Origin of the sequence: Nocardia flavorosea (genome assembly GCF_015477805.1) — a bacterium.
GTDB lineage: Bacteria > Actinomycetota > Actinomycetes > Mycobacteriales > Mycobacteriaceae > Nocardia > Nocardia flavorosea_A.
The window spans coordinates 1,264,612-1,448,831 of sequence record NZ_JADLQL010000002.1; the positions used below are offsets into that span (position 1 = coordinate 1,264,612).

The following is a 184,220-nucleotide window of genomic DNA, read 5'->3' on the forward strand; positions in this document are numbered from 1 at the left end:
CTGCGATGGCCTGTGGACCGTTGTGCATAGCGAGGGTGAGCCGGTAGAAGCTCGTGTTGAGCGATCGTTTGAACGCTTCCGAGAGCGGGCAGGTACCGCAGGATTCGTCCTCGACATTGTGTACGTCGACGCCGTTGACGGTCACCGGCGCGCTGTCGAACGCGCGGGACAACGGAATGCCCTGCTGTAGCGCGGCCACCACCGCGAAGGTCTTGAACGCCGAACCGGTCTGCACCGGCGCCTGGGCGAAATCGAAGCCGACACCGTCGGCACCGCCGTAGTAGGCGCGCACCGCACCCGACCGCGGATCGATGGATACCACCGCGCTCCGCAGTTCGGGCGGCTGCCCGTTCAAATTCTCGGTGGCGGCCGCCTGCGCGGCCTGTTGTGCTTTCGCATCGATCGTGGTGACGATCCGCAAGGCGCCGGTGTTCACCTCTTCCTGCGATATCCCGGCGGCCGCCAGCTCGCGCATCACCTGGCCCTTGATATGCCCCTCCGGGCCGCGCTCGACGATGTTCTCGTCGAAGACCGGCGGCGGGATCGTGGGCGGGAAAACCACTGTGCCGCGTTCACCGGGCGCCAGCGACCCCATGGCGACCATGCCGTTGAGAACATAGTTCCAGCGATGCAGCAGCTGCGGGAGTTTGGTCTGCGGATCCAGCCCGGACGGGGAGCGGATGAGCGCGGCCAGAACTGCCCCTTCGGCGATGGACAGGTCGGCGACCGATTTGCCGAAGTAGGCCTGTGCGCCCTCCTCGATCCCGTAGGCGCCGCGCCCGAAGTAGATGGTGTTCAGGTAGGCGTGCAGGATCTCGTCTTTACTCCATTCCCGGGCCATCTTCGCGGAGATGATCAGCTCGTGCGCCTTACGGCTCACGGTACGTTCGGGCCCCAGAAAGGCGTTCTTGACGTACTGCTGGGTGATGGTGGAACCGCCGCCGGCGTCGGCTCGGCCCAGGGCGTTGTCACGCAGAGCGCGCAGCATACCCGTGGGGGAGAATCCGGGGTTGTCGTAGAAGTTTCGGTCCTCCGCGGAAAGTACGGCGTCGCGTACGTGCACGGGCACCTGGTCCAGCAGTACCGGGGTGCGATTGCCCTCGGGCGGCACCACCGTGGCCAGTTCCGTGGTGCCGTCGGAGGCGGTGATGGTGGCGGTCTGGTTCACCGGCACGGTCCCGGCCGCCGGGATCTCCGCACTCCAGTACACCAGCGCCACCAGTAGAGCGGGGACGGCGATCAGGATGATGAACAACCACAGCAGCAGGTGGCGGATGCGCTGGCCCCGGCTGCGGGGCGGGCGGCGGTACTGCGGGGGCCGGGGCGGCCGGGGTCGCACACCGGTATCGAGCTGGTTCCAACCGGCGAGCGACGGATACTGCGGCGATTTGGGAGTGTTGTGGCCACGCGGGGGTCGGAACGAGCTCACGATCATCTCCTCCCGGAGCGTCGGAAAAACTCAGGCGCACCACCGCCCGACCACAGGATACCCAGTGATCAGCTTTTGACTCCGCCGGCAGTGAGCCCGGAAATGATGCGTCGCTGGAACACCAGTACCAGAATCACCAGCGGTACGGTCACCAGTGTGCCCGCCGCCATAATCGACGCATAGGGTTCTACCTGGGGATTGTTCCCGGAGAAACGGGCGATGGCCACTGTCACCGGTTCCGTGTCGCTACCGGAGAGCACCCGGGCGAGCAGATACTCGTTGACGGCGGCGATGAACGCCAAGATCGCGGTGGTGAACACGGCGGGCGCGGCCAGCGGCAGCATCACCAGCCGGAAGGCCTGCAATTTGGTGGCGCCGTCGATCCGGGCGGCCTCTTCGAGCTCCCACGGCAGATCGGCGAAGAACGACGCCAGAATGTAGACCGTCAGCGGCAGTACGAAGGAGATATTGGGCAGGATCAACGCCTGGTACTTGCCGATCCAGCCGATATCGGTGAACAGCTGGAACAGCGGGGTCACCAGGACGACCACCGGGAACATCGACGCGCTCAGGATCACCCCCGACACCAGGTAGCGGCCCTTGAAGTTGAGCCGCGCCAGCGCGTAGGCCGCCATAACTCCGATGACCAGCGCGATCGCGGTACTGGCCGCGCCGATGATGACACTGTTCAGCAGTGCCTTGCCGAAATCGTTACCCCGGCTGGTGTCGAAGACGTCGCGGAAATTCTCCAGGGTGATGTGGGTGGGCCACGGGGTGGGGTCGAAGGTGTAGGCGGGGTCGCGGAACGCGGTTACCGCCATCCAATAGAACGGTCCCAGACCCCAGAGCAGCACGATCAACGCGCCCACGTAGATACGGGCCGAACCGAGCCGGCGTCGCCAGGACCGGCGGGGCCGGGCGGGGGTGCCGGTTTGCTGTGTAGTCACCGCGGTCATGCCTTCCGCTGCTCTTCCTGCGTCCGCACTGCGTTCGCGCCCAGTACCTTCACCAGGACGAAGGCTGCCGCGAAGATCAATAGGAAGGTGATCGTCGAGAGTGCCGCCGCGCTGTTGGGACCCTGCCTGGTCTGCTCGACCACCAGAATCGACAAGGTCCGGGTGGCGGGCAGGTTATCGGTCATGATGGCGGGCAGGTCGTACATGCGCAGCGCGTCCATGGTGCGGAACAGCACCGCGACCAGCAGCGCCGGTTTCAGCAGCGGCATGGTCACCTGCGTGAACCGCTGCCAGGCCGAGGCGCCGTCGACCCGGGCCGCCTCGTACACATCGTTCGGGATGATCTGCAGCCCGGCCAGCAGCAGCAGCGCCACGAACGGCGCGGTTTTCCACACGTCGGCGGCGATTACCGCGAAACGGGCGGGCCAGGTATCGGAGGTCCACAGGATCTCGGTGCCGAAAATGGTGTTGACCAGGCCGTCGTACTGGAACATGAATTCCCACAGCCGGGCCGTCACCGCGGTCGGGATGGCCCACGGGATCAGCACCGCCGCCCGCAGCAGCGCCCGGCCGCGGAAAGTCTTGCCCATGACGATCGCCATTGCGAGCCCGATCGCGACCTCGAGCGTCACCGTCACCACGGCGAAGAACAGGGTCACCCCGACGGCGCCCCAGAACTCGGCACCCAGGTTGCCGGTGGGGCATTCGGTGACGCCGCCGGTGATCACCTGGCATTGGCCGACCAGCCAGTGCAGGTAGTTGTAGAAGGTGCTTTCCCCGTTGTCGACGAAGCGGCCGGTCACGGCGTCGAGTTGATCGTCGTAATGGAACGACATCCACAGCGCCCGCAGCACCGGATACCCGATGACCACGGCGAGGGCTATCAGTACCGGCGCAACGAACAACCACGCCCGGCCAGTCATCCGCGCTTCGTCGCGCAGCCTGCTGACCTTCCCGCCGGTACGCGCTGCGTTCGCGGGTTTTTCTGTACGGACCGACGCCTGTGCGTCCGTTCCGGAAGGATCCGACACCGTTCTCTCTCCTGGCTCGCCGGGTCCGGTTGAACAGTAACTACGATCCGGCCGTCTCGATACCCTTCTGCATGCCGATGATCGCGTCGTTCACGGACTTGGTTCCGGTCAGGGCAGCATATGCGTTGTCCTGAATGGCTTTGGACACCGCCGGATAGAACGGGGTGACCGGTCGGGGCACCGCGCTGGCGATGGAATCCTCGAGGGCAGGCAGGTACGGCATCTTGGCGATGAGCGCCGGATCGTCGTAGGTGGAAGCCCGCACCGGGGGCAGTGCGCCGGAGGCGATGATGTGCTGCGCCTCTTCACTGATCAGGTATTTCAGGAAGTCCAGTGCGGTGGCCTTGTTCTCGGAGTACGCGCTGATCGCGGCGTTGTAGCCGCCGAGGGTGGAGGCGCCGATACCGGTATCGCCGGGCAGCGGCGCCACACCGAATTTGTCCTTCACCGCCGACGCTTCGGAGGAGGCGTCACCGTAGGTGGACGGCCAGCTCCGCAGGAACATGAGTTTGCCCTGGGTGAAGGCGGCGCCGCTCTCCGGCTCCTGGAAAGTGATCGCTTCGCGGGGGATATCGCCGGCTTTGTAGGCATCCACCAACTGCTGGAGCCCGGCTCGTGATTCGGCACTGTTCACCGTCGGGGTGCGGCCGTCGGTGCCGACGAACGTGCCGCCGAACGCGTTGATCACCTCGGCGGTGTTCACCGTCAAACCCTCGTACGGCGCGAATTGGCCCGCATAGCAGCCGATCTGCTGCTCCCGCGCGATCGGGCAGCTGGCCAGCATCTCCGACCAGGTGCGGGGCGGGTTGGGGACCAGATCCTTGCGGTAGAACAGCAGGCCACCGTTGGTGTTGCGGGGGGCGGCGTAGAGCGTGCCGTTGTAGGTGGCGCTGGCGACCGGCGGAGACAGCAGCGGGGCGGTGTCGATCGTGAACTGGCCCTCCAGCGGCTGGATCCAGCCCTTGGCGGCGAACTCCGCGGTCCACGGGACGTCCAGCGCCACCACGTCGTAGTCCGGTGATTTCGCCCGCATATGTTCGACCAGATCGTCGTACTGGGCGGAGGCGTCGTTCGACTGTTCCTTGTAGGTGACCTGTTCGTCGGGGTGGGTGGCGTTCCAGCGGTCGATCAGCTGTTTCACCGCACCGGTTTCGGTGGTGTCCTTACCTTCGACGTAGGTGATCGGGCCGCGGCCGTCCTGGTTGCGGCTGAGCTGCTCATCGGTATCGCTGGTGTTGCACGCGGTGGCAAAGGTCACAGTCAGCAGCGCGATCGGCCATAGCACGAGCGCGGCACGTAGAGACGGCACCTTCTTGAAAGCCATCGCGGAACTCCAAGGTCGACACGTGAGCGGCAGCACAAGGCAACATACATGGTGTGAACGTCGCGTGGGGGGTAGTCCTGTGGCGAACGGGATCCCGCTCACTACCCGGCCATCGGCCGACAGTCCCGGAATTCACTCCGAGCGCAGGTAGGCGGGCCGCGCCGGATCGGAGCGGTGCGTACCCCGCCGTTCGCGCCCGGCGGCGGTCGGGGCCGCCGGCGGGATTAGGCTGGGTCGCGATGTCGACCGCGAACGCAGTATCCGAACGCCTGCTCACCAGGATCGGTGGACTGCTGCGCCAGGCCGAGGGCACCGATAACGAACACGAGGCCGAAGCCTTCATGGCCGCCGCCCAACGGCTCGCCACCCGTTCGTCGATAGATCTCGCGGTGGCCCGGACGCACACCCGGGAGCGGGAGCGCGGGGCGACGCTCATCCAGCGGATGATCCCGATCGGCGAACCCGGTCGCAAGGGGCTGCGCACCTACGTCCAGTTGTTCGTGGCCATCGCCGATGCCAACGACGTGCGCTGCGATGTCGCCCGCACCTCCACCCAGGTGTACGCCTACGGGTACGCGGCCGATATCGATGTCTGTGAGGCGCTGTACTCCAGTCTGCTGGTGCAGATGGTGCAGGCGTCGGATCGGTACATCAAATCCGGGGTCCACCGGTCGGCGACGATGGAGAAGGTGGTCGTCGAGCGGCGTCGCGGGCGGCGGGTGCGCCGGGTGGTCCAGGTGCCGGTTGCGGGTGTCACCGCCCGGCTGAACTTCCAGATGGCGTTCGCGGCGCGGATCGGGGTGCGGTTGGCCGCGGCCAAGCAGGAGGTGGAGCGGGCGGCCACAACCCGGGATGCGCACGCCGCCGAACCGGTCTCCGCGGAACAAGCCGCCGGGACAGCGCTCGCGTTGCGCGGCAAGGAACTCGAGCTGGCCGATTTCTACAGTCGCAACTCCGAGGCCCGCGGCACCTGGCGTGGTCCGCAGACCTCCACCGGCTACGCGCCGGATGCCCGGCAGGCCGGCGACCGGGCGGGACGCGCGGCGCGGCTGGGTTTTGCACCGGAACTGGATGCCGCGCGCGGCCGGATCGAAGGATCGGGCAGATAGTGGTGCCGCGGGATTCCCAGCGCGCCAAGGTGTACGAGGCCGAACAGTTGGTGCGAGCTGTATTCGACCGGGCCGGCGAATTCGAGCACCGTACGGTCGAAATCCACGGGTCGCGCCTCACTCTGCCGGTAGAACGGAAATTCGCCTCCGTGGAATCGGTGCAGGAGTATTGCGATCGGGTGCTACGCCTGAAGTGGGTTGCGGCGCAATGGGAGCGATCCTCGACCCCGATCCGGGTACGTGCGCGCGCCGGAACCGCTGCCGCGCATTACGAACAAGCAGGGGCGGTGCTGGCCGTCCCGGTCTCCACACCGAAACCCGCACGCAGTACCGGCACCGGCTGGGCGCTGCGCGAACTGGTGGTGCTGCACGAAATCGCCCACCACCTCGATCCGGACCCGGTCACCGAAGCGGCCCACGGACCGCGATTCTGCGGTCGATACATCGATCTGGTCGAGGGGGTCATCGGGCCGGAAGCGAGCTTGCTGTTGCGAATCACGCTGCACGACTGTGGAGTCCGCGTGGGTTGAGTCATTGGTGATCGGTCCCGGCCGACCGGTCGATACCCGGCGTACCGCTCGCGGGTGCCGGCACCGGAGATGTCTCGTCCCGGCGCGCCCGGTGGATCGCCACCGGGCGATATCCTGCGGTGTACCTACGGCCGCGTCGCCGACGCGACTTCGCCGGGCTACGCATGGTGTGGGTAGTGGCGGATCGCCCGCACCCGAGCGCGACGGGGGCTGGTGGCGCGCTGCTGTCCCCGGGACGGCAGTCAGGATGCCCGCGAGCGCAACTGCGCGAGTACTCGGTGGAATCGTTCGGTCCACCAGGCGGTGCGTGCCGGGTCGGGGTGGCGGTAGTGCTCCAGCCGGTCGGGATCGGGGGCCGGGGCTGCCCGGGGGACCGGCAGGTATCCGTCGACCGGTCGCAGCGACGCGTCGGTGATATCGCCTTCGAACAGTGTGATCGTCCCGAGCCCGCAGGCGTGGCCGAGTTCCGGGAGAGCGCCGGCCAGGGCGAGTTGCGCGGACAAACCGACACTGGTTTCCAAGGCGGAGGAGACCACACAGGGCAGTCCCGCGGCCTGCGCGACCTCGAGTGCCCGGCGGACACCGCCGAGCGGGGTGCATTTGATCACCGCGATATCAGCGGCCCCCGCGACCGCCACGCGCAACGGGTCTTCCGCGCGGCGAATGGATTCGTCCGCGGCGATCGGAACGGCCACCTTGCGACGCACACCGGCGAGTTCGGCGATTGTCCGGCACGGTTGTTCGGCGTACTCCAGCCCGCTCGCGGCGCGGTCCAGTTGCCGGATGCTGCGCACCGCCGTATCGACATCCCAGGCGGCGTTCGCGTCCACCCGGACCGCACCGCTGGGCCCCAGCGCCGACCGCACGGCCTCCACCCGGGCGAGATCCTCGGACAGTGAATCGGGATGGTCGGCGACCTTCACTTTCGCTGTCGAGCAGCCGGAACCGGCCACGAGTTCGTGCGCCCGTTCCGGGGACACGGCGGGAACCGTGCAGTTCACCGGAATGCGCGCGCGTACCGGCTCCGGCCAGCCCGCACTCACCTGCTCGATCGCGGTGGCCAGCCAGTTGGCGGATTCGCGGTCGTCGTATTCGGGAAACGGGCAGAACTCCCCCCATCCCCGTGGGCCGTGGACCAGCACGCCCTCGCGTACGGTGATCCCGCGAAATCTGGACCGCATCGGAATCGCATAGACAACGAGCCGGTCGATCTCGGGCAGTTCGGTCACTGCGCCCACAGTAGTCAGCGGGATGATGAAGGGCCATGGAGGCGGGAATCGAACCCGCGACCTCTCACACGTCGAATGAGTACTCTACCAACTGAGCTACACCATGGCTGTGCTTCACAGTAATGCCGGAATGATTCGCGGACAACAGTTCCCATCGACTCACCGGGTTGTGGTTCCTGTCTCGAAACGGCTTTCGGGGCCGGAGCGACCCCATGGAACCCGCAGGGCCCGGTGCTTCGCGCCGCCCGGTTCAGAGGCGTTCGAGGATAGTGGCGTTGGCAAGGCCACCGGCTTCGCACATGGTTTGCAGGCCGTAGCGGGCGCCGCGGTCGTGCATCGCGTGGACGAGTGTTGTCATCAACCGGGCTCCGGAGGCGCCCAGGGGGTGGCCGAGGGCGATCGCGCCGCCGTTGACGTTCACCCGTGCCGGGTCGGCGCCGGTATCATGCGTCCACGCCGAGACCACCGACGCGAACGCCTCGTTGATCTCGATCAGGTCGATATCGTCGAGGGTGAGTCCCGCCCGGTTCAGCACTTTGCGGGTCGCGGGGATCACCGCGGTGAGCATGAGTAGCGGGTCGTCGCCCGCCACCGCGAAACTGTGCAGGCGTGCCAGCGGGCGCAGGCCGAGTTCGCGGGCTCGCTCGCTGGTGGTGATGAGAACCGCGGCGCTGCCATCGCTGATCTGGCTGGCGGTGGCGGCGGTGATGTTCCAGCCGATCTCCGGGAAGCGCCGGGCCATCGCCTCGTCGTAGTAGGCGGGGCGCAGGGCCGCGAGAGTGTCGAGGGTGGAGCCGGTGCGGATACCTTCGTCGGTGTCCAGCCCGGCCAGCGGTGCGAGTTCGGCGGTGAACCGGCCGTTCTTCGTGGCACGGACCGCCTTTTCGTGGCTGCCGAGCGCGAACTCGTCGAGTTCGGTTCGCGAGATTGCCCATTTCGCGGCGATGAGTTCGGCGCTGATCCCTTGGGGGACCAGTCCTTCCGGGTAGCGCTGCGCGAAGCCGGCACCGGAGAGGTCGTCGGCGCCCGCTGCGCTCGCACCCATCGGGACCCGGCTCATGGATTCGACGCCGGTGGCGATCACCATGTCGTAGGCGCCGGCGATCACCCCCTGGGCGGCGAAATGTACGGCCTGCTGGCTGCTGCCGCACTGCCGGTCCACGGTGGTGGCGGGGACCGATTCCGGGAATCCGGCGGCCAGTGCGGCGCGGCGGGTCATGTTCACGCCCTGTTCGCCGACCTGGCCGACGACTCCACCGATCACATCGTCGACCAGCGCGGGGTCGATCCCGGTGCGTTCGACCAGGGCTCCCAGGCTGTGCGCCATGAGATCGACCGGATGTACGGAGTGGAGGGCGCCGCCGGCTCTGCCGCGCCCGATCGGGGTCCGGACGGCATCGACGATGACCGCGTCTCGCATGGTGATTCCTTCCGCCGCCAGAGCCGCCTCTGGCTAAAGTTATATAAAGCCAGAGTAGGCGCTGGCACCACCTGGGGCAAGCCAGGGTGGATAGAATGAGGCCATGGCAGCCGTGATGGAAGGCCCCCTGGCCGATCTGAACTCGTGGAAACCGGACCACTGCTCGATCGCGCTGGCCATGGACGTGGTCGGAACCCGCTCGGCGATCCTCATCCTGCGCGAGGCCTACTACGGCACCACCCGCTTCGACGGATTCGCCGCCCGGGTCGGCATCACCGACGCAGCCGTCTCCGGTCAGCTGCGCAAACTCACCGAGGCGGGCCTGTTCACCAAACAGCCCTATCAGGAGGAGGGCAAACGCACCCGCCACGAGTACATCCTCACCCGCAAAGGCCGCGATCTGCTCCCGGTGGTACTCGCCCTCATGCAGTGGGGCAATGCCTACCTCCAGCCCGGCCCCCCGCCGCTGGATCTGGTCGAGGCCGCCACCGGCGACCCGATCCGGGTGCAGGTCCGTAGCGCGTCCGGCCGCGAGATCGGGGTCGACGAGCTGGGGGTTCGCCTCAACGAGCAATGGCGCGCTACCCGGCGGCGCGGGCGCTCATCGTGACGGAGCAGGCCGGCTGCTCCGCGTGCGTGCCCTGTCAGTGCAGGCGGCGGCCGTCGTCGGCGGCGAAGAAGTAGATGTGGTCAGGTCCAGGGGTGAGATGTACGCGGCTGCCCTTGGCCGGCGGGGTGCGCCAGTCGGTGCGTGCCACGATCGTCTCGACACCTTCGGTGTGGTCGGCGGGGCGGCCGTAGATGAACGCGTCGGAGCCGAGTTCCTCGACCACGTCGACCTCGATTTCGATACCGGATTCGCCGGTGTCGAGATGTTCGGGGCGGATCCCGATCGTCACCGAGGCGCCCGCCTCGTCGGCCACCGAACGCGGCAGTTGCAGGGTGTATCCGCCGACCCGGACGGCTGCGTCGGTCACCGGGAGCGTGAACAGGTTCATGGCCGGTGAACCCATGAAACCGGCGACGAAGACGTTCGCGGGATCGCGGTAGAGGTCGCGCGGGGAGGCGCACTGTTGCAGCAGGCCGTCGCGCATGACCGCGACCCGGTCACCCATGGTCATGGCTTCCACCTGGTCGTGGGTGACGTAGACGGTGGTTGTCGACAGCCGGCGCTGCAGCTGCGCGATCTGGGTGCGCGTCTGCACGCGTAGCTTCGCGTCCAGGTTGGACAGCGGTTCGTCCATCAGGAACACCTGCGGATCCCGCACGATGGCCCGGCCCATCGCGACCCGCTGCCGCTGGCCGCCGGACAGCGCCTTCGGCAGCCGGTCCAGGAACGGTTCCAGGTCGAGCAGGCGGGCCGCCTCCAGCACCCGGCGCTTCTTCTCGTCCTTGTTCACCTTCGCCAGTTTGAGCGCGAACCCCATGTTCTCGGCGACGGTCATATGCGGGTACAGCGCATAGTTCTGGAAGACCATCGCGATATCGCGATCCTTCGGATCGGTATCGGTGACATCGCGATCGCCGATGAGGATGCGCCCGCCGGTGACCTCCTCGAGCCCGGCCAGCATCCGCAGCGAAGTCGACTTCCCGCAGCCCGACGGGCCCACCAGCACCAGGAACTCGCCGTCGGCGATTTCGAGCTGGAGCTGATCGACGGCGGGCGTCTTGGCACCCGGGTACTGCCGGGTGGCGCGATCAAAGGTCACCGTGGCCACGGCTGTTCACTTCCCTTCACCGATTGGAACACGCGAAGTGGAGCGAATTCGCAACATATGCGTGGTCATGGCGTCAGAGGCTACCGCCGGTGTTCTCGAGCTCCGCATGGTCTGTAGGTTTCCGGAGCAAATCGTGCCAGCGAACCGACCCACTGTCCACCCGTTCGGCGCGCTCCCACAGGTACCGGCCGGGGCGCGGCGGCCGAGGGGATAACCGCGAAACCTGGCGGTCGATCGGTCCAACCGTATACGGGGCCTGGTCGGCGTGTCGGCTGCGCGCGTTCTACAGTGATCTGCTGTTCCGTACCCGCCTGTCCGGCTACGACGCCTACGTGTATGTCCTCGTCGAGCACCAGTCGTGCCCGGACCGGTTCATGCCGATGCGGATGCTGCGCTACATACTCATGACCTGGACTCAGCACCTCGATGCGCACCCGAACAGCAAGGCCCTTCCGGCCGTCGTTCCGCTGGTCGTGCATTCCGGGCCCAGGGGTGAGCAGTGGAACTATCCGACCGAACTGGGCGAGTTGATCGATATCGACGACGCGGCTCGTGCCGAACTGGCCGGGTATCTGCCGAGCTTGAAGATTCTGCTCGATGACCTGTCCCAGGTCGATATCGCCGCGATCCAGGCCCGTGATCTGACCCCGCCGGCGCGGCTGGTGCTGATCCTGCACAAGATCACCGCCAAGAACACGAACCTCGGCCACGATCTGCAACCCTTTCTCGCCGATCTGAGCGACCTGACCACGGATGACCTGTCGCGGATATTCGAGTACATTTTCCTGGAGGGCGATACCGGTCTCGAAGACCTGCAGGCCCTGTTGAATCAGCTCGGTCAGCGAGCCAAGGAGGTAGCTGTGACCACCGCAGAACGACTCCGCGCCGAAGGTCACGCCGAAGGTCGCGCTGAAGAGGCGGCTCGGATGCTGCTCAAACTGTTGGCCGCCAAATTCGGGACGCCGCCCGCCGAGACGGTCCATCGGGTGCGCTCCGCCGACATCGACGAGCTGGAGGCGTGGACGCCGCGGGTGCTCACCGCGGCCACTCTGGAGGAGATCTTCGGTCCTGCCTGACCCGGCACCAGTATCGCAAAACTCAGCTGCGTAGCAGACCGGGTCCGCGTGTAACGGCCGGTAGGAAGTCGAGCGCGAGCTCTACGCCGGGTGACGTCTGGGCGGCCCGAGTCGCAAACCTGGAGAAGGTCAGGTCAACCGGTGAATCGGTCGATCGATTCGAAGATGGCGGTGCGCATGGCCGGACTGCCGGTATGGCCGGAGTCGTCGATGACCCGGAGTTCGGCGTCCGGCCAGGCGCGGGCGAGTTCCCAGGCTGTGTGCAGTGGTGCGGACAGGTCGAGGCGGCCGTGGATGAGGACACCGGGTATTCCGGCGAGCCGGTGTGCGTCGCGTAGTAGCTGGTCGTGGTCGAGCCAGGCGGTGTGTGCGAAGTAATGGGTGCAGATACGGACGAACGCCATCAGCGCGGCATCCGGTTGCGCGGTGTACTGGCCGGGAGCACCCGATGTTTCGTGGGCGATGACTGCGTCCTCCCAAGCACACCAGTTGCGGGCGGCCGTTTCGCGGACCGCCGGATCGGGATGTTCCATCAGCCGCCGGTATGCTTCGACCAGGTTTCCGTCCCGGTCCTCGGCGGGGACACCGGCGCGAAACCGCTCCCATTCGATCGGCAGCAGCAGACGGAGGCCGTGGTAGAGCCAGTCGACTTCTTGCGGGCGGGTCATCGTCACGCCGACCAGCACGATCCCGCTGACCCGCTCCGGGTACCGCTCGGCGTAGGCGAGGATCAGGGTGGAACCCCACGAACCGCCGTAGAGCAGCCAGCGTCGGATACCGAGGTGTTCCCGCAGCCGCTCCATATCGGCGATCAGATGGCCGGTGGTGTTGTGCGCCATCTCGGTGGTGGGCAGCGACGCGTGCGGCCGGCTCTCGCCACAGCCGCGTTGGTCGAACAGCACGATCCGGAACACGTCCGGATCGAACGTCCGGCGCGCTCCTCGACTACCACCGGCGCCGGGGCCGCCGTGCACGACGAGAGCGGGTCGCCCGTGCGGGTTTCCGCTCGTTTCCCAATACATCTGGTTGTCGTCGCCGATATCGAGCAGCCCGCACGCGTAGGGAACGCATTCGGGGAACGGCAATTTCGGCTGCGAGGTCGGCACAACGGCCAACCGTACCGAAGCTCGTAGCCGTCCTGGGCCAAGGTTCCGGCGCCGCCTGCTCGCCGCGAGGGACCCACTGTCGTGGATGAAAGTGTCAGCGCTCGCGTTGTGGCTGCCCCGATTTCTTCACCGCCCAGGCGTTGAATCTGTTCAGCAGCGGAGTGAATCGAACGAGCACGAACTTCGGGCCGAAGCCGCCGATCAGGAGCAGTAGTCCGGGAAATCCCAGTACGAGAACGCCGAATATCGAGGTCAGCCCGGGCAGTACCGAAGCATGCCCGGTGTAGGCGTAGCGCATTTCCGCGGCGCCGAGGTCGAGAAGCCTCGGCCGGGCAATCACCACATCACCGACGGAAGTCTCGAATACGCCGACTGTTCGGTCTTCGCCGAGTACACGGGCCTGCCCCGGTTCGGCGCCGCGGCCGAAGGAGGAGTCGCCGCGGCCGGCTTCGATGACTTCGACCCGCATCTCCTCGCCGTAGCCCAGGTAATAGGCGATGACGTTGATCGGGTGGGTGAGGAAGAACAATGCGCCGAGTGTCAGCGCAAGCCCCACACACCCCATGACTCCGCGGATCAGTACGGTGATCAGAATATTCCGCCACACCGGGCGTTCCCCCTTGCCGTCCACACCGCAATCGAACCACACCGGACGAGCTGTGGCATCGGAATGAAGAGCCTTATTGCGGAGGGGTTTCCGTTACCGAACCCGGCACGGGTCCGGCGCCGCTCTCTGGAGGGAGGCGAGAGCGGCGCCGGAGTTCGGTGCGACGGCGCCGCGTGAACCCTCATCGATCACGCGGCGCCGTCTCACCCGGTATGCAGTGCACACGCCGGGTGTGGATCATTTTGCGGGGGCGAACTCCTGATCGGGTCCGCTCTGGGCACGCTCCGGCTCTTTGGTGAACAAGAGCATGGCCGCGGCGCCGATCAGGCACAGAACCGTCATGACGATGAATCCGCCGTTGTAGGTGCCGGTGCGACCCACGATGAAGCCCATCACCGACGGGGCGATGATGCCGGAGAGGGCGAAGCAGGCATCGGCGAAACCGGCGGCGGTGCCGGGCTGGCTCGGCGCCGCGTCGATCGAGGCGACCCACCAGATACCGCCGGTGATGAAACCGAAGCCGACACCCGCCGAGATGCAGATCAGGGCGATGGTGAGGTTGCTGCCGAAGAACAGGATCGGCAAGATCGAGATACCCGCGAGCAGCAACGCGACCCCGATGATCACGAACCGGGAGCGGATGCTCGCGGTGCGTTTGTACACCCGGTCGACCAGGATGCCGCCGAGCAGCGCACCCACCACACCGGCTGCCCACGGTGCCACCGAGAACGCGCCGACTTCCTTGATGGAGAGCCCGAACTCGTGTTCCAGGTACTGCGGGAGCCAATACATGAACGCCCAGAACATGAATCCCCACGCGAAGTAACCGAGGCCGACCAGCCACAGGTTGCGGTTGCGCAGGATCTCGCCCCAGTCGGTGCTCGACTCGTGACCGGTGTCTTCGCCGTCGATCTGCCCGGCCCGGATGTAGTCCAGTTCTTCCTTCGAGACGAAAGAGGCTTCGCTGGGCGAGTTCTTCAGGAACGGGTAGGCCACGATCACCCAGACCACGCCGGCCGCGGCCAGCACCCAGAACATGCCCTTCCAGCCGGTGAGCGCGATCAGCTGGGTGAGGATCGGGCCGCCGACGAGCAGGCTGCCGGAAACGGCGACCCCGCCGATGAGGGCGAGTGCTTTACCGCGTTCGTGGGCGGGCAGCCAGCGGCTGGCGAGCCGGGTGGCCGCCGGGAAGCAGGGTGCTTCACCGGCTCCGAGGACGATGCGCAGCAGGATGAGGCCGATGAATCCACCGGCGAACGGGGTCAGGGCGGTGGCGGCGGCCCAGATGAACATGCCCACCATGAGCACTTTCCGGGACCCGTACCGGTCGACCAGCGGCCCGGACAGCAGGGCGAACAGCATGTAGCCGATCGAGAATGCGGAACTGATGACGCCGTACTGGCCGGACGTGATCCCGAATTCGGCACGCAGATCGGTGGCAGCGAACGAGATGGCGCTGCGATCGACGTAATTCACCACCACCAGGCCCAGAATGATGGCGATTGTCCACCAACGCGATTTCATAACGTACTCCTCGGATGAAGCAGTCGCGGGGTCAGATGACCCCGCGCGCCCGCAGGTCGTCGATGTCCTCGCGCGTACGCCCGAGGTGGGTGAGGACCTTGTCGGTATCGGCACCGGCGGGTCTACCGGTGTGACGGATCGCACCGGGGGATCGGGTCATGCGCCACATGACGTTCTGCATGCGCATGGGGCCGAGTTCGTCGTCGTCGACGCTGGTGACCATGTCGGTGGCGACGACTTGGGGATCTTTGAGCAGATCGCTCGGCCGGTACACCGGTGCCACGGCGGCGCCGGCTTCTTCGAAAATGCTGGTGACCTCGTCGCGGGTGCGTTCGGCGATCCAGCCGCCCACGTATTCGTCGAGGAGGTCGGCGTGTTCGGCGCGGGTGCGCCCGGTGGCGAACCATTCCTCGTCGATCACTTCGGGATGCCCGACGAGCCGCAGCACCCGTTCGGCGATGGCCTGTGCGCTGGTGGAGATCGCCAGCCAGTGGTCGTCGGCGGTGCGGTACAGGTTGCGCGGGGCGTTGTTCTGCGACCGGTTACCGGTGCGCTGCTGGTCGATGCCGAGTTGGTCGGCGTAGATGACCCCGGGGCCGACGGCGGTCATGATCGGACTGAGCAGGTCGAGATCGACCTCCTGGCCGGTGCCGCCGTTGCGTTCGCGTTCGAACAGCGCCATCGAGACCGCCGACGAACCGGCGATGCCGGCAATGGAATCGGCGAGCCCGAAGGCCGGCAGGGTGGGCGGTCCGTCGGGTTGGCCGGTGAGATGGGCGAAACCGCTCATCGATTCCACCAACGTGCCGAACGCGGGACGTTTGGCGTACGGTCCCTGCTGCCCGAACCCGGTGACTCGCAACATGATCAGTCCCGGATTGCGCTCGGAAAGTTCCGCGTAGGAAAGACCCCAGCGTTCGAACGTGCCGGGCCGGAAGTTCTCGACCACCACATCGGCTTCGGCGGCGAGATCCCGGAAGATCGCCTGCCCGTCGAGGGTGCTGAGGTTCAGCGTGACGGTCTGCTTGTTACGGCTGACCATCTTCCACCACAGCGGCACACCGCCCTTGTCGAGACCGTGGCCGCGCATTCCGTCCGGTTTCTGCGGATGTTCGATCTTGATGACGTCGGCGCCGAAATCGCCCAGGATCTGCGCGGCGAGCGGTCCGGCCAGGATGGTGGAGGCATCCAGGACCTTGATACCGCGCAGCGGGCCGGTCGGCTGTTTCTCGTCGGTCAACTGCACACCTCTCAGTACGGCCGGGAGATGTAGCGGCCGGCGGGTTCGCCGGTGACCGCGCCGTCGGCCAGCACCCGGTTACCGCGGACGAAGGTGTCGGTGACGGCGGCGCCGAGCTCGAAACCTTCGAACGGGGTGTATTCCTGGGTGGATTCGGAATCGGCGGCGCGCACGGTCCAGGTGCGGTTGGGGTCGACGATGGCGATATCGGCGTCGACGCCCTCGGCGAGGCGGCCCTTACCGGGCAGGCCGTAACGGTCGGCCGGGTTCGAGGCAGTGAGCTGGGCGATACGGCGCAGCGACAGGCCGCGCTTGCGGCCCTCGGTGATCAGGCCGGGAAGCAGGTACTCGGTACCGCCGAAACCGGACTTGGCGGCGAACACATCGTCGCGGTCCGCACCGAATTTCACCTCGTCCTTGCAGCAGGCGTGGTCGGAGACGACCCAGTCGATGTTCCCAGCGAGCAGATGCTCCCACAGCGCTTCGACGTCCTCGCGCGGGCGGATCGGCGGATTCACCTTGGCGCCCAGACCGTTCGCGTTGTCGATATCGGTGAGCAGATGACCGATGGTGACCTCGCGGCGGAAGTTCACGTGCGGGAACGCCTCGGCCATCTTCATGGCGGCCTTCAGCGCCTTGGCCGAGCTGAGGTGCAGCAGGTTGATATTCGGCAGGCCGGTCTCGTCGGCGAGGAAGGAGGCGATGGTCACCGCGAGGCCCTCGGAATGCTGCGGCCGGGAAGCGCTGTAGGCGGCGAGACCGGTGAGCTTGCCTTCTTCTTCGACGAGCTTGGTGTAGGCGCTCATGATTTCGGCGGTCTCGCAGTGCAGCGACAGCGAGATATGCGGGGCGAGTTCGGGGAACTGTTCGCGGGCTTTCTGCACGCCGCGCATGACGAACTCGAAATGCGCGATGTCGTAGCGTTCGTCCTCGGGGATCATCAGAAAATCGCTCTGCGAGGCGGAGCGGCCGTGCAGGCCGTGGCTGCCGTAGAACATGAAGATCTTGAACGAGGTCACGCCCTGGTCCGACGCAAGGTCACCGATCTCGCCGATGTGCTGCTTCGACATCGGCGCCAGGTGGAAGGCGTAGTCGATATAGCTGCGGCCCGCGGAGGCGTCCAGCACCTCGGGGAAGAAGTCGGCGTAGGCGCCGCCCTTGTTCAGGTAGTACTGGCCGGTGCGCATATAGGTGAGCGCGGTGGTGACGCCGCCCTGCGCGCTGGCGCGGGACTCGGTCTGCGTGTCCTCGGACAGCGGGTTGTAGATACCCCAGTGCTGGTGTGCGTCGACAACGCCGGGAAAGACCAGTTTTCCTGTCGCGTCGACGATTTCCGCGCCTTCGGCGTTCAGATCGGGCCCGATGGCCGCGATCTTGCCGTCGACGACGAGGATATCGGCGATCTCGCCTTCGGCGGGAGCCGTGTCCTCGGTGCGTACGACGGTGCCGTTCTTGATCAGGTAGGTGGTCATTTCTTCTCCTGGCGAATATCTGGACAGTTGTTCTGTTGTGTGGGCGGCGTGCCGGCGCCGTCAGACAGCGACGGCGCTGTGCGCATGCTCGGCGGCGAGGAAGGCCAGACCGAGTGCGGTGATGAGCCCGTTGCCCGCTAGGTAACCGCCGGCGCCGTGGCCGGAGATTCCGATGGCTGCGCCGCCGGCGGCGTACAGGCCGGGGATCGGGGTGCCACCGGCGAGTACTCGTGCATGTTGGTCCACGACGAGACCGCCCTGGGTGTGGAACAGGGCGGGGGTGATCGCGATCGCGATGTAGGGCGCGGTCAGCGGATGGCGGGCGTCGGTGCGGCCCTGCCGGTCTGGTTCGGCTCCGGTGGCGGCGCGATGGGCCGCGGCGAGTTCGTCGTCGAGGGCCGCGGCGGGCACCCCGATGCTTTCGGCCAGTCCGGTTGCGGTGGCGGCCCGGATCAGCGAACCGCTCTCGGCGACGGTCCGGAAATCGTCGAATACCGAGCACAGTTCCTCGATGTGCTCGTCGATGACGATCCAGCCGGTACCGCCGGGCCGGCCGGCAAGAATAGCGGCGAACTCGGAGTATCCGGTGGTTTCCGGGGCGAAACGCCGGCCGGTGCTGTCGACGATGACACCGCCGTGTACGACGGTCGCCCAGCCGATGAGCGTCTGGCTGCGCGACGACAGCGCGGCATGACCCTGATAGGCGTCCAGGAACGCGCTGTCGGCGCCGAGTTCGCCACCGATCCGGAGCGCGTCGCCGCGGCTGAACTGGCCGCCGTGGTAGTGGGCATCGGCTATTTCCGGCAGATGGCGGCGGACCAGCTCGCGATCGGCGCCGAAACCGTTCGTCGCCAGCAGGACAGCCCCGGTGGTCAGGTGTTCGCTGTTGCCGTCGGGGGTGGCGATCTCCACCCCGGTGACCCGCCCGCCGCTGGTGTGCACAGCACGCAGGCTCATCGGTGCGATGAGTTCGATCCGGGGATGCGCTTGCGCGCGCTGCACCAGATGCCGGAGCAGCCGGGAGCCGTGCCGTCCGGGGATGCTGTGGCAGCGGTCGGCGGTATGGCCGGGGTAGCGGAAATCGGTGACCAGTTCGAGCTCGAGTTGCTGACTGTCAGCGAGCCAGGTCACCAGCCGGGCGCTGGCTTCGGCGAGTGCGCCGGCCACGCGCCGGTCGGCGGTGCCACCGGTTTTGCGGGCGATGTCGTCGAGGAAGCGGTCCGGGCTGTCGTGGACTCCGGCCGCTTCCTGCCAGCGGGTTCCGGCAGCCGGAATCATCGCGGTGCACATCGAGGTGTTGTTACCGCGCTGGAAGTACTCGTCGGCGTCGATCACCAGGACGTTCGCGCCGAGTTCGGCGGCGCGCAGCGCAGCGACGAGTCCGCCGCCGGCGCCGGCGACGACGAGATCGAAATCCGGACCGTCCACGCTTCCTCCTATCGTGTTCCGGCTAGCGGAACGCAAGAATGTGGTCCCCTGCACTATGCACGTTCGGCAATCTGTGCACAAGTGCCTGTTGAACGGATTTACTCAGTGGAAACCGGGCGACGGCCGACAGAAGGTGGCTAGACAATCGTTTCGCTAAGCGGTACAACTTGTTCAGCGCTTGGTCGGTCCCGTCCCATGCGGCGGGGCCGGCGGACAACGAATCCACCCCGGAGAACGGAGCCACGATGGAGCCCTCGAGTGGCGGCACCACATCGGCCGCGCGGGCAGCTGAGGTGCTGCTCGAGTTCGGTCGCCGGTCCAGCGCCCTCGGCGTTTCGGAGATCGCCCGCTCGACCGGTATCTCCAAGGCCGTCGCGCACCGTATCCTCACCACCTTCGTGGAATGCGGGCTGCTGCTCTACGAGCCCGAAACCCGCCGCTACCTGCTGGGCCCGGCCGCCGCGACCCTGGGCGCCCGGGCGTTGGACGTCTCCCCGCTGCGCCGGATGGCCCGGGACGCGCTGGTGGAACTCCAGCGCGCCACCGGTGAGACCGCAACGGTGACCGGACGCCTGCCGGGCGGGCGGGTGTACCTGGACCAGGTCGAGAGCACGCAGGAAATCAAGATGACCGTGGAACTCGGCCGGCGCTTCGAACTGCACAGCGGCTCGTCGGGGCGGATCATCCTGGCCTATCTGTCCGACGAGGAGCAGGAGGATCTGCTGTCCCGTCCGCTGCCGCGGCTCACCGCCACCACCATCGTCGACCCCGAAGCTCTGCGTGCGGCGCTGCGCGCGGCCCGGGAGCGCGGAGTGTGCCGGTCGACCGGTGAACGACAGGAGGGCGCCGGGTCGATCGCGGCACCGGTGTTCGGCGCCGACGGTGCGGTGATCGGCTCGGTTTCGGTATGCGGGCCGAGCTACCGGATGACCGAAGAAGCCTGCGACCGGCACGAGAACGCGTTGCGCGAAGCGGCGCAGCGGGTTTCGCGTGCGCTCGGCCACCGGTCGACGGTGGAGGCGATATGACTCCGCGCAGTTGGCTCTACGTTCCCGGACACCGCGCCGACCGCATCGGCAAGGCTATCGATAGTGCCGCCGACGCCGTGGTGATCGACCTCGAGGACGCCGTCCCGGTGGGCGCGAAAGACCAGGCGCTGGCCAACGCGCTCGAGGCTCTGGGGGCGGTGCCGCCGCAACGGCAGGTCTGGCTGCGGCTCAACGCGCTCGGGACGCAATGGCTCGATCGCGAACTCACTGCCCTGGCAGCCGGCCCCGAACCGGCCGGGGTTCGATTGCCGAAATCCGACGATCCCGGCTCGGTGGCCGCGATCGCGGAACGTCTCCGCTGCCCCGTGCACGCCACCATCGAATCCGCCGCGGGCCTGCTCGCAGCCCCGCAGATCGCCCGCTGTCACCCGCGGGTCACCGGTATCGCGCTGGGCGAGGCGGATCTCGCCGCCGATATGCGCACCGAACCCGAGGGGCTGGCCTGGGCGCGCGGCTGGATCGTCACCGCGGCCCGAGCGGCCGGGCTGTCCTCGCCGGTGCAGAGCGTGTGGACGGCTGTGGACGATCCGGTGGGCCTGGCCGAAACGTCGCGGACCGGACGCGCCCAGGGATTCTTCGGCCGCTCCGTCATCCACCCCGATCAGATCGACATCGTCAACACGGCCTACACGCCGACAGCGGAGGAACAGGACCGGGCGCGCCGAATCGTCGACCGGGCGGCCGCCTCCATAGCGGCCGGCGAATCCGCTGTCCTCGACGAGAACGGCAGATTCATCGACCCCGCCGTGGTCGCAGGCGCCCGCGTGGTCCTCGATCGCGCCCAGGCCACAGCAGCACGAGGAGTGAAAGCATGACCGAACAAACCGTCACCGCGGGCCCGGACGCACTGTTGAACGCCGTGGTGGGCAGCGAACTCGATGTGGTCGAGCTCGGGCATCCGTACACGACCGGCATGCCGTGTTCGCCCAACCACCCCGGTTTCCGGATGACTCTCATCCGCCGGCACGGCGATATGGTCCGCCCCGACGGCGGCTCGGCCTCCAATGAGATCATCGTGACCGGCGGTCACGTGGGCACCCACGTGGATGCGCTTTCGCACGTCAGCCACTGCGGCAAACTGCACGGCGATATCGACGCCGAGGAAGCTCAGCGCGGCGGCCGCCATTCGAAGCACGGTGCGGAGAACATCCCGTTCATGCTGCGCCGCGGTGTGCTGCTGGATATCCCGCGGGTGCGCGGTGTCGAGGCCCTCGAAGCCGGCCAGGCCGTCACGGAACAGGACCTGCGCGATGCCGCCGACGCCGCCGGGGTGACCCCCCGACGCGGCGATGTGGTGCTCATCCGCACCGGCTGGGCCCGCCATTTCGAAGACGCTGCACGCTATCTCGGCCAGCAGGACGGCGTACCCGGCCCCGATGTGGCCGCCGCGCAGTGGCTGGCGGCCGCGGGAATCGTGGCGGCCGGCGCGGATACCACCGCATTCGAGCACATTCCGGCAGGTAAGGGACACAGTGTGCTGCCCGTGCACCGGGTGCTGCTGGTGGAGAACGGCATCCACATCATCGAACACCTGAACCTCGAGGCGGCCGGCGAGCGCGGGCTCACCGAGTTCACCTTCGTCATGGCGCCGTTGCGGATCACCGGCGGCACCGGATCGCCCGTACGCCCGGTGGCGGTGGTCGGCAAATGAACGGACCGGTCCGGAAACGGGACGTCACCACGGAGGGATCCTGTAATGCCTGATCAGCACGGTGCCAGTACTCGCCACGACCTGGCGAACACTGTCGTCGGCCGTCTCGCGGCCCTGGCCGATCGGACCCGCGCCGAAGGACTTCCGGGTGAGCTCCGCAAAGACGTGGCCCGCCGCGTTCTCGACGTCCTCGGGAACTCGCTCGCCGCGCACGATCAGCCCTCGGCCCGCGCGGTCACCGCCGTGGCCCGCGATTGGGCCGGCGCCGCCCGCGCCACCGGTATCGGCACCGGCGAACAATTCCCCGCCGCCACCGCGGCGTTGATCAACGGCACCCTCGCCCATTCGATGGATTCCGACGACACCCACCTGCCGTCGGTACTGCACCCGTCGGCGTCGGTCGTCCCCGCCGCGCTCGCGGTCGGTGAGGCGACCGCGGCCACCGGGGCCGCGGTCCTCGACGCCGCGGGCGTGGGTATCGAAATCGCGGTACGGCTCGGAATGGGCGGCTACGACGAGGAACTCGGTAATTCGGAATTCTTCGAACGTGGCCAGCACGCCACCTCCATCTGCGGCGCCGTCGGTTCGGCCGCCGCCGCGGCCATGCTGTACGGCCTGGATGCCGAGGGTGTCGCCGACGCCATGGGTATCGCCGCGAGTTTCGGCGCCGGTCTGCTGGAGGCCAACCGCACCGGCGGCACCGTCAAACGCGCACATTGCGGGTGGGCGGCGCATTCCGGTGTCACAGCAGCGGAATTCGCGCGGCACGGACTCACCGGCCCGCCCACGGTGATCGAAGGCCGGTTCGGTTTCCTGCACGCTTTCTGCGGCGACCGGGCCGATACCGCCAAGGTCGTCGACCGGCTCGGTGAGCACTGGGAACTGCCCGGCATCTTCTTCAAGCCCTACCCGTGCAATCATTTCACCCACGCCGGTATCGACGCGGCTCGTATCCTGCGCCGCGACGTAGACCCCGCCGAGATCGTGGAAATCGAGCTCGGCGTACCGAAACCGGTGCTGCGCACCATTGCCGAACCGCCCGCCGCGAAGGCCGCCCCCGAATCCGGGTACCACGCGGCGTTCTCCGGCCCGTTCACGGTGGCCCGCGCGCTGCTCGGCGGCTCGGGCCTCGGGGTCGGGCATGCCGATTTCACCGACGCGGCGGCGAAGGATCCGCGCACTCTGGAACTCGCGCGGCTGGTCACCTGCCACGGCGACGACCGGTGCGACGAGATCTACCCGCACCAGTTCCCGGCCGTGCTGCGCGTGCGCACCCGCGACGGCGCCTGGCACCAGGCCCGCGTGGACCACAACCGCGGCGGGCCGGCGAACCCGCTCTCCGACGACGAACTCACCGAGAAGTTCGATCTCAATGTCGAGGGCCGGCTGACGCCGGAATCCGCCCGCGCGGTGGCCGGATACGCACTCGCCCTGCCCGGGGCCGATTCACTGGTAACCCTCATGGCTGCCGTGCGCGGCTGATCCCGCCCGGCCTTCGCGGTGGAGCGCGTCACCCCGCACCACGGGGATGCGCTCCACCGCGGCTCACCGCGTTCCGTCGTACAGTGCCGCGGCGTTGTTCCCGAGCACATCGTTCACCTGCTCGGGGATGAGGCCGCAGCGCCGAATGTATTCCACCGCCCGGGTGTACTTCTCATCCCGGAAATACGGGTGGTCGCTTCCTGCATGAACGCGATTCGTATGACGACACTGCGCACGGTGAGCGGACCGGCGGACATCGGTCACCGTCGGGGCGCGCCCTCGGTCGCCCGCGAACCATGTCGTTCCGGCCCACTGTGGGTGGGCCGGAACAAGCGATCGCAGCCGGTCGGTCAGGAGATCTTGCGGCGGTAGACGCTCATGGCGAACAGGTAGGCGACCACGAGGATGCCGACGCACCAGGCGAGCGCGATCCAGATATCGGTGCCGACCGGTTGCCGGGTGAGCAGATCGCGGATGGCGTCGATGATGGAGGTCACCGGCTGGTTCTCGGCGAAAGCCCGCAACGGGCCGGGCATGGTGTCGGTGGGTACGAACGCCGAGCTGATGAAGGGCAGGAAGATCAGGGGGTAGGAGAAGGCGCTGGCTCCGTCGGGTGATTTCGCGGTGAGGCCGGGGATGACCGCGATCCAGGTCAGCGCGAGGGTGAACATGATCAGGATGCCCGCGACCGCCAGCCAGGCCGGCAGCCCGGCGCTCGACCGGAACCCCATGAGCAGGGCGACGAGTACGACGACCACGACCGAGATCAGGTTCGCGACCAGCGAGGTCAGCACATGCGCCCACAGCACCGAGGAGCGTGCGATCGGCATCGACTGGAAGCGTTCGAAAATTCCGCTTTGCATATCGAGGAACAGCCGGAATGCGGTGTAGGAGATACCGGAGGCGATGGTGATGAGCAGGATTCCGGGTAGCAGATACTGCACATAGGAATCCGATCCCGAATCGATCGCGCCGCCGAAAACATAGACGAACAACAGCATGAACGCGATCGGCATGATCGTGGTCGTGATGATGGTGTCCATGCTGCGGGTGATATGGCGCAGGGACCGACCCAGCAGCAGGGTGGTATCGGGGAAGAAGTGCGTGGTCATCGTGGTCCTAGTTCGTCCGTGCCGCGCTGCGGCCGGTTCCGGTGGGGTCGTTGTCGCCGACGAGAGCGAAGAAGATGTCTTCGAGGCTGGGCTGCTTCTCGACGTATTCCACCTCGGCGGGCGGGAGTAGTTGCTTCAGTTCGGCGAGGGTGCCGTCGACGATGATCCGGCCCCGGTGCAGGATCGCGATCCGGTCGGCGAGTTGTTCGGCTTCCTCCAGGTATTGGGTGGTGAGCAGCACCGTTGTGCCCTGTTCGGCGAGTTCGGCCACTGCCTGCCATACCTCGACGCGAGCCTGGGGGTCCAGCCCGGTGGTCGGTTCGTCCAGGAAGACCACCGGTGGATTCCCGATGAGGCTCATGGCGATATCGAGGCGCCGGCGCATACCACCGGAGTAGGTGGAAACCTTCCGGCCGGCCGCGTCGGTGAGTGAGAACCGCTCGAGCAGGCTGTCGGCGATCTGCTCGGCGTTCTTCAGATGCCGGAGCTTGGCGATGAGCACGAGGTTTTCCCGGCCGCTGAGGATTTCGTCGACGGCGGCGAACTGCCCGGTGAGGCTGATGGATTCGCGCACCTCACCCGGCTGCGCGGCAATATCGAAGCCGTTGACCCAGGCTGCCCCGGAGTCGGCTTTCAAAAGTGTGGACAGGATTTTCACCAGAGTGGTCTTGCCGGCCCCGTTCGAGCCGAGGAGGGCGAATATGCTGCCCCGTTCGACCACCAGGTCGACGCCGCGCAGCACCTCCAGCTTGTTGTAGGACTTTTCCAGACCCTGCACACGGATCGCCGGAGCTTGTTGTGTAGTCATCGGAATGCCTCTAATTTCCCGCGTCGGCCGCGAGGTCGATGGTGTGGATCAGCCGGGCCCGTTCCCGGCCGATCCACGAGTCCTCGGGGTAGTTCCGCGCGAACGACTCGATGAACTCCACGGGGTCCGCGCCGACGATTTCGCGAATCGGGGTGCTCTCGGTCGCACTCCGCTCGAACAGGTCGGTCAGGTCCTCGAAGATCGAGACGCCGCCTACCCGGCCGGTGTGCAGCAGGTACCGCTCGAAACCTTCGATCGCTGTGCGCTGATTCGGGGGTAGCCGGCGCGCCCGGGCCTTGTACTGCCGCCACCGCCGTTTGTCGCCGAGATCGCCGGCCACTTTCGCAGTGAGATTCGAGATGTCCATGGCTGTCTGCCTTCCGTTCCGTGCGCCTCGCAACCGAGGTGAATATAAGTAGATGTACACGTACATCGCGTGAGCTAACTATAAGTAGACATATACGTACATGCAAGCCCCGTGTTGGGCGATCAAATCCGGGGCGACGGGAGTGGGGCGGCCGCGGCAAGTGCCGAAGCCGCAGACGGTGGCCGTATCCGATGGCATACCGGGCCGAATCGCCGTGGCGGCGGTAGCCTCGGGATCGGGAAACAACCTGACTACGAGGAGTCGAGTAGATGAGCCGACCGGTTCGGATCGGAATGCAACTCCAGCCCCAGCACGCCCCCGATTACGGACTCATACGCGATGCGGTGTTGCGGGCCGAGGACGCCGGCGTGGATATCGTGTTCAACTGGGACCACTTCTATCCCCTCTACGGCGACCCCGACGGCGCCCACTTCGAATGCTGGACCATGCTCGGCGCATTCGCCGAGCAGACCGAGCGGGTCGAGATCGGTGCGCTGGTCACCGGTGGCGGTTACCGCAATCCCGATCTGCTCGCCGATATGGCTCGCACCGTCGACCAGATCAGCGGCGGCCGGCTCATCCTGGGGATCGGGTCGGGCTGGTTCGAACGGGATTACGACGAATACGGCTACGATTTCGGCACCGCGGGCACCCGGTTGGACCTGCTGAAGGAGTACCTGCCCCGGATTACGAATCGGCTGGGAAAGCTGAACCCGCAGCCGGTCCGGGAGATCCCGGTCCTCATCGGCGGTGGTGGCGAGAAGAAAACGCTGCGGCTGGTGGCCGAGTACGCCCAGATCTGGCACAGCTTCGGTGAACTGGACGTGTTCACCCACAAGAGCCAGGTGCTCGAGGAGCACTGCACCCGGGTCGGCCGGGAACCGGCGAAGATCGAACGGTCGGTGGCCTGGCCGGGCGGTGAAGCGGCCCCCGCCTACCACGCCGCGGGGGCGACCCTGTTCACCGTGGGGGTCAACGGTCCCGATTACGACCTGACGCAGGTCAAAGAGGCGATCGCCTGGCGGGACCAGGCCAACCCGGAGCCGGTCAGCGGTATCGCCTGAGTCGTCGCGACGCGCAACGGCCATGCCCCCTGAACTGCTCGGGGCATGGCCGTGCGGTACTTCGAAGTGGCTGCCGCCTACTTGTCCTCGGCCCACCGGGTGGTTCCCGGCGGGGCGAGGAAGGTGTTGATCATGTCCACGCCGGCGACGATCAGAGTGGGGCCGCCGACGACGATCGTGCCGATCACACCGCCGATGGCCGCGCCGCTGACGATCCCGGCGGGTATGCCGACGCCGGTTCCCACGGTGACGAGCAGCCCGATACCGGCTCCGAGAACTGTTCCGATGAGTCCGCCGATTGCGCTGGCGAGGCCGATCTGCGAGGTGAGATTGTCCTGAGCCGCCATGTTCTCCTGCGGGGACGCCACCGGTTCGGCGGCCGGGCGTGCTGCCGCCGGATCCTTGACGGCGGTGAGCTCCAGTACTCGGCCTTCGTCCCGGACCGCGTGCGGCAGCGGGTACTCGGTGCCGCCTTCGCGTACCGCCAGCGGCAGGGTGACCACGGTGGCACCCGACTCGTCGACGATACCGACGGTTCCCCCGGCTACCTCGAAGGTGCCGTGGGTGAGGGTGGTGACAACGGTGTTGCCGACCAGTTCGGTGCGGTAACCGATATCCGGGGTGGCGGCCGGGGCCGCGTAGGCAGTCGACGCGCCGAAGGTCGCGGTGGCAATGAGCGGCACGGCGGCCGCGGCAATCTTGCGGATCCTCATTGGTTCACATGTCCGATCTGATCACGGTGTCGCCAAGGGTGGTAACCGCCGGGACGACCGAGCCGACCGAGTTCCGCCGGACCGAAACGGCTGTGTCCGGGCGGTTTCGAGCATTTGAGACACTACGCTGTCGAGGCGCAAGTGCGACAGAATTTAGTGGAATTTTTTCCGTGAAACTTTAAAGATGGGATGAATCGGCTATCGGGCATTGTCTGCGGGGTTGTATCGATCAGTCGCCCGGCGGCAGTGACTCCGCCCCTGCCCTCGTGTGCGTGTTGACCACCCCCTCGGTCGCGACGTCAGCCAATTTGTGGCTATCTGCAGTGATGCGCACTTGATAATGTAATTGCGTGCGTAGTTCCAGCTGACCGTCCCGAGAAAAGAAGGAACACCCATGACAACGGCACATGCTCAGCACACCGAACACGATCACCGACACGGACCGGACTGCGGGCATGTCGCGGTACCGCACGGCGACCATGTGGATTACGTCCACGACGGCCACCTCCACCGCGAGCATGCCGGCCACTACGACGAATGCGAACCCGCCGGGCATACCGAACACAACAGCCACGACCATGTGCACGGTGAAGGCTGCGGCCATGTGGCCGTCCCGCACGGTGACCATGTCGACTACATCCACGACGGCCACCGCCACGCCCCCCACGACGGCCACTACGACGAACACTGAGCCCCCGGCTGACATCGGCCACCACGAATCCCGAGACTGTCGAACTCATCGGGACCCGCTGTACAACGGGTCCCGATGAATTCGTATCGGGCCGGACATCGAGTCCCGGCAGTGCCGGACGCTCAGGCCCCGAGGTTGTCAGTTCTGCGGAGCCACCTGTTGCTTCGGCGCCCACTTGGTGGTGCCCGGTGCCGCGTTGAGAGTATTGACCAGATCCACCGCCGCGATGACCAGCGTGGGGCCGCCGACGGCTATCGTGCCGATGATTCCCCCGATGGTGGCGCCCGCGATGATACTGGCGACGACGCCCGGTCCGGTCACGATTCCGGTCAGCCCCACCAGCGCACCGATCGCGGTACCGATGAACCCGCCGATCGCGGTGGCAAGCCCGAACTGCGAAGCGAAATTGTTCTGGGCCGCCAGGTTCTCCTGCGGTGAGGCCACGAACTCGGCGGCGGGCCGCGCGGTCGCGGGATCCTTCACCGCGGTGAGTTCGAGAACCCGGCCGTCCTCCCGGATTTCATGGGGCAGTGGGTATTCGACGGTGCCCTCGCGTACCGACAGCGGCAGGGTGACCACGGTGGCGCCGGATTCGTCGACGATATCGACGTTTTCACCGGCCGATTCGAAAGTGCCGTGGGTGAGTGTGGTGACAACGGTATCGCCGGCCAGTTCGGTGCGGTAACCGATATCCGGGGTGGTGGTGGGGGCCGCTTGAGCGGCGGCCGAACCGAAGGTCGCGGCGGCTATCAGCGGCACCACGGCCGCGACAAACTTGCGGATCTTCATGAGTTCACACGTCCGATCTGATCACTTTGTTCGCAAAGGATGGTTTACAGCTGGGACGAGCACGCTGTTCGTATCCGCCGGGGGAATCACCTGATCACCGGCGTTTTCGAACAGTCCAGACACTACGCTCCGAAAGGTCTGCGGAGGGTGGGATTTCGTGGAAAACCCCGGCTCCGCATTCGGCGATCGAGAACTTCGGATTGTCCGAAAGACTACCGCCGCCGTATCACCGCCGGTAATCGACCACCGGAGAATGGGAGACGCGACTCGCCAATTCGCACCATTACCGCGGTATTGCAAGGGAATTCGCATGCCGGGTGCGCCACGGGCCGGTGGGGGTAGTGTCGCGGTGAACTCCGGCATCCGTCGCGATTACGGCCGATGAGCTCGGCACCGCCCGCGATCACCGGGTCGTGAGCGCGCCGGCTGCGCGGCCGGGAAATAGAATCCGGCGCGGATCAGCGTGGGCGTAAAACGATCTCGGTGGGGTGGCCGTCACGGGGTGTGTCGACAGCGGTCCGGACCGCACGAGCGACTGTCTCCGGCCGGAGGAATCGGGCCGGATCGTAGTCGCGGCCCTCCCCGGCGGTGATCTCACGCTGCATATCGGTATCGATCCGTCCGGGATGCACGGAGGTCACCCGGATGGACGGCTCCTCCAGCCGGAGCACATCCCCGAACGCGCGCAACCCGAACTTACTCGCGGCGTACGAGGCCCAGCCGGCGTTCGCCCGCAGACCCGCGCCGGAGTTGATCAGCACCACGTGACCGTGCGCGGCACGCAAGGCGGGCAGCAGCAGCCGGGTGAGCTCCACCACGGCGATCAGATTGGCTTCGAGGGTGCTGCGCCACTGCTCCACCGAGGATTCCGCAATTGTGCCGAGATCGGCGATACCGGCGTTGTGGACTAGAACGTCCAGCCGGTCGATCGTACGCACCGCCGCGGCCACCGCACCGTAGTCGGTGAGTTCCACCGGCCAGCCGGTCGCGCCGGGAAGTTCGGCCAGGATGTTCTGCAACCCGGCCGCCGTACGCCCACCCAGCAGCAGCGAGTGGTCGGGTGCCAGTTCCCGCGCGATCGCCGCACCGAGCCCGCGCCCACCCCCCGTGATCAATGCCACCGGCCGCTCACCGTCGGGAAAATCCGCTACCTGCACAGCACCCTCTCCTCGTTCGGTCGTCGCGCACACACGCGGATCGATACCCCGACTGTATTCCGCGCTACCCCCAGCAGCGTGTCCACCACTTCGAACACGATCGCAACCCACCGCACATCACAGCGAAACCAGAGCTGGCTACTTATTGTGAGCATCCACTCCGAACAAGGGTCTACCCCGACACTCCGCCCACCAGCCCCCGAAACACCTTCGACACCCCACCCCGCGCCGCCACTGCCGACACCGTGAAGACGAGCAAGATATAGAAATGGCACACCCCGGTTTCACCCCCACCCAGCTCGCTGCCCGGGCGGCGTATCTGCTGCGTGGCAACGATTTGGGAACCATGACCAGCGCCGCCCCGCGACTGTATCCGCATATGTGGAGCTGGGACGCGGCCTTCGTGACGGTAGGGCTCGCACCATTGAGCGTGGAACGCGCGGTGATCGAGCTCGACACCTTGCTTTCGGCGCAGTGGAAGAACGGGATGATCCCGCACATCGTGTTCGCCAACGGCGTGGACGGTTATTTTCCGGGGCCGGCCCGCTGGGAGTGCCGACTGCTGGCGGTGCAGGCGCCCGACGGCCCGGACACGTCCGGAATCACACAGCCGCCGGTACATGCCATCGCGGTGCAGCGGATTCTGGATCATTCGCGTCGGCACGGGCGTAGTACCCGCGCCGTGGCCGAGGAGTTCCTGAACCGCCGCTGGCCCGATCTGGTGCGCTGGCATCGCTGGCTGGCACATGCCCGCGACCCGCTCGGCAACGGCCGGATCACCCTCTACCACGGCTGGGAATCGGGGATGGACAATTCGCCGCGCTGGGACCGGGCCTACGACAATGTGTCGCCCGGCGCGGATCTGCCGCCCTACCGGCGTGAGGATGTGCTCGTCATCGACGACCCCACGCAGCGCCCCAGTGACCGCGAATACGACCGGTACCTGTGGCTGGTGGAGCAGATGCGGCGCGCGCGCTATGACGACGCCGAACTGAGCACCGTGATGAATTTCGCCGTGGAGGACGTGTTCGTCACCGCCATTTTCGCTCTGGCCTGCGAAGTATTGGGGCAGATCGGTGAGGAATATCATCAGCCGAAGGCCGATACCCGGGAGTTGTTCGCGTGGGCGGACCGGTTCCGCGCCGGCGTGATCGCCACCACCGATGCCCGCACCGGCGCCGCCCGCGATTACGACACCCGGCTGGGTCGCTGGATCACCACCGAGACCTTGGCGATGTTCGCGCCGCTCATCAGTGGCGGGTTGCCGCGGGCCGCAGAGCGCAATCTGCTGCGGCTCTTCGAGGGCCCGCGGTTCTGCGGCCACCCCGATCTGCGGTATGCGCTACCACCGTCGACCTCGCCGGTATCGAAGGATTTCCGGCCCCGTGAATACTGGCGTGGCCCGGTGTGGCCGGTGATGAGCTGGCTGTTCTCCTGGGTTTTCGCCCACCGCGGTTGGGCGGAACGTTCATTCGTCCTGCGCGCGGAAGCGTTGCGTCAGGTGAGCGACGGTAGCTTCGCGGAGTACTACGAGCCGTTCACGGGGGAGCCGCTGGGCAGTATGCAGCAGTCCTGGACGGCGGCCAGTGTGCTGGACTGGCTGGGCTGACGGATCAGGCGGGCTGTGAGCTGGCGGCCGGTTCGCAGGTGTTCTTCAGCGAACAACCTCCGCAGGACCCGCCGCAACCGCCGGTCGCCGGCGGCGGCGCGATGGCTTCGGCGGCCCGCGCGCCCGCATTGGCGCCCGCGCCGAGAGTGAACAGGGCGATGACCAGCACGCCGACGGTAACGAGGATGCCGGTGAGCATGCCGGCGGCGAGCACCACCAGCCCGCCCGCGGCGAGCAGCGCACCGGAAACCACCGAGGTGGGGGCGGCGACCCGGTTCGCGGCGCGGAACGCGTTCTCGTCGCGCAGCGCGGCCTCGGTGTGCACGCCGATGTACCGGTTGCCCGGCAGGCGCCCGATGAAGCCGAGCACGCCCGTCGCCAGGGCAATCAAGGCCAGGACGAACAGCAGAATCGCGACGACAAGCACGAGCCGAGAATACCGCAGAGGGTTTGCCGGTCCGCGGTTCGGCCGGGCATCCGGGACCGAGTAGACCCAGGTCACACCTGTGCTGTGTTGTCGGCGCGCTGGCGCGCGCGGAGTTTCGGCGGGCCAAACCTTCGAGGGCCTCGCTGGACTCGGCCGCGCGGTTGGGTGCGTTGGGGTCGGCTGCGTGGCTGGGTGCGTCGGGATCGGGTGGCGCGACGGATTCGCTCACCTTTTTGGGCTTGTCAGGGGGCAAGTCTTAGGCTGTCGACGACGGATTTCTCCCCACCAGCAGCTAGAGAAGGCAGGACCGTGCAGGACTCCCGCGCAACCGAGACCGCCGGGCAGAGCTCGGTAGACACCGGCGCCCCGGGCCGGGGCGACGATACGCCCGCCCATCGGTACACTGCTGCGCTCGCGGGGGAGATCGAACGCCGGTGGCAGCAGCGCTGGATCGAGCGCGGGACCTTCCACGCCCCGAACCCGGTCGGCCCACTGGCGGGGGATGTACCGGCGGACAAGCTGTTCGTGCAGGACATGTTCCCGTACCCGTCGGGGGCCGGGCTGCATGTGGGGCATCCGCTGGGTTATATCGCCACGGATGTGTTCGCGCGGTACCACCGGATGCACGGACGCAATGTGCTGCACGCGCTGGGCTACGACGCGTTCGGGCTGCCTGCCGAGCAGTACGCCGTGCAGACCGGCGCGCATCCGCGCGACACCACCGAGGCCAATATCGCGACCATGCAGCGGCAGCTGGACCGGCTGGGCCTGGGCCACGATCGGCGGCGTTCGTTCGCGACCACCGATCCCGAGTACTACAAATGGACGCAGTGGATCTTCCTGCGCATCTACAACGCCTGGTACGACCGGGAAGCCGGCCGGGCCCGGCCGATCGAGGAACTGGAGCGGCAGTTCGCTTCGGGTGCCCGTCCGGCCCCCGACGGTAAGGACTGGGCGAGCATGTCCACCGCCGAGCGGCGGGCGCTGATCGATTCGTACCGGCTGGTGTATCAGACCGATTCGATGGTGAACTGGTGCCCGGGTCTGGGGACGGTGCTGTCCAACGAGGAGGTCACCGCGGACGGCCGCAGCGAACGCGGCAACTTTCCGGTGTTCCGGAAGCGCCTGTGGCAGTGGATGATGCGGATCACGGCCTACTCCGACCGCTTGATCGACGATCTGGATCATGTGGATTGGCCGGAGAACGTGAAGGCCATGCAGCGCAACTGGATCGGGCGTTCACGTGGTGCCCGGCTCGAGTTCGCCACGGCGGCGGGCGATGTGGAGGTGTTCACCACCCGACCCGACACCCTGTTCGGTGCGACCTACATGGTGCTGGCTCCGGAACACGAGATGGTCGATGCGTTGACAGCCGCCGACTGGCCGGCCGATACCGATACCCGCTGGACCGGCGGTAGCGCGACCCCGGCCGAAGCGGTCGCCGCCTACCGTAAGGCGATTGCGGCGAAATCGGATCTGGAGCGGCAGGAGAACAAGGACAAGACCGGCGTCTTCCTGGGGGCTTTCGCCACCAACCCGGTGAACGGCGCGCAGGTCCCGATCTTCATCGCCGACTACGTGCTGAGCGGGTACGGGACGGGCGCGATCATGGCCGTGCCGGGACAGGATCAGCGCGACTGGGATTTCGCGACCGCGTTCGGGCTGCCCATCATCCGGACCGTCGAGCCGCCGGAGGGCTTCGACGGCGAGGCATATACCGGTGACGGCCCCGCGATCAATTCCGACTACCTGAACGGCCTGTCCATCGCCGAGGCCAAGGCCGCCGTGATCGCGCGGCTGGAAGCCGACGGCCGCGGCGCCGGCACCGTGCAGTACAAGCTGCGGGACTGGTTGTTCGCGCGGCAGCGGTACTGGGGCGAGCCGTTCCCGATCGTCTACGACGAGTCAGGTGCCCCGCATGCGCTGCCGGAATCGATGCTGCCGGTGCGGTTGCCCGAAGTGGACGATTTCGCCCCGGTCACCTTCGACCCGGACGACGCCGATTCCGAACCGTCTCCGCCGCTGGCGAAGGCTACCGACTGGGTGGAGGTGGAGCTGGATCTGGGCGACGGCCCGCGCACCTACCGTCGCGATACGAATGTCATGCCCCAGTGGGCGGGAAGTTCGTGGTACCAGCTGCGTTACGCTGATCCCGGCAATTCCGAGGTGTTCTGCGCCAAGGAGAACGAGAACTACTGGCTGGGCCCGCGGCCGGCCGAGCACGGCGCGGACGATCCGGGTGGCGTGGACCTGTACGTGGGCGGCGTGGAGCATGCCGTACTGCATCTGCTGTATTCCCGGTTCTGGCAGAAGGTGCTGTTCGACCTGGGCGAGGTGAGTGGTAGCGAACCGTACCGGCGCCTGTTCAACCAGGGTTATGTCCAGGGGTTCGCCTACACCGACGCCCGCGGCGTCTATGTTCCGGCGGCCGAGGTCGTCGAACGGGACGGCAAGTTCTACTGGACCGACGCCACCGGCACCGAGATCGAGGTGAACCAGGAATACGGCAAGATCGGCAAATCGTTGAAGAACGCCATCGCCCCCGACGAGATCTGCGATCTGTACGGGGCCGATACGTTCCGCTTCTACGAAATGTCGATGGGTCCGCTGGATACGTCGCGGCCGTGGGCAACCAAGGACGTCATCGGCGCGCACCGTTTCCTGCAGCGGGTGTGGCGACTGGTGGTGGACGAGGAGACCGGCGCTACCCGGGTTACCGAGGACAGTCCGTCCGGGGAGACGTTGCGGCTGCTGCATCGGACCATCGCCGGGGTCGACGAGGATCTGGCGGCCATGCGCGACAACACCGCCGGCGCCAAGCTGATCGAGCTGACCAATCACCTGACCAAGGCGTACCCGAAGGGCGCCCCCCGCTCGGCCGTGGAACCGGTGGTGCTGATGCTGGCGCCGCTGGCCCCGCATATGACCGAGGAGCTGTGGGAGCGGCTCGGCCACACCGGTTCACTGGCGCACGGCCCGTTCCCCGTGGCCGATCCGGCGTTGCTGACGGCGGAGACGGTGGAGTATCCGATCCAGGTGAACGGGAAGGTCCGCAGCCGTATCCAGGTGGATCCGGAGGCCGATAAGGCCGCGATCGAGGCGGCCGCGCTGGCCGACGAGAAGATCGTCGCACTGTTGGACGGGAAGGCTCCACGCAAACTGATCGTGGTGCCGGGCCGGCTGGTCAATATCGTCGCCTGAGCGGGCCGGCCCGAGCGTTGTCTCGGCGAGCTTTCGCTTACCTGCCCTACCGGCGGCCGGCCGACGCGGTGGTCCGGCAACACCCGGGCTACCGTGTTGGCCGGTAGTTAATCTGCGAGACTCCTCGGACTTGCCTGCGTGGGCTAGCGTGCGTGCGTTCGGCCCGGAACAGGAGTCCACTGTGAAACCTCTTGCGCTCTTCGTCGCACACCAACCGGCCGGTTCCCGGTCGCGCGTGACCTGCCAGTACAAATGCGGTAACGCCTGCTTCCACGAGGTGCCCAACACCTCGTCGAACACCTACTTCGGGGATATCGTGGCCGGGATCTCCCGGCGCCGGATGCTGCAGGGTAGCGCGGCCGCGGTGGTCGCGATCGGTGCCGTCGGGACGCTCGCGGCCTGCGGTGACGACGCCGGCGCCGGCAGCGCCGAAGGCGGGCCGGGGATGGGGACCGGGTTCGCGCCGGTCGCGCCCAACACCCAGGACGCGGTCGTCGTTGCGGAGGGCTACGAACAGGGCGTGGTGATCCGCTGGGGCGATCCACTGTTCGAGGACGCGCCCGAATTCGACTTCTATGGTCAGACGGCGGCGGCTCAGGCCAGGCAGTTCGGTTACAACAACGATTTCGCCGGACTGCTGCCGATCGAGGGGCAGCCGGGCAAATACCTGCTGGTGGTGAACCATGAATACACCACCGAGGTGTTCATGTTCCCCGGGTACGAGCCCGAGGCGATCACCCGCGAACAGGTCGATATCGCCATGGCCGCGCACGGTCTGTCGGTGGTCGAGGTGCACGGCGAGCCCGGGACGGGGCAGCTGAAACCCGTATTCGGCAAGTACAACCGGCGCATCACCGCGACAACGGAATTCGAGCTGACCGGCCCCGCCGCCGGCAGCCCGCTGCTGAAAACCGCCGCCGACCCCACCGGCACCAAAGTGCTCGGCACCATCAGCAACTGTTCCGGCGGGGTAACCCCCTGGGGCACTGTGCTTTCCGGGGAAGAGAACTTCAACGCCTACTTCATCGGCAAATCCGCTGATCCGGTATCCGCCGAGCGGCTGGACCGCTACGGTATCGGCGAATCCGATTCGCCCCATTTCTGGGAGAAGTTCGACAAGCGTTTCGATATCGCGGCCGAACCCAACGAGGCCAACCGTTTCGGCTGGGTGGTCGAGGTGGATCCGTGGGATCCGCAGTCCACGCCGGTCAAGCACACCGCGCTGGGCCGGTTCAAGCACGAGGCCGCGAATATCCATGTCACCGCTGACGGCACCGTGGTCGCCTACAGCGGTGACGACGAACGCTTCGACTACATGTACAAGTTCGTCTCCACCCGCAAGATCGAATCCGGCACCGGCGCCGCCAGTCGCCGCCACAACCGCACCATCCTGGACGCCGGCACTCTCTACGTCGCGAAACTCACCGGCGATCACCCCGACCGGATCGACGGGTCCGGGACCGTTCCCTCCGACGATGGCTTCACCGGTAAGGGGCAGTGGATCCCGATCCTGCGCACCGGCGAGGACGGGCGCGGTGAATCGCTGGTGGACGGGATGACCGCCGAAGAGGTCGCGGTCTTCACCCGCCTCGCCGGCGATAAGGTGGGCGCCACCAAGATGGACCGGCCCGAGGATTTCGAGGCCGATCCGAAAACCGGGAAGGTCTATGTCGCGCTGACCAACAACAGCAAACGCGGCACGGCCGGCGAGGCCGCCGCGGACGAGGCCAACCCGCGCAACGAGAACAAGAACGGCCAGGTCCTCGAGCTCATCGACGATCACGCGGGCACCGAATTCACCTGGTCGCTGTTACTGGTCTGCGGTGACCCGGCGGCCGCCGACACCTACTTCGCCGGTTACGACAAGACGAAGGTCAGCCCGATCTCCTGCCCGGACAACCTCGCCTTCGATCCGTACGGCAATCTGTGGATCAGCACCGACGGCAACGCCCTGGACGCCAACGACGGACTGTTCGCGGTGGTTCTCGACGGCGACCGCCGCGGCGAGACCAAACAGTTCCTGTCGGTCCCCGTCGGCGGCGAGACCTGTGGTCCGGTGATCACCGAAGAACGGGTCATCGTCTGCGTCCAGCATCCGGGTGAAACCGATGACGCCTCGGTGGAGGCGCCGGCGTCGCACTGGCCGGATGGCGGCACCGCGCAGCCGCGCCCGTCCGTGGTGGCGGTCTGGAAGGCCGGTGGCGGCCGGATCGGCATCGATTAAGCGTTGGCCGCAACGGTTCCGGCCGGGCTACCCGGCCCGGCTGGAACCGCCCGGGCCGGCCTGTCCGCCCGGTGCAGTGGTTCAGCGGAAGTCGTCCGCGTGGTCCTTCGCCCATCGAGTGAGGGGAACGCCCAGGGCGCCCGCTAACCGCTGCCGGTGAGACCACCCATTCGGGCGAACCGGTGGAAATCCCCTTGGGCACCGCTGTACACGTTCACATCGGTGGGGCCGTGGATACCGGGGATGGAACCGGAATCGGTCTGCTGCCAGAACGTCCACGCCGGCCAGCGTCCAGGGACCTCCGGTTGCGGGCGGTCGCGATAGTCGGCGATCCACAGCGGGTAGCGGTGGAACTGATCGCTGTCGGCCATCGCGGTTTTCCAGAAGGTCGGATACGTGTAGATGATCGGTACGCGGCCGGTCAGTGCCTGAACCGTATTGAGATAACGGTGTGTCCAGTCGATCAGGGCAGCGGGGGACAGTCCGCCGGAATGCTCGATATCCAGCACCGGCGGTAGATCGAGCGGTCCGTTCTGGCCCAGTACGACCGCCGCGTAGAGCGCGGCCTGCGGTTCCGGTGGGAGGTCCGGATGGGCATAGTGATAGGTGCCGCGGGCCATCCCGGCGACCCGCATGTGCAGGCTGTCCTGGACGAAGTACGGGTTGACGTAATGCAGTCCCTCGGTGGCCTTGACCATGGCGAAACCGTGGCCCGCGGCGCGTACCGCGAACCAGTCGATGGGCCGCCCGCTGTCGTGCTGCCAGGACGAGACGTCGGGACCGGTCGGCTGGGCGATTGCGGTCGGAGAGACGCCGAATCCCGCCGCGCACACCAGCACTGCGCCCACCGCGGAGTTCCGTATCAGGCGTCGGCCCGCGCCGGCGCGGGCCCGGCCGCGGACCGAAGGCCGAACGGCCCGGTGGTGGGAGGTGTTGTTCAGGGTGCCGGGCCCGCGCCGCAGGAGGCGGCGCAACGGTGCAGTCGGTCTCCAACGGACAGGTTTCATGCTCACCGACCCTATGCACCGGCAGGCCGGCTACCTGGTAAGACCGCGCCGTGAATCGGCACCGATATCGTCGCGCGGACGCATCGGTTTCTCACACCCCCGGAAGCGGCCCGGTACTCCGCGACAGCGGGCTGCCGACCGGTTGTAGGTAGCAAACGAGGATCGCTGTCGTCTCGCCGCCGTTGTTGCGGGCGATATGAGCGTGTTCCGGTCCGCTCGGTTCCCGGAACACCCGGCCACGCCGGTAGGCGGCGGGACCGTCCAGCCCGGGATGGTCCAGGACACCCCGGGTGACCAGGACGAACAGCGTTCCGTCGTGGTAGTGCGGGCCGCTGCTGCCGCCGGGCGCGATCCGTGTCTGCCGCACGATGATCTCCCGGCGCCGCAACGGCATACGGAACAGTTCGCGGCTCGCTGTCCCGTGGGCGGGCGCGGGGTTCGGCCGGAAAGGTCGCATATCCCCATCGAACACCAGCTCGCCCCGCCCAGGAGACGCCGGCTCGGCTCGCCGATCGGTTGAGCAGCGCCGTCACCCGGGCTGCTCGCGCGTTGATGTATCCCTGGACGTGCTTGTCCTCGCACCGCCCGCAAACGGGCGTTCCCCATCATAAATGTGACATATTTCACGTCCGATTTGTCCGATTACCGGTGCTTCCCGGTCAGTGATGATGCCCTCACGTATTCGATCCACGAAACGGAGGACATATGGCGACGGAACGAAACACGCACTCCTGGAGGGAATTCCGCGATCACCTCGGCGTTGCGATCATGCTGGCGGGCGGAGTGCTCGTCAGTGCGATCAACATCTATCTGGTAGGGAGTCTGTTGCCGAGCGCGGTCGCCGACATCGGCGGCGAGAGGCTGTATGCGTGGAGTGCAACGATCTTTTCGGTCGCGCAGGTGGCCGGCACGCTGGCCGTGAGCCGGATGCTGTCTCTGCGCAGCACGGTCGGCTCGTATCTGATCGGATTCGGGATGTTTGCGGCCGGCTCGGTGGTGTGTGCGGTGAGTCCGGTCATGGCGGCGTTCCTGATCGGCCGCGGGGTCCAGGGGCTGGGCGCGGGACTGCTCACCGGATTGGGTTTCGCGGCAGTGTACGTGGCGTTGCCACGGTCGCTGTGGGTACGCGGGACCGCGTTGATCTCGGCTATGTTCGGGGTCGGCACTCTCGCAGGCCCGGCTATGGGGGGATTGTTCGCCCAGTTCGATATGTGGCGAGTCGCGTTCGTTGTCCTCGCTGTTGTGGGTGTGGCGGCAGCAGGTTTCGCGCCGCGGGTCCTGCCGAAGAGTGACAGCCGCCAGACCCCCGCACCGGTTCCGGTCGTATCGCTGACGCTGGTGGTCGGTGCCGCCACGGCTGTGAGTGTGGCCGGGGTTGTCGCGGGTGTCGCGGCGATGACGCTCGCGCTCGCGGTGGCCGTCGCTTCCGTGCTCGTTTTCCTGGCCTGGGAAAGGCATGCGGGGCAACGGATTCTCCCGCTCGCGACGTATCGGTCCGGCAGTCCGTTGCGGTGGGTGTATCTGACGATCGTGGTGCTGTCGGCTGGTGTGGGCGTGGAGTTGTTTCTTCCCTTGTTCGGCCAGCGCCTGGCGGGCTTGCCTCCGGTCGTGGCCGGATTCTTCGGTGCCGCCTTGTCCCTGGGCTGGCCGGTGAGTCAGATGCTCGTCGCCTCGGTGCAGCGCGAAGCCACGATCCGGCGACTTCGAGTTGCCGGTCCGCTGCTGCTGGCGATCGGATTCCTGGGCCTGGCGTTGCTGCAACGCAGCCATGTCTCCTTGCCGATGGTTCTGGCCTGGCTGCCGCTACTGTTCCTCGCCGGGGCCGGTATCGGCATCGCCTGGCCACATCTGTCGGTGGCCGCGATGACCAGCTCTCCGGATCCGGAAGAAGGCCAGAAGGCCGCGGCGGCCATTGCGACGATCCTGACCATGTCAACGGCCTTCGGCGCCGCCGTCGCCGGTCTGCTGGTCAATCTCGGTGGAACCTCGCTGGTGAACTCGTCGCGTTACCTGCTGTTGGGATTCACCGCCATCGCTGCACTCGGGATCTCGACCGCTGTCCGCGTGAACCGTACGACACGAATACCGGACCTCCGCAAGGACACCACTGCGGTATAGCGCCGGTGAAAAGCTGCCCCTGAACGGGGCGCAGCCGATGCGCCGCCCCAGGCCGGATCATCGTGCCTGCGGGCGGCGCTCGGGAAGGTGTCTGCGGACTGCCGCACCCGCACCGGCCCCGCGGGTTCGATGCCGTGGGCGCTCGGGTCCTGGTCTACGAGGCGGCCGTGGCGTGATCGCGGAGCCAATCCCGGTAATGCGTACCGGCGAGCCGGGCTTGCGGGCCCGCGAGGAGTGCTTCGCCGGGAACGGCCGCGAACATACCGGCCGATTCGTCGGTGACGACGAGACGATCGTCGTGCTGCGCGGCCAGGGTGATCCGGCCGAGTTCGTCCAAGGCGAAGACCTCCGGCCCGGCGACATCGCGGATCCCTTGCAGCGGGGCGCGAGTGGCGACTGCGACCACCGCGTCGACGACATCGGCGGCCGCCATCGGCTGCAGGCGGGTACTGGGCAGGCGGACGGTGTCGCCGTCGGCGGTCCAGGACAGCACCGAATCCATGAACTCGAAGAACTGTGTGGCCCGGACGATGGAGTACGGAGTGGGCCCCCACTTCACCATCTGCTCCTGCCGTGCTTTGGCGCGGTAGTAGTCCAGTTGCGGCACCCTGTCCACGCCGACGATCGAAAGCACCACCTGGTGTTTGACCCCGGCGCGCTCACCCGCGGCGAGCAGATTGTCCATCGAGGTGCGGAAGAAATCCAGGGATGCTTCGCCGAAGGTGGGTGAGTTCGCCACATTGGTCACCACCTCGGCGCCCGCCAGCACCTCGTCCAGACCTTCGCCGGTGATGATGTCGACGCCGGTCGACGGCGCCGCGGGGACGGCCTCGTGGCCTGCCGCCGCGAGCTGCTGTACAACCTGTGCGCCGATTCGTCCGGTACCGCCTACGACTACGTGCTTCATTCTCCCGCCTTTCACGGCATGGCCCCGGCCGCGCCGGGGATTTCACGGAAGTCGGTTGTTGTGGTGTCCGGTGTTGCACTCGGCGGGTCGGTCCCGCCGTGCCGCGGTGGCCGGGTAGGCGCTCACCGCGCCGCGAGTCCAGGAAACCAGGAGCAGACCCCGGTAGGGGATCACCCGGCTCGGGTGAGGTTGGCCGGATACCCGAATCGAGCAGCTCCGACCTTCACCGATAGCCTGGGTATCGAACCTGATAGCGGCACATTTTCCGTGAATCGAAGCAACCCATTGCTTATACGTATACTTCTACGTATGATAGGTCTTATGCCGAACAAGACCATCTATGTCGCCGACGACGATCTGCCCCTGTTCCAGCGAGCGCAGGAACTCGTCGGCGGCAATCTGTCCGGCGCGGTGGTCACCGCCCTGCGGCGGTTCATCGAACTGGAAGAGGGCCGGCTCGAGGGTTACGACGAAGTGATTCTGCGGGTCGGGCACAACGGGGTCCGGCAGGTGCGATTCCAGGGTTCGCTGCTCGGTGAACACCGCGACGTCGGCGACGAGCGGATGGAACATCTACGGGTCTTCCGTGGACGGAAGGGCAAATTCGCACTGCACGCGCAATATTCGAATTGGTCGGACTACCCCGAATCGCAGAACTGGCTGCGCGATCTGAAGAACTGGCGGCGCATGCTCGGTATCGAACAGGACTGGGGTGATTACCAGCTCACCGTCACCGACACGCTGGAGGAACTGAAGGAAAAGATTCCGGACGAACTGTACCGGCGGGTCGCCGATATCGCCGATCGGCCCCGGGTGGAAGAACTCGATATCTGATCTTCCCGGGTTCTGCGCGCGTCGCCGACCGGCAGAACACCTACGAAGCCCGGCGATGCGTTCGCCGACCGTTCGCACCGTTCCCCGTGCGCGGGCGGCAGACAGAATCGGAGACCGGTGCCGACGGGCTGTTCTCGCTGGGCCGAGGTGGTGTTCGGCCTCGGCGGCTTCCTGTGGTCGACCACCGTGTTCCGGCGGCAGGGCCACCGAGATCGCGCCTGCCCCGAGCCCCGGCGTCCGCCGGCGGGGCTCGAAGGCGTCTAGTTGCGTTCGACCTCGATCGGGTGGGTCGCCAGCAGCGACAGCGGCAACGGTTGCCGGCGCAGCACCTCGGCCCACATATCGGTGCGACGGCTGGTGATCGGATCGCTCGGCAGCGCCGACACCACGATCCAATCGTCGTTGTCCAGTTCGCTGTCCAGTTGACCGAAGGTCCAGCCGGCGTAACCGGCGAAGATCCGGACACCTTCGACCAGCGCCCCGATCCGCTCCGGGACGGCGTCCAGATCCACCAGCACCACCCGGCCGTCGACCCGCCGTACACCGGGCACGCCGTCGATGGAGGCGCCCACCCGCACAGTGCCCAGGCACAGCGCGGCATCGCGTTTGACCGGGCCGCCGACGAACAGTGTGCGCGGCTGCGCGCAGACCTCGCTCCACTGCGGTAGCACATCGTGCACCGCGGTTTCGCTGGGCCGGTTCAGCACCACACCGAGAGTGCCGGCGTCGTTGTGCTCGATGATGTAGACGACCGTCCGGCGGAACGTGGGCTCGGCCAGGTCGGTCGAGGAAACGAGTAGGGAGCCGGCCCGCACCATCTGCTCGTCCTGCCGGTTACCGCGACGACCAGGGTCGGGTCGGTGCCCGCCACCGCGGCCGCCCCGGGTCTTGCGATCATCGGGGTCATCTGCCTGCGCCACCAGGCCATCATCGCAGTTATTGCGCGATCGCGCCCCTCTGATCACCCGTTCGCTTCGCATGATGTCCGCGCGGACGCCGATATGCTGCGCTGCCGTCGCCGGCCCCTGCTCGTAGAGTCAGCCGTATGCGACCCCCTGAGGTGCTTCTCGGCAACAGCGACGACGTGTACGACTTCTACCGTGCGCACCGGCAGAACCGGCTCCAGGCGATGGGGGCCTATGCCCTGCTCGGGCGGCGTTACCGGCCGCGGGTCAGCTATGCCGGCGGTGCCCGGACCGCCATCCGCGAGCTGGTCCGTGCCCGGACCCCGCTGTTGATCGCGGTGAACCACCTCTCCCGGCTGGATCCGTACACGCTGGCCGCGGCCGCGTGGCGTAGCGAGCTACGGCCTGTCATCGGCCGGACCCGGGTGCTGGCCAAGGACGAACTGTTCGTCGAGGAGAAACTGCGGCGCCGGATCGACATGATGGGTGGAATTCCGGTTTTCCGCGGTACCGATCACGGCCTGCGGGCGGTGAACGCCGCCGGGCAGCGCATGATGGATATCTGCGCCGAACGTCTGGCCGAGGGGGACAGCCTCGCCGTTTTCCCCGAGGGCACCTGCAACGATGTGGATCCGGCGCAGGTCCAGCCCGTCGGTACCGGGATCGGGCATATCGCGTTCCGGACCGCCAAGCTCGGCGTTCATCCCGCACTGCTGTGTCTCGGGCTGAGTTACGGTCCCCGCGCCGACCCCGCCGTCGAGCCGACCAAGGACGAAGCGAAATCGGCGAGCTTCCATTTCACCGTCCCGCGCACCGAGCTACCGGCCCGGCCGGCCGAGATCACCCGGTTGGTCCGCACCGACCTGCAGCAGGCGCTGGATGGGGCGGTCGCTGCCTACTGAACGGGTGGCGTCGCACGGTAACCGAGGCGTGTACGGCACCGGTCGGCCGCCGAGGGCGTTCGGACCGGCTGCGCTGGATGCGGTTCGAGTGGTTGTCGTGGCGGCGCCGTTACCCGCTGTCCGGAGTGCGGCTCATTGCGGTAGCCCGAGCCGGTCGCGGGCCCAGTGCGGGACCATCGACAGGTACTGCGGCCGGGTTTCGATGAAATGGCCGACCACCCGGCACATCGGCAGCACGCCGAGTCCTTCGGTGCCGGTGGCGTGCAAGGCCGCTTCCACCAGGTCCCGGGCGTAGCCCTGCCCGTCGAAACGTGGGTCGATCTCGGTATGGACGAACGCCCGTTCACCGGCGGTGTCCTGATATTCGATATAGCCCGCGATCTCGCCGTCGACAGTGATCTCGAAGCGTTCCAGTGCGGTGTTGTTGCGGACGTCCGTCGGCATGGCTCGACGCTACTCGTTCGATGGCGAAAAATCGCATCGGTCGGGTAGTCGGCGCGGCGATTCGCCTCCGGCGTCAGGACATTTGGACGATCGCCCGTCCGACGATCTCCCCGCGGGCCAGCGCCCGGTACGCCTCGTCGGCCTGCGCGAGCGGGTAGCGGCGGGTGATGACCTCTTGCGGCCGGACTGTCTCCGCGGCGACCATCCGCAACAGGGCCGGCATATCGGTCCGGGCTTTCGCGCCGTAGGAACCGAGCACCTGGAGTTTGCGCCGGACCAGCCGGGCCAGGTCGAGACTGCCGGTGGCACCCGCGGGGGCGATACCCACGACCACGGCACGCCCGCCGTCGTCGAGAATATCCAGAGCCGTCGCGAAGGTGGCCGGACTGCCCAGCGCCTCGAAGGCCACGTCCACGCCGTAGCCGCCGGTGAGTTCCCGGACGCGGGCCGCGGCGTCCTCGGTGCGCGAATTGACCGTGTGGGTTGCGCCGAGTTTCGCCACCGCGGAAAGCTTCTCGTCGCTGATATCGACGGCGATGATCTGGGCGACCCCCGCGGCCGCCGCGAATTGCACGATCGACGAGCCGACACCGCCCGCCGCGACCACCGCGATCCGGTCACCGAGACCGAGTTCGGCGGTATGGACCGCGCCGAGCGCAGTGAACGAACTGCAACCGAGGATCGAGACCGCATCCAGGCCGATCTCCGCGGGCACGGCGAAGACATCGGAGGCGGGCACGACGCAGTATTCGGCCAGCCCGCCCATCGAGTACATGGCCAGCGGTGTTCCGTCGGCGCGGGCGAGCCTGCTCGTACCGTCGTAGAGAGTGCCGTTGAGCCGGTTGTGCGCGAAGAACTTCTCGCACAGGTCCTCGGCCCCGCGGACACAGTGCCGGCAGTCACCGCACGGCATGATGAAACTGCACACCACGTTATCGCCCACCGCGATATCCGCCACGCCCTCGCCGAGTTCTTCGACGACTCCCGAAACCTCGTGCCCCAGCACCGCGGGCGCCGGAAACTTCACCTCGGACCGGAGAACGTGCAGATCGGTATGGCACACCCCGCAAGCGGTCACCCGGAGCAGCACCTCGCCCCGCCGGGGTCGCGGTACCGGAATATCCTCGACGACCAGCCGGGGTTCGCCTCCGTAGAAAACTGCGGCCCGCACAGCACCCTCCTCCACCACTCACTCGTTGCCCCGCACTCGCGCCGGGATCACCCCGATCACCGTCTCAGAACCACCCCGCCACCGGGCCGACTTCGACGAATTCCCCCGACGATCCCGCACCGACAACTCGCCCCTGATATGCCGCGCTGATCCACCCGCCCTCAGGTCGCGGAGCTGCTCTGAAATTACAGAGAGCACCGCTCTTGACTTACCGGCGCAAAGGTGCGATCGTTGTTCACAATAGAGAGCACTGCTCACAAAGAGGAGTTTCGATGACCACCACCACCCGTTACCTCGCCCCCACCGGTTTCGACCCGATCTTCAACCGCATCGTCAACCTGCTGCCCAAACTGGGGATCAGCATCGCCGGATCCCGGTTGCTGGCGGTACGCGGCCGTAAATCCGGCGAATGGCGCACCACCATGGTCAACGTGATGACCGCGGCAGACGGTGAGCGCTATCTCGTGGCGCCGCGCGGCCATACTCAGTGGGTGCGCAATCTCCGGGTCGCCGGCACAGGTGAGTTACGGCTCGGCCGCAAGACCGAAACGTTCGCCGCGGCCGAGGTCGCCGATGCCGACAAGATCCCCCTGCTGCGGCAGTACCTCGAGCGGTGGGGCTGGGAGGTCGACCGGTTCTTCGACGGCGTCACCAAGAACGCCTCAGACGCGCGGCTCGCCGAAATCGCTCCGGGATTCCCGGTTTTCCGGCTGGGTCCCGTGCGCTGATCAGGCCGTGGTCACCGTACGGGTCAGCAGGAAATCGATCGCGGCGACATAGCCGTAGCCTCCCATACCGGCGACCACCGCGTCGGCGATCGGTGAAATGTAGGAGTGCCGGCGGAACTCCTCCCGGGCGTGCACATTGCTGATGTGCACCTCGACGATCGGCACCTCCGGTATGACCAGTGCGTCCCGCAGTACCACCGAAGTATGGGTCAGCCCGCCCGGGTTGATGACGATTCCGGACACCGTGCCGCGCGCGCCGTGGATGCGGTCGATCAGTTCGCCTTCGGAATTCGACTGGAAATGCGCGATTTCCCGGCCCCGCGCCGCGGCGGCCCGACGGCACGATTCGATTACATCTTCCAGGGTTTCCGTGCCGTACACCTCGGGCTGGCGAGTACCCAGCATATTCAGATTGGGCCCGTTGAGAACGAGGATCGGACTGCTCGAGGTTTGCGCAAAGGAGGCGTCGGACATGACAGCAACCCTACCGACACCCCGAACGTCGGCCGAGGGTTCTGGGTTACCGTTACGGGGTATCTCTGCAGTGGAAGCGGACTTGTGGGGTAACGCCACACCGCCGTGGATCGATCGGTAGCGTAGCGAGGCCGGGCGTCCTGCGACGGTCCGGTCGACGATCATGGTCGGTTCGGCGGTGAGTTGGGTACGGCCACAACTACACACAGTGGAACGGGTTATGGTTTCGGGTTTGCGGGCACGCGCAAGCAGGCATTTTTCAGGTACGGTGGTCTTGTTACCGGTGTGGCAAGAGTGAAGAGTGGGCGACATGGATGTGTGGGGATCCCGCCGCTTTCGCTTCCGGGGCGCAGTGGCCCTGACGGGGGTGGCGGCTCTGGCAATTGCGATGGGATCGTGCGGGTCCGGCACCGAGCAGGCCGGTCCCGAAGCGGTCGTCGACCAATTCACCGAACTGCTCGACGAGGGTGATCATGCCGCGGCAGCGGAGCTGACCTCCTACCCGTCCGCCGCTTCGGCAACTCTGGAGCAAATGTTCGACGGGCTCGAATCCGGCACCGTCGACTACGAGAAAGCCCAATTCATCGGACTGGACGCCGAAACCGGCATCTTCCGGTTGGACGTGAACTGGAACTTCGGCGAGCGCAAGGACTGGTCCTACGGTCTCGAAGGCACCGTCCGCAAACTCTCCGACGGCTGGAAGATCTCCTGGGATCCGGCCGTGGTCATGCCCCAGCTCGAGCACGACCGCACCGTTCAATTGGTGCGGACGACGCCCGATCCGGCGCCGCGCGTGGTCGACAATATCGGCAAACCGCTGATGACCGAGCAGACGATCAATGTCATCCAGCTCGACCCCGCGCGAATGCCCGACCCGGTGGCCTCCACCGATGCGCTGTCGCGGGCCATCGAACCGGTCGCCCCGTTGATCACCGGTGCGTCGCTGCGGGAGAAACTGGCCGCGTCCGGCGGTAAGCCCATCACGGCCGTGAGTCTGCGCGAAGGCGATTTCGCGATCCTGGAACCGGAGATGGCCCCGATTCCCGGCGTCGTGATGAAGAAGGAGCCGCGGCTGATCGTCTCCGATCGCCGGGTTTTCTCTCCGCTGCTCGACGCCATGACCAATGTCTGGGAGGACAACCAGGAGAAACATTCCGGCTGGGCGGTCCAACTGTTCGAAAACGGGCAATTCGTCAAACAATTGGCCGGTTACCAAGGACCGGCCGGCCCGGATATCGCCGGTACCATGGACCAGCGGCTGCAACGCGCCGCCGAGGACGCGGTGGTCAGCGTGGGTTCACCGGCCTCGATCGTGGTCACCCAGCCCTCCACCGGTGCCGTGGTCGCCGCGGCCCAGAACAACTATTCCAGCGCGCTGGGTCCGGTCGCGTTCACCGGGCTGTACCCCGTGGGCGGCATGATGGAGCTGTTCCGGGCAGTCGCCGGGGCATCCGAGGGGAAAGCTGCGAAGGACGTATCCGACGCCGAGGCGGTGGAAGCCGCGGCCGCGCTCGGTGTGGGCGTGGATTTCCGGGTACCGGGGCTGGACGAGGTGACGGGACGTCCCGCGGCCGCGGGCGACGCCGAACCGGTCCGCCAGGGTGGCGGTTCGGATGCCCTGCTGGCCAGTCCGTTCGGTATGGCGATCGCGGCGGCGGCCATCGGCAACGGCACACTGCGGCCGCCGATGATCGAACGCGGTCGTCCGGGAGAGACCGATGCCCCGACGGGGCCGCTGCCCGGGCCGGTCGCCGATGCCGCACGCCGGGTGCTGCGCGACGGGATGAACGCACCACAGATGGCGCGGTTGCGTGGGTTCCGCGATGTCACCGGGTATTCCGCGAAGGCCGGCGACGACGGCTGGCTCATCGCCACCATGGGCGATCTGGCCTTCGCCATCCATATCGTCGATGTCGACAGCGGCGATATGGTCGTGCGGATGGGCGAGCGGATGCTCGCATCGTTCGCCGAACCCGAGGAGTGAGGTGCGGCGGCGGTCCGGCGCTGTCTAGTTGATCGCGCGGATCGCCGCCCGCCAGCCCAGCAGGAACAGGGCCAGCACCGACGCCGCCACGATGATGAAACTGACCGCCGTGCCCTGGCCGCTGACCACCCGCAACGCCATCCCGACGATCAAGGTGCTCGACCAGATCACCAGGCCGGTCGGCCGCAGCCGCAATCCGTTGAACGGTTCGGTTTCGTGGCGCTGCCGGTACAGCAGGTAGGCGGCGAGCCAGCCGACGGCGAGCCCTGTCACGAACGGCCAGGCCGTACGCACGAGCCCGGCGAGTATCGCCTCGTCGTGGCTGCGGCGCCCGATAACGCAGAACAGCACCACGAGCAGCGCATCGACAACGATCGGTCCCAGCCATCTCACACTGCGCAGCATAGTAGGTCGCAATCCGGCGAACGCCGGCCACGGACCGGTCGCCGGACCGTGCGCACGGCGGCTCAGGCGTTGCGCCGCGTGAACTCCTGCTCGTATTCGTCGTCCTCGGCGTTGCGGTTGCGGAACAGGAACGCGAACACGATCCAGCCGATGATCGCGATCAAAACGAAGCTCACCAGCCGGTAGACGAACGCGGCGGCGACGGCCTGGGCCGCCGGCAGGCCCGCGGCCGCGGTGAGTCCGTAGATCAGGGTGGCGTCCACATACACGATCCCGCCGGGCGCGAACGGGATGGACCCCACCGCCTTACCGGCCGCGAACGCGATCAGCAGACCCGCCCATCGCGGGTCGCCGCCGATGGCGTAACAGGCGGCACCCAGGCAGGCGACATCGGCGAGCCGATGCACCACCGCCCACCCGGTGACCCAGGCGCCGTCGCGGGTGCCCATATCCACCGATTCGACCTGGGCCAGCATGTCCCGGATCTTTTCGCGCCCCGCGTCCGGAGCGCGTTTGCGCAGCCGGTTCACCAGTGCCAGACCGCGCCGGAACAGTCCTTCGAGGGTGCCCGGATGGCGCGACGCGTAGTTACCCGCCCAGACCAGCGCCGCCACGGCGGCCACCGACACTACGAGGTTGACCGGGCCGACCCGCCCGCCGGCCAGCACCGTCCCCAGCACACCGAGCAGCGCGAGACCGGCGGCCGAGACCACCCCGGAGAAGACGAGCTGCCAGGAGGCGACCACCGGACTGGCGCCCCATCGCCTGGTCTGGCGGTAGGTGAACGCGGTGGAGAACACCTGCCCGGCCGGCAGCGTCACCGACATCGCCGTCGCGCCGTACACCACGGCCACCGATTTATGCTGTCGCACCTCGACGCCGCCCGCCCGTAACAGCTGTTTCTGCACCCGGCCGAAACCGGACATGGACAGCATTTGCAGTGCGATACACGCAGCGACCCAGCCCCAATGGATTTCGGTCAGTTTCTGCCACGACTCGTGTAGCCGGGGATAGAGGTAAACCCCTTCTCCGATCAACAACAGCAGCAGTACGGAAACGGCCAGCCATTTGAGCCACCGGAATCTCCGGGAGCGTTTCTCATTCTCCGGCGGTTCACCTACCCGGGACACAGCGGACGTATTCGCTGTATCACCGTCGGCAGTCACGAGCCCAGCCTAATGGACGTCGGTGGCCTGCGGCTCGGCCCCGCGGCCGGGACGCAAGGATAGGCGTGCTATGTGCGTTCCGTCTCGTCGGCGGAGGCATCCGATTCGGCGGCGGGCGTGGTGGGCGCAGTATTCGTCCCGTCCACGGAATCGCTGGGCCAGGACAATCGCGTCTTGCGGCCCCGTCCGCGTAACTGCACTTCCTCACCGGCGGTCCAATTCCGCTGTTCGCTCTCCTCGGCGAAATACAGGGCCGAACCCGAGGCCAGCGTCCGGCCCGGATGATCTTTCGCGAGCTCGGTGAGCCGCGACGCCTCGTTCACCGGGTCGCCGATCACCGTGTATTCGAACCGATTGGCCGCACCGATATTGCCCGCCACCGCCAAACCGGCCGAAACTCCGATACCGATATCGAGCCCGGAAATCGACCGCAGTGCCGCGCGGAGGTCCCGGGCCGCGGCCAGTGCCGCCGTCGGCGCGTCCGGGCGGTCCAGCGGGGCGCCGAATATCGCCAGGGCGGCATCGCCGAGGAATTTGTTCACGAATCCGTGATGACGGTCGATCACATCGACCACCACGCGGAAGAATTCGTTCAGCAGATCCACGACCTCGGTCGGCGGATGCTCGGCCGCGGTGGCGGTGGATCCGACCATATCGACGAACAACACCGCCACGAACCGGGTTTCTCCGCCGAGTTCGGTACCGTAATCGAGGGCCCGCTGGGCAACCTCTGCGCCGACATGCTGGCCGAAGAGCTCCTGCAGGCGTTGCCGGCTCGCGGCCTCCTCCATCATCCGGTTGAAACCGACCTGCAGCAGTCCGATCTCGCTGCCGTCGAAAACCTCGACCTGCACGTCGCGGGCACCGTTCTGCACCTGGTCGATGGCCTGGCTGAGCTGACGGACCGGATCGGAGATACTCGACGCCGTCAGCATGGACAGCGCCAGCGCCTGCATGATCACCACCCCGCACAGCAGCAGGATCGATACGGCCAGCGATTGCGCCGAGAATTTGACGTCCGACGAGATCTGGGTCACGCACAGCAGCACGATCGCGATGGTGGGGGCGAACGTACCCATCCCCCAGGTCATCGCCATCCGGGTGCCGACGCCGGGGGTGAGAGTGTGGTCGAAACGGCCCGCGCTGAGGGCCTCGGCGGCGACCGGGCGCAGAATCCGCTCACCCAGCATGTAGGTGAAACCGAACACGATGGTCGCGGCCATACATTCGGTGATGATCACGGTGCCGGCCAGCGCCGGGGTCTCGGAGATGATGGCGGTGCCCAGGACGGCGCCACCGAGAATCCACAGCGCCAGATGCAGGATCGCCTGCCGCAGCGGCGCGTGCAGGGCAGCCATCTGTTCCTGCCGGCTGGGCGGTCCACCGCGTACCTGCCAGCGCATCACCGGCCGCAGCATCAATGCCGAGGCGACCACGCTGAGCACTCCGCCGGTGACGAACACCACCGCGGGTACGAGTAGCCCGATCTGACGGCTCCCGGGCTGCTCGCCTTCCGGCACCGGCAGCCCGTACTGGATGAAAGCCCACACCAGTACCGCACCGAAGGCGTTCGCGAGCAACATCGAGGTGAGGTACAGCGGCCAGCGCGTATGCATGGTCTGTTTGACCGCTTCCAATGGCGCTGACACGAGTACTAATCTAGCGTCCGGCTCCGGTGCCCCGGCGCTCCCGGGTTGGGCGCTGCCCGCTTCGCACACGGTCGCCGCGCGCCGGGCACGGCCCGGTGCCGGGCCTGTTCCCGCCGCGCTCGTTAGGCTCGGCCGGGTGACCGAGCCGAAACCGACTGCCGCAGACGCCGTTCACCCGATCGTGCGCCAGACCGCCGAATGGGCCTGGCGACTACTGGTGATCTTCGCGCTGGTAGCGGTGCTCGCGGCGGCCGTACGCAAGCTCGATACCGTGGTGATCCCGCTGGCCATCGCGATGCTGGCGGCCGCGATGCTGGCTCCGCTGGTGGATTGGATGCAGCGCCGCGGCGTACCCCGGGGGATCGGGGTTTTCGTCGCGCTGGTCGGCTCGCTCGGGCTGGTGACGGGGGTCGTCACCTTCGTGGTGGAACAGTTCGTCGTGGGTGTGCCGCAACTGTCCGACGAGTTCACCGGCAGCATCCACAAGGTGCAGGACTGGCTCATCACCGGACCCATGCATCTGAGCGACGACCAGATCCGCACGGCCGGCGATGCGGCGATCCGCACGATCCAGTCCAATCAGGACACGCTGACCAGCGGTGCGCTGACCACCGCGACGATGATCGGCCATATCCTCACCGGCACCTTCCTCACCCTGTTCATCCTCATCTTCTTCCTCTACAGCGGTTACCAGATCTGGGAATTCGTGACCCGGATCGTGCCGCGCGCGCATCGCGAACGGGTGCGCACCGCGGGCGAACTCGGCTTCGGGTCCCTGGTGGGCTTCGTGCGGGCCACCGTCGCCGTCGCGGCCGTGGACGCGATCGGCATCGGCGCGGGATTGGCCCTGCTGGGAGTCCCGCTGGCGCTACCGCTGGCCTCGCTGGTGTTCATCAGCGCGTTCATCCCGATCATCGGGGCGTTCCTGGCCGGTTTCGTGGCGGTGTTCATCGCCTTGGTGACCAAGGGGTTCGTCACCGCGTTGATCGTGCTGGGCATCATCGTCGCGGTGATGCAGGTGGAAGGCCATGTCCTGCAACCGCTGCTGCTCGGCCGGGCGGTGCGTATCCATCCGCTCGCGGTGGTGCTGGCGATCGCCGCGGGTCTGGTACTGGGCGGGATCGCCGGGGGCCTGCTCGCGGTACCGCTCGTGGCGGTGCTGAACACCGCGATCCGCTCACTGCTCGCCGAGGATCCCGAAGAACTCATCGCGGAACTGGCCGCGGACCGCAAGGGTATCTATGCGGCCGAACCGGATTCGCCCGAACAGGCCACGGTCGGTGGTTCGGAGGGCACGGGCCGTTTCGCTATCGCCGCGCTGCTCGCCGAAGCACAGCGCCGACTGGCCCTGCCGCGGACAGCCGACACGGTATTCCTGGACCCGCCCGCACCGGAATCGGCGGCTGCGCCGGTCCGGGCCGCGGCTTCGGAGCCCACCGACACCGGTGACTCCGGCCGATCCGACGAACACCCGGAGAAGACCCCGCCGGGCGGTGCGGCGGAAACCGGCGAACCGGGAGGTCACCAGGTCTGATCCCGGGTCGGGTAGACCCACCGTATCGGGGAATGCCCTGATGCGGGATCGGGCGGTTGCTGGGTAATCTCGGGGCTATGAACGGCCCCGATCCGGTATTCGACGGTGCGGGTCCCGGTAGCCAGGTAGGCAACCGGGACCTGCGTGTTTCCGATGCCGAACGGGAACACGTCGGGCAGTTGCTGCAACGCGCCGTCGGACTGGGAATGCTGTCGCTGGGGGAGTTCACCGAGCGGATGGATACCGCGCTGGCCGCGAAAACCCGGGGCGAGCTGAATTCCGTGCTCGTAGATCTGCCCGGTGTGCGGTTGATCGGCGAGCCCGTCGCACAGCAGCCGGGGCACGGCAGACCCGCACCGCTGCCACGTCCGGGGGACAACGCGCGGGCACCGCTGTCGGGTGTGGTGCAGGGCGGCATCATCCGCCCGCGGATGTCGGGCGTCAACCGTCGCGGCAACTGGCAGGTCGCGCCGGTGCTCCGGGTCAACAGCTGGCTCTCCGGCGTGACCCTGGATTTCACCCAGGCGGTGATGACCACCCAGGTGGTGGAGATCCAGGTGGACGACTACGCGAGTTCCCTCACCCTGGTCGTCCCGCAGGAAGCGACGGTCGACCTGGACCGGCTGGAACTGATCGGGTCCAGCGTGAACAACAAGGTACGCAGCGGCCCGCCGATCGGTCCGCTGCATCTCCTGGTGCACGGCCGGGTCCGTTTCGGATCGGTTACCGCCAAACAGCCGTTCATGGCGCACTGGCGGCGTCTGCTCGGCCAGTGAACCGATGGCCGGGGCCGCCCTGACCGGCGGTTCCTACTCCGGATCTTCGCGGCGGCGCAGCAATTCGTTCACGCTCACCGAACGTCCTTCACCGTGCTGATGCCGGCCGGTGTCCTCGGCGGCGGGTGGGGTACCGGCCTGCTGCCGACGCGCCGATCGCAGACCCGCCATCCAGGACTCGATGCTGTTGCGTTCCCGGGGATCCGGGTCCTGTTGCGGCCCCGCGGATCCGGCGGACTGCTCGGCCAGGCTGTCGGGTCGCGGCCGGGCCGGCGGCGCGGGACGCGCCGGCGGTTCCGGATTACGGTACTGCGCCGGCATTTCCGGCGGCAGACCACGGGGGACACGGCGGGGCAGCTCCGGCAAGCCGGACTGCGGCGCTGCCGCAGCGCCGTTGCCGGGGTCGGTGCGGCGGGGCATCGGGCGCGGTTGGGAACCCTGATCCGGTGCGGGACCCGCGCCGGGCCGGCCGGCCGGCCGCTGGTTCGGTACCGGCCGCGGTGGAGCCGGTGGGCGGCCGGGACCGGACTCGGCGGTGGGCCGGCCACCGGCCGGCGGTGCACCGGCGGAACGTGGCGGTACCGGCGGCCGGGCGGGGCCCGCGGGCCGGCCCGGTAACCGCAGCGAGCTGTCCTGGCGGGGTCCTGCCGGATCGCTGTTTATCCGCGCCTGCTGCGGCGCAGGCGGCAACGGGGGAGCGTCCGCGGCGGTCGGGTAGACCGTGCGGCCGGATACCTCACGACTTTCGGTGTCCTCGACCGGTTCGGACGCGAACAGCCCGCGCAGGGTCGGTGTGGCGAAACCGGAACGACCCTGCTGCGGCCCGGCGTCCGGCCGGCCGGGTGCGCCACTTCCGGGCGGAGCCTGCTGACCGGCCTGGTTTCCCGGGCGGTCGCCGCCGGACTGGTTACCGGGTCGCGCGGAGCCGGCTCGGCTACCGGGGCCCGCGGGGCCGGGCTGATTGCCGGGTCGCGCCGCGCCGGCTTGGTTACCGGGTTGTGCCGGACCGGACTGGTTTCCACCGGGGCCGGCCGGGCGGCCCGGGCCCGGATCGCGGCCGGGGCCCGGCGGGATCCGACGTGGTTCGTTACCGCGGTGGGGAGCCGACGCACCGGGCGCGCGGCCGGGTTCCGGCGCTCGACCGGGAGCGGACCCGGGGCCACCCTGCCGGGGCGCGGCAGGGTCGACGCCGCCGCGGTCGGCATCGGCGGTGCGCGGTCCACCGGCCGGCGGCGCGGCGCCGTCATCGGGCGGCCGGGGGCCGTGCGGTGCGGGCGGTTGGGGGCTCTGGGCGGGAGCCTGGTTCTCCTCGGCGGCCGGGCGGGTGTGCCGGCCTGCCGCTGCGGGACTGTCGGCGGACCCGCCGCGACCGGGTTCGTCCGCGGCCGGCGGTGTGGCGCGCGGCCGGGTGGGGTCGGGCGGGGTGGGCATCGATTGTTTGGGCGCGGTCGGTGTGGAACCGGCCGGCTTGTCGTCGCCCTTGCGTGGGTTTTTGGGAACCGCGTTCAAATGTGCGGTGGGTGCGGCGGCCTCGATCTCCTCGCGACTGCGTTTGAGCACCGGCGTTTTGCGCTGTTTCTCCGCTGCGAGCGCAGGCATCTGCATGGTGACCGGATCGGTGACCGGGGTCGTTTTGACCAGGTCCACCAGATCACCCGAACCGGGGCGCTCGTCGTCCAGAATCGGCTCGCCGAGACCGACCTTCTGCTGGATGCGTTTCATCCAGGCCGGTGCCCACCAGCAGTCGTCGCCGAGCAGTTTCATGGTCGCGGGGACCAGCAGCATGCGCAGCACGGTGGCGTCGATGATGAGCGCGGCGATCATGCCGTAGGCGATGTACTGCATCATCACCAGATCGGAGAACGCGAACGCGCCGGTCACCACCAGCAGAATGAGAGCGGCGGCGGTGATGATCCGCCCGGTGTGCGCGGTGCCGATCCGCACGGCTTCGGTGGTCGAGGCGCCTTGGGCGCGGGCCTCGACCATCCGGGACAGCAGGAACACCTCGTAGTCGGTGGACAGGCCGTAGATGATCGCGATGATCAACACCAGCACCGGCGACATGATCGGCTGCGGCGTGAAGTTCAGCAGGTCCGCACCGTGCCCGTCGATGAATATCCAGGTCAGGATGCCCAAGGTCGAGCCGAGACCCAGCACGCTCATCAATGCCGCCTTGATCGGCAACACCAGCGAGCCGAAGGTCAAGAACATCAGGACCGTCGTGACCAGCAGCACCACCGCGATCATCAGTGGTATTCGGTCCACCAATGCGTCGATACTGTCGCCCTGGAGGGTCGGCTGGCCGCCGACCAGCATTGTCACATCGTCCGGGACGTCGATCGCCCGCAGATACTCCACGGTCGGCCGGTAGTTGTCGGAGTCGAGCAGCGTCGCTTCCGTGCGGAACACATCCGGTCGGTCGTTGGACTGCGACGGTACGGCGAAACCGGCGGCATCGGCCAGGCCGGGGGCCTTATCGGCCTCTCGCACCAGTTTTCCGATGGCGGAGGTGTTGTCGCTGATGAAGATCAGCTGGATCGGGTCGGATTGGCGCAGTGGGAAGGTCTGGTCGAACTCCTCCTGCGCGAGCCGTACATCGTTGTCCGGCGGCAGATACTTCTCACTCATACCGCCGAAGGCCAGGTTCTTCACCGGCAGGATCAACAGCAGCAACCCGATGCTGAGCGGGATGGCGATCTTGAGGGGATGCTGCATGACCCAGGTGGTGGCCCGGCCCCAGAAGCTCGCCTCGACCTCCTCCGCGGATTTGGTTTTGCGCATCCTCTTGAAGCTCAGCATGTCCACCCGCCGCCCCAGCACGCCGAGCATGGCGGGGAGCAAGGTGATGGAGCCGAGGGCGGCCAAGGCGACCGTGGCGATGGTGCCGTAGGCCATCGATTTCAGGAATCCCTGCGGGAACAGCAGCAGACCGCCGAGGCTGGCGATGATCATGGTCGCGGAGAACACGACGGTCCGCCCCGCGGTCATCACCGAACGCCGGACAGCGGCTGCGGTGTCGTACCCTTCGGCCAGTTCCTCCCGGAATCTACTGACGATGAACAACCCGTAGTCGATGGCCAGACCCAGGCCGATCATCGAGACGACAGCACCCACGAAGGTGTTCACCTCGGTGAACTTCGTCACCATCATGAGGATGCCGTTCGCGGCGAGGATGGTCAGACCGCCGATGATCAACGGGAGGCCGGCGGCAACCACACCGCCGAAGATGAAGAACAGCAGGACGCCGACCGCGGGGATGGCGAGTAGTTCCATCCGCTTCGTATCATGCGCCATGGTGTCGTTGAGCGTGCCCGCGACCGGCTGCAGCCCGGCGACCTGAACGTCGACCCCGTCGATGAAGAAGGCATCCTTCACCGCGCGGTAATTCCGGACCATCTCGTCGTCGTTGTTGCCGACGATCGCGACGGAGGCGAAGGTTTTCGTCTTGTCCTTGGAACCGAAGACCGCTGGTGCGGCCTCGCCCGTCTCGGTCTTCCAGTAGGCGCCTTTTACGTAGGCGATCTGCTCAGGGTGTTCTCTCGGCAGTCGATTCAAACTATCGACGATCTTGTCCCGGAACGCGGGATCGGAGTCGATCGTCTCGCCTTCGGGTGCTGTGTAGAGCACCAATACATCGGCGTCGTGGTTACGGCCGAATGCCGCGTCCGAGATCTCTGCGGCCTGCACCGACTCCGAGTTCGGGTCGAACAAACCGCTCGAACTGAGGTGATCGGCCAGCCCGAGACCGTAGGCGCCCAGTCCCAGCATCCCTGCGACAACGACTCCGATGACAGCGAAACGCAGCCGGTAGACCAGATCGCCCCAGCGGGTGAACACTTTAAGCGACTCCTTGTGCGGGGCGAGAGGTGAGCAGCGCCGACAGCGGCCGGAACGGCTGCAGCCAGGCACCCTCGTCGGGCAACGAGTCGAGGCTCACCCGCGGGAGCGGTTCACGGAATACTCCCGGGATGTCCTCGAGGTCGACGAATTCGAGAGTATCGGATGTTACGGCCCAACTCGCGTGCTCGCGGAAGCCGAGTACCTGAACCGGTATCCCGTCGGCGGCGAGTTGTTCGAGTGGTTCGCGGAACGCCTGGCCGTCCGCCGAGGCCACGATGATTCCGGCCAGCCCCGCGCCCCGGGTGCGGGAGGCGATATGGCCGAGCATATCGGAGTCGACATCGGAGTCTTCGTCGATCTTGGGTTTGGCGAAGACTGCGTAACCCACATTGCGTAGCGCTTCCACCCAAGGCCGCACCACATCCGCGGTGCCGGGGGCGATATTGGTGAACACCGTTGCTTCCGGCTCCACCCGTTGCTTCTCACCAGCGGACAGCTCGGCGGTGCGGGCGAGCAGCCAGCGGCCCAGCGCGTCGAACCGAGGGCGGTAGGCAGCAGTGGGGCGGCCACCGAGAATTGCGCCCAGACCCATGTCCAGGTTGGGTGCGTCCCAGACCAGCAGAACGCGCCGGAGTCTGTCCGGATCGGGCCCGGTGGCCTCGGCACCGGGTTCGTGCAGACTTTCGGCAACCTCGCCGCCGGACGGGGCCATCTCACTGACGCTCATCATTCGATCTTGCCCCATATGAACTCGTTGATCGCACTTCCGGCCCGATGTGCCTTGCTCTCGAACTTGGTGACCGGGCGCTCGAACCCGATCGGCGCCGATTCGCGATGCTGTGCGCTCACCCCAGCGGTCGTTTCGTTCAAGCCGACGAGCAGCGGTTCCGCCGCGCCGACCGCCGCAATGTGCTCGGCGTATTCGGCGTGATCGGTCGCCACATGCAACACGCCGCCCGGCCGCAACCGGTCGGCGATGAGGGCGACGGTGGCCGGCTGCAGCAGCCGCCGCTTGTGGTGGCGCGCCTTCGGCCACGGGTCCGGGAAGAACACGCGCACGCCCGTCAGCGACCCGGGAGCAACCATGTTTTCCAGCACATCGACCGCATCGCCGCGCAGCAGCCGGATATTACCGATTTCGTCGCGTTCGATCCGCTGGACAAGCTGTGCCAGGCCCGGCTGATACACCTCGATACCGATCAGGTTCAGGTGCGGTTCGGCCTGCGCCATCTCGGCGGTCGCGGTGCCGGTTCCGCAGCCGATCTCGACGACCAGCGGCGCCGGGCGCCCGAACCAGGCGTCGGCGTCGAGCGGTTCGTCGGCGACCTCACGGCCGATCAGCGGCCAGGTGCGATCCCAGGATTGCTGCTGGTTGGGGGTGAGTGCGCCGCGCCTGGACCGGAAACTGGTGACCCGCGGGTAGAGCCTGGACCGGCTGTGCGGTCCCGGCTCGGGGCGATCCGTGGTGCTGGACGATACGGACGAAGTCGAGTCAGCAGGGCGGACGGCATCGTTCACGCCCCTATTCTCCAACATGGTTCGGGATGGTCCGAACCGGACCGAGCCCAGCGCTACTCGTGGGTAGTCCACGCATCGCTCGTCGGCCCGGTTACCCCTGTCGATGTCCGGTCGATGGCCTTGCTCGCGCGGGTTGCTGTGACGCGGCCTCGGCGATCATCCGGTCGTTCACGCATGGTCATGCATCGCCGGTGTTCCTGGCTCGATCCCTGGCCGGTGGTTATCGCGAAGTCCCGCGCAGAATTCGGTTGCGCCGTTGACCCGGCGCGGGCGTTCGGTGTTACTTACATGGCCCCGGGAAGACGTGTGCGAATGTACGATCGATTCTAATAGCGCATAATTAACGAAACGGAACGGAAAATATATTGAATCGCTCACATAATTACATTGTCGGAAAACGGTGCCGGACGCCTTATGTGCCGCCATTCCGCGGTGCTGTAAAGAATGTCCGGCACCGTTCTCGAGCGTGTTTACAAGAGATCGGCCCCTGCTACAGCTCGTCGAATACGAAACTGTCTTTCTGTGGATCGTAATAACACGGGCCGACCTGAACGCCGGACTTTATATACCAATCTCTCATGCTCAAGCAGGTGGCATGAGTGTTTCCGGACGGATCTTCTATTGTCGCCGACGCGGTTCCCACGCCGAGGCCGCCCGCGACGGCCGCCGCCGCCATGCCGAAAACAACGGCAAAACGTGCCATCATTTTGAACCCTCCCATTGAACTCCCCGATCAATCTATGTCGATTGCTTCGACCGTGTCAGTCTAAGGTGTGATGTAGCGGACGGGCAAGTGTTTTTCGATCATCGGTTATCCACGCGTACCAGCGGTCAGGGAGGCTGGAATACGGTGTAGCGGTCGGCGGGAAACGAGTTTCGATACTGCTGAAGTCAGTCGGTCGCCGGTGAGATCGGGCATGGCGAAATACGCCGCTAACCGAATTTGCTGTTGGGTGGGACGGAGTCGATCGATGTGGCCGAGCCAAGAGGCTGGATGCCGAACTGGCCGGCGGGTCCGGCTCGTCCCGAGTGGAGGGGCCGGGGCGGGCGCGCGGTGGGCGCTCTTCTGACAGAATGCGCACCGGAACAGGGGGTGCGAACGGTGACAGTCGGAAGATCGGACAGATACATGCGGGAGGCGGGGGCAGCGGATCCGCTCGAGCGGATGATTTCGACATTGCGAATGGGCGACGGGGTGGACGCCGGTGTCGCGAACGGAATCGAGGCGGCGGTCGGGCGCTGGCGGTCGCTACCGCGGGCGCAGGTGGCGGGTCGCGCCGGGTCGGGGCGCACCACGGTGGCCGAGGCGCTGGGTCTGCAGCGTGGGGCCGAGACCGCGCCGGTCGACGAACCCGGTTTCCCGGACCCCGTGCTCGACGCCGACATCATCATCTATGTCCTGGCCAGCACCCCATCACCCGGTGACCGGCGGATTCTGGGATCGCTACCGCCGGAGCGCACGCTCGTGGTCGTGAACAAATCCGACGCGATCGGCACCGGTTGGGCGGACGCGGTAGCGGCCGCGGAACAGTTTCACCGGGCATTCGGGTTTCCCACTTTCCCGATCGTCGCAAGCCTGGCCGCGCGCACGGTCGCCGGTGCGCTGCGCGAAACCGATCTGGCGCTGCTACGCCGGCATGCCGGAAACCGCTCCCTGTCGGCGGTATCGGGCGAGGCGTTCGTCTCCCCGTCCGCGGGCCCGGATACCGATGAGCGGGCGGATCTGCTCCAACGCTGGGATCTCTACGGGATCGCCTGCGTGCTGGCGGCGCTCGAACGCGAACCCGGCCTCGCACCGCAGACGGTACTGCAGATCCTGAACACGGTGAGCGGGATCGAGCCCGTGGCGCGACTGGTGGGGTTGCGCTATCAGCAGGCGATATCCCGGCGGGCCGGCGCGCTGGTCGACGAACTGACCCGGCTGGCGGCGCGGGCCGTTCCCCAGGGCACCAGCCGGGCGCGTGCCCTGATCACCGAGTACCTGGACACCGACGAGGCGAAATGGCTGGGTCTGTGCGGTGGACTGGTCGATCCCGCGGTATCGCATCTGGCGGCCGGATATCCCCGGTTCGAACCCGCAGACGCCGACGACGCGCTGGCTCGCGCTATCCGGTGGCGGGCGGTGGTCGCCAGTGACCTGTCACCTTCGGCCCGGCGGGCGGCGGTCCGCGTACACAACGGCTACGTCCGGGTATGGGAACGGATGAGCAGTGTCGGACTCTGACCCAGGGCCGGATTCCGGCCTCGGTCCGGGAGCCACCGCGCCTCCCATTTCACCCGGTGCGCCGTTTCCCGAACCGGTCGCCGCCGTCGTGCGCCGCTGGAACCCCCAGGGGATGGCGTTGCTCGACACCATGACCGTCGCGGGGAGCAACGCGCAGGTCCGGCTGCTGGGCCCCGACGACGCGAACACCACCCTGCTGCGCACCGAACTCGCTCGTTTCGAGCCCCGGATAGACCTGAGCATGCCGCCGGCCGACCCCGCCGTCGCGGCCCCGGGCTCGGTCACCGTGCTGGTGCTGGACGCCGGTGTGGTGATCGGTGCCGCCGAACTCGATCTGGTCCGCCGGTCGACCGGGGCCGGCAGCCGGGTACTGCTGGTACTGAACGGCACCCACGCCCACCTGGACTGGCAGCTGGTCCGCGACCGGAGCGCCGAACTCCTCGCCGCCGCCGGGCTGGACTGCGAGATCGTGCCGGTATCCGCCCGCCTGGCGCTCGCCGCCCGGACCGCCGCGGATTCTGCGCTGCTGGACCGGTCCGGCCTCGCCGTGCTGCACGCCCGGCTGGTCGCGCTCACCACCGATACCACCACCGTGGACGCCCGGCGGGCCGCCGCGGCCGCCCAGGTGGTGGCGCAGACCCTCGACCGGATCACGCAGGAGCACACTGCGCTCGCTGCGGGCCGGGAAACCGAAATGCTGCGGGCCGAACGCGCGCGGCTGCTCGCCGAACGTGACGGTGGCCGGGCAGTCGCGGTATCCGCGCTGCGCGCCCAGCTCAACCTGGCGCGAATGGACCTGCTGACCCAGGTGGGGCATCGGGTCCGTGCCCTGCACGCCGAGGCCCGTACCGAACTCGACAAACTGGACCGCGCGGGGCGGGCCGGTTTCCCGGAACGGCTGCGTTCCGCGGTGGCGGCGCTGACCGATACGGTCGATCGCGATATCGCCGCCCGGCTCACCGAGTTGCGGGCGCGCGCGGCCGTCGCCACCCCGGCGACAGGAACGCCGGACCGGGCACCGGGATACCGGCACGATCCGGCACCCACACTCGGGCCGGATCCGCAACCCCGCGGCCGGGGTGTCGAAGATCACCTCATGATCGTTGTCGGCGCATCGGCCGGGGTCGGTCTGGGACGCCTGCTCGTGTCGCCGCTGGCGCTGGTACCGGCCCTGGATGTGGCCACGATCCCGGTGGCGCTGTTGCTCGGGGCCGGCGCGGCGGCCTGGGTGGTGCGCGCCCGTCGGCAGCTCGCCGACCGCGACCACCTGCGGCAATGGGTCGTGGATGCCATCGCGAACGTGAAAGCCCAGCTCGAGCAACGTGCGGTGACCGCCCTGGTGGAGGCCGAAACGGAACTCTCCGACGAAATGGTCCGATCCGCGGCGGACCGGATGCTGGCGGTGGACCGGCGCGTCGCCGAGCTCGAAACCGCGCTACGGCGCGCCACCGCCGGGCAGCCCGGCCGGCTTGCCGCCTGCGCGCGTGACCGGCAGATACTCGAGCAGTGGAGCCCGGATTCCGGAAATTAGTTTGTCCACCCCTATTGATAGGCAACCCGCTTCCATAGGGGCCGCAATACCGCGTTAACCTCTAGACAGGAACCTGGGCGTCCGCTTGGTCCTGGTACACGCCCCCGCAGACCCGGTGGCGGGTACGGCGGGCCGAAGTGGGCGCCTCACCCGCCAATGGTGGCGCTAGGTGTTTTCGCGCTGGTCACGGGCCCGAGGGCCAGGGCGGAAGCAGTTGTCGCCGCCCATTTCAGGAGAGTTTTCATGACCTCAGCGACCATTCCCGGTCTTCGTGGATCCGACGGCACCGCGCCGACCGAACACAGCGAACTGCTCGCCTGGGTTCAGGAGGTCGCCGAACTGACTCAGCCGGAGCGAGTCGTATGGGCGGACGGTTCCGACGCCGAATGGGACCGGCTCACCACCCAGCTCGTCGAGGCGGGCACGTTCCGGAAACTGGACGAGAAGAAGAAGCCGAACTCGTTCCTCGCGTTGTCCGACCCGTCCGACGTGGCCCGGGTCGAATCGCGCACCTTCATCTGTTCCCGATCCGAATCCGACGCCGGTCCGACCAACAACTGGGTCGACCCCGCCGAGATGCGCGCCACCATGACCGAGCTGTACCGCGGCTCGATGAAGGGACGCACCATGTACGTGGTGCCGTTCTGCATGGGCCCGCTCGGTGCCGAGGACCCCAAGCTGGGCGTCGAACTCACCGATTCGGAATATGTGGTGGTCTCCATGCGGGTCATGACCCGCATGGGCCGGGCGGCGCTCGATCTGCTGGGCACGGACCGGCCGTTCGTGAAGGCACTGCATTCGGTGGGCGCGCCGCTGGCCGAAGGACAGGCCGATGTGCCGTGGCCGTGCAACGACACCAAATACATCACCCACTTCCCCGAGGACCGCGAGATCTGGAGCTACGGCTCCGGCTACGGCGGCAACGCGCTGCTCGGCAAGAAGTGCTACTCGCTGCGGATCGCTTCGGCCATGGCCCACGACGAGGGCTGGCTGGCAGAGCACATGCTCATCCTCAAGCTGATCTCGCCGGAGGACAAGGCGTACTACGTAGCCGCCGCCTTCCCCAGCGCCTGCGGTAAGACCAACCTCGCGATGATCCAGCCGACCGTTCCGGGCTGGCGCGCGGAAACCCTGGGCGACGATATCGCCTGGATGCGGTTCGGTAAGGACGGCCGGCTGTACGCGGTGAACCCGGAGTTCGGCTTCTTCGGCGTCGCCCCGGGCACCAACCGTTCCTCCAACCCGAACGCGATGGAGACGCTGGAGGCCGGTAACACCGTCTACACCAATGTCGCGCTCACCGACGACAACGATGTGTGGTGGGAGGGCCTGGAAGGCGAGCCCGATCACCTGATCGACTGGAAGGGCAACGACTGGGTCCGGCGGGAAACCGAAACGCTGGCCGCGCACCCGAACTCGCGGTACTGCACCCCGATGTCGCAGTGCCCGACCCTGGCCGCCGAATGGGACGACCCGCAGGGCGTGCCGATTTCGGCGATCCTGTTCGGCGGACGCCGCAAGACCACCGTCCCGCTGGTCACCGAATCCTTCGACTGGCAGCACGGCGTGTTCATGGGCGCCACCCTGTCCTCCGAGCAGACCGCGGCCGCCGAGGGCAAGGTCGGCACCGTGCGCCGCGACCCGATGGCCATGCTGCCGTTCATGGGCTACCACGTGGGCGACTACATGGCGCACTGGATCAACGTCGGCAAGAACGCCGACGCCGCGAAACTGCCGAAGATCTTCTACGTGAACTGGTTCCGCCGCGGTGACGACGGCCGGTTCCTGTGGCCCGGCTTCGGCGAGAACTCCCGTGTCCTCGAATGGGTCGTCGGCCGGATCGAGGGTACGGCTGCGGCCGAGAGCACCCCGATCGGCAATGTGCCGACGGCCGCTCAGATGGATCTGGCCGGACTGGATGTGGACCCGGCCGATGTCGATGCGGCACTGGCGGTGGACGCCGACGAATGGCGGGCCGAGATTCCGCTCATCGAAGAGTGGTTCGAATTCGTCGGTGACAAACTGCCTTCCGGCGTGCGCGACGAATTCGAGGCGCTCAAACAGCGGATCAAGTAATTCCGGAGGCGGTCCGCGGCGGCTCGGGGTAGGGGCTGGGTGGGCCTCCGGTCTTCGCTGCTGTGCTCTGTTATGGCGTTGCCTGGGAGCGGTGCGGGTAGGAGTTACCCGCACCGCTCTCGGGCGTCGGCGGGTGACGTGCATGGATCGCCGGGCTTTATCTATCGTGCGGCGTGGTCCGGGGGCTGTGGACCTTGTTGTCGGGGTGGATGATCGGTGACGGACACCGGCGGGCGTTTCGGGTCGCTGAGTTGTGCCTATGCGCAGCCTGGTCGGATGACTGTGGATTCTGTTCCGAGGTGGGCCGTCCGCGAAGGGGCGGGCTGTATTTCGGAGGTGAACCATTCGGAGGAGCGGTAACCGGGGCGGGGATCTCATGGCTTTCCGGCGGGTGGCTCGTCCGGTGCGGCGGTAGGTGGTTTGGGTGTTTTTGCCTTATTCTGTGGACGTAACGAAACCCGTGCTCACGCAATGCTGATTGCCGGACTGTCCTGCTCCTGATCGGCCCGCCTGTCGCACGATCCGCGGCCGAGCCGATCACTCCGCGAGAGGTGGTTGGAAAATGGCCGAAGGGCATCTGTCCCCGCAGTCCAGTGAAGATGTTCCGATGAGTACCCCATTGCAGCGGGCCGCGGGCCGGTTGCAGTCGGCGCTGCCGGAGGGGTGGCAGGTGGAGGTGGTCGACGAGGGCGACGGGGCGCCGGACGGTGGGCAGATTCTGCGCGCGTTGCTGGTTACCGATTAGTTTGCTCGCCAGGGGGTTTCCCGGATAGTTCGGGACGGCTTGTCATGGGGGTATTTCACGTATCGGGGGATTGCCGCTGGTGCGACTGTGGCGGGTTCGTGGTGTGCGGCAGGCGGACTCATCCGGTTTCCGGCGCAGATCGAATCCCTGTTCGCGAGCGCCGTTAGCCGGCCTGCGATTGTCGTCCGGCGAATTCGTTCCTCCCGGTTCGTCTTTCATCGAACGCACTATTGCGATTTGTTGCTGGATCGCGCATGATGTTAGCCAGGTATCAGCTCGCTCCATTCATCGAACCGAAGACCCACAATCGGGAGTGCGTTCATGGCGGTGCAAGTGATCGGCCGGGCGTTGATGACCAGCGACCAGACCGACCATCAAGCGAAAAGCGTTGGCAGCGGCGGCTGGGTCGTCTCCTTCCTACCGGGACGAACCCTGACCACCGAACAGGCCATGGCCGCCATGCAGGCGGCGGAAGCGGTGGCGGTGGTCGGGGGGTTGGCCGATCTGGTCGGGCTCACAACCCTCGAAACCGTCGGGCTGGCCATTCAGGAATCACCGTGGACCCGGGCCGAGCCCGTGGTACGCAGCGGTTGGCGCGAACGGATCGGCCGGGGGCGCCCGCAGCTCGCGCTCTAGTCACGCCGCGGTGGCCGGCCGGGTTTCTCGGCCACCACCACAAGGTTGCTCACGAGTAGCTCCCGGAGTCCGGGTATCCGCACCAGCCACCAGGCCCAGCGCGGGTGGTAGCGCGGGAACACCGCGTGTACGGTCGCGGCCGTGCGTTCGGCCCAGCGCACGCCGTCGCGCGCGGGCACCGCGAACAACGACACCCCGAAACGGTTCTTCGGTTCCCGTCCGTTCTTCCGGTGATATCGGCGCGCGGCGTACTCGCCGCCGAGATAATGCCAAGGCCCGGTTTCGTGACCGCCGAACGGTCCCAGCCATACGGTGTAGGACAGCACGATGAGCCCGCCGGGCTTGGTCACCCGCACCATTTCGTCGGCCATCCGCCACGGGTCCGGGACATGTTCGGCCACATTCGAGGAGAAACAGATATCGACGGCATCGTCGCGGAACGGTAGCGCCATCCCGGAGCCGCGGACCGCCGCCGGAACCGTGATGCCCGCGGCATGCATTTCGGAAGGGTCGGGCTCGACCGGGATGTACCGGGCGCCGGCCCGGGCGAATTCGTCGGCAAAATACCCGGGACCGCCGCCGACATCCAGGACAGTGGTTCCGGCCAGCTCGCGACCGGTGAGATCGGCGTGGAAATCACCGAGCAGGTGCACGCTGTCGGTGGCGATACCGCCGTAGAAGCGAGCGGGTTCGGTCTGCTCGAATCGGAAACTGCGCAGCAGTCGTACCGAGCGACGCAGCGTGGCCCGCCGGGCGAACCGGAACCGTTTCCGTGGCCGCCGGGGGGCGGCCGGCTCCGCCGCCCGGGAGCCGGGAGCACCGGTACCGGCGGGAGTGGGGTCCGCCACCGCGGGCGGTATCCGGACCATGGACGATTCCTCGGCGTCGAGCACGATGCCGAGTTTCCCATATTGTGACCGGCCACAGAATCCCCGGCGGCGCACAACCGGGCCCCGGTTGCGGTTCCTTTCCGCCGAGTCCGCAACGGTGTCCCGATCTTGGCAAAAGCATGAGACATGCAGGTGGGGCGAGGTGCCGAAGAGCGCTGCGCGTTAGGGTGTAGCGCGATGCCCGGTCCCCCCGCGGGACCACTGCGACCGTCCCGTCCGCGGGACCCGAGCCGACCGGAGAAGCCCCGACGTGCGCGAAGTACTCCTACTCTGCTGGCGTGATACCGGGCACCCCCAGGGCGGCGGCAGCGAACGGTACTTGGAGCAGGTCGGGACGCAACTGGCTGCCCGCGGCATCCGGGTGACACTGCGAACGGCCCGCTATCCCGGCGCGGCCGAACGTGAGCGGCGCGACGGTATCGATATCAGCCGCGGCGGTGGCCGGTTCACCGTATACCCCCGGGCGCTGGCCGCTATCCTCTTCGGCCGGCTCGGGCTGGGCCCGCTGAAAGGTGTGCGGCCGGATGCGGTGGTCGATACACAGAACGGCATCCCGTTCTTCGCCCGCCTGGTTTCGGGTGCGCCGTCGGTGGTGCTGGTACATCACGGGCACCGGGAGCAGTGGCCGGTGGCCGGCAAACTGGTGGGGCGTATCGGCTGGTGGATCGAATCGTCGCTGTCGCCGCGCATCCACCGCCACGACCAGTACCTGACGGTTTCGCTGCCCTCCGCCGAGGAATTGGCGACACTGGGTGTGGACCCTTCCCGGATCGCGGTCGTTCGCAACGGTGCCGAAGCCGTCCCCGCCGGAGCCCCTACCGGAAACGCGGCGGTGCGCACGCCCGAACCGCGGGTGGTGGTGCTTTCGCGACTGGTACCGCACAAACAGATCGAGGACGCGCTCACCGCGGTCGCCCGGCTGCGCGGCCGGATCCCTGCCGTACACCTCGATGTGATCGGTGGCGGTTGGTGGGCGGACAAGCTGAAGGATCAGGCCGCCGCACTCGGTATCGCCGACGCGGTGACCTTCCACGGACATGTCGGCGAACGCCGTAAACACGAACTGCTGTCCCGGGCCTGGGTGCATGTACTGCCGTCCCGTAAGGAAGGCTGGGGACTGGCGGTGATCGAAGCCGCCCAGCACGGGGTACCCACCGTCGGTTACCGCTCGTCGCGGGGGCTCACCGATTCGGTGATCGACGGTGTGACCGGGTTGCTGGCCGACGATGCCGACCAGCTGGCGACCATTGTCGGCGAACTGCTCGACGATGCCGCCGCCCGCACCATCATGGGTGAGAAAGCCCGGGCGCGGGCCCGGGAATTCTCCTGGGAACATACGGCCACGGGCGTGCACGAGGTATTGGCGGCCGCCGCCGCCGGCCGCCGGGTGAGCGGGCTGATTTCGCCCGGCGACGAGCATGCGGCGCGGATCGGGATCACCGAGGTAGGAGCCTGAGATCGTCGCCGGCGCAGAACCGCGCCTCAGCTGCCTGAATCGCCGTCGCGGTCGGCACATTGCGCCCATGGCGGCGGCCGAGAGGTGTCGACCGGACCCGGTGAACCCCGCGCGCTACGGCCGGGTGCGCGGGACGGTCGCGCGAGCAGCCGTCGGCTTCCACATTCAGCGCTGGAACGCATCGTGCCCGGTTACCGGGGCAACGGCCGTGGGCGCCCCGACGGGTACGGCCGGTGGGCGCTCGCGGACGAGAAGATCACCGGCAAGGTCGGCGCCGCCGAGATCGTCCAGTAGCTGGTCGACCGGAAGACCATCCGAGTCGCCCGCACGCTGTGTACCGCCAGGTTCGGTTGCCGATACGGCAGCTGGAATCACGCGCTCCGAGACCGGTTGGGGGTTTCGGCCGGACGCCGGGTCGCGCCTCGGCCGGAGAGGAACCGGAGCGGGATCGTGAGTAGCGGTGTCGCCAGGAGCAGCGCCCACAGGATATGTGCGCCGATCACCGGCCCCCGGTGTTCCGGGGCGGGGCGCGGCATGACGTCCGGCACCCGGTAGAGGCGTAGTTCTTCGCTGTCGAACACCGGCTCCAGCTGGGCGAGGGTGGTGGCGGACCGGCCCAGCGGGCCCGGGGTATCGCGTTCGACGAGAACCCAGCCGACCCCCAGCCGTGCGAGTTCGGTCGCATCGCCCCCGGCGAGCAATAGGTCCTCCACGGTCCGGGCGCGTACACCCTCCCCGGTCACGGTTTCGCCGTGAACAGGCAGCGCACCGGTTTGCAGGACGTCGCGCGGCAGCATTCGCGGCGCCGGATCGAGCGCCGGTGCCGGACCGGAGTACGGGAAGCGCCGGAACATTCCACCCGGTAGGACCGCGATATCACCGGGGCCGTCGATACGGTCGGCCACCTCACCCCAGGCGTCCGGGTACTGAACGGCCTGCACCTGCCCGCCCACGCCCCAGGCCAGGTCGGGCAGCGGCAGGATAAGCATCCCCGCGAAGAGCACGGCCAGCGCGACCGATGCGCGCATCGGTCCGCGAGGAGCGGAGATCCGGGAACCCGTAGCCGGTGTGTTCCGGTCCGTTCCAGCGGCCGGTACGCCGGATTCGGCAGCAGGGCCGCCCGGAGGAACCTGCGCGGTCTCGGCCGGGGGGCCGATGACGCCGACTGGGGCCGAACCTTTCGTATCGCCGGGGCGGGAAGTGGCCGTATCGTCAGGACAGGAATCGGCTGGGCGGCCGGCGGTGGGGTCGGTGGTGCCGCCGGAGTCGGAGGCAGGTGCTTCGCCGGAGTCGGGGCGGGGGGCCGCCGCGAGCGCTTCGGTGGAGGTGGACGCCGGTGTGCTGGGCGGGGCGGGTGGAGCAGTGTCCTGGCCGTCCGAACCGGGCGCCAGGGGGGAATCGCCGGGACGTACGGGCGTGTCACAGGCGGATACGGGAGATCGCCGACCGGTCGCGATCGCGCAGGCTGCTGCGGCACACAGGCCGTATCCGGGGACGGCGAGAGCCACGAACTTCTGTGTATCGCGGAACAGTCCCGCGCCGGGTACCTGTCCGACAAGCCATTCCATGACAGCCAGTCCAGCCGGAGTCGCGGCGAGCGCCGGCAGTACGACCGCCACCGCGGCGAGGACGAGCAGCAAGCGGCGGGCGCGGACGCGTTCGGGGTCGCCGTCCGCGGCCGCCACTCTGCGCACCCCAAATGCGACCACGGCCAGCAAAAGGACGGTCGCGACCGCGGCCAGTGGCGTGGTGCGCGAACCGGGGACGGCATCCGCGTTCCAGATCCCACCCAGTCCGGCGAGACTGCCCACAGTGCCCAGCCACGGCTCGGCCCGGGCTGCGAAGGCGGGTACACCCGCCGGGTCGGAGGGTTCGGCCGCGACCCCCGAAACGGTCGTTGCCAGCAACCATGGCACCGAGGCCGCCGCCACGAGCAGGAGTACGCCGGCCGATCGTCGCCATCCGGCGATCGTCACAGCAATGATTGCGCCCAAGAGCGCACCGGTCGGGGTGAGTCCCGCGGCCGCGAGGAGCCCGCCCAGCAATGCCCAGTTCCGGAAACGGTCCCAGCGGGCCGATGTTCCGGTTCGGCTCCCGGCCGGCGAATGCGCGGCCCCGCCTCGGGTCCGGCGGGCAGCCACGGCGATCCAGGGCAGGGCCGCATAGCCGGTGAGCAGACTCCAGTGTCCCTGCAGCAGACGTTCGGCGATGTAGGGATTCCAGACCGTGAGTGTGGTGGCGACCAGTTGCGCGGCGAGCGGCGCGCGAAGCAGGTCGCGGGCCAGGACGGCGGCACCGTAGCCCGCGGCCCAGAGCGCGGTCACCAGGATTGCCTTGACCACCACGCCGCCGTCGACGATTACCGAGAGCGTGGCGAGCAGGGCGTCCTGGGGTACTGCCCGGGGAGCGGCATCGCCCAGGCCGAGCGCGGTATCGGTGAGGTAGGAGCGCGGGGTGCTCACGGCATCGCGGAGCAGGAGAAAGCCGGATCGCAGCAGCGGCGCGGTGATCAGGAGGGCGAGCAGCAGGCTGTATCCGGCCGGGAGCCACGGTGTCCATCGGCCCGCTCGTTGTGCACCCACGGCCAGTCACCCTACGTTCGCGGGTGCGGGCGGGGCGGACCGGTCCACGCGCCGCCCCGAGTGGGAGACTTGCCCGCGTGCAGTTCGTTCGCCGTCTTCCCGCCGTGGCGGACATGACCCTGGTCACCGCGGGGGCGATGACTGCGAATATCGCGAGTTATCTGCTCCAGTTGCTGGCCGGGCGCTGGCTGGGTGTGGCCGGGTACAGCGAATTCGCGAGCCTGCTGGCCGTCCAGTTGCTGTGCGCGGTACCGGCGCTGGCCTTGCAGAACGTAGTGGCCCGCGAACTCGTGCACGGATCCGGTATCGCCGCGTTGCGAGCACTTCGCCGGCGGTGTGCGGTTCTGGTGGCGGCTGCGGTGGTGGTGCTGGTACCGGTGGTGAGTGCGCTGCTGGACGTCGGCGTCGTGGCGGCGGCGGCCGCGCTCGGGTCGGCGCCCGCCCTGGTCGTCCTGGCGGGCGAGCAGGGTGTGTTGCAGGGGCAGAAACGGTTCCGGGGGCTCGCGATGGTGCTGGGGGTGACCGGTATTGCGAAGGTCGTGCCGGCGCTGGTGGTGCTGGCCCTGGGGGGCGGCGCGTCGGCGGCATTGTGGGCGGCGGCCGGCGGTGTGGCCGCGGCGGCGGTGTACGGGCGGGTCGTCGCGGGGTCGGAGCGTGCGAGTACGGCCGGAAGTCATGGCGAAGCATCCGGGGTGGAACTGCCCGGCGGTCCCGTGATGCCGGGGGGCCCGGCGTCATCGGGGGAGCCGGGTGGTTCCGGGGTGAACGGCGCCGGTGGCGAGGTACCGGCCGGCGGCGCGGCACCCGAAGCGGTCCGGGGCCGCGTCGGTGCGAAAGCCGGAATGGCGGATGTGGCCGCGGTACTGCGGGCGGCGCAGGTGCAGGCGGCGTTGATGGCGCTGTCGTCGGCGGATCTGATCGTGGTCCGGATGGTGCTGGAGGAGCCCGATGCCGGCCGATACGCACTGGGCACCATTGCCACCAAGATCGCGTTCTGGTTACCGCAGGCAGTCGGCGTGGTGTTGTATCCGCGGATGGCCCAGCCCGCATCCTCCAGTTCGGCGATACGTTCCGCGCTCGCCGTGCTCGCCGGTATCGGGGTGGTCGCGGTGTTCGGCGCGGCGGTGGCCGCTCCGCTGGCGCCGTTGCTGGCCGGACGCGACTACGCCCCGATCCAGGGATTGCTCTGGCTGTTCGCGCTGCACGGCGCGATCCTGGCTGTTCTGCAGGGTGCGCTGCTGTCCGCGATCGCGGTGAACCGGACCGCGTTGGCCGCGCTGGCCTGGGTGGGGCTGACGCTCGAGGTCGTGTTGATGCTGGTGGTGGCGAATTCCGTCACCGGTCTCATCGTCACCGCCGCGCTCGTCGCCGGCGCGACCACCGCGCTGGTGGCGTCGCTGGTCATTCGGGCGGCGGTGCGGCGTCCGGCCGTGGCCGCCGCATGATGGGCGGCAGCGCCGCCAGGCCCACCGCGATCACCGCGACCAGTGCGGGCACCTGGACCCACAGCGAATCACCCATGTAGCCGCCGGGCATCCGCCAGGGCCCGGTCGACAGCGCGGCGGCCGATACCGCGGTGCCGATTCCGGCTACCGCCGCCAAGGCCCGCCGCGGTAGCCGCGGCGCGAACCGCAGCACTGCCAGCCCCGCCACCGTGAGCACGGTGGCGGTGGGTCCGGCGATCACCGTGGTCGCGGCCGTCAGGGCCAGACCGCCCACTGTCCACGGTGTGCGCCATACCGGCACCGGTACCGCCGGATCGCCACGGGGCCCGCGCGCAACGGCAAGGCCCAGCAGCGGAATCAGCAGGAGCAGTCCACCGAAGATCGCCACCCGATACCACGTATCGATCGGGAACGACACCGTCACCGGCCCGGTGGCGCCGGCGGGTAGTAGCCAGCCCTGTTGCCAGCCGTCCACCACGATGGGTTCGAGTTCCCGGCCGTCTGCGGTATGGGCGCGCCAGCCGATATTCGTGCTGAGCGGCAGGGTGAGCAGCTGCGTTCCGCCATCGGCGACCGGCGCTGCGGGCTGGGTGCCGGCCAGTCGTAGCCGGTCGACGAAGAACAGTTCGGTCGGTGCCACCAGCACATCCACTTCGCCCGCCGGAAGGGAAACCGGCTGGGGCGCGCCGGGTTCGGCCCCCGGAACCGGATCGGCACAGACCTGTGCGGGCACCGGTGCACCGGAACGGAGTTCACCGGCGGTGGCGGTAATGCTGGTGTGCACCAGGCGGCCACCGGCCGCAATGGTCGGACCCAAATCGCAGCCGACGGTGACGATCCGGTCGTCCGGTGCGGGTGGCGGATACTGCGGGCCCAGTACGTTCACCTCGGCCAGGCCGGCCGGCTGGGCCTGGTGGTAGCCCAGGGCAGTCCGGTCCAGAACCGATTCCCAGCTGCGGATGCTCAGTTCGATCCGATCGGTCACCGTGGGGTGCAAGTCGATCCGGGAAATCTCGTCCGGGTCTTCGAGTTCGCGGATCTGCGGCCCGTTGCCGAGGTTCACCGCCACGGAGGTCGGGGCGGCGGGCAGACCGCCGAGCGACGGAGTGAGTTCCAGCCCGGTCACCAGTGCGGGTTCGGGGAGTTCGATGGTCAACGTCGGTTTGGGGCCCCGGGTATCGCGGGCGGTTTCCTCGGGAGCCGTCCAGCTGGTGCGCGGATCGCCGTCGGTGGCGGCGAAGGCCGAACCGCGTAGATCGCCGACATCGGAGGCGCCGCGCGCCACCGGTCGCGCCGGATCCGTCAGCAGCGCTTCGAGTGCGGGACCCTGCCTCGGCCGGACCGTGAGCTGGGGATCGACCGTCACCGGGGCGGGTACCGAGAGCGTCCGGCTGAACGCGCCCATCTCTTCCGGGGCCAGCGCCAGGCCCTTCCCGCAGCGGACGCGGTCCGGGGCATCGAAACAGGCGCTGCGGCCGGGGAATTCCTGCCCGAGATCCCAGCCGGTCACCGTGGCGCCCGCCGGCGGGTCCGGAAGAACTGTGCGGTGGCGGATTTCGACCGAGACGGGGAATTCCGGTACGGAGTAGTCCTCGACGGCGAGTTCGCTGATCCCGAACTGGCCACCGGTGCTACCGCGTTCGGTCTGTCGCGCCGTGATCTTCACCCAGTCGGTCGCTCCCACCGGCAGCGCCACCGAAACCGGTTCGCCCGGTTTGCCGATCCGGGCGGAGACACTGCCGTTGTTGGTGCGCACCTCCACCCATTTCACCGGGTCGCCGATGGCGGCGGGGGTGGTGGTGAAACGCAGTAACCCGGACTCGAACGGCCGGTCCATATCGAGTCGCAACCATTGGCCGAGAGCGTATTCCGCCGCGTTGCTGATCCAGGCGGTCGTGGGGTCGCCGTCCACGATCGCCGCGGTCGAATTCCCCGGCGCGGCACCACCGATCTGGGTGGCATCGGCCGCCGAACTGGATGCGGTGACGGTGGCGCCGGTCCACTCGCCGTGGACCGGTTCGGCCCCCGGGACCGCGTAGTCCGGTACGAGGTTGTGCGTACGGCGGGCGTCGTCGGATGCGCGCAGTGCGGAGCTGTGATTGTCGACCTTGCCGAAGTCGGTTTCCCGAGCCATCGGAGTATCGGTCACCGTGATCGAACCCACCGGCAGGCCCGCGGCGGCGGCGTCGGCGGCGAGCAGGGTCGGTTCGTGGGAGGTCGCGGGATCGCGGTGGAGGCGTTCGAGCACTTCCGGCCCGCCCTGCACCACCGGCACCGAGGCGAGCGGCACGGTGTAGGCCCCCGGGAATCCGGCGGGCGCGCCGGTGCCGCTGCGCACCTCGGCGGGCGTTCCGGGCGCCGGGGTTTCGACGCGGTAGATCTCGACCGCCGGATACGCCGGCCGCAGATCGGCGTCGACCACGAACTCATCGTTACCGGACTCGTGCTCGACCGGCTTTCCGAACTCCGCGACCTTGCGCAGCCCAGGCGACCCCTCCACCGCGCTGTGCGCCAGCAGCGGCCGGGTCGAGCGGGAGGTGTCCGGATCGAGATCGTTGCGCAGTACCAGTACCCCGATGCCTTGTCCGCGCAGCGCCGGCGCCAGTCCGGCGGACGGCCGGCCGTCGGCGATGAGCCGCTGCACCGAATCCATGGCGCGGATGGTGCCCGGCGGATTCAACGGGACCGCGTCCCGCACCGCCCACGGTGTCTCGGCCAGCGCCTGCAAGGGTTCGTCCCTGGTCAGACCCCAGACCTGGCTGCCGAAGGGCGCACCCGGCACCACCAGCGCCCGGGTGTCGGCGGCATTGTCGCGTAACCAGTCGGCGGTCTGCTGCCAGTAGGCGGGTACCGCGTCGTAGGCGCCGCGCGGTGCGAGTTTGCCGGTCCAGGCCAACGAGGTGGACAGGGCGAGCGCGGCCAGGATCAGCATTGCCACCGCGACCCGGCGGTCCCGGTGCGGGTTGGCGAAGGCCGTCCGCCACTGCCCGGTGCGCACCGAGCCGGGCAGCGGTACCCGGGCCAGCAGCTGCGCGAGGCCCAGGACCAGCGGCAGCCGGATCAGCGGTTCCAGTTTGTGTACATTGCGCAGCGGCGCGCCGCCGGAATCCAGGAAGATCCGCACGGATTCGGCGAACGGCCCGCCCAGCTGGCCCACATAGCCCGCACAGATACCGGTGAGTCCCACACACAGGATGAACACCAGCCGGCCGCGCCCGGGCATCGAGCGCAGCGCCAGCCCCGCCATTCCGGCGGCGGCGAGCAGACCGGTGGCCAGCACCGCGGCGGGCTGGGTGACCAGTACCGCGCCCGCGATCCGTTCCGGCGAGACGAACGGGGTCCAGCTGTCGGTTCCGCGCAACACTTCGCCCAGCGACGCCCACTGGGTTGTCACCCCCGACGATTCGATGTAGTCGAGGAACGGCGGGCTCACCCGGCCGAGCAGCAGCAGCGGCACCGCCCACCAGGCGACCGCCAGCACCAGCAACGGCACCCAGGCCAGCGTGAATCGCCACCACGCACGGTTGGGCCGGTAACTGGCCCACCACAGCAGGGCGGGCAGGAAGGCCGCCACCGTCGCGACGGCGTTCACCGCCCCCATCAACGCCAAAGCCAGTGCACTCCCGGCCGGGGACCGGGACCCGCCCCGCCGGCGCCGCCGGTAGGCCGTACCGAGGGCCGCGGGCGCGAGAAGCACCCACGGCGCCAGCATCATGGGCAGGGTTTCGGAGGAGATGGATCCGAGGGTGGTGAGCACGCGCGGGGACAGCGCGTACGCGAGGGCGGCGATGATCTGCGCTCCGCGCGTGCCGATACCCAGCGTTTCACAGAGTTTGACAACGCCCCAGAACCCGGCGAGCAACAGCAGCGCCCACCAGATCCGCTGGGTCACCCACGCGGGAATCGAGAGGAGATCACCCAGCGCGAAGAACGCGCCGTGCGGGAAGAAATAGCCGTAGGCCTGGTTCTGGACCTGCCCCATCGGGGCCTGGCTGCTCCACAGATGCGCGGCCCGGCCCAGGAAGCCGAGCGGGTTTTCGGCGAGGTCGTATTTGGTGTCGGCGACGGTGAGCCCGGGGGCTTGCAGAAAGGTGAGCAGGAAGGCGATAACAGCCGATCCGGCGAACCAGCGCGGCCCGAACCGGTCGGGTGCCGGGGAGGTATCGGTTTCCGCGCACGTCGAGGCGGCGGGTTCGGACTGCTCGGGCACCGTGGGTCAGGCGTTCGGCGTCCCCGCCGCACTGAGCGGGCGGGGACGTGGCGAGGTCGGGAGGGGTCTCAGCGTTTGCCGTATTCGACGCTGTTGAGCAGCGAACTGTCCGCGTTACCGCTGCGGTCCACTTCGGGGCGGGTGTTCTGCTGCAGCGCGGCGGTGATGGCGAAGACCGCGATCGCGCCCAGCAGGGCACCGCCCACCGCACTCGCAATACCGGGGACAGCAAACTTCATCGCAGCACTCCAAACTAGACGCAGGCAGTATCCGGCCAACCTAGCAGGATCGTGCCGGTCCGGAAACGTACAGTCCGGCGTTTCACCCTACTGGGTGCACCGGCCCGGCGGCGACGACCGCCCCCCTGTTCACCGGGTACGAGTCCGTTCCTTCCGGCCAACCGGACCATCGGGCCCGGTCGTGGATTTCGCCGCAAATCCGGTTGCGTGTTCGTGAACTGCTATTGCGCTTCCAGCGCGCCGAGCAATGTCCGCAGCTTGCTCGTCGTCTCGTCGAGTTCGGCCTGCGGATCCGAAGCCGCGACGATCCCGCCGCCCGCCCAGGCCCGCAAGGAGAGCCCGCCGGCCGCGAGATGGGCGCTGCGGATGGCGACCACCCACGTCCCGTCGCCGCGCGAATCGCACCAGCCCACCGCACCGCCGTAGAAGCCGCGATCCTCCTCGTGCGTGGTGATGTATTCGAGTGCCTGGGCGGTGGGAGTGCCGCAGACCGCCGGCGTCGGATGCAGGAGCAGCGCGAGCTCCAGAGCATTGGGCGCAGGGTCGCGCAACACACCGTGGATCGGGGTACCCAGATGCCAGACGTCGCGGGTGCTGACCAGTTGTGCGCGCGGGGGCACGGTGAGCCGGGCACAGACCGGGTTCAACCGTTCGGTGATCCAGTCGACGACGAACGCGTGCTCGGCCCAGTTCTTCGTACTCGCCGCCAGCCGCTGGGCCGCGGCGTTGTCCGCTTCGGGATCGGGCAGCCGCGGCAGTGTTCCGGCCAGCGGGTACGCCACCACCGTTGTTCCGGTGCGCTGGACCAGCGTTTCCGGGCTCGCACCCAGCAGGGTCGCGCCGGCGTCTCCGGCCGTAGTGAGGTCGACGGTGAAAACATTCGCGCGTGGATGCCTGGTGAGCAGGTGGGCGGCGACGGTCGATGGATCGAGGGCGGCGTCTGCCGTCGCGGGCACCGACCGCGCGGCGACTACCTTCCGCAGGGGCTGCCCGGGGTCGCCGAGTACTCCGATCAGCCGCGCGACCCGCTCGCGGTGCTCGTCCGGGGAGGGTTGTCCGCGCGACACCCGTATGCGGGGTAGTCCGGGAAGCCCGGCCGGTCGCCATGGGCCGGCGGTATGGGAGAAGTCCGCGGGCTCGACCAGTGCGGCCGGGCGGCGCGGATCGAACGGGAGCGCTCCGGTGATCGCCGCGGTACCGGCGTGCAGCGCGTCGACGGCCTGCCATGGATCGCGGAACGCGGTGCGTACGCCGTGTGCGCGGATCACGCTGTCGGGTCGTGCCAGCAGGAACCCGGTCATCGTCCGACCGTAGCCTCATCGAGCAGGCCGAGCCCGTGACCACACCGGACCCGGTTGCTCTCGTGCGCAGGTGGCGGGCGGACCGGCAGTCGCCGTGAACCGTCAGGTTCCGCTGCGCGGGCTGTGTCCGTTGCCCAGTGTGCGGTCCTGCGGCACCGGTGGTACCAGGAAGACCGGGCGGTGACAGTGTTTGAGCACCGCATCGGCCACGCTGCTGTGTACCAGGGCGCGTAGCCCGGTGGCGCCGCGGGTGCCGGCGACGATGATGTCGACATCGAGTTCGTCGGCGACCTCGACGATCGCGTGCCAGATACTGCCGGTGGATTCCTGTGTGCGGGTTTCGGCGTTCAATCCCGCCAACCCCGCGAGATGCAGGCCCTCGGCGTTGATCTCACGGGCCGTCGTATAGGCGATATCTTCCATATCTTCGTCGGGAACCCATTCCGGTTGCACCATGCCGGAGATTCCCGAGATCCGGGCCGCTTGCCGCACCATCGGCTCCCAGGCGGTGAGCACCACCGCCCGGTTCGCGGTGAGGAAACGCCCGGCGTATTCGATCGCGCGTTTGGCGTGTTCGGACCCGTCGTAGGCGATGAGCATCAGATCGCAGGGCATGGCGACCTCCGAGGCGGAGCCGGCGAGCAGATGATTCCAGATTACCTCTGTCCCGAAACCGGGCCGAGCTTCCACGCGCGCGGTGCGCGGGATACCGTGCAACGATGCGGAAATTGCCGTTCGTCGTGCTCGCGGTGCTCGCGATGATCGTTACCGCCTGTTCCGGCGGAGACGGCGGCAGCACCGCAACATCCACGCCCGGGGCGCGCTCCCCGGAGGCCGGGACGAGTGCCGCACCCGCGCCCGGGGCCACTACGGCCCCGGACGATTGCGCCGCCGAGTACCTCGGGCAGTTCACCACCCGGGAGAAGCTGGCGCAGCTGCTCACAGTCGGGGTCACCGGGGCCGAGGACGCGCTGTCGGTGGTGCGCGACCATCAGGTCGGCGGCATCTTCATCGGTAGCTGGACCGATCTGTCGGTCCTGACCAGCGGTGAGCTCGAGCAGGTCCGGGCCGCGGCGAAGGTCCCGCTGATGGTCACCACCGACGAGGAGGGCGGCCGGGTGTCGCGGCTGGGCAGCCTCATCGGCACCGCGCCGTCGGCTCGCGAGACCGCGCAGACGATGACCGCCGAACAGTTCTACAACGCCACTCTCGACCGCGCCCGCGCCATGCGCGACCTGGGCATCACCGTCGATTTCGCCCCCGATATCGATGTGAGTTCGCAGCCCGACGATTCGGTGATCGGCGACCGCTCCTTCTCCGACGATCCCGCGGTGGTCACCGAGTACGCCGATGCCTATATCCGGGCCATGCACGAAATGGGTCTGGGGACGGTGCTCAAACATTTCCCGGGCCACGGCGCCGGTACCGGCGATTCGCATCTCGGTGCGGTCCAGGTGGCGCCGCTGGAGCAGTTGGCCACCCGTGATCTGGTGCCGTTCCGGGAGTTGATCGATACCGGTTCGGCGGTGATGGTCGGGCATCTGGAAGTTCCCGGGCTGACCGCCCCCGGTGTGCCCGCCAGTATCAGCCCGGAGGTCATGAGCCTGCTGCGGGAGGGGTCCGGGTACGGCGCTGCTCCGTTCGACGGCGTGATCTTCACCGACGACCTCAGCGGTATGGCAGCCATCACCGACCGTATGTCGATCGCGGAGGCGGTCGAGGCCGCTTTGGTGGCCGGTGCCGACAACGCCTTGTGGATCAGCACCGATGCGGTGGGGCAGGTGCTGGACCGCCTGGAGGAGGCGGTCGCCGCCGGGCGCCTGCCCATGGACCGGGTCGACGCCTCGGTGCTGCGGATGGCCGATTACAAGCAGGTGCCGCGGGATTGCTGATTCGTGGCGCCGGCGCGCGGCGGTAGCAGTCCTGCGTCGCGGTCGGTGGCCGTACGCGTCGGCGCGGCCGGTGCCCGAGTACAGTGCTCTGACCTCGCCCGGAGTTTTCCGGATCGTCCCGTTCCGTGTGGCGGCGCACGTATGCCACGGGGGTGGTTTCCGGGTCCGGTCAACTTACTTTGGAGTAATATAAAGGGCTCGATGCGGTAGGAGACGTGATGGCGGGCGGTACGAAAAGGCTTCCGAGAGCGGTGCGCGAGCAGCAGATGCTCGACGCCGCGGTCGAAGTCTTCTCGCGCAAAGGCTTCCACGAAACCTCTATGGACGCCATCGCCGCCGAGGCCGCGATCTCCAAGCCGATGCTCTATCTCTACTACGGGTCCAAGGACGAATTGTTCCGGGCCTGTATCCAGCGCGAGGGTATGCGATTCCTGGAGTCGGTCGCTCCGGCCGGTAACCCGCTGCTCAGCCCGCACGAGCAATTGCGTACCGCGCTCGAGGGCTTTCTCGGGTTCGTCGATACCCACCGCAACTCCTGGCAGGTCCTCTACCGGCAGGCGCTCGGCCAGCAGGCCTTCGCCTCGGAAATCGAGAACGCCCGCCAGCGGGTTATCGAACTCACCGCCAAACTGCTGGAGTCCAGCGCCAAGCACGCCGAACCCGGCACGAATTTCGATATCGTCGCGGTTGCCGTGATCGGCGCGGGGGAGGCGATCGCCGATACGGTCGCCGGCGGGCGAATCGATGTGGCCGAGGCGGTGGACCTGCTGGACGCGCTGGCATGGCGCGGCCTGTCCGGCCGTAAACCCGATTCCGCCGCCGAATCGGGCGAATGATTGTCCGGTGGTAGCGGGTCAGTCCCGTGGCGGGCGCGGCCGGTCGAAGCGGCGGGCCCACTGCCGGCACGGTTCTTCCACGAGGGCGTGACTCGCCGCGGCGATCGGTAGCGTGAACGCCACCGTGAGCACCAGAACCTTGGTGAAGTCGCCGTGGAACGGCAGGATCCCGAAAACCGGGAAGATCACCGACAGTACGGCCAGGTGCCAGATGAAGATGCCGTAGGACCAGCGCCCGACCATCGCCGCGGGGGCGGAGGTGAGCCACCGGTGGGGTTTATCCGCCCGGCCGAGCACCAGCGGCGCGAGCAGCGCGAAACCGATCACCGCGCCCAGCCCCATCTTGGCCGCGTACTGCCACGGCTGCGCCCGGGTCAATCCGGCGACCCCGCCGAGATCGGTCGCCGAAACCGCGAAGGTCACGCAGGCGATCGTCCACATCAGCCGCTGATTGCCGAGGATCCGCCGCCACCGGGCCCGTCGCTGGTCGCAGACGAGTTCGGCCAGCAGCATGCCGCCCGCGAACCACGGGATATAGGCGGGAAGCCAGTTGTCGGCGTGGATCGCGTCCGGCGTCGGCACGGGGATGAAATTCCAGCTCAGGAACACCAGGCCCAGTGCCAGCACGGCCGGTACCCGCGCGGCCGCCGCCCGTCCGCGCAGGCCGTGCAACAGCCAGGCCAGCAGCGGTAACACCAGATAGAAGGCCACCTCCACCGACAGGCTCCACATCTGGGTGAGTCCATCGGTCAGCGTGAGCGGGATGAAGACCTGCAGGAGCAGCAGGTTGGAGAACCACACCTGCAGACCGGCGGTCCCGGCGGCCGCAGGAACCAGGATCAGCACCGCGCACACCACAACCCAGTAGGCGGGCATGATGCGGGCGATCCGGTGCCGCAGGTAGTAGCCGAGGGTGGGAGCGTCGCCCAGGCCGCGGGCCGCCAGTGCGTGCGGGCGCCACAGCAGGAAGCCCGACAGTGCGAAGAACACCGCGACCGCCATATCGAAACGTTCCAGCAGCCGGCCGAGAACGGGGATCGCGGTGGCACCGGTCTGGAACGCCACATGTGTGAGGAGAACCCCGAGCGCCGCCAGTCCGCGCATACCTTCCAGTGCGGGGAGGAAGGAGCGTTGCCGGGCGGCCGCCGGTGGCTCCGTGCTCGTACCCGTCCCGGAAGCCCCCATGACAGCGGCGGGGTGGCCGGCACCGACGGCCGGTCCGGCGGGGCCGATATCGGGCTGAGCTCCGGGTTCGGTGGTCGAGGTGGTGGTCATCGGCTCCCAGTCTGCCCGTACGCCTGCGTCGCGGGGAAGACGGCATTTCACAATGCGCGCTAGACTCCTGCCGATTTGGGTCCGATTCCGGCCTCGCCAATGCCCACGAAACGCCGTGGCTGTTAGTGTCAGGGCTCACGAGTGCCGCGGCGCCCCGCTGTACCCGCGGAACGACCTGTGTTCTACGACGAGGAGACATTGCATGGCACTGAGTGCCGGAACCAGAAGGACGGTTGCCTGCGTGCTCGTGGGTCTCGGCGCGTTGCTGATCGTTGCCGCGCTGATGATCCCTACCTACACCGTCGGCAAAATGGCCAAGACTCCCCTCGATCTCGAGATCACCACCGTCGCCGTGAGCCAGACGGACGAGGAGAGTCTGGTACTGGACTCGACCTCGCTCACCGAAGAGGGGCGCAGCGCCGAGGTCAACGAGAACGTTCCGCTCGTCTCCCAGCGTTTCCTCACCATCGAGGAACCCTCCGATGCCGATCAGATGACGATCCAGGCCGGTAACACCCTGCGCCGGATCGACAAGCGCGGCGATACCGGTGTGCTGTCGGCCTACGTCGACCGCGTCACCATCGACCGCGAGACCGGCGAACCGGTATCCACCGACCCCAACGGGTCGATCGCGATGACAACCAACAGCAAGGGCGAAAGCATCGCCGAACCGGTCCACCGCACCGGCCTGCAGTACCGGTTCCCGATCGGCACCGAGAAGAAGACCTACCCGTACTTCGACGTCTACGCCGAGACCAGCACCGATATGGAGTTCGTGGAGGAGACCGAGATCAACGGCACCACGGTCTACCACTTCCGGCAGAACGTCCCGGTGACCGACCTGTCCAAGGTCTCCAACCTTCCCACCAACAAGCTGAGCCTGCCGGCCGCGAAGTGGGGCGTCGAGGGCGGCGAAGAACCGATCACCATGTCGCGGTTCTACAGCAACGTCCGCGATGTGTGGGTCGAGCCGCAGACCGGCACCATCATCAAGGGCGGCGAGCAGCTGAACATCTTCTACGGGCGCTCCGCCGACAAGCCCGAGGTGACCGCGCTCAAATCGCATCTGGTCTTCGATACCGACACCGTCGAAGCCCAGCTCGCGATCGCCAAGGACAATATCGACAAGCTCTCGCTGTTCGGCCGGATCCTGCCGATCGTCCTCGGTATCGTCGGCATCATCGCGTTGATCGCGGGCATCGTGCTCGGCGTCCTGGGCGGCGGCTCCGGCCGGCCGGCCCGTGCCGGTGGACCCTCCGGTAGTCGTCCCGGCGGCCCGGCCCCGGCCGGCGCGGACGCGCCGACCACCACCCTGCCGCGCACCAGCGGTGCGGACGCGCCGACGGAGACCATCAAGATGCCGAAGGATCTCTGAGGCTCGGGTCACATACCGAACTGAACGAAAAGGCTCCCCGGACTTGGGTCCGGGGAGCCTTTTCGTATCCGTATGCCCGCCCTGGAGTCGAACGGGATCTGTTCGCCGGCTCAGCGCAGGGTGGCGGTGAGGTGTGGATATCCCTTCTTCGGGTGCCGCATGGCCAGATCCCAGCCCGCGGCGGTCTGATCGGCGTAGATGTTCACCGTCGAAGGCAGTAGCACCGGTTTACCGAACTTCACCGCGTAGGTGGTCCGGCCCGGAATCCGTCCCTCGAGCGTCGACAGGATCGCCGCCGCCGACCACATACCGTGGGCGATGGCCCGCGGAAAACCGAACGCTTTGGCACCCAATGCCGAGGTGTGGATCGGGTTCTGATCGCCGGAGGCGTTCGCATAGCGGGTGATCGTCGGCTGGTCGACCTTCAGGGTGCGCAGCGGGGGCGGCGGTACCTCTTCCGGTTTCGGCTCGGGTTTCGGGCCGCCCGACAGCGAGGTCTTCTGCTGATGCAGGAAGGTGGTCACCTGCCGCCACACCAGTTCCCGTCCGACCCGGATCTCACTGATCGCGTCCACCAGCAGACCCTTCGGATGTTCGCGCAGGTTCTCGATATGCGCGGTGATGTCCAGCGGTTCGCCGACCGAGATATCGCGGGTGCGTTCGATCAGGTTCTCCGCATGTACGGCACCCACCGCGACGAACGGGAAATCTCGCTGTACCACGAGTTTCATCACCATCGGGAAGGTGATGACGAACGGGTAGGTCAGCGGCAGGGTGTCGCCGAACCGTAGTCCGGTGGCCCGGCAGTAGGCGGCCAGATGCGCCGGATCCACGCGCAGTCCCTCGAGCCGGACCTCGCGGTCCGGGATCGCCGGTTTGCGGCCGGGCACGAACGGCAGCGGTACCGCGCCCAAGGCCGCCTTCACGTAGAGGCTGCCGTTCTTCGGGGGCGCGTCGAGGGTGATGGTTTCGGTCATCACGCGCCGATCATGCTCTGGCCGCAGACCCGGACGATATTGCCGTTCACCGCGTTCGAGGCCGGGCTGGCGAAGAAGGCGACGGTTTCGGCGACATCCACGGTCTGTCCGCCCTGGTTGAGGGAGGCCATCAGCCGGCCGCCCTCACGGGTCGCCAGCGGGATGGCGGCGGTCATGGCGGTTTCGATGAATCCGGGTGCCACGGCGTTGATGGTGATGTTCTTCTCGGCCAGGGCGGGTGCCTCGGCGTTCACCATGCCGATCACCCCGGCCTTGGAGGCGCCGTAGTTGGTCTGCCCGCGGTTACCGGCGATACCCGCGATGGAGGATACGTCGATCACCCGGCCGCCCGCCTTCAACGCGCCCGCGGAAACCAGGCCCTCGGTGATCCGGTGCGGGGCGGCGAGGTTCACGTTCAGCACCGCGTTCCAGCGGCCCTCGTCCATGTTCGCGAGCAGTTTGTCCCGGGTGATACCGGCGTTGTGGACGATGATGTCGATACCGCCGAAACGTTCGGTGGCGAATTGCGCGAGCCGCTCGGCGGCGTCGGGGGCGGTGACATCGAGCGCCAGTGCGGTACCGCCGACCTTGTTCGCCGTCTCCGTCAGCGCCTCGCCCGCTGCGGGGATATCGGCGACGATCACGGTCGCGCCGTCCCGGGCGAAAACCTCGGCGATGGTGGCGCCGATACCGCGCGCCGCGCCGGTGACCACGGCGACCTTCCCGTCCAATGGGCGGTTCCAATCGGCAGGTGCGGTCGCGTCGTCCTTACCGACCCGGATCACCTGCGCATCCACGAACGCGGATTTGGCCGAGAGCACGAACCGCAGCGTCGAGGCCAGTCCGGTGGCCGCCGGGGAGGCTTCGGGGTGCAGATACACCAGTTGCGAGGTGGCGCCGCGCAGCAGTTCCTTGCCGACCGAACGGGTGAAACCCTCCAGGGCCCGCTGGGCGATCTGACCCTCGACGGAACCGGCGAGTTCCGGGGTGGTGCCGATGACCAGTACCCGGCCCGACGGCGCGATGCTGCGCATGGCCGGCTGGAAGAACTGGTAGAGCTGGGAGAGATCCTCGATGCTGCCGATACCGGTGGCGTCGAAGACCAGTGCGCCGTACTTGGTACCGCTGGTCAGCGAATCGGCGAAGGTGTAGTCGCCGGCCAGCAGCGCACGCAGCGGTTCGGCCACGCGGCCCTTGCCGCCCAGCAGCACCGGCCCCGGCAGGGCCGGCTCGCCGGCGACATAGCGCCGTAGCTTCTCCGGCTTCGGCAGGCCCAGCTTGTTCGCGAGGAACCCGCCCGGCGCGGAGTTGACGAACGATCCGTAGAGGTTGGGTGCGCCCTTGCTCTTGGCTGCCACTGTTTCCCACCTTTTCTGTTGCTCGAGTGGTGTCGGTACCGGCCGTTCACCGATACCGCCGCACCGGCGCCCGCTGCCGCCCGGACTGCGCTCACCCGCGTGGAGCAGGGGTCGGCAGGTTAGCTGGCGCACAGTCGCCGGAGGCGGTGTCGACATTGAACTTACTCCAGAGTAAGTTTATCGTAAACCGATCGCGGGCGGGCGTCGGCCGCCGCGGCCGGGTACCGCGGATCCGGGGCCGGAAACACCCGACCATCTCGCCAACTCGACAACCTGGGAGACCCGAGTGACCACCACACCTCGTTCGACCCGTCCGGTCGCCATCGTCGGCGGCAATCGCATCCCGTTCGCCCGCTCCGACAAGGCCTACGCGCACGCCTCCAACCAGGACATGTTCACCGCCACCCTCGACGGCCTGGTGAGCCGTTTCGGCCTGCAGGGCGAACGCCTGGGCATGGTCGCCGGCGGCGCCGTCCTCAAGCGGGTCGGCGAACACGGCATGATCCGCGAAAGCGTGCTCGGCAGCACCCTCAGCCCGTACACCCCCGCCCACGATCTGCAACTGGCCTGCGGTACCGGCCTGCAAGCCGTGGTCACCGTCGGTGACGCCATCGCGGCCGGCCGGATCGACGCCGGGATCGGCGGCGGTACCGACACCACCTCCGACGCCCCGATCGGCGTCAGCGAGCGGATGCGCGAATGGATGCTCGGTATCAACCGCGCCCGCACCAACGCCGAACGCCTCAAACTGGTCGGGCAGCTGCGGCCGGGCATGGTCGGTATCGAAATCCCGCGCAACGCAGAACCGCGCACGGGGATGTCCATGGGCGAGCACGCGGCCGTCACCGCCAAGGAATTCGGTATCGCCCGGGAAGCGCAGGACGAACTCGCCTACCTGTCGCACAAGAACATGGCCGCCGCCTACGACCGCGGTTTCTTCGACGATCTGGTGACCCCCTTCCTGGGGCTCACCCGCGACGACAATCTGCGCCCCAACTCCTCGGTCGAGAAACTCGCCACCCTGAAGCCCGTGTTCGGGGTGAAACTCGGCGACGCCACCATGACGGCCGGCAACTCCACACCGCTCACCGACGGCGCCTCGGCAGTTCTGCTGTCCAGCGACGAATGGGCCGCCGAACGCAGCCTGCCGGTCCTGGCGCATCTGGTGGACAGCGAAGTCGCCGCCGTCGACTACATCCACGGCCCCGACGGCCTGCTGATGGCCCCCACCTACGCAGTGCCCCGCATGCTCGCCCGCAACGGCCTCACCCTGCAGGATTTCGACTTCTACGAGATCCACGAGGCTTTCGCCTCGGTGGTGCTGGCCACCCTGCAGGCGTGGGAATCGGACCAGTACTGCAAGGAGCGGCTGGGTCTGGACGGCGCTCTGGGCCCGATCGACCGGACCAAGCTGAACGTCAACGGCTCTTCGCTGGCGGCCGGGCACCCCTTCGCGGCCACCGGCGGGCGGATTGTCGCCCAAACGGCCAAGATGCTGGCGGAGAAGGGGTCGGGGCGTGCGCTGATCTCCATCTGCGCCGCCGGCGGGCAGGGTGTGGTCGCGATCCTGGAGCGGTGAGCGGGATATGACCGCATCCGGCCGCGGGGGTCGGATGCGGTCGACCTGGCGGCACCCGCCCGGTTCTGGAGCGACCGGCGGAGCGAACAACCGGGTTGATAGGACCCCCGAGGTGCGGAGCCCCAAAATCACAGTCTCGGCCCTGTCATGGACGGTCTACCCGAACAACGTTCACCGACCTGGACAAGCGGTGGGCTGCCGGCGGGAACGGGTGGGCGTCGGTGCCGGCGGGAGCAGGGAGCTCGCCGGCGTAAGCGGCGCCTATTCGGTGTCCGGCAGCTCGTGGTGCCCGCCGAAGGCTTCGCGCATTGCCGAGAGGGTTTTGTCGGCGTAGCCGGATTCGCCGCGGGAGGCGAAGCGCTGGAACAGTGCCGCGGACAGCACCGGGGCGGGTACGCCGATATCGACGGCGGCGTCCAGGGTCCAGCGGCCCTCGCCGGAATCCGATACTCGACCGCCGAAGGAGTCCAGGTTCGGGTCGGCGTGCAGTTGCGCGGCGGTCAGATCCAGTAACCACGACGCCACCACCGAGCCGCGCCGCCACACCTCGGTGACCTGGGCGATATCGATGTCGTAGCGGTAGTACTCGGGGTTCTCCAGGGGTGTTTCCTCGGCGGAGAACTCGCCGGCCGCGCGTTTGCCGTAGTCGGCCTTGTGCAGAATGTTCAAGCCCTCGGCGTAGGCGGCCATCACGCCGTACTCGATACCGTTGTGCACCATTTTCACGAAGTGCCCCGCCCCGGCCGGACCGCAGTGCAGGTATCCGTGCTCGGCCGGGGTCGGTTCGCCGTCCCGGCCGGGTGTGCGGGGCGCGGCCGTCACACCGGGCGCGATGGCCCGCAGTAGCGGTTCCACGTGCCGGAACGGTTCCGGTTCGCCGCCGATCATCAGGCAGAAACCGCGTTCGCGGCCGAAGACCCCTCCGGAGGTGCCGATATCGAGATAGTGGATGCCGAGCGGATCCAGCTTCGCGGCGCGGGCGATATCGTCGTGGTAGCGGCTGTTGCCGCCGTCGATCACGATATCGCCGGGATCGAGCAGTCCGGCCAGCTGATCGATCACCGCGCCGGTCGCGCCGGCCGGGATCATCACCCAGACCACGCGTGGGGTGTCCAGCATCGCGAGGAATTCCCGCAGATCGGTACTGCCGCGGAAACCGTCGCCGAGTTCGGCGCCGAGACCGGCGATCACCTCGGCATGGCGTTCGCAGCCCACCGCGGTGTGACCTGCCGCGACGATCCGGCGCACGATATTTGCGCCCATCCGGCCGAGCCCGATCATGCCCAACTGCATCTCACGTCCTCTTTCCCTGGGTTGGAGGTCCGGATCGCACGTCGTATCCGATTCTGCCCGCTGCCGTCGCGAACTTCTGTGTGCTCGGGTGTAACGACCTGTCGGCGGGACCGATATACCGGTTGGCTCCGTGTATTCGCCTGACCCCCGACCCGGCGACTGCACGGGGCCACTTTGCTGTCCGGACCAGAACCGCGCAGTGCCGCCAGGCTGCTGTGCGGTGTCGTTCGGCTACTGTGCGGTGTCTCAATTGAGCCGCTGCCCGGGCCGCCCGATGGCGCAGCTGTGATCGATCAGGCACTGAAGATTACAGTTCGGACAACTATCGTTGGCGAAGGCTCGCACCCGCGAGTCCCCGGACATATCGATTGGGGAGGACGGTTCGTGAGCGGCGAATCGCATACCGACCGCGGCGACAGACACGACCCCGGCCGACCACAGCCGACCGGCGGCGGCCCGTCCCAGCCGTCGCATACCGGTCGTGACCAGCAGGTGAAGCCGCCCGCACAACCGAATCCGGCGGAAGCCGTCGCGCCCGGCTGGCGCGGCGGCAGTTCGTGGTTGAACCCCGCGGCGGCTGCGCCCGGCGCGGATGGTCCCGCTGCCTCCCCAGATTCTGTATCCGCGGGTTCGCCGGCCCAAACCTCCGGCCCCGCCCCCACTGTCTCCCTCCCGGCTGCCGCACCGCTCGCGGCGGGGCACGGGCCGCGGCAGGCGGGCAGCGGCGCCGATCCGACCGGACCGGATTTCGCCACCCAGCAGTTGCCGCGCAACGCTGCCGAACCGCCGCCGGCCGCCTATGCCGCCGCCGGCCCCGATTCCGACGCCCCCACGGAGGTTTTCGATTCCGCGGCGCTCACCCAGCGCCTGGCCGGTGAGGAGGCCGCCTGGTCGGCCTATTCCGATGACACCGCCGCGACCGATGCCCTCGCCCAGAGCGGTTCCGTTCCGCCGGCGCCCCCCGAGCCCCCGCAGGGCGGTTCCGGCGGCGACGGCGGAGACGACGACGGGAACGGTCGCTCGTTGTCCGGTGCCCGCGCCCGGTTACGCGATTCCGCGACCGCTCGGCGCGTGCTGCTGGCCGCCGCCGTGGTATTCGGTATCGCCCTGGTGGGTTATATCGCCGACTTGGTGATGACCTCCGGCACCGTCCCGCGTGGTGTGGAGGTCGCGGGTGTCGCGATCGGCGGAATGGACAAGGACGAGGCGCGCGCGAAGCTGCAGCCCACGCTCGATGCCCGCGCGGGCGAAGTGGTGCCGGTGAAGATCGCCGATGTGCAGACCCAGCTGGTACCGAGCGCCGCCGGCTTGGGCGTGGACTGGGATGCCACCTGGGACCGGGTGGGCGGACAACCGCTCAACCCCGCCGCCCGGTTGCTGTCCTTCGTCGCCACCCGCAAGGTGACGGTGGCCAGCACGGTCGACGAGGCGGCGTTCGGACGGACCCTCGATGAACTGCGCGTCCACGATCAGCCACCGGTGGAGGGCGGTATCGCCTTCGAGGGCACCCGGCCGGTCGCGGTGAACCCGGTACCGGGCCGGATACTGGACACGGCCGCGGCGCGGACGGTGCTCACCGATCAGTGGACCACCGCGAGCACTCTGGACCTGCCGGTCATCCCCGCGCCGCCTGCGGTCCGGCGCGACGCCATCGAAAAGGCGCTGCACGAAATCGCCGAGCCCGCGGTGAGCGCGCCGGTGGTGTATTCGGGTAAGGGCGACGCAACCGCGACCCTGACCCCGGAGCAGATCGCCGCTATCGTGAGTTTCGTTCCCGACGGCCACGGTGGTCTGCGTGTCGAGTTCGATCACAAGGTCGCGACGGATCTGCTCGCGCCGCAGCTCGCCGCGACCGAGGTCGAACCGAAGGACGCCACCTTCACCTTCGCCGGTGCGCCCACCGTGGTCCCCGCCGTTGTCGGTGACAAGATCAACTGGCCGAAATCGCTGGAGCAGTTGCCGGCCCTGCTGGCCGCCACCGGCCCGCAGCGCACCACCGCGGCGATCTACGAGCGGATCGAACCCAAGCTCACCACCCAGGCGGCGGAGTCGCTGGGGATCACCGAGGTGATGGGTGAGTTCACCACGAGCGGTTTCTCCGGTCCGTCCGGCGTGAACATCCGCACCGTCGCGCAAGAGGTGAACGGTGCGGTCGTGAAACCCGGTGACACGTTCTCGTTGAACGGGCATACCGGCACCCGCGGTGCTGCTGAGGGCTACGTGGAATCCGGCATCATCGACCACGGCCGTCCCAGTACGGCGGTCGGTGGCGGGATCAGCCAGTTCGCCACCACGCTGTACAACGCCGCGTACTTCGCCGGCCTCGAGGACGCCGGCCATACCGAGCACAGCTACTACATCTCCCGCTACCCGGCCGCCCGTGAGGCCACCGTTTTCGACGGCGCCATCGACCTGCAGTTCCGCAACAACACCCCGCACGGCGTGTACATCCAGGCTTTCGCGGACAGCTCCGAGGTGACGGTGCGGATCTGGGGCACCAAAACCGTGAACGTCGAATCCATCACCGGCGAGAAATCCAAGCCGACCGAGCCGGAAACCATCACCCTGCCCGCAGGCGACGATTGCATCGCCTCGACGGGAGCGCCCGGTTTCACGATCTCCAACACCCGGGTGATCACCGATATCAACACCGGCCAGGAGATCTCCCGGCATACGCGCACCGTCAAGTACGACCCGGTTCCCGAAGTGAAATGCGTTTCGCCGGACGACGAGAAATCCGATGAGGACCAGTCCGAGGACACCTCCGACCCGACGGCCGTGCCCAGCAGTGGCAACGAGGGCAGCCGGCCCACCGAACAAGCGGGTGACCGCTGACGCCCCGGCTGGAGGCCGGCCGGTAGCAGCCGCGTCGAACGCCGTCGGCCGACCCGCTTCGGCAGCTCGGGGCGGCGGCGGTCTCCGCGCGGCGTACTACCGGCCAGGCGCTGATTCAGCCCGTTTCGTCGAGCGGCTGTAGAACCGGTTCGGCCGAGCGGGCGTCGCGATGTCCGGCGATATGTGAGCACGACTGCGCGCGGATCGCCTCGCGCCGATCACCCCTGACGCCGCCAGGTACGGGTCCGGTGCAGAGTGGTACCAGGGTGAGGAGGGCCGGCCTCGGCGGGGGAAGACCGTCCCGTGACCGAGCGGCTGGTCGGGCCGGGCGAGAGCTACCCGGTTCCGGCGATATGGTCGCGGGCTCGACAGCCCCTCGCGGAACTCGACGCCGGACGGCTCACAGCGGTGTGCGCATCAGCAGGACGTTGTACTGCCGGTGCACCGTGAGCAGGAAGTACAGATCGCTGCCGGTCTGGTACGGGAAGATCATGGGCGCGTAGGCCGTGGGCAGCGCAGCCGCCTCCACCAGGACCCGCGGTGTGCTCCAGGGGCCCTGCGGGGTGTCCGCCGTACGCAACACCACCGAGTTGTGCGGGTCGGTCGTCAGCATCACGTATTTGCGCAGGTGATCGTTCCACTGCACCGACAGTTCGGCAACACCCTCGACGATCGGGGTCGCCGCCAGTGGATCGTTCACCTTCCAGCCGCGGCCGTCCCAGTACTCGTAGGCGTCGATATTCGCGATATCGGCTTCCCGCACCCGGGATATGTAGCCGGCGTTGGCCCGCCCGGCCGCGGTGCCGTACCGGTACACGTACCCATCGGCCTTCACGAACGCGTTCTGTTGAAACCGTTCGTGGCCGCCGACATTGGCCCGGCGGGTGGTGGGCAGCTGTGCCCAGGTCCGGCCGCCGTCACCGGATGAGGCGAGAGTGGAGAAGTTGGTGGTCCACTTACCGTGGTCGCCCCATTCCTTCACCGACATCATGCTCATGTACTGCACCCCGCCCACCGCGATTCCGGCGGTGGGTATCAGGCTGATCTCGATACCCGGGATCTTCGGGCTGGGCAGCGGGTTCGGGACCGCGCCGTCGAAGACGATGCCCTGCGACGGGTCCTTGGTGCGGCTGTGGAACAGCACATTGCTGCTCCAGGCCCATGCGCTGCCGGCCAGCAGGTTGGGGACACCGAGTCCCGCGGAATCACCGAATGCGGTGATCATGGTGCCCGCGCCGTCGTCCCACATCACCCCGAGATCGGTGCCGAGCACGTTCACCCGCTCGGTGTGGTTGGGGCTGTCCATCCCGGTCACCTGGAAGACGGCCTGGGTTTCGCCGGGTAGCTGCGGCAGGCCGCGCGGCTGGCCGTTGATCCCGGGGATGGGGTTCACATTGTTGGGGTCCGCTGCGGCCGGACCGGCCAGGACGAGTGCCGCGGTGGCACCCACTATCCCGGCGCGCACGAGTACGGACAGCGGGCGGCGAGTCATTCTCGGTGTCCTCCTGCGGAACTGCGCGGTTCTGCGCGCTATCTTGCCACGGCAGTGGCGCCGGCGTGCCGGGCCGCGGCGCCGAACCACCGTGGGATCCGGTCGAGCAGTTCCTGCTGCTCGTCTCCGGCCCAGGCCACATGCCCGTCGGGGCGCAGCAGGACGGCGGGCACGTCCAGGTCCGCGCCGGGATCGACGACGTGGTCGATACGGTCGGCCCAGCCCGTAACGGACAGGTTGCCGGTCCGGTCCAGCAGCAGGCCGCGGCCGCGGTGCGTCAGCCGGTACAGGCGTCCCTCGGTCAGTTCGATATCGCGTAGCCGCTGCCCGAGTAGTTCATGACCTTCGCCGAAGTCGTAGCGGATATCGAGCGCGGTGATCTTGGCCAGCAGGTACCGGGTCACCTCGGGGAAGTCCATCAGTTCCGAAAGCAGCCCGCGCACCGCCCGCGGACCCGGCTCGTCGGACAGCAGCTCCGATTGCGCCCGGGTATTCGCCAGTACGCCCGCGGCCACCGGGCGCCGTTCGGTCTGATAGCTGTCGAGCAGGTCGGCCGCCGCCCGGCCCGCGAGGGTGGCCGCGAGTTTCCAGCCCAGATTGAATGCGTCCTGGATCCCGAGGTTGAGCCCCTGCCCGCCGAGCGGCGGATGGATATGCGCCGCATCCCCGGCCAGCAGTACCCGCCCGGACCGATAGCGTTCGGCCAGCCGGGTGGCGTCACCGAATCGGGACAGCCGGCGCGGTGAATGCACCCCGAAATCGGTACCGGCGACGGCGCGCAGCTGCCGGGCGAAATCGTCGAGGGTCGGCGGCACCGATCGGTCGGCAGCCACCTCGGCCGCGGGCACCAGGACTCGGTAGAGACCGTCGCCGAGCGGCATGAGACCGAAACGGTGTTCTGTTTTCCGTACTTCGGTCATCACGGTGGTGATGGTGTCCGGGGCGGCGGTGACCGCCATTTCGCCCAGCAGCGCATCCGTCGTGGACGGTTCGCCGGCAAATTCCACTCCGAGCAGTTCGCGTATCGTGCTGCGCCCGCCGTCGCAGCCGACGAGGTAGCGCGCCCGTAGCCGGGTGCCGTCGGCGAGCTCGGCGGTGACTTCCCGGTCGTCCTGCTCCAGCCCGGCCAGTTCGCAGTCGCGCCGGATATCGGCACCCAGTTCCTGCGCACGTTCGGCCAGCAACCGGTCGGTGATCGGCTGCGGGATACCCAGAATGTAGGGATGGGCGGTGTCGAGCCCGGCCGGTACGGCTTTGTCGATACCGGCGAAATGGCTGCGTAGCGGGTATTTCTGCCCGTGGGCGAGGAAACGTTCCAGAATCCCGCGCTGGTCCAGTATCTCGATACTGCGCACGTGTAGTCCGGTCCCGCGGAGGAAATCGGACGGCTCGGCGTCCTTTTCCAGCACGACTACGTGCACACCGTGCAAGCGCAATTCGCAGGCCAGCATCATGCCCGTGGGCCCGCCGCCGGTAATGATCACATCGAACATGTATCGCCCGTCCCCTCGAGTTCCGCGGCTCGTGCCGCGTGCCGTTTCGAACCTGTTTCCGCAGATAGCGGGGGTTCGGCCGGATATTCTGCGGCACCACCGGGGTCTTGCCGCAAGACCCCCTGTGCGATATATGTTGAAGAGGGGAGGAACACAGGAACTGGCGGCCCGGAATACCCGAGCCGCCAGTCGGAGAGCGATTTCTCAGCGGATCAGAACGCCGCCTCGTCCAGTTCCATGATGTCGTTGTCGAGGTTCGACAGGATGGTGCGGGTAGCGGTCAGCTCCGGCAGGATATTGCGGGCGAAGAACTGTGCCACGCCGACCTTGCCCTGGTAAAAGGTCTTGTCCGCACCTTCCGCACCGGCATCCAGCGCGGCGCCGGCGACCTCGGCCTGCCGCAGCAGCTGCCAGCCGATCAGCAGATCGCCGACCGAGAGCAGGAAGCGCACCGATCCCAGGCCCACCTTGTACAGCTCGTCGGTCTGCTCCTGCGCACCCATCAGATGTCCGGTGAGCGTGGCGGCCATGGCCTGCACATCCTCGAGCGCGGTCGCCAGCAGCTTGCGCTCCGCCTTCAGCCGGCCGTTGCCCGCCTCGGAGTCGATGAACTTCTGGACCTGTCCGGCCACATGCCCCAGCGCCACACCGCGGTCGCGGGCGATCTTGCGGAAGAAGAAGTCCTGCGCCTGGATGGCGGTGGTGCCCTCGTACAGCGAGTCGATCTTGGCGTCGCGGATGTACTGCTCGATCGGGTAGTCCTGCAGGAAGCCGGAACCGCCCAGGGTCTGCAGCGATTCGGTGAGGTACTGGTAGGCCCGCTCCGAACCCACACCCTTCACGATCGGCAGCAGCAGATCGTTGACGCGGGCCGCGAGATCGGCGTCGGCACCGGAAACGGCCGCGGCGACATCGGCATCCTGGTGAGCGGCGGTGTAGAGGTACACCGCGCGCAGGCCCTCGGCGTATGCCTTCTGGGTGGCGAGACTGCGCCGCACATCCGGGTGGTGGGTGATGGTGACCCGCGGCGCGGACTTGTCCGACATCTGGGTCAGGTCGGCGCCCTGCACGCGCTGCTTGGCGTAGTCCAGCGCGTTCAGGTAACCCGTAGACAGGGTGGCGATGGCCTTGGTGCCCACCATCATCCGCGCATGCTCGATGACCTCGAACATCTGCGCGATGCCCTTGTGTACCTCGCCCACGAGCCAGCCCTTGGCCGGGACGCCGTGGCCACCGAAGGTGACCTCACAGGTGGCCGAAACCTTCAGGCCCATCTTGTGCTCGACATTGGTGACGAATACGCCGTTGCGCTCGCCCAGTTCGCCGGTTTCGTGGTCGAAGTGGAACTTCGGTACGAAGAACAGCGACAGGCCCTTGGTGCCCGGGCCGGCGCCCTCCGGGCGGGCGAGCACCAGATGCATGATGTTCGGGAAGAGATCGTCGGAATCGGCCGAGGTGATGAAGCGCTTCACACCCTCGATATGCCAGGAGCCGTCCTCCTGCTGGACCGCCTTGGTGCGGCCCGCGCCCACATCGGAGCCGGCGTCGGGCTCGGTGAGCACCATGGTGGCGCCCCAGCCCTGCTCGACGGCGATCTTGGCCCACTTCTTCTGCTCTTCGGTGGCGTTGTTGTAGAAGATATTCGCGAAACCGGGGCCGGCGGCATACATGAAGGCCGCGGGCTGGGCACCGAGGATCAGTTCGGCGATGGCCCAGTAGGCGGCGCGCGGAACGTCGATACCGCCCAGCTCGGGGTCGACGGAGAAGGTGTCCCAGCCGCCTTCCTGCAGGGTCCGGTAGCTCTTCTTGAACGACTCGGGCAGGCTCACCGTATGGGTTTCGGGGTCGAAGACCGGCGGATTGCGGTCGGCGTCGGCGAAGGATTCACCCAGCGGGCCTTCGGCCAGGCGACGCACCTCGTTGAGCATCTCCTTGACAGTGTCGGCGTCCAGGTCACCGTAGGCGCCGGACTCCAGGATCTTGTCCAGGCCGAGGACCTCGAAGAGGTTGAACTCCAGGTCGCGGACATTGCTCTTGTAATGACCCATTGTGATACTCACTCTCCGTTGAGTCGGGTGCGGTCGGTGTGGTTAGCCGTTCCCGCCCGTTGTTGCCACCGGGTAGCTACCGGAACGCGGCAGGCTACTCGCGGGTAACTTACTACCTATATTACCGACGGGTAAGGCCGGCGGCAAAGGGTCCCGCGGCATTGTGATGAGCGGAACAGGTAGCAACCCGGTGACCTGTGTAAACGAGACCCGAGAGGGCTTGTCGGGCCGCTTTCACGCGTGGTACTTCGGAATGGGAGCACCGGTGCCGGTGCTCAACAGCCGCGGCAGGCTTTTCGTGATGTAGAGGGTCCAGCCGCGCGAGCAGGCCGCGAAGCATTCCGACCCGCCGGCGGTCAGCCCCTGGTGCGTGAACTGCAGCGTCGTGCCTTCCGGCGTCGCGGTGATGTCGAAGGCGACCCTCGTATCGGTCCATTCGGCACGGTCGTCGACGAAGGTGAGATCGCAATCCGCGACCCGCCGGCTCACCGAGGTGAGTCCGGGCCTAAACCACTGGCGCGCGCCGCCCGGCGCCGGCGGTGGGAGCTCTCGGTGAACCCGTACCTGACTGGATAGGGTGAGGTGTGCGGATCGAGACGAGCGTCGGCCCGGCGGAGGCACAGATCGACCATCCGGACGAGCCTGAGTTCCTGCTGGTATTCACCCATGGCGCGGGCGGCGGGGTGGACAGCCGCGACATTCTGACGGTGCGCGATACGGCGCTGGCCGCGGGCGGTGTCGTGGCCCGCGTGCTGCAGCCCTACCGGGTGGCCGGCCGCCGTGCGCCCGGTAAGCCGGAGCCGCAGGACAGGGCCTGGGGCGAGCTTGTCGCCGCCCTGCGATCCGAGCTCGGCCCCGACCTGCCGCTGATCCAGGGTGGTCGCAGCAACGGGGCGCGGGTCGCCTGCCGGACCGCCGGTGAACTCGGCGCCCGCGGCATCGTGGCGGTGTCCTTCCCGCTGCATCCGCCCGGGAAACCGGAGAAATCCCGGCGTGCCGAATTACTGGCCGCCACACCCGCCGAGGTGGTGGTGATCAACGGAGGTAGCGACCCGTTCGGCATCCCGGACCCGGCCGACGCGGCCGAGGTCCGGGTCATCGCCGGCCAGCCGCATTCCTTCAAGAAGGGATTCGACACGATCGCCGAAACACTCGCGCCCTGGTTCCGGCGCTGGAGTAGGTGAGGCCACCCGGCGGCGGGATCCGGGAGCTACCGAGCCGGTTTGGTGGCGACCACGAGGGCGTCGATCGCTTCCCCTGCCTCGGTCGGCCGCAGGATCTGCTGGGCGGTGTCGATCCGGAGACCGCTGTCGTCGCCCAGGTCGGCGACCACATCCTCGGGAGTGAACAGGATTTCCGGATCCTGCGGCCCCCCGTGCCCCCGCTCCGGGTTCGCGCTGTCGTGCCCGAGTACCAGCAGCATCCCGCCGGGGGCGAGCAGCCGCGCCGCTCGCCGGACCATCTCGCGACGCTGCCCGGCCGGGAGATGCAGGAAGACCATCAGGACCAGTTCGTACGGGCCGCCGATATCCACACCCGGTTCGGTGAGATCGGCGCACTGCCAGGTGATCCGCTCCCGGATCGACCGGGCCAGCCGCGTCGCCACCGTCCGGCCCTTATCGATCCCGACCTGGGAGAAATCCACCGCGTGCACCTGCCAGCCGTGCGTGGCCAGCCACAGCGAGTTGCGGCCCTCTCCACAGGCCAGGTCGAGTGCGCGCGGTAATTCCGGGACCGTGCCGTCCGGCCCCGGAAGCAGCGGTATCCGCCGGTCGAGTCCGTGTACGAACTCCACCACCGTGTTGTTCGGCGGTGCGCCCCACACCAGTTCGCTCTGCACATACCGCGCATCCCATTCGGCCGCGTCCATACCGGCCAGTGTATGGACGCGGTCTCCGGTTCGTACCGCCTTCGGCGCCGGAGGTCATCGGTCCGCGGGTTCGGGCAGCCAATGCACCGGCGAGGTCTCGCGGATGTGGACGAGTACGTCGAAGGCTGCTGCCAGGGAACTCACCTCCAACCGTGCCGCCTCGTCCGCGGAGGGGTCGTACACGCCGCTGATCACCCGCATCCGTGCCGGTGCCGCCTGCCATGCCCGCACCTCCGGCGGCGCGTCGTCGCGGAGATCCACGAAATAGGCGGGCAGGTCCACGCCGGCCAGATCGGCGTCGACGAGGTCCGGGTGCGGCTCGGGGGCGATTGCCGTGCCCAGATCGCCGTGCCGGAAACCGATCGCCACCGAGAGGTAGCCGGTGCCGAAGTATGCGCGCAGCCCGCTGCCTTCGCTGTGGAACCGGGTTTCGGCCGGGCCGAACCCGCTGTCGATGCCGGCAGTGTGGGCGATCCCGTCCCAGTAGACGATTCGCGCACCGGTGCTGCGATGGTGATCGATGATCGTCCGGGCGGGTTGTGGGTCGTCGCTGCCGAAGCTGCCGCGGCCGGCCACGCTGTTCTCGTGGAAGGCCACGATCTGCCGGGCGCGCCCGAGTGCGGTCGAATACGCGGCGGCGGCCTCGGCGCCGGTCGGTTGCGCAAGTGTGTGCAGGAGCGTGAGCGCCGCGCGGGCGTGCTCGGCGAACGGGCGTCCGGGATGGATGCCCTGGTGCCGCTGGACGTGCTCGTCGACCCGGTGCGCACTGCGGATCGGGGACAGATGCGCGGCGAGTTCGCCGGCGCGGTCCGGTGCCCAGCGGTGGGCGTAGGCGAGCACCTCGTCGTAGTCGGCGGGTTCGGCGGCGGCCGGCCGGATACCGAGCACAGCTACCTGGTCGCCGGGGTGGTCGCTGTTGTAGGCGCGCAGCCATTCGAGCGTCCCGACGGTTTCGGCCGTGCGCAGGGGCCGCCAGGCCGCGGCGAGCGCGGTGTGCGGATCACCGCTGCCGCCGCGTACGTAGGCGTCGAGCCGGGCGGCGGAACGGGCACTGTCCTGGATGGCGAGTGCGCGGAAACCGTGCTCGGTGACCAGGGTGCGCAGGATCCGGTCGCGTATCCCGTAGCTCTGCCGCGAGAATCGGGTGGATTCGCCGAGGCCGACCACGGTGGCCGTGGCCAGGTGGTCGGTCAGCGTTCGCAGGTCCGGGCCGGTATCGGCGGCATCGGTGGAGGAGACGGGCTGTGCATTGTCGCGCAGCCACCGGTGGACCGCGTCGGCGGTATGGGTGGAGGGAGAGGGGGTCACGCCGGGCTCCTGGTGGTCGGTCGGAGTGGTCGCGACCCAGCCTCTTACCTCAACTGTTGTTCAGGTCAAGGGGTTCGGTCAGAGTCGAGTGCGCATCAGGACGACGTTGTACTGATTGTGGACGGTGGTGAGGAAGTACAGGTCGCTTCCGGTCTGATACGGGAAGATCGACGGCGCGTACGCGGTCGGCAGTTCCCGCGCGTCGATCAGCACCCGGGGCGGGCTCCACGGGCCCTGCGGGGCGGGCGCGGTACGCATCACCACCGAATTGAACGGGTCCGTGGTGAGCGAAACATACTGCCCCAGATAGTCGTTCCACATCACCGACAATTCGCCGACCCCGTGCATGATCGGTTGCGCGGCATTCACGTCACCGTGTTTCCAGTGCCCGCCGTCCCAGTATTCGTAGGCGCCCAGATTCTGTATATCCGCCTCGCGGACCCGGGATATGTAGGCGGCATTGTCGCGACCTGATGCCGTGCCGTAAACGTAAACATAGCCGCCGTCTTTCACGAACGCATTCATCTGGAAATTACGGTTGGCGCCTTCGTTCGGCCGGCGGGTGAAAGTCAGATCGGCCCAGGTTTCACCGTTGTCGGCAGATGCGGCCAGCCCGGAGTAGTTGGTCGTCCATTCGCCGGGGGTGTCCCAGGTCTTCACCGACATGAGGCTCATGTATTGCACGCCGTTCACCGAGATACCGGCGGTAGGAATACGGCTGATCTCCAGGAACGGGATCTTCGGACTGGGGATCAGGTCACGGGCCTGGCCGAAGACATCACGCACCACACTGTCGAAGTAGATACCGTTGCGGGGGTCGCGGGTATGGCTGCGGAGCAGTACGTTGCTGCGCCACGCCCACATACTGCCGGAGAGCAGATTGGGGAATCCCACGCCGGCGGTATCGCCGAACGCGGTGAGCATTTCACCGTGCCCGTTGTCCCACATGATGCCCAGGTCGGTACCGAGCATGTTGTAGTTGTGGGTGTTGTTCGGGCTGGCCATACCGGTGACCTGGAAAACGGCCCGGGTGGCCCCGTGCAATTGGGGAAGCCCATGGGTGCCGTTCAGCACCGGAATGGGGTTGATGGCGTTGGGATTCGCCGTGGCCGGTGCGGTAGCCGCGAGAATTGCGGCCGATGCGCCCGCCAGCAGAGATATGAGTATGGATCCGGTTCTTTTCAAGTCCGTCGGACCTCCGGGTTGCGTCGAGAATCGCCGCGTAAAAACGTGGGAACCTCGGGATCTGTGGCACGGCGTATTTCGACTGGCTGGCAGATCGCGGTCATGTTAGCAGTGGATATGGGTGAATCAGAGGCATTGCGCAACGGTTCTGTGCAGGTGTCCGGCGGGTAGACGGCGTTGTTGCCGAATCGTCACCAGCGGTGAGTCCGGCTGACCGCCGCCCACGGACGCCGTAGACGCCTCCATGGTCTAATCGAGAAGTTAACCGTGCATTTCAGCGGTTTACTTCAGCGAGGAAGCGGAGGACGTATGCTGCCAGCCGGAATCGACCCGCGCACACCGGTGCTCGTCGGAGTCGGGCAGATCGTGCATCGGTCCGGTGAACAAGGTCTGCCCGGGGCGGTCGAACTCGCGGCCGAATCGCTGCGCCGGGCCGGTGCGGACAGCGGCACCGGCGATGCGCTGCTGCGATCGGCCGATGTCGTGGCCGCGGTCGCCACGGTCAGCGGTTCCTACCCGAACCTCGCCGCGACGGTGGCCGCGCAACTCGGCGCCTCCCCGAAAAGGACCCTGCAATCCGCGCCCGCCGGTGGCGACGCTCCCCAGCGGCTGCTCAACCTGCTCAGCCGGCAGATCGCCGAAGGCAAATCCGATATCGCCCTGATCTGCGGCGCGGAATCGGTCGCTTCACTCAACAAGGCCAGGAAGACCGGTGTCGACCCGGGCTGGCCCGAACAGCACGAGAACTCGGTCCCCGACGAGATCATCGGCGTCACCGACGCACCCAGTTCCGCCATGGAAACCGCGGCCGGGCTGTGGGGGCCCATCTATATGTACGCGCTGATCGAATCGGCGATGCGCAACCGGCTGGGTCTCGACCAGCAAACCCAGCTGGCGCGTATCGGCGGCCTGTGGTCGCGGTTCTCCGAGGTCGCCGCCCGCAACCCCTACGCCTGGATGCCGACGAAACGGACCGTCGCCGAACTCGTCACCACCGGACCCGACAACCGGATGGTCTCCAGCCCGTACCCGAAACTGCTGATGGCGAACCTGACGGTCGACCAGGGCGCAGGTCTCATCCTGTGCAGCGCCGCCGCGGCCGATGCCGCCGGGGTGCCCCGGGAGCGGTGGGTCTTCCCGCACGGTGGCGCCACCGCCACCGAAACCTGGTTCGTCTCCGAACGCACCGATATGGCCGCCTCCCCGGCGATCGCCGCCGCCGGCCGGGCCGCGCTGACAGGCGCGGGGGTCGGTATCGACGATATCGCCCACATCGATCTCTACTCGTGCTTCCCGGTGGCCGTACAGGTCGGCGCCGCTGCGCTGGGGCTGCCGATCGACGATCTCGCGCGCCCGCTCACCGTCACCGGCGGCCTCACCTTCGGCGGCGGTCCGGGCAACAACTACAGCACCCACGGCATCGCCACCATGGCCGGGATCCTGCGCGACAACCCCGGCGACTACGGGCTCACCACCGCGCTCGGCTGGTACATCACCAAGCACGGCGTGGGTGTGTATTCGGCGAAACCGCCGGCCCAACCGTTCCGCCCGGTCGAGGCCGAGGTGCCGGTGGCCCGGCGGGAGACCGCCCCCGGATATACGGGCCCCGCGGTCATCGAGGCCTACACGGTCCCGCACCGCCGGGGCGAGGCGGGCGACGAACCCGAAGCCGTGGTGGTCAGTGCGCTGAACCCGGCCGGGGCACGCATACTGGTCCGGGCGACGGACAGCGAAACCGTCGCCGCCTGCACCACGGGCGACCGGTTGGGGGCTGCTATCGACATCACAGCCGCCGACCGTTTCATTCTGCGCAGCGAGAGGACAGCCTGATGACCGATACCGTGCTCCTGGACCGGTGCGATGCGATAACCGTGCTCACCGTCAACCGGCCCGCGGCGCGTAACGCCATCGACCTGGCGACGGCGAAGGCCATCGAGGCCGCGATCGACGAATTCGAGGCCGACGATACCGCGCGGGTCCTCGTGCTCACCGGGGCCGACGGGAACTTCAGCGCCGGAATGGATCTGATCGGGATGACCCGCGGCGAGTTCCCGGTGACCGAACATCGCGGACCGCTCGGTATCGCCGCGAAACCGCCGGCCAAACCGATGATCTCGGCGGTCGAGGGGTTTGCGCTGGCCGGTGGTTTCGAACTGGCGCTCGCCGGCGACCTCATCGTCGCTGCCCGCGACGCGAGATTCGGTATCCCCGAGGTGAAACGCGGACTCGTCGCGGCGGCCGGCGGTGTCATGCGCCTGACCCAGCGCCTGCCGCGCAGTATCGCGGCCGAACTGGCGTTGACCGGGGGCCGGATCAGCGCCGAACGGCTGCACCAACTGGGGCTGATCAACCGGGTGACCGATCCCGGTGAAGCGCTCGAGGTGGCGCTGGAGTTGGCGGGTGAGATCGCGGCCGCCGCGCCGCTGGCGGTGGCGGCCAGTAAGCGGATCATCGACGAGACCCCGGATTGGAGTGTCGCCGAGGGCTTCGCGAAACAGGGCGAGCTCGCGATTCCCGCGATCACATCGAAGGATGCGGCCGAGGGTGCGCTCGCATTTGCGGAGAAGCGCGACCCGGTGTGGCAGGGCCGCTGAGGTTTACCCGGGCGATCGATCGAGGATCACGCCGGCGCAGGCGGCGGGATCGTCGTAGAACGGCGTATGCCCGCTGCCTTCCAGCGTGACGTGGCGGGCGTGCGGAAGTACTTCGCGGGCGCGCCGGCTCTGGGTCTTGTAGGTGAGCAGGATGTCCCGGTTACCCCAGGCGATGGTTACCGGGAGATCCGCCAAGGCGGCGGGGTCGGCGAGTTCGGCTTCGGTGAACGAGGCCAGCGCCGGGGAGAACCCGAGCGATTTCACCGCGCCTTCGGCGGTGTCCAGGGCGGTCTGCGCGTCGACCGCCCAGGGTTTACCGAAGACCAGGCTCAAGAACAGGGTGCGTCCGGCCGGTGTGCCGAGCACCTTCGGCATCGCCGGGCCGAGGAGGCGGCCGAGTTTCTTGGACTGCCCCAGCGATTGCTGGCACCAGACCCGCCCCGGGGTGTCCCAGAAGAAGATCGGGGAGAAGGCTGTCACCGAACGGGCCAGGCCGCGGGCTCCCAGGTTCAGCGAAATGCCGCCACCCATCGAGTTACCCGCGAGATGCGGCCGGTCGAGCCCCTGGTCGGCCAGGAAATCGGCCAGGGCGTCGGTCAACGTGTCCACGGTGGTCCGGGGTAGCGGCGCCGAGCCGCCGAACCCGGGCAGATCGACCGCGATCACGTCGAAATGCTCGGCGAGAGTCGCGATGACCGGTTCCCAGACCTGCCATCGGCTGCCTACACCGTGCACCAGGACGAGGGGTTCACCGCGGCCTTCGCGATGGTGGTTGAGGTTTGTCATACCCGGCTCTCCGATCGGCACCCGAACTGCGGAATCACACTAACAGCAGGCGGGGGCCCTCAGTTCGGTTCGGAAGCCGCCGCAGCGATCGCCCCGGCTGCGGTCCGGAAGCGGGCACGACAGAACTGTGCTCGGGGTGATCCCAGTAAGACGTAGGCAGCTCCACGGCGCTTATGGATACCCGGTCGCGGCCCACGGCGTTCGAACAGGACCCGGCATCCCGGTGGGCCTGCACCGACGACCGGTGTGAGTCTTCTCGAAATATCACCCTACGAGTTGCGGCACGCGTGTGACTGCGACTACACACATGCGTGGGCGTCACGCGGACGACCGTGGGACGATCCCCCGAGCACCGCGGCGTCCAGGTGATACATCTGAGAGAGGAACCCGGTGCGGAAGACCCTTTTTGCCGCGACCCTAGTCGTTCTGCCGCTGCTGGCGGCCTGCGGTAGCGATACCGAATCCGCGCCCGCGCTCACCGCGGCGGACCTGTCGAAGGCCATGCAGGAGAAAGGCATCAAGGACCCGGCCTTCGCCGACTGCGCCGCCAAGGTGTACGTCGATGAAGGTATCTCCCAAGAGGGCCTGCAAACCATGGCCCGCAACGAGTCCGAAGCCCAGATAGCCGATCCGGAGACGCTCGGCCTGAACCCCGAGGACAACGCCAAGGCCAAAGCGGCGATCTCCAAGATCGTCGACCAGTGCCTCGGGAACTCGTAGCAGCCGGCTCGGGAAACGCCGATCGGGCATCGTCGGCCGCGCGGTAGTAGACCTCCCCGGTCTACGGCCGTGAGCCGGGCCATCGCGCTGCCGCTCGACCGGTGCCACGCCTGCCACCGCGGAACCACGAGGCTGTTAACTGTTCGGCGGTATCGATGCGGACAGTCCACCGCGATGATCGCGACCCGACCGCCGTGGTGGAGGTGCCCGACGAATGTACCGACGGTTGCCCGTGCCTGCGGGCAGCCTCGGCCTGAGCCTGCTCGGCACCGACCAGCAGAATTCCGGCATCGAAGCCTCGATACAGTCGTTCAATTCAGGGCCTGCCGAGGGAGAACGGCACCGCTTTCGAGGATCACATCGGCGCCCAGCACGTCGGCGATCTCGGCGAGTGCGTGCCACTCCCGTGCCGCCCACACGTCCTCCGCAGTGAGATGCGGTACGACGACGACTTCGGCACGATGTTCGAACGCGTGTCCGGCCGCGATCATCACGACCAGGCGCGGTACGGCGGAATCGGTGACCGCTGTGAACACGACCCGAAGTTTGTGCAGGTGAATCAGCCGTTCGAGTTCGACACCGTCGTCGTCGGACCGGCGGAGCACGACCGCCCGCCTACCCGGCATCCCGCGCCACTTCCACATCGGCGCAACGCAGTCGATCGATAGCGCGGTGCCACTCATCGCGGACCAGTTCCTGGTCGCCCGGTGTCGGCCGGCCGGGAACAACGTCCGTCTCCAGCGCGCGAATTCCCTTAGCGACTCGCTCGAGAAGCGCCATATCCGAACATGGTTCGGCGTCCGGGAGTTGTACGGCCCGGCCCAATCGCCTATTTCCAGGCGGCCGGACGGACTTGGGTCGCCGCTCGTGCATATGTCCCTCTCCCTAGCAAAGTGTCGGTATACCGACACCCGGCGCCGGGGCGGTACCGCCACACGTCCTCCATCGGCCGGGGCGTGCCGGGCTATCGACTCCGGCGCACCCGACGCCGGGGCGATACGACGTTAAGCAGCGGTTATATGCCGAATGTTCGACAATTGTTCGAAGAATGCGTGTTACCGTTGGGCATGACGAAGGGCGCGACCGTCGGCGAACGAATTGCTCAGTGGCGCAAGACCAGGGGGCTCACTCAACACCAGCTGGCTGTCAGGGCCAACGTATCTCGCTCCATGCTTGCGCAGGTGGAGACGGGAGCATCGTCCGCTTCGACAGTATGGGTCGGCGCGGTTGCGAACGCGCTACAGATCGATGCATCGCGCCTGCACGGGGACGATGAGCCCGAGGCGCTTTCCGAGGTGTTGCCGACGCTCCGGCGGACGCTCGCGGCGACCGATCTTCTCGACCCGAGCCTCGAACCCGTCCCCATGGACGAACTCCGGCGGTTGTCGCAGCGAGTCGGGCGCTGGCGTATCGACGCCCGATACCGCAAGATCACCGAAGTGCTGCCGGATCTCGTCGACGCGTTGCTCGTCGCGGGCGAGGAATCCGGCCGTCCGGCCTACGCGCTGCTGACCGATGCGTATCGTGCCGCGAACACGGTCGCCCACAAACTCGGATACGCCGACCTTTCCCTGACAGCGACAGAACGTATGGAATGGGCCGCGACCAGGTCGGGCGACCCGTTACTACTGGCCACCACCCACTACGTCAAGGCGGCGACCCTCGCGCGCGTCGGCGCCTCGGCGCACGCGCTGCGTCTCCTGGATCGGTCGATCGCCGATATAGAGCCACTCGTCGAGGAAGATGCGACGGCCGCCGCGGTGCACAGCATCTTGCATATGCGCGCAGGCACCATCGCGGCAGCAACCGGAGACGCGGATACCTCGCGCGGACATCTCGACGCCGCCGAGCGGCTCGCTGCGAGCTTTGGTGACCGAGTCGTCTACGGCAGCCCGGTCGGTCCGACGAACGTCCGGCTGTATCAACTATGTGCCGAGGTCGATCTCGGCGAGCCGGGCCGGGCCGTCTCGATCGCGAAAGCTACCCGGCTTCCTCCGGATATGGCCGCCGAGCGCCGCGGGTATTTCTGGGTGGATGCCGCACGCGCGCACCTGCTCGCCGGTGACCCGGACGCGGCAATCGGAGCGCTGTTCGAGTCGCGAGTTGCGGCTCCGGAGCACTTCCGGGCGAGTTCGGCCGTGAAGAACGCCATCCGTACCACGGCACGACAGCAGCGCCGGGCGAGCGACAAACTACGCACGCTCGCCAATACGGCCGGAATCGAGCTGTAGACCGGTGTATGGTCTCTCGGCCACGGGCGGTCTCGGCGTCAGAGCGGGTCGAACCTGCGTCGCGAATCGGAGGACGGCTTGCGGTCGGTAATGACAGCTGTTGATGATGGGGTACTCCTGTACGTCGGCGTGGCAGGAGACGGACCGGTTGTTTTGGTGCTGTCGGGTGGGCACGATCCTTTCCCTATCCAGAGGCCGACGCAGTACACGCCGCCTGGCTCGGCAAGCAGAGCACGTCTGGATCATCGTTCCTGTTGATTCCATGCTGATACGAGCAATCGTTGTAGGTTCTGCGTCAGTTCAGCGTCGTTCGCGTACATTTTCAACCGGGCCAAGGTCAGTTCGTAGCAACGGTCATCCGCACGTTCGCCGATCACCCAGACGACTACTACGGTGCCGTCTCGCTCGACCTGATAAACGATCCGGTACTGGCGGTCGCCGACGACGAGCTTGCGTAGACCGGTGAGGTTTCCGCCGGCCTTGCTGCCGAGCGGTTGCCCGCGCTGCTCCGGTTCCGTCTCCAGCTCTCGCAGTTTCCGCAACACTCGTATCTGCGCAGAGCGATCGAGATCCCTGATGTCTTCCTTTGCCTCATCTGTGAGGACTACTTTCGCCATGTCAGTCGTCGGTCAGCGAGATCCCCAATTCCGTGGCGACGTCGTCTAGATCGTGGCGATTTCCGTTATCGGTCATGATGCGCGACAGCGCGATGATCAGCAGCCGCATATCCTGCTCCCTCTCGTCGAGATCCTGGATTCGGTCGATCAGTTCTGGGCTGACGATCGCGGCCACAGGGCGGTTGTTTTTCATGACCAAGAAGCTCTCGCCGTCGGCTGCAGCCGAAACGTATCGAGAAGTGTCCCGGCTCACCTCGGTGATGCCGACGAAATTGCTGGTTGGGATGCTCACCATCTGTCCGCCCTCTCCCGCCATCGTTCGGACTCTCACTGTACGCGGGATTGTGATCACTATTCTACATACAATTATTCATCTGAGATCCGCCGCATAGAGTCGTTCAGGACCCGGTTGCGGTGGCCTGGGATTGTGTATGCAGGTGGGCGAAGCCTGCCATGAGGCTCGGGGACGCCTCGTCGCTGGTCCCGACATGAAGGGGCCGGCAGGACTCGAAGTGATGTGCGAACTATCGCGAATGCGAGGGTGGAGCCGGTGACGGGAATCGAACCCGCGCTGTCTGCTTGGGAAGCAGATACGACAGCGATTTCCACCTGCGCCTATCTCTCGATTTCCCTGGTAGACACCAAATTTGTGCGTCATGCGATACCGCACGGTACCCGGCCATAGGGTACAGTAATAGGGTACAGCTTCCGAGGTAACGGCACGATCGTGCCAGTTTTAAGCGGCAAACGACTCGCACACCTCGGCCCTCCATTGACCGCGGGGTGATCGCGATGACCGAACGAGAAAAGTACCGGACACCCGGGAAGCGCCGGCGGCGGACCAAAGGTGCCGGCGCGCTGTTCCAGCGCAAGGACGGGATGTGGATCGGGAGAGTGGAGGTCCCCGATGAACTGGACCCGAAGCGGTACCGCTCCCAGGTGTCCGCAGCGGACAAAGCTATCGCGCTGGAGAAGCTGGAGCAGTTGAAGCTCGACATCGCCCAGGGGGTCGAGCAGATCAAGATGGGCGTCACGGTCGAAACCTGGATGCTGCAATGGGTCGAGCACAAGAAACCCCATCTCGCGCCGAAAGTGTACAAGTCATATCTGGCGACAGCCCGCCAGCAGATCATCCCGGCCATCGGAAATGTACGGCTGCCGCACCTCAAACCGGCTCATATCCGGTACCTGGTCGAGTATTGCACCACGGCGACCAAGGAAATCGTTGTCGATGGCGAGAAGCAGGCGGTGCCGAAATGGAAGTCCCGCACCATCCAGGTCGCTTACGACCGGATCAAGCAAGCCCTGGACGACGCGCGCAAGGAGCGGCCGCCGCTGGTGCGGGAGAATGTCGCTGAGCTGGTTCCGCGGCCGAAGGCCGTATCGGAGGAGATCCCTCACCACACGGCGGAACAGGCCCGGGCCGTCATCTCCACTGCGCTGCACAGGCGGAACCCGTACGTCTCCTTGATCGCAGCCCGGTACCTCACAGCGATGCGTCGCGGTGAACTTCTCGGCCTGGAGGAGGACCGGATCGACTTCGACAACCTCACGATCGACAAGTCGTGGCAGCTGCAATGGCTTCCGCTGAAGGAGGGGATGAAGTACTCCGACGATCCGGATCGGTACGACGCACCGAGGGATTACGAAGTCCGGCCGCTGTACTACGGCGCCGCTCTGGTGCGCCCCAAGTCCCGAAAGTCGTATTTGATCCCGATGCCACCGGAGCTGGCGGCGATCCTGCAGGTGTATCTGGAGACCCGGGAGCCGAACGAGTATGGCTTGGTGTGGGCGTCGGGCAAGGGGAAGCCGATCCAGTTCGCGAGTGACGCGGAGCTGTGGGAAGACGCGCAAGCTGCGGCGGAGGTGCCGATCATCCCGGGGCACGGCGGCCGGCATACGGCGAACAACCTGCTGGAGATACCGGAGGATGACCGTATGAAGATCCTGGGGCAGTCGACGGTGACGGCGAACCGGATTTACAGGAAAGTAAATCTGGATCGTGCGCGAGCGGGAATGGGTGAGTTCTCGCGGCTGCTGCTGCCCGAGGTGATCGTCCCGAAAGAGTTGCGCCGGTAAGTCGCGCCTCAGGAGTCGTCGGCGTTCCTCTCCCTGATCTTCTGCAACACATCTAGTGCTCGATCGGGGCTCTTTCCTATCTCTTTCGACAATTCGGGCATGACAGCCGACAGATTCCCGAACCCGTCCGCACCCCCCGCCCATTCGAATGCCACCCGCATCGCAGCTGCATGGAGACGAGCAGCGTGACTCACCAACACCTCAGGGTTGTCGCCAGCTGCAACGTCTTCCAATGCGACGTACACACTGCGTGCGCGGTCGACGAGTTCTGAGATATGCCGATAGGCGACTGGTCTGCCATCGGGGACCGTAGTAACCCTGATAGGTCTCACCATCAAGTCCGGGATAGACGCGGTTTCTCCGGTGGGTGTCACCTCTGCAGCCGACGGCAGGGGGGCATTGAATTCGATGCTGGCGATTGCTTCATTAAGCAAGCGGTCAAGCGCGCCGGCTGGCCACTGAAGTGCGGACTCGATCTTTGCGCGCGATTGGTCTCGCGGCCACCGTTCCCCCTTTTCCAGCGATCGCACAGTTTTCGGATCGACGCCCGCCCTCTCAGCTAGCAGAGCTTGTTCCATGCCAGCAGAGTTCCGTCTGCGCTGAACCTCAAAACCCACACGTCGGAGGGCATCCTCGCGTTGCATGTCTCCATCATGAGGGGAAGTTAGGGGAACTTCAAGCTGAGTGTTACCTACAGTCCTAACGGGGTGCGTGCCACAGCGTTCCTTGGGGTAGGAAGGGGGTGCATCGAGCTCGGGTACCTATTCCTGCAGGCTGCCGACCTGGGAATTCGAGCCAAAATCCGCCCATAGTCACACGACCAACCCTTTCATAGCCGGACCGCGCCCAATGTGACGTTGCTCACGCCCAAACGGAAGGATTTACGGGAATATGGCCGCTGAGCTGGCGTTATGCAAATACGGCAACTTCCGCTCGAGCGCCAAGTGTCAGTGTCGACTGCTACGGTATCCATGTGAGTTGAACGGTCACCGTACGAGCTCCTACCAGAGTAGCCCGCCTCAGCATAAAACCAGCAACTCACCTCGAAGTTCTGAGTCGTCATCGTGAACTTCGTTGCAAGTGTTCCACCGGACAGCCGAGGTGGCATCGAGCTTACGCCCCCAGGCCGCCAAAGACAGCAGCAGCACCCGCAATTCCGCCAAGAGTCCCGGGTGCCGCTGCCCACCTATAACTCCATTCCCAGAAGGAGACGGAGCGTGCCCCAACATAGCAGCTCAGCTCAATCAAACACCGATCTGATCGGTGAATTAGTCCCGGTCACAATTCCGGGCGCCTCCACGCCGATCCAGACCGATGGCAAGCGGCTCGCCGCACTGCGGCCCATGGTCGAGTCTCTCGGCCTCGATTACTCCGGCCAGCTCCAGAAGCTCAAGGGGAAGTCGTGGGCAACTGTGGAGAATTTCTCCACAGTTGGCGCGGACGGCAAGGCACGCGACATGGTCGGTATCGATCGTCGAACCGTGACGATGTGGCTGGCCACCCTCGACGAAAGCCGCGTCCGCGAGGAGCACCGTGCGAATCTTCGCGCATACCAGGCCGAGGCCGCCGACGCGCTCGACGCCTATTTCCACGACGGCGGAGCGATCAACCCAAGCGCGACCGTCGACGAGCTCGAACGTCTGGCCGCACGATCCCGGACGCAAATGGAGGTCATCAAACTCGCCCAGGGCATCATCGACTCGAAGCACCTGGAAGCCAAAGCCCGGATCGTCCTCGCCCGCAGCCTGGGTGAGACGCCGGAACTCGATCCCACAACCCGCCCGCTGTACGCGCAGTCGTACTTGGGCGAGAAAGGGCTCAGCCGGTCCGAGGTGAAGTCCATCAGCGGCGTATTCGGCAAGCGCGTGAAGGCGGCCTACGTCCTGAAGTACGGGGTCGATCCGAAGAAGTACCCGCTGGAGGCCGAGAACGGCCGGATCGTCGATGCCAACGCCTACACCGAGGCGGATCGTCCGCTGATGGACGAGGTCTGGAACACGTACTACGCGGGGGTGCAGGCATGAGCCCCACCATCGAGCGGCCGACCCCCTGGGCTTGGTGGGCCGAACCTGGCGAAATCAAGGTCGGCAGCCAGACCGTACTCGTCGGAGGTGCGAGCGTCCAGAACGGTTCCGATATCGCAGCGCTGGTGGTCTTGGCGCACGGCTGGTCTGCCGACGTCACCCTGCCCTTGGAACAGCTCGACGGGCTGATCGCGGCGCTGAACGGTGTCCGGGACGCCCTGGCCACCCCCGTGGACGGTGCGGCGTGACCACTATCGATATCAGCTCGCTTGTCGCCGATGCGGTGGATAAGAAGCTCGCGGAACTCGTGGTGGACCGCCGGCCCATCGCGCTCGACCTCAAGGCCGCCATGGACTATTCGGGGCTGTCCAAGACGTCGCTGAACAGACTGCTCGCCGAGGAAAAGATCGTGGCGCGGAAAGAAGGCGTCAAGAATCTGTTCCTCCGGGAGTCGTTGGACCGGTACATTAACTCGCTGCCCGCGTGGGGGTCCCGGTGACCGCCTACAACAGTTTGGATGCGCTCAAGTACTTGGCGCGCCGGATGCGCTCGACGGTCGACTGGACGACGGACAGCATGTGGGCCAGCCTCTCGGCGGAGTCCGGTCTGAGCCTGGATATCGAGCTCGACGCACTGGGTCAGCTGGTCACGGACATGGACTCGTTGCTGGGTTCGGTTGCCTTGGACTGGGACCGGTACAGCGACGGACGACCGGTGACCACCCGGGTCGATATCGAGTTCGGGCACCGCTATGAGCACTTGTGGCATCCCGATCCGGCGCAGAACAAGGCCGAGGTCCTGAACGGTAGGCGGCTCGCCGATCCGGGTGAGGACCGCGGCTCCTGGGAGATCCACATCAGCCCGCCGTCGACTCTCCACGTCGTCCTGCTGCCGCCGAAGCCTGCGCTGCGCGCGGTCCCCGCGGAGTAACACCCTCCAACGACGAAGGCCGCCCCGACGAATCGGCGGCGGCCTTCCCTCCCTACCACTCCAGCCGGCCACTACCCCGGCGGAGATTCACTCCAGATCGGAGCTTATCAGTGACTGATCAAAACCACACCCCCCGCACTGTGGATGTGCGCTGCGGCGATTGCGGCAAGCACCTCCCGGGCTGGCAGTACAAGCCGATGTTCGTGCAGTGCCTCGACTGCGCTGAGGTCGCCGACACGATGACTGCCGACACCGCTCGACTCGTGGCAGGCGTGCATCAGCAGCTGCGCGACGCGTTCGCTCAGTCCGGCCGGACCGTGCCCGAGGTCGAGAAACTGACCGGGATCTCCCAGGAGCGTGTCTCCGCGCTGATCGACGGCCGTGTCACGGCTACGGTCTCCGAACTCCTGCGCCTGGGTTTGGCTTTCGGACACAACGCGGCCGATTGGTTCCGTGCCGAGGCGGTGAACGAGTGACCACCATCTACGAGACGGCGGCCGTCCTCGGCATCGAATTCGATAGCCCACTGGGCCACATGGACATGCGGGGGCGGTGGGTCGAAATCGGCTCGCTGGTCCTCCCGTCCGAAGGTGGGATCCGTGTCGTCCCCCGCTGCGGCGTGGATGAGGACAACCGCGTGAAGCTTCTCTCGAAGGCTGTGGAGGTAGCGCTCCACGGCCGCGGGGAGCCGCCGATATGGCGGTTCGACGAGCGGATCGGGTGGGTCGCCTGCGTGAAGGTTCGCCACTGGCCCCCGAGGCGGAAGCAGGAGCGTGAGTTCGCCCTGGAGATCCTGACGGCATATGGGCGGAACCCGAAGGAGGCCCGCCTTCACCAGAGCTTCTATGTGGACCTGGGCCGCAGATGCTCGCTGTCGGCCGCCGAGATCGGCGAGTGCCTGGGGCTTTCCGTGAACGAGGTTTGCCGCGAGCTCGCGGCTGGAGGTCAGTGATGTTGACGCGGGCGCGGTTCTGCCGCGCCCGCGTTGTCGCGGAGAAGGGATTTCTGACTGTGAGCTGGCAGGCGGTGAAGTGGTCGACCACGCAGGTCCCTCCCGGACTCGTGAAGCTGGCCGCGCGCGCGGTCCTCGACGTCTACGCGGAGGCCGCCGACGAACACGGACGCCAGTCGTATCAGTCGCACCTCACCGTTGCCTGGCGGTTGGGCTGCACGGTGCGGAATGTCTCCGATCACGTGGAGTCGCTGAGAAGCGCCGGCCTCCTGGTGAAATCCGCTGACCAGTCAGCTGTGGCCCACCTTCCCGCCGACACTCGCCCGGTGGTTTACGACCTGCCGATCCACTGGGTCAGGGAAGACACACTCGATGACTTCCGGGAGGAGGAAAAGGAGCGTCGGCGGCGGTACCGCAAGCCGAAAACCGGCTCGGCCGAACCCAGCGAACGGTATGAAGAAAACTTCCTCACCGGTATGCAGAACTCTTCCTACCGTGAGCCTGAACGGTATGAAGAAAACTTCCGCCACGGTATGAAGGATTCTTCTCCGCGGTATGAAGAAAACTTCCCCGACGGTACGAAGAAAACTTCAGACAAACCATCCCTTGGAACCACCCAAGGAACCACCCCAGAACCATCTGGTTCAACCGCTCCGCAGCTGAACCTGATCGAGACCCCGGCGCCCGAGCCGAAGAACAGGCTCGCGTCGAAGCCGGGAGACCCCGACGGCTTCGTGGAGTTCTGGGAGGTCTACCCGAGGCGGGTCGCCCGCGGCGCGGCCGTCAAGGCGTACGCGAAGGCGATCAAGAAGGCCGACCCGGCGGCGATCCGTGAGGGCGCCCGCCGATACGCGGAAACCCGCCGGGGCAAAGACTCGGAGTTCACCGCTCACGCCGCGTCGTGGCTCAACGCCGAACGATGGGCCGACGAACCCGATCCTGTCCAGGCGGCCCCGATGTCCAAGGCGATGCGCGCCGTCCAGCAAGGCGAGGAGCTGAGGGCCCGACTCGCGGCCGGGCAGCTCCAGCAGTTCAGCAATCAATCCAGCCCCATGCGGGCCATATCCGGAGGTTTCGCGTGACCACCGACGAGATCATCACGTTGTTGCAGGCGATCGGTGTCTACACCGGCAAGGAGGTCGACGAGGCTGCCGTCGCGGCCTGGTCCGAAGCTGCTCGCCGGCGCAGTTGGACGTTCCCCGAGGCGATCGACGCAGTGCACGAGCACTTCGCCGACGAGACCGGGTGGATCATGCCCGGCCACGTAACTCAGCTGATCCGCCGTGTCAGGGGTGCAAATTGGCAGGACTGACCGACCAGGGCGAGAAGCCGTACGACGCCACTGCGGAACGAGGACTGCTCGGCGTGGCGATGATGGCGCCCGATGCGTGCCGACAGGTGTTCCTGTCGGTGCGACCGGAGGACTTCCACATTCCGGGTGCCCGCCACATCGCGACCGTGATGCACGGGATGCTGCTCGCCGGGAAGCCGGTGGATCCGAACTCGATCGTCGTGGAGGCGCAGAAGCGGGGCCTAGTCCCCGGCAAGGTCGATCCGCATCAAGTCCACGAGTGCATGAAGTGGGCGTATCAGCCTGCTGCCGCGCCAGATCTGGCTCAGCGCATCCGGGACCTGTCCGCCGCTCGGAAGCTGTCGGAAGCTGCGATCCGTTTGCAGCAGCGGTTCGAATCGGCATGGCAGACAGGTGTGGAGCAGGCCGATATCGATGCCGCGCTGTCGGCGATCCGCCGTGAATGCGACGAGGCCGAGCGGATCGCGGCCGACGCGACCGCGAGCAAGCCGATGGCCATGGGGGATTTCCTGTCCACCACTGTCCACCACGACTGGCTGGTCCCGGACCTGCTGGAGCGGATGGACCGCATCGTCCTCACCGGCGCCGAGGGCGGCGGCAAGTCGGTGGCCTGCTCGCAGATCGCGTGCACCCTCGCCGCCGGCCTGCACCCGTTCACCGGAAACGTGCTCGGCGCGGACCGGACCCGCGCCCGGGTGCTGATCGTGGACTGCGAGAACTCCCCGTCGCAGTGCATCCGCCGATACAGCTGGGTGACCGGAATGGTCGACAAGCGGCGCCGCAATCACGGTCTGTCGCCGATGGACTGGAACGACACCATGGCGATCGAGGTCCGGCCGGCCGGTATCGACCTGCTCACCGGTCGGGACACGGCGTGGCTCGAGCGCGCCATCACCGACACCGCGCCGGACCTGCTGGTGCTGGGTCCGCTGTACAAGCTGCACCACGAGAACCCGAATGAGGAGAAGCCCGCCCGGGAGATCGCGTGGGTGCTCGACGGCTTGCGGGAGCGGTACGGGTTCGCGCTGCTGACCGAAGCCCACGCCGGGAAGAGTCCCGCGGGCGATGGTCAGCGGAATATGGCGCCGATCGGGTCGAGTGTGTGGCTCCGCTGGCCGGAGTTCGGTTTCGGTCTGCGCCGGGCGCGGGAGGATCCCGGCCACGGCCGCGCTTCTGTTGTGGACGTCGTCTCGTGGCGCGGAACCCGCGAGGAGCGTTCATGGCCGTCGAAGCTCCATCACGCCACCGCGCTGCCGTGGATGCCCGCGGACCCCGACTACTACGCAGCCGCGAACGGCCGAGCGGGGGAGCCTCAATGAACTCGAAACCGGTCCGGATCATCCGGACGCACCAGGGAGCCCCCGCCGGGCCGCACACGGGCTCGCTGGCCCCGTTTGTGCCCCCGCCGGGTACGAGCGTCTGCCCGGTCTGCACCGCGTACGTAGCGGACGCGGAAATTCATGCGGCCTACCACGACCGCACCGAACGTTGGGCCCAGCGGGTCGGGGAGGTACTGCAGATCGTCCTCAACACCTTGCTCGTCCGCCGAGGTGGCGCGCGGGGGTTCGGCTCATGAGCACCCCGGAGCAGGCGCCCCCGCCCCGGATGGCCGCGGACCACATCGTCGCCATCGTCGGCGCCTACGAACGCCAGTTCCCCCACCTGAAACCACCGCTGTTCCACGCCGACGACGTGCTTCCGATGCTCGCCGGCAACGACAAGGAGTTCCAGACCGCTTCCACGCTGTTGGAGGCGTACCGCGTGTTCTACCCAGCAGGAAGCGAGGGCGCGGCTTGAGCCGCTCCCCCGCCACCAACGAGAACCGAGGAGGACCAATGCGAGACCCTGAAACTGTCACCAACACCGGGAGCACCATTCCCATGATCGGGAAAGCCCAGCGCAGCATGGTTACCGCGCTCCGGATCGTCGGCCGCATGACCTCCCTGCTGCCATGGCGCATGACCCCCTGGACTCCCCTGCCCTGGTCCCTTTGCCACTGCGGGGAACTCGCCGACTGGCACGCGCTCACCGGCGGCGACTGGTGCATGCCGTGCAAGTACGCCATGCACGACACCTGCGAGTGCAGCCAGGAGCCCACCAATGCCTGAAACCGTCGCACACGAGTGCCGCCAGGGCCGCCACTGCAAGAACCGGACCCGCACCGCCGAGGGCCAGTGGCACGGCGCCGGCGTCGAACGCGCCGGAACCCTCTGCCGGTCGTGCGAGGAGCACGCCTTCGCAGACATACGGCAGCTGGCCGACGACTACGCGGATCTCGCCCAGGCGCGCACCGAGCCGACCCGGATCGGTGGCGGGCCGAAGGTGTCCCGCTCCGCGGAGCTACCGGTCCCGATCGCGCTCATCGTCGACACCCTGATGACCGAGATCGACGAGGAGGCCGCCCGGTGGGCCCGGCGCCTCCCTGGCGATGGATCGGACCTTGCGGTGATCTCCTCGCACCTCGGCACGCTGACTGACCTACCCGCGCAGACGGTGACGGTGTGGATCCCGCACCCGGACGGCGGCGACGACATCGGCGACATCGTCCTCGACGGCGTGGACGCAGTGCTCCGCCTCGCGGCGCTGCACCGGCGCGCGGAGAAGCTCCTCGGCCACGACGCGGTCAAGGACAGCCGGCTCACCGAGGCCTGCCACGTCTGCGGCATGTGCACGCTCACGGTGAGCCTGCAGACCAACCTGATCACGTGCCGGATGTGCAAGAACGTCTGGCACCAGGACGAATTCACCCGGTTGAACAACCCGCTGATGGCCGCATGAGCACGTTCACCTGCGACCACTGCGGCCGCACCGCAGGCGACTACGCCGGCGGCTCCGCGGCCGCCAGCCTCGACGACGGCACCGAGTACCGGTTCTGTCACCCCAACGCCCCAGACCGCCCTGACTGCTATCACCTCGTCACCGTCCACGGCGAGCAGATCGGGATCCGACGACCGAAGGAGACCAGAGCATGAGCAGCACACCCAGTGGGTTCCGCACCACCGACTGGAACCCGACCATCGTCGAAGCCGCAAAGGTCATGTACGAGCGGCTCCGCCTCGGCGACCGGGATCTGCCGGAGTGGCCGGAACTCGACAAGGACGCGAGCGATCACTACTGCATCGCCGCCCAGAACTGCGTCGAGGCGTTCCACTGGGAGGCGTCGAAGATGGTCACGGTGTGGAAGGACTTCGGGTGACCGGGATCAGACGCTCGACCCTGGATTGGGCCCGCGATATCGCGCGGGCCTACCGCGGTGCTCTCCTGGCAGTGGATCCGGAGCGCTGTGCCCGCCTCGACGAGAAGGCCCGGGAGAACGGGCAGAGCTGGGCGGCGCCGACCCTGGTCGATCCGGCGGAGATGGAACGGTACTTCGATGTACCGCTGCCGCCGGCGGAGATTGAGCGGTTGTGGGGCGTGAAAGCGGCCACGATCCGTTCCTGGGCTCGCAAGGATCGACGCGACCCCCGGGACCGGTCGAAGCCGCTGCTGCGCCGGCACGGGACTGGTGGGCATGCCCGATACGTTCCTCGGGAGGTTCTGGCCGTCCAGTCGCGGCACCGGGTGATCGATGGGCGTCCTCGGTTGGACGTCGCGCGAGACACGGAAGGGTGAGGGTATTGAGCCAATCGCAGCTGGACGAATTTCGCCGGGAGGTCAATCTCGCGCTGGCCGTCGGCGCTTTCGGCGACCTGGAGTTGCCTGCAACGAGTGATGATGGTGGTCACCCTGTCGTGGTGGCGCTGGAAGACGAATCGCTGTCTGTCGTCCTCGACCGACTGGGAGCGGTCGGCGGCCGCGCCACCTTGTTCGTACGCGGGCCGCACGACATGGGGATCGTGTCGGTGGCTGGCATGAGCAGAGCGGAGAGGCCGTGAGAAACTACGCCGTTGCTCCGGGTGAGTACCTGCAGGAATGGATCGACGAACACAGCCTGTCCCAGCGGCACGTCGCCGATCTCATGGGATGCAGCCGCGAGCAAGTCACCGACATACTCAGTGGACGCGCACCGGTCACCGACGACACCGCGATCCGCTTGGAGCGCGTCATGGGCGTCCCTGCCGAAGCGTGGATCCGGTACGAGATCGCCTACCGAGCCGACCTCGCACGCATCGGTGATCATGGAATGAACCGCGGGATCGTCTGGCGCTGGAATCCAGGTAAGGGTACCGGCGTAGTCCGTACCGACGCCGGAACACTCGTCTGGTTCCACATCTCAGCGCTCGACGACAGCACGGCCGATATCGGCATGCCGGTGGATATTGAGGTGGATCCGACGCCCCAGGGCTCATTCTCGTGCCGCGCATTCCGAATCACCCGATCTTTGCCCGCTTCCTGGCATAACTGAGCTGATCACAGGGGTCGGCGAATTGCCGACCCCTTCGGGCGCGGCGGCTGGACATTGTTCACTGTGCCAGGCAGGATGTAGGTGGACCAGGACAACTGTGTCCATATCGAGATCAGCCTTCAGCGGCATGAAACGTCCGCGCACCTTCCGAGATATGTTGAATGCCTGGCTATCCGGTCGGGCATCCGATCTGGAAAGCGCAGGAAATTATGGTTGTCTTGGAAGGTATGCCAGGGAACCCCATCGCCGAGTATTCGAGCCTCAGGCTGGACGAGCTCGATGATGACGGCAAAGCCGTCGACCAATTCGACTACCGCATCGTTCCCGACGATGAAGCTGACGACGAGCAGGCTTGGTACCCGCTGAGTTCACCAACCAGCCAGGACCTCCTCGGGCACGTCATCGACGACATCGTGGAAACCACACTCGACGGCCGCCCCGTACGTCTGCACGTTCGGGCCCACAGCCGCGACAACGTTCAGCCGCGGTAGTCTCCACGTCGCGGCGGTCCGCCGCAGATCCTAAGCCCACCCCGGCCCCCCTTCCGAGGTGGGCTTAGCTGCATCCGAGGGAGTTCTCATGGCCCGGATGATGGTCCACCGCAGCGGGTCCTGCGGCTGCTGCCCGGCCCCCGATCGCGGTACGGCACGGCAACGCGAGAAGCGTGAAATCGGACGCTGGCGCGACGACTACGAGTCAGACGACCAGCTCGAAAGCGACCTGTGCTGGAACGACAACCTCGATTGCCCGTGCGCCCCGTCTCTCTGCTGCTCCGCGAAGTGGCCGCCAGCGGACTGGCCGCCCAAGGCGCACGTCTCCTACGCGCGATGACGGGGATGATGGGCGCGGCCGCCTGGAAGTGCCAGGGCTGCCACAGCTGCGACGGCAACGGCCCACGCAGCACCCACCAGCAACGCTCACGCGAGAAACGCGCCTGGACCGCCGAGGCCACCGCCGAACTGCTCGACACAGAGCACACACACCCGAGGAGCCTTGATGGCCATCCTGGCCGCGTTCATCCACTCCCTGTGCCACCCGGCGCCGCTCCAAACCCTGGAGCAGCCCATGACCGTGTTCGAGGTAGCGCCCACCGTGTGGACATGGTGACCACCCCAGGCCCAACCGAGCAGGAGAACCAGTGACCGCCCTCATCCTCAACGCCCTGTGGGACCTCATCAGCTACAACGACTTCCAGCTACCCAAGCTGGCATGGCAGGCCATCCGCACAGGCTCGGCATAAGTGCAACGCAGCACCAGCACGAGAGACCGACACCGAACACTGATCGCCCGCGGCCGGCCACCATGCGGCATATGCGGCGGAGACATCGACTACAGCCTCCCCCACCTCGACCCGGGCGAATACGTGATCGACCACATCGTGCCCTTGGCCCGAGGCGGCGCCGACACCCTGGACAACCTCCAGCCGGCTCACCGGCACTGCAACCGGCAGAAGGCCGACAAGGATCCCGACACGGCCCCCAGACCGGCCTACCGGACCTTCGTCACCGATCGAACCTGGTAATCCACCCACCCCTGGGCGGGGTCCCGCTCCCACCGCAGGCCCCGCCGCCCTGGGCATAGGCGGCTGTCTATCCACGAAGCCCCCGCCCCCCGGAAGGAGGCGACCGACCATGGCTGAGAAGAAGCTGCGGGTCGTCTCCGAGGAGGAGCGCCGCGCGCAGCCGCTGACGTTGCTGGAGGCGGTCGAGGACGGTGACGTCCTGGCGATCCTGAAGGCGCAGCGGCGGATCATCGCCGAGTCCCTGGCAACGGCGTCGGAGAATACGAAGCCGCAGTACTCCAACGAATTGACGAAGCTGACGAAGCTGATCACCGAGGAGGAAGGCCGGCGGGCGGTGGAGCGCGGCGAAAACTCCGTGGTCGCGCGGACCGATGACGAAGCCTGGGACAGCTCGGCTATCTGAGGTCGCCCGGCATGTCGTCGAGCCGGATGGGATCGTCTCGACTCGCTGGCCGCGGGTACGGGATACCTGCCGCAACTTAGGTTGGGAGTTCGACGGCTGGCAGGACGGCACCGGGCGCCTGATCTTGGCTTTACGAGCCGATGGGCTGTACGCGGCGGACACGGTGGTGATCTCGATCCCGCGGCAGGTGGGCAAGACCTTCCTGATCGGCGCGATCGTGTTCGCGCTGTGCCTGATCTTCCCAGGTCTGACGGTGATCTGGACGGCGCATCGGTTCAAGACTGCGCGTGAGACGTTCTCGGCGATGAGCTCGATGGCCGACTCCTCCCGCGTCCGGCCGCACATCAGCAATGTGTCCCGCGGCCGCGGGGAGGAAGGCGTCTACTTCGTCAACGGATCCCGAATCATGTTCGGCGCCCGGGAGCGCGGGTTCGGTCGAGGGTTTGCGAAGGTCGACGTCCTGGTGCTCGATGAGGGACAGATCCTCACCGAGGCCGCGATGGAAGATATGGTGCCGGCCACGAACGCGGCGCCGAACCCGCTGATCCTGTTGACCGGCACGCCGCCGCGGCCGAAGGACCCCGGCGAGATCTTCACGACGCTGCGGCAGGAAGCGCTCGACGGCGAGTCCGACGAGACGGTGTTCATCGAGATCTCGGCCGACCGTGATTGCGATCCGAACGACCGCGAGCAGTGGGGCAAGGCGAATCCGTCCTATCCGCACCGGACTTCCGAACGCGCGATCCTGCGCATGAAGAAGAACCTCGGGCCTGACTCGTTCATGCGTGAGGGTCTCGGCGTCTGGGATGAGATCAGCAAGCACATGCCGGTTGTCAGGGCGTCGCTGTGGCGCCAACTGTCCGATGTCGGACCGGTCGACGGCACCGCACCGACAGCGTTCGGCGTGGATATGTCGCACGGCCGGGAGATCTCGATATCGGCGTGCTGGATCGAAGGCGAATCAGCGCATTGCGAGGAAGTGTGGGCCGGTGTCGACGAGGACGCTGCGGTCGAGTGGCTGCTCGCCCGGGCGCGCCGGCGTGCCCCGATCGCGATCGATTCGGCGTCGCCCGCGGCGTCGATGGTGCCGGTGTTGAAGGCGCGGCGGATGGCGGTTGTTCAGACCTCGGCGGGCGATATGGCCAAGGCGTGCGGGCTGTTCGTGGCGAAGGTGAAGGGTGCTCGGTTCACTCACGGCGGGCAGAAGGCGGTGGATGACGCGGTGGAGGGCGGCCGGAAACGGCCGATCGGCACTGCTGGCGGGTGGGGTTGGGACAGGACGGACGAGACGGTGAATATCGCGCCGATCGTGGCGATGACGTTGGCGCTGTTCGGGGGGTCGGGAACGCGGCCCGTCTCGGGCGGCGGCCGCGGTGTCTCGCGTGGCATGAGGTCGACGACAGGCGGAAGGACGGCGGTATCGCGGTGATCACCGACAGGATCGCAGCCGAGAAGATCACCATTCCCGGCCTGGAGGACGACGAGCAGGACACGCTCGATGGTCTGGTCGTCGAGCTGGATCGGAAGGCGCGGCGTAATCGCCTGCGCAAGGCGTATTACGACGGCAAGCACGCGGTGGAGCGGCTCGGGCCGGTTGTACCGCCGCAGTACTACCAGCTGGCCATCGTTCTCGGCTGGTCGGCCAAGGCGGTCGATATCCTTGCCCGCCGTTGCAACCTCGACGGGTTCGTGTGGCCGGATGGCGATCTCGCCGGTCTCGGTATCGGCGAAGTGGTCGAAGACAATTTTCTCGGTGCCGAGTCGTCCGCCGCGGTGACCTCCTCGCTGATCCACAGTGTGTCGTTCCTGGTGAATACCGAGGGTGACGGTGATGGCCCGAAGTCGCTGATCCACACCAAGGACGCGCTCAACGCGACCGGGGAATGGAACCAGCGCACCCGTCGGCTGGACAACCTGCTGTCGATCACCTCCCGGGACGAGGAGGGGCGGCCGACCGCGCTGGCGCTGTACCTGGAGAACCTGACCATCGTGGCTGAGCGCCGTTCGGGCAGATGGGTGATTGTGGATCGGTCGCCGCATCCGTGGGGTGTGCCGGCTGAGCCGTTGGTGTACCGGTATCGCCCGGGGCGGCCGTTCGGTTCGTCGCGGATCTCGCGGGCGGTGATGTCGCTGCACGATCAGGCCATTCGGACGGTGATCCGTATGGAAGGTCACGCCGACGTGTTCAGCTTCCCTGAGCTGCTGCTGCTCGGCGCGGATGAGTCGGTGTTCAAGAACGCCGACGGGACGACGCGCGCAGTGTGGGAAGTGATGCTCGGCCGGATAAAGGGCATCCCGGACGACGACAACGCGGTGAACCCGCGCGCGGACGTTAAGCAGTTCGCCGCCAGCTCGCCGGCCCCGCATATCGAGATGCTGCGGCAGCAGGCGCAACTGTTCAGCGGTGAGACGTCGATCCCGCTGACCTCGCTGGGTGTGTCGGACATGAGTAATCCGACCTCCGCGGACAGCTACATCGCATCGCGCGAGGATTTGATCGCGGAGGCGGAGGGCGCGACCGACGATTGGGCGCCGGCGTTCCGGCGGTCGATGATGCGAGCGCTGGCTATCCAGAACGATCTCGACGAGATCCCGCCGGAGTGGCGCAGCATCGACACGAAGTGGCGGTCACCGATCTACCTGTCCCGGGCGGCGCAGGCCGACGCGGGCATGAAGCAGCTGACCGCGGTGCCGTGGCTCGCCGAGACAGAGGTCGGGCTCGAGCTGCTGGGCCTGACCGAGCAGCAGATCGAACGCGCGCTGGCGGATCGGCGGCGTGCGAATGTGCGCCAAATCCTGGACCGGCTTCCCGCGGTCACCGAGACCGGGGAGCAGACGCCAGCTCAGCCGGTAGACGAGATGACCACCGATGGCAGTATCGCCAGCTGAGCGGCAGTACGTTCTCGCCCAGATCGGGAAGGTCGCCTCCGATGCCCTGCAGGTGCTGTGGCAGCAGGCGGCCGCGCTGTCGACCGGCGATTTCGCCGCGTTCGTGATCGAGGCCTTCCCGGAGTTGGTCGCGCCGTACACCACGCTGGCTGCCGAAACCGCGCTGCTGTGGTACGCCGCATCGGAGTTGGTGCCCACCGACTTCGTGCCGGAGCTGGGGTCACTGCCGAGCGTGGAGCAATTGACCCGGTCGGCCGAGTGGGCGCTGGGCGGGCAGGGAACGGTCGGGCTCGACCGGTTGCAGGGCACCACGCAGCGAGCGGTGTACGACTCGGCGCGCAGCACGATTGTCGAGAACGCCGAGTTCGAGCCGGGCGCTCGGTGGGCGCGGTATGCGTCGGCGAACGCGTGCGCGTTCTGCGCGATGCTGGCCACCCGCGGCGCCGTCTACACCTCCGCCGAGGCGGCTGAGGGTGTCGTCGGCCGGGGGACGGAGATGTCGTTGATGGATCGCCGGATCCGCGCGGCCGGCGGAACCCGGCGCACCGGTGGGCGGTTCACGGCGGGGGGCGTACGCGCCCGCGGGGAACGTCCGCTCGGCGAGAAATACCACGACCACTGCCATTGCCTCGCGATCGAGGTCCGTCCCGGCGACAGCTACACCCCACCTGACTACGTCGAGCGGTGGGACGACGCCTACATCACCGCGACCCGCGAAACGCCGGGCGTCGGACGGTACGGCGCGATCGACCGAACCGCAGTGCTAGCCCATATGCGCGAGTCACTCGGCTCTCACTAGACCACCCCGACCGCAACGGGAGGGGACAACCCCGGAACGGGAGATGCACATGTCCGCCATCACGATGCCCATCCATCCGGTGACCGGAGTGCGGGCGATCGGATTCACCCGCCGCGGCCCTGTCTGGCCGGTTCTCGGTGGCGCAGAAGACGCCGGCCATCCCGGCGCCGAAGAGAGCACTGGGGAAGGCTCGGGCGATACACCGCCGGCCGATCCGAAGCCGACCGAAACGGTCGAGTTCTGGAAGCAGAAGGCCCGGGAGCAGGAGAAGCGCGCCAAGGACAACGCCGCCGCCGCGAAGCGGCTGGCCGAGATCGAAGACGCGCAGAAGTCGGAGACCCAGCGGGCCGCTGACAAGGTCGCCGCAGCCGAGGCCGAGATCGCAACGATCCCGGCGAAGGTCGCCGACGCGCTCCGCGGTCACCTGGTCGCGCTGCACAAGATCGACAGCGCCGACGCCGAACTGTTCCTTACGGCAACGGATCCCGATCTGCTGCTCAAGCAGATCGACCGGCTCGTCGCTCAGGCGGACAAGAGCAAGAAACGCAACCACGTTCCCCGCGAGGGAAACAACCCCGAACCCGGCGAGAACTCCATGCACGCGTTCGCGCGGCAGCTGTTCCACGGCGGAGAATAAGAAAGGGCCACCATGGCTACTTTGACCACCGGGAGCCTGAGCATCCCGAACCAGATCCTCGATCCGTGGCTCGGCAAGGTGAAGTACGGCTCGGCCGTGGCCACTCTGTCCGGCGCCACCCCGATGAAGTTCGGCACCGGCCAGTCGATGACCTTCACCATCGGCGAAGCCGAGTACGTCGGTGAGGGCGCGAACAAGGGCGGATCGACCCTCACGCCCACCACCAAGACGGTGAAGCCGTTCAAGTTCCACAAGACGGTCCGCTGGACCGAAGAGGTCATGTGGGCCAACGAGGACCACCAGCTCGAGGTGGTCGAGCAGATCCTCGACCAGATCCAGCCCGCGCTGTCGCGCGCTCTGGACTTCGGTGTGTTCCACGGCATCAACCCCACCGGCGGCGCCGCGGTCGCAGCGATGACCGAGAAGCTGTCCGACACCACCAACTCGATCGAGATCGGTGCGAGCGATAAGCCGTACGCCAACCTCGACGCGGCCGACGCGCTGATCCTGGCCGACAGCTTCAACCCGCGCGATATCGCGTTGGATCCGTCCTTCGCCGCGGTGTTCGGCGGTCTGCGTAACGCGACCTCCGAGCAGAAGCTCTACCCCGATCTGTCCTACACGACAGCTCCGGCCGGCCGCCTGGAGAACCACAACTCGTCGGTGTCCGACACCGTCGGCGCTGTCGGCGTGGCCGCTGTCGACACGGACGTTAAGGCGTTCGTGGGTGACTTCTCCGCCATCCGGTGGGGCATCCAGCGCCAGCTCGGCCTGGAGGTCATCCAGTACGGCGACCCGGACGGTGGCGGTGACCTCAAGCGCAACAACCAGGTCGCGTTCCGCTCCGAGGTCGTTTACGGCTGGGGCATCGCGGATCTGAACGCGTTCGCCAAGATCATCGACGCCGCAGCCTGATGCCTCGCCTGCGTAACTCCGTGACCGGTGTGGTCGTGTCCGTCTCCGACGACACGGCCACCCGGCTCGGCCGCGAATGGCAGCCCGTCGAGGCCGCACCTCCGCGCCCTCGCAGGCGCGCGCCCCGGCGAGCCACGGCCCCGGCGACCGAAAAGGAGTAGGTGCACATGGGCGACTTCATCCAACCAGCGGATCTCGCGCCGTTCGCGACCATCGATCCGGCCAAGGCCGCGGCGATGATCGAGGACGCCGAGGCCATGGCCAAGGAGTACGCCCCGTGCATCACCGATGCCGAGTTCGCGAAGCAGGGCGCGGTGAAGGCGATCCTCCGCGGGGCGATCCTGCGGTGGAACGACGCCGGATCCGGAGCAGTAGCCACGCAATCGGCGGGCCCGTACGCGCAGACGTACGACACCCGGCAGCCGCGTCGACAGCTGTTCTGGCCCAGCGAGATCGAGCAGTTGCAAGGCCTGTGCGCGTCCGACGGTGACGGTAAGGCCTTCGCTGTGGACACCGCGCCCGGGTGCGGTACAGCGCACGCGGCGACGTGTTCCCTGGTGTTCGGCGCGTTGTACTGCTCTTGCGGTGCCGATCTCGCCGGCGCCCCGCTGTGGGGCGTGGGCGGATGATGTTCCCGACGCCGTGGTCGGTGGGGGTGCATGTCTTCTCCGGCAGCGGTGAAGACGCGCACGGCAACCCGACCATCACGTTCACCCCACCGCTGTCGCAACCGGGCACTGCGGTCGCGGTGTACGGGTGGTTCGTGCCGTCGACCACCGAACTGCCTTTGGCCGGGCACGACCGGGTGATCGTCGATGTGCAGCTCCTCGTCCCGCCTGGATTCCCGGCCGGGCCGCGGGATGTCGTCGACCTGCCGGATGGGCCGGCCGGACAGTTCGAGGTCGTGGGCTATCCGGAGGACTACACGCACGGCCCGTTCGGGTGGGCGCCGGGCGCGGTGCTGAATCTGCGGAAGGTGGATGGCTGATGGCGGTACGTATCCGTTTTCACAATGAAGCGTTCGAAGAGCTTCGCCGCGGGGACGCGGTGCAGGATGAACTCGCCAAGCATGCCGAGTCCTGGGCCCAGGCGGCGCGGGACGACTCCGGCCGGTTCGGATATCAGGCGCGGCGCGGCGTCGGCGAGAGCCGTGACCGGGCAGCAGTAGTCACGGTCAACGCTGCCGCAATGAACAACGAGGCGCACCACCACACCCTGATCCGCACGATGCCGGGCGGCACCTGATGACCGCACTGGTCGCGTTCCCCGACGCCGAGGCTGCGATCATCACGCACCTACGTGGCCAGCTCGCCGCCCTTGGCGTTCCAACACCGGTCTCCGGGCGGGTACCCAACCCGGTGCCGGCCCGGCATGTACGGGTTGTTCGCACTGGTGGACTTCGTCGCGACCTTGTCACCGACCGGGCCCGGCTGACGTTCGAGTGCCGTGATTCGGCCGGCGAGCCGGGCGCTATCGAGTTGGCTCGGCTGGTGCGGGCGATCGTCACCCACGCACCCGGCTACATGGGCGGGGCGTGGGTGGATTTCGCTGCTGAAGTCGGGGGCCCGGCGTCGTCGCCGGATCCGGATACCGGAACGCCCCGGTATTTGCTGACCGTCGAGCTGCATATGCGTGGCTCAGAAATGTAGACCGCTCTACTGATTCATCTCTCTCCAAAGGGCCTGCGCAACAACCCGAAGGAGAACCGCCATGGCTATGGCGACCACCAAGACCATCGGTGCGGGTACCCCGAACATGGTTACCGGCGGCGTGCTCGTCGCCCCACTTGGCAGCACTCTGCCGACCACTGCGGAGGCCGCCTACGACGCCGCGTTCAAGGCACTCGGCTACGTGTCGGAGGACGGCCTCGAGTCTCAGGGCGAACGGACAGTTGAGGCCATAAAGGACTGGAACGCCGACATCATCGCCCAGCTGCAGACCGAGCATTCGGCCCGGTTTGGGCTGACCCTGTACGCGGTATGGGATCCGGATGTCCTGAAAGAGGTGTTCGGCGAGGACAACGTCACCGTCACCGCGGCTACCCCGACCACCGGAACCTTGATCACGGTCGAGGAGACGGGTTCGATCCTGCCGTACCGCTCGTGGTCGTTCGATATGGCATACGGCGGCAAGAAGCTTCGGCTGGTGCTGCCGAACGCCAAGATCACTGAGGTGACCGAGTCGGCGTTCGTGTCCAACGCGCTGGCCGGTTTCCAGGTCGTCGTCGAAGCGTTCAAGGACGACAACGGCGTGAAGGTCTACCGGTACCTCGACGACGGCGTGTTCTCGGTCTGACCGTCCCTAAGACCCCCAGTGGTGGCGGGTTCCCCTATGCGCAGGCCGCCCGCCACCGCTGGGGCCTCACAGCCCCGTTTGCCTGCGCATCAATGAGAAAGGTCTGCGCACATGACTGCTCGTAGAAGGCCGGCCGCGGCCGCTCCGAAGGAGACGACGGTCGTCGAGGACGACTTCGTCACCAAGGCCGGTGGTGTCGAGATCCGGTTGCCGTCGCTGTCGAATCTGCCGTTCGGTCTGCTCCGCAAGTCTCGGAACCTGTCGAAGCTCGAGCTGATGTTCGTGGTCATCGAGGACGTGCTCACCGATAAGCAGCTCGCCGCGATCGACAAGCTCCGCAACACCGAGATCACCCAGCTCGTCAACGAATGGCGCGAACACTCGGGTATCGACCTGGGGGAATCCTAAGCCTCGCCGCCCTCATCGAGCAGTATCCGCGGGCGGTCGAGCGTGACTTGATCGACCGCGGGCTGCGGCTGCGTCAGCTCGGTACCGAGGCGCTGACGTGGTGTGACTTCCGCGCGATCTTCGCGGATCCGCACCCGGATATGGCGGTGACCCGGGCGATGCGGCCGGATGAGTGGCAGTGGGGCCTCCCCGAGCAACTGCTGGCCTCGGCTGTCGATGCCCTGACCTTGCTCGTCTGGGCGAAAACGAAGGACGCCCAGAAGGGCCGCAACCGTCCGAAACCGATTCCTCGTCCTGGCATTGCGAAGCCGGAGCGGATCGGTGACGCGATGCCGATCGAGGAACTCAACGCACTCATCGGATGGGAGGTGTAGCCCGTGGCGAACGTGGAGCTGGCAACCGCCTATGTGTCGATTCTTCCGGAGACCTCGCGTATTGCTCCGCGTATCCGTGAAGCGATCGCCGATGCCGATGGTGAGCGGGTGCGCGTCGAGGTCGACGTCGACGACTCGCAGCTACGGAACCTGTCCGGGGCGGCGCAGTCTGCCCGCACGGAGCTCGGCGGTATGGGTTCGTCGGCCGGGAGCCTCGCCAAGCTGGCGGGCGTTCTCGGCGCGGTCGGTGGCGCTGCAGGCCTGGCGACAGGAGCTGTCGGCACCCTCGGTATCGGTATGGCGTCACTCGGTCCGGCCGCGATCGCTGTCGGCGCAACCGTGGCGGTCGGGTTCCAGGGCATGGGGGACGCGATCTCCGCGGTCGCCGAGGGCGATATGGAGGCCCTCAACGAGGCGATGGGAAAGCTGGCCCCCTCTGCGCAGGCGATGGTCACCGCCATCAGCGGGCAGAAGGCTGCGTGGGATGAACTGCAGGGCGCGGTGCAGCAGGAGATGTTCGCCGGGCTCGACCAGTCGTTCACCAACCTGGCGAACGCGACCATGCCGACCCTGCGGGAGGGAATGACCGGTGTCGCCGGGTCGCTGAATCAGGCCGCCGCGGGGGCGATGGAGTTCTTCGCCACCGCTGAAGCCCAGGCCGGGATCCAGGCCGCGTTCTCCGGCGCATCGACGCTGATCTCCGCGATCGGCCCAGGTTTGGGTCAAGCCACGCAAGGTTTCCTGTCGATGGCTCAGGCCGCGGCTCCCGCGATGGAGTCGGTCGGTGCCGGTCTCGGCGGTTTGCTGGGCAGCATCGGGCAGGCGTTCACCAATACCTTCGAGTCCGGTGCGCTGACAACGTTGATCGACGGGTTCGGTCAAACTCTCGCCGGACTCGGTCAAGGCCTACAGCCTCTGATAGAGGGGCTTATCGGCGCAGCCGGGCATATCGCGCCCGTACTCGGGCCGCTGTTCGCGTCGATCGGGCAGGCCATCGGCCCTGTGCTGCCGATGATCGGGGAGATGGGCGCCGTGCTCGGTGGTGCACTGACCCAGGCTATTCAGGCGTTGGCGCCGGCGTTGGGGCCGGTGGTTCAGGCGCTGTCGTCGATGCTGTCGGCGATCGCGCCGATCCTGCCTGTGGTCGCCGAGGTCGCGTCCGGGCTGTTGCAGGCGCTCGCCCCGGCGCTGACGGTGCTGTTCGATGCGATCGGTCCGGTGATTCAGCAGGTCGCGGATCTGATGATGCCGATCTTCCGGCAGCTGCAGCCGATCCTGCAGCAGGTCGCGATGCAGCTCGGCCAGGCGCTGGCGGATGCGATCACTCAGCTCGCGCCGATCCTGCCGCCGATCATCGAGGTGTTCGCGCAGCTGGTTTCGGCGATCGCTCCGCTGCTGCCGCAGGTCATGCAGCTGATCACGTCATTGCTGCCGCCGCTGGTGTCGATCATCACCGCGGTCGCGCCGCTGTTGACCAAGGTCGCGTCGATCGTGATCAAACTGGCGACCGAAGTCATCGAGCACGTCCTCATGCCGGTGCTGCGGGTGGTGGCGGGCGTGTTCAAGTCCACCTTCGAGATTGCGGCGAATGTCGTGCAGGTCGCCGTCGATTTGATTTCGGGCGCCGTCGATATCGCGCTGGGCATCTTCGATGGTCTCAAGACTGCGATCGGTGCGGTCGGTGATGCGTTCGTCGCGGCGAAGGATTGGATCGTCGACGCCTGGAACGCCATGATCGACTGGTTCAAAGAGTTGCCGGGCAAAGTCACCTCGGCAGTGTCGGGGCTGTGGGACGGGATCAAGAACGCATTCCGGGACGCGATCAACTGGCTGATCAACGCGTGGAACAATTTCCGGCTCCACTTCGACTTCACGATCCCGATCATCGACAAAGACATCTCCCTCACTGTCGATACCCCGGATCTGCCGCTTCTCGCCCGCGGCGGTCGCGTGTCCGGGCCCGGAACAGGCACCAGCGACAGCATCCTCGCCGGCCTGTCCGACGGGGAGTTCGTGGTGAACTCGCGCTCGACCGCGGCGAACCTCCCGCTGCTGGAGGCGATCAACTCCGGGTGGGTGCCGTCGGCGGACTTCCTGCACGGCATGATCCCGGGGTTCGCGTCCGGCGGCATCGTGGGCGGGGCGGGGTCGCTGTCGAGTATCCAGCAGGGCATGTGGGAGGCGCTGCGTAACGCGTTCCCCGACGCGTCACTCACCTCGGCGACCCGCACCGCCGATGTGGGGTCCGGCTACGACTTCCACATGCAGGGCAAGGCGATCGATATCGCCGGCCCGAACATGGGCGAGATGGCGGAGTGGATCGCCACCAATTTCCCCGGCTCCCTGGAATTGATTTACGGCAACGGGTTCGGCAACAACATCGACGACGGTCAGAACGTCGGCGACGGCATGTCCTACTTCGGTGCTGACACCATGGCCGGCCACAACGACCATGTGCACTGGGCGATGAACACCGCGCCCGATATCGGCGCGGTTGAGCCCGGTTCGGGTGCCCTGTCCTCGGGCGGAAACTCCGGTGGCGGCTTGGGTGGTGGAGGCGGGGCGTCGGGCGGCGGTGCTGGTGGTAGCGGTGCCGGCGGTTCGTCGGGCGGCGGCTCGGGCAGCGCGGTCGACGTGTTCGTCACGAACTGGCCGTCGTCGGGGATCGCCGCGGCCGCGCAACCGGGCGCCAGCACGTCGACATCGACCACAGCCAGCACGACATCTGCCCAGAGTTCGAGCACGGCCAGTACCGCGGCGCCGGCCGAGGAGCAGCAGCATCCACTGACCGGGCTACCGCTGTCCGGCGACCTCTTCAACGGCCCCGCCCCGTGGTACATGGCTGCCACTCCAGAGCAGGCCGTGGCCAATCTCAGCACCCAGGCCGGGGCCCTCGCACAGCGCGGCATCGGGGATGTGCAGTCGTTCTTCCAGGACAACTGGAAAGAAATGATCCAAACCGGTGCGGGCGTGCTCGGAATGGGCGCCATGGGTGGGGGCGGCACCACCTTCAACATCTCGGGCACCGACCCGATGGGCGCGGCGGCCGCCGTGGAGCGCGTGCACCGCCGCCGCACTATGGCCACTCAACGCACGGGAGGTTTCGGCCGGTGAATCTTCTCCTGCGCAACCGGTCCACGAAGATCGTGGTCTGGGATATCCACGGCCGGGTCTGGCATCTCCACGGGTGTGGAGCCGGCCGGGAAGGGGTGCGCCTCGATACACAGTCCGGGTACATGTTCGCGCCAGTGAACCTGCTGGTGTCCGAGGGCGCTCGGCAGGACGGTGCGACGTTTCTGCGGTCGGTGCGGAACAAGAAGGAGATCGACTTCTTCGTCTTCATCGACGGCCGCGGAGACGTCCGCTCCTTCCACGCGATCCACGACGCGTGGCATCGGGGTTGGTCGACCGATATCCCCTGCAAGATGGGGTATTTCACTAGGCATCAGGGGTGGCGGTACCAGATGGTGCAGCTCGATTCCGCCCCGGAACTGCAGGGTTCGATCGACCCCACCCGCAATGCGGCAGTCGAATACCAGATGTCGGTCACCGCCATGGATCCGCTGGAGCGGCACCTCGGCGAGCACGACGTGTGGATCAACTCCGACGGCGCGAACGAAGGCATCGTGGTGGCGCGCAATGCAGCGGATCAGCCGGCGTGGCCGCGGTACACGATGCCGGGCCCCGGCCGGTACGCAATCCAGGATCCGCTCGGTGATGATCTGCGGATCGTCGAAACCCCGCTGCTGGTGGACGGCGAGGAATTGCGGATCGACACCCATCCGCGGCACCGGACCGCACGGGTGTATTCCGAGGCGCTGCCCGAGGGGCGAAACGTGTGGGGGCAGATGGGTGGCCGCCGCTGGTTTGCGTCGCTGCCGCCGTGGTCGTCCACCGAGATCATCGTCCGTGTCACCGACGGGGACCTGGAATCCGGTGTCCGGGTGGATGTCGCGCCGCGTAGTTCGAGGCCGTTCTGATGGCGTGGGACCACGCGAAGGCGTCCCGGACGCTGGATCTCGCGGAGCGTTCCGATCAGCAGTACATGGCCGACCAGACCGTCCTGGTCAGGTATTGGGACAAGTACTTGCAGGAGGTCGGCGAGGAGCACAACTACACCTCGCTGGAGATCTCGCGCATCAAGAACGGTGCTGGCGGGTTGAAGATGTCGATTCCGAAGGTGGACATGGTCTATTACGACCACATCTTCGCCAACCCCGACGGCGCTGATGCCACGATCCCGATCACGGTGAACACGAAGGCGTATCGGTGGGACGGCTACATCACGAAAGCCTCGATCGTCCGGGATGAGAACGGCGTCGAGGTGGTCGATATCGAGGCCATCCACTGCTGGAATCACATCGCCACCACCGCTTGCTGGGCCTCACCGTTCGCGCCGATCCTGGCGCAGTTCCCGCGGCACATGATCCTGTTCGGCCCGGCCCGCACGATCGCCGTGTTGTACCTGGTCACGAACCTGATCCGTCTCCAGGCGTCGTTCTGGACGATCCCGGATCGGTGGCTGGATGCCCCGGACTGGGCGCAGGTCGGCAATGCTCTGTGGCCGATCTGCGTGGTTCCTGTGGACACGTTCCGCGACACCTCCCCGTGGCGCGCAGGGTCCGCGCGGTTCGATATGGCGGACCAGCTGATCCTGCCGATGCTGGAAGACACCGGCGTCATGCTCGACGCGCAGTTCTATCTGCCGGAGGAAGACGAGCAGCCGGCACCTGAGTGGTACTACCTCGACCGGCCGACCGTGGTGATCAAGGCGGTCGACAAGTCCGGCGTCACCGGGCCCTCCGGCACCCTGCTCGATGGGTTCGTGCGGATGCTGGAGGAGTGGGTGGACGACGGTAGCCCCGTCCGGTATCCGTCCTTCAATAGCCAGACCGAGTACGAGGCGGTCTACTCCTCGACCGGGCCCCTCGGGACCGTGAGGCAGTACCCGCACGTCTGGTACCTGGAGGGCGAGTACTCCGGTATCGGATCGTCGGAGATCGCGCTCCATAAGCCGCTGGCGCAGAACGTGATCGTGGGCGGCAAGAGCCCGGGCTGGGTCAATGCCGCGATCGAGATCGCCATGAAGAACCTGCTGGCGTGGTTGGGTTTGTTGATCGGGCTGCCCGGCCTCGATTCCCTGTATCAGGGCCAGCTCGATGATGTGTTCCTGGCGTGGGCCGTATACGAGGACCAGGGCCGCACCGAGCGCAGCGGGCCGTTCGGCTTCAAAGAGCACGTCGTCACAAACTCCTCCAAAGCATTCACTTTGGACGGTGTCATGACCGGGCGCCGGGGTCTGCACACCACTCGCGGCTACGTCTCTCAGAAGGTGTCGGTCGGCGACGGCGCCCCGTACCTCGTGGGCCAAGACTTCGACCTCGGCGACCAGATCGGGTTCGTGATCGGGGACCAGGCCTTCGCTGACTACGTGTCGGAGATGACCTTCCGGGACGACCGCAAGACCGCCGCGAGATGGGAGTTGACCGTGGGTGACGGCTCGGACGAAGAGGATTCGCTCGTCAAAGCCTGGGATCGGATGTCGCAGATGGCGCAGATGCTGAAAACCCTGGCCACCGATGTCGGGGCTGACCTCGACCTGCTGATCTTCTGAGGAGGGGCATTGGCTGACGTCTCATTCTCCGCGCACATCACCGTCGATGAGGAGACCGATGTCGACGGGTTGCCGATCCTCTCGGCGACCGTCACCCCGGACGACGAGTCCGCGGAACTCCCACTCCCGGCGGGCCCGACCGGTCCCGCCGGACCCACCGGCTCCCCGCGCACAACGTTCCTCAAAATGGGCGAGATCGCCGATGCTGCCGCCCGCCCGGTCGACCTCACCGAAGACGACCGCGGCAAGTGGTGGCATCGCCTCGACACCGACGGCATGGACTTCTGGACCGGCACCACGTGGGTCCACTCACCCGGGGCAGTCGGTGTGCAGGGCCCGGTCGCACCAGCGACCACGATCACCCCGACCACCACCCATAATCCGGCATTGACGGTGCCCGCGGTGCGGTTCACCGGAACCGGCCCTGCACTGGATTTGGCGGTCACTGCGCCTGCCGGACTGGCGGGACCGGCAGGCCCCCCGGGGGACAGTGGCAGCATCTCCACCGCCACAGACTTCGACCAGACCATCGGACCAGGCCCCCGAGGTGTATTCACCTGGGCGCAAGGGCCTCGCCGCTGGAAGGTGCAGCCGGCTCCGAACGGGTTCGGGGTGTGGTCGTGGCCGAGCTCGTCCTTTAACGCGGATACCACTGCAGATGTCGACCGGATCATCGCCGGTACTTTCGCGCTTCCGGAGATGCCTTTCGCGTATCGGCCGATGGTGTGGGGTCGGATGCCCATCATGACCGAAGCGAACAGCAGTACGTTCGCAGAGATCCGGGTGCGTATCGGTTCGGAGACCGGTCCGATGGTCGCGGCCGGCGCCGGTATTCGCACCACTGTGGGCGGCACCTATACGACACCGTTCGCGCCCGCGGTGGGTGACTCGACGACCAAACCGATCTCGCCGACCTCGACGCTCGCCTCTGTCCCTGCCTATACCGCGACCAGCCTGATTGTGGCTGTGGAGCGGGTCGGACAGTCCGCGGTGGATATCGGGTTCGTCCAGGCAGCGTCGTATATGACCGTGTGGGCACAGCCGATCGGATAGGAGGGCGATGACCACAGTCGCGGAATACCTGGCCTTCGTTGCGATCCGAGGGATCAACGAGGGTATCGGCCAGTCCGGGATAGTGCAGAGTTTCAACGCCACCCCTGTCGATGGCAGCTTGGAGCTGCCGGTGGGTGCGCCGGGCGCGGCCGGTTCTGCGGGCCCGGATGCTGCGCCGTTCCGGTGGGAGGGGGATATCTCCGATCCGGGCGCACTGTCTGCGCTGGCTGCCGATCTCGGGCCCGTGCACGCGGGTAAGGCGTGGCGGGTCGAATCCACGAACACGTTGATGTATTGGAATGGGACGTCGTTCGACAGTTTCCCGGACGCATTCGGCGCAGCCGGCCCCACCGGGGACGTGAACACTCTGTCGATCGGCACTGTCACCACCGGCGCCGCGGGTAGTGATCTCGTCGCCACGGTCACCGGGACGCCGCCCAGTCAGACTCTGGACCTCATAGTCCCCCGCGGTATCGAAGGCGCGCAGGGCCCGATCGGTGGCCCCGGCCCGATTCGGGGCGCATCCGACTATGTCGAGTCCGCCGAGCCGGTGGACGGCGCGGTGCCGATGTGGGATTCGGTGGCCGAGAAATGGGGGCCGGTACCCGATCCGGGCTGGCGTGGCCCGTGGTCGATTTCCGAGCAGACTGCATGGGATGGCGGCGCGGGGTTCGCTGCCTCGGCGACCAATATTTCCACCAGTCCCAACACAGTCGCCGTCGTGAATGTGCCGGCGCAGGATGTGGATTGGCGGCCGATGGTGTTCGGTGGTGTCCAGACTCGGGGTAATGGCGGCAGTCCGGCGACGAAGATCGATCTGGAGGTGCTGATCGGTTCGGCCGCGGGACAGATTGTCGCCCTGGGCACGGGCACGGTGGCGCAGGTCTGGTGGTACAACCAGATCGGTCCCGAGTATCAGGCTCTGGTCACGCCGGACCTTTCCACGGGGGTCATCAGTGCGGGTGCGCCGGCCTCGATATACCTGGTCCTGCGGCGGACGCAGGGCTCCGGCACCTATTCGTATTCCCGCACCTATGCGCATGCCGCGGTGTGGGCCGTTCCTGTGACGGGGGCACCGTGACCGAGGTATACAACGGTGATGTCACTGTGACGATGCGTGGAGTGAGTGACCCGATCGGCCTGCCCTACACCGTCAATCCCTTGGAGCTCGCTGACCGGGACGCGCTCATCGAAGTCCGCGAAGGCCCCACCGGAGAAATGGGTCCGCAGGGGGGCCCCGCGTGGCCCTGGACGTGGGAAGGCGACATCGCCGACTTCGCTACCCTTGAAGGTTTACCCCTGACCACCGCCGATGCGCGCAAGGCTTGGCGGGTGGTGGCCGAGAACGCGATCTATGTGTGGACCGGGCTGGATTGGGTGAGATTCCTCGATGCCTTCCTCGCGCCCGGAAGGCAGGGGCCAGCCAATGAGTTGACCGGTGCCGCGGTGGCCGGGGCGGTCGGGTCGTCCGCGTCTGCCCAGTTCACCGGCACCGCGCCCGGTCAGGTACTCGAAATCACCTTCCCTCGCGGCGTCACTGGGCCTGCCGGGGATCCTGGGGTAGCGGGCGCGATAGCCGACGCAGAGGATGTCGCTGACATTTCCGATGCAAGCGACGGGTCGATCCTGTCGTGGAACTCTGCTGACGATCTGTGGTATCCGGTGCCGGCCCCGAAACTGGCGGGGCCATGGTCGATTGCGGGATCGCAGTTCGCTGCGGCGTCGAATGTGTCCGCGACGGAGCGGACGGTGGCCACGATGACGATCCCTGCTCAGTCGTTCGCGTATCGGCCGATCGTGATCGCCGGGCAGATCAATATCAAGGCGGCAACGAAGGCGCTCGACGACCCACGCCTGATCGTCGAGGTGCGGCTCGGGTCGGCGAGTGGACCGGTCATCGGTTTCGGTATGCCGATCGGTGCACCGAACAACACGAATGTCTTACTGGCTCCGCGGTGGGAGCAGGCACTCACCCCGGAGTCGACGCATGCCACGGTCGCGGCAAACCAAACCTCCACCATCTACGTCGTCATTACGCGCGTATCCGGGACGAAGACGTACACCGTCGTCAACCAGGGCGCCCAGTTGATGATCATGGCCCAACCGCTGAAGGATCAATCGTGAGCGAAGAAGTCCACTTCAAAGCAGGGCAGGCCCCGGGTTATCAAGCGAGCCCGGTGGAGGGGGTGCAGGTCACCGAGAAGTGGAAGCAGTTCATTCAGATGGCCGTCGACGGGAAGCTGCCTGACCCGGGGAAAGTTCCGGAGTTGGATCCGAACGTTCGAGCGTTGGCGGAGGATCTGGTGGTCATCCACCTGCCGGAATGGCGCAATCCGGCCGGACGCGTAATGGCCGAGCCAGCGACGGTGCACACACAGAATGCGATTCGGATCGCGCAGTACTTCCACGACCGCGGTTACCGGTTCGTGCCCGGGTGCGAGACGGTCCGGTGGAGGGCGACGCCCGGCGGCCCGCCTGGCGCCTACGACCAGGGACTGCATATCCGGCCGGACGAGGACGGCAACTGGCCGGATCCGGATCCGGAGGATTTCTACGACTTCGACGACATCAAGGTGGGGCCGCTGGAGGACGGGCGCTGGGCTGCCACGCACCCGCGCGGATTGCAGTTCGAGGCCGACACGAAATCCGAGGCGTACGAGGGCATCGTCGCGCGCCTGCGCGCCAAGATCGAGGAGGCCAAGAATGTCCTGGACGGGTGATCCGGGCTGGCTCGCGGACGTACTCCGCGACGCCGGCCTCAAGGTGATCGAGCACGACGGCTGGCGCAACCGCGGGCACGGCGATTTCCGCGATATCCGCGGGGTGCTGTGCCATCACACCGCGGGCGGCGGGCCGAACGATTGGCGCGTCGTGCAGTACGGGCGCCGCGATCTCGCGGGTCCGCTGGCTCAGCTCGTACTCGAAAAGGACGGCACCTTCCGCGTGATCGCGGCCGGGGTGTGCTGGCACGCGGGCCGCGGCTCACATCCCGGCTGGCCTACCGATAACGCGAACTACCACACGATCGGGATCGAGGCCGTCTCGCGCGGCACCCCGCCGTGGGACTGGACGCCCGCGCAGCTCTCGGCCTACAAGATCGGCTCGGCGGCAATCCTGCGCCGCATCGGCCGCGATTCGCGCGATTGCGTGGCGCATCACGAGTACTCGAGCGAGGGGAAGATCGACCCGGCAGGCATCGACATGAACGCCTTCCGCCGGGATGTACAGGCATTGATCGACAACCCGACGGGAGATGACATGACACCCGACGAACGCACGATGCTGAAGGCCGTACACAAGGAGCTGACCCAGAAGTATCCGTCCCGGTCGAAGTACCGCAAGGACGACAAGCCTGTGGACACCCTGGCCGGGATCGTGCTGAATGTGGACGGCCGCGTCCACGAGGACCACGTCGAGCGTGAAGCGCTCAAGCGCGTCGAGTGGGCGGTGGGCCTGGTGAAGCGTGAGGCGGCCAAGGGCGACGCCGGCGCGCAGGCTGTGCTCGACCAGATCGAGGGGGCGAAGTGAAAGCACTCGATTCGATACTGAGAACAATCCGCACCGAGCCGATCCGGACCGTGCTCTGGCCGGTGCTGGGCATTGTCGTCGCCATGCTGGTAGCGCAAGGCGCGATCACGGAATTCACGGCCGACACCGTGATAGCCCTGATTGCCGCGGTGCTGGGTATCCCGGCCGCCGAGTATGCGCGGGCGAAGGTGAGGCCACTATCCGCTGATCGGCCGGGCGAGTAGTGCTGGAGGGAGCGGCGCTCGGGTCGCTGCCCTGGGGAGATATCGGCCTGGTCGGTGTCTGCGCGGTACTCACGCTGACGCAGCTGCGCATGGTGATGTCGGGGAAGTTCGTTCCACGCGAACAGGTCGACATGCTGTTGACCGATCTGCGGTCACGGAATCAATTCCTGGAGCAGGCCAGCCAGACCAAGGACCTGACCATCGGTGAGCTGGTGACGCAGAACGCGAAGCTCACGGCGCAAGGCGAGTTGTCGGTGCGCCTCCTGGAATCCATATCCGTCAACAGCAACGCCAGGTCGGGGAGCGACTATGTGGCGCCGACGCAAGAGTAAGCCCGAGGAGTCTGCGGGGGTGCGGGAGGCGCGGGCGGAAGTGGAGCGCGCCCGCGCCCAGCATCGCCGGATCACTGCGCGCCGAGGGCAGGTGGATGCGATCGCCGAGGAGCTGCGGCTGGCGATCGACCGCAACCATTTCGGGGAATCGATCGAACTTGCGCTGAGGAGGAAGGCGTCGTCGTGAGTCCTCACCTGAGCCATATCGTCGTCGCGCTGACCACAGTTGCCGGGGTTCTCGCTGTGATCCTCGTGCCGGATCACAACGCGGTCAGCGCTGGAATGCTCGCGTCGATCGGTGTGCTGTCGAGCGCGTTCGTCGCGGTCTATGCGTGGCGGTCGAATTGGCGGTCCACTGCGGCCGGCCGCAACATCATGCGCCTCATGCTGTGCATCGCAGCGATCGCGGCACACGGCACAGCGAACGCGCTGACCGACGCCGGGTACTGGGGCCGCGAATATATCCGCCCCCTACTGCTCCTCGGGGTAGCGGTGACGATCCTGAATCTCCTGCTGCGGCTGGTGTGGATGCAGCGTGACAAGAACGTGGAGGGCTCCGAGTGGCATCCCTGACCCCATTGAAGTACGGCAAGGTCGTCGGCCGTTTCCTGGCGAACATCGTGGACGGCCCGGACATCGAGGATCTGCCCGAGTTTCCACCGCTGTCGGGGACGTTGACGTTCACCGCGGGCGCGCCCAAGGTGCTGGTGGCTACGGCCGAGCCGGACCCGGCCACGTATGTGCAGCTGCCGCAGCACTACAAGGTGAGCTTGGATGAGTTCGGTTACCTGACGTGGCGCGGTGACCGTGGGGTGAAGCTGGTGGCGCCCACGGCGGACACCACCAATCCCAGCGGCTGGACGTGGCGGGTGACCTTCGACCTCAACTATGAGGGCTCGCCGGTCAACATCGCCCCGTTCAGCTTCCTTGTCCCGGAGTATGAGCCAGGGCCAGACCCCGAGAATCCAGATGCAGGTTCGTCCGGCCTGGTGGACTTGACGCTGGTATCTCCGGTGCCGGCGAGCAATGGCGAGGCCGTAGTGCGCGGCTTGTCCGTTGTGGGCGTGAGCCTGGTCGGTGATGCGCTGGTGTTCGAGCTGGACAACGGGGAAGACCTCGACCCAGTGACGATCCCACAGATCGAGGCCGCGACCAACGCTGCCGCCGCGGCAGCGGCCAGCGAGACCGCAGCCGAGACCGCGGCGACGGACGCTGCAGCGGCGGTCAACTCGTTCGACCTGACCGTCGGCACCGTGACTACCGGCGCACCGGGCGACCCGGCTGCCGTGGCCGTATATGGCGGTCCTCCCGGGTGGACTATGGACGTGACCCTGCCGAAGGGCGATACGGGCGAAGTAGGCCCATCCGCGCCGGACGCCACCGGCAGCACGAAGGGCATCCTGCAGTTCGGTGGGGTGCTGGCCGGGTCGACCGCGACCAGTCAGACTCTCGCGGCCGGTTCGGTGACCGAGGCGATGATCGCCGATGATGCGGTGACTTCGGCTCAGATCGCGGCGGACGCTGTCGGCGCGGCCGAGCTGGCGGACGGCGCAGTCGATACCGCGGCAATTGCGGATCTCGCGGTGACCGCCGGCAAGATCGCAGCAAACGCGATCACCGGCGCGCAAATCGCCGACAACGCCATCGGCGCGGCCGAGCTGGCGGACGGCGCAGTCGATACCGCGGCGATCGGGGACGGGCAGGTCACCTCGGCCAAGATCGCCGACGGCACCATCGTCAACGGCGACATCGCCACCGGCGCCGCGATCGCACTCGCGAAAATGGCGGCGGGAATCATGGCGTTTCAGAAGAACGGCACCCCGACCAGCGTCACAGTCTGGGCGGGCACCGAGGCGCAATACACCGCGCTCATCGCCACTCAGCCGGGCGGCGTGGAACAGGCCGACTGGATCTACCTGCGGGGCGCGTGATGCCGAAGATATCCGGGCTCGGGCTGGGCGAGATCAAGAAGGTAAGCGGGCTGGGCCTTGGGAATATCAGGAAGGTGAGCGGCCTCGGGCTGGGGCTGATCTGGCAGTCGATCTCACAGCTCGGAATGACCAAGAATGGCGCGTTCCTGATACAGAGTTCGTACGGGACCGTGACCGGCTGGACACCGGATGCGGGAACCACTTTGTCGGGTGACGGGATCCTAGTCACGACGGCCGGCACCTACACCATCCAAACGAATCTGACCGTGGCAAACAGTAGCTTCCTGAATCGGGATGTAACACTGCGGCTGGCACGCACCGTCTCGGGTACAACGACCACCCTGATCACCGGTACTACCTTGACGTTCGGTAGCTCTGGGTCGCCGAAGGCGTACCCGCTGTCACACGGGGCTACCGCGTACAGCGTCGGTGACATCGTCACGCTGCAGGCGGATTCCAGCGACAACAACGACATGTCTGTTGTCACTGGCGGGACCATCCGCATGATCCCCGCATCCTGAAATCCCCCGCAGCAAACCGCCCTGACCGAGAACGGTCGGGGCGGTTTCGCCCTATCTGCGGCCGGTCAGCGGGTCAGCTCGACGACGCAGGCGTCAACGGCAGCGATCGCGGGATCCGCCGACGAGACACCGATATCCGAGGCTTTGGGATAGCTCGAGCTATTCCGCGCCCCACCGGTCGCAGCAAACACCCCGCCGCCACGCAGTATCCATACGTCCGACCGGCTTTCCATCTCGCCCGCAGTGTCGACGATCGTCGCACCGAAATACGTCGTACCGGCGTCGTTGATCACGGTTGCGTTCGTGAGAGTCTGGCCGTCGACGGTGAGGCCGGCCGCGACCATGGCGACGATGTCCTCAGCCGCCGGTGCGCATCGTGGATCAGGCACCACGGGGACCGTTGCGGTCGACGGTGCGACGACCGCGGTGGTCGTGGCCGGCGCGTCCGCGGTATCGGTCTGGTCGCCGCCCGCGATCGCGCCGACGATCACGATCAGTGCGATCACTGCGAGCGCGGATCCGGTTGCGATGAGAATCATCTTGTTCGTGCGCCGGCGTCTGTCCGTCTGGTCGTCCGGTGTGGTCATGCTGTCCCCTGGTTCGTTGTGGGGGCACGAGAATGCGCCCCCGCTGATCGATGATCGGCGGGGGCGCATTCGGCGTTTCAGGGCCGGGCGAATCGGTCGTCGCCGTCGAGTAGCTCACCGCCTGCGATCACCACGTCGACCAGTTCGGCGAGCGCGAGCCATTCCCGGGCGGCCCATACTGCGTCCGGGGTCAGGTATGGGATGACGACTACCTCGGCGCGGTGGTCGAGGATGTGCTCGACGGCGATCATCACGGCCAGCCGAGGATGTTCGGTCTCGGTTGTGACGGTGAAGACCACTTCCAGTTCGTGCTGCTCGGTGCACTTGTCGATATCACCGGGGTCGGTCTCGTCGCGGCGCAGCACGATCGCGCGCCTCACGGTCGGATCGCCTGCGTGTAGTCCATCGCCGCGCTGTACCGCGGGCAGTCGTGGTGTTTGGCGTGCACGGCGAGGATCTGGTGCGCGTGCGCGTAGGAGTTGATCGGGCCGACGCCGGCGCGGCAGCCGGCGGGGTGATCGAGTGCGCGGAGCCCGTCGAGGGTGCGCTGGATCAACCCGCGGTTGGTGTTGTGCCAGCGTTGGAGTGTGGCGGCCCGGGCCGGTGTCCGGACCGGGAGCAGGGTCGGCTTGCTCATGGTGTCGTCTCCCCAGGGCGAGGCGGTAGTGGTGAGCGCCCCGGCGCTGGATCGTCGGCCGACGGTATGCGACACGGCATCGGGGATAAGAGAGCCGACGCCGGGGCTAAGACGACGGTATGAACCAGACCGCCCCGCGGGCTACAAAAGTGCCAGAAAGTGCCAGAACCATTGCACCAGCGATGATTTACCTGGGACTATGGAACTCATCCCACGCACTCCTTTGCAAAGGTGACCATCATGCACGTCAGATTCCTCGGCGGCCCCAGCGGCGGGCAAGGCTCTCCCCGTCTTTACGAAACCGACCGCGGCACATTCGCTGTCCAGGGCTGGAAAACCGACCACGACGACCGCATCGAGATCCCCCATCGCCTGCTCTTCCACACCGAACCCGGGACATGCATTGCCGGACTGCAGGACACCGGACACGGGACGTTCCTGCTGACCGGTACCCCGATCACCGATTCGGAAGCGTTGGCGATCATGAAGATTCCCGGCCACGAAGCCGCCGTCGAGGTCCCCATCGGGCAGGAGGTGACGCCGGATGCGCCAAGTCCTCGGCGGTGATCCGTTCGACCGGCTTCTCGACGAGGCGAAAACGTCTGCGTTCCACCTCGAAACCAGTGACGACTACCTGGCGGAGACGGAGTCGGAGTCGCTTCGCCAGTGGCGGGAAGACGAGTCCAGCGATCCCGGCGGGGAGTGGTTCGATTCGTGGACCGATCAGGTCCGGCGGATGACCGAGCGCGGTGTCACAATGCGGCGTGTCCGGATCGTCAGCGAGCCACACACCGTCTACACCCGGTATCTGCTGGCGCTTGCCCGGCACAACGAGGCGGCCGGTGAACAGGTCCGGTACCTCGCCCGCCAAGACGCGCACCCGGCGGACGCCGCGAGTGACGATTTCTGGCTGCTCGACAACCGTCTCGTGTCGTTCAGCCTGTTCGACGACCGCGGATTCTGGATCGGCGGGGCAGTGACCGAGGACCCGGTTCTCGTCAGCAACGCGATGGCCATACGCGACCGGGTGCTGGCCGCGGCGGTCCCGTCGGACATCTACCGGAGCCGGCACTCCCCGTGACCGATGTTCTGCGGCTCAGGCAAGCTCTGGGCGCGCGTCTCCGCGAGCTTCGTAGGGACGCGGGCCTGGACGGCCGCCAGTTCAGTCTCGCGGCCGGCTGGCACTGGTCGAAGACGTCACGGATCGAAACTGGTAAGCGCACACCGTCGGAGACCGATATCGGTGTCTGGTGCGAGGTGTGCGATGCGCGGCTGGCGAAACCGGATCTGGTGGCCGCGCTGCGCAATCTGGAAGCTCAGTGGACGGAATGGAAGCGGGTCGCGGCATCCGGGCACGCCCGCCGGCAGAAACGGGCTGTCGAGATCGAGGGGCAGGCCCGGCTGCAGCGCGTCTATGCGCCGGTGGTGTTGCCGGGGCTGTTGCAGACCGAGGACTACGCCCGTGCGGTACTCGCCCAGTGCATCCGGTTCCTGGACACCCCCGATGATCTCGAGGCGGCGGTTGCGGCGAGGATGCAGCGGCAGTTGGTCCTGGATCAGATCCGGCACCGGTTCGTGCTCTTGGCCGACGAGGCCGCCCTGTACAAGACGGTCGGCGACGATGCCGTGATGGCCGGCCAGCTCCGGCACCTGCTTGACACCGCGTTCGACAATCCTCGGCTCATCTTCGGTGTGGTGCCGCTGACTGCCGAGTTCACCTACATCACGACGTCCTTCGACATCCTGGACAACCGGGTCGCGATGATCGAGACCATCAGCGCAGAGCTGACGGTGGTGACGGCGTCGGAGCTGGCGCTGTATGAGAAGGCATGGAAGGCGCTGAGCAAACAGGCGGCGTACGGCGACCGCGCCCGGGAGCTGATCACAGTCGCACTGGAGAAGCGCACCTAACCCTCGGCGCACCGCGTTCTGTGATCGTTACCGCGATCTCCCGCAGATTCGACTGCAACCGATTATCCTGGATTACAGGACATCCCCTTGAGGGATTCCCACCCGCCTTCGACCCCGCCAGCGTGCGGGGTCGTCGTGCGTCTGGAGACGAATATCACAATGGCCAGTAACGCACAGAGCCGCGGGCCCGCAAATCTTCCAGCATGTCCCAGAGTTCGGCATAGAACGCCCTGGTCTTCTCGTGCTCCGCCGGATGCCGGTGCCTGTTGAGGACGTAGGTGACCATATCCACCGCCTGCACCATCCTGCTGTGACAGGACGGAGCGAAGTGCAAGGTATCGGCGATCCGCGGCAGCCGTGAAGGCGTGTACCCGCCCGTTCCGTTTCTCCGGTAGTCCTGCAGTTTCTCTCGGTAGACATCCCGGTTCTGAACCTCGTCGCAGATGCACAGGATGTGCTGATCTTGGTTCTTCGCGTGGACGTTGAGCTTTTCCAGGGTGAACTTCAGCGACCATTCGTGCGGGTCGTTGCTGGCATGCCAATCGACCTTGCGCTCGATGAGTCCGCCACGAAACCATGCCAGATCCTCGAACGACGCGATAGTTTCCACGGCGTCTCGGTAGACGGATACCCGGGCCCGGGCCTTCCCCTTCAGGGGCTCCCAGTGACCGCTCCCGGCGTCGACCTCGTATCCATGGAGTTCAGCATCCTCGTCAAGTTCGGGAAACCTATCGACGGCACGCTCCACTACTTCGTCCAGAGCGGCTGTTATTTCGGGAATGGAGTCGGCCGGGCAGGCCAGCGCGGAAACCCAATGCTCCTCTCCGCGCTTGTAAGTTTCGTCGATGTAGGCCAGAAGCACCGGCCGACTCTATCCGGTCAGAGCTTCCAGCATGCGGGATTGTGCGGCTGTGCCCCACTCGCGCAACGGATCCCGATGTCCGTGGCGAGTTCCCGGGACCATCGGACTGAGGCCTGTAGCAACCAGCGGGCATGCATTGAGCTGGGGCGATTCGCCCGATTCGGGTTCCAATCCAGAATCGGCGCATAGGGTACAGTTTTGGGTACAGTACCCAAATGCCCTGGAGGTTGGCTTCTCTTATTTCGCCTGGTCAGCGTACATTTTCTGGTGGAGCCGGTGACGGGAATCGAACCCGCGCTGTCTGCTTGGGAAGCAGAAGTTCTGCCATTGAACTACACCGGCGCACGCCTGTCGGCGCGAAGGCGAGCTTAGCAGAGGGCCGACCGGGGGCCGAAATCTTTCGCCGATTCCGGCCCCGGTGCACGGCCTCGGTCAGGCTTCGGACCAGACGCCGAGTTGGTTGCCGCTGGGGTCGGTGAAGTGGAAGCGGCGGCCGCCGGGGAAATCGAAGGGGCCTTCGGTGACCGTGCCGCCGGCGGCGCCGACGGAACGCAAGCTGGTGTCGAGGTCGTTCGAGTAGAGCAGGACCAGGGGGCCGCCGGTGCGGACCTCGGAACCGGCGGCCAGGCCGCCCGCTTCGCCTTCGCTGCCGTCGAAGCGGCGGATACCGGCGTACTGCGGGCCGTAGTCGTTGAATTCCCAGCCGAAGGCGGAGCGGTAGAAGGTTTTCGCGGCTTCCAGGTCGGTGGCGGTGAGTTCGATGTAGTCGATGCCGTGGTGGGTGTGCGAGCTGGTGTCGGACATGGGCATTCCTCCTCGTTGGGCCGGCGAATGTCGGCGGGTCGTCGGAGCTGCGTCGGTCAGGTGCAGTGTGCCCGCGAGGTATGACAGGAAACGGTGCCGCCGGACCGGGGCCACCTGCCCGGATCGCGGTCGCTACGCTCGTGGCGTGCTGCTTTCCGATCGTGATATCCGGGCGGAGTTCGCCGCCGGGCGGCTCGGGCTCGAACCGTTCGAGGACAACCTGGTCCAGCCGTCCAGTATCGACGTGCGGCTGGACCGGATGTTCCGGGTGTTCAACAACACCCGCTACACCCATATCGACCCGGCGCAGCGCCAGGACGAGCTGACGAGTCTGGTGGAGCCCGCTGCGGGTGAACCGTTCGTGCTGCATCCGGGAGAATTCGTGCTCGGGTCCACGCTGGAGGTGTGCAGCCTGCCCGACGATCTGGCGGGCCGGTTGGAGGGTAAGTCGAGTCTGGGCCGGCTGGGGTTGCTCACTCATTCGACGGCCGGGTTCATCGACCCCGGGTTCAGCGGGCACATCACCCTCGAACTGTCGAATGTGGCGAATCTGCCCATCACGTTGTGGCCGGGGATGAAAATCGGGCAGTTGTGCCTGTTCCGGTTGACCAGTCCGGCGGAGAACCCGTACGGCAGTGCGGGCACCGGCTCGAAGTATCAGGGGCAGCGCGGGCCGACGCCGTCGCGGGCGTATCTGAACTTCCCGCCCCGGGACTGAGGCGGCCGGTGGGCAACCGTTGACCCGGCCCTGGGGGACGTGCTGCTTTTGCCGGCTGGGCGATGCGTTCAGTGTTTCTCGGGTGGGCCGAGCACGATATCGGTGGCCCGGGCCATGATGGCGGCGCGGTCCACACCGCCGGGTGGGTCGGCGACCAGGAAATGCATGCCGATTCGCGTACTGAAGGCGAGCAGGCTGCGGGCTTCGATCTCGACCGGGTCGGTGAAGTAGGCGCCGATCATCTCGCGCAGCAACCGCATGCGCTGGTTGTCCACCCGGCGCAGGCGGGCGGCCACGGCTTCGTCGCGGCGGGCCCAGTCGCGGATCGCGAGGTCGATCGGTAGCAGTTCCGGGGAGAGGGTGAGTGCGCCGGCGCGCTGGATTTTGGCCCGTGGGGCGCCGCCTTCGCGGTCGACGCTGTCGAGGACCTCGTCGACACTGCGCCGCTCCCAGGTGTCCAGCATGGCTTCGAGCAGGGCGTTGCGGTCGGCGAAGTAGCCGTAGAAGCCGCCCTTGGTGACGCCCAGTTTTTTCGCGAGTGCTTCGACGCGGACTGCGTCGGGACCTCCGTGAGCGAGGGTACGCAGACCTTCGTCTATCCAGTCGGCACTCGGTGTGCGCGCCGTTCCCATTGTTGTGTCTCCCCTCACCGTCGGACATCTATACGCCGCCGTATATCTGCGGTAGCGTTGATATACGCCACCGTATAACAGGCAGAGGGAGATGCGGCGATGACTGACCCTTCCCCGGACCGTGTGGTCGAAGGCCACCCCGATCCGATCGCATTTCAGCAGTACAACATCACCGACTCGACCCGAGCGCGCAGCGCGTCGACCGGATACGACTACATCGATCAGTTCACGCTGGTCACCGCCGCGGCGGCGGCCGGGACACCGCAAGCGTGGGCGCGGGCGGCGCTCGACACCGTCGCCGGAATCAAAGGCCGGCTGATCTGGCGCGGTCTGCTGGGACTCCGGCTCGCCCGGCGGTCGTCCCCCGAGCATGTGGCCGGATGGGAGATCGTCGAACTCGGTGAAACCTGGATCACTCTCGCAGCCCGGTCCTGGTTGCTCACCGGCAGTCTCGTGATCGAGGTCGAGGAAAACAGTGTTTCCCTGGCCACCTTCGTGCGGTACGAGCGGCCGATCGGCGAGCGCATCTGGACATTCGCTTCCCGGGGGCATCGCCGGTTCGCGCCCGAACTGCTACCCGCCGCACAGCGAATTCTGCGGCCACATCCGTGATACCGGACCGGTCGGGGCAGATGGCCGGCCCGGTACCACGGCGGCTGTCCTGGGACAGCCTGTCCCCACGGTCACCCGTCGGCGCCGCGGGCGGGTTACGCCGGCCCGCCTCGTGAGCCGCCCGGCGTAACCCCATCCCCGGTCATTCCCGGTTGCCGCCCGCCAGGAGTGCGGCGTTGATAACCGAGGACAGTGGGGGTAGCAGGCCGTCGCGTTCGGGCGGCACCACCCAGTTGCAGCCTTCCCGGTTCCAGCGGCCCATCCCGGTGGGCAGCATGACCGCACTGCCCACGCCGGGAATGTCGATTTCGATGCGGTGCAGCATTTCCACCACTTCGGGATCGGGCCGGCGATCCGGATAGGCCACAAAACTCCAGCGAATCTGACGGGCCAGCACGGGAACCCGGATATCCCGTGAGTCCAGCAGTTCGCGGACGGCGCGCGCGCGTTCGGTGGGCAGGTGGATGACGCAGGCCCGGCTGGTGATCGGCAGCATCACGAAACCGCCGCGTTCGGTGGCCGGTAAACCGAATTCGTGACGATAGTAGGCGGCCCAGTCGTCGACCGTTCTGAGCTTTTCCACATTCACGGTGAATCCCCTTGCCTCCCTGGCGTGCCGGGCCTCCCTGGCGTGCCGGGCCACGGCCGGTGGCGGTCTCGCTTCTGTCTTTCCAGGATCCCGCCTGGACGGGCGTGCCGGAACCGCCTTCGTGCTTGCGTTCCACTGCCCTTGCGCTGCCATTCGCAGCGGTAACGAAATTCCTTGTGGTTGCAGTCACATTCGGCTCGTACCCTGGGGAAGAAATCGTTCGGAAAGGGTGACAACGTGGTCGGCCAATGGTCTGGAAGGGAGGCCCGGGCGCTTCGCGAGGCCAAAAGGATGAGCATCCGGGAGTTCGCGGCACATTTGGGTGTGCACGAACGCCTGGTGTCCAAATGGGAGGCCGGCGGCAACCGGGTGCATCCGCGTCCCGTCAACCAAGCTGCCCTCGACACCTGCCTGGCCAGATCCGATGATGTCGAGCGGAGCCGGTTCGCCGCATTGACCGCCGACCCGGTTTCCGGCCCCGTCGGCGGCCCCACCGCGGTGCGCGGAAGTTATTCCAATGACGCCGAACTCCTCGCCCTCGTCGACAGCGGTGCGGTGCGTGGGGACGGGGCGGCGGCGATTTCGGAGAGGGATCTGATCATGGCGGCAGCACACGAGGCGAGCGATCACGCCGGCCGGGCCGAGGCGACGAATATCGGGCCCAGCACCTTGGATCAGCTCGACGCGGATGTCACCCGGATCGCGAACGATTACGTCCACACTCCGCCGATGCCGATGATGGTGGAGATGCTGCGGGTGCGCCGCCGGGTGTACCGGCTGCTGGAGGGGCATCAGCGCCCGTCCGACACCAGTCACCTATACCTGCTGGCCGGGTCGTTGTCGGGTTTGCTCGCCAACGCGAGTACCGACCTGGGGTACCTGGATGCTGCCGGTGAGCAGATCCGGGCGGCCTGGGCCTACGGCGAGATCTGCGGTCACAATGGGTTGCGCGCGTGGGCGCGGGGGATGCACGCACTCATCGAGTACTGGTCCGAACGGCCGCATCGGGCACTCGCCCTGGCGCAGAGCGGGCAGCAGTACGCGGATTCGGCCACCGCCGCGGTGCGCCTGCACAATATCGAGGCGCGGATCTGGTCGAAGATCGGTAGTGCGGCCGATACCGAGCGTTGTATCCGGGCTGCCGCTGCGGCGAGCGAGAGCGCGACCACCGATGGATTGCACGACGAAGTGGGCGGGGTGTTCGGCTTCTCCGAGGCCAAGGCCAGCTACTATGCGGGCGCCACCTATATCCATCTCGGTCTCGCCGAACCGGCGCTGGCCGCCACGGAACGCACGATCGAGCTGTATCTCAGCGGGCCGGCGCGTCAGCGTTCCTACGGCGCCGAAGCGCTGGCCCGGGTGGATTCGGCGGCCGCTCATCTGATCAATGGCAGTCTCGACGGCGCGGCGGAGGCGCTGTCACCGGTGCTCGAACTGGCCGAGGACAAGCGCATCGCGCAGCTGGAGGAACGGCTCACCGGGGTACGCCGGCGGATCTGCGCCCCCAGCTATCGCGGCGTTGCGCAGGCCCGGTCCCTGGACGAGCAGATCGAGGAATTCTGCGGTTCCACACCCACCCGCAGCCTGCCCCCGGGGGCGGGGTGACCGCGACGTCGAACCCGCTCGCCCGGTAGCCGTACGCGCAGGTACCGGGGCCGGGCCGGATATCCCCTTGCCGCTGGTGGCACCATGGATCGGGTGAGTACTGGCCATTCGCATCCCGCCCCCCGGATTCTGGAGCAGTCGAAGAAGCTGCAGAACGTCGTCTACGAGATCCGTGGACCGGTACACGCACATGCGGCACGGCTGGAGGCGGAGGGCCATCGGATCCTGAAGCTCAATATCGGCAATCCGGCGCCGTTCGGGTTCGAGGCGCCCGATGTGATCATGCGGGATATGATCGCCGCCCTGCCGAACGCGCAGGGGTACTCGGAATCCAAGGGGATACTGTCCGCGCGGCGGGCGATCGTCACCCGTTACGAGCTGGTCCCGGGCTTTCCGGAGCTGGACGTCGACAGCGTCTACCTGGGCAACGGCGTCTCCGAGCTGATCACCATCACGATGCAGGCACTGCTGGACAACGGTGACGAGGTGCTGATCCCCGCCCCCGACTACCCGCTCTGGACGGCCATGACCAGCCTGGCCGGCGGTACGCCGGTGCACTATCTGTGCGATGAGAGCAACGGTTGGCAGCCCGATATCGCCGATCTCGAAGCCAAGATCACCGACCGGACCAAGGCCCTGTTGGTGATCAACCCGAACAACCCGACCGGGGCGGTGTACTCGGCGGAGGTGCTGCAGCAACTCGTGGACCTGGCCCGTAAGCACCGGCTGCTGCTGCTGGCCGACGAGATCTACGACAAGATCCTCTACGACGACGCCAAACATATTTCGCTGGCGACGCTGGCGCCGGATCTGCTGTGTCTCACTTTCAACGGCCTGTCCAAGGCCTATCGGGTGGCGGGTTACCGCTCGGGGTGGCTGGCGATCACCGGCCCGAAGGATCATGCGTCCGGTTTTCTGGAGGGGATCGATCTGCTCGCGTCCTCGCGGCTGTGCCCGAATGTGCCGGCGCAGCACGCCATCCAGGTGGCGCTGGGCGGCTATCAGAGCATCGATGACCTGATCCTGCCGGGCGGGCGCCTGCTCGAGCAGCGGGATATGGCTTGGGAACGATTGAATGCCATTCCCGGCGTGTCGTGCGTCAAACCGCGGGGTGCGCTGTATGCATTCCCTAGGCTGGATCCCGAAGTCCACGAGATTCACGACGACGAGAAACTGGTTCAAGACCTGCTGCTCCAGGAGAAGATCCTGATGGTGCAGGGCACCGGTTTCAACTGGCCGGACCACGATCATCTGCGCATCGTGACCCTGCCCTGGGCGCGTGATCTGGCGGTTGCCATCGAGCGTTTCGGCAATTTCCTGGCGAGCTACCGCCAGTAGCGAGGCGGAGAACGCTGGGTAAAAACAGACCTTTCGTCCGGATTATTGCCAATTTTCTGAACCCACTGGCACAAAAGCGGATCTTATGTGTACAGTGGGCTTCGGCACTTCGAGTGCCCGGCCAGGTTGTCTACCCCCCCTGGGCAACCTGGTCCTCGGGTTAGGCCGCCTACCCCCCCTGGGCGCCTGCCCCCGGGCGGCGGAGACATCCCCCTGCTCTCCGCCGCCCCTTCCCGAGAGTCTCCGGCGCCTTGCCGAATTCCCAGCGTAGAGGCCATCCGCAGGCCGTCGCGGCATCCGGTGAATCCTCTAGGCTGAGCCGCGTGAGCGACCACCATCACCATCACGATCACTCCCGGCCGATCGCCATCGGCGCCACCGCCGCCCGCGTGGTGGTCGGACTGCTGATCGCGATCGGCGTCGTCGTGGTCGTCGCCACCATCGCGCTCTGGCCCGACCGGCAACAGGTCGATATCCCGCTGCCCATGCAGAACGCCGACGGCACGGCGGTGGTCACCGAAGCCGGAACCGTTATCCGCCAAGACCTCGGCGCCTGCGGCAGTCCCTCCATCGGCCGGGTCTTCGAGGGGGAACCGACACCGCCGCCGATGCAGGTCTACGACTGCCAGCGCAGCTTGATCGCCATCGAATCCGGGCCGCACGCCGGCCGGCACACGCTGCTCGAAATCGCCCCCGGACCGGGCCAGCCCGATCTGGCCGCCGGCGACGAACTGCGGATCGTGCGGCAGCAGGCGCCGGACGGAACGCCGCTGTATTCGTTCGACGATTACGCCCGCGGGTTCCCGCTCAGCGTTATCTTCCTCGTATTCGTCGTGGTGATCGTGGTGATCGCCCGCTGGCGCGGTGTCCGCGCGATCCTCGGCCTGGGCTTCGCCTTCGCCGTCCTGGTGATGTTCCTGCTGCCGGCACTGCTGGACGGCAAACCCGCGATACCGGTTGCGCTGGTGGCCGGTTCGCTGATCTTGTATGCGGTGTTGTACCTGGCCCACGGCGTGAATCTACGCACCAGTTCGGCACTGCTGGGGACCTTGACGTCGATGGTGATCGCCGCGGTGCTGTCCTGGATCGTTATCGAAGCGACCACGCTGACCGGTCTGTCCGAGGAACAGAACACGAACGTCGCCACCTATATCGAGCATGTGAGCATCACCGGGCTGCTGCTGGCCGGATTCATCATCGGCTCGCTCGGTGTACTCAACGATGTCACGATCACCCAAGCATCGGCAGCCTTCGAACTCGCCGAACTGGACAAGAAAGCCTCGCGGGGAGAGATTTTCGCGGCAGCGATGCGAGTCGGCCGCGACCATATCGCCAGCACCGTGTACACCCTGGTACTCGCCTACGCGGGTGGCGCACTACCGCTGCTACTGCTGTTCAGCGTGGCCGGCCGGCCCATCCGGGATGTGCTGGTGGGTGACGCCGTCGCGATCGAGATCGCGAGGTCCGCGGTCGGTGGTATCTGCCTGGCGCTCTCGGTACCGCTGACCACCGGGATCGCGGTGCTGCTCGCCCGGCCGTTCGGTACGCCGAAACCGCCCGCGCCCGTGGGTAAGCCCAAGTCCCGCCGGCACACCGATACCGGCAGCCACCGCGCGGCGCCGCGGCCGGACGGGGGGCCTGAAACGGGGCCGCGGCGCCGGGCCGATCGCGACTACGAACCGTGGCCGACCACTGGCGACCAACCCCGGGTCCGGCGCCCCGGCACCCCCGATCCCCGTTCGGGGCCACGCTCCGCCATCGACCCGCGGCAACAACCAGGCCCACAGAGGTCGCCGCGCACCGGCCCGCAGACTTCCGGCCGGCAACCGCCGGGCCCGCAGCAGCCGTGGAATCCACAGCAGCGGTTCGGTGGCCCGCCTCCGGGCCGGCGTCCGGACCCGGGCTACGGGCGAGGCTGACGGGTCAGCGGTCGGCCGGGGTCGGCCGCGGGAAGGGGAAGGCTTCCGGCGGGATGGTCGGTACGACGATCGGTGGCAACCCCGGCACCTGGAATGTGTTCGGACCGGTCGTGGTGGTCGTTGGAGCCTCGGGCTCCGGCCGGTAGACCGGCGGCGGTTCGGCCAGCGGTGCGTGCTCGGCTCGTGTGGTGGTGGTCGCGTTCGGCACAGTGGTCGCCGTCGGTGTGCCCGCCGAGGTGGTCGGGGGTTGCGAAGTGTCTTGGACCGTTGCCGAATCCTGGCTGAACATGTGCTGTCCGTACCCGAGACCGACGCCGATAGAGGCCACCACCACCAGCGCACTCACCGCCACCATCGCGGCGCTGATCTCCCGGCGGGGACGTTGCGGTGGCGCACCGAACGAACGGCGCGGCAACAGTTTCGCCGGGAGTCGCAACGCCACTGTCGGGGGATCCTCGTCCGGGGACAGCCGCGGTACCGGGGTATCGAGCGGGCGGGGCGCGCTGGAGTCGGGCGCGGGCTCCTCGGTATCCGGCTCCTCGCCTGAACGGAGACTCAGGTATCCCGCGCTGGAAAGTACGCTCGGGTCGCCGGTCGGTGGGCCGAAGATGCCCTCATGCGGTACCGGCAGAGCAGGGCGGGAACGATCCGAGCCGACCGCCGACAGCGGGTCCGCGGGAGATTCCGAGTGGGTTGTTGTGGTGGTTTCCGGGCCGTTGATCAGGGTGAGCCGCCCGGCCCCGTCGGCGGGTGTGGTGAGCCGGGTGGTCGCGTCGGCGGGTGTGGTGAGCCGGGTGGTCGCGTCGGCGGGCGCGGATGCCGGGTTCGTATGCACGGCAAGGCGGAGCTGCGCCACGGTTGCGCCGGGTTCCGTGCCGGCCGGTGCCGGCGAAGTCTGCGGGTGCGCCGTGGTGGCGGGCGGCGCGGGGAGGGAGCCCGAATACGCGGGTGCTGCGCCGGTCGGTGCCGCGGCGGCAGCGGGAAGCGCCGATATCGTGTCGCCGCTGTGGGCGAGGGGTGCGCTGGTGGGTGTCGTGTTACCTGCGTGCGCGGTGTCCATGCCGGGGTCCGGGGTGGGGACGCAGAGCGCTCGACCGGCGTCGGACTGTAGTGGGTTTGCGCCGCTGTCGCCCGGATGCCCGAGAGCGGCGGGGGCGTGCGCAGTGTCTTCGGCGACGGCTGCGAAGCGCCGGTCGTCCAGGGCGGTATCGCTCGTGCGCGCCGGTTCGCCGGCTCGCGGTGCGCGCACCCGGCCCGCCAGCAGCGCCGCGCCGCGGGCGGTTGCCGTTTCCGGTTCCGGTGGTACCAGGACCGGCATATCCACGGCGTCGCGCAGCGCCCGGCTCACCAGCGGAATACGGACACCGCCGCCGACTGCCAACACTGCCTGCACCGGCCGACCCGATCGTTCGATGATTTCGCGGGTGGCGCGGGCGGCGGTTTCCACGGCGCGGGCGATGAGCGCGGTGAAATTCTCCTGGGTGAGCAGCACCGGCCCGTAACTGCTGGGCAGGGCGACCGCGTTACCGGCCGAGAGCCGTTCCTTCGCCGACCGGCACAGCGCGTCGAGTTCGGCCAGTCCGGCCGGGCCGGGCGGGTGGGCGATCCGGCCCGAGTTGATCTGCTGTTCCCGGATCAGCGAATCGAAGTATTCGCCGCTGATATCGCCGGTGCGTTCGGTATGCCGGACCTGCCGGGTGGAAACGTCCACCACCGTTACCGAGAGGCCGGAGGCGCCGAGATCGAAGACAGCGAGCGAGGTCACGTCCTGCAGTACGCCGGCGGCCGCGGCGAATTCCACGACGGCGTCGATATCGGGGACGATCTCGTAGCCGGTCAGGGCGTGCTCGTTCATCGCCGTATGCAATGCCCGGGCTTGTTGCTCGTCGCGGCAGGCGAGGACGGTGGCGCAGATGGCGGGGTTCGAGTTCAGGGCCGCCGCGACCGAGAGTGCGGCACGTTCGGCGCTGGGGGTCTCCGGCGGGACCACGAAGGTGCGCAGTTCGAAGGATTCGGGTACGGCGCCATCGGCTACCGAGCCGGGCGCAGTCCCCGCAGGTGGGCGCGCCAGGCGGATCGCGCCGGCCCCCACCGACACTCCCAGTACTGAACTCATCGGCAGCCCATCCGTACTTCCCGCTTCACGATATGCGAGCACCGGCCAGTCGACGATGACGGCTCATCCCCCGAACCGGGCGGCTCCTCCGACAGTACCGCCCGGTCCCGTCGGATCGGGAGGCCGGAACCGTACGTCCGGCTCGCTCACCAGACTCTACGGTGTGCCCAGCCCCGCGTACACCCAGCCGGCCGACCGCCAAGCGGCTCGATCGAGACAGTTGCGGCCGTCGATGACAGATCGAGCGCGGACCACCGAGTCCAAGTCCTGTGGCCGGAGTTCGACGAATTCGTTCCATTCGGTGAGAACGAGGACCACATCGGCACGTTCACAGGCTTCTCGTACCGAGGTCGCGTAGCTCAGGGTGGGAAAGACACGACGGGAATTCTCCAGGGCTTTCGGGTCGTAGACTGTGACGACGGCGCCGTGCAACTGGATCATTCCGGCGACGTTGAGCGCCGGAGAGTCCCGCACATCGTCGGATTCGGGTTTGAAAGCCGCGCCGAGTACGGCGACGTTGGCGCCCAGCAGGGAGCCGCCGCAGGCGCGGGCCGCCATATCCACGATCTTGGTGCGCCGGCGCATATTGATGTTGTCGACCTCCCGGAGGAAGGCGAGAGCATGGTCGGCGCCCAGTTCGCCGGCGCGCGCCATGAACGCCCGGATGTCCTTGGGCAGGCAGCCCCCGCCGAATCCGACGCCGGCGTTCAGGAACCGGCGCCCGATCCGTTCGTCGTACCCGAGGGCGTCCGCCAGGACGGTGACATCGGCGCCGGTGGCCTCGCAGACCTCGGAGACCGCGTTGATGAACGAGATCTTCGTGGCGAGGAAGGCATTGGCCGATACTTTGACCAGTTCGGCGGTGGCGAGATCGGTGAGCAGGAACGGGACTTCGGCGGCGAGCAGATCCGCGTAGAGTTCTTCGACCAGTTCGCGTACCCACGGTGCCCGCTCGCGGGAACCGTCGACGCCGAGGACGAGCCGGTCCGGGCGCAGGGTGTCGCGGACCGCGTAACCCTCCCGCAGGAATTCCGGATTCCAGGCGACCTCGATATCCACCGCGCTCAATGCCCGCGCGCGTTCGCCCAGTGCGGCGGCGGTGCCCACCGGTACGGTCGATTTGCCGACGATCACGCAGGGCCGGGTGACCAGCGGCGCCAGCGTATCCACCACGGCGTGTACGTATTTGAGGTCCGCGGCGTATTCACCCTTCTTCTGCGGTGTGCCCACGCCGAGGAAGTGCACATCGGCGTGGTCGGCGGCCTCGGAGTAGGCGGTGGTGAAGCGGAGCCGGCCGGCGTCCAGGTTGCGGCGCAGCACCGCTTCCAGCCCCGGTTCGTAGAAGGGCGTGACACCGTCGGACAGTTTCGCGACCTTGCCCGGGTCGATATCGACCCCGAGTACGTCGTGGCCGAGTTCGGCCATACACGCTGCGTGCGTGGCCCCCAGGTACCCGGTTCCGAAGACTGTGCATCGCATAATCGATTGGTAATCCGCGCTGGTGGCCACACCAGAAAACCGAGGCGAGAGGCCGGGCAACAGTAGGTGTACACCGGACGACGGGGCCGGTCGGCCTGCGGAAACCGGGCGCTACCGGTGTGTTCGCGCCGCCTCGGTGGCGCTGCACCCGCACCGGCCGGCGGTCCGTAGGATCGCGGCGATGCGCCGTCGAACGACCCTTCTCGCCGCCGGGATGGTCGCCGTTGTGGGGTTCGTGGTTGCGTTGTGGCCGGTCTATGTGCGTCCGCAACGCGAAGAACCCGCGCCCGCCGATGCGATCCTCGTGCTCGGGGGTGCGCACGACGGCCGGGAAGCGCTGGGGCTGCGGCTGGCGCGGGCGGGTTTCGCACCGCGGGTACTTATTTCCAATCCGTACGAGGACAGCCCGCTGATCAACCGGATCTGTCACGGCGGTTACAGCTTCGAGGTGGTGTGTTTCGATCCGTCGCCGCGGACCACCCGGGGTGAGGGCCGGTATCTGGCGGAGCAGGCGCGTGCGCACGACTGGGACCGGGTCATCGTGGTGACCTTCACGCCGCATATCTCGCGGGCCCGGTATGTGCTCGGCAAGTGCTGGGACGGGCAGCTGTTGTTCGTCGACACCCGCACGGACCTCTCGTTACCGCGCTGGGCCTACGACTACCTGTACCAATCGGCGAGCTATGTGAAGGCGGTTTTCGAGGACTGCGGGTAATGAGCCGGAACTTTTCCCAACTTTTGATGGCATGCGCCTTCAGTTTGACGCGGTGAGAGAGAACTCGCTAGATTCTCTCTAGCGCCGGTAGTCGCCGGAACTGCTGCGACGACGCATGAAGCCTTCGGGAGCGTGTATGGATTACGACTGGTCGGAGGCCGACAAGGCCTTCCGAGACGAGGTACGGGCGTTCCTGGCGGACAAGCTGACACCCGAGATCAGCACCGCGGGCCGGTTGATGACAAGTGTCTACTCCGACCACGAAGCCAGTCTGGAATGGCAGCGCATCCTGCACGAGCGGGGCTGGGCCGCGCCGCAGTGGCCGGTCGCGTACGGCGGTTGCGACTGGTCGCTCACCCAGCACTACATTTTCAGCCGGGAACTCACCCTGGCCGGCGCGCCCGCGCTCTCGCCCATGGGTATCCGGATGGTCGCCCCGGCGCTCATCGCCTTCGGCACCGAGCAGCAGAAGAACTATTTCCTTCCCCGCATCCTCACCGGCGAGGTCTTCTTCTGCCAGGGCTACTCCGAACCCGAAGCCGGCTCCGACCTGGCTGCGCTCAGCATGGCCGCGATCAGCGACGGCGACGATTTTCTCATCTCCGGAAGCAAGATCTGGACCACCCACGCCACCGAGGCGAACTGGATCTTCGCGCTGGTCCGCACCTCGCGCGAGGGTAGGAAACAGCAGGGCATCACGTTCATCCTGATGGATATGACCGCCCCCGGGATCGAGATCCGGCCGCTGGTCATGAGCTCCGGCGAACAGGTGCAGAACCAGATCTTCTTCGACAACGTCCGGGTTCCCAAGAGCAATGTGCTCGGGCAGATCGACGACGGCTGGACCGTCGCCAAGTATCTGCTGGTCCACGAACGCGGCGGCGGCGCGATGGCGCCCGCGCTGCAGGCCATGGCCGAGAACATCGCCACCGCCGCGGCCGAGCAGCCCGGACGCGACGGAAAACCGCTCAGCGCCGACCCGCATTTCGCCGCCCAGCTCGCCGACGCCCGTATTCGTACCGAGGTGCTCGAGGTGCTGGAATTCCGGACACTGGCAGCCATGGCATCCGGTAAGGACCTCGGCTCCTCCTCGTCGATGCTCAAGATCCTGTCCACCGAACTCAGCCAGCAGCTGACCGAGCTCGCACTCACCGCGGCCGGGCCGCGCGGTCGGGTCTACCAGCCGCACGCCACCGCGCCCGGTGGCCCGATCGCCGAATACACCCCGCCCGCCGACGGTTACTTCAGCGGCGAGGACTGGCAGGCCGTCGCGCCCTTGCGCTACTTCAACGACCGCGCGGGCTCGATCTACGCGGGCAGTAACGAAATCCAGCGAAATATTCTGGCCAAAGCAGCATTGGGGCTCTGATGGACTTCACCTTCACCGATGAACAGCAGATGCTGCGCGACGCCGTCGCCGGGTTTCTCGCCGCCCGCTACGACCTGGAGAAGAGCCGCAGCGCCGTCAAAACCGGGGCCGGCTGGCAGCCCGAGATCTGGCGCGGCCTGGCCGAACTGGATGTTCTGGGCCTGACGCTGCCCGAGGAAACCGGTGGATCCGGCGGCGGTCCGGTCGAATCCATGATCATCGCCGAGGAATTGGGTCGCGCGCTGGTCGTGGAGCCCTACGTCGACACCGTCGTGGTCGGCGGCGGATTGCTGCGCCGCTCCGGCGGTGAACCCGCCCAGGAGCTGCTGCGACAGATCGCCCAGGGGGCTGCGCGAGTGGCCTTCGCCGCGCTGGAACCGGGTTCCGGCGAAGTGCGCCACGATGTTTCGGTCACTGCCCGCCGCGACGGCGAGGGCTGGGTGCTCGACGGTGCCAAGATCGTGGTCACCGGTGCGCCCATCGCCACCCACCTGATCATCTCTGCTCGCACCGCCGGTGAACGCCGCGACCAGGACGGAATCTCGCTGTTCCTGGTGGAATTCGATGGGTCCGCGCCACCGGCGGGCGTCGAGGTGCACCGCTACCGCACCATCGACGACCGGGTCGCCGCCGACCTCACCTTCACCGATTTCCGCCTGCCCGCCGACGCACTTCTCGGTGCACAAGGACAGGCGTGGCCGGTTATCGACGCCACCGTGGACGACGCCATCGCCGCGGTCGCCTCCGAAGCGGTCGGGCTGATGCGCAAGGTGCTCGACGACACCGTTGAATACACCAAGCAGCGTCAGCAGTTCGGTGTCCCGATCAGCAGCTTCCAAGCGTTGCAACACCGCATGGTCGATATGCTGATCGAACTCGAGCAGAGTATCGCCGCTGCCTACCTGGCCGCCTACGCGCTCGACGCCGAACCCGCCGAACGCGCCCGCGCAATTTCCGCGGCCAAGGTGACGATCGGCCGCGCGACCCGCTTCATCGGCCAGAATTCGGTGCAACTGCACGGTGCGATGGGTATGACCGAAGAATTGGCCATCGGCCACTATTTCAAGCGGCTCACCGCCATCGAATACGAATTCGGTAACAGCTCCGACCATCTCGCCCGCTATATCGCGTTGACGAGCTGATCGGCCCGCACCCCACTCACCTGTGCCCGAGTGGCGTGCGGAAACCCGTGCCGGGCCGTGCGGTGGCTCAGCAGAGGGGGATCACCGCGCGGACCGGTACATCAGTACTCGAGTTCGGTCCACGCGATGGTGATCGGAAACGGGAAATCGATGCGGATACCGTCCTCGTGCGTGCCGGCTACTGCCGGGTGGCACGCAGGACTGCCGTCTCGACCGGAGAGACTGGGCCCGGCTCGGCTGTCGGCGTGCCATCAGCGGGGCTCAGGTTCGGCTGGGCGAGGAAACGGGGCTCGGTGCCGCGATGGGGTTGGCTCGCGTGCACGAGGAACGGGTGGCACAGGTACACATCGCCCGCTCGACCGGTGGCGTAGGAAAGCGGGCGGTGCGCGGTGGCCGGTTCGGCGCGGCGGGCCAGTTCGCGGGCATCGAGGCCGGCGTCGCCCTCCGGTGCGAGGATCCGGGCCACGTCCAGATGGGACCCGGCCCGGATGCGGGTGGGAGCGTCGGACTCGCCGGTGTCGGAGAAGAGGAACAGCATCAACAGGGCGCGGTTCTTCGAATGGATATTGACCCGCCAGCTGAGATAGTCGGTGCTGCTCGATTCCGGGCCGGGAAAGCTCGCGTCCACATGCCAGCCGTCGAGTGCGGCGGTTCGGTGGCCGGGGAACCGGATCACGAAACCGCCCAGGCCGGTCCTGGGCGCCCAGCGCTTCGGGCCGACCAACTGGTCGAAGGCCGCGTGCAGACGCGGGGTGTTGGCGGCGGCCACGAACGGTGCGGACGAATAATCGGGGCGGGTGGCCACCGGAGTAGGCCAGGTACCGGGCTCATCCGGCGAGGCATTCAGATCGCGCCAGATGATCGTGCGGCACTCCTCGGCCAGCGAACGGGGAAACGCGTCGGTCAGGTGCACGAAACCGTTGTCGATGAACGATGCCACTTGGTCGTCGTCGAGCATGGTTCTATTCGAACCGCTACCGCAGTGGATACGCCAGTGATTTTCCGGGCGGCCCGGGCGACTTGCCGAGCCGGAAACCGGTGGGGTCGCCGCGGCCGATCGCGACCCCGGAATAGCGGCCGCCGCCCGATGACTTGGACCCGGATATGACGAACCAACAGTTCGATCCGCGCACCCTGCTCGCCGAAGGCCGGCTGGGCATTCTGGCCACGATCAAATCGGACGGTCTGCCGCAGCTCTCCCCGGTGACCCCCTACTACGACCGCGCCGCCGATGTCATCTACGTCTCGATGACCGAAGGCCGCGCCAAAACCGTGAACCTGCGCCGCGACCCCCGCGCGGCCCTGGAAGTGACCCGCGCCGACGGCTGGGCCTGGGCGACCGCGGAGGGCACCGTCACACTCACCGGCCCGGGGACCGATCCGCACGGCCCCGAGGTCGAAGCGCTGGTCGACTACTACCGTGCGGCCGCCGGTGAACATCCCGACTGGGACGAATACCGATCGGTAATGGTCTCCGACCGCCGGGTCCTGATGACGTTGTCCGTGCAACGTGTCTACGGTGCGGCGCTGCGCTGAACAGGCGGCCCGTGGATCGGTTCGGGTGGCGTGGGTGTGGTGACCGATGAGGTTTCGCCCGGGTGTCGTCCGCGTCGAGGGTGATGTTCAGGGTGGCGGTCCAGGGCTTCCGCGAGCTCGGTGAGCAGGCGGTTCACGCGTGCGGGCTGCGGATTCAGCCGGAGCCTGTCAGGCAAGGTGGTGCGGAACAGCCAACGGGCCCGGCGCTGACTGCGCCGGGCCCGTCAACTATTCGGTTGTGTTATCCGTCAGCTCTTGCGGCCCGGGGCCTTGGCACCGGATTTGAATCCGAGGGCACCGGGTTTGGCCGCGGGCGGAGTTGCGCCGGACCCGTTACCCGTGGTGCCGTTCCCGGACGAGCCGGGATTCTCGGTGACCGGTTCGTCGGGAGTATCGGAGGCCGGTGCCTCGGTCTCGGCTGCCGGTGCCGGTTCGGCGGCGGGTGCCTTTGCTCCGGGCGCTTTCGGACCCGGGCGTTTGAACCCGGACTTCATCGCCAGACCCTTGGCGGGCTTCGAGGGTTTGCTCTCGGCCGGTGCCGCCGCGGTGGGCTGTGCGGTGGCCGTGGATTCGGCCTCGGCCGGTGCCGCGGATTCCGCCGGAGCGGTCTCGGCTGCCGATTCCGCTGCCGGAGCGGCGGTCTTGGCGCCGGGGGCCTTCGGGCCGGGGCGTTTGAACCCGGACTTCATCGCGAGACCCTTGGCCGCGACCGTGGGTTTGGTCTCGGTGGGGGCAGCGCTCGTGGCGGAATCCGCCTCAGTGGTGGATTCGGCCGCTGGAGCCGGTTCCGCGGCGGGTGCTTTGGCGCCGGGTGCTTTGGCAGCCCCCTTCATGGCGAGACCCTTGCCGCCGGGTGCCTTGGCGGCCCCCTTCATTCCCAGACCCTTCACCGGCGGAGCCGCCTTGGCTTCACCGGCTTCGGCCGGCGCGGTTTCGGCCTTGGCGCCCGGTGCCTTGGCAGCCCCCTTCATGGCCAGACCCTTGCCGCCCGGTGCCTTGGCCGCGCCCTTCATCCCGAGACCCTTGGTGGCAGGCGCGGCCGGAGCCGCCTTGCCGGCTTCCGCGGCGGGAGCCGTGGCCCCGGGCGCCTTCGCGGCGCCCTTCATGCCGAGACCCTTACCGGGTGCCTTCGCCGGGCCCTTCATGGCCAGGCCGCCGCCCTTCGGAGCCGCCTTTTCCGCGGCCGGGGCCGCAGCTTCGGCGACCGGTTCGGGTTCGGGTTCCGGCTCGGGCTCCGGTTCGGCCTTGGGCTCCTGGATGACCGTGAGGTTGGCGGTCAGCTGTTCCGGCTGTTGCCGCTCGATGGATTCGAGCATCAGCTGCGCGACATCGACGACCTCCACGCCCTCGCCCTGACCGGACTCCTGGCGTGCGGTGACACCGTCGGTGAGCATGACCCGGCAGAACGGGCAGCCGGTGGCGATCTTGGCGGGGGAGGTGGTGAGCGCCTCGTCCACGCGGTCGATATTGATGCGTTTGCCCAGCTGCTCTTCCATCCACATCCGCGCGCCACCGGCACCGCAGCACATGGATCGTTCGCCGTGGCGGGGCATTTCCACCAGGTTCGAGCCGGACGCCGCCATCAGTTCACGCGGCGCGTTGTAGACCTTGTTGTGGCGGCCCAGGTAGCAGGGATCGTGATAGGTGACGTTCTGCGAGACCGGAGCGACCGGGACGAGCTGTTTACCGCGCACCAGCCGGTTCAGCAGCTGGGTGTGGTGCACCACCTCGTAGGTGCCGCCGACCTGCGGGTACTCGTTGTTGAGCGCGTTGAAGCAGTGCGCGCAGGTGACGACGATCTTCTTGCGTTTCTGCTCCACACCCTCGAACACCGAATCCAGCAGTTCGATGTTCTGCATGGCCAGCTGCTGGAACAGGAATTCGTTACCCGCACGCCGCGCCGAATCACCGGTGCAGGTTTCTTCCTGACCCAGCACCATGAATTTCACGCCGGCGGTCGCGAGCAGTTCGGCAACGGCTTTGGTGGTCTTCTTCGCGCGATCCTCGTAGGCGCCGGCGCAGCCGACCCAGAACAGGTATTCGTAGCCGTCGAAGCTATCGGCGTCCTGACCGAAGACCGGGATCTCGAAATCGAGTTCGTTGATCCAGTTGAGCCGGTCCTTGGCGTTCTGGCCCCACGGGTTGCCCTTGTTCTCGAGGTTTTTGAACAGGCCCGCGAGCTCGGACGGGAACTCCGATTCGATCAGCACCTGGTAACGGCGCATATCGATGATGTGGTCGACGTGTTCGATATCGACCGGGCACTGCTCGACGCAGGCGCCGCAGGTGGTGCAGCTCCACAGCACCTCGGGGTCGATGATGCCGTTGACCTCGGCCTCGCCGACCAGCGGCCGCTCGGCCTCGGCGCGGGCGGCCTCGGAGATCTCGGCCAGCTTCGCCTCGTCGGGCTTGCCATCGGCGTCGACCAGGCCGATCTCGTCGCCGGCCGGGTCCTTGCTGCCGCCGGCCAGCAGATACGGCGCCTTGGCGCGGCCGTGGTCGCGCAGCGACATGATCAGCAGCTTGGGTGAGAGCGGCTTACCGGTGTTCCACGCCGGGCACTGCGACTGGCAACGGCCGCATTCGGTGCAGGTGGTGAAATCCAGCCAGCCCTTCCAGGAGAAGTCTTCGACCCGGCCGGCACCCAGGGTGTCGGTATCGGGGTCGACATTCTCCATATCCAGGGCGCGGCCCTTGGACATCATCGGCTTGGCCGCGCCGAGCGCGACGCCGCCGTCGTCCTCACGCTTGAAGTAGATGTTCGGGAAGGCCGAGAAACGGTGCCAGGCCACACCCCAGGTGATGTTGCGGCCGACCAGGTACAGGAAGGCCATACCGGACATCAGCTTGATGAAGGCGAAGATCGACACCATGGTCGGGCTGGCGGGCAGCAGTTCGGCCACCCGCATGGTGAAGAAGTCGGTGGCCGGGTTGGCGTGGCCATAGGTCGCGATCTTGCCGGCCTTCACGAAGACCATGCCCAGGCCCTCGAGGAGCACGATCGCCTCGATCACATAGGCCGCACCGAAGGCCGAACCGCTGAACCGGGAGAGCCGCTCCGGGACCCGCGGATGGTTCAACTGCCGGATGACGATCAGCGTCACGATGCCGACGACCGTGCCGATACCGAGGATCTCGTCCCACAGGTGGTAGATGGCGGTGTCGCCGATGATCGGCCAGTGGAAGGACGGATCGAAGGTTTGCCCGTATGCCTCGAACCAGAGGATGGCGCCGCCGATGAAGCCGATCATCACGAGCCAGTGGGCCCAGCCGACCGTCCGGAACTTGTTCATCCGGGTATGCGCCAGGAACTCCACGAGCATCTGCTTGAAGCGCGGGAAGAACGGACGCCAGCGATCGGGGGCGGGCTGGCCCAGCATGATGGCGCGGACGATATCCCGGACGCCGCCGAAGAACGACGCCCAACACAGCAGGCTGAGCGCCGCTCCCAAGGTGCCCAGCGTCACTGTCAGGGCATTCATGTCGCGACCTTTCTTTCGAGGCAACACGAGGTGCGAGGAACGATGAGTAACCTCGTCCGGCTCGTATCGTAACCGCCAGTAAGTTACTCACCGGTAACTAACGGGGTCCAGTGTACGATCGCCGCTGCGCTGCCACGTCATCTGCCTGGGCTTTCCCGTCTCCGGGGCGCCGTGATCAATGTCACCTTATTCAGTTGGCGTTCCATAACTGTTCTCGCTGATTAACACCGTAAAGGGCCCGCTGTGGACGGCTGTGATAAGGCCAGGCTTACCCGCGTGTTTCTCACGGTTGGGACACGAAAATCCCCATTCGCCAACGTATTCGACTACGCTCAGCGAGATCTGTCAGGACAGCGTGACAATTCACAACGCTCGGGGAGGAAATTCGGGTCGCGGCCCCCTGCGGCCCCCTCGCGTGCGGATGTTGCGTTGGATACCCCGATTGGAAATGGATGAAACTCGCGAGACCCACTGCCATCGCGGCAATGGTCATTGGTTCGCTCACCCTCGGCTTCGGCACCTCGCACGCTGAGCCCGCGGCGCCGGCGCCGGAAGCGCCGATCAACTACGCAGTCCAGCTCGTCGAGAAGACCGTCGTGGCGACTCTGGGCGGCGGAACCTTCTCGATCGTCGAGAAAGACAAGGAAGAAACCGCTGCGGCGCCGGGCACGCCGGCGGGGGAGCCGATCGCAGCAGAGGATGCCAAGACCAAGGTCCTCGAGATCAAGGACGAGACCGGTGGCCTCGTTGCCTCGATGCCGCTCGAGTTCAGCGTGAACGGGATCGAGATTCCGGTCGCGTCCGAGGTCAAGAAGGACGGAGCGGTACTCGAGATCACGCCGGAGAAGCCGGCTGCTCTGGACACGACCCAGCCGGTGGTCGTGCAGCCGATTGCTTCGCCGATGGAAAATCAGCGGGCGCAGAGCGAATTCGCCAGCAACTTCGGTATTGCTACCGCGATCGGTGGCTTTGTCGGAACCGCTATCGGCGCTGTGATCGGGTGCGTGGTGACGATCGTGGCCGGTTGCGTTCCCGGATTGATCACCGGCGCCGGTGTGGGCGGCATTCTCGGCACCATCGCCGTCGGTGGCCCGACGCTGGTTGCTGCGGGTGTCGAGCTGATCAACACCCTGCAGGCGCCGGCGGGCACCACCAAGTGGGCCAACAATGGCCAGCCCAACGGGGGCAAATAGTAGTCGGGTTCCCCGAACAAGCGAAGGGCCGGCAGCATTTGAGCTGTCGGCCCTTTTGCTGCACTGCGTCGTATAACCGGGGAGGAGAGCTGCGCAGTGTGCTGGTGAGTCCATAGGCGGTCTCGGGATCGCCGGCTTCCCAGACTGCCTCTGTCATGGGTGACGGTTCAATAGGGCTTGGTGCAACCTCTGCAAGTCGCTCCCGGGCGAACTGGCCACCGGCAAATGGGGTCCGAGGTCCGACGGCGGGCGGCCCCGGCCGGCGCCGTCTCCCGAACTGGTTCGGAATTCTATGAAGGGCCGGCAGCGAATCCGTTGCCGGCCCCTCCGCCGGTCCAAGCGCAGCGAAAGGGCCGGCAGCGTTGTGCTGCCGGCCCTTCCTCAGCTCTATGCCCCGGGCGAATCACACCCGCTGCCCCTCACCCTCCACCCGGATGCGGGCGAAGGGTGAGCGTGCCGTCTAGCTCGTGCGGATACGCAGGCCCGGGTTGTCGGAGAGCACCACGCTCACCGGCTGAGCGAACAACTGCGGGGCGTTACCGGTGAGCACGCCCAGGATGTTGGGGATCTCGCAGATCGGGTAGTCGGCGACCGACGAAGCGCTGGAGATGCCCAGGGCGAGCCGGCCGGTGACGATCGCGCCGCCGCTGTCGCCCGGGAGGGCGCAGATATTGGCGGAGAAGCTCTGGGTGAGCTGACGGTCGCCGACCTGCACCGTCTGATCGACGGCGTTCACGACACCGCAGCTGAAGCCGGTGCGCGAACCGGACTTGCAGACCGGGGCGCCGACCACCGGGGTGGCCACGCCTTCGACCGGCACCGGTGCGGCACCCGGCACCTTGACCTGGTTGTTCTCGAAGCGCCCGGCGGCGCCGTCCTCGATCGCGAGAATCGAGTAGTCCTGGTTGCCGAGGACCGATTTCTGGAACGTAGCGATCTTCGGGCCGACGCGGTTACCGCCGAGGGATTCGTGCACGCTGGCGGCGCCGACGTTGTCCAGGTCCGGGTTGCAGTGCCCGGCGGTGATGTTCACGGTGTTACCGGCCGGGCCGATCCCGTTGAACCCGAAGGAACAGCGCAGCGAGCCGTCGCCGGCCACCGAGGCGTAGCCGTCGCCGCCGCCGAGGGGCGCCGCGGCGCTGCCTTCGGCGATTTCGGCGGCGGGCAGCGTTTCCGCCGCGACCGGCGGGGCCATCACGATGACGCGGGCCGGGTCGATGAAGTTCGGCATCGGCAGGCCGGCCTGGTCGACGCGGACCGCGATGCTGTTGTTGACCGTATCGATGACCACGCCGCGCACGAGCGCGGAAACCGCGGGCGGCTGGCCGTCGAGCCAGCGTTCGAAGGCGCTCTTCTCGCCGCGCAGGGTTTGTTCGCTCTTGGCGACATTGCGGACGACGAAACCGGTGGATTCCGCGGCCCCGCGGGCTTCCTCGGCGCCGGGGCCGGGAGCGAGGGCGACCACGCCCTTGCCGTGTTCGTCGAGCCAGGCGCCCGCGAACACCTGCGGGAACTGCCGTTGCGCGGTGGTGGCGAACGCGGCCACCTGCTGTGCCGTATCGGCGCGCTGCAGGTACTCCTCGGGGGAGATGTGCAGATCGCGGCTGATGGCCGCGATGAGATCGGCGGGCAGGCCGGGACCGGGGTCGGGGGCAGCGGAGGACACCGCGGTGGGACCGAACAGCAGCACGGCCGCCGAGGCGGCCGCCGCGGCCCGGAAGGTGCGGGTTCTGAACGGCGCCGTTCGCCGTTTACCTATGCGTGGCATGAGCATGCAGAGACTATATCGGGATCACCCGGCATTCGGCCTGGTTCGTACGCTGATACCGCCGCCGAGGCCGCCGCCGGCGGTGGCGTCGATATCGGCGAGTACTGCGCGGATCGGAATGCCCAGCGTGGCGGTGCCGCCGTACTGGGCGAGGGCGATATTGGCCTCCCCGCAGTCGGGGGCGTCGGCGGCGTTCGAGCCGCTGGTGATCCCGAGCGCCAGGGTGCCGGTGACGATGGCGCCGCCGCTGTCGCCGCCGAGGGTGCAGGCGGTACTGGCGAAACCGCGGATGGTTTTGGCGTCGCCCTCGGTGGTGAACAGCTGCGTCTCCACCCGGTCGGCGACGACGAAGCCGCAGGTGAAGGTGGACGACTGACCGGACTTGCAGACCGGCGCGCCGACCACCGGGTCGGCGGTGCCGGTGATGGTCAGGGTGGTGCCGTTGGCGCCGCGTACCGAGGGCTGGTCCATTCCGGCGCCCACGGCGCGTTCGTTCAGTTGGATCACCGAATAGTCGAGGGCAGAAGGGCCGCCCAGTTCGGATTTCACGAAGGTGCCCAGTTGCGGGCTGGCCGGAATATTGCGGACATTCGGGCTGTACACGGCGGCCCGCTCATCACCGTTGTCCAGATTCGGATTGCAGTGCCCGGCACTGATATTCAGGGCGTTGCCGGCCGAATCGACACTGTTGAAGCCGAAGGAGCAGACATCGACACTGCGCAGTTCGGCATCGTCGAGCGGCCCGGGCGCGCTGATATAGGTATCGCCGCCCATCGGCCGGCGTTCGACCGGGCCGCCGCCGTCAGGGCCCAGGACCACTTTGATATTGGCGATGAGCGTCGGCAGATTGAGCATATGCGCCAGGGGCGTGTTGGCGACATTCACAACCAGTTGGCTGTTGAGGAAGTCGATGGCGATCGAATTGATCACCTGCGAAATATCGCGCGGCTGGCCGGCGACCCATTGATTCAGTTGCGAGAGCGAGGTTTCCAGCGCGGCGGCCGAAACCGGCGCCAGCCGGGTGTGATAGCCGTCGGCGCTGGCCACCTTGGCGGCGTCCGGCGAGGTCACGGCGACGATCGGTTTACCGTCCGGGGTCATCCACGCACCGGCGAACACGTCGGGGCGTTCGGCGCGGAATTCGGCCGCGTAGTCCTGGAGTTGCTGGGCGCGGGCCGACCGGTCCAGGTATTCGGTCGGGGTCATCTTCAGATCGCGGGACAGCGCTTGGACGAGTTCGGGCGGCAGGTCCTCGGCTCTCAACTGCTCCGGGGCGGGTTCCGCGGTCGCCGGAACCGCACCGAACAGGGGAGTCAGGAGAACGGCAGAGCTGAGGATGGCAGCTTTGACCGCGGCGCGACGCGCCACCGACTTGCGCATGGAGTCCCTTCGTCGGCACTGTGTGCCAAATAATCCATGGCCACGGGATTCAATCCGTTGGCGCACAGGTGTGGTCGAGCTGACCGAGGTTTCCGGGGTGGCCGGGAAAACACCGGTCAGGCGAACACTCTAAGGCACAGAACGCTATCTGGCTTCCTGTTGGTGGCCTTCCTTGGAGCCGGTGTCGGGAAGGTCCGGATCTTCGCCGCGGAACGGTATGGGGAAAGGGAAGAATTCGTAACCCGGCGGTGTCCGGGTTGTGGTGGTTTCGGTGGTGCTGGTGGTGGGGTCGGTGAGTGTCGGGCCGCTCGGTTCGGTGCTGCTGCCGGGCACCGAGGTCGTGGTCGGCGCGGATGGTGTCGTGGTGGTCACCGGTGGCGGTGTCGTGGTCACGGGTGGCGGTGTCGTGGTCACGGGTGGCGGTGTGGTGACAGCCGGCTCGGTGGTTTCGACAGGTTCCGGCGCGTAGGTGTCGGGTTCGGGAAGATAGGTCGGCTCGACGGGTTGCGGCGGCGCGGGCGGTGGCGGGGCAGGGGTTTCGACGGTGGTGGTCGTCGGCGCCGGCGCGGGACCGGGTTCGGCCGCCCCGGGCCGCAGGAACGCGGTGACGCCGAGTGCGCCGATCAGCAGACCCGCGAACGCGGCGACGGCAATGAGGACGGCCGTACGCTGGGAACCCTGCCGCTCGGCCGCTGCCGGGGTGCGGGCGGCGCCCTTCGGGGGTGTCGCCGCAGATTTCGGAGTGCGCGAGTTCGGGTCCGGGGCGCCCGGATCCGACGCCGGCAGGGCGCCCGCGGCCGCCGAGGTGACGCCCAACCCGGCCGCGAGTACGCCCAAGCTGGGCCCGCCGTAGGTGGCCTCGGGGTCTGCCGCGGGGTCGGGCTCCGCGTAGCCATCGGCGGCGGCCGCAGTGGGGTAGGCCGGGTCCGGGCTCACCGCGGAGTACGCCTTCGCCGGGGTGTCGCCGGAGCCGAGCTTCGGCATGACCACGGTGTCGAGGAACGAGTTCTCGGCGGTGGTGGGGTCGGGCGGGGTGGCTCCGGCAGGGGTGGCGAGCACCACGGCGAGCGCGGCCCGGCCGGCGCTCTCGGCGAAGTACCGGCCGATCTCGTCGGCGCTGTGGCCGCCCGGGCGCGGCGGCAGTTCGTCCTCGCCGATGAGGGCAACGGACCCGAGGCCGAGGTAGTCGAGTGCGCCCCGCAGTGCGAAGACCTGCGCGGCGGGCCAGCCGGCGGGGTGGGTCGCATAGAACTCGGCGGGGCCGTCGAGATGGTCGGCGGTGAGGTTGATCAGACAGAACATCGCGGTGGCGAGCAGGTCTTCACCGCGGTAGGCCTCGCCGTCGTCCACAGCGACCCCGGCCGGGTCGCCTACGGCCGAGATGAAACCGGTGATCGTCTGGGTGTAGCCGGGTGGGGCGGTGGCGCCGCCGAGTTCGGCATCGCCGTCGTCGGACATGTGCAGGATCGGTTCGCGGACGATGAAGTGCGGATTCCCGTCATCGTTGACGACCGCCGCGGTGCACGCATGCTCGGCGATGTGCAGGCCCACCCCAGTGGCCATTTTCGGATCCTCGCTTCGATTTCCTCATCCAGCAACGACGCTACGGGTCCACGTACTCCTCGTCCGGCGCGGTGCGCGGCGACCGTGCGCGGAGCATCGACAATATCGCCGATCGTGGTCCTACGGGGATCCGGGCGTGGTGTACGCGGCGGCCCCGGGTGGGAGTCGAGTGCGGCTCAGTGGGGTGAGGGGCGTAGCGATGCGGTACTCGGGCGTTGTCCGGGGAGCGCTTCCGGGTGGGACGGCCGGACCCCGCTGATCCGCGGGCCGGGCCGCGGGTGTGGCGGGGTGCGTCGCGCGGCGTGGCGGCGCCCGGGGGTGGCGCGGCCGGGTCACGATGTTGTACCGGCGCGGTTTCGCGAGGTGATGGTGGGAAGAACCGGGGTGGGCAGGAAGCGGGAATAGACCGCCGGTGTGCGAGGTTGAGCTGATCGACAATGTTGAGTGAGATCGACTCAAGTTTGACTTGACGGCCCGCGCGGAGGCGGGCAGGATTGAGTCGACCACACTCAGTATTGCTGGGACCGTGCTCTATGCCGTGCCTGGGGCTGGTCCGAGCGTCGCAGGCCCTTCGGGGTGCGGCGTATTGGGGCGGACAGCCCGTACAGACACAAGCAGTCGAAAATGAGGAGGAACAACAAATGGCTCGTGCGGTCGGAATCGACCTCGGGACCACGAACTCGGTCGTCGCCGTTCTCGAAGGTGGTGAGCCGGTCGTCGTCGCCAACTCCGAGGGTTCGCGCACCACGCCCTCTGTCGTCGCGTTCGCGAAGAACGGCGAAGTTCTCGTCGGTCAGCCCGCCAAGAACCAGGCGGTCACCAACGTCGATCGTACGATCCGCTCGGTCAAACGCCATATCGGCACCGACTGGACCGTCGAGATCGACGACAAGAAATACACCTCGCAGGAGATCAGCGCGCGCACGCTGATGAAGCTGAAGCGCGACGCCGAGGCCTACCTCGGTGAGGAGATCACCGACGCGGTCATCACCGTCCCCGCCTACTTCGAGGACGCCCAGCGCCAGGCCACCAAGGAAGCCGGCCAGATCGCCGGCCTGAACGTCTTGCGCATCGTCAACGAGCCCACCGCCGCGGCCCTGGCCTACGGCCTGGACAAGGGCGACAAGGAACAGACCATCCTGGTCTTCGACCTCGGTGGCGGCACCTTCGACGTCTCGCTGCTGGAAATCGGCGAGGGCGTCGTCGAGGTCCGCGCCACCTCCGGTGACAACCACCTCGGTGGTGACGACTGGGACGAGCGGGTCGTGAAATGGCTGGTCGACAAGTTCAAGTCGAGCTCGGGTATCGACCTGACCAAGGACAAGATGGCCATGCAGCGGCTGCGTGAGGCCGCCGAGAAGGCCAAGATCGAGCTGAGCTCCTCGCAGAGCACCTCGATCAACCTGCCCTACATCACCGTCGACGCGGAGAAGAACCCGCTGTTCCTCGACGAGCAGCTCACCCGCGCCGAGTTCCAGAAGATCACCTCCGACCTGCTGGACCGCACCCGTGCGCCGTTCCAGTCCGTGGTCAAGGACGCCGGGATCAAGGTCTCCGATATCGACCATGTCGTGCTCGTCGGTGGCTCCACCCGGATGCCCGCCGTGACCGATCTGGTCCGCGAGCTCACCGGTGGCAAGGAACCCAACAAGGGTGTGAACCCGGACGAGGTCGTCGCCGTCGGCGCCGCCCTGCAGGCCGGTGTGCTCAAGGGCGAGGTCAAGGACGTGCTGCTGCTCGATGTGACCCCGTTGTCGCTGGGTATCGAGACCAAGGGCGGCGTGATGACCAACCTCATCGAGCGCAACACCACCATCCCCACCAAGCGTTCGGAAACCTTCACCACGGCCAACGACAACCAGCCGTCGGTGCAGATCCAGGTGTTCCAGGGTGAGCGTGAAATCGCCGCGCACAACAAACTGCTCGGCTCCTTCGAGCTCACCGGTATCCCGCCGGCCCCGCGCGGCGTGCCGCAGATCGAGGTCACCTTCGATATCGACGCCAACGGCATCGTGCATGTGACCGCGAAGGACAAGGGCACCGGTAAGGAGAACACGATCAAGATCCAGGACGGCTCCGGCCTGTCCAAGGAAGAGATCGACCGGATGGTCAAGGACGCCGAGGCGCATGCCGCCGAGGACAAGGCGCGGCGCGAGGAGGCGGAGACCCGCAACCAGGCCGAATCGCTGGTCCACCAGACCGAGAAGTTCATCGCCGACAACGAGGACAAGGTGCCGGCGGATGTGAAGTCCAAGGTCGAGGCCGCGATCGGCGAGGCCAAGGAGGCGCTGAAGGGCACCGATACCGCCGCGGTGAAGGCCGCGGTGGAGAAGTTGGCCACCGAATCGCAGGCGCTGGGTCAGGCCATCTACGAGGCCTCGGCGGCCGAGGGTGCGGCCGCCGGTGACGGTGCCGCCAGTGGTGCCGCCGGTGACGACCAAGTGGTCGACGCCGAGGTCGTGGACGAACCGGTCGACACGGAGAAGAAGTGACGAACGCCGATAACAATTCCGAGGAACCGATCAGCTTCGTCGACAAGCGCAAGATCGATCCGGAAACCGGCGAGGTCCGGGATCCGGCCGGGGCGGCCGACGAGGCCACCCCGGCCGGGGACGGGACCGCCACCGGTGCCGACGAGGGGGTCGCACCGCAGGCGCCGCAGTCGGGTCTGGACGGTGACGGCGCCGCGGCGGCCGCGACGGCATCCGATCCGGCGTCCGAACTCGCCGAGCGCACCGCGGATCTGCAGCGGCTCACAGCGGAGTACACCAACTATCGCCGCCGGGTCGAACGCGACCGCAAGACCGCGATCGATACCGCCAAGGCCGCCGTGGTCACCGAGCTCCTGGGTGTGCTCGACGACCTGGACCGCGCCAAGGCGCACGGCGACCTGGAAGCCGGACCGTTGCGTTCGGTGGCCGACAAGCTGACCGAGGCACTGCGTAAACAGGGGCTCGAAGAATTCGGGGCCGAGGGCGATGCCTTCGACCCGAACCTGCACGAGGCCGTACAGCACGAAGGCACCGGGCACGATCCGGTGCTCGGCGTGGTGATGCGTAAGGGTTACCGCTTCGGCGAGCGGGTGCTGCGGCACGCGATGGTCGGAGTGACCGACGGCGTGGGGGATACCGCGGCCGACACCACCGCCGATGCCGCTCCCGCGGCCGAAGCCGCGGCAGCGGAGGCATCGGATGCGGATGCCGGTTCGTCGAATTAGTGGTCCCGCGGCGCGGGGTCGCGCAGCGATGAGGAAAGGAGGAGATGCCCGGTGAGCCAGCGGGAGTGGATCGAAAAGGACTTCTACAAGGAACTGGGCGTCTCCTCCGACGCCTCCACCGAAGAGATCAAGAAGGCTTACCGCAAACTCGCCCGTGATCTGCACCCGGATGCCAATCCGGGGGATGCCAAGGCCGAGGAACGGTTCAAGGCCGTCAGCGAGGCCCACACCGTGCTGTCGGATCCGGCCAAACGCGCCGAATACGACGAAACCCGCCGCCTGTTCGCGGGCGGCGGGTACGCCCGGGGCGGTGGTTTCGCCCCGGGCGGCGGTGGCGGCTTCACCCAGGGCTTCGACCTGGGCGATATCTTCGGGCAGGCCGGCGGCGGCGCCGACGGCGGTCTGGGCGACCTGTTCGGCGGGCTGTTCAACCGCAGCGGCACCCGCACCAGCCGGCCGCGCCGGGGCGCGGATGTGGAGGCCGAGACAACCCTCGGCTTCCGCGAAGCCGCCCGCGGTGTGACGGTTCCACTGCACCTGACCAGCCCGTCACCGTGCACCACCTGCCACGGCAGCGGCGCGAAACCGGGTACCAGCCCGCGGGTGTGTCCCATCTGCAACGGCAGCGGTGTGGTGAGCCGGAACCAAGGCGCCTTCGGATTCAGCGAACCGTGCGACGAATGCCGCGGTACCGGGTCGATAATCGACGATCCGTGCGTGGACTGTCACGGCAACGGAATCCAGAACCGCACCCGTACCATCAACGTCCGGATCCCGCCGGGTATCGCCGACGGCCAGCGTATCCGGCTGGCCGGGCAGGGCGAGGCCGGACTGCGCGGCGCGCCGTCGGGCGACCTGTTCGTCACGGTGCGGGTGAGCCAGGACAGGGTCTTCGGCCGGACCGGTGACGACCTCACCCTGGCACTGCCGGTCAGCTACAGTGAATTGGTGCTCGGCACGACCGTATCGGTGCCCACCCTGGAGGGCCGGGTCGGCGTGAAGGTGCCACCGGGTACTGCCGACGGGCGCACCCTGCGGGTGCGTGGCCGGGGCGTCCCCAAACGTGGTGGCGGAGCCGGTGATCTGCTGGTCACCGTGAAGGTCGCCGTGCCGCCGAAGCTGGACGACGATGCCGTGGCCGCGCTGCGCGCGCTGCAGGAGGCGGAGAAGGCCAGCGGCTTCGATCCGAGAGCTGGATGGGCAGGTGCGTGATGTCCCACGATTCGAGACGGGCATCCGAGAGTAGTTCGGCGCGGGCGCAGCCGCGCGCCGAGTACTTCGTGATCTCGGTGGCCGCCCAGTTGGCTGGTATGCATGCGCAGACACTGCGCACCTACGACCGGCTGGGATTGGTGACGCCGCAGCGCACTTCGGGTGGCGGTAGGCGCTATTCGGAACGGGACGTGGAGCTGCTGCGGGAAGTGCAGCGGCTGTCCCAGGACGAGGGCGTCAACCTGGCCGGGATCAAGCGGATCATCGAACTCACCAACCAGGTGTCCGAGTTGCAGGAGCGGGTGGTCGAACTGACCGCGGCACTGGAACGGGAGCGGGCCCGGCCCGACTATCGGCCGGAACTGATCCCCCCGCAGCGCAATACCGCTCTGGTCGTCTGGCAGCCCCGCAACCGCCGGCGCTGAGCCGGTCTCAGGCGCCTTCGAATTGGATGCGCTCCGGTGGGGTTCCGGCGTCGAGCAGCTTCTCCACGGTGGATCGTGTCATCGCCGGGGAACCGCACACCAGCACCTGGTGGCGGTCGAAACTGCCGTAGGAGCCGACTACTTCGGCGAGGGTGCCCTGGATGAGGTCGTCCTCGTCGAAGCCGATATCGACTCGGTGGCGGTCGTACCATTCGTCGGGCCAGGACGGGTCCTCGAGGCGTTCCACGACCGGCACCACGGTGAGCCACGGCAGATCCGCCGCCAGGAGCACCAGCATGTCGGCGGCGTACAGGTCGCGGGGGGAAAATCCACCGAAGAAGAGGTAGGTGGTCGGGGGGTGTTCGTGCCGGGCCAGTTCCAGCAGCTGTGACCGCAGAGGTGCCAGTCCGGTGCCGCCGGCGATCATCACCACCTCGTCGCCGTCGGGGTCCACGCTGAACATGCCTTCGGGCGCGGCCAGTTTCCAGCGGTCGCCGGGCCGGGTATCGGCGATGATCCCGCTGCTGCACCAGCCGCCTGCCACGGTGCGGATGTGGAATTCGAGTTTGCCGTCCAGTGAGGGCGGTAGCGCCGGGGAGAAACGGCGGCGCATCCCGGGGAACTGCGGTACTTCGACTTCCACGGATTGTCCCGCGGTGAACGGCACGTATTCACCGATCAACCGGACCACCGCCAGATCGTGGCGTAGCCGGTGATGTTCGACCACGTCCGCGACCCACTGTGCCGGTTGGGCGGAGCGGTCGGAGTGAACGCGGGGGTCATTGGTCACGGCATTCCTTCGAAGTAGGTTCGTACGGTTTGCGGAGGTGGCGGGGATATTGCCCCATCGGATCACGTGGCGCCGGTCCTGTTCCGCGGGGGCCCGGGCCGGGGCTCCGCGTTCACGTTCGACATGATCCGCGCCGAGATCTTTTCCGGATGTTCCGGCCGGGCGGGAGCGTCGGGTCCAGGGGCGCCGGGGATTGCGAATCCTGTTCAGACGGGATCGGTGCTGATGATCTCCTCCGGGGTACCCACCGCGAGCAGGGCGCGCCGGGTGTCCGCGATCATCTTCGCCGAACCGGCGATCTGGATCTGCCGATCCTCCCACGCACCGAAACTGGCCACCACGGCGCCGAGGTTACCGACCAGCCGCCGATGCATCCCGTAGGGCGCGTCCTCGGTGGGATGCGGGTACCACCACGGGTTCGTCTTGTGCTCGCAGACCGGGACGATGGTGAGCCACGGGTTGCTCTGCGAGAGCTGCCACATGTTCTCCACGTCGTACAGGTCGCACGGGTAGGTCCCGCCGATGAAGAAGTGCACCCGCGGATTGATTCCGCGGCGACCCATTTCGATCAACTGTGCGCGCAGCGGGGCGATACCGGTGCCGGAGCCGATCATCAGCACATCGCGGCCGCAATCCTGGTCAACCTGTAGCCCGCCGAGCGGGCCGCCGATGAGCCAGCGGTCGCCGACCTTGGTTTCGTTGACGATCGAGGGACTCACCCAGCCGCTGCGGACCTTGCGGACGTGGAATTCGATCTCGCCGTAAGGATTCGACGGGATGGCGGGCGAGAGGTAGCGCCACATCCGAGGCCGCTGCGGGACCGAGACGGGGACGTACTGGCCGGCCAGATAGGGGATCGGGTCATCGGACTGCAACCGCACGATGGCGAGGTCGTCGAGGACATGGCGGTGCCCGACAACGGTGGCTTCCCAATAGGGCGGGGAATCATCGGAATTGGCGCCTATCGCCATGGCGGCCGATATGAGCAGGCAGACATCGCGCCATCCTTCGGCGAGTTCTCGGGTCCAGTTCGGGCCGTTGTAGGTTCCGAAGGCGGCATAGAGCGCGGGACCGGCCTGATCGTAGTGCGCGGCCTCGACCCCGTATTTGCGGTGATCGCGCGCCAGTTGTTCCAGGAACTTCTGGGCACGGTCCCAATCCTCCAGGTGATCCAGCATGTACTGGATCGCGGTGGTCAGCCGTTTCGCCTGCATATCCATGGTCGGCGGGAACAACTCCCGCAGCCGCGGATTCTCGGCGAACAGGTGACCGTAAAAAGCGCTGACCAACCGCTCGGGTCCATGCGGTGCGTCGAGCACCGACTGGAAATTGGCGCGGACCAGCGCTGCCGAACGCGCATCCACGGCGTGGAGCTTCCTTTCCCTGATATCTGCCCGATAAGGACGTTGCCGTTACCGGCGGTCCTCCATCCGACCAGTATCCCCGAAAATTGTGATGATGGTGGATGTGAAATACGAAAACCGGGTTTGACGGATCTTGTTCTCGGGTATCGCCGCGGCGGTGTGAGCCGGCCGCCGGCATCTTCCGGGCAACCCTGCGCCGAGGTCATCGGCGGAAAATTGGCAAACTTGAGCGGAACAGACTCAACCTTTCGAACGTTGAACCGGGCAGAACGGCACGAGTCCCCGGGATCGGGCGCGGTTGCCGGAGGAGATATCGACTAGCAGGAAGGTGCTTCGTGGACTCGTTCAACCCCACCACCAAGACTCAGGCCGCCCTGACCGCCGCCCTCCAGGCGGCGTCCGCGGCCGGTAACCCGGAGATCCGTCCGGCCCATCTACTGGTGGCCCTGCTGGACCAGACCGACGGGATCGCCGGGCCACTGCTGAAAGCGGTCGGCACCGATCCCGCGACGGTGCGGCGCGAGGCCCAGGACATCGTCGACCGGCTGCCTCGCGCCAGCGGCGCCACCACCACCCCGCAGCTCGGCCGGGAAGCGCTGGCCGCGATCACCGCGGCCCAGCATCTGGCCACCGAACTCGGCGACGAATACGTCTCCACCGAGCATGTGATGGTCGGACTCGCCACCGGCGATACCGATATCACGATGCTGCTCGAGAAGTACGGCGCCACCGCGGGCGCGTTGCGCGAGGCTTTCACCGCCGTCCGGGGCAACGCCCGGGTCAGCAGCCCGGATCCGGAGGGCAGCTACCAGGCGCTGGAGAAGTACTCCACCGATCTCACCGATGCCGCGCGGTCGGGCAAGCTCGATCCGGTGATCGGCCGCGATACCGAGATCCGCCGCGTCGTGCAGGTGCTGTCGCGGCGGACCAAGAACAACCCCGTGCTCATCGGTGAACCCGGTGTCGGTAAAACCGCCATCGTGGAGGGCCTGGCCCAGCGCATCGTCGCAGGCGACGTACCCGAATCGTTGCGCGGCAAGAGCGTGGTCTCACTCGACCTCGGCGCGATGGTCGCCGGCGCGAAATACCGCGGCGAATTCGAGGAACGCCTCAAGGCGGTACTGGAGGAGATCAAGTCCAGCGCCGGCCAGATCATCACCTTCATCGACGAACTGCACACCATCGTCGGCGCCGGCGCCACCGGCGAATCCGCCATGGACGCCGGAAATATGATCAAGCCGATGCTGGCGCGTGGCGAACTGCGGCTCGTCGGCGCGACCACGCTCGAGGAATACCGCCAGCACATCGAGAAGGACGCGGCCCTGGAACGCCGCTTCCAGCAGGTGCTCGTCGGTGAACCCTCGGTCGAGGACACCGTGGGCATCCTGCGCGGGATCAAGGAACGCTACGAAGTGCACCACGGCGTGCGGATCACCGATTCCGCCCTGGTAGCGGCCGCCACCCTCTCCGATCGCTACATCACCTCCCGGTTCCTGCCGGACAAGGCGATCGACCTCGTCGACGAATCCGCGTCCCGGTTGCGAATGGAGATCGATTCGCGACCGGTCGAGATCGACGAAGTGGAACGCGCCGTGCGCCGCCTCGAGATCGAAGAGGTCGCGCTGGCCAAGGAAACCGACGAGGCGTCCAAACAACGGCTGGAGAAACTGCGCGGCGAACTCGCCGACGGCCGCGAGAAGCTCAACCAGCTCACCACCCGCTGGCAAAACGAGAAAACCGCGATCGACCAGGTGCGCGTGCTCAAGGAGCAGCTCGAGGGCCTGCGCGGCGAATCGGAACGCGCCGAACGCGACGGCGACCTGGGCAAAGCCGCCGAATTGCGGTACGGCCGGATCCCCACGCTGGAAAAGGAACTCGCCGAAGCCGAGCGGGCCTCCGGGGCGGCGGCCGACGGTGAGGTGATGCTCAAGGAGGAGGTCGGACCCGACGATATCGCCGAGGTGATCTCCGCCTGGACCGGTATCCCGGTCGGCCGGCTGCTCGAAGGCGAAACCGAGAAACTACTGCGGATGGAAACCGAACTCGGCCGGCGCGTGGTCGGCCAGACCGAGGCCGTGCAGGCGGTTTCCGATGCGGTGCGGCGTGCCCGCGCGGGGGTCGCGGATCCGAACCGGCCCACCGGATCGTTCATGTTCGTCGGACCTACCGGTGTCGGTAAAACGGAGCTGGCCAAGGCACTCGCCGACTTCCTGTTCGACGACGAACGCGCCATGGTCCGCATCGATATGAGCGAGTACAGCGAGAAGCACGCGGTCGCCCGGCTGGTCGGCGCACCGCCCGGATACGTCGGCTACGACCAGGGCGGCCAGCTCACCGAGGCAGTGCGGCGGCGGCCCTACACGGTGGTGCTGTTCGACGAAATCGAGAAGGCGCACCCGGACGTTTTCGACATCCTGCTCGCAGTGCTCGACGAGGGCCGGCTCACCGACGGCCAGGGCCGCACGGTGGACTTCCGCAACACCATCCTCATCCTCACCTCGAACCTCGGGGCCGGCGGCGATAAGGATTTCGTGATGAACGCGGTGCGTTCGGCGTTCAAACCGGAATTCCTCAACCGCCTCGACGATGTGGTGATGTTCAGCTCGCTGGACGAGGAACAGCTCGCCCACGTCGTAGATATCCAGCTCGACCAGCTGCAGCGGCGGCTCGCCCAGCGGCGGCTCACCCTGGAGGTCAGCGATTCGGCGCGGTTCTGGCTGGCGGTCCGCGGCTACGACCCGGTCTACGGTGCGCGCCCGTTGCGCCGGCTGATCCAGCAGGCGATCGGTGACACTCTCGCCAAAGAGTTGCTGGCCGGGGAGGTCACCGACGGTGACACCGTCGAGGTCGGCGTGAGCCCGGACGGGGACGGACTCATCGTGGGCCGGCGGTTGCGCGAACCCGCCGCGGTCTCGGGCGGCACTCCCGCCCCGTAAGAGCGCGGCCCGGCCGATCACCGCGAGGTCGGTGGATCGACCGGGTATCCAGCGGAAGCCGTCCCGGGCGAGCGCGCTCGCCCGGGACGGCTGTGCCGCGTGCTGTGCCGCGTGCTGTGCCGCGTGCTGTGCCGCGTGCTGTGCCGCGTGCTGTGCCGCGTGCTGTGCCGCGTGCTGTGCCGCGTGCTGTGCCGCGTGCTGTGCCGCGTGCTGTGCCGCGTGCTGTGC

172 protein-coding genes, 3 tRNA genes and 2 pseudogenes (1 of these 177 running past the window's edge) are annotated in these 184,220 nt (G+C 67.3%); 102 read left to right on the forward strand and 75 right to left on the reverse strand.

The features are described from left to right. The 4 genes from IU448_RS14605 to IU448_RS14620 form a co-directional block, all read right to left on the reverse strand. On the reverse strand, positions 1-1,435 hold the 5' portion of the coding sequence (locus tag IU448_RS14605) for a transglycosylase domain-containing protein (RefSeq protein ID WP_195056040.1). Its footprint begins 923 nt before the window's first position; 1,435 of the gene's 2,358 nt are visible here — the first part of the coding sequence; the start codon lies at positions 1,433-1,435; the stop codon falls past the left edge of the window. A 62-nt stretch (positions 1,436-1,497) separates the two neighbouring features. Then, a complete protein-coding gene (locus IU448_RS14610; RefSeq protein WP_195056041.1) occupies positions 1,498-2,385 on the reverse strand; it encodes a carbohydrate ABC transporter permease in 888 nt (295 codons plus the stop codon). Then, entirely contained in the window at positions 2,382-3,416 is a 1,035-nt protein-coding gene (locus tag IU448_RS14615; protein WP_416382994.1) for a carbohydrate ABC transporter permease, read from the reverse strand. The genes IU448_RS14610 and IU448_RS14615 overlap by 4 nt, the downstream gene beginning before the upstream one ends. A 40-nt stretch (positions 3,417-3,456) precedes the next feature. Then, positions 3,457-4,740, reverse strand: a complete 1,284-nt coding sequence (locus IU448_RS14620; protein ID WP_195056042.1) for an ABC transporter substrate-binding protein — start codon at positions 4,738-4,740, stop codon at positions 3,457-3,459. Between the two features lie 239 nt (positions 4,741-4,979). On the opposite strand from IU448_RS14620, the gene IU448_RS14625 reads away from it, so the two are divergent. Next, a complete protein-coding gene (locus IU448_RS14625) occupies positions 4,980-5,849 on the forward strand; it encodes a DUF2786 domain-containing protein (RefSeq protein ID WP_195056043.1) in 870 nt (289 codons plus the stop codon). Next, on the forward strand, positions 5,849-6,379 hold the full coding sequence (locus IU448_RS14630; RefSeq protein WP_416382995.1) for a TIGR04338 family metallohydrolase: 531 nt from the start codon (positions 5,849-5,851) through the stop codon (positions 6,377-6,379). The genes IU448_RS14625 and IU448_RS14630 overlap by 1 nt, the downstream gene beginning before the upstream one ends. 242 nt (positions 6,380-6,621) lie before the next feature. Here IU448_RS14630 and IU448_RS14635 read toward each other — a convergent pair whose 3' ends face one another. From IU448_RS14635 to IU448_RS14645, 3 genes are all read right to left on the reverse strand, one after another. Continuing rightward, positions 6,622-7,608, reverse strand: coding sequence for an o-succinylbenzoate synthase (locus IU448_RS14635; protein ID WP_416382996.1), 987 nt, complete (start codon positions 7,606-7,608; stop codon positions 6,622-6,624). 33 nt (positions 7,609-7,641) lie between these two features. Further along, positions 7,642-7,714, reverse strand: a tRNA-Ser gene (locus IU448_RS14640). Between the two features lie 144 nt (positions 7,715-7,858). Then, the gene (locus tag IU448_RS14645) at positions 7,859-9,028 is read right to left on the reverse strand and encodes a thiolase family protein (protein ID WP_195056044.1); all 1,170 of its coding nucleotides are present in this window, start codon (positions 9,026-9,028) and stop codon (positions 7,859-7,861) included. Between the two features lie 103 nt (positions 9,029-9,131). On the opposite strand from IU448_RS14645, the gene IU448_RS14650 reads away from it, so the two are divergent. After that, positions 9,132-9,638 carry a winged helix-turn-helix transcriptional regulator gene (locus tag IU448_RS14650; RefSeq protein WP_195056045.1) on the forward strand — a complete coding sequence of 169 codons (507 nt, stop codon included), beginning with the start codon at positions 9,132-9,134 and terminating at the stop codon, positions 9,636-9,638. Positions 9,639-9,672: 34 nt separating this feature from the next. Here the strand turns inward: IU448_RS14650 and IU448_RS14655 are convergent, their stop codons facing one another. Continuing rightward, complete coding sequence (locus IU448_RS14655) at positions 9,673-10,746, reverse strand: ABC transporter ATP-binding protein (protein WP_195056046.1); 1,074 nt, start codon at positions 10,744-10,746, stop codon at positions 9,673-9,675. A gap of 89 nt (positions 10,747-10,835) precedes the next feature. Between IU448_RS14655 and IU448_RS14660 the strand changes: the two genes are divergently transcribed. After that, positions 10,836-11,822: an Rpn family recombination-promoting nuclease/putative transposase gene (locus IU448_RS14660; protein ID WP_195056047.1), complete on the forward strand. Its 987-nt coding sequence runs from the start codon at positions 10,836-10,838 to the stop codon at positions 11,820-11,822. 134 nt (positions 11,823-11,956) lie between these two features. Here IU448_RS14660 and pip read toward each other — a convergent pair whose 3' ends face one another. The 6 genes from pip to IU448_RS14690 form a co-directional block, all read right to left on the reverse strand. Then, positions 11,957-12,928: a prolyl aminopeptidase gene (gene pip, locus IU448_RS14665; RefSeq protein ID WP_324188597.1), complete on the reverse strand. Its 972-nt coding sequence runs from the start codon at positions 12,926-12,928 to the stop codon at positions 11,957-11,959. Between the two features lie 94 nt (positions 12,929-13,022). Then, positions 13,023-13,559 (reverse strand): hypothetical protein, encoded by a 537-nt coding sequence (locus IU448_RS14670; protein ID WP_195056048.1) that lies wholly within the window; start codon positions 13,557-13,559, stop codon positions 13,023-13,025. A gap of 213 nt (positions 13,560-13,772) precedes the next feature. After that, positions 13,773-15,059, reverse strand: a complete 1,287-nt coding sequence (locus tag IU448_RS14675) for an MFS transporter (protein ID WP_195056049.1) — start codon at positions 15,057-15,059, stop codon at positions 13,773-13,775. Positions 15,060-15,090: 31 nt separating this feature from the next. Continuing rightward, entirely contained in the window at positions 15,091-16,299 is a 1,209-nt protein-coding gene (locus IU448_RS14680) for a CaiB/BaiF CoA transferase family protein (protein ID WP_195056050.1), read from the reverse strand. 11 nt (positions 16,300-16,310) lie between these two features. After that, complete coding sequence (locus tag IU448_RS14685) at positions 16,311-17,771, reverse strand: dihydroorotase (protein ID WP_195056051.1); 1,461 nt, start codon at positions 17,769-17,771, stop codon at positions 16,311-16,313. A gap of 60 nt (positions 17,772-17,831) precedes the next feature. Beyond that, positions 17,832-19,199 carry an FAD-binding protein gene (locus IU448_RS14690; protein WP_195056052.1) on the reverse strand — a complete coding sequence of 456 codons (1,368 nt, stop codon included), beginning with the start codon at positions 19,197-19,199 and terminating at the stop codon, positions 17,832-17,834. 245 nt (positions 19,200-19,444) lie between these two features. On the opposite strand from IU448_RS14690, the gene IU448_RS14695 reads away from it, so the two are divergent. From IU448_RS14695 to IU448_RS14710, 4 genes are read left to right on the forward strand one after another with little or no spacing between them, the layout of a single operon-like run. After that, a complete protein-coding gene (locus tag IU448_RS14695) occupies positions 19,445-20,227 on the forward strand; it encodes an IclR family transcriptional regulator (protein WP_195056053.1) in 783 nt (260 codons plus the stop codon). Then, positions 20,224-21,063, forward strand: coding sequence for an HpcH/HpaI aldolase/citrate lyase family protein (locus IU448_RS14700; RefSeq protein WP_195056054.1), 840 nt, complete (start codon positions 20,224-20,226; stop codon positions 21,061-21,063). Before IU448_RS14695 ends, IU448_RS14700 begins: the two co-directional genes overlap by 4 nt. Beyond that, positions 21,060-21,899, forward strand: a complete 840-nt coding sequence (locus tag IU448_RS14705; protein WP_195056055.1) for a cyclase family protein — start codon at positions 21,060-21,062, stop codon at positions 21,897-21,899. The genes IU448_RS14700 and IU448_RS14705 overlap by 4 nt, the downstream gene beginning before the upstream one ends. A 45-nt stretch (positions 21,900-21,944) precedes the next feature. Next, positions 21,945-23,381 (forward strand): MmgE/PrpD family protein, encoded by a 1,437-nt coding sequence (locus tag IU448_RS14710; RefSeq protein WP_195056056.1) that lies wholly within the window; start codon positions 21,945-21,947, stop codon positions 23,379-23,381. Between the two features lie 350 nt (positions 23,382-23,731). On the opposite strand, the gene IU448_RS14715 is transcribed toward IU448_RS14710, so the two are convergent. Genes IU448_RS14715 through IU448_RS14725 form a run of 3 tightly spaced genes read right to left on the reverse strand, consistent with a single transcriptional unit; the run spans position 23,732 to position 25,668 of the window. Beyond that, positions 23,732-24,493, reverse strand: coding sequence for an ABC transporter permease (locus tag IU448_RS14715; RefSeq protein WP_195056057.1), 762 nt, complete (start codon positions 24,491-24,493; stop codon positions 23,732-23,734). 7 nt (positions 24,494-24,500) lie between these two features. Continuing rightward, complete coding sequence (locus IU448_RS14720) at positions 24,501-25,301, reverse strand: ABC transporter ATP-binding protein (RefSeq protein ID WP_195056058.1); 801 nt, start codon at positions 25,299-25,301, stop codon at positions 24,501-24,503. A gap of 10 nt (positions 25,302-25,311) precedes the next feature. Beyond that, positions 25,312-25,668: a DUF1048 domain-containing protein gene (locus tag IU448_RS14725; protein WP_195056059.1), complete on the reverse strand. Its 357-nt coding sequence runs from the start codon at positions 25,666-25,668 to the stop codon at positions 25,312-25,314. A gap of 269 nt (positions 25,669-25,937) precedes the next feature. Between IU448_RS14725 and IU448_RS14730 the strand changes: the two genes are divergently transcribed. Then, a complete protein-coding gene (locus IU448_RS14730; RefSeq protein ID WP_195056060.1) occupies positions 25,938-26,732 on the forward strand; it encodes an LLM class F420-dependent oxidoreductase in 795 nt (264 codons plus the stop codon). A 77-nt stretch (positions 26,733-26,809) separates the two neighbouring features. Here the strand turns inward: IU448_RS14730 and IU448_RS14735 are convergent, their stop codons facing one another. Further along, positions 26,810-27,445 carry an ammonium transporter gene (locus IU448_RS14735; RefSeq protein WP_195056061.1) on the reverse strand — a complete coding sequence of 212 codons (636 nt, stop codon included), beginning with the start codon at positions 27,443-27,445 and terminating at the stop codon, positions 26,810-26,812. 394 nt (positions 27,446-27,839) lie between these two features. Between IU448_RS14735 and IU448_RS14740 the strand changes: the two genes are divergently transcribed. After that, positions 27,840-28,136 carry a hypothetical protein gene (locus tag IU448_RS14740; RefSeq protein ID WP_195056062.1) on the forward strand — a complete coding sequence of 99 codons (297 nt, stop codon included), beginning with the start codon at positions 27,840-27,842 and terminating at the stop codon, positions 28,134-28,136. Positions 28,137-28,274: 138 nt separating this feature from the next. On the opposite strand, the gene IU448_RS14745 is transcribed toward IU448_RS14740, so the two are convergent. Next, positions 28,275-28,925, reverse strand: a complete 651-nt coding sequence (locus tag IU448_RS14745) for an ammonium transporter (protein ID WP_195056063.1) — start codon at positions 28,923-28,925, stop codon at positions 28,275-28,277. 458 nt (positions 28,926-29,383) lie between these two features. Further along, positions 29,384-30,082 (reverse strand): SDR family oxidoreductase, encoded by a 699-nt coding sequence (locus IU448_RS14750; protein ID WP_195056064.1) that lies wholly within the window; start codon positions 30,080-30,082, stop codon positions 29,384-29,386. A gap of 268 nt (positions 30,083-30,350) precedes the next feature. Between IU448_RS14750 and ggh the strand changes: the two genes are divergently transcribed. Next, the gene (ggh, locus tag IU448_RS14755; protein ID WP_195056065.1) at positions 30,351-31,691 is read left to right on the forward strand and encodes a glucosylglycerate hydrolase; all 1,341 of its coding nucleotides are present in this window, start codon (positions 30,351-30,353) and stop codon (positions 31,689-31,691) included. A 4-nt stretch (positions 31,692-31,695) separates the two neighbouring features. On the opposite strand, the gene IU448_RS14760 is transcribed toward ggh, so the two are convergent. Further along, positions 31,696-32,118 carry an SdpI family protein gene (locus tag IU448_RS14760; protein ID WP_195056066.1) on the reverse strand — a complete coding sequence of 141 codons (423 nt, stop codon included), beginning with the start codon at positions 32,116-32,118 and terminating at the stop codon, positions 31,696-31,698. Positions 32,119-32,427: 309 nt separating this feature from the next. Between IU448_RS14760 and leuS the strand changes: the two genes are divergently transcribed. Continuing rightward, positions 32,428-35,319 (forward strand): leucine--tRNA ligase, encoded by a 2,892-nt coding sequence (gene leuS / locus IU448_RS14765; protein WP_195056067.1) that lies wholly within the window; start codon positions 32,428-32,430, stop codon positions 35,317-35,319. 181 nt (positions 35,320-35,500) lie between these two features. Next, the gene (locus tag IU448_RS14770; RefSeq protein WP_195056068.1) at positions 35,501-37,543 is read left to right on the forward strand and encodes a PhoX family protein; all 2,043 of its coding nucleotides are present in this window, start codon (positions 35,501-35,503) and stop codon (positions 37,541-37,543) included. A gap of 143 nt (positions 37,544-37,686) precedes the next feature. On the opposite strand, the gene IU448_RS14775 is transcribed toward IU448_RS14770, so the two are convergent. Together IU448_RS14775 and IU448_RS14780 are read right to left on the reverse strand one after the other, a co-directional pair. Continuing rightward, a complete protein-coding gene (locus IU448_RS14775; protein ID WP_416382997.1) occupies positions 37,687-38,391 on the reverse strand; it encodes a glycoside hydrolase family 25 protein in 705 nt (234 codons plus the stop codon). Between the two features lie 250 nt (positions 38,392-38,641). Further along, positions 38,642-39,007 carry a cupin domain-containing protein gene (locus tag IU448_RS14780; RefSeq protein ID WP_195056069.1) on the reverse strand — a complete coding sequence of 122 codons (366 nt, stop codon included), beginning with the start codon at positions 39,005-39,007 and terminating at the stop codon, positions 38,642-38,644. Between the two features lie 248 nt (positions 39,008-39,255). Here IU448_RS14780 and IU448_RS14785 point away from each other — a divergent pair, with 248 nt between their 5' ends. After that, on the forward strand, positions 39,256-40,668 hold the full coding sequence (locus tag IU448_RS14785; protein ID WP_195056070.1) for an MFS transporter: 1,413 nt from the start codon (positions 39,256-39,258) through the stop codon (positions 40,666-40,668). A gap of 154 nt (positions 40,669-40,822) precedes the next feature. Here IU448_RS14785 and IU448_RS14790 read toward each other — a convergent pair whose 3' ends face one another. Next, on the reverse strand, positions 40,823-41,575 hold the full coding sequence (locus IU448_RS14790) for an SDR family oxidoreductase (protein WP_195056071.1): 753 nt from the start codon (positions 41,573-41,575) through the stop codon (positions 40,823-40,825). Between the two features lie 321 nt (positions 41,576-41,896). Between IU448_RS14790 and IU448_RS14795 the strand changes: the two genes are divergently transcribed. Beyond that, positions 41,897-42,409: an EXLDI protein gene (locus tag IU448_RS14795; protein ID WP_195056072.1), complete on the forward strand. Its 513-nt coding sequence runs from the start codon at positions 41,897-41,899 to the stop codon at positions 42,407-42,409. Between the two features lie 260 nt (positions 42,410-42,669). On the opposite strand, the gene IU448_RS14800 is transcribed toward IU448_RS14795, so the two are convergent. Then, positions 42,670-43,329: a YqgE/AlgH family protein gene (locus tag IU448_RS14800; RefSeq protein ID WP_280457322.1), complete on the reverse strand. Its 660-nt coding sequence runs from the start codon at positions 43,327-43,329 to the stop codon at positions 42,670-42,672. A 125-nt stretch (positions 43,330-43,454) separates the two neighbouring features. Between IU448_RS14800 and IU448_RS14805 the strand changes: the two genes are divergently transcribed. After that, complete coding sequence (locus IU448_RS14805; protein ID WP_195056074.1) at positions 43,455-44,216, forward strand: lysophospholipid acyltransferase family protein; 762 nt, start codon at positions 43,455-43,457, stop codon at positions 44,214-44,216. A 132-nt stretch (positions 44,217-44,348) separates the two neighbouring features. Here IU448_RS14805 and IU448_RS14810 read toward each other — a convergent pair whose 3' ends face one another. After that, the gene (locus IU448_RS14810; protein WP_195056075.1) at positions 44,349-44,660 is read right to left on the reverse strand and encodes a GNAT family N-acetyltransferase; all 312 of its coding nucleotides are present in this window, start codon (positions 44,658-44,660) and stop codon (positions 44,349-44,351) included. A gap of 73 nt (positions 44,661-44,733) precedes the next feature. Then, positions 44,734-45,831, reverse strand: coding sequence for a zinc-binding dehydrogenase (locus IU448_RS14815; RefSeq protein ID WP_195056076.1), 1,098 nt, complete (start codon positions 45,829-45,831; stop codon positions 44,734-44,736). Between the two features lie 272 nt (positions 45,832-46,103). Between IU448_RS14815 and IU448_RS14820 the strand changes: the two genes are divergently transcribed. Further along, positions 46,104-46,559, forward strand: a complete 456-nt coding sequence (locus tag IU448_RS14820) for a nitroreductase family deazaflavin-dependent oxidoreductase (protein WP_195056077.1) — start codon at positions 46,104-46,106, stop codon at positions 46,557-46,559. On the opposite strand, the gene aroQ is transcribed toward IU448_RS14820, so the two are convergent. Beyond that, positions 46,560-47,033 (reverse strand): type II 3-dehydroquinate dehydratase, encoded by a 474-nt coding sequence (gene aroQ, locus IU448_RS14825; RefSeq protein WP_195056078.1) that lies wholly within the window; start codon positions 47,031-47,033, stop codon positions 46,560-46,562. Between the two features lie 310 nt (positions 47,034-47,343). On the opposite strand from aroQ, the gene IU448_RS14830 reads away from it, so the two are divergent. After that, positions 47,344-49,017, forward strand: a complete 1,674-nt coding sequence (locus tag IU448_RS14830; protein ID WP_228812706.1) for an NTF2-like N-terminal transpeptidase domain-containing protein — start codon at positions 47,344-47,346, stop codon at positions 49,015-49,017. A 24-nt stretch (positions 49,018-49,041) separates the two neighbouring features. Here the strand turns inward: IU448_RS14830 and IU448_RS14835 are convergent, their stop codons facing one another. The 3 genes from IU448_RS14835 to IU448_RS14845 all read right to left on the reverse strand — a co-directional run bounded on the left by IU448_RS14835 (position 49,042) and on the right by IU448_RS14845 (position 52,204). After that, positions 49,042-49,410, reverse strand: coding sequence for a DUF3054 domain-containing protein (locus IU448_RS14835; protein WP_416382998.1), 369 nt, complete (start codon positions 49,408-49,410; stop codon positions 49,042-49,044). Between the two features lie 74 nt (positions 49,411-49,484). Further along, complete coding sequence (locus IU448_RS14840) at positions 49,485-50,588, reverse strand: lysylphosphatidylglycerol synthase transmembrane domain-containing protein (RefSeq protein ID WP_416382999.1); 1,104 nt, start codon at positions 50,586-50,588, stop codon at positions 49,485-49,487. A 68-nt stretch (positions 50,589-50,656) separates the two neighbouring features. Next, positions 50,657-52,204 carry an adenylate/guanylate cyclase domain-containing protein gene (locus IU448_RS14845; protein WP_228813227.1) on the reverse strand — a complete coding sequence of 516 codons (1,548 nt, stop codon included), beginning with the start codon at positions 52,202-52,204 and terminating at the stop codon, positions 50,657-50,659. 169 nt (positions 52,205-52,373) lie between these two features. On the opposite strand from IU448_RS14845, the gene IU448_RS14850 reads away from it, so the two are divergent. Next, positions 52,374-53,771 carry an AI-2E family transporter gene (locus tag IU448_RS14850; protein WP_324188598.1) on the forward strand — a complete coding sequence of 466 codons (1,398 nt, stop codon included), beginning with the start codon at positions 52,374-52,376 and terminating at the stop codon, positions 53,769-53,771. Between the two features lie 77 nt (positions 53,772-53,848). Next, positions 53,849-54,547, forward strand: a complete 699-nt coding sequence (locus IU448_RS14855) for a DUF1707 SHOCT-like domain-containing protein (RefSeq protein ID WP_195056080.1) — start codon at positions 53,849-53,851, stop codon at positions 54,545-54,547. Positions 54,548-54,580: 33 nt separating this feature from the next. Here the strand turns inward: IU448_RS14855 and IU448_RS29580 are convergent, their stop codons facing one another. From IU448_RS29580 to IU448_RS14875, 4 genes are all read right to left on the reverse strand, one after another. Next, positions 54,581-58,384 (reverse strand): MMPL family transporter, encoded by a 3,804-nt coding sequence (locus IU448_RS29580; RefSeq protein WP_324188599.1) that lies wholly within the window; start codon positions 58,382-58,384, stop codon positions 54,581-54,583. Between the two features lies 1 nt (position 58,385). Further along, positions 58,386-59,114, reverse strand: coding sequence for an NYN domain-containing protein (locus IU448_RS14865; RefSeq protein ID WP_195056337.1), 729 nt, complete (start codon positions 59,112-59,114; stop codon positions 58,386-58,388). Continuing rightward, positions 59,114-59,923, reverse strand: coding sequence for a tRNA (guanosine(46)-N7)-methyltransferase TrmB (trmB, locus tag IU448_RS14870; RefSeq protein ID WP_195056081.1), 810 nt, complete (start codon positions 59,921-59,923; stop codon positions 59,114-59,116). Before trmB ends, IU448_RS14865 begins: the two co-directional genes overlap by 1 nt. A gap of 472 nt (positions 59,924-60,395) precedes the next feature. After that, positions 60,396-60,626 (reverse strand): hypothetical protein, encoded by a 231-nt coding sequence (locus IU448_RS14875; protein ID WP_195056082.1) that lies wholly within the window; start codon positions 60,624-60,626, stop codon positions 60,396-60,398. Between the two features lie 444 nt (positions 60,627-61,070). Here IU448_RS14875 and IU448_RS14880 point away from each other — a divergent pair, with 444 nt between their 5' ends. The 5 genes from IU448_RS14880 (at position 61,071) to IU448_RS14900 (ending at position 67,117) form a co-directional block, all read left to right on the forward strand. Further along, the gene (locus IU448_RS14880) at positions 61,071-62,129 is read left to right on the forward strand and encodes a hypothetical protein (RefSeq protein ID WP_228812708.1); all 1,059 of its coding nucleotides are present in this window, start codon (positions 61,071-61,073) and stop codon (positions 62,127-62,129) included. Beyond that, positions 62,116-63,660 (forward strand): hypothetical protein, encoded by a 1,545-nt coding sequence (locus IU448_RS14885; RefSeq protein ID WP_324188600.1) that lies wholly within the window; start codon positions 62,116-62,118, stop codon positions 63,658-63,660. Before IU448_RS14880 ends, IU448_RS14885 begins: the two co-directional genes overlap by 14 nt. Positions 63,661-63,903: 243 nt before the next feature. Further along, entirely contained in the window at positions 63,904-65,736 is a 1,833-nt protein-coding gene (locus tag IU448_RS14890) for a phosphoenolpyruvate carboxykinase (GTP) (protein WP_195056083.1), read from the forward strand. Positions 65,737-66,343: 607 nt separating this feature from the next. Then, complete coding sequence (locus IU448_RS14895) at positions 66,344-66,481, forward strand: hypothetical protein (RefSeq protein WP_195056084.1); 138 nt, start codon at positions 66,344-66,346, stop codon at positions 66,479-66,481. A gap of 321 nt (positions 66,482-66,802) precedes the next feature. Beyond that, the gene (locus IU448_RS14900) at positions 66,803-67,117 is read left to right on the forward strand and encodes a hypothetical protein (protein WP_195056085.1); all 315 of its coding nucleotides are present in this window, start codon (positions 66,803-66,805) and stop codon (positions 67,115-67,117) included. On the opposite strand, the gene IU448_RS14905 is transcribed toward IU448_RS14900, so the two are convergent. Beyond that, positions 67,114-68,010, reverse strand: a complete 897-nt coding sequence (locus IU448_RS14905; protein WP_280456920.1) for a class I SAM-dependent methyltransferase — start codon at positions 68,008-68,010, stop codon at positions 67,114-67,116. The genes IU448_RS14900 and IU448_RS14905 overlap by 4 nt on opposite strands. A 247-nt stretch (positions 68,011-68,257) precedes the next feature. Between IU448_RS14905 and IU448_RS14910 the strand changes: the two genes are divergently transcribed. Next, positions 68,258-69,463 carry a glycosyltransferase family 4 protein gene (locus IU448_RS14910; RefSeq protein ID WP_195056086.1) on the forward strand — a complete coding sequence of 402 codons (1,206 nt, stop codon included), beginning with the start codon at positions 68,258-68,260 and terminating at the stop codon, positions 69,461-69,463. Between the two features lie 1,463 nt (positions 69,464-70,926). Here IU448_RS14910 and IU448_RS29725 read toward each other — a convergent pair. Next, a pseudogene (locus IU448_RS29725) lies at positions 70,927-72,051 on the reverse strand (hypothetical protein); the annotation flags it as partial. Between the two features lie 71 nt (positions 72,052-72,122). Here IU448_RS29725 and IU448_RS14920 point away from each other — a divergent pair. Beyond that, complete coding sequence (locus IU448_RS14920) at positions 72,123-73,490, forward strand: polysaccharide biosynthesis protein (RefSeq protein WP_416383000.1); 1,368 nt, start codon at positions 72,123-72,125, stop codon at positions 73,488-73,490. Here the strand turns inward: IU448_RS14920 and IU448_RS14925 are convergent. The 4 genes from IU448_RS14925 to IU448_RS14940 form a co-directional block, all read right to left on the reverse strand. Continuing rightward, positions 73,447-77,700, reverse strand: a complete 4,254-nt coding sequence (locus IU448_RS14925; RefSeq protein ID WP_195056088.1) for an alpha-(1->3)-arabinofuranosyltransferase — start codon at positions 77,698-77,700, stop codon at positions 73,447-73,449. The genes IU448_RS14920 and IU448_RS14925 overlap by 44 nt on opposite strands. Before the next feature lie 68 nt (positions 77,701-77,768). Further along, positions 77,769-77,939, reverse strand: coding sequence for a DUF2613 domain-containing protein (locus IU448_RS14930; RefSeq protein WP_195056089.1), 171 nt, complete (start codon positions 77,937-77,939; stop codon positions 77,769-77,771). A 221-nt stretch (positions 77,940-78,160) separates the two neighbouring features. Further along, positions 78,161-79,240 carry an isochorismate synthase gene (locus IU448_RS14935; RefSeq protein WP_195056090.1) on the reverse strand — a complete coding sequence of 360 codons (1,080 nt, stop codon included), beginning with the start codon at positions 79,238-79,240 and terminating at the stop codon, positions 78,161-78,163. A 102-nt stretch (positions 79,241-79,342) separates the two neighbouring features. Beyond that, entirely contained in the window at positions 79,343-79,855 is a 513-nt protein-coding gene (locus tag IU448_RS14940) for a universal stress protein (RefSeq protein ID WP_195056091.1), read from the reverse strand. A 104-nt stretch (positions 79,856-79,959) separates the two neighbouring features. Between IU448_RS14940 and IU448_RS14945 the strand changes: the two genes are divergently transcribed. Then, positions 79,960-81,132, forward strand: coding sequence for a glycoside hydrolase family 3 N-terminal domain-containing protein (locus IU448_RS14945; RefSeq protein ID WP_195056092.1), 1,173 nt, complete (start codon positions 79,960-79,962; stop codon positions 81,130-81,132). A gap of 218 nt (positions 81,133-81,350) precedes the next feature. Continuing rightward, positions 81,351-81,968 (forward strand): TetR/AcrR family transcriptional regulator, encoded by a 618-nt coding sequence (locus IU448_RS14950; RefSeq protein ID WP_195056093.1) that lies wholly within the window; start codon positions 81,351-81,353, stop codon positions 81,966-81,968. 18 nt (positions 81,969-81,986) lie between these two features. Here IU448_RS14950 and IU448_RS14955 read toward each other — a convergent pair whose 3' ends face one another. Beyond that, positions 81,987-83,153, reverse strand: a complete 1,167-nt coding sequence (locus IU448_RS14955; protein WP_195056342.1) for an acyltransferase family protein — start codon at positions 83,151-83,153, stop codon at positions 81,987-81,989. 292 nt (positions 83,154-83,445) lie between these two features. Here IU448_RS14955 and IU448_RS14960 point away from each other — a divergent pair, with 292 nt between their 5' ends. Next, positions 83,446-84,618 (forward strand): DUF3068 domain-containing protein, encoded by a 1,173-nt coding sequence (locus tag IU448_RS14960; protein ID WP_195056094.1) that lies wholly within the window; start codon positions 83,446-83,448, stop codon positions 84,616-84,618. Between the two features lie 110 nt (positions 84,619-84,728). On the opposite strand, the gene IU448_RS14965 is transcribed toward IU448_RS14960, so the two are convergent. Beyond that, on the reverse strand, positions 84,729-85,595 hold the full coding sequence (locus tag IU448_RS14965; protein WP_195056343.1) for a MaoC family dehydratase: 867 nt from the start codon (positions 85,593-85,595) through the stop codon (positions 84,729-84,731). Next, on the reverse strand, positions 85,595-86,953 hold the full coding sequence (locus IU448_RS14970; protein WP_324188601.1) for a 3-oxoacyl-ACP reductase: 1,359 nt from the start codon (positions 86,951-86,953) through the stop codon (positions 85,595-85,597). Before IU448_RS14970 ends, IU448_RS14965 begins: the two co-directional genes overlap by 1 nt. Before the next feature lie 286 nt (positions 86,954-87,239). Here IU448_RS14970 and IU448_RS14975 point away from each other — a divergent pair, with 286 nt between their 5' ends. Continuing rightward, on the forward strand, positions 87,240-88,532 hold the full coding sequence (locus IU448_RS14975) for an acetyl-CoA C-acetyltransferase (protein ID WP_195056096.1): 1,293 nt from the start codon (positions 87,240-87,242) through the stop codon (positions 88,530-88,532). A 261-nt stretch (positions 88,533-88,793) separates the two neighbouring features. Here IU448_RS14975 and gnd read toward each other — a convergent pair whose 3' ends face one another. Then, a complete protein-coding gene (gnd, locus tag IU448_RS14980; protein ID WP_195056097.1) occupies positions 88,794-89,825 on the reverse strand; it encodes a phosphogluconate dehydrogenase (NAD(+)-dependent, decarboxylating) in 1,032 nt (343 codons plus the stop codon). Between the two features lie 384 nt (positions 89,826-90,209). On the opposite strand from gnd, the gene IU448_RS14985 reads away from it, so the two are divergent. Further along, positions 90,210-92,660 (forward strand): VanW family protein, encoded by a 2,451-nt coding sequence (locus IU448_RS14985; protein ID WP_324188602.1) that lies wholly within the window; start codon positions 90,210-90,212, stop codon positions 92,658-92,660. Between the two features lie 400 nt (positions 92,661-93,060). Here the strand turns inward: IU448_RS14985 and IU448_RS14990 are convergent, their stop codons facing one another. The 4 genes from IU448_RS14990 to IU448_RS15005 all read right to left on the reverse strand — a co-directional run bounded on the left by IU448_RS14990 (position 93,061) and on the right by IU448_RS15005 (position 98,182). After that, on the reverse strand, positions 93,061-94,152 hold the full coding sequence (locus IU448_RS14990; RefSeq protein ID WP_195056098.1) for a DUF4185 domain-containing protein: 1,092 nt from the start codon (positions 94,150-94,152) through the stop codon (positions 93,061-93,063). Between the two features lie 38 nt (positions 94,153-94,190). After that, positions 94,191-95,645, reverse strand: coding sequence for a rifampin monooxygenase (gene rox, locus IU448_RS14995; protein ID WP_195056099.1), 1,455 nt, complete (start codon positions 95,643-95,645; stop codon positions 94,191-94,193). Positions 95,646-95,857: 212 nt separating this feature from the next. Further along, positions 95,858-97,693 carry an acyl-CoA dehydrogenase gene (locus tag IU448_RS15000; RefSeq protein ID WP_195056345.1) on the reverse strand — a complete coding sequence of 612 codons (1,836 nt, stop codon included), beginning with the start codon at positions 97,691-97,693 and terminating at the stop codon, positions 95,858-95,860. A gap of 234 nt (positions 97,694-97,927) precedes the next feature. Continuing rightward, complete coding sequence (locus IU448_RS15005) at positions 97,928-98,182, reverse strand: SRPBCC domain-containing protein (protein ID WP_195056100.1); 255 nt, start codon at positions 98,180-98,182, stop codon at positions 97,928-97,930. 95 nt (positions 98,183-98,277) lie between these two features. On the opposite strand from IU448_RS15005, the gene IU448_RS15010 reads away from it, so the two are divergent. Beyond that, entirely contained in the window at positions 98,278-98,877 is a 600-nt protein-coding gene (locus IU448_RS15010; protein ID WP_195056101.1) for an alpha/beta family hydrolase, read from the forward strand. Positions 98,878-98,903: 26 nt separating this feature from the next. On the opposite strand, the gene IU448_RS15015 is transcribed toward IU448_RS15010, so the two are convergent. The 3 genes from IU448_RS15015 to IU448_RS15025 form a co-directional block, all read right to left on the reverse strand. Beyond that, positions 98,904-99,563: a class I SAM-dependent methyltransferase gene (locus IU448_RS15015; RefSeq protein WP_195056102.1), complete on the reverse strand. Its 660-nt coding sequence runs from the start codon at positions 99,561-99,563 to the stop codon at positions 98,904-98,906. 54 nt (positions 99,564-99,617) lie between these two features. Beyond that, positions 99,618-100,871 carry an erythromycin esterase family protein gene (locus IU448_RS15020; protein ID WP_195056103.1) on the reverse strand — a complete coding sequence of 418 codons (1,254 nt, stop codon included), beginning with the start codon at positions 100,869-100,871 and terminating at the stop codon, positions 99,618-99,620. A gap of 78 nt (positions 100,872-100,949) precedes the next feature. Further along, positions 100,950-102,056 (reverse strand): DUF4185 domain-containing protein, encoded by a 1,107-nt coding sequence (locus tag IU448_RS15025; RefSeq protein ID WP_195056104.1) that lies wholly within the window; start codon positions 102,054-102,056, stop codon positions 100,950-100,952. Between the two features lie 309 nt (positions 102,057-102,365). On the opposite strand from IU448_RS15025, the gene IU448_RS15030 reads away from it, so the two are divergent. Next, positions 102,366-103,886, forward strand: a complete 1,521-nt coding sequence (locus IU448_RS15030) for an acetyl-CoA acetyltransferase (RefSeq protein WP_195056105.1) — start codon at positions 102,366-102,368, stop codon at positions 103,884-103,886. After that, positions 103,886-104,650 carry a crotonase/enoyl-CoA hydratase family protein gene (locus tag IU448_RS15035; RefSeq protein ID WP_195056106.1) on the forward strand — a complete coding sequence of 255 codons (765 nt, stop codon included), beginning with the start codon at positions 103,886-103,888 and terminating at the stop codon, positions 104,648-104,650. Before IU448_RS15030 ends, IU448_RS15035 begins: the two co-directional genes overlap by 1 nt. A 3-nt stretch (positions 104,651-104,653) precedes the next feature. Here IU448_RS15035 and IU448_RS15040 read toward each other — a convergent pair whose 3' ends face one another. Next, a complete protein-coding gene (locus IU448_RS15040; RefSeq protein ID WP_195056107.1) occupies positions 104,654-105,436 on the reverse strand; it encodes an alpha/beta fold hydrolase in 783 nt (260 codons plus the stop codon). A 390-nt stretch (positions 105,437-105,826) separates the two neighbouring features. On the opposite strand from IU448_RS15040, the gene IU448_RS15045 reads away from it, so the two are divergent. After that, entirely contained in the window at positions 105,827-106,156 is a 330-nt protein-coding gene (locus IU448_RS15045) for a hypothetical protein (RefSeq protein ID WP_195056108.1), read from the forward strand. Positions 106,157-106,467: 311 nt separating this feature from the next. On the opposite strand, the gene IU448_RS15050 is transcribed toward IU448_RS15045, so the two are convergent. Further along, a complete protein-coding gene (locus IU448_RS15050) occupies positions 106,468-106,839 on the reverse strand; it encodes a hypothetical protein (RefSeq protein ID WP_195056109.1) in 372 nt (123 codons plus the stop codon). 384 nt (positions 106,840-107,223) lie between these two features. Here IU448_RS15050 and IU448_RS15055 point away from each other — a divergent pair, with 384 nt between their 5' ends. Next, positions 107,224-108,387 carry a helix-turn-helix domain-containing protein gene (locus IU448_RS15055; RefSeq protein ID WP_195056110.1) on the forward strand — a complete coding sequence of 388 codons (1,164 nt, stop codon included), beginning with the start codon at positions 107,224-107,226 and terminating at the stop codon, positions 108,385-108,387. Positions 108,388-108,629: 242 nt separating this feature from the next. Here the strand turns inward: IU448_RS15055 and IU448_RS15060 are convergent, their stop codons facing one another. The 3 genes from IU448_RS15060 to IU448_RS15070 all read right to left on the reverse strand — a co-directional run bounded on the left by IU448_RS15060 (position 108,630) and on the right by IU448_RS15070 (position 109,617). Next, entirely contained in the window at positions 108,630-109,004 is a 375-nt protein-coding gene (locus IU448_RS15060) for a type II toxin-antitoxin system RelE family toxin (RefSeq protein ID WP_195056111.1), read from the reverse strand. A 1-nt stretch (position 109,005) separates the two neighbouring features. Continuing rightward, on the reverse strand, positions 109,006-109,320 hold the full coding sequence (locus IU448_RS15065) for a type II toxin-antitoxin system Phd/YefM family antitoxin (protein WP_195056112.1): 315 nt from the start codon (positions 109,318-109,320) through the stop codon (positions 109,006-109,008). 226 nt (positions 109,321-109,546) lie between these two features. Beyond that, positions 109,547-109,617: transfer RNA gene (locus IU448_RS15070), tRNA-Gly, on the reverse strand. A 179-nt stretch (positions 109,618-109,796) separates the two neighbouring features. Between IU448_RS15070 and IU448_RS15075 the strand changes: the two genes are divergently transcribed. After that, positions 109,797-111,083, forward strand: coding sequence for a site-specific integrase (locus IU448_RS15075; RefSeq protein WP_195056113.1), 1,287 nt, complete (start codon positions 109,797-109,799; stop codon positions 111,081-111,083). Between the two features lie 8 nt (positions 111,084-111,091). Here the strand turns inward: IU448_RS15075 and IU448_RS15080 are convergent, their stop codons facing one another. After that, positions 111,092-111,727: a helix-turn-helix domain-containing protein gene (locus IU448_RS15080; protein WP_267467092.1), complete on the reverse strand. Its 636-nt coding sequence runs from the start codon at positions 111,725-111,727 to the stop codon at positions 111,092-111,094. 573 nt (positions 111,728-112,300) lie between these two features. On the opposite strand from IU448_RS15080, the gene IU448_RS15085 reads away from it, so the two are divergent. The 46 genes from IU448_RS15085 (at position 112,301) to IU448_RS15310 (ending at position 144,091) form a co-directional block, all read left to right on the forward strand. Next, a complete protein-coding gene (locus IU448_RS15085) occupies positions 112,301-113,107 on the forward strand; it encodes a phage antirepressor N-terminal domain-containing protein (RefSeq protein WP_324188603.1) in 807 nt (268 codons plus the stop codon). Next, positions 113,104-113,355 (forward strand): hypothetical protein, encoded by a 252-nt coding sequence (locus IU448_RS15090; RefSeq protein WP_195056115.1) that lies wholly within the window; start codon positions 113,104-113,106, stop codon positions 113,353-113,355. The genes IU448_RS15085 and IU448_RS15090 overlap by 4 nt, the downstream gene beginning before the upstream one ends. Further along, entirely contained in the window at positions 113,352-113,606 is a 255-nt protein-coding gene (locus tag IU448_RS15095) for a helix-turn-helix domain-containing protein (protein ID WP_195056116.1), read from the forward strand. Before IU448_RS15090 ends, IU448_RS15095 begins: the two co-directional genes overlap by 4 nt. Next, on the forward strand, positions 113,603-114,037 hold the full coding sequence (locus IU448_RS15100) for a hypothetical protein (protein ID WP_195056117.1): 435 nt from the start codon (positions 113,603-113,605) through the stop codon (positions 114,035-114,037). Before IU448_RS15095 ends, IU448_RS15100 begins: the two co-directional genes overlap by 4 nt. A 110-nt stretch (positions 114,038-114,147) precedes the next feature. Next, a complete protein-coding gene (locus IU448_RS15105; protein WP_195056118.1) occupies positions 114,148-114,513 on the forward strand; it encodes a helix-turn-helix domain-containing protein in 366 nt (121 codons plus the stop codon). After that, on the forward strand, positions 114,510-114,989 hold the full coding sequence (locus tag IU448_RS15110; RefSeq protein WP_195056119.1) for a hypothetical protein: 480 nt from the start codon (positions 114,510-114,512) through the stop codon (positions 114,987-114,989). Before IU448_RS15105 ends, IU448_RS15110 begins: the two co-directional genes overlap by 4 nt. Before the next feature lie 59 nt (positions 114,990-115,048). Continuing rightward, the gene (locus tag IU448_RS15115) at positions 115,049-116,071 is read left to right on the forward strand and encodes a hypothetical protein (RefSeq protein ID WP_195056120.1); all 1,023 of its coding nucleotides are present in this window, start codon (positions 115,049-115,051) and stop codon (positions 116,069-116,071) included. After that, positions 116,068-116,301, forward strand: a complete 234-nt coding sequence (locus tag IU448_RS15120; protein WP_195056121.1) for a hypothetical protein — start codon at positions 116,068-116,070, stop codon at positions 116,299-116,301. The genes IU448_RS15115 and IU448_RS15120 overlap by 4 nt, the downstream gene beginning before the upstream one ends. After that, positions 116,289-117,620, forward strand: coding sequence for an AAA family ATPase (locus IU448_RS15125; RefSeq protein WP_228812710.1), 1,332 nt, complete (start codon positions 116,289-116,291; stop codon positions 117,618-117,620). The genes IU448_RS15120 and IU448_RS15125 overlap by 13 nt, the downstream gene beginning before the upstream one ends. Positions 117,621-117,873: 253 nt before the next feature. Further along, a complete protein-coding gene (locus tag IU448_RS15130; protein WP_195056122.1) occupies positions 117,874-118,098 on the forward strand; it encodes a hypothetical protein in 225 nt (74 codons plus the stop codon). Between the two features lie 38 nt (positions 118,099-118,136). Next, on the forward strand, positions 118,137-118,409 hold the full coding sequence (locus IU448_RS15135; protein ID WP_195056123.1) for a hypothetical protein: 273 nt from the start codon (positions 118,137-118,139) through the stop codon (positions 118,407-118,409). Continuing rightward, positions 118,402-119,079 carry a hypothetical protein gene (locus IU448_RS15140; protein WP_195056124.1) on the forward strand — a complete coding sequence of 226 codons (678 nt, stop codon included), beginning with the start codon at positions 118,402-118,404 and terminating at the stop codon, positions 119,077-119,079. Before IU448_RS15135 ends, IU448_RS15140 begins: the two co-directional genes overlap by 8 nt. Continuing rightward, positions 119,076-119,273: a hypothetical protein gene (locus IU448_RS15145; protein WP_195056125.1), complete on the forward strand. Its 198-nt coding sequence runs from the start codon at positions 119,076-119,078 to the stop codon at positions 119,271-119,273. The genes IU448_RS15140 and IU448_RS15145 overlap by 4 nt, the downstream gene beginning before the upstream one ends. Beyond that, positions 119,270-119,497 (forward strand): hypothetical protein, encoded by a 228-nt coding sequence (locus tag IU448_RS15150; RefSeq protein WP_195056126.1) that lies wholly within the window; start codon positions 119,270-119,272, stop codon positions 119,495-119,497. The genes IU448_RS15145 and IU448_RS15150 overlap by 4 nt, the downstream gene beginning before the upstream one ends. Then, a complete protein-coding gene (locus tag IU448_RS15155) occupies positions 119,494-119,913 on the forward strand; it encodes a terminase gpP N-terminus-related DNA-binding protein (protein WP_195056127.1) in 420 nt (139 codons plus the stop codon). The genes IU448_RS15150 and IU448_RS15155 overlap by 4 nt, the downstream gene beginning before the upstream one ends. 5 nt (positions 119,914-119,918) lie before the next feature. Further along, positions 119,919-120,176 carry a hypothetical protein gene (locus IU448_RS15160; RefSeq protein ID WP_195056128.1) on the forward strand — a complete coding sequence of 86 codons (258 nt, stop codon included), beginning with the start codon at positions 119,919-119,921 and terminating at the stop codon, positions 120,174-120,176. Then, a complete protein-coding gene (locus tag IU448_RS15165; RefSeq protein ID WP_195056129.1) occupies positions 120,173-120,646 on the forward strand; it encodes a HigA family addiction module antitoxin in 474 nt (157 codons plus the stop codon). The genes IU448_RS15160 and IU448_RS15165 overlap by 4 nt, the downstream gene beginning before the upstream one ends. A gap of 161 nt (positions 120,647-120,807) precedes the next feature. Further along, positions 120,808-121,137, forward strand: coding sequence for a GreA/GreB family elongation factor (locus IU448_RS15170; RefSeq protein WP_195056130.1), 330 nt, complete (start codon positions 120,808-120,810; stop codon positions 121,135-121,137). Between the two features lie 749 nt (positions 121,138-121,886). After that, positions 121,887-122,168, forward strand: coding sequence for an HNH endonuclease signature motif containing protein (locus tag IU448_RS15175; RefSeq protein WP_195056131.1), 282 nt, complete (start codon positions 121,887-121,889; stop codon positions 122,166-122,168). Positions 122,169-122,277: 109 nt separating this feature from the next. Then, positions 122,278-122,571, forward strand: a complete 294-nt coding sequence (locus IU448_RS15180) for a hypothetical protein (RefSeq protein WP_195056132.1) — start codon at positions 122,278-122,280, stop codon at positions 122,569-122,571. Positions 122,572-122,734: 163 nt separating this feature from the next. Continuing rightward, positions 122,735-124,000 carry a terminase gene (locus tag IU448_RS15185; protein WP_324188604.1) on the forward strand — a complete coding sequence of 422 codons (1,266 nt, stop codon included), beginning with the start codon at positions 122,735-122,737 and terminating at the stop codon, positions 123,998-124,000. Beyond that, positions 123,997-125,460: a phage portal protein gene (locus tag IU448_RS15190; protein ID WP_324188605.1), complete on the forward strand. Its 1,464-nt coding sequence runs from the start codon at positions 123,997-123,999 to the stop codon at positions 125,458-125,460. The genes IU448_RS15185 and IU448_RS15190 overlap by 4 nt, the downstream gene beginning before the upstream one ends. Further along, on the forward strand, positions 125,441-126,259 hold the full coding sequence (locus IU448_RS15195; RefSeq protein ID WP_195056134.1) for a hypothetical protein: 819 nt from the start codon (positions 125,441-125,443) through the stop codon (positions 126,257-126,259). Before IU448_RS15190 ends, IU448_RS15195 begins: the two co-directional genes overlap by 20 nt. A gap of 49 nt (positions 126,260-126,308) precedes the next feature. After that, positions 126,309-126,896: a hypothetical protein gene (locus IU448_RS15200; RefSeq protein WP_195056135.1), complete on the forward strand. Its 588-nt coding sequence runs from the start codon at positions 126,309-126,311 to the stop codon at positions 126,894-126,896. A gap of 12 nt (positions 126,897-126,908) precedes the next feature. Next, entirely contained in the window at positions 126,909-127,811 is a 903-nt protein-coding gene (locus IU448_RS15205) for a phage major capsid protein (RefSeq protein ID WP_195056136.1), read from the forward strand. Between the two features lie 167 nt (positions 127,812-127,978). Further along, a complete protein-coding gene (locus IU448_RS15210) occupies positions 127,979-128,440 on the forward strand; it encodes a hypothetical protein (protein ID WP_195056137.1) in 462 nt (153 codons plus the stop codon). Continuing rightward, positions 128,437-128,799: a hypothetical protein gene (locus IU448_RS15215; RefSeq protein ID WP_195056138.1), complete on the forward strand. Its 363-nt coding sequence runs from the start codon at positions 128,437-128,439 to the stop codon at positions 128,797-128,799. Before IU448_RS15210 ends, IU448_RS15215 begins: the two co-directional genes overlap by 4 nt. Next, positions 128,799-129,056, forward strand: a complete 258-nt coding sequence (locus IU448_RS15220; RefSeq protein ID WP_195056139.1) for a hypothetical protein — start codon at positions 128,799-128,801, stop codon at positions 129,054-129,056. The genes IU448_RS15215 and IU448_RS15220 overlap by 1 nt, the downstream gene beginning before the upstream one ends. After that, complete coding sequence (locus tag IU448_RS15225; RefSeq protein ID WP_195056140.1) at positions 129,056-129,460, forward strand: hypothetical protein; 405 nt, start codon at positions 129,056-129,058, stop codon at positions 129,458-129,460. The genes IU448_RS15220 and IU448_RS15225 overlap by 1 nt, the downstream gene beginning before the upstream one ends. 61 nt (positions 129,461-129,521) lie before the next feature. Beyond that, positions 129,522-130,106 carry a hypothetical protein gene (locus IU448_RS15230; RefSeq protein WP_195056141.1) on the forward strand — a complete coding sequence of 195 codons (585 nt, stop codon included), beginning with the start codon at positions 129,522-129,524 and terminating at the stop codon, positions 130,104-130,106. A gap of 111 nt (positions 130,107-130,217) precedes the next feature. Further along, positions 130,218-130,514: a hypothetical protein gene (locus tag IU448_RS15235; protein ID WP_195056142.1), complete on the forward strand. Its 297-nt coding sequence runs from the start codon at positions 130,218-130,220 to the stop codon at positions 130,512-130,514. After that, the gene (locus IU448_RS28935; protein ID WP_228812712.1) at positions 130,475-130,888 is read left to right on the forward strand and encodes a DUF5361 domain-containing protein; all 414 of its coding nucleotides are present in this window, start codon (positions 130,475-130,477) and stop codon (positions 130,886-130,888) included. The genes IU448_RS15235 and IU448_RS28935 overlap by 40 nt, the downstream gene beginning before the upstream one ends. 3 nt (positions 130,889-130,891) lie before the next feature. Next, the gene (locus IU448_RS15245) at positions 130,892-134,002 is read left to right on the forward strand and encodes a phage tail protein (protein ID WP_195056143.1); all 3,111 of its coding nucleotides are present in this window, start codon (positions 130,892-130,894) and stop codon (positions 134,000-134,002) included. Then, positions 133,999-134,868, forward strand: coding sequence for a phage tail protein (locus IU448_RS15250; protein WP_324188606.1), 870 nt, complete (start codon positions 133,999-134,001; stop codon positions 134,866-134,868). The genes IU448_RS15245 and IU448_RS15250 overlap by 4 nt, the downstream gene beginning before the upstream one ends. Next, positions 134,868-136,502: a phage tail protein gene (locus tag IU448_RS15255; protein WP_228812714.1), complete on the forward strand. Its 1,635-nt coding sequence runs from the start codon at positions 134,868-134,870 to the stop codon at positions 136,500-136,502. The genes IU448_RS15250 and IU448_RS15255 overlap by 1 nt, the downstream gene beginning before the upstream one ends. A gap of 9 nt (positions 136,503-136,511) precedes the next feature. Then, positions 136,512-137,555: a hypothetical protein gene (locus IU448_RS15260; protein WP_195056144.1), complete on the forward strand. Its 1,044-nt coding sequence runs from the start codon at positions 136,512-136,514 to the stop codon at positions 137,553-137,555. Between the two features lie 7 nt (positions 137,556-137,562). Next, positions 137,563-138,636: a hypothetical protein gene (locus tag IU448_RS15265; RefSeq protein ID WP_195056145.1), complete on the forward strand. Its 1,074-nt coding sequence runs from the start codon at positions 137,563-137,565 to the stop codon at positions 138,634-138,636. A gap of 41 nt (positions 138,637-138,677) precedes the next feature. After that, positions 138,678-139,679 carry a hypothetical protein gene (locus IU448_RS15270; protein ID WP_195056146.1) on the forward strand — a complete coding sequence of 334 codons (1,002 nt, stop codon included), beginning with the start codon at positions 138,678-138,680 and terminating at the stop codon, positions 139,677-139,679. Next, positions 139,676-140,275 carry a hypothetical protein gene (locus tag IU448_RS15275; RefSeq protein WP_195056147.1) on the forward strand — a complete coding sequence of 200 codons (600 nt, stop codon included), beginning with the start codon at positions 139,676-139,678 and terminating at the stop codon, positions 140,273-140,275. The genes IU448_RS15270 and IU448_RS15275 overlap by 4 nt, the downstream gene beginning before the upstream one ends. Beyond that, the gene (locus IU448_RS28940) at positions 140,259-141,083 is read left to right on the forward strand and encodes an N-acetylmuramoyl-L-alanine amidase (protein ID WP_228812716.1); all 825 of its coding nucleotides are present in this window, start codon (positions 140,259-140,261) and stop codon (positions 141,081-141,083) included. Before IU448_RS15275 ends, IU448_RS28940 begins: the two co-directional genes overlap by 17 nt. Then, the gene (locus IU448_RS15285) at positions 141,080-141,307 is read left to right on the forward strand and encodes a hypothetical protein (protein WP_195056148.1); all 228 of its coding nucleotides are present in this window, start codon (positions 141,080-141,082) and stop codon (positions 141,305-141,307) included. Before IU448_RS28940 ends, IU448_RS15285 begins: the two co-directional genes overlap by 4 nt. After that, positions 141,307-141,639 carry a hypothetical protein gene (locus tag IU448_RS15290; protein WP_195056149.1) on the forward strand — a complete coding sequence of 111 codons (333 nt, stop codon included), beginning with the start codon at positions 141,307-141,309 and terminating at the stop codon, positions 141,637-141,639. Before IU448_RS15285 ends, IU448_RS15290 begins: the two co-directional genes overlap by 1 nt. A 19-nt stretch (positions 141,640-141,658) precedes the next feature. Continuing rightward, positions 141,659-141,826 (forward strand): DUF7620 family protein, encoded by a 168-nt coding sequence (locus tag IU448_RS15295; RefSeq protein WP_195056150.1) that lies wholly within the window; start codon positions 141,659-141,661, stop codon positions 141,824-141,826. Further along, the gene (locus tag IU448_RS15300; protein ID WP_195056151.1) at positions 141,823-142,212 is read left to right on the forward strand and encodes a hypothetical protein; all 390 of its coding nucleotides are present in this window, start codon (positions 141,823-141,825) and stop codon (positions 142,210-142,212) included. Before IU448_RS15295 ends, IU448_RS15300 begins: the two co-directional genes overlap by 4 nt. Further along, positions 142,200-143,570, forward strand: coding sequence for a hypothetical protein (locus IU448_RS15305; protein WP_195056152.1), 1,371 nt, complete (start codon positions 142,200-142,202; stop codon positions 143,568-143,570). Before IU448_RS15300 ends, IU448_RS15305 begins: the two co-directional genes overlap by 13 nt. Next, positions 143,570-144,091 carry a hypothetical protein gene (locus IU448_RS15310; RefSeq protein ID WP_195056153.1) on the forward strand — a complete coding sequence of 174 codons (522 nt, stop codon included), beginning with the start codon at positions 143,570-143,572 and terminating at the stop codon, positions 144,089-144,091. The genes IU448_RS15305 and IU448_RS15310 overlap by 1 nt, the downstream gene beginning before the upstream one ends. Positions 144,092-144,156: 65 nt before the next feature. Here the strand turns inward: IU448_RS15310 and IU448_RS15315 are convergent, their stop codons facing one another. From IU448_RS15315 to IU448_RS15325, 3 genes are all read right to left on the reverse strand, one after another. Next, positions 144,157-144,678 carry a hypothetical protein gene (locus IU448_RS15315; protein ID WP_195056154.1) on the reverse strand — a complete coding sequence of 174 codons (522 nt, stop codon included), beginning with the start codon at positions 144,676-144,678 and terminating at the stop codon, positions 144,157-144,159. 77 nt (positions 144,679-144,755) lie between these two features. Next, entirely contained in the window at positions 144,756-145,058 is a 303-nt protein-coding gene (locus tag IU448_RS15320) for a hypothetical protein (RefSeq protein WP_195056155.1), read from the reverse strand. Continuing rightward, a complete protein-coding gene (locus tag IU448_RS15325; RefSeq protein ID WP_195056156.1) occupies positions 145,055-145,315 on the reverse strand; it encodes a hypothetical protein in 261 nt (86 codons plus the stop codon). Before IU448_RS15325 ends, IU448_RS15320 begins: the two co-directional genes overlap by 4 nt. Before the next feature lie 240 nt (positions 145,316-145,555). On the opposite strand from IU448_RS15325, the gene IU448_RS15330 reads away from it, so the two are divergent. The 3 genes from IU448_RS15330 to IU448_RS15340 are packed head-to-tail and all read left to right on the forward strand — an operon-like array spanning position 145,556 to position 147,226. Further along, the gene (locus IU448_RS15330; protein WP_195056157.1) at positions 145,556-145,882 is read left to right on the forward strand and encodes a hypothetical protein; all 327 of its coding nucleotides are present in this window, start codon (positions 145,556-145,558) and stop codon (positions 145,880-145,882) included. Continuing rightward, on the forward strand, positions 145,860-146,396 hold the full coding sequence (locus IU448_RS15335) for a DUF6879 family protein (protein ID WP_195056158.1): 537 nt from the start codon (positions 145,860-145,862) through the stop codon (positions 146,394-146,396). Before IU448_RS15330 ends, IU448_RS15335 begins: the two co-directional genes overlap by 23 nt. After that, a complete protein-coding gene (locus tag IU448_RS15340) occupies positions 146,393-147,226 on the forward strand; it encodes a helix-turn-helix domain-containing protein (RefSeq protein ID WP_195056159.1) in 834 nt (277 codons plus the stop codon). The genes IU448_RS15335 and IU448_RS15340 overlap by 4 nt, the downstream gene beginning before the upstream one ends. 154 nt (positions 147,227-147,380) lie before the next feature. Here the strand turns inward: IU448_RS15340 and IU448_RS15345 are convergent, their stop codons facing one another. The 3 genes from IU448_RS15345 to IU448_RS15355 form a co-directional block, all read right to left on the reverse strand. Next, positions 147,381-148,088: a DUF3800 domain-containing protein gene (locus IU448_RS15345; RefSeq protein ID WP_195056160.1), complete on the reverse strand. Its 708-nt coding sequence runs from the start codon at positions 148,086-148,088 to the stop codon at positions 147,381-147,383. A gap of 268 nt (positions 148,089-148,356) precedes the next feature. Then, a tRNA-Gly gene (locus IU448_RS15350) sits at positions 148,357-148,430 on the reverse strand. A 90-nt stretch (positions 148,431-148,520) separates the two neighbouring features. Further along, positions 148,521-148,892 (reverse strand): VOC family protein, encoded by a 372-nt coding sequence (locus tag IU448_RS15355; RefSeq protein ID WP_195056161.1) that lies wholly within the window; start codon positions 148,890-148,892, stop codon positions 148,521-148,523. A gap of 145 nt (positions 148,893-149,037) precedes the next feature. Between IU448_RS15355 and dcd the strand changes: the two genes are divergently transcribed. Further along, the gene (dcd, locus tag IU448_RS15360) at positions 149,038-149,610 is read left to right on the forward strand and encodes a dCTP deaminase (RefSeq protein WP_195056162.1); all 573 of its coding nucleotides are present in this window, start codon (positions 149,038-149,040) and stop codon (positions 149,608-149,610) included. A gap of 68 nt (positions 149,611-149,678) precedes the next feature. Here the strand turns inward: dcd and IU448_RS15365 are convergent, their stop codons facing one another. Next, the gene (locus tag IU448_RS15365) at positions 149,679-150,242 is read right to left on the reverse strand and encodes a TetR/AcrR family transcriptional regulator (protein ID WP_195056163.1); all 564 of its coding nucleotides are present in this window, start codon (positions 150,240-150,242) and stop codon (positions 149,679-149,681) included. A gap of 99 nt (positions 150,243-150,341) precedes the next feature. On the opposite strand from IU448_RS15365, the gene IU448_RS15370 reads away from it, so the two are divergent. Next, positions 150,342-150,854: a hypothetical protein gene (locus tag IU448_RS15370; protein ID WP_228812718.1), complete on the forward strand. Its 513-nt coding sequence runs from the start codon at positions 150,342-150,344 to the stop codon at positions 150,852-150,854. 142 nt (positions 150,855-150,996) lie between these two features. On the opposite strand, the gene IU448_RS15375 is transcribed toward IU448_RS15370, so the two are convergent. Beyond that, positions 150,997-151,437 (reverse strand): hypothetical protein, encoded by a 441-nt coding sequence (locus tag IU448_RS15375; protein ID WP_228812720.1) that lies wholly within the window; start codon positions 151,435-151,437, stop codon positions 150,997-150,999. Positions 151,438-151,680: 243 nt separating this feature from the next. Between IU448_RS15375 and IU448_RS15380 the strand changes: the two genes are divergently transcribed. The 3 genes and pseudogenes from IU448_RS15380 to IU448_RS15390 form a co-directional block, all read left to right on the forward strand. Beyond that, on the forward strand, positions 151,681-153,048 hold the full coding sequence (locus IU448_RS15380; protein WP_195056353.1) for a helix-turn-helix domain-containing protein: 1,368 nt from the start codon (positions 151,681-151,683) through the stop codon (positions 153,046-153,048). Positions 153,049-153,132: 84 nt separating this feature from the next. Then, a complete protein-coding gene (locus IU448_RS15385; RefSeq protein ID WP_195056165.1) occupies positions 153,133-154,386 on the forward strand; it encodes a pyridoxal phosphate-dependent aminotransferase in 1,254 nt (417 codons plus the stop codon). A 425-nt stretch (positions 154,387-154,811) separates the two neighbouring features. Then, positions 154,812-155,978 (forward strand): annotated as a pseudogene (locus IU448_RS15390) (YibE/F family protein); the annotation flags it as partial. Positions 155,979-156,309: 331 nt separating this feature from the next. Here IU448_RS15390 and IU448_RS28945 read toward each other — a convergent pair. Further along, a complete protein-coding gene (locus tag IU448_RS28945) occupies positions 156,310-158,421 on the reverse strand; it encodes an FGGY-family carbohydrate kinase (RefSeq protein ID WP_228812724.1) in 2,112 nt (703 codons plus the stop codon). A 156-nt stretch (positions 158,422-158,577) separates the two neighbouring features. Beyond that, positions 158,578-159,900 (reverse strand): UDP-glucose dehydrogenase family protein, encoded by a 1,323-nt coding sequence (locus tag IU448_RS15400; RefSeq protein ID WP_195056166.1) that lies wholly within the window; start codon positions 159,898-159,900, stop codon positions 158,578-158,580. A gap of 181 nt (positions 159,901-160,081) precedes the next feature. Here IU448_RS15400 and IU448_RS15405 point away from each other — a divergent pair, with 181 nt between their 5' ends. The 3 genes from IU448_RS15405 (at position 160,082) to IU448_RS15415 (ending at position 163,126) form a co-directional block, all read left to right on the forward strand. Then, positions 160,082-160,615, forward strand: coding sequence for a YdcF family protein (locus IU448_RS15405; RefSeq protein WP_195056167.1), 534 nt, complete (start codon positions 160,082-160,084; stop codon positions 160,613-160,615). Between the two features lie 136 nt (positions 160,616-160,751). Continuing rightward, the gene (locus IU448_RS15410; RefSeq protein WP_195056168.1) at positions 160,752-161,984 is read left to right on the forward strand and encodes an acyl-CoA dehydrogenase family protein; all 1,233 of its coding nucleotides are present in this window, start codon (positions 160,752-160,754) and stop codon (positions 161,982-161,984) included. After that, complete coding sequence (locus tag IU448_RS15415; protein ID WP_195056169.1) at positions 161,984-163,126, forward strand: acyl-CoA dehydrogenase family protein; 1,143 nt, start codon at positions 161,984-161,986, stop codon at positions 163,124-163,126. Before IU448_RS15410 ends, IU448_RS15415 begins: the two co-directional genes overlap by 1 nt. A gap of 178 nt (positions 163,127-163,304) precedes the next feature. Here the strand turns inward: IU448_RS15415 and IU448_RS15420 are convergent, their stop codons facing one another. Further along, on the reverse strand, positions 163,305-164,084 hold the full coding sequence (locus IU448_RS15420) for a phytanoyl-CoA dioxygenase family protein (RefSeq protein WP_195056170.1): 780 nt from the start codon (positions 164,082-164,084) through the stop codon (positions 163,305-163,307). A 146-nt stretch (positions 164,085-164,230) separates the two neighbouring features. On the opposite strand from IU448_RS15420, the gene IU448_RS15425 reads away from it, so the two are divergent. After that, positions 164,231-164,662: a PPOX class F420-dependent oxidoreductase gene (locus tag IU448_RS15425; RefSeq protein ID WP_195056171.1), complete on the forward strand. Its 432-nt coding sequence runs from the start codon at positions 164,231-164,233 to the stop codon at positions 164,660-164,662. A 248-nt stretch (positions 164,663-164,910) separates the two neighbouring features. Here the strand turns inward: IU448_RS15425 and IU448_RS15430 are convergent, their stop codons facing one another. After that, positions 164,911-168,144: a (Fe-S)-binding protein gene (locus tag IU448_RS15430; RefSeq protein ID WP_195056172.1), complete on the reverse strand. Its 3,234-nt coding sequence runs from the start codon at positions 168,142-168,144 to the stop codon at positions 164,911-164,913. A 452-nt stretch (positions 168,145-168,596) separates the two neighbouring features. On the opposite strand from IU448_RS15430, the gene IU448_RS15435 reads away from it, so the two are divergent. Further along, a complete protein-coding gene (locus IU448_RS15435) occupies positions 168,597-169,337 on the forward strand; it encodes a hypothetical protein (protein WP_195056173.1) in 741 nt (246 codons plus the stop codon). Between the two features lie 460 nt (positions 169,338-169,797). On the opposite strand, the gene IU448_RS15440 is transcribed toward IU448_RS15435, so the two are convergent. The 3 genes from IU448_RS15440 to IU448_RS29395 all read right to left on the reverse strand — a co-directional run bounded on the left by IU448_RS15440 (position 169,798) and on the right by IU448_RS29395 (position 174,048). Beyond that, on the reverse strand, positions 169,798-171,111 hold the full coding sequence (locus tag IU448_RS15440) for a S1 family peptidase (RefSeq protein ID WP_195056174.1): 1,314 nt from the start codon (positions 171,109-171,111) through the stop codon (positions 169,798-169,800). Positions 171,112-171,129: 18 nt separating this feature from the next. Further along, a complete protein-coding gene (locus IU448_RS15445; RefSeq protein ID WP_195056175.1) occupies positions 171,130-172,485 on the reverse strand; it encodes a S1 family peptidase in 1,356 nt (451 codons plus the stop codon). A gap of 144 nt (positions 172,486-172,629) precedes the next feature. Beyond that, positions 172,630-174,048, reverse strand: a complete 1,419-nt coding sequence (locus tag IU448_RS29395) for a hypothetical protein (protein WP_195056176.1) — start codon at positions 174,046-174,048, stop codon at positions 172,630-172,632. Between the two features lie 641 nt (positions 174,049-174,689). On the opposite strand from IU448_RS29395, the gene dnaK reads away from it, so the two are divergent. Genes dnaK through IU448_RS15470 form a run of 4 tightly spaced genes read left to right on the forward strand, consistent with a single transcriptional unit; the run spans position 174,690 to position 178,902 of the window. After that, positions 174,690-176,540: a molecular chaperone DnaK gene (dnaK, locus tag IU448_RS15455; RefSeq protein WP_195056177.1), complete on the forward strand. Its 1,851-nt coding sequence runs from the start codon at positions 174,690-174,692 to the stop codon at positions 176,538-176,540. Beyond that, on the forward strand, positions 176,537-177,265 hold the full coding sequence (gene grpE / locus IU448_RS15460) for a nucleotide exchange factor GrpE (RefSeq protein WP_195056178.1): 729 nt from the start codon (positions 176,537-176,539) through the stop codon (positions 177,263-177,265). The genes dnaK and grpE overlap by 4 nt, the downstream gene beginning before the upstream one ends. A 51-nt stretch (positions 177,266-177,316) precedes the next feature. Further along, on the forward strand, positions 177,317-178,477 hold the full coding sequence (gene dnaJ, locus IU448_RS15465) for a molecular chaperone DnaJ (RefSeq protein WP_195056179.1): 1,161 nt from the start codon (positions 177,317-177,319) through the stop codon (positions 178,475-178,477). Further along, entirely contained in the window at positions 178,477-178,902 is a 426-nt protein-coding gene (locus IU448_RS15470) for a heat shock protein transcriptional repressor HspR (RefSeq protein WP_195056180.1), read from the forward strand. The genes dnaJ and IU448_RS15470 overlap by 1 nt, the downstream gene beginning before the upstream one ends. Positions 178,903-178,909: 7 nt before the next feature. Here the strand turns inward: IU448_RS15470 and IU448_RS15475 are convergent, their stop codons facing one another. Further along, positions 178,910-179,692 carry an FAD-binding oxidoreductase gene (locus tag IU448_RS15475; protein ID WP_195056181.1) on the reverse strand — a complete coding sequence of 261 codons (783 nt, stop codon included), beginning with the start codon at positions 179,690-179,692 and terminating at the stop codon, positions 178,910-178,912. Between the two features lie 206 nt (positions 179,693-179,898). Next, positions 179,899-181,056, reverse strand: a complete 1,158-nt coding sequence (locus tag IU448_RS15480; RefSeq protein WP_195056182.1) for a globin domain-containing protein — start codon at positions 181,054-181,056, stop codon at positions 179,899-179,901. A gap of 335 nt (positions 181,057-181,391) precedes the next feature. On the opposite strand from IU448_RS15480, the gene clpB reads away from it, so the two are divergent. After that, a complete protein-coding gene (gene clpB, locus IU448_RS15485) occupies positions 181,392-183,992 on the forward strand; it encodes an ATP-dependent chaperone ClpB (RefSeq protein ID WP_195056183.1) in 2,601 nt (866 codons plus the stop codon). The last annotated feature ends 228 nt before the right edge of the window (positions 183,993-184,220 follow it).

What these genes read in the sequence shown, in the direction of transcription:
- IU448_RS14610 (WP_195056041.1), bottom strand. Translation starts at nt 2,385, where the DNA reads ATGACCGCGGTGACTACACAGCAAACCGGCACCCCCGCCCGGCCCCGC.
- IU448_RS14620 (WP_195056042.1), bottom strand. Translation starts at nt 4,740, where the DNA reads ATGGCTTTCAAGAAGGTGCCGTCTCTACGTGCCGCGCTCGTGCTATGG.
- IU448_RS14625 (WP_195056043.1), top strand. Translation starts at nt 4,980, where the DNA reads ATGTCGACCGCGAACGCAGTATCCGAACGCCTGCTCACCAGGATCGGT.
- IU448_RS14645 (WP_195056044.1), bottom strand. Translation starts at nt 9,028, where the DNA reads ATGCGAGACGCGGTCATCGTCGATGCCGTCCGGACCCCGATCGGGCGC.
- IU448_RS14650 (WP_195056045.1), top strand. Translation starts at nt 9,132, where the DNA reads ATGGCAGCCGTGATGGAAGGCCCCCTGGCCGATCTGAACTCGTGGAAA.
- IU448_RS14675 (WP_195056049.1), bottom strand. Translation starts at nt 15,059, where the DNA reads ATGAAATCGCGTTGGTGGACAATCGCCATCATTCTGGGCCTGGTGGTG.
- IU448_RS14685 (WP_195056051.1), bottom strand. Translation starts at nt 17,771, where the DNA reads ATGACCACCTACCTGATCAAGAACGGCACCGTCGTACGCACCGAGGAC.
- IU448_RS14695 (WP_195056053.1), top strand. Translation starts at nt 19,445, where the DNA reads ATGGAGCCCTCGAGTGGCGGCACCACATCGGCCGCGCGGGCAGCTGAG.
- IU448_RS14700 (WP_195056054.1), top strand. Translation starts at nt 20,224, where the DNA reads ATGACTCCGCGCAGTTGGCTCTACGTTCCCGGACACCGCGCCGACCGC.
- IU448_RS14705 (WP_195056055.1), top strand. Translation starts at nt 21,060, where the DNA reads ATGACCGAACAAACCGTCACCGCGGGCCCGGACGCACTGTTGAACGCC.
- IU448_RS14710 (WP_195056056.1), top strand. Translation starts at nt 21,945, where the DNA reads ATGCCTGATCAGCACGGTGCCAGTACTCGCCACGACCTGGCGAACACT.
- IU448_RS14715 (WP_195056057.1), bottom strand. Translation starts at nt 24,493, where the DNA reads ATGACCACGCACTTCTTCCCCGATACCACCCTGCTGCTGGGTCGGTCC.
- IU448_RS14720 (WP_195056058.1), bottom strand. Translation starts at nt 25,301, where the DNA reads ATGACTACACAACAAGCTCCGGCGATCCGTGTGCAGGGTCTGGAAAAG.
- IU448_RS14725 (WP_195056059.1), bottom strand. Translation starts at nt 25,668, where the DNA reads ATGGACATCTCGAATCTCACTGCGAAAGTGGCCGGCGATCTCGGCGAC.
- IU448_RS14730 (WP_195056060.1), top strand. Translation starts at nt 25,938, where the DNA reads ATGAGCCGACCGGTTCGGATCGGAATGCAACTCCAGCCCCAGCACGCC.
- IU448_RS14735 (WP_195056061.1), bottom strand. Translation starts at nt 27,445, where the DNA reads ATGAGGATCCGCAAGATTGCCGCGGCCGCCGTGCCGCTCATTGCCACC.
- IU448_RS14740 (WP_195056062.1), top strand. Translation starts at nt 27,840, where the DNA reads ATGACAACGGCACATGCTCAGCACACCGAACACGATCACCGACACGGA.
- IU448_RS14745 (WP_195056063.1), bottom strand. Translation starts at nt 28,925, where the DNA reads ATGAAGATCCGCAAGTTTGTCGCGGCCGTGGTGCCGCTGATAGCCGCC.
- ggh (WP_195056065.1), top strand. Translation starts at nt 30,351, where the DNA reads ATGGCACACCCCGGTTTCACCCCCACCCAGCTCGCTGCCCGGGCGGCG.
- IU448_RS14780 (WP_195056069.1), bottom strand. Translation starts at nt 39,007, where the DNA reads ATGCGACCTTTCCGGCCGAACCCCGCGCCCGCCCACGGGACAGCGAGC.
- IU448_RS14785 (WP_195056070.1), top strand. Translation starts at nt 39,256, where the DNA reads ATGGCGACGGAACGAAACACGCACTCCTGGAGGGAATTCCGCGATCAC.
- IU448_RS14790 (WP_195056071.1), bottom strand. Translation starts at nt 41,575, where the DNA reads ATGAAGCACGTAGTCGTAGGCGGTACCGGACGAATCGGCGCACAGGTT.
- IU448_RS14795 (WP_195056072.1), top strand. Translation starts at nt 41,897, where the DNA reads ATGCCGAACAAGACCATCTATGTCGCCGACGACGATCTGCCCCTGTTC.
- IU448_RS14805 (WP_195056074.1), top strand. Translation starts at nt 43,455, where the DNA reads ATGCGACCCCCTGAGGTGCTTCTCGGCAACAGCGACGACGTGTACGAC.
- IU448_RS14810 (WP_195056075.1), bottom strand. Translation starts at nt 44,660, where the DNA reads ATGCCGACGGACGTCCGCAACAACACCGCACTGGAACGCTTCGAGATC.
- IU448_RS14820 (WP_195056077.1), top strand. Translation starts at nt 46,104, where the DNA reads ATGACCACCACCACCCGTTACCTCGCCCCCACCGGTTTCGACCCGATC.
- aroQ (WP_195056078.1), bottom strand. Translation starts at nt 47,033, where the DNA reads ATGTCCGACGCCTCCTTTGCGCAAACCTCGAGCAGTCCGATCCTCGTT.
- IU448_RS14830 (WP_228812706.1), top strand. Translation starts at nt 47,344, where the DNA reads ATGGATGTGTGGGGATCCCGCCGCTTTCGCTTCCGGGGCGCAGTGGCC.
- IU448_RS14845 (WP_228813227.1), bottom strand. Translation starts at nt 52,204, where the DNA reads ATGCATACGCGCTGGCCGCTGTACCTCACCTCGATGTTGCTCGCGAAC.
- IU448_RS14855 (WP_195056080.1), top strand. Translation starts at nt 53,849, where the DNA reads ATGAACGGCCCCGATCCGGTATTCGACGGTGCGGGTCCCGGTAGCCAG.
- IU448_RS14865 (WP_195056337.1), bottom strand. Translation starts at nt 59,114, where the DNA reads ATGAGCGTCAGTGAGATGGCCCCGTCCGGCGGCGAGGTTGCCGAAAGT.
- trmB (WP_195056081.1), bottom strand. Translation starts at nt 59,923, where the DNA reads ATGTTGGAGAATAGGGGCGTGAACGATGCCGTCCGCCCTGCTGACTCG.
- IU448_RS14875 (WP_195056082.1), bottom strand. Translation starts at nt 60,626, where the DNA reads ATGGGAGGGTTCAAAATGATGGCACGTTTTGCCGTTGTTTTCGGCATG.
- IU448_RS14880 (WP_228812708.1), top strand. Translation starts at nt 61,071, where the DNA reads ATGATTTCGACATTGCGAATGGGCGACGGGGTGGACGCCGGTGTCGCG.
- IU448_RS14890 (WP_195056083.1), top strand. Translation starts at nt 63,904, where the DNA reads ATGACCTCAGCGACCATTCCCGGTCTTCGTGGATCCGACGGCACCGCG.
- IU448_RS14895 (WP_195056084.1), top strand. Translation starts at nt 66,344, where the DNA reads ATGAGTACCCCATTGCAGCGGGCCGCGGGCCGGTTGCAGTCGGCGCTG.
- IU448_RS14900 (WP_195056085.1), top strand. Translation starts at nt 66,803, where the DNA reads ATGGCGGTGCAAGTGATCGGCCGGGCGTTGATGACCAGCGACCAGACC.
- IU448_RS14930 (WP_195056089.1), bottom strand. Translation starts at nt 77,939, where the DNA reads ATGAAGTTTGCTGTCCCCGGTATTGCGAGTGCGGTGGGCGGTGCCCTG.
- IU448_RS14935 (WP_195056090.1), bottom strand. Translation starts at nt 79,240, where the DNA reads ATGACCGGGTTCCTGCTGGCACGACCCGACAGCGTGATCCGCGCACAC.
- IU448_RS14940 (WP_195056091.1), bottom strand. Translation starts at nt 79,855, where the DNA reads ATGCCCTGCGATCTGATGCTCATCGCCTACGACGGGTCCGAACACGCC.
- IU448_RS14945 (WP_195056092.1), top strand. Translation starts at nt 79,960, where the DNA reads ATGCGGAAATTGCCGTTCGTCGTGCTCGCGGTGCTCGCGATGATCGTT.
- IU448_RS14950 (WP_195056093.1), top strand. Translation starts at nt 81,351, where the DNA reads ATGGCGGGCGGTACGAAAAGGCTTCCGAGAGCGGTGCGCGAGCAGCAG.
- IU448_RS14955 (WP_195056342.1), bottom strand. Translation starts at nt 83,153, where the DNA reads ATGGGGGCTTCCGGGACGGGTACGAGCACGGAGCCACCGGCGGCCGCC.
- IU448_RS14960 (WP_195056094.1), top strand. Translation starts at nt 83,446, where the DNA reads ATGGCACTGAGTGCCGGAACCAGAAGGACGGTTGCCTGCGTGCTCGTG.
- IU448_RS14965 (WP_195056343.1), bottom strand. Translation starts at nt 85,595, where the DNA reads ATGACCGAAACCATCACCCTCGACGCGCCCCCGAAGAACGGCAGCCTC.
- gnd (WP_195056097.1), bottom strand. Translation starts at nt 89,825, where the DNA reads ATGCAGTTGGGCATGATCGGGCTCGGCCGGATGGGCGCAAATATCGTG.
- IU448_RS14990 (WP_195056098.1), bottom strand. Translation starts at nt 94,152, where the DNA reads ATGACTCGCCGCCCGCTGTCCGTACTCGTGCGCGCCGGGATAGTGGGT.
- rox (WP_195056099.1), bottom strand. Translation starts at nt 95,645, where the DNA reads ATGTTCGATGTGATCATTACCGGCGGCGGGCCCACGGGCATGATGCTG.
- IU448_RS15000 (WP_195056345.1), bottom strand. Translation starts at nt 97,693, where the DNA reads ATGGGTCATTACAAGAGCAATGTCCGCGACCTGGAGTTCAACCTCTTC.
- IU448_RS15015 (WP_195056102.1), bottom strand. Translation starts at nt 99,563, where the DNA reads ATGGACGCGGCCGAATGGGATGCGCGGTATGTGCAGAGCGAACTGGTG.
- IU448_RS15030 (WP_195056105.1), top strand. Translation starts at nt 102,366, where the DNA reads ATGCTGCCAGCCGGAATCGACCCGCGCACACCGGTGCTCGTCGGAGTC.
- IU448_RS15035 (WP_195056106.1), top strand. Translation starts at nt 103,886, where the DNA reads ATGACCGATACCGTGCTCCTGGACCGGTGCGATGCGATAACCGTGCTC.
- IU448_RS15040 (WP_195056107.1), bottom strand. Translation starts at nt 105,436, where the DNA reads ATGACAAACCTCAACCACCATCGCGAAGGCCGCGGTGAACCCCTCGTC.
- IU448_RS15050 (WP_195056109.1), bottom strand. Translation starts at nt 106,839, where the DNA reads ATGAGTGGCACCGCGCTATCGATCGACTGCGTTGCGCCGATGTGGAAG.
- IU448_RS15055 (WP_195056110.1), top strand. Translation starts at nt 107,224, where the DNA reads ATGACGAAGGGCGCGACCGTCGGCGAACGAATTGCTCAGTGGCGCAAG.
- IU448_RS15060 (WP_195056111.1), bottom strand. Translation starts at nt 109,004, where the DNA reads ATGGCGAAAGTAGTCCTCACAGATGAGGCAAAGGAAGACATCAGGGAT.
- IU448_RS15065 (WP_195056112.1), bottom strand. Translation starts at nt 109,320, where the DNA reads ATGGCGGGAGAGGGCGGACAGATGGTGAGCATCCCAACCAGCAATTTC.
- IU448_RS15075 (WP_195056113.1), top strand. Translation starts at nt 109,797, where the DNA reads ATGACCGAACGAGAAAAGTACCGGACACCCGGGAAGCGCCGGCGGCGG.
- IU448_RS15080 (WP_267467092.1), bottom strand. Translation starts at nt 111,727, where the DNA reads ATGCAACGCGAGGATGCCCTCCGACGTGTGGGTTTTGAGGTTCAGCGC.
- IU448_RS15090 (WP_195056115.1), top strand. Translation starts at nt 113,104, where the DNA reads ATGAGCCCCACCATCGAGCGGCCGACCCCCTGGGCTTGGTGGGCCGAA.
- IU448_RS15130 (WP_195056122.1), top strand. Translation starts at nt 117,874, where the DNA reads ATGAGCACCCCGGAGCAGGCGCCCCCGCCCCGGATGGCCGCGGACCAC.
- IU448_RS15135 (WP_195056123.1), top strand. Translation starts at nt 118,137, where the DNA reads ATGCGAGACCCTGAAACTGTCACCAACACCGGGAGCACCATTCCCATG.
- IU448_RS15140 (WP_195056124.1), top strand. Translation starts at nt 118,402, where the DNA reads ATGCCTGAAACCGTCGCACACGAGTGCCGCCAGGGCCGCCACTGCAAG.
- IU448_RS15145 (WP_195056125.1), top strand. Translation starts at nt 119,076, where the DNA reads ATGAGCACGTTCACCTGCGACCACTGCGGCCGCACCGCAGGCGACTAC.
- IU448_RS15150 (WP_195056126.1), top strand. Translation starts at nt 119,270, where the DNA reads ATGAGCAGCACACCCAGTGGGTTCCGCACCACCGACTGGAACCCGACC.
- IU448_RS15170 (WP_195056130.1), top strand. Translation starts at nt 120,808, where the DNA reads ATGCCTGGCTATCCGGTCGGGCATCCGATCTGGAAAGCGCAGGAAATT.
- IU448_RS15180 (WP_195056132.1), top strand. Translation starts at nt 122,278, where the DNA reads ATGGCTGAGAAGAAGCTGCGGGTCGTCTCCGAGGAGGAGCGCCGCGCG.
- IU448_RS15195 (WP_195056134.1), top strand. Translation starts at nt 125,441, where the DNA reads ATGGCAGTATCGCCAGCTGAGCGGCAGTACGTTCTCGCCCAGATCGGG.
- IU448_RS15200 (WP_195056135.1), top strand. Translation starts at nt 126,309, where the DNA reads ATGTCCGCCATCACGATGCCCATCCATCCGGTGACCGGAGTGCGGGCG.
- IU448_RS15205 (WP_195056136.1), top strand. Translation starts at nt 126,909, where the DNA reads ATGGCTACTTTGACCACCGGGAGCCTGAGCATCCCGAACCAGATCCTC.
- IU448_RS15210 (WP_195056137.1), top strand. Translation starts at nt 127,979, where the DNA reads ATGGGCGACTTCATCCAACCAGCGGATCTCGCGCCGTTCGCGACCATC.
- IU448_RS15215 (WP_195056138.1), top strand. Translation starts at nt 128,437, where the DNA reads ATGATGTTCCCGACGCCGTGGTCGGTGGGGGTGCATGTCTTCTCCGGC.
- IU448_RS15220 (WP_195056139.1), top strand. Translation starts at nt 128,799, where the DNA reads ATGGCGGTACGTATCCGTTTTCACAATGAAGCGTTCGAAGAGCTTCGC.
- IU448_RS15225 (WP_195056140.1), top strand. Translation starts at nt 129,056, where the DNA reads ATGACCGCACTGGTCGCGTTCCCCGACGCCGAGGCTGCGATCATCACG.
- IU448_RS15230 (WP_195056141.1), top strand. Translation starts at nt 129,522, where the DNA reads ATGGCTATGGCGACCACCAAGACCATCGGTGCGGGTACCCCGAACATG.
- IU448_RS15235 (WP_195056142.1), top strand. Translation starts at nt 130,218, where the DNA reads ATGACTGCTCGTAGAAGGCCGGCCGCGGCCGCTCCGAAGGAGACGACG.
- IU448_RS28935 (WP_228812712.1), top strand. Translation starts at nt 130,475, where the DNA reads ATGGCGCGAACACTCGGGTATCGACCTGGGGGAATCCTAAGCCTCGCC.
- IU448_RS15255 (WP_228812714.1), top strand. Translation starts at nt 134,868, where the DNA reads ATGGCGTGGGACCACGCGAAGGCGTCCCGGACGCTGGATCTCGCGGAG.
- IU448_RS15265 (WP_195056145.1), top strand. Translation starts at nt 137,563, where the DNA reads ATGACCACAGTCGCGGAATACCTGGCCTTCGTTGCGATCCGAGGGATC.
- IU448_RS28940 (WP_228812716.1), top strand. Translation starts at nt 140,259, where the DNA reads ATGTCCTGGACGGGTGATCCGGGCTGGCTCGCGGACGTACTCCGCGAC.
- IU448_RS15310 (WP_195056153.1), top strand. Translation starts at nt 143,570, where the DNA reads ATGCCGAAGATATCCGGGCTCGGGCTGGGCGAGATCAAGAAGGTAAGC.
- IU448_RS15315 (WP_195056154.1), bottom strand. Translation starts at nt 144,678, where the DNA reads ATGACCACACCGGACGACCAGACGGACAGACGCCGGCGCACGAACAAG.
- IU448_RS15325 (WP_195056156.1), bottom strand. Translation starts at nt 145,315, where the DNA reads ATGAGCAAGCCGACCCTGCTCCCGGTCCGGACACCGGCCCGGGCCGCC.
- IU448_RS15330 (WP_195056157.1), top strand. Translation starts at nt 145,556, where the DNA reads ATGCACGTCAGATTCCTCGGCGGCCCCAGCGGCGGGCAAGGCTCTCCC.
- IU448_RS15335 (WP_195056158.1), top strand. Translation starts at nt 145,860, where the DNA reads ATGCGCCAAGTCCTCGGCGGTGATCCGTTCGACCGGCTTCTCGACGAG.
- IU448_RS15355 (WP_195056161.1), bottom strand. Translation starts at nt 148,892, where the DNA reads ATGTCCGACACCAGCTCGCACACCCACCACGGCATCGACTACATCGAA.
- IU448_RS15365 (WP_195056163.1), bottom strand. Translation starts at nt 150,242, where the DNA reads ATGGGAACGGCGCGCACACCGAGTGCCGACTGGATAGACGAAGGTCTG.
- IU448_RS15370 (WP_228812718.1), top strand. Translation starts at nt 150,342, where the DNA reads ATGACTGACCCTTCCCCGGACCGTGTGGTCGAAGGCCACCCCGATCCG.
- IU448_RS15385 (WP_195056165.1), top strand. Translation starts at nt 153,133, where the DNA reads ATGGATCGGGTGAGTACTGGCCATTCGCATCCCGCCCCCCGGATTCTG.
- IU448_RS28945 (WP_228812724.1), bottom strand. Translation starts at nt 158,421, where the DNA reads ATGAGTTCAGTACTGGGAGTGTCGGTGGGGGCCGGCGCGATCCGCCTG.
- IU448_RS15400 (WP_195056166.1), bottom strand. Translation starts at nt 159,900, where the DNA reads ATGCGATGCACAGTCTTCGGAACCGGGTACCTGGGGGCCACGCACGCA.
- IU448_RS15405 (WP_195056167.1), top strand. Translation starts at nt 160,082, where the DNA reads ATGCGCCGTCGAACGACCCTTCTCGCCGCCGGGATGGTCGCCGTTGTG.
- IU448_RS15410 (WP_195056168.1), top strand. Translation starts at nt 160,752, where the DNA reads ATGGATTACGACTGGTCGGAGGCCGACAAGGCCTTCCGAGACGAGGTA.
- IU448_RS15415 (WP_195056169.1), top strand. Translation starts at nt 161,984, where the DNA reads ATGGACTTCACCTTCACCGATGAACAGCAGATGCTGCGCGACGCCGTC.
- IU448_RS15420 (WP_195056170.1), bottom strand. Translation starts at nt 164,084, where the DNA reads ATGCTCGACGACGACCAAGTGGCATCGTTCATCGACAACGGTTTCGTG.
- IU448_RS15425 (WP_195056171.1), top strand. Translation starts at nt 164,231, where the DNA reads ATGACGAACCAACAGTTCGATCCGCGCACCCTGCTCGCCGAAGGCCGG.
- IU448_RS15430 (WP_195056172.1), bottom strand. Translation starts at nt 168,144, where the DNA reads ATGAATGCCCTGACAGTGACGCTGGGCACCTTGGGAGCGGCGCTCAGC.
- IU448_RS15435 (WP_195056173.1), top strand. Translation starts at nt 168,597, where the DNA reads ATGAAACTCGCGAGACCCACTGCCATCGCGGCAATGGTCATTGGTTCG.
- IU448_RS15440 (WP_195056174.1), bottom strand. Translation starts at nt 171,111, where the DNA reads ATGCTCATGCCACGCATAGGTAAACGGCGAACGGCGCCGTTCAGAACC.
- IU448_RS15445 (WP_195056175.1), bottom strand. Translation starts at nt 172,485, where the DNA reads ATGCGCAAGTCGGTGGCGCGTCGCGCCGCGGTCAAAGCTGCCATCCTC.
- IU448_RS29395 (WP_195056176.1), bottom strand. Translation starts at nt 174,048, where the DNA reads ATGGCCACTGGGGTGGGCCTGCACATCGCCGAGCATGCGTGCACCGCG.
- dnaK (WP_195056177.1), top strand. Translation starts at nt 174,690, where the DNA reads ATGGCTCGTGCGGTCGGAATCGACCTCGGGACCACGAACTCGGTCGTC.
- IU448_RS15470 (WP_195056180.1), top strand. Translation starts at nt 178,477, where the DNA reads ATGTCCCACGATTCGAGACGGGCATCCGAGAGTAGTTCGGCGCGGGCG.